The 230,686-nt window shown below is 37.0% G+C and carries 245 protein-coding genes, 1 tRNA gene, 2 pseudogenes, 3 riboswitches and 1 other annotated feature (2 of these 252 only partly in view); of the genes and pseudogenes, 145 read left to right on the top strand and 103 right to left on the bottom strand.

All coding sequences use genetic code 11. From position 1 onward, the window contains the following. The 8 genes in view from cbiE to cobO are tightly spaced (at most 31 nt apart) and all read left to right on the top strand, a layout consistent with a single transcriptional unit that may run on beyond the window. Positions 1 to 558, top strand: partial view of a precorrin-6y C5,15-methyltransferase (decarboxylating) subunit CbiE gene (gene cbiE, locus LJY09_RS13025; protein ID WP_099331065.1) — the end only. The gene continues 639 nt to the left of window position 1, outside the view; only the last 558 of its 1,197 coding nucleotides appear in the window; the start codon falls outside the window, past its left edge; it ends in the stop codon at positions 556 to 558. A 2-nt stretch (positions 559 to 560) separates the two neighbouring features. After that, the gene (gene cobI, locus LJY09_RS13020; RefSeq protein WP_033579168.1) at positions 561 to 1,262 is read left to right on the top strand and encodes a precorrin-2 C(20)-methyltransferase; all 702 of its coding nucleotides are present in this window, start codon (positions 561 to 563) and stop codon (positions 1,260 to 1,262) included. Continuing rightward, positions 1,259 to 2,035 (top strand): precorrin-4 C(11)-methyltransferase, encoded by a 777-nt coding sequence (gene cobM, locus LJY09_RS13015; protein WP_033579167.1) that lies wholly within the window; start codon positions 1,259 to 1,261, stop codon positions 2,033 to 2,035. Before cobI ends, cobM begins: the two co-directional genes overlap by 4 nt. Continuing rightward, on the top strand, positions 2,032 to 3,156 hold the full coding sequence (locus tag LJY09_RS13010) for a cobalt-precorrin 5A hydrolase (RefSeq protein WP_228307224.1): 1,125 nt from the start codon (positions 2,032 to 2,034) through the stop codon (positions 3,154 to 3,156). Before cobM ends, LJY09_RS13010 begins: the two co-directional genes overlap by 4 nt. Before the next feature lie 13 nt (positions 3,157 to 3,169). Next, positions 3,170 to 4,552: a cobyrinic acid a,c-diamide synthase CobB gene (locus LJY09_RS13005; RefSeq protein ID WP_033579165.1), complete on the top strand. Its 1,383-nt coding sequence runs from the start codon at positions 3,170 to 3,172 to the stop codon at positions 4,550 to 4,552. Then, positions 4,549 to 5,319, top strand: a complete 771-nt coding sequence (gene cobA / locus LJY09_RS13000; RefSeq protein WP_224980196.1) for a uroporphyrinogen-III C-methyltransferase — start codon at positions 4,549 to 4,551, stop codon at positions 5,317 to 5,319. Before LJY09_RS13005 ends, cobA begins: the two co-directional genes overlap by 4 nt. Before the next feature lie 20 nt (positions 5,320 to 5,339). Beyond that, complete coding sequence (locus tag LJY09_RS12995) at positions 5,340 to 5,909, top strand: nitroreductase family protein (RefSeq protein ID WP_033579163.1); 570 nt, start codon at positions 5,340 to 5,342, stop codon at positions 5,907 to 5,909. 31 nt (positions 5,910 to 5,940) lie between these two features. Further along, the gene (gene cobO, locus LJY09_RS12990) at positions 5,941 to 6,480 is read left to right on the top strand and encodes a cob(I)yrinic acid a,c-diamide adenosyltransferase (RefSeq protein WP_266105032.1); all 540 of its coding nucleotides are present in this window, start codon (positions 5,941 to 5,943) and stop codon (positions 6,478 to 6,480) included. A 26-nt stretch (positions 6,481 to 6,506) separates the two neighbouring features. Here the strand turns inward: cobO and spoIIP are convergent, their stop codons facing one another. Together spoIIP and LJY09_RS12980 are read right to left on the bottom strand one after the other, a co-directional pair. Then, complete coding sequence (gene spoIIP, locus LJY09_RS12985; RefSeq protein WP_033579162.1) at positions 6,507 to 7,676, bottom strand: stage II sporulation protein P; 1,170 nt, start codon at positions 7,674 to 7,676, stop codon at positions 6,507 to 6,509. A gap of 160 nt (positions 7,677 to 7,836) precedes the next feature. Beyond that, positions 7,837 to 9,405, bottom strand: coding sequence for an RQC-minor-2 family DNA-binding protein (locus LJY09_RS12980; protein WP_228307223.1), 1,569 nt, complete (start codon positions 9,403 to 9,405; stop codon positions 7,837 to 7,839). 249 nt (positions 9,406 to 9,654) lie between these two features. Between LJY09_RS12980 and LJY09_RS12975 the strand changes: the two genes are divergently transcribed. After that, on the top strand, positions 9,655 to 11,247 hold the full coding sequence (locus LJY09_RS12975) for an APC family permease (RefSeq protein ID WP_013057301.1): 1,593 nt from the start codon (positions 9,655 to 9,657) through the stop codon (positions 11,245 to 11,247). Between the two features lie 155 nt (positions 11,248 to 11,402). Continuing rightward, positions 11,403 to 11,942, top strand: a complete 540-nt coding sequence (locus LJY09_RS12970; protein ID WP_228307222.1) for an SMI1/KNR4 family protein — start codon at positions 11,403 to 11,405, stop codon at positions 11,940 to 11,942. Between the two features lie 42 nt (positions 11,943 to 11,984). Here LJY09_RS12970 and LJY09_RS12965 read toward each other — a convergent pair whose 3' ends face one another. Then, the gene (locus LJY09_RS12965) at positions 11,985 to 12,485 is read right to left on the bottom strand and encodes a GNAT family N-acetyltransferase (RefSeq protein WP_228307221.1); all 501 of its coding nucleotides are present in this window, start codon (positions 12,483 to 12,485) and stop codon (positions 11,985 to 11,987) included. 270 nt (positions 12,486 to 12,755) lie between these two features. On the opposite strand from LJY09_RS12965, the gene LJY09_RS12960 reads away from it, so the two are divergent. Next, entirely contained in the window at positions 12,756 to 14,246 is a 1,491-nt protein-coding gene (locus LJY09_RS12960; RefSeq protein WP_014459843.1) for a sensor histidine kinase, read from the top strand. Continuing rightward, positions 14,224 to 14,907 carry a response regulator transcription factor gene (locus LJY09_RS12955; RefSeq protein WP_013057296.1) on the top strand — a complete coding sequence of 228 codons (684 nt, stop codon included), beginning with the start codon at positions 14,224 to 14,226 and terminating at the stop codon, positions 14,905 to 14,907. The genes LJY09_RS12960 and LJY09_RS12955 overlap by 23 nt, the downstream gene beginning before the upstream one ends. Before the next feature lie 41 nt (positions 14,908 to 14,948). On the opposite strand, the gene LJY09_RS12950 is transcribed toward LJY09_RS12955, so the two are convergent. After that, positions 14,949 to 16,568, bottom strand: coding sequence for a SulP family inorganic anion transporter (locus tag LJY09_RS12950; protein WP_098113051.1), 1,620 nt, complete (start codon positions 16,566 to 16,568; stop codon positions 14,949 to 14,951). A gap of 16 nt (positions 16,569 to 16,584) precedes the next feature. Then, the gene (locus LJY09_RS12945) at positions 16,585 to 17,172 is read right to left on the bottom strand and encodes a beta-class carbonic anhydrase (RefSeq protein ID WP_013057294.1); all 588 of its coding nucleotides are present in this window, start codon (positions 17,170 to 17,172) and stop codon (positions 16,585 to 16,587) included. Positions 17,173 to 17,420: 248 nt separating this feature from the next. Between LJY09_RS12945 and LJY09_RS12940 the strand changes: the two genes are divergently transcribed. The 4 genes from LJY09_RS12940 to LJY09_RS12925 all read left to right on the top strand — a co-directional run bounded on the left by LJY09_RS12940 (position 17,421) and on the right by LJY09_RS12925 (position 20,280). Next, a complete protein-coding gene (locus LJY09_RS12940) occupies positions 17,421 to 18,083 on the top strand; it encodes a hypothetical protein (protein ID WP_034269212.1) in 663 nt (220 codons plus the stop codon). 155 nt (positions 18,084 to 18,238) lie between these two features. Next, positions 18,239 to 18,685, top strand: a complete 447-nt coding sequence (locus tag LJY09_RS12935; protein ID WP_074680920.1) for a MerR family transcriptional regulator — start codon at positions 18,239 to 18,241, stop codon at positions 18,683 to 18,685. After that, the gene (locus LJY09_RS12930; RefSeq protein WP_098113050.1) at positions 18,655 to 19,827 is read left to right on the top strand and encodes an MFS transporter; all 1,173 of its coding nucleotides are present in this window, start codon (positions 18,655 to 18,657) and stop codon (positions 19,825 to 19,827) included. Before LJY09_RS12935 ends, LJY09_RS12930 begins: the two co-directional genes overlap by 31 nt. A gap of 153 nt (positions 19,828 to 19,980) precedes the next feature. Then, positions 19,981 to 20,280 (top strand): TIGR04104 family putative zinc finger protein, encoded by a 300-nt coding sequence (locus LJY09_RS12925; RefSeq protein ID WP_028413131.1) that lies wholly within the window; start codon positions 19,981 to 19,983, stop codon positions 20,278 to 20,280. A 33-nt stretch (positions 20,281 to 20,313) separates the two neighbouring features. On the opposite strand, the gene LJY09_RS12920 is transcribed toward LJY09_RS12925, so the two are convergent. Continuing rightward, positions 20,314 to 21,513, bottom strand: coding sequence for a multidrug efflux MFS transporter (locus LJY09_RS12920; protein ID WP_028413132.1), 1,200 nt, complete (start codon positions 21,511 to 21,513; stop codon positions 20,314 to 20,316). 423 nt (positions 21,514 to 21,936) lie between these two features. Between LJY09_RS12920 and LJY09_RS12915 the strand changes: the two genes are divergently transcribed. The 7 genes from LJY09_RS12915 to LJY09_RS12885 all read left to right on the top strand — a co-directional run bounded on the left by LJY09_RS12915 (position 21,937) and on the right by LJY09_RS12885 (position 25,865). Next, positions 21,937 to 22,329 (top strand): alanine:cation symporter family protein, encoded by a 393-nt coding sequence (locus LJY09_RS12915; protein ID WP_323134977.1) that lies wholly within the window; start codon positions 21,937 to 21,939, stop codon positions 22,327 to 22,329. A gap of 136 nt (positions 22,330 to 22,465) precedes the next feature. Further along, positions 22,466 to 22,828 carry a YidH family protein gene (locus tag LJY09_RS12910; RefSeq protein WP_028413134.1) on the top strand — a complete coding sequence of 121 codons (363 nt, stop codon included), beginning with the start codon at positions 22,466 to 22,468 and terminating at the stop codon, positions 22,826 to 22,828. A 282-nt stretch (positions 22,829 to 23,110) separates the two neighbouring features. Then, a complete protein-coding gene (locus LJY09_RS12905; protein WP_098113048.1) occupies positions 23,111 to 23,941 on the top strand; it encodes a YihY/virulence factor BrkB family protein in 831 nt (276 codons plus the stop codon). Positions 23,942 to 24,087: 146 nt separating this feature from the next. Further along, the gene (gene amaP, locus LJY09_RS12900; protein ID WP_033579150.1) at positions 24,088 to 24,630 is read left to right on the top strand and encodes an alkaline shock response membrane anchor protein AmaP; all 543 of its coding nucleotides are present in this window, start codon (positions 24,088 to 24,090) and stop codon (positions 24,628 to 24,630) included. 15 nt (positions 24,631 to 24,645) lie between these two features. Then, positions 24,646 to 24,855 carry a DUF2273 domain-containing protein gene (locus tag LJY09_RS12895; protein WP_048019213.1) on the top strand — a complete coding sequence of 70 codons (210 nt, stop codon included), beginning with the start codon at positions 24,646 to 24,648 and terminating at the stop codon, positions 24,853 to 24,855. A 27-nt stretch (positions 24,856 to 24,882) separates the two neighbouring features. After that, a complete protein-coding gene (locus LJY09_RS12890; protein ID WP_098999393.1) occupies positions 24,883 to 25,323 on the top strand; it encodes an Asp23/Gls24 family envelope stress response protein in 441 nt (146 codons plus the stop codon). Between the two features lie 83 nt (positions 25,324 to 25,406). After that, complete coding sequence (locus LJY09_RS12885; RefSeq protein WP_228307220.1) at positions 25,407 to 25,865, top strand: 2-thiouracil desulfurase family protein; 459 nt, start codon at positions 25,407 to 25,409, stop codon at positions 25,863 to 25,865. A gap of 48 nt (positions 25,866 to 25,913) precedes the next feature. Here LJY09_RS12885 and LJY09_RS12880 read toward each other — a convergent pair whose 3' ends face one another. From LJY09_RS12880 to LJY09_RS12870, 3 genes are all read right to left on the bottom strand, one after another. Beyond that, positions 25,914 to 26,087, bottom strand: coding sequence for a hypothetical protein (locus tag LJY09_RS12880; RefSeq protein WP_306460852.1), 174 nt, complete (start codon positions 26,085 to 26,087; stop codon positions 25,914 to 25,916). Positions 26,088 to 26,210: 123 nt separating this feature from the next. After that, positions 26,211 to 27,380, bottom strand: a complete 1,170-nt coding sequence (locus LJY09_RS12875) for an MFS transporter (RefSeq protein WP_048019216.1) — start codon at positions 27,378 to 27,380, stop codon at positions 26,211 to 26,213. Between the two features lie 104 nt (positions 27,381 to 27,484). Continuing rightward, positions 27,485 to 28,243 carry a TrmB family transcriptional regulator gene (locus LJY09_RS12870; protein WP_048019217.1) on the bottom strand — a complete coding sequence of 253 codons (759 nt, stop codon included), beginning with the start codon at positions 28,241 to 28,243 and terminating at the stop codon, positions 27,485 to 27,487. 219 nt (positions 28,244 to 28,462) lie between these two features. Here LJY09_RS12870 and LJY09_RS12865 point away from each other — a divergent pair, with 219 nt between their 5' ends. After that, complete coding sequence (locus tag LJY09_RS12865; RefSeq protein WP_047750857.1) at positions 28,463 to 28,690, top strand: hypothetical protein; 228 nt, start codon at positions 28,463 to 28,465, stop codon at positions 28,688 to 28,690. 32 nt (positions 28,691 to 28,722) lie between these two features. Here LJY09_RS12865 and pssA read toward each other — a convergent pair whose 3' ends face one another. Further along, positions 28,723 to 29,214: a CDP-diacylglycerol--serine O-phosphatidyltransferase gene (gene pssA, locus LJY09_RS12860; RefSeq protein WP_182029361.1), complete on the bottom strand. Its 492-nt coding sequence runs from the start codon at positions 29,212 to 29,214 to the stop codon at positions 28,723 to 28,725. Positions 29,215 to 29,384: 170 nt separating this feature from the next. On the opposite strand from pssA, the gene LJY09_RS12855 reads away from it, so the two are divergent. From LJY09_RS12855 to LJY09_RS12840, 4 genes are all read left to right on the top strand, one after another. Beyond that, positions 29,385 to 29,792 carry a MarR family winged helix-turn-helix transcriptional regulator gene (locus LJY09_RS12855; RefSeq protein ID WP_154972978.1) on the top strand — a complete coding sequence of 136 codons (408 nt, stop codon included), beginning with the start codon at positions 29,385 to 29,387 and terminating at the stop codon, positions 29,790 to 29,792. Next, a complete protein-coding gene (locus LJY09_RS12850; protein ID WP_047750859.1) occupies positions 29,785 to 30,126 on the top strand; it encodes a DUF3147 family protein in 342 nt (113 codons plus the stop codon). Before LJY09_RS12855 ends, LJY09_RS12850 begins: the two co-directional genes overlap by 8 nt. A 67-nt stretch (positions 30,127 to 30,193) precedes the next feature. After that, positions 30,194 to 30,889 (top strand): class I SAM-dependent methyltransferase, encoded by a 696-nt coding sequence (locus LJY09_RS12845; RefSeq protein WP_154972977.1) that lies wholly within the window; start codon positions 30,194 to 30,196, stop codon positions 30,887 to 30,889. A gap of 142 nt (positions 30,890 to 31,031) precedes the next feature. Continuing rightward, the gene (locus LJY09_RS12840; RefSeq protein ID WP_154972976.1) at positions 31,032 to 31,232 is read left to right on the top strand and encodes a hypothetical protein; all 201 of its coding nucleotides are present in this window, start codon (positions 31,032 to 31,034) and stop codon (positions 31,230 to 31,232) included. Here the strand turns inward: LJY09_RS12840 and LJY09_RS12835 are convergent. The 5 genes from LJY09_RS12835 to LJY09_RS12820 form a co-directional block, all read right to left on the bottom strand. Next, entirely contained in the window at positions 31,229 to 31,699 is a 471-nt protein-coding gene (locus tag LJY09_RS12835) for a DUF4188 domain-containing protein (protein WP_063247883.1), read from the bottom strand. The two genes, LJY09_RS12840 and LJY09_RS12835, sit on opposite strands and share 4 nt — an antisense overlap. Next, complete coding sequence (locus tag LJY09_RS12830) at positions 31,696 to 32,250, bottom strand: PadR family transcriptional regulator (RefSeq protein ID WP_098113039.1); 555 nt, start codon at positions 32,248 to 32,250, stop codon at positions 31,696 to 31,698. Before LJY09_RS12830 ends, LJY09_RS12835 begins: the two co-directional genes overlap by 4 nt. Positions 32,251 to 32,328: 78 nt before the next feature. Then, complete coding sequence (locus LJY09_RS27645) at positions 32,329 to 32,460, bottom strand: hypothetical protein (RefSeq protein ID WP_013057274.1); 132 nt, start codon at positions 32,458 to 32,460, stop codon at positions 32,329 to 32,331. A 92-nt stretch (positions 32,461 to 32,552) separates the two neighbouring features. Continuing rightward, entirely contained in the window at positions 32,553 to 33,449 is an 897-nt protein-coding gene (locus tag LJY09_RS12825) for a dynactin subunit 2 (protein WP_228307219.1), read from the bottom strand. 147 nt (positions 33,450 to 33,596) lie between these two features. Then, positions 33,597 to 34,070, bottom strand: a complete 474-nt coding sequence (locus LJY09_RS12820; protein ID WP_047750864.1) for an Hsp20/alpha crystallin family protein — start codon at positions 34,068 to 34,070, stop codon at positions 33,597 to 33,599. A gap of 70 nt (positions 34,071 to 34,140) precedes the next feature. Here LJY09_RS12820 and LJY09_RS12815 point away from each other — a divergent pair, with 70 nt between their 5' ends. Then, a complete protein-coding gene (locus LJY09_RS12815) occupies positions 34,141 to 34,380 on the top strand; it encodes a hypothetical protein (protein WP_033579134.1) in 240 nt (79 codons plus the stop codon). Between the two features lie 125 nt (positions 34,381 to 34,505). On the opposite strand, the gene LJY09_RS12810 is transcribed toward LJY09_RS12815, so the two are convergent. Together LJY09_RS12810 and LJY09_RS12805 are read right to left on the bottom strand one after the other, a co-directional pair. Next, positions 34,506 to 34,739 carry a hypothetical protein gene (locus LJY09_RS12810; RefSeq protein WP_013057270.1) on the bottom strand — a complete coding sequence of 78 codons (234 nt, stop codon included), beginning with the start codon at positions 34,737 to 34,739 and terminating at the stop codon, positions 34,506 to 34,508. A 12-nt stretch (positions 34,740 to 34,751) separates the two neighbouring features. After that, entirely contained in the window at positions 34,752 to 34,982 is a 231-nt protein-coding gene (locus LJY09_RS12805; protein WP_154972974.1) for a hypothetical protein, read from the bottom strand. Positions 34,983 to 35,166: 184 nt separating this feature from the next. Here LJY09_RS12805 and LJY09_RS12800 point away from each other — a divergent pair, with 184 nt between their 5' ends. The 9 genes from LJY09_RS12800 (at position 35,167) to LJY09_RS12760 (ending at position 45,299) form a co-directional block, all read left to right on the top strand. After that, positions 35,167 to 36,171, top strand: a complete 1,005-nt coding sequence (locus tag LJY09_RS12800; RefSeq protein WP_099331062.1) for an XdhC family protein — start codon at positions 35,167 to 35,169, stop codon at positions 36,169 to 36,171. After that, positions 36,168 to 36,818, top strand: a complete 651-nt coding sequence (locus tag LJY09_RS12795; protein WP_228307218.1) for an NTP transferase domain-containing protein — start codon at positions 36,168 to 36,170, stop codon at positions 36,816 to 36,818. Before LJY09_RS12800 ends, LJY09_RS12795 begins: the two co-directional genes overlap by 4 nt. A gap of 18 nt (positions 36,819 to 36,836) precedes the next feature. Beyond that, positions 36,837 to 39,167, top strand: coding sequence for a xanthine dehydrogenase family protein molybdopterin-binding subunit (locus LJY09_RS12790; protein WP_186806708.1), 2,331 nt, complete (start codon positions 36,837 to 36,839; stop codon positions 39,165 to 39,167). After that, positions 39,154 to 39,987, top strand: coding sequence for an FAD binding domain-containing protein (locus LJY09_RS12785; RefSeq protein WP_154988657.1), 834 nt, complete (start codon positions 39,154 to 39,156; stop codon positions 39,985 to 39,987). Before LJY09_RS12790 ends, LJY09_RS12785 begins: the two co-directional genes overlap by 14 nt. A 1-nt stretch (position 39,988) precedes the next feature. Next, positions 39,989 to 40,468 carry a (2Fe-2S)-binding protein gene (locus tag LJY09_RS12780; protein ID WP_154972971.1) on the top strand — a complete coding sequence of 160 codons (480 nt, stop codon included), beginning with the start codon at positions 39,989 to 39,991 and terminating at the stop codon, positions 40,466 to 40,468. A gap of 35 nt (positions 40,469 to 40,503) precedes the next feature. Continuing rightward, complete coding sequence (locus LJY09_RS12775; protein WP_228307217.1) at positions 40,504 to 40,992, top strand: hypothetical protein; 489 nt, start codon at positions 40,504 to 40,506, stop codon at positions 40,990 to 40,992. Between the two features lie 420 nt (positions 40,993 to 41,412). Then, complete coding sequence (locus LJY09_RS12770; protein WP_154972969.1) at positions 41,413 to 43,047, top strand: MrcB family domain-containing protein; 1,635 nt, start codon at positions 41,413 to 41,415, stop codon at positions 43,045 to 43,047. Next, complete coding sequence (locus tag LJY09_RS12765; protein WP_154972968.1) at positions 43,001 to 44,713, top strand: DUF2357 domain-containing protein; 1,713 nt, start codon at positions 43,001 to 43,003, stop codon at positions 44,711 to 44,713. The genes LJY09_RS12770 and LJY09_RS12765 overlap by 47 nt, the downstream gene beginning before the upstream one ends. 187 nt (positions 44,714 to 44,900) lie before the next feature. Further along, positions 44,901 to 45,299 (top strand): hypothetical protein, encoded by a 399-nt coding sequence (locus LJY09_RS12760; protein WP_098999385.1) that lies wholly within the window; start codon positions 44,901 to 44,903, stop codon positions 45,297 to 45,299. A 22-nt stretch (positions 45,300 to 45,321) separates the two neighbouring features. On the opposite strand, the gene LJY09_RS12755 is transcribed toward LJY09_RS12760, so the two are convergent. The 4 genes from LJY09_RS12755 to sspO form a co-directional block, all read right to left on the bottom strand. Then, entirely contained in the window at positions 45,322 to 46,155 is an 834-nt protein-coding gene (locus tag LJY09_RS12755) for a non-homologous end joining protein Ku (protein ID WP_028413156.1), read from the bottom strand. A gap of 150 nt (positions 46,156 to 46,305) precedes the next feature. Next, entirely contained in the window at positions 46,306 to 46,746 is a 441-nt protein-coding gene (locus LJY09_RS12750) for an Hsp20/alpha crystallin family protein (RefSeq protein ID WP_028413157.1), read from the bottom strand. Between the two features lie 152 nt (positions 46,747 to 46,898). Further along, positions 46,899 to 47,039: a small acid-soluble spore protein P gene (locus LJY09_RS12745; protein WP_013057256.1), complete on the bottom strand. Its 141-nt coding sequence runs from the start codon at positions 47,037 to 47,039 to the stop codon at positions 46,899 to 46,901. Between the two features lie 212 nt (positions 47,040 to 47,251). Further along, positions 47,252 to 47,401: a small acid-soluble spore protein SspO gene (gene sspO, locus LJY09_RS12740; protein ID WP_013083371.1), complete on the bottom strand. Its 150-nt coding sequence runs from the start codon at positions 47,399 to 47,401 to the stop codon at positions 47,252 to 47,254. 221 nt (positions 47,402 to 47,622) lie between these two features. Between sspO and acnA the strand changes: the two genes are divergently transcribed. From acnA to LJY09_RS12720, 4 genes are all read left to right on the top strand, one after another. Beyond that, on the top strand, positions 47,623 to 50,343 hold the full coding sequence (gene acnA, locus LJY09_RS12735; protein WP_033579123.1) for an aconitate hydratase AcnA: 2,721 nt from the start codon (positions 47,623 to 47,625) through the stop codon (positions 50,341 to 50,343). Positions 50,344 to 50,538: 195 nt separating this feature from the next. Then, complete coding sequence (locus LJY09_RS12730; RefSeq protein WP_049164862.1) at positions 50,539 to 51,138, top strand: TlpA disulfide reductase family protein; 600 nt, start codon at positions 50,539 to 50,541, stop codon at positions 51,136 to 51,138. Between the two features lie 212 nt (positions 51,139 to 51,350). After that, the gene (locus tag LJY09_RS12725; protein ID WP_014459884.1) at positions 51,351 to 51,494 is read left to right on the top strand and encodes an FbpB family small basic protein; all 144 of its coding nucleotides are present in this window, start codon (positions 51,351 to 51,353) and stop codon (positions 51,492 to 51,494) included. 44 nt (positions 51,495 to 51,538) lie between these two features. Beyond that, positions 51,539 to 51,682 (top strand): acid-soluble spore protein N, encoded by a 144-nt coding sequence (locus LJY09_RS12720; RefSeq protein ID WP_014459885.1) that lies wholly within the window; start codon positions 51,539 to 51,541, stop codon positions 51,680 to 51,682. Between the two features lie 31 nt (positions 51,683 to 51,713). Here LJY09_RS12720 and LJY09_RS12715 read toward each other — a convergent pair whose 3' ends face one another. Beyond that, positions 51,714 to 52,325, bottom strand: a complete 612-nt coding sequence (locus tag LJY09_RS12715) for a hypothetical protein (protein ID WP_034266493.1) — start codon at positions 52,323 to 52,325, stop codon at positions 51,714 to 51,716. 172 nt (positions 52,326 to 52,497) lie between these two features. Between LJY09_RS12715 and tlp the strand changes: the two genes are divergently transcribed. The 3 genes from tlp to LJY09_RS12700 all read left to right on the top strand — a co-directional run bounded on the left by tlp (position 52,498) and on the right by LJY09_RS12700 (position 54,781). Then, positions 52,498 to 52,740 (top strand): small acid-soluble spore protein Tlp, encoded by a 243-nt coding sequence (gene tlp, locus LJY09_RS12710; protein ID WP_013057249.1) that lies wholly within the window; start codon positions 52,498 to 52,500, stop codon positions 52,738 to 52,740. A 112-nt stretch (positions 52,741 to 52,852) separates the two neighbouring features. Beyond that, on the top strand, positions 52,853 to 54,280 hold the full coding sequence (locus LJY09_RS12705; RefSeq protein ID WP_416339298.1) for a phospholipase D family protein: 1,428 nt from the start codon (positions 52,853 to 52,855) through the stop codon (positions 54,278 to 54,280). Between the two features lie 78 nt (positions 54,281 to 54,358). Then, the gene (locus LJY09_RS12700) at positions 54,359 to 54,781 is read left to right on the top strand and encodes an acyl-CoA thioesterase (protein WP_048019239.1); all 423 of its coding nucleotides are present in this window, start codon (positions 54,359 to 54,361) and stop codon (positions 54,779 to 54,781) included. A gap of 42 nt (positions 54,782 to 54,823) precedes the next feature. Here LJY09_RS12700 and LJY09_RS12695 read toward each other — a convergent pair whose 3' ends face one another. Further along, positions 54,824 to 55,114: a HesB/YadR/YfhF family protein gene (locus tag LJY09_RS12695; protein WP_013057245.1), complete on the bottom strand. Its 291-nt coding sequence runs from the start codon at positions 55,112 to 55,114 to the stop codon at positions 54,824 to 54,826. A gap of 379 nt (positions 55,115 to 55,493) precedes the next feature. Beyond that, positions 55,494 to 56,087 (bottom strand): glycerol-3-phosphate 1-O-acyltransferase PlsY, encoded by a 594-nt coding sequence (gene plsY, locus LJY09_RS12690; RefSeq protein WP_014459891.1) that lies wholly within the window; start codon positions 56,085 to 56,087, stop codon positions 55,494 to 55,496. A 205-nt stretch (positions 56,088 to 56,292) separates the two neighbouring features. Between plsY and LJY09_RS12685 the strand changes: the two genes are divergently transcribed. The 4 genes from LJY09_RS12685 (at position 56,293) to LJY09_RS12670 (ending at position 62,474) form a co-directional block, all read left to right on the top strand. After that, on the top strand, positions 56,293 to 56,706 hold the full coding sequence (locus LJY09_RS12685) for a CoA-binding protein (protein WP_013057242.1): 414 nt from the start codon (positions 56,293 to 56,295) through the stop codon (positions 56,704 to 56,706). A gap of 333 nt (positions 56,707 to 57,039) precedes the next feature. Beyond that, entirely contained in the window at positions 57,040 to 59,016 is a 1,977-nt protein-coding gene (parE, locus tag LJY09_RS12680) for a DNA topoisomerase IV subunit B (protein ID WP_028413163.1), read from the top strand. After that, the gene (parC, locus tag LJY09_RS12675; RefSeq protein ID WP_228307765.1) at positions 59,013 to 61,439 is read left to right on the top strand and encodes a DNA topoisomerase IV subunit A; all 2,427 of its coding nucleotides are present in this window, start codon (positions 59,013 to 59,015) and stop codon (positions 61,437 to 61,439) included. The genes parE and parC overlap by 4 nt, the downstream gene beginning before the upstream one ends. A 213-nt stretch (positions 61,440 to 61,652) precedes the next feature. Then, entirely contained in the window at positions 61,653 to 62,474 is an 822-nt protein-coding gene (locus LJY09_RS12670; protein WP_098999381.1) for an alpha/beta fold hydrolase, read from the top strand. On the opposite strand, the gene LJY09_RS12665 is transcribed toward LJY09_RS12670, so the two are convergent. Next, complete coding sequence (locus tag LJY09_RS12665; protein ID WP_063247899.1) at positions 62,460 to 63,101, bottom strand: LysE family transporter; 642 nt, start codon at positions 63,099 to 63,101, stop codon at positions 62,460 to 62,462. The two genes, LJY09_RS12670 and LJY09_RS12665, sit on opposite strands and share 15 nt — an antisense overlap. 152 nt (positions 63,102 to 63,253) lie before the next feature. Between LJY09_RS12665 and LJY09_RS12660 the strand changes: the two genes are divergently transcribed. The 5 genes from LJY09_RS12660 to LJY09_RS12640 all read left to right on the top strand — a co-directional run bounded on the left by LJY09_RS12660 (position 63,254) and on the right by LJY09_RS12640 (position 65,968). Beyond that, on the top strand, positions 63,254 to 64,021 hold the full coding sequence (locus tag LJY09_RS12660; RefSeq protein WP_099331057.1) for a YqcI/YcgG family protein: 768 nt from the start codon (positions 63,254 to 63,256) through the stop codon (positions 64,019 to 64,021). Beyond that, the gene (locus LJY09_RS12655; RefSeq protein WP_013057236.1) at positions 63,996 to 64,304 is read left to right on the top strand and encodes a cupin domain-containing protein; all 309 of its coding nucleotides are present in this window, start codon (positions 63,996 to 63,998) and stop codon (positions 64,302 to 64,304) included. The genes LJY09_RS12660 and LJY09_RS12655 overlap by 26 nt, the downstream gene beginning before the upstream one ends. A 21-nt stretch (positions 64,305 to 64,325) precedes the next feature. Next, positions 64,326 to 64,910 (top strand): cysteine hydrolase family protein, encoded by a 585-nt coding sequence (locus tag LJY09_RS12650; protein ID WP_033579113.1) that lies wholly within the window; start codon positions 64,326 to 64,328, stop codon positions 64,908 to 64,910. 94 nt (positions 64,911 to 65,004) lie between these two features. Beyond that, complete coding sequence (locus LJY09_RS12645; protein WP_033579112.1) at positions 65,005 to 65,496, top strand: GNAT family N-acetyltransferase; 492 nt, start codon at positions 65,005 to 65,007, stop codon at positions 65,494 to 65,496. Between the two features lie 103 nt (positions 65,497 to 65,599). Then, positions 65,600 to 65,968, top strand: coding sequence for a hypothetical protein (locus LJY09_RS12640; RefSeq protein ID WP_099331056.1), 369 nt, complete (start codon positions 65,600 to 65,602; stop codon positions 65,966 to 65,968). Positions 65,969 to 66,004: 36 nt separating this feature from the next. Here the strand turns inward: LJY09_RS12640 and LJY09_RS12635 are convergent, their stop codons facing one another. Beyond that, complete coding sequence (locus tag LJY09_RS12635) at positions 66,005 to 67,444, bottom strand: amino acid permease (protein ID WP_047750873.1); 1,440 nt, start codon at positions 67,442 to 67,444, stop codon at positions 66,005 to 66,007. A gap of 102 nt (positions 67,445 to 67,546) precedes the next feature. Next, a riboswitch (Lysine riboswitch) is annotated at positions 67,547 to 67,731 on the bottom strand. A gap of 174 nt (positions 67,732 to 67,905) precedes the next feature. Continuing rightward, positions 67,906 to 68,006: riboswitch (TPP riboswitch) on the top strand. 32 nt (positions 68,007 to 68,038) lie between these two features. On the opposite strand from LJY09_RS12635, the gene thiT reads away from it, so the two are divergent. The 9 genes from thiT (at position 68,039) to LJY09_RS12590 (ending at position 78,083) form a co-directional block, all read left to right on the top strand. Then, complete coding sequence (gene thiT / locus LJY09_RS12630; RefSeq protein WP_099331372.1) at positions 68,039 to 68,647, top strand: energy-coupled thiamine transporter ThiT; 609 nt, start codon at positions 68,039 to 68,041, stop codon at positions 68,645 to 68,647. Between the two features lie 156 nt (positions 68,648 to 68,803). After that, a complete protein-coding gene (locus LJY09_RS12625) occupies positions 68,804 to 70,222 on the top strand; it encodes an ethanolamine ammonia-lyase reactivating factor EutA (protein WP_099331054.1) in 1,419 nt (472 codons plus the stop codon). Positions 70,223 to 70,248: 26 nt separating this feature from the next. Then, on the top strand, positions 70,249 to 71,619 hold the full coding sequence (locus LJY09_RS12620; protein ID WP_033579109.1) for an ethanolamine ammonia-lyase subunit EutB: 1,371 nt from the start codon (positions 70,249 to 70,251) through the stop codon (positions 71,617 to 71,619). Between the two features lie 14 nt (positions 71,620 to 71,633). After that, positions 71,634 to 72,347: an ethanolamine ammonia-lyase subunit EutC gene (gene eutC, locus LJY09_RS12615; protein ID WP_098626582.1), complete on the top strand. Its 714-nt coding sequence runs from the start codon at positions 71,634 to 71,636 to the stop codon at positions 72,345 to 72,347. A 21-nt stretch (positions 72,348 to 72,368) separates the two neighbouring features. Then, positions 72,369 to 73,718, top strand: coding sequence for an ethanolamine permease (gene eat / locus LJY09_RS12610; RefSeq protein ID WP_154972964.1), 1,350 nt, complete (start codon positions 72,369 to 72,371; stop codon positions 73,716 to 73,718). A gap of 142 nt (positions 73,719 to 73,860) precedes the next feature. Then, entirely contained in the window at positions 73,861 to 74,790 is a 930-nt protein-coding gene (locus LJY09_RS12605; RefSeq protein ID WP_226313297.1) for a TcaA NTF2-like domain-containing protein, read from the top strand. A 47-nt stretch (positions 74,791 to 74,837) separates the two neighbouring features. Then, on the top strand, positions 74,838 to 76,028 hold the full coding sequence (locus LJY09_RS12600) for a TcaA NTF2-like domain-containing protein (RefSeq protein WP_099331050.1): 1,191 nt from the start codon (positions 74,838 to 74,840) through the stop codon (positions 76,026 to 76,028). Positions 76,029 to 76,424: 396 nt separating this feature from the next. Then, positions 76,425 to 77,507: a tyrosine-type recombinase/integrase gene (locus LJY09_RS12595; protein WP_098999377.1), complete on the top strand. Its 1,083-nt coding sequence runs from the start codon at positions 76,425 to 76,427 to the stop codon at positions 77,505 to 77,507. A 141-nt stretch (positions 77,508 to 77,648) separates the two neighbouring features. Then, positions 77,649 to 78,083, top strand: a complete 435-nt coding sequence (locus LJY09_RS12590; RefSeq protein WP_013083346.1) for a hypothetical protein — start codon at positions 77,649 to 77,651, stop codon at positions 78,081 to 78,083. 36 nt (positions 78,084 to 78,119) lie between these two features. Here LJY09_RS12590 and LJY09_RS12585 read toward each other — a convergent pair whose 3' ends face one another. Beyond that, complete coding sequence (locus LJY09_RS12585; RefSeq protein WP_033579104.1) at positions 78,120 to 78,572, bottom strand: MarR family winged helix-turn-helix transcriptional regulator; 453 nt, start codon at positions 78,570 to 78,572, stop codon at positions 78,120 to 78,122. A 198-nt stretch (positions 78,573 to 78,770) separates the two neighbouring features. Here LJY09_RS12585 and LJY09_RS12580 point away from each other — a divergent pair, with 198 nt between their 5' ends. The 3 genes from LJY09_RS12580 (at position 78,771) to LJY09_RS12570 (ending at position 81,151) form a co-directional block, all read left to right on the top strand. Further along, positions 78,771 to 79,559, top strand: a complete 789-nt coding sequence (locus LJY09_RS12580) for an HAD family hydrolase (protein WP_013057222.1) — start codon at positions 78,771 to 78,773, stop codon at positions 79,557 to 79,559. 204 nt (positions 79,560 to 79,763) lie between these two features. After that, positions 79,764 to 80,057, top strand: coding sequence for a hypothetical protein (locus LJY09_RS12575; RefSeq protein WP_228307764.1), 294 nt, complete (start codon positions 79,764 to 79,766; stop codon positions 80,055 to 80,057). Positions 80,058 to 80,641: 584 nt separating this feature from the next. Further along, positions 80,642 to 81,151 carry a hypothetical protein gene (locus tag LJY09_RS12570; protein WP_154972962.1) on the top strand — a complete coding sequence of 170 codons (510 nt, stop codon included), beginning with the start codon at positions 80,642 to 80,644 and terminating at the stop codon, positions 81,149 to 81,151. A gap of 93 nt (positions 81,152 to 81,244) precedes the next feature. Here the strand turns inward: LJY09_RS12570 and LJY09_RS12565 are convergent, their stop codons facing one another. The 3 genes from LJY09_RS12565 to LJY09_RS12555 all read right to left on the bottom strand — a co-directional run bounded on the left by LJY09_RS12565 (position 81,245) and on the right by LJY09_RS12555 (position 84,517). Beyond that, positions 81,245 to 82,525, bottom strand: coding sequence for an Nramp family divalent metal transporter (locus tag LJY09_RS12565; protein ID WP_154972961.1), 1,281 nt, complete (start codon positions 82,523 to 82,525; stop codon positions 81,245 to 81,247). Positions 82,526 to 82,681: 156 nt separating this feature from the next. After that, positions 82,682 to 83,620 (bottom strand): PD-(D/E)XK nuclease family protein, encoded by a 939-nt coding sequence (locus LJY09_RS12560; RefSeq protein WP_228307779.1) that lies wholly within the window; start codon positions 83,618 to 83,620, stop codon positions 82,682 to 82,684. Between the two features lie 402 nt (positions 83,621 to 84,022). After that, a complete protein-coding gene (locus tag LJY09_RS12555) occupies positions 84,023 to 84,517 on the bottom strand; it encodes a hypothetical protein (protein WP_154972959.1) in 495 nt (164 codons plus the stop codon). Positions 84,518 to 84,932: 415 nt separating this feature from the next. Between LJY09_RS12555 and LJY09_RS12550 the strand changes: the two genes are divergently transcribed. Continuing rightward, positions 84,933 to 85,433: a GNAT family N-acetyltransferase gene (locus tag LJY09_RS12550; protein WP_028413183.1), complete on the top strand. Its 501-nt coding sequence runs from the start codon at positions 84,933 to 84,935 to the stop codon at positions 85,431 to 85,433. Between the two features lie 34 nt (positions 85,434 to 85,467). On the opposite strand, the gene uraH is transcribed toward LJY09_RS12550, so the two are convergent. The 3 genes from uraH to LJY09_RS12535 are packed head-to-tail and all read right to left on the bottom strand — an operon-like array spanning position 85,468 to position 87,683. Continuing rightward, the gene (gene uraH / locus LJY09_RS12545) at positions 85,468 to 85,824 is read right to left on the bottom strand and encodes a hydroxyisourate hydrolase (RefSeq protein ID WP_033579098.1); all 357 of its coding nucleotides are present in this window, start codon (positions 85,822 to 85,824) and stop codon (positions 85,468 to 85,470) included. Beyond that, complete coding sequence (gene uraD, locus LJY09_RS12540) at positions 85,821 to 86,348, bottom strand: 2-oxo-4-hydroxy-4-carboxy-5-ureidoimidazoline decarboxylase (RefSeq protein ID WP_028413185.1); 528 nt, start codon at positions 86,346 to 86,348, stop codon at positions 85,821 to 85,823. Before uraD ends, uraH begins: the two co-directional genes overlap by 4 nt. A 12-nt stretch (positions 86,349 to 86,360) precedes the next feature. Next, positions 86,361 to 87,683 carry a nucleobase:cation symporter-2 family protein gene (locus LJY09_RS12535; RefSeq protein WP_154972957.1) on the bottom strand — a complete coding sequence of 441 codons (1,323 nt, stop codon included), beginning with the start codon at positions 87,681 to 87,683 and terminating at the stop codon, positions 86,361 to 86,363. A 270-nt stretch (positions 87,684 to 87,953) separates the two neighbouring features. Here LJY09_RS12535 and LJY09_RS12530 point away from each other — a divergent pair, with 270 nt between their 5' ends. The 7 genes from LJY09_RS12530 to LJY09_RS12500 all read left to right on the top strand — a co-directional run bounded on the left by LJY09_RS12530 (position 87,954) and on the right by LJY09_RS12500 (position 92,958). Then, positions 87,954 to 88,541, top strand: coding sequence for a lysophospholipid acyltransferase family protein (locus LJY09_RS12530; RefSeq protein WP_228307763.1), 588 nt, complete (start codon positions 87,954 to 87,956; stop codon positions 88,539 to 88,541). A 20-nt stretch (positions 88,542 to 88,561) separates the two neighbouring features. Continuing rightward, positions 88,562 to 89,047 carry a hypothetical protein gene (locus tag LJY09_RS12525; RefSeq protein ID WP_028413188.1) on the top strand — a complete coding sequence of 162 codons (486 nt, stop codon included), beginning with the start codon at positions 88,562 to 88,564 and terminating at the stop codon, positions 89,045 to 89,047. A 219-nt stretch (positions 89,048 to 89,266) separates the two neighbouring features. Beyond that, positions 89,267 to 90,340, top strand: a complete 1,074-nt coding sequence (locus LJY09_RS12520) for a branched-chain amino acid aminotransferase (protein WP_028413189.1) — start codon at positions 89,267 to 89,269, stop codon at positions 90,338 to 90,340. A 226-nt stretch (positions 90,341 to 90,566) separates the two neighbouring features. Then, on the top strand, positions 90,567 to 90,794 hold the full coding sequence (locus LJY09_RS12515; protein WP_028413190.1) for a hypothetical protein: 228 nt from the start codon (positions 90,567 to 90,569) through the stop codon (positions 90,792 to 90,794). Positions 90,795 to 90,931: 137 nt separating this feature from the next. Beyond that, positions 90,932 to 91,213, top strand: coding sequence for a hypothetical protein (locus LJY09_RS12510; RefSeq protein WP_028413191.1), 282 nt, complete (start codon positions 90,932 to 90,934; stop codon positions 91,211 to 91,213). 104 nt (positions 91,214 to 91,317) lie between these two features. Next, entirely contained in the window at positions 91,318 to 91,776 is a 459-nt protein-coding gene (locus LJY09_RS12505; RefSeq protein ID WP_028413192.1) for a hypothetical protein, read from the top strand. Between the two features lie 255 nt (positions 91,777 to 92,031). Then, positions 92,032 to 92,958, top strand: coding sequence for a manganese-dependent inorganic pyrophosphatase (locus tag LJY09_RS12500; RefSeq protein ID WP_014459925.1), 927 nt, complete (start codon positions 92,032 to 92,034; stop codon positions 92,956 to 92,958). An 18-nt stretch (positions 92,959 to 92,976) separates the two neighbouring features. Here LJY09_RS12500 and LJY09_RS12495 read toward each other — a convergent pair whose 3' ends face one another. After that, complete coding sequence (locus LJY09_RS12495; RefSeq protein WP_028413193.1) at positions 92,977 to 93,921, bottom strand: alpha/beta hydrolase; 945 nt, start codon at positions 93,919 to 93,921, stop codon at positions 92,977 to 92,979. Between the two features lie 225 nt (positions 93,922 to 94,146). Between LJY09_RS12495 and ilvD the strand changes: the two genes are divergently transcribed. Next, entirely contained in the window at positions 94,147 to 95,823 is a 1,677-nt protein-coding gene (gene ilvD, locus LJY09_RS12490) for a dihydroxy-acid dehydratase (RefSeq protein ID WP_013083330.1), read from the top strand. A 67-nt stretch (positions 95,824 to 95,890) separates the two neighbouring features. Here ilvD and LJY09_RS12485 read toward each other — a convergent pair whose 3' ends face one another. Next, the gene (locus tag LJY09_RS12485) at positions 95,891 to 96,319 is read right to left on the bottom strand and encodes a GNAT family N-acetyltransferase (protein ID WP_028413194.1); all 429 of its coding nucleotides are present in this window, start codon (positions 96,317 to 96,319) and stop codon (positions 95,891 to 95,893) included. 295 nt (positions 96,320 to 96,614) lie between these two features. On the opposite strand from LJY09_RS12485, the gene LJY09_RS12480 reads away from it, so the two are divergent. Beyond that, the gene (locus LJY09_RS12480) at positions 96,615 to 97,403 is read left to right on the top strand and encodes a DUF4240 domain-containing protein (RefSeq protein WP_028413195.1); all 789 of its coding nucleotides are present in this window, start codon (positions 96,615 to 96,617) and stop codon (positions 97,401 to 97,403) included. A 46-nt stretch (positions 97,404 to 97,449) separates the two neighbouring features. Here LJY09_RS12480 and LJY09_RS12475 read toward each other — a convergent pair whose 3' ends face one another. Then, positions 97,450 to 98,427 carry a DMT family transporter gene (locus LJY09_RS12475; RefSeq protein WP_115654042.1) on the bottom strand — a complete coding sequence of 326 codons (978 nt, stop codon included), beginning with the start codon at positions 98,425 to 98,427 and terminating at the stop codon, positions 97,450 to 97,452. An 85-nt stretch (positions 98,428 to 98,512) separates the two neighbouring features. Here LJY09_RS12475 and LJY09_RS12470 point away from each other — a divergent pair, with 85 nt between their 5' ends. Continuing rightward, positions 98,513 to 99,070, top strand: a complete 558-nt coding sequence (locus tag LJY09_RS12470; RefSeq protein ID WP_028413197.1) for a helix-turn-helix domain-containing protein — start codon at positions 98,513 to 98,515, stop codon at positions 99,068 to 99,070. 44 nt (positions 99,071 to 99,114) lie between these two features. Here the strand turns inward: LJY09_RS12470 and LJY09_RS12465 are convergent, their stop codons facing one another. Next, the gene (locus tag LJY09_RS12465; protein WP_028408390.1) at positions 99,115 to 99,399 is read right to left on the bottom strand and encodes a hypothetical protein; all 285 of its coding nucleotides are present in this window, start codon (positions 99,397 to 99,399) and stop codon (positions 99,115 to 99,117) included. Positions 99,400 to 99,494: 95 nt separating this feature from the next. Continuing rightward, the gene (locus tag LJY09_RS12460; RefSeq protein WP_154972956.1) at positions 99,495 to 99,833 is read right to left on the bottom strand and encodes a hypothetical protein; all 339 of its coding nucleotides are present in this window, start codon (positions 99,831 to 99,833) and stop codon (positions 99,495 to 99,497) included. A 340-nt stretch (positions 99,834 to 100,173) separates the two neighbouring features. On the opposite strand from LJY09_RS12460, the gene LJY09_RS12455 reads away from it, so the two are divergent. From LJY09_RS12455 to LJY09_RS12430, 6 genes are all read left to right on the top strand, one after another. Beyond that, complete coding sequence (locus tag LJY09_RS12455) at positions 100,174 to 101,292, top strand: GAF domain-containing sensor histidine kinase (RefSeq protein ID WP_154972955.1); 1,119 nt, start codon at positions 100,174 to 100,176, stop codon at positions 101,290 to 101,292. A 15-nt stretch (positions 101,293 to 101,307) separates the two neighbouring features. Beyond that, positions 101,308 to 101,946 (top strand): response regulator, encoded by a 639-nt coding sequence (locus tag LJY09_RS12450; protein WP_154972954.1) that lies wholly within the window; start codon positions 101,308 to 101,310, stop codon positions 101,944 to 101,946. A gap of 139 nt (positions 101,947 to 102,085) precedes the next feature. Continuing rightward, complete coding sequence (locus tag LJY09_RS12445; protein WP_014459935.1) at positions 102,086 to 102,625, top strand: NADPH-dependent FMN reductase; 540 nt, start codon at positions 102,086 to 102,088, stop codon at positions 102,623 to 102,625. Beyond that, complete coding sequence (locus tag LJY09_RS12440; protein WP_014459936.1) at positions 102,625 to 103,842, top strand: MFS transporter; 1,218 nt, start codon at positions 102,625 to 102,627, stop codon at positions 103,840 to 103,842. The genes LJY09_RS12445 and LJY09_RS12440 overlap by 1 nt, the downstream gene beginning before the upstream one ends. A gap of 132 nt (positions 103,843 to 103,974) precedes the next feature. Further along, complete coding sequence (locus tag LJY09_RS12435; RefSeq protein WP_154973068.1) at positions 103,975 to 107,181, top strand: DEAD/DEAH box helicase; 3,207 nt, start codon at positions 103,975 to 103,977, stop codon at positions 107,179 to 107,181. A 17-nt stretch (positions 107,182 to 107,198) separates the two neighbouring features. Next, a complete protein-coding gene (locus tag LJY09_RS12430; RefSeq protein WP_154972953.1) occupies positions 107,199 to 107,855 on the top strand; it encodes an MtnX-like HAD-IB family phosphatase in 657 nt (218 codons plus the stop codon). Positions 107,856 to 107,866: 11 nt separating this feature from the next. On the opposite strand, the gene LJY09_RS12425 is transcribed toward LJY09_RS12430, so the two are convergent. Together LJY09_RS12425 and LJY09_RS12420 are read right to left on the bottom strand one after the other, a co-directional pair. Beyond that, positions 107,867 to 108,961 (bottom strand): acetyl-CoA C-acyltransferase, encoded by a 1,095-nt coding sequence (locus tag LJY09_RS12425; RefSeq protein ID WP_014459939.1) that lies wholly within the window; start codon positions 108,959 to 108,961, stop codon positions 107,867 to 107,869. A 13-nt stretch (positions 108,962 to 108,974) separates the two neighbouring features. Next, positions 108,975 to 109,532: a biotin transporter BioY gene (locus tag LJY09_RS12420; protein WP_154972952.1), complete on the bottom strand. Its 558-nt coding sequence runs from the start codon at positions 109,530 to 109,532 to the stop codon at positions 108,975 to 108,977. A 160-nt stretch (positions 109,533 to 109,692) separates the two neighbouring features. On the opposite strand from LJY09_RS12420, the gene LJY09_RS12415 reads away from it, so the two are divergent. From LJY09_RS12415 to LJY09_RS12395, 5 genes are all read left to right on the top strand, one after another. Continuing rightward, positions 109,693 to 111,126, top strand: a complete 1,434-nt coding sequence (locus tag LJY09_RS12415) for a class I adenylate-forming enzyme family protein (protein ID WP_155010143.1) — start codon at positions 109,693 to 109,695, stop codon at positions 111,124 to 111,126. Beyond that, on the top strand, positions 111,113 to 111,571 hold the full coding sequence (locus LJY09_RS12410) for a GNAT family N-acetyltransferase (protein WP_154972950.1): 459 nt from the start codon (positions 111,113 to 111,115) through the stop codon (positions 111,569 to 111,571). The genes LJY09_RS12415 and LJY09_RS12410 overlap by 14 nt, the downstream gene beginning before the upstream one ends. A gap of 861 nt (positions 111,572 to 112,432) precedes the next feature. Beyond that, a complete protein-coding gene (locus tag LJY09_RS12405; RefSeq protein WP_099331044.1) occupies positions 112,433 to 112,738 on the top strand; it encodes a hypothetical protein in 306 nt (101 codons plus the stop codon). 20 nt (positions 112,739 to 112,758) lie between these two features. Beyond that, positions 112,759 to 113,316 (top strand): hypothetical protein, encoded by a 558-nt coding sequence (locus LJY09_RS12400; protein ID WP_099331043.1) that lies wholly within the window; start codon positions 112,759 to 112,761, stop codon positions 113,314 to 113,316. Between the two features lie 20 nt (positions 113,317 to 113,336). Then, a complete protein-coding gene (locus LJY09_RS12395; protein ID WP_099331042.1) occupies positions 113,337 to 113,939 on the top strand; it encodes a hypothetical protein in 603 nt (200 codons plus the stop codon). A 99-nt stretch (positions 113,940 to 114,038) separates the two neighbouring features. Here the strand turns inward: LJY09_RS12395 and LJY09_RS12390 are convergent, their stop codons facing one another. After that, a complete protein-coding gene (locus LJY09_RS12390) occupies positions 114,039 to 114,650 on the bottom strand; it encodes a hypothetical protein (RefSeq protein ID WP_099331041.1) in 612 nt (203 codons plus the stop codon). Positions 114,651 to 114,822: 172 nt separating this feature from the next. On the opposite strand from LJY09_RS12390, the gene LJY09_RS12385 reads away from it, so the two are divergent. Next, entirely contained in the window at positions 114,823 to 115,239 is a 417-nt protein-coding gene (locus LJY09_RS12385) for a hypothetical protein (protein WP_154972949.1), read from the top strand. A 35-nt stretch (positions 115,240 to 115,274) separates the two neighbouring features. Beyond that, positions 115,275 to 115,796: a GrpB family protein gene (locus tag LJY09_RS12380; RefSeq protein ID WP_099331039.1), complete on the top strand. Its 522-nt coding sequence runs from the start codon at positions 115,275 to 115,277 to the stop codon at positions 115,794 to 115,796. 126 nt (positions 115,797 to 115,922) lie between these two features. Here the strand turns inward: LJY09_RS12380 and LJY09_RS12375 are convergent, their stop codons facing one another. Beyond that, positions 115,923 to 116,375 (bottom strand): hypothetical protein, encoded by a 453-nt coding sequence (locus LJY09_RS12375; protein WP_099331038.1) that lies wholly within the window; start codon positions 116,373 to 116,375, stop codon positions 115,923 to 115,925. Between the two features lie 710 nt (positions 116,376 to 117,085). Here LJY09_RS12375 and LJY09_RS12370 point away from each other — a divergent pair. From LJY09_RS12370 to LJY09_RS12360, 3 genes and pseudogenes are all read left to right on the top strand, one after another. Next, complete coding sequence (locus LJY09_RS12370; RefSeq protein ID WP_099331036.1) at positions 117,086 to 117,490, top strand: hypothetical protein; 405 nt, start codon at positions 117,086 to 117,088, stop codon at positions 117,488 to 117,490. Between the two features lie 259 nt (positions 117,491 to 117,749). Next, positions 117,750 to 118,181 (top strand): VOC family protein, encoded by a 432-nt coding sequence (locus tag LJY09_RS12365; protein ID WP_013084307.1) that lies wholly within the window; start codon positions 117,750 to 117,752, stop codon positions 118,179 to 118,181. 581 nt (positions 118,182 to 118,762) lie between these two features. Continuing rightward, a pseudogene (locus tag LJY09_RS12360) lies at positions 118,763 to 120,383 on the top strand (FAD-dependent monooxygenase). Between the two features lie 297 nt (positions 120,384 to 120,680). On the opposite strand, the gene LJY09_RS12355 reads toward LJY09_RS12360, so the two are convergent. Together LJY09_RS12355 and LJY09_RS12350 are read right to left on the bottom strand one after the other, a co-directional pair. Next, positions 120,681 to 121,529, bottom strand: coding sequence for a class I SAM-dependent methyltransferase (locus tag LJY09_RS12355; protein WP_108674734.1), 849 nt, complete (start codon positions 121,527 to 121,529; stop codon positions 120,681 to 120,683). Between the two features lie 673 nt (positions 121,530 to 122,202). Beyond that, positions 122,203 to 122,796 carry a TetR/AcrR family transcriptional regulator gene (locus tag LJY09_RS12350; protein ID WP_028413238.1) on the bottom strand — a complete coding sequence of 198 codons (594 nt, stop codon included), beginning with the start codon at positions 122,794 to 122,796 and terminating at the stop codon, positions 122,203 to 122,205. 149 nt (positions 122,797 to 122,945) lie between these two features. Here LJY09_RS12350 and LJY09_RS12345 point away from each other — a divergent pair, with 149 nt between their 5' ends. The 5 genes from LJY09_RS12345 (at position 122,946) to LJY09_RS12325 (ending at position 127,680) form a co-directional block, all read left to right on the top strand. After that, entirely contained in the window at positions 122,946 to 123,941 is a 996-nt protein-coding gene (locus LJY09_RS12345; protein WP_028413239.1) for an NADPH:quinone oxidoreductase family protein, read from the top strand. Between the two features lie 395 nt (positions 123,942 to 124,336). Beyond that, the gene (locus tag LJY09_RS12340; protein ID WP_028413240.1) at positions 124,337 to 124,894 is read left to right on the top strand and encodes a class I SAM-dependent methyltransferase; all 558 of its coding nucleotides are present in this window, start codon (positions 124,337 to 124,339) and stop codon (positions 124,892 to 124,894) included. Positions 124,895 to 124,950: 56 nt separating this feature from the next. Further along, positions 124,951 to 125,637 (top strand): response regulator transcription factor, encoded by a 687-nt coding sequence (locus LJY09_RS12335; RefSeq protein ID WP_228307762.1) that lies wholly within the window; start codon positions 124,951 to 124,953, stop codon positions 125,635 to 125,637. Continuing rightward, positions 125,634 to 127,136 (top strand): sensor histidine kinase, encoded by a 1,503-nt coding sequence (locus LJY09_RS12330; RefSeq protein WP_051418565.1) that lies wholly within the window; start codon positions 125,634 to 125,636, stop codon positions 127,134 to 127,136. The genes LJY09_RS12335 and LJY09_RS12330 overlap by 4 nt, the downstream gene beginning before the upstream one ends. Further along, a complete protein-coding gene (locus tag LJY09_RS12325) occupies positions 127,123 to 127,680 on the top strand; it encodes a DedA family protein (RefSeq protein ID WP_154972946.1) in 558 nt (185 codons plus the stop codon). The genes LJY09_RS12330 and LJY09_RS12325 overlap by 14 nt, the downstream gene beginning before the upstream one ends. A 373-nt stretch (positions 127,681 to 128,053) precedes the next feature. On the opposite strand, the pseudogene LJY09_RS12320 reads toward LJY09_RS12325, so the two are convergent. Then, a pseudogene (locus LJY09_RS12320) lies at positions 128,054 to 128,344 on the bottom strand (isochorismatase family protein); the annotation flags it as partial. A 92-nt stretch (positions 128,345 to 128,436) separates the two neighbouring features. Here LJY09_RS12320 and LJY09_RS12315 point away from each other — a divergent pair. From LJY09_RS12315 to LJY09_RS12305, 3 genes are all read left to right on the top strand, one after another. Then, complete coding sequence (locus LJY09_RS12315; RefSeq protein ID WP_028413244.1) at positions 128,437 to 129,063, top strand: type 1 glutamine amidotransferase family protein; 627 nt, start codon at positions 128,437 to 128,439, stop codon at positions 129,061 to 129,063. Positions 129,064 to 129,274: 211 nt separating this feature from the next. Next, a complete protein-coding gene (locus LJY09_RS12310; protein WP_051418566.1) occupies positions 129,275 to 129,781 on the top strand; it encodes an RNA polymerase sigma factor in 507 nt (168 codons plus the stop codon). After that, entirely contained in the window at positions 129,765 to 130,688 is a 924-nt protein-coding gene (locus LJY09_RS12305) for an anti sigma factor C-terminal domain-containing protein (RefSeq protein ID WP_028413246.1), read from the top strand. The genes LJY09_RS12310 and LJY09_RS12305 overlap by 17 nt, the downstream gene beginning before the upstream one ends. Positions 130,689 to 130,822: 134 nt before the next feature. Here LJY09_RS12305 and LJY09_RS12300 read toward each other — a convergent pair whose 3' ends face one another. Beyond that, positions 130,823 to 132,418: an alpha-amylase family glycosyl hydrolase gene (locus LJY09_RS12300; RefSeq protein ID WP_154972945.1), complete on the bottom strand. Its 1,596-nt coding sequence runs from the start codon at positions 132,416 to 132,418 to the stop codon at positions 130,823 to 130,825. 393 nt (positions 132,419 to 132,811) lie between these two features. Here LJY09_RS12300 and pxpA point away from each other — a divergent pair, with 393 nt between their 5' ends. The 11 genes from pxpA to mug all read left to right on the top strand — a co-directional run bounded on the left by pxpA (position 132,812) and on the right by mug (position 143,560). Then, positions 132,812 to 133,573, top strand: a complete 762-nt coding sequence (gene pxpA / locus LJY09_RS12295) for a 5-oxoprolinase subunit PxpA (protein WP_098999362.1) — start codon at positions 132,812 to 132,814, stop codon at positions 133,571 to 133,573. Positions 133,574 to 133,672: 99 nt separating this feature from the next. After that, the gene (locus tag LJY09_RS12290) at positions 133,673 to 134,836 is read left to right on the top strand and encodes an NRAMP family divalent metal transporter (RefSeq protein ID WP_224980581.1); all 1,164 of its coding nucleotides are present in this window, start codon (positions 133,673 to 133,675) and stop codon (positions 134,834 to 134,836) included. A 52-nt stretch (positions 134,837 to 134,888) separates the two neighbouring features. Further along, positions 134,889 to 135,680, top strand: a complete 792-nt coding sequence (locus LJY09_RS12285; RefSeq protein ID WP_099331032.1) for a putative hydro-lyase — start codon at positions 134,889 to 134,891, stop codon at positions 135,678 to 135,680. Between the two features lie 17 nt (positions 135,681 to 135,697). Next, entirely contained in the window at positions 135,698 to 136,453 is a 756-nt protein-coding gene (gene pxpB, locus LJY09_RS12280; RefSeq protein WP_099331031.1) for a 5-oxoprolinase subunit PxpB, read from the top strand. Beyond that, on the top strand, positions 136,450 to 137,445 hold the full coding sequence (locus LJY09_RS12275) for a 5-oxoprolinase subunit C family protein (RefSeq protein WP_155010145.1): 996 nt from the start codon (positions 136,450 to 136,452) through the stop codon (positions 137,443 to 137,445). Before pxpB ends, LJY09_RS12275 begins: the two co-directional genes overlap by 4 nt. A gap of 22 nt (positions 137,446 to 137,467) precedes the next feature. Continuing rightward, on the top strand, positions 137,468 to 137,929 hold the full coding sequence (gene accB / locus LJY09_RS12270) for an acetyl-CoA carboxylase biotin carboxyl carrier protein (protein ID WP_098999360.1): 462 nt from the start codon (positions 137,468 to 137,470) through the stop codon (positions 137,927 to 137,929). A gap of 28 nt (positions 137,930 to 137,957) precedes the next feature. Beyond that, on the top strand, positions 137,958 to 139,322 hold the full coding sequence (accC, locus tag LJY09_RS12265; RefSeq protein ID WP_155017277.1) for an acetyl-CoA carboxylase biotin carboxylase subunit: 1,365 nt from the start codon (positions 137,958 to 137,960) through the stop codon (positions 139,320 to 139,322). A gap of 131 nt (positions 139,323 to 139,453) precedes the next feature. Beyond that, complete coding sequence (locus LJY09_RS12260; RefSeq protein ID WP_033579070.1) at positions 139,454 to 140,218, top strand: IclR family transcriptional regulator; 765 nt, start codon at positions 139,454 to 139,456, stop codon at positions 140,216 to 140,218. A 27-nt stretch (positions 140,219 to 140,245) separates the two neighbouring features. Beyond that, the gene (locus tag LJY09_RS12255; protein WP_099331026.1) at positions 140,246 to 141,055 is read left to right on the top strand and encodes a uroporphyrinogen-III synthase; all 810 of its coding nucleotides are present in this window, start codon (positions 140,246 to 140,248) and stop codon (positions 141,053 to 141,055) included. 586 nt (positions 141,056 to 141,641) lie between these two features. Beyond that, the gene (locus LJY09_RS12250; RefSeq protein WP_033579068.1) at positions 141,642 to 142,979 is read left to right on the top strand and encodes a coiled-coil domain-containing protein; all 1,338 of its coding nucleotides are present in this window, start codon (positions 141,642 to 141,644) and stop codon (positions 142,977 to 142,979) included. Between the two features lie 68 nt (positions 142,980 to 143,047). After that, entirely contained in the window at positions 143,048 to 143,560 is a 513-nt protein-coding gene (gene mug, locus LJY09_RS12245; protein ID WP_028413256.1) for a G/U mismatch-specific DNA glycosylase, read from the top strand. Positions 143,561 to 143,580: 20 nt separating this feature from the next. On the opposite strand, the gene LJY09_RS12240 is transcribed toward mug, so the two are convergent. Beyond that, on the bottom strand, positions 143,581 to 144,690 hold the full coding sequence (locus tag LJY09_RS12240; RefSeq protein ID WP_155010147.1) for a metallophosphoesterase: 1,110 nt from the start codon (positions 144,688 to 144,690) through the stop codon (positions 143,581 to 143,583). 148 nt (positions 144,691 to 144,838) lie between these two features. Then, entirely contained in the window at positions 144,839 to 145,138 is a 300-nt protein-coding gene (locus LJY09_RS12235) for an iron-sulfur cluster assembly accessory protein (protein WP_155010148.1), read from the bottom strand. Positions 145,139 to 145,294: 156 nt separating this feature from the next. On the opposite strand from LJY09_RS12235, the gene LJY09_RS12230 reads away from it, so the two are divergent. Beyond that, entirely contained in the window at positions 145,295 to 145,795 is a 501-nt protein-coding gene (locus LJY09_RS12230) for a metallophosphoesterase family protein (RefSeq protein ID WP_155010149.1), read from the top strand. Between the two features lie 35 nt (positions 145,796 to 145,830). Here the strand turns inward: LJY09_RS12230 and LJY09_RS12225 are convergent, their stop codons facing one another. Then, a complete protein-coding gene (locus tag LJY09_RS12225; protein WP_014459961.1) occupies positions 145,831 to 146,055 on the bottom strand; it encodes a hypothetical protein in 225 nt (74 codons plus the stop codon). Between the two features lie 149 nt (positions 146,056 to 146,204). Here LJY09_RS12225 and LJY09_RS12220 point away from each other — a divergent pair, with 149 nt between their 5' ends. The 11 genes from LJY09_RS12220 to LJY09_RS12170 all read left to right on the top strand — a co-directional run bounded on the left by LJY09_RS12220 (position 146,205) and on the right by LJY09_RS12170 (position 155,915). After that, positions 146,205 to 148,187 carry a methyl-accepting chemotaxis protein gene (locus tag LJY09_RS12220; RefSeq protein WP_028413260.1) on the top strand — a complete coding sequence of 661 codons (1,983 nt, stop codon included), beginning with the start codon at positions 146,205 to 146,207 and terminating at the stop codon, positions 148,185 to 148,187. Positions 148,188 to 148,266: 79 nt separating this feature from the next. Beyond that, entirely contained in the window at positions 148,267 to 148,404 is a 138-nt protein-coding gene (locus LJY09_RS12215) for a hypothetical protein (RefSeq protein ID WP_014459963.1), read from the top strand. A gap of 198 nt (positions 148,405 to 148,602) precedes the next feature. Further along, positions 148,603 to 150,039 carry an FAD-binding protein gene (locus tag LJY09_RS12210; protein ID WP_028413261.1) on the top strand — a complete coding sequence of 479 codons (1,437 nt, stop codon included), beginning with the start codon at positions 148,603 to 148,605 and terminating at the stop codon, positions 150,037 to 150,039. After that, positions 150,036 to 150,599: an MFS transporter gene (locus LJY09_RS12205; protein WP_028413262.1), complete on the top strand. Its 564-nt coding sequence runs from the start codon at positions 150,036 to 150,038 to the stop codon at positions 150,597 to 150,599. The genes LJY09_RS12210 and LJY09_RS12205 overlap by 4 nt, the downstream gene beginning before the upstream one ends. A gap of 101 nt (positions 150,600 to 150,700) precedes the next feature. After that, complete coding sequence (locus LJY09_RS12200; protein WP_028413263.1) at positions 150,701 to 150,892, top strand: hypothetical protein; 192 nt, start codon at positions 150,701 to 150,703, stop codon at positions 150,890 to 150,892. Positions 150,893 to 151,010: 118 nt separating this feature from the next. Beyond that, complete coding sequence (locus tag LJY09_RS12195; protein WP_028413264.1) at positions 151,011 to 151,202, top strand: hypothetical protein; 192 nt, start codon at positions 151,011 to 151,013, stop codon at positions 151,200 to 151,202. Between the two features lie 396 nt (positions 151,203 to 151,598). Then, positions 151,599 to 151,943, top strand: coding sequence for a Na-translocating system protein MpsC family protein (locus LJY09_RS12190; protein ID WP_013057171.1), 345 nt, complete (start codon positions 151,599 to 151,601; stop codon positions 151,941 to 151,943). Positions 151,944 to 152,131: 188 nt separating this feature from the next. Then, positions 152,132 to 152,926, top strand: coding sequence for a formate/nitrite transporter family protein (locus tag LJY09_RS12185; protein ID WP_028413265.1), 795 nt, complete (start codon positions 152,132 to 152,134; stop codon positions 152,924 to 152,926). Between the two features lie 295 nt (positions 152,927 to 153,221). Continuing rightward, positions 153,222 to 153,413, top strand: a complete 192-nt coding sequence (locus LJY09_RS12180) for a hypothetical protein (protein ID WP_028413266.1) — start codon at positions 153,222 to 153,224, stop codon at positions 153,411 to 153,413. A gap of 116 nt (positions 153,414 to 153,529) precedes the next feature. Next, complete coding sequence (locus LJY09_RS12175) at positions 153,530 to 155,491, top strand: GTP-binding protein (protein ID WP_155010151.1); 1,962 nt, start codon at positions 153,530 to 153,532, stop codon at positions 155,489 to 155,491. 112 nt (positions 155,492 to 155,603) lie between these two features. Then, a complete protein-coding gene (locus tag LJY09_RS12170; RefSeq protein WP_034327748.1) occupies positions 155,604 to 155,915 on the top strand; it encodes a hypothetical protein in 312 nt (103 codons plus the stop codon). A gap of 70 nt (positions 155,916 to 155,985) precedes the next feature. On the opposite strand, the gene LJY09_RS12165 is transcribed toward LJY09_RS12170, so the two are convergent. Next, positions 155,986 to 156,507 (bottom strand): LURP-one-related family protein, encoded by a 522-nt coding sequence (locus LJY09_RS12165; RefSeq protein WP_028413269.1) that lies wholly within the window; start codon positions 156,505 to 156,507, stop codon positions 155,986 to 155,988. A gap of 224 nt (positions 156,508 to 156,731) precedes the next feature. Here LJY09_RS12165 and LJY09_RS12160 point away from each other — a divergent pair, with 224 nt between their 5' ends. From LJY09_RS12160 to LJY09_RS12150, 3 genes are all read left to right on the top strand, one after another. After that, positions 156,732 to 158,135 carry a glutamate decarboxylase gene (locus LJY09_RS12160; protein ID WP_028413270.1) on the top strand — a complete coding sequence of 468 codons (1,404 nt, stop codon included), beginning with the start codon at positions 156,732 to 156,734 and terminating at the stop codon, positions 158,133 to 158,135. 214 nt (positions 158,136 to 158,349) lie between these two features. After that, positions 158,350 to 159,357, top strand: a complete 1,008-nt coding sequence (locus LJY09_RS12155; RefSeq protein WP_155008098.1) for a hypothetical protein — start codon at positions 158,350 to 158,352, stop codon at positions 159,355 to 159,357. Between the two features lie 116 nt (positions 159,358 to 159,473). Further along, a complete protein-coding gene (locus LJY09_RS12150; protein WP_228307760.1) occupies positions 159,474 to 160,124 on the top strand; it encodes a hypothetical protein in 651 nt (216 codons plus the stop codon). 47 nt (positions 160,125 to 160,171) lie between these two features. Here the strand turns inward: LJY09_RS12150 and LJY09_RS12145 are convergent, their stop codons facing one another. Further along, a complete protein-coding gene (locus LJY09_RS12145) occupies positions 160,172 to 160,903 on the bottom strand; it encodes a suppressor of fused domain protein (RefSeq protein WP_028413273.1) in 732 nt (243 codons plus the stop codon). A gap of 226 nt (positions 160,904 to 161,129) precedes the next feature. Here LJY09_RS12145 and LJY09_RS12140 point away from each other — a divergent pair, with 226 nt between their 5' ends. From LJY09_RS12140 to mbcS, 6 genes are all read left to right on the top strand, one after another. Further along, positions 161,130 to 161,501: a DUF2750 domain-containing protein gene (locus tag LJY09_RS12140; RefSeq protein ID WP_028413274.1), complete on the top strand. Its 372-nt coding sequence runs from the start codon at positions 161,130 to 161,132 to the stop codon at positions 161,499 to 161,501. Between the two features lie 39 nt (positions 161,502 to 161,540). Next, positions 161,541 to 162,359 (top strand): hypothetical protein, encoded by an 819-nt coding sequence (locus LJY09_RS12135; protein ID WP_051418567.1) that lies wholly within the window; start codon positions 161,541 to 161,543, stop codon positions 162,357 to 162,359. Positions 162,360 to 162,470: 111 nt separating this feature from the next. Next, the gene (locus LJY09_RS12130; protein ID WP_155916280.1) at positions 162,471 to 162,629 is read left to right on the top strand and encodes a hypothetical protein; all 159 of its coding nucleotides are present in this window, start codon (positions 162,471 to 162,473) and stop codon (positions 162,627 to 162,629) included. A 30-nt stretch (positions 162,630 to 162,659) separates the two neighbouring features. After that, a complete protein-coding gene (locus LJY09_RS12125; protein ID WP_051418568.1) occupies positions 162,660 to 163,340 on the top strand; it encodes an immunity protein Imm33 domain-containing protein in 681 nt (226 codons plus the stop codon). A gap of 1,504 nt (positions 163,341 to 164,844) precedes the next feature. After that, positions 164,845 to 165,543: a hypothetical protein gene (locus tag LJY09_RS12120; protein ID WP_014459981.1), complete on the top strand. Its 699-nt coding sequence runs from the start codon at positions 164,845 to 164,847 to the stop codon at positions 165,541 to 165,543. A 156-nt stretch (positions 165,544 to 165,699) separates the two neighbouring features. Continuing rightward, entirely contained in the window at positions 165,700 to 167,280 is a 1,581-nt protein-coding gene (gene mbcS / locus LJY09_RS12115; RefSeq protein ID WP_228307759.1) for an acyl-CoA synthetase MbcS, read from the top strand. A 43-nt stretch (positions 167,281 to 167,323) separates the two neighbouring features. Here mbcS and LJY09_RS12110 read toward each other — a convergent pair whose 3' ends face one another. Continuing rightward, a complete protein-coding gene (locus LJY09_RS12110; protein WP_033579048.1) occupies positions 167,324 to 168,286 on the bottom strand; it encodes a VanW family protein in 963 nt (320 codons plus the stop codon). Between the two features lie 400 nt (positions 168,287 to 168,686). Between LJY09_RS12110 and LJY09_RS12105 the strand changes: the two genes are divergently transcribed. After that, positions 168,687 to 169,145, top strand: coding sequence for a MarR family winged helix-turn-helix transcriptional regulator (locus LJY09_RS12105; protein WP_013057155.1), 459 nt, complete (start codon positions 168,687 to 168,689; stop codon positions 169,143 to 169,145). A 36-nt stretch (positions 169,146 to 169,181) separates the two neighbouring features. Here the strand turns inward: LJY09_RS12105 and LJY09_RS12100 are convergent, their stop codons facing one another. Continuing rightward, entirely contained in the window at positions 169,182 to 170,693 is a 1,512-nt protein-coding gene (locus LJY09_RS12100; RefSeq protein WP_028413279.1) for a class I adenylate-forming enzyme family protein, read from the bottom strand. Positions 170,694 to 171,104: 411 nt separating this feature from the next. Between LJY09_RS12100 and LJY09_RS12095 the strand changes: the two genes are divergently transcribed. Continuing rightward, entirely contained in the window at positions 171,105 to 171,749 is a 645-nt protein-coding gene (locus LJY09_RS12095) for an SDR family oxidoreductase (RefSeq protein ID WP_028413280.1), read from the top strand. A 33-nt stretch (positions 171,750 to 171,782) separates the two neighbouring features. On the opposite strand, the gene LJY09_RS12090 is transcribed toward LJY09_RS12095, so the two are convergent. The 14 genes from LJY09_RS12090 to LJY09_RS12025 form a co-directional block, all read right to left on the bottom strand. Beyond that, entirely contained in the window at positions 171,783 to 172,403 is a 621-nt protein-coding gene (locus LJY09_RS12090) for an NUDIX hydrolase (protein ID WP_028413281.1), read from the bottom strand. A gap of 176 nt (positions 172,404 to 172,579) precedes the next feature. Continuing rightward, the gene (locus LJY09_RS12085) at positions 172,580 to 172,855 is read right to left on the bottom strand and encodes a hypothetical protein (RefSeq protein ID WP_014459988.1); all 276 of its coding nucleotides are present in this window, start codon (positions 172,853 to 172,855) and stop codon (positions 172,580 to 172,582) included. A 195-nt stretch (positions 172,856 to 173,050) separates the two neighbouring features. Beyond that, positions 173,051 to 173,476, bottom strand: a complete 426-nt coding sequence (gene fabZ / locus LJY09_RS12080; RefSeq protein WP_028413283.1) for a 3-hydroxyacyl-ACP dehydratase FabZ — start codon at positions 173,474 to 173,476, stop codon at positions 173,051 to 173,053. Positions 173,477 to 173,494: 18 nt separating this feature from the next. Next, positions 173,495 to 174,298, bottom strand: coding sequence for a cobalamin-binding protein (locus LJY09_RS12075; RefSeq protein ID WP_228307758.1), 804 nt, complete (start codon positions 174,296 to 174,298; stop codon positions 173,495 to 173,497). Between the two features lie 100 nt (positions 174,299 to 174,398). Then, on the bottom strand, positions 174,399 to 174,677 hold the full coding sequence (locus tag LJY09_RS12070) for a hypothetical protein (RefSeq protein ID WP_228307757.1): 279 nt from the start codon (positions 174,675 to 174,677) through the stop codon (positions 174,399 to 174,401). 15 nt (positions 174,678 to 174,692) lie between these two features. Next, complete coding sequence (locus LJY09_RS12065) at positions 174,693 to 174,878, bottom strand: hypothetical protein (RefSeq protein ID WP_028413286.1); 186 nt, start codon at positions 174,876 to 174,878, stop codon at positions 174,693 to 174,695. Positions 174,879 to 175,011: 133 nt separating this feature from the next. Beyond that, positions 175,012 to 175,227, bottom strand: a complete 216-nt coding sequence (locus tag LJY09_RS12060; RefSeq protein ID WP_013057146.1) for a DUF378 domain-containing protein — start codon at positions 175,225 to 175,227, stop codon at positions 175,012 to 175,014. A gap of 136 nt (positions 175,228 to 175,363) precedes the next feature. Beyond that, positions 175,364 to 175,837, bottom strand: coding sequence for a DinB family protein (locus LJY09_RS12055; protein WP_028413287.1), 474 nt, complete (start codon positions 175,835 to 175,837; stop codon positions 175,364 to 175,366). Positions 175,838 to 176,268: 431 nt separating this feature from the next. Next, positions 176,269 to 177,084 (bottom strand): protein-glutamine gamma-glutamyltransferase, encoded by an 816-nt coding sequence (locus tag LJY09_RS12050; RefSeq protein WP_033579040.1) that lies wholly within the window; start codon positions 177,082 to 177,084, stop codon positions 176,269 to 176,271. 128 nt (positions 177,085 to 177,212) lie between these two features. Continuing rightward, a complete protein-coding gene (locus LJY09_RS12045) occupies positions 177,213 to 177,542 on the bottom strand; it encodes a hypothetical protein (protein ID WP_028413289.1) in 330 nt (109 codons plus the stop codon). A 429-nt stretch (positions 177,543 to 177,971) separates the two neighbouring features. Then, positions 177,972 to 178,415, bottom strand: a complete 444-nt coding sequence (locus tag LJY09_RS12040; protein ID WP_049164640.1) for a hypothetical protein — start codon at positions 178,413 to 178,415, stop codon at positions 177,972 to 177,974. Between the two features lie 502 nt (positions 178,416 to 178,917). Continuing rightward, a complete protein-coding gene (locus tag LJY09_RS12035) occupies positions 178,918 to 180,102 on the bottom strand; it encodes a hypothetical protein (RefSeq protein WP_099331012.1) in 1,185 nt (394 codons plus the stop codon). A gap of 494 nt (positions 180,103 to 180,596) precedes the next feature. Then, the gene (locus LJY09_RS12030; RefSeq protein WP_028413291.1) at positions 180,597 to 181,157 is read right to left on the bottom strand and encodes a nitroreductase family protein; all 561 of its coding nucleotides are present in this window, start codon (positions 181,155 to 181,157) and stop codon (positions 180,597 to 180,599) included. A 240-nt stretch (positions 181,158 to 181,397) separates the two neighbouring features. Then, entirely contained in the window at positions 181,398 to 182,690 is a 1,293-nt protein-coding gene (locus LJY09_RS12025; protein ID WP_028413292.1) for a Glu/Leu/Phe/Val family dehydrogenase, read from the bottom strand. Positions 182,691 to 182,888: 198 nt separating this feature from the next. Here LJY09_RS12025 and LJY09_RS12020 point away from each other — a divergent pair, with 198 nt between their 5' ends. Next, on the top strand, positions 182,889 to 183,044 hold the full coding sequence (locus tag LJY09_RS12020) for a hypothetical protein (protein WP_162871471.1): 156 nt from the start codon (positions 182,889 to 182,891) through the stop codon (positions 183,042 to 183,044). Positions 183,045 to 183,053: 9 nt separating this feature from the next. Here the strand turns inward: LJY09_RS12020 and LJY09_RS12015 are convergent, their stop codons facing one another. The 5 genes from LJY09_RS12015 to LJY09_RS11995 all read right to left on the bottom strand — a co-directional run bounded on the left by LJY09_RS12015 (position 183,054) and on the right by LJY09_RS11995 (position 190,250). Then, entirely contained in the window at positions 183,054 to 184,988 is a 1,935-nt protein-coding gene (locus LJY09_RS12015) for an alkyl/aryl-sulfatase (RefSeq protein ID WP_154972922.1), read from the bottom strand. A gap of 358 nt (positions 184,989 to 185,346) precedes the next feature. Continuing rightward, positions 185,347 to 186,546 carry a phospholipase D-like domain-containing protein gene (locus tag LJY09_RS12010; protein WP_098112635.1) on the bottom strand — a complete coding sequence of 400 codons (1,200 nt, stop codon included), beginning with the start codon at positions 186,544 to 186,546 and terminating at the stop codon, positions 185,347 to 185,349. A gap of 144 nt (positions 186,547 to 186,690) precedes the next feature. Continuing rightward, entirely contained in the window at positions 186,691 to 187,536 is an 846-nt protein-coding gene (locus LJY09_RS12005) for a DUF2971 domain-containing protein (protein ID WP_033579026.1), read from the bottom strand. A 134-nt stretch (positions 187,537 to 187,670) separates the two neighbouring features. Continuing rightward, positions 187,671 to 188,303, bottom strand: a complete 633-nt coding sequence (locus LJY09_RS12000; RefSeq protein WP_098112634.1) for a hypothetical protein — start codon at positions 188,301 to 188,303, stop codon at positions 187,671 to 187,673. Positions 188,304 to 188,816: 513 nt separating this feature from the next. Then, complete coding sequence (locus LJY09_RS11995) at positions 188,817 to 190,250, bottom strand: MocR-like pyridoxine biosynthesis transcription factor PdxR (RefSeq protein WP_047750930.1); 1,434 nt, start codon at positions 190,248 to 190,250, stop codon at positions 188,817 to 188,819. Between the two features lie 136 nt (positions 190,251 to 190,386). Between LJY09_RS11995 and LJY09_RS11990 the strand changes: the two genes are divergently transcribed. Continuing rightward, positions 190,387 to 191,283 (top strand): DMT family transporter, encoded by an 897-nt coding sequence (locus LJY09_RS11990; RefSeq protein ID WP_098112633.1) that lies wholly within the window; start codon positions 190,387 to 190,389, stop codon positions 191,281 to 191,283. A 141-nt stretch (positions 191,284 to 191,424) separates the two neighbouring features. Here the strand turns inward: LJY09_RS11990 and LJY09_RS11985 are convergent, their stop codons facing one another. Beyond that, positions 191,425 to 191,655, bottom strand: a complete 231-nt coding sequence (locus tag LJY09_RS11985) for a hypothetical protein (protein ID WP_228307756.1) — start codon at positions 191,653 to 191,655, stop codon at positions 191,425 to 191,427. Positions 191,656 to 191,836: 181 nt separating this feature from the next. Then, positions 191,837 to 193,138, bottom strand: coding sequence for a GH25 family lysozyme (locus tag LJY09_RS11980; protein WP_154972921.1), 1,302 nt, complete (start codon positions 193,136 to 193,138; stop codon positions 191,837 to 191,839). 226 nt (positions 193,139 to 193,364) lie between these two features. Here LJY09_RS11980 and LJY09_RS11975 point away from each other — a divergent pair, with 226 nt between their 5' ends. Both LJY09_RS11975 and LJY09_RS11970 read left to right on the top strand, forming a co-directional pair. Beyond that, on the top strand, positions 193,365 to 193,913 hold the full coding sequence (locus LJY09_RS11975) for an HD domain-containing protein (protein ID WP_098112631.1): 549 nt from the start codon (positions 193,365 to 193,367) through the stop codon (positions 193,911 to 193,913). Between the two features lie 106 nt (positions 193,914 to 194,019). Next, a tRNA-Ala gene (locus tag LJY09_RS11970) sits at positions 194,020 to 194,091 on the top strand. A gap of 117 nt (positions 194,092 to 194,208) precedes the next feature. Here the strand turns inward: LJY09_RS11970 and LJY09_RS11965 are convergent. The 4 genes from LJY09_RS11965 to LJY09_RS11950 form a co-directional block, all read right to left on the bottom strand. Continuing rightward, positions 194,209 to 194,358, bottom strand: coding sequence for a hypothetical protein (locus LJY09_RS11965; protein ID WP_167387320.1), 150 nt, complete (start codon positions 194,356 to 194,358; stop codon positions 194,209 to 194,211). Positions 194,359 to 195,067: 709 nt separating this feature from the next. Beyond that, a complete protein-coding gene (locus tag LJY09_RS11960) occupies positions 195,068 to 195,610 on the bottom strand; it encodes a DUF6143 family protein (RefSeq protein ID WP_098112630.1) in 543 nt (180 codons plus the stop codon). Positions 195,611 to 195,885: 275 nt separating this feature from the next. Next, positions 195,886 to 196,347: a hypothetical protein gene (locus LJY09_RS11955; protein WP_228307755.1), complete on the bottom strand. Its 462-nt coding sequence runs from the start codon at positions 196,345 to 196,347 to the stop codon at positions 195,886 to 195,888. A gap of 124 nt (positions 196,348 to 196,471) precedes the next feature. Then, positions 196,472 to 197,671 (bottom strand): phosphoglycerate dehydrogenase, encoded by a 1,200-nt coding sequence (locus tag LJY09_RS11950; RefSeq protein WP_013057119.1) that lies wholly within the window; start codon positions 197,669 to 197,671, stop codon positions 196,472 to 196,474. Between the two features lie 168 nt (positions 197,672 to 197,839). Next, positions 197,840 to 197,918, bottom strand: a riboswitch (ZMP/ZTP riboswitch). A 208-nt stretch (positions 197,919 to 198,126) separates the two neighbouring features. On the opposite strand from LJY09_RS11950, the gene htpG reads away from it, so the two are divergent. Further along, positions 198,127 to 200,004, top strand: coding sequence for a molecular chaperone HtpG (gene htpG / locus LJY09_RS11945; RefSeq protein WP_098112628.1), 1,878 nt, complete (start codon positions 198,127 to 198,129; stop codon positions 200,002 to 200,004). 30 nt (positions 200,005 to 200,034) lie between these two features. Here htpG and LJY09_RS11940 read toward each other — a convergent pair whose 3' ends face one another. The 6 genes from LJY09_RS11940 to LJY09_RS11915 form a co-directional block, all read right to left on the bottom strand. Further along, positions 200,035 to 200,595, bottom strand: coding sequence for a tubby C-terminal domain-like protein (locus LJY09_RS11940; protein WP_154972920.1), 561 nt, complete (start codon positions 200,593 to 200,595; stop codon positions 200,035 to 200,037). 55 nt (positions 200,596 to 200,650) lie between these two features. After that, positions 200,651 to 201,457 carry a DUF817 domain-containing protein gene (locus LJY09_RS11935; protein WP_028413304.1) on the bottom strand — a complete coding sequence of 269 codons (807 nt, stop codon included), beginning with the start codon at positions 201,455 to 201,457 and terminating at the stop codon, positions 200,651 to 200,653. A 148-nt stretch (positions 201,458 to 201,605) separates the two neighbouring features. Beyond that, entirely contained in the window at positions 201,606 to 203,042 is a 1,437-nt protein-coding gene (hpaB, locus tag LJY09_RS11930) for a 4-hydroxyphenylacetate 3-monooxygenase, oxygenase component (protein ID WP_228307754.1), read from the bottom strand. A gap of 140 nt (positions 203,043 to 203,182) precedes the next feature. Continuing rightward, the gene (locus LJY09_RS11925; RefSeq protein WP_025751868.1) at positions 203,183 to 203,545 is read right to left on the bottom strand and encodes a group I truncated hemoglobin; all 363 of its coding nucleotides are present in this window, start codon (positions 203,543 to 203,545) and stop codon (positions 203,183 to 203,185) included. Between the two features lie 221 nt (positions 203,546 to 203,766). Beyond that, complete coding sequence (locus LJY09_RS11920; protein WP_228307753.1) at positions 203,767 to 204,624, bottom strand: SMP-30/gluconolactonase/LRE family protein; 858 nt, start codon at positions 204,622 to 204,624, stop codon at positions 203,767 to 203,769. Positions 204,625 to 204,825: 201 nt separating this feature from the next. Then, a complete protein-coding gene (locus LJY09_RS11915) occupies positions 204,826 to 205,794 on the bottom strand; it encodes an oxygen-dependent tRNA uridine(34) hydroxylase TrhO (RefSeq protein WP_028413307.1) in 969 nt (322 codons plus the stop codon). 334 nt (positions 205,795 to 206,128) lie between these two features. Here LJY09_RS11915 and LJY09_RS11910 point away from each other — a divergent pair, with 334 nt between their 5' ends. Then, on the top strand, positions 206,129 to 206,932 hold the full coding sequence (locus LJY09_RS11910; protein ID WP_028413308.1) for an alpha/beta fold hydrolase: 804 nt from the start codon (positions 206,129 to 206,131) through the stop codon (positions 206,930 to 206,932). 165 nt (positions 206,933 to 207,097) lie between these two features. Here the strand turns inward: LJY09_RS11910 and LJY09_RS11905 are convergent, their stop codons facing one another. From LJY09_RS11905 to LJY09_RS11870, 8 genes are all read right to left on the bottom strand, one after another. Next, positions 207,098 to 207,967: a GNAT family N-acetyltransferase gene (locus LJY09_RS11905; RefSeq protein ID WP_028413309.1), complete on the bottom strand. Its 870-nt coding sequence runs from the start codon at positions 207,965 to 207,967 to the stop codon at positions 207,098 to 207,100. Between the two features lie 125 nt (positions 207,968 to 208,092). Then, a complete protein-coding gene (locus LJY09_RS11900) occupies positions 208,093 to 208,881 on the bottom strand; it encodes an MBL fold metallo-hydrolase (protein ID WP_098112625.1) in 789 nt (262 codons plus the stop codon). Between the two features lie 184 nt (positions 208,882 to 209,065). Then, positions 209,066 to 209,401 (bottom strand): ArsR/SmtB family transcription factor, encoded by a 336-nt coding sequence (locus LJY09_RS11895; RefSeq protein ID WP_028413311.1) that lies wholly within the window; start codon positions 209,399 to 209,401, stop codon positions 209,066 to 209,068. Beyond that, on the bottom strand, positions 209,402 to 209,830 hold the full coding sequence (locus LJY09_RS11890) for an SRPBCC family protein (RefSeq protein ID WP_028413312.1): 429 nt from the start codon (positions 209,828 to 209,830) through the stop codon (positions 209,402 to 209,404). It lies immediately after the preceding gene. Between the two features lie 188 nt (positions 209,831 to 210,018). Next, a complete protein-coding gene (locus tag LJY09_RS11885) occupies positions 210,019 to 211,038 on the bottom strand; it encodes an STAS domain-containing protein (RefSeq protein ID WP_098112624.1) in 1,020 nt (339 codons plus the stop codon). Between the two features lie 200 nt (positions 211,039 to 211,238). Beyond that, positions 211,239 to 211,403 carry a hypothetical protein gene (locus LJY09_RS11880; RefSeq protein WP_165573448.1) on the bottom strand — a complete coding sequence of 55 codons (165 nt, stop codon included), beginning with the start codon at positions 211,401 to 211,403 and terminating at the stop codon, positions 211,239 to 211,241. 237 nt (positions 211,404 to 211,640) lie between these two features. Next, entirely contained in the window at positions 211,641 to 214,307 is a 2,667-nt protein-coding gene (locus LJY09_RS11875; protein ID WP_228307752.1) for an MMPL family transporter, read from the bottom strand. Beyond that, positions 214,304 to 214,765, bottom strand: coding sequence for a MarR family winged helix-turn-helix transcriptional regulator (locus LJY09_RS11870; protein ID WP_033579007.1), 462 nt, complete (start codon positions 214,763 to 214,765; stop codon positions 214,304 to 214,306). Before LJY09_RS11870 ends, LJY09_RS11875 begins: the two co-directional genes overlap by 4 nt. Positions 214,766 to 215,020: 255 nt before the next feature. Here LJY09_RS11870 and LJY09_RS11865 point away from each other — a divergent pair, with 255 nt between their 5' ends. Beyond that, the gene (locus LJY09_RS11865; RefSeq protein WP_098112622.1) at positions 215,021 to 216,229 is read left to right on the top strand and encodes an MFS transporter; all 1,209 of its coding nucleotides are present in this window, start codon (positions 215,021 to 215,023) and stop codon (positions 216,227 to 216,229) included. Between the two features lie 66 nt (positions 216,230 to 216,295). On the opposite strand, the gene LJY09_RS11860 is transcribed toward LJY09_RS11865, so the two are convergent. Continuing rightward, complete coding sequence (locus LJY09_RS11860) at positions 216,296 to 217,696, bottom strand: amino acid permease (protein ID WP_048020877.1); 1,401 nt, start codon at positions 217,694 to 217,696, stop codon at positions 216,296 to 216,298. A gap of 388 nt (positions 217,697 to 218,084) precedes the next feature. Here LJY09_RS11860 and LJY09_RS11855 point away from each other — a divergent pair, with 388 nt between their 5' ends. Beyond that, positions 218,085 to 218,288 carry a hypothetical protein gene (locus tag LJY09_RS11855; protein WP_223546605.1) on the top strand — a complete coding sequence of 68 codons (204 nt, stop codon included), beginning with the start codon at positions 218,085 to 218,087 and terminating at the stop codon, positions 218,286 to 218,288. A 171-nt stretch (positions 218,289 to 218,459) separates the two neighbouring features. Here the strand turns inward: LJY09_RS11855 and thrS are convergent, their stop codons facing one another. The 4 genes from thrS to LJY09_RS11835 all read right to left on the bottom strand — a co-directional run bounded on the left by thrS (position 218,460) and on the right by LJY09_RS11835 (position 223,334). After that, a complete protein-coding gene (gene thrS, locus LJY09_RS11850) occupies positions 218,460 to 219,677 on the bottom strand; it encodes a threonine--tRNA ligase (RefSeq protein ID WP_098999333.1) in 1,218 nt (405 codons plus the stop codon). Between the two features lie 53 nt (positions 219,678 to 219,730). Continuing rightward, positions 219,731 to 219,959: a binding site (T-box leader), on the bottom strand. 666 nt (positions 219,960 to 220,625) lie between these two features. Further along, positions 220,626 to 222,368, bottom strand: coding sequence for a sulfatase family protein (locus tag LJY09_RS11845; protein ID WP_228307751.1), 1,743 nt, complete (start codon positions 222,366 to 222,368; stop codon positions 220,626 to 220,628). A gap of 164 nt (positions 222,369 to 222,532) precedes the next feature. Further along, complete coding sequence (locus LJY09_RS11840; protein ID WP_098112619.1) at positions 222,533 to 222,733, bottom strand: hypothetical protein; 201 nt, start codon at positions 222,731 to 222,733, stop codon at positions 222,533 to 222,535. A gap of 142 nt (positions 222,734 to 222,875) precedes the next feature. Continuing rightward, complete coding sequence (locus LJY09_RS11835; protein WP_033579000.1) at positions 222,876 to 223,334, bottom strand: cell wall hydrolase; 459 nt, start codon at positions 223,332 to 223,334, stop codon at positions 222,876 to 222,878. Positions 223,335 to 223,593: 259 nt separating this feature from the next. Here LJY09_RS11835 and rpsN point away from each other — a divergent pair, with 259 nt between their 5' ends. After that, positions 223,594 to 223,863, top strand: coding sequence for a 30S ribosomal protein S14 (gene rpsN, locus LJY09_RS11830; protein ID WP_047750950.1), 270 nt, complete (start codon positions 223,594 to 223,596; stop codon positions 223,861 to 223,863). A 91-nt stretch (positions 223,864 to 223,954) separates the two neighbouring features. Beyond that, positions 223,955 to 224,347, top strand: a complete 393-nt coding sequence (locus tag LJY09_RS11825; RefSeq protein WP_014460065.1) for a (2Fe-2S) ferredoxin domain-containing protein — start codon at positions 223,955 to 223,957, stop codon at positions 224,345 to 224,347. Between the two features lie 164 nt (positions 224,348 to 224,511). Here the strand turns inward: LJY09_RS11825 and LJY09_RS11820 are convergent, their stop codons facing one another. The 6 genes from LJY09_RS11820 to LJY09_RS11795 form a co-directional block, all read right to left on the bottom strand. Next, on the bottom strand, positions 224,512 to 225,813 hold the full coding sequence (locus LJY09_RS11820) for a valine--pyruvate transaminase (RefSeq protein WP_098112618.1): 1,302 nt from the start codon (positions 225,811 to 225,813) through the stop codon (positions 224,512 to 224,514). A 15-nt stretch (positions 225,814 to 225,828) separates the two neighbouring features. After that, entirely contained in the window at positions 225,829 to 227,064 is a 1,236-nt protein-coding gene (locus LJY09_RS11815) for a DUF6421 family protein (RefSeq protein WP_098112617.1), read from the bottom strand. 28 nt (positions 227,065 to 227,092) lie between these two features. Further along, positions 227,093 to 228,031 carry a DMT family transporter gene (locus LJY09_RS11810; protein ID WP_228307750.1) on the bottom strand — a complete coding sequence of 313 codons (939 nt, stop codon included), beginning with the start codon at positions 228,029 to 228,031 and terminating at the stop codon, positions 227,093 to 227,095. A gap of 32 nt (positions 228,032 to 228,063) precedes the next feature. Then, positions 228,064 to 228,624, bottom strand: a complete 561-nt coding sequence (locus LJY09_RS11805; RefSeq protein ID WP_098112615.1) for a hypothetical protein — start codon at positions 228,622 to 228,624, stop codon at positions 228,064 to 228,066. A gap of 15 nt (positions 228,625 to 228,639) precedes the next feature. Next, the gene (locus LJY09_RS11800) at positions 228,640 to 229,902 is read right to left on the bottom strand and encodes an ATP-grasp domain-containing protein (RefSeq protein WP_098999331.1); all 1,263 of its coding nucleotides are present in this window, start codon (positions 229,900 to 229,902) and stop codon (positions 228,640 to 228,642) included. Positions 229,903 to 230,454: 552 nt separating this feature from the next. Continuing rightward, positions 230,455 to 230,686, bottom strand: the 3' end of a protein-coding gene (locus LJY09_RS11795; protein WP_098112613.1) for an MFS transporter. The gene runs 974 nt beyond the window's last position; 232 of the gene's 1,206 nt are visible here — the last part of the coding sequence; its start codon lies beyond the right edge, outside the window — the gene reads right to left on this strand; its stop codon occupies positions 230,455 to 230,457.

Genomic DNA, 230,686 nt, shown 5'->3' with positions numbered 1-230,686 from the left:
GATGAATTTATTCAACGCAAGCCGGACAAGGGACTTATTACTAAAAAAGAAGTTCGTACACTTAGTATTAGCGCCCTGCAGCTAAAGAGAGACAGCGTGGTGTGGGATATCGGAACATGTACGGGTTCAGTCGCGATTGAAGCAGCTAAAATTGCGCGTGAAGGACAAATTTTTGCTGTGGAAAAAAACGAAGCAGACTTGGAAAACTGCAGGGGAAATCTAGCGAAATTTCGAGTAGATGCCCATACTGTGCACGGAAAAGCACCGGAAGGGTTAGGTGAGTTTGCTGATCCTGATGCGGTGTTTATTGGAGGGACAGCAGGAGGCATGGAAACCATTTTAGACGTGTGCTGCAGCCGATTAAATTCAGGAGGGCGCATCGTATTAAATGCCGTAACGATTGAAAATTTGGCAGAAGCGATGAAAGCTTTTAAAGAGCGAGGATTTGAGACTGCTGTTACCCTTGCACAAGTTTCAAGAAGCAAGCCAATTTTACACTTAACACGATTTGACGCTTTAAACCCCATTTATATTATTACAGCCAAAAGAGGAGAATGAACATGATTGGAACATTGTACGGACTTGGAGTTGGACCAGGAGATCCAGAATTGATTACAGTAAAAGCATTTCGTAAATTAAAAGAATCACCCGTTATTGCGTACCCAAAAAAGCAAAAAGGAAGCAAAAGCTACGCCCAAAAAATTATTGATGTCTATTTCAGTGCAAATGAAAAAGACATGCTGGGCCTTGTGTTTCCAATGACAAAAGATCCTGCTATTTTAGAGAAAAAATGGACCGAAACAGTGGAACGAGTATGGGAAAAGCTCCAGGAGGGAAAAGATGTAGCATTTGTGACAGAGGGAGATCCTATGCTTTATAGCACGTTTATTCACATGATGCGCCTGATGCAAGAACGTCATCCTCAAGCTCCTATTCAAGTAATTCCTGGTATTTCATCTATTAACGGGGCTGCGTCTCGCTTAGGCATTCCATTAGCAGACGGTGATGAACATGTGGCCATTGTTCCTGCTCGTGAAGATTATGAAACAATGAAAAAAGTATTGGTGGAAAACGACTGCGTTATTTTTATTAAAGTGGCTAAAGTCATCGATTTTATGGTCGGTCTTTTAAAAGAGCTTGATCTGCTTGAAAAAGCATCGGTGGTAACAAAAGTAACGTCAGATGAAGAAATTATTTGGAAAGCTTCAGAACTAGAAGGAGCCGATTTACAATACTTAACGCTAATGGTGGTGCGAAAATGAAGTTATACATAATCGGAGCTGGACCCGGAGATCCAGATTTAATTACCGTAAAAGGCTTAAAATTACTTCAGCAGGCAGATGTTGTTTTATACGCTGACTCACTAGTAAGTGAAGAGCTAGTTGCTAAGTCTAAACCAGGAGCTGAAGTGTTAAAAACAGCTGGTATGCATTTAGAAGAAATGGTCAGTACGATGCTTGATCGCATGCGTGAAGGAAAAATGGTTGTAAGAGTTCATACCGGAGATCCGGCTATGTACGGAGCCATTATGGAACAAATGGTGCTTTTAAAAAGAGAAGGCGTTGATATTGAAATTGTTCCGGGAGTCAGCTCCGTATTTGCTGCAGCAGCAGCGGCTGAAGCAGAATTAACCATTCCAGATTTGACTCAAACGGTTATTTTAACTCGTGCTGAAGGAAGAACGCCTGTACCTGAGTTTGAAAAATTAACTGATTTAGCAAAACATAAATGTACCATTGCTTTATTTTTAAGTGCGACGCTCACAAAAAAAGTAATGAAAGAATTTATAAGCGCCGGTTGGAGTGAGGACACGCCGGTTGTAGTAGTCTATAAAGCAACGTGGCCAGATGAAAAAATTGTTCGCACGACGGTAAAAGACCTGGATGATGCTATGCGAACAAACGGCATTCGTAAGCAGGCGATGATTTTGGCAGGCTGGGCCCTTGACCCCCACATTCATGACAAAGATTATCGATCAAAACTTTATGATAAAACATTTACCCATGGCTTTCGAAGAGGAGTGAAGTCGGAATGATTCAACTCCAAGAAGGAAAAAAAGCTCTCATTACACAGCGCGGGGATTATGCTGTCGTGGCCATCACGAAGCATGGCGTAGAAATTGCAAGAAATCTAGGCCGCACTTTTCAGCAGTCCGATGTGTATTACATGAGCAAGTTTGAAAAAGGAGACGAAAGAGAACAGAACATTCAGCTGTTTTCAGGAAGCGTGCGGATGCTCTTGCCTTCTCTTTTTGAATCGTATAAAGGACTTATTATTATTATTTCACTGGGAGCAGTTGTACGTATGATTGCCCCTATTTTAAAAGATAAGAAAACGGATCCTGCGGTTGTTGTGATTGATGATAAAGGCGAAAATGTGATCAGCGTGCTTTCAGGTCATATCGGAGGAGCAAATGAGCTTACGCGTGAAGTTGCGGCAGCTCTTGAGGCCCATCCTGTTATTACAACAGCATCTGATGTTCAAAAAACGATTCCCGTTGATTTATTTGGTAAGCGCTTTGGATGGGTGTGGGAATCAGCAGAAAAGCTAACCCCTGTCAGCGCTTCTGTAGTAAACGAAGAAGCAATAGCGGTGGTTCAAGAATCAGGTGAAAAGGGCTGGTGGCACTATGAACACCCTGTTCCAGCTAACATTAAAACGTACTCATCGATTCAGACAGCTCTCGAAGCATCGCCACATGCAGCCTTGGTCGTAACGCATCGCAATTTAAAAAAAGAAGAAGAAGCGATCTTAGAAAACGGTGTTCTTTACCGTCCAAAAGTACTGGCGATTGGGATGGGGTGCAACAGAGGAACAAGCGCAGCGGAAATTGAAACCGTTATTGAAAAAACGCTTGCTGAACTTCAGTTTTCAATGAAAAGTGTAAAAGCATTATGTACAATAGAGTTAAAGAAAGATGAAGAAGGGCTGCTAGAAGTGGCGTCTAAGTACGGCTGGGAGTTTGTCTATTATTCGCCCCAAGAGCTAAACAGCATAAGTATCCAACAGCCTTCAGATACTGTCTTTAAATATACAGGTGCATATGGCGTTAGTGAACCTGCTGCTATGTTATACAGCGATGCTGATACGCTTGAACTTGTGAAGAAAAAGTCAGGGAATGTCACCATTTCAGTGGCGCTTATTCCATATGACTAAAGGAGAGAACAACATGTCAAACAGAAGACTCGTCATTGCCGGTACCGGAAGTGGCGTAGGGAAAACAACACTTACAATTGGGCTGATGGCGGCATTAAAACAAGCTGGTTATAGAGTTCAAGGGTTTAAATGCGGACCCGATTATATTGATCCAACGTATCATACGGCTGTTACAGAACGAGCGTCTCGTAATATAGACAGCTGGATGCTTGAACACGATATGGTTAGGGAAATTGTAGCTCGAGCTAGTGAAGACGCTGATATTTCCATCATGGAAGGAGTTATGGGATTTTTTGATGGGAAAAATCCGTTAACGAACGAAGGGACAACAGCAGAAATCAGCTTAATCACCAATAGTCCCGTCCTTTTAGTTGTCAATTGTGCTAGTATGGCTAGAAGTGCAGCGGCAATTGTAAAAGGGTTTCAGCAATTTTTACCGGAAGCGAACATTGTCGGTGTAATTGCTAACCGAGTTGGAAGTGAAGGGCATTATAAACTTGTTAAGGCAGCGATTGAGCAGGAATGTCATATCCCTGTAGTAGGCTACTTGAAAAGAAACGATGATCTTACGATTCCTGAACGTCACCTCGGGCTGATCCCGTCGATTGAACGAGGAGAATTAACACCATTTTTTGAACAGTTAGGGCAACTTGTTCATGATACAATTGATATTGAAAAAGTATATGAACTGGCTTTAGCTCCTAAAATAGAAATTAATGATCCTATCTTTACAAAGCCGTCCGTACCTCAAGTGAAAATTGCTGTGGCAAGAGATGCCGCTTTTAACTTTTATTATGAAGAAAATTTCGAATTGTTAAAAGCTTACGGAGCAGAGCTTGTAGAATTTTCGCCTTTAAAAGGAGAGACGGTTCCACAAGATGCTGATGGCCTTTACATAGGAGGCGGATTTCCAGAAGAATTTGCTGAAACGCTGGCTCAGCAAATTGACGTTAAAAATTCTGTTCGAGCAGCCATCGAAAAAGGGATTCCTACACTTGCTGAGTGCGGAGGCTTTATGTTTTTAACAGATGCTATTGTCACAACAGATGATACATGCCATGAAATGGTGGGGCTTATTCCCGGACAAGTAAGAATGCAGACAAAATTGGCTGCTTTAGGGTACCGAGAAGTGACGGGAAAGCCAGGGAATTTTTTATTTAAAGGCGATATACAAGCTAAAGGCCATGAATTTCATTATTCAACCTTTCATTCAGAGAAAGAGTTTTCGCCTGCCTATGATACAAAAGGGATGCGAGGAATGAAAGAAGAAGGCTATATGAACAATAATTTAATTGCCGGCTATACGCACTTTCATTTCGGCTCTTCTACGAAGATGGTAGAAAACTGGGTGGAACAGTGTAAAGCGGTAAAAAAAGAAAGAAGAGATGCAGTGTGACAGTTGGAAAAGTATATTTAGTAGGAGCCGGACCAGGAGATCCGAAGCTAATAACCGTATATGGAATGGAGTGTATTCAAGAGGCGGATGTCATTTTATACGATCGCTTAGCTAATGAACAGTTATTAAACTATGCTAAAAAAGACGCGGAGCTTATTTTTTGCGGGAAATTACCGGGCAAGCACGGAGTCATCCAAGATCGTATTCACGAACTGCTTGTTGAAAAAACACTTCAAGGAAAAGTAGTGACGCGCTTAAAAGGAGGCGATCCTTTTGTGTTTGGCCGCGGAGCAGAGGAAGCTGAAGTACTTGCTACTCAAGGAATTCCTTACGAAGTCGTGCCTGGTATCACGTCAGGAATTGCAGCTCCAGCCTATGCAGGAATTCCGGTTACCCACAGAGATCATGCCACTTCTTTTGCGATTGTAACGGGTCATGGAAGAGAAGAAAAAGGAAAAGATTATTTAAATTGGTCAGCGCTCGCTCAAGGAATAGATACAATTGCGTTTTATATGGGCGTTGGAAATTTACCTCATATATGCAAACAGTTGATGGACCACGGACGAGATAAACATACGCCAGTGGCGCTTGTTCAGTGGGGAACGACAAAATATCAGCGCACCGTAACGGGAACGCTTGCCACAATCGAAGAAATAGCAAAAAAAGCAGAAATTGCTCATCCTGCCATCGTGCTTGTAGGTGAAGTAGTGACAATTAGAGAAAAAATAAAATGGTTCGAAGAAAGAGCGGAAAATATTCTGCTTTAACGTTAAAAGGAGGAGACAATATGACGATTATTTCACAGCTAAAAGAACGAAGAGCGGTACGAGATCATGAACCGCGTGAAGTCGAACAAGAGAAAATCGAACAGCTGCTTGAAGCAGCGACGTGGGCTCCAAATGACAGAATGAGAGAGCCCTGGAGCTTTTATGTGATTCAAGGAGAAGCAAAAAAGAAGTATGAAGAACTGGCTGAAGCGTATCTAAAGGAGCGCTTTCCGACAAAGCCTCATTTAGTAGAAAGTTCGTTAAAAGCAGTAAAAAATACACCTGTACATATTGTTGTAACAGCTGATACAGTTGAAGGAGACGAAGAAGCCACGGAAGATAACAAATATGCGGTTTCGTGCGCGATTCATTCCATGTGGCTAGCAGCTAAAGAATTAGGGCTTGGATTCGTTTGGAGAACAAGAGGAGTTGGTCTTGTTCGAGACGAGCGACTGTATGAGTTTATCGGAAAGCCTGCAGGTAAAGTCGTGGTAGGAAACGTATTTTTAGGCTATCCAAATGAAGAGTCTCTTACAAAAATGAAAGAGCCTGCTAGAACATCGTTTACAGAAAAAACAACATGGCTGTAAACTGAAATTCGAAGAAAAAGAGGTTTTTAGATTGAAAGACAAACGGGGTCTTACGTTAATTTATACCGGAGACGGAAAAGGGAAAACAACCGCTGCTTTAGGTCTTGCGTTGCGCGCTACGGGACGCGGACAAAAAGTATTAATGATTCAATTTATTAAATCTCCTCAGCGTACATATGGCGAAAAGCTGATGTTTGACAGAATAGGAATTGAAATGATTCAAACAGGAGTCGGCTTTACGTGGACAAAAACACCGCCTGAACATCGTGAAGCTTTGCAAAAAGCCTGGGCGCTCACGAAGGAAAAAGTCTTCTCAAACGAATATGATGTGGTTATTTTAGACGAGTTAAATAATGCACTGGCTATCGATAAATTTCCTATTGATGATGTGCTACCGCTACACGAAGTAATTGACCTTATTCAAAAGCGCCCTGAGCATATGCATTTGGTCATTACCGGACGTTCTGCCAAAAAAGAAGTGATGGAAGCAGCAGATCTTGTGACGGAAATGAAGCCTCATAAACATTATTACGATGAAGGAATTCCGGCTGTAAAAGGAATTGAATTTTAAAAAGCCCTCAGTGAAGAGGGCTTTTTTTATGGAGCAGGGGCATCTACTTTTTCAGCTTGCCAGTAAAATTGGCTAATGACATCAGACAGTGCTTTTGTTGTGTTGGTTAGTTCATCAAAGTTATTGTCAACTCCACCCACTTCGATTAAAATCGCATTTTTGGAAACATCTTGATTATATACACCGTTACCGCTGGATTTGTTTTTGCCAATAACTCCGCGGCTTAATCCGGGATATTTCTTTTCAAGTCCTTCATGAAGCGCTTTTGCCATTTTTAAGTTTTGTTCAAAGTTTTGATTCGCTTTCCCTAAAACAAACACAACTTTTGCATACGATTTATTGTTAATCTTAATGGTTGTATTATCTTTTCGAAGCGAATCTCGGTGCAAATCGATAAAGTAAGTTAAATCTCTATTTTCAGTCATCGCCGTTTCAATGACTGTGCGAGACATGGCGTACGATTGATTGGTGTTCCAACCTTTTTCTTTTAATTTCTGTCCAATATTGGTTTGATCAACTTCTGCCCCAATTCCCTGAGCCTCTAAATCTTTTCCTAGCATATTTGCAACAATATTAATATTTGTTTTGCTATCCACTGCTTTATTAGCATCTGGATCACCTTCAAGTCCTAACAGAGGCAAGTAAGATTCCCAGCTGTGCGTATGATAAATATAAAATACCTTTTTTCCGCCAGTTGTATTATTATTTGGAGCGTTCGTACCATTGTTTTCTTTAGGCTGCTGAACTTTTGTAGTAGAATTTCTTTCTTTTAGCGTTTCATCTAGCGGCGGTGCAGATTCTCTAGGGAAGTTTGTGAAATTTGTGCCTTCACCGGCGATAATGATATTGGAGTCGTAAATACTGAATCCAGGAAGTTCGGAACCAAACAAGCTTCTCGCGTCTTCTGCTCGAATACTTGTTGATAACTCGAGCAGTGTAGAAGAAAGACCGGGAGGTGAGTAGTTTTTATCAAAAGCCGTTGAAAAATGATGGTTTTCTTGGCTCATTAAATAATAAAGACTTTCTGCTTTATGCTTTGATAACGTTTGATAGACAATAGAAGAATTGAACTGTTCTTTAAATGCTGAGTAACTTACTAGAACAATGATAGATGATGTCATTAAAACAACGGATAAAATAACAAGAACCATCTTATATGTTAACACTACAAAATTGGCGCGATTACTAGATTTCAATGGCGAAATCTCCTCTCTATGTCAGCGTCAGGCTAATAGGTATGAAGGACTTTGCTAATCTAGTAATAATTATATGAATGGAATTTTCTAATTATGATAAGCATTTAATAGAGAAAGTAGTCTTCAAAATCAAAAAAGAAGAATCACGTGAGATACAATCTCATATTCTCCGTGATTCTTCTTCAAATAGACGTCCGATGGCTTCTCCTTTTGGAGTGAGGCTGAATCCTTTTTTCTCTTTTTTAAGCAGCTGATAGTTTTGTAATTCTTGTAAATACGTAACAATGCGCTTGCGCTTTACGGAATTTAATAATCCAAATGCGGGTATTTTATCGAGCTCTTTTTGACGAATGCTGTTAGTAGAAACGCCTTCTAAAATTTGTACGTAACTCTGCTGAGTTTCCGTGTTTTTTAAGGTATCTATAAGCGTTAATAACTGTAACATTTGGTTTGAATCGAAAGTTATTTGACCGATTTTTAGCGGAGTCAAAAGCAGGTTCTGACGCTGCTTATGAAGTTCATTTTCTATCTTAGCGCTTATTTCTGTCAGCTTCGTTTCTATTTCGTTTGGACCCATATAACATATAAATTTGTTTGTTTCCTGCAGCAGGGTGACATCTGAAAAATCCCACTGTGAAAACCATTGGATGGAACCAATTTTGAGATTGGCATTCGGTGTTTTTACTTGTAATACGTTTTGAATGAAGGAAAGAAAAGGATCATTTTCCCGTAAAACTTGTTCTTCATTAAGTTGATAAGTGGTTAGGCTGCACAATTTGTCTTGGATTTCTTCGATGTGCACTTCATGATGCTTTAAAAGACTTTTCCACTTAAAAAAGACAAGCAGTTTTTGAATCACTTCTTCATTTTCATCTATAATCTCTTCGAACTGCCGCTGAGTTGTAGCTAATCGTTTGGCTGCTAGCACTACATTATACTCATCGCCGAGTGAAATAGCATCATTTGTGACATCATATGTTACAGCGAGACCTCTGTTTTCTGAAGTTAAGCGAATGATCTCGTTTTCTCCGTGAACAGTTAATACCGTATCTTCCGTATCTGCAAATCCTCTCTCAAAGGCGGTGGAAGAAAGAGAGCGAAAAGGTCTCATAATGATTTCAATCCGATTGCGCCAAAAAGCAATTTGCTCAGGGTTTTTCATAATAAAAAGCAAAGGTGATTTTTTTGATTGTTCAATTGCTTCAATCACATCTGCATTTCGGTGATAAAGAGAAATGAGGGGGTGTTTGAAAAAACACTTATTAATATGTTGAATCCATTCTTCTTTTGAAGAATCATGTATTCTAGCGCAAAACATGTAATCTTTCATAATGCTTCCGAGATAATTTTCCAACTCATTTTTAGTCAAAACCGTAAAATCTTGAGAATAAAACTCATCATGATGAATAGGAATGCCGCGATTCTTATTATATTCTTTCCATAGAAATGAAGTTGGTTTCCAAAAGTAAGGATAAACGTCTTCATTTTTATCAATTGCGACGGGAAAACCGCCCCTATGATTTCCATATAAGAATGTTTGAAAAAGGATGATATCTTCTTGAGGTAACTCATTCATTGCTCGCTCAAAGTAGTCGTCTAAACGTCCAAGCAACCCTTTAGTATGTTTACTTCCTACGGACCGAATCGATTTATTCTTACGTCCGAGCGGAAGGAATGTTAAGTGGTTGTAAGCTGTAAAATCAACTGGCAAATTCTCTGGTAAAGTCATTTATCTAACTCCTTTCATTTATTGAGTATTTTACCCATTAAAGAAAAGAAGAAAAAGTTTTAATGTGTCTTGAACGCAAGAATGATTTTTAAAAATCTTCTGTTAATTAACCTTCAGAAATAAAGAAAAGGGATTCAAAGTAATTTTGAATGGGTATAGTAATAAAAATTTTGACACATATTATCGAATATATATGAATGTTGTCAAAAAAACCAACAAAAGTGATGATTCATCCAAAGGAGGAAGCTTATGGAGAATAAAGGTCCGTTTAAAAAGACGATATCCCTATTAGATTTAACATTGATTGGATTAGGGGCTATTTTTGGCTCCGCTTGGCTGTTTGCCGTTAGTAATGTCGCTACGCAAGCAGGTCCTGCAGGAAGTTTTTCTTGGGTTATTGGTGGAGTTATTATTTTATTAATAGGCCTTGTATACGCTGAGCTAGGGGCTGCCTTGCCTCGTACAGGAGGAATTATTCGATATCCTGTTTATTCACACGGTCATCTTGTAGGCTATATGATTTCGTTTATTACGATCGTAGCTTACACTAGTTTAATCGCTATCGAAGTAACAGCAGTGAGACAGTATGTGGCTTACTGGTTTCCAGGTTTAACAAAATCCGGATCTGACTCACCAACGATATCTGGATGGATTCTACAATTTGTGTTGCTTTGCTTATTCTTTTTACTCAATTACTGGAGTGTAAAAGCATTTGCGAAATCGAATATTATCATTTCTATTTTCAAATATTTTGTACCGCTTACAGTAATCGTAACGCTGGCATTTTATTTTAAGTCAGGAAACTTTACGATGGGAGAGTTTGCTCCCGGGGGATTTGATGGTATCCAGGCCGCCATTGCTACAGGCGGGGTTATGTTTGCTTACTTAGGCCTTCATCCGATTGTATCGGTAGCTGGAGAGGTGAAAAATCCTCAGCGCAATATTCCAATTGCTCTTGTGATTTGTATCATTCTAGCAGCTCTCATTTATACTGCTCTACAAGTATTGTTTATCGGAGCTATTCCATCTGACATGATTAAAGGCGGTTGGTCCGGCATTCAAGATAAATTCTCACTGCCGTTTAAAGATATCGCTGTTGTTCTTGGCCTTGGCTGGCTAGCAACACTTGTTATTTTAGACGCTATTTTATCACCGGGTGGTAACGGTAATATTTTTATGAATACAACATCTAGACTTATCTATGCTTGGTCCCGTAACGGTACGTTATTTAAAACGTTTGCTCATGTGGATAAAAAAACAGGGATTCCACGATCATCTTTATGGCTTTCATTAGGACTTTCGATTTTTTGGACACTGCCATTTCCTTCGTGGAATGCACTCGTAAACGTATGCTCTGTTGCGCTTATTCTATCTTACGCGATTGCACCAATTTCATCAGCGGCCTTTATGGTGAACGCAAAAGATTTGGAAAAGCCTTTTAAATTAAGAGGAATGAGTATAATTGGTCCATTATCCTTTATTTTTGCTTCCTTTATTGTGTACTGGTCAGGATGGAAGACTATTTCGTGGCTACTAACTTCTCAACTGGTCATGTTTGTTATATATTTGATTTTTGCTAAATATGTGCCTAAAAATGAAGTAAGTCTTCGTCAGCAAATTAAATCAACATGGTGGCTAGTTGCTTATTATATCATCATGCTCTTTATTTCTTATATCGGTTCGTTCGGCGGAGGGAAAGGTTTAATCGATACGCCTGTAGACTTAATTATCATAGCGGTCGTATCTCTTGGGATTTATTATTGGGCTAAATATACGGGCCTTCCAAAAGCGCTTATTGATTACGATCACCATCCTGAACAGGAAGAAAAAGCGCCTGTATAACCTGTAAAGCAGCGACATTCGCTGCTTTTTTCTATGTTATGCAAACATGAATTTCTAAAGTTTATCGTATAATTGAGTAGGAAAGAAGGAATTAGCACATTATTGTTTAATTAATGTAATGTAACCGTTTTAAATCCAACGCTTGGAGGAAGAGTATGATTGAAAAAATAATAAATTCACTTCGAAAGCGGCTGTGGGAAAACAATAATGTTATAGAAGTGTGTAAAAATGAAGGAGAAGTATACAGAACCACTTGTACTTTTTTTGATGGAGTAAGCAAGAACCAACTGAATGTTTTTGAAGAAGAAATGCATGTATCACTTCCTGAAGACTACAAGCAGTTTTTGCAGCTAACAAATGGGTGTAATTTGTTCATTGATGCTGACGAAAAAATAACAGGGAATCTTTATAGCTTAGAAGACGTAAGAGAAACAGCTTATAAAAGTCAGAGTCTTTATATGACAATTGGGTCTGTCGGAGAAGAAGAGATTATCATTGACTCTAAAAAATCAGCGCATCCTGCATATATAATAGTAAAAAAGCGGAACGCATCGTTTCAAGATGCACATGTATTACATATGAATTTTCAGAAATGGCTGGATTGTTTTATAGTGAGTCAAGGGAATTGTTTTTGGCACTGGAATAGGCTTTGTAATAAAGCTCATTCAACGGATAAAAAGACAACGGCTCAATAATATTATCTTCTAATAAATAAACGAGCACACTAGTGTGCTCGTTTATTTATTAGAAGGAAGACGTTCCCAACCGTATGCTTCGTCTTCAACTTTAGTTTCTCCAAATTGACTTGTGCGATTCAAGCTTTTTTTGCCGCCTAATTTTTTATAAAACTGAACGGCTTTCTTATTTTTCTTCATGGCCCAAATAATCATAGACGTATAGTGCTGATCAGTAAATTCTTTTACTGAATGAGAAAACAGAAGACGACCAACTCCTTGGTTTTGCACTTCCTTGCAAACGTATAGCGCGTATATTTCAGCACCGGACAAATGAGGCTTACCTGCTGAAAAGCCGACAATCTTTTCTCGTTCATCGATAGCGAGCAAAATAAAATGAGAAGGATCGGTAAGAAAAAAGGACCATTTTTCTGCACTTTGTTTATAAGACAAGCTGTTTAAATAAGCATCAGGTACTAACCCTTTGTATGTAATGCGCCAGCTGTCTACGTATAAACGGGCAACAGAAGGGATGTGAGAGGAAGTAGCTTTGATAATCTTCATTAAAAAGTCTCCTTTTTTAAAATATTAAGACAGATAGTATAACTTTCAGCCTAAGAATATTATGAAAAATAGATCATAATTTTCCAGTAATTCATAAAATGGTAAAAAAGGTGGTGTTCATTCTCACTCTATCACGGTAAAGTGAGAATATACATTTGTTTTGTTGTTTTAATTTTTGCTATATGTATAATGTCTAACGATCTATTTGTTATTCACCTTTACTAGTCTATCAAATAGTTTTGTTAAAGCCAAAGGGGCATAGGGTAAGTCATGTCAATTCAGCTGCGTTTTGTTTTAACGTATATCAGTATTGTGTTTGTCTTTATTATTTTGCTTTTTTTATCGGGCTTTCTCATTTTCTTCTCTATTACTGGAGACGCCGATTTTGTAAGAAAACTGTACAGTCACTCCTATGAGTATAAATTGTTAACGCCAGAAGAAGAAAATGCATTCTTAGATTTAAAGTTATTGAGTGAAAAAAAACCAGAACAGCTGCTGCGGCCGGAGACGGTTAAAAAATATGAATTTGAAAATATTGATATTGTGATTCAAAAAAACACAGAGGTTGTATATGCTTCAGAATCCATTAAAGGAGAAAACCTTCGTAAATACTTGCCAAAGCATCAAAAAAGTAAAGGAAATCATTCGTATCAGCAGGACATGCTGCGAATAGGCAAGCAGTACTTTACATATATCAACCTTGATTTTCCTTTCTCAAATCAAGAAAAAGGAAGCATTTACGTTTTGCGAAAAATCAGCCCTTATGTAGGCATTATTAATCGAATTTTCCCTTTTTTAATCTTTCTACTATTAATTTTAGTGATTGTGATTATTGGATTTTTAAACTATCTTGTTTCAAGAAGCATTATTAAACCCATTCGTGAATTAAAAGAAGCGGCTGAAAAAATAAAACAAGGTGATCTTCACTTTGAGATCTCTGCTAATTCAAAAGATGAAATTGGCGAATTAACGCAAGCTTTTGAAGAAATGAGGCAAAAACTAAAATCTTCTGTTGAACTGCAAATTCAATATGAAGATAACAGAAAGCAGCTACTTTCAAGTATTTCACACGATTTACGAACTCCTATTACTTCCATTGTAGGATATGTAGAAGGAATTCAAGATGGCGTAGCTAATACGCCAGATAAGCTTTCTAAATATTTGTTAACGATTTCAACGAAAGCAAAAGACATGAATGCGTTAATCGATGAGCTGTTTTTATTTTCTAAATTGGATTTGCACGAAATTCCATTTGTATTTAAAAAACTTAATCTTTCTGCTTTTATGAAAAGTTATGTGCAAGAGCTTCAGTTTGAAATGAGCGAACATGATATTGATGTTTTATTTTCCGATAATTCTCTAACCACACTGTATGCAAAAGCAGATGCTGAGCAGCTGCGAAGAGTTTTAATAAATTTAACAACCAACAGTATTAAATTTATGGATAAAGAAAGAAAAAGAATCGATATCGTTCTTTCCGCTACCGAAAGCGAACTCATTATTGAAGTGAAAGATAACGGCTCTGGTATTTCACCGGAAGCATTAGCGCATATTTTTGACCGGTTTTATCGAGCAGAACAGTCCCGCAATAGCAATACTGGAGGAAGTGGACTTGGACTAGCCATTGCAAAACAAATTGTTGAACGCCACGGGGGAGACATCTGGGCACTAAGTAAGCTTGGCGAAGGAACAAGTATTTTCTTTTCTTTGCAAAAAATGAATGAAAATGGTGATACACATGAAGAAGATATTGTTGATTGAAGATGAAGTAAGTATTGCTGAATTGCAAAGAGATTATTTAGAAATTAACGATTTTGAAATAGACGTTCAATATAGTGGTGATAAGGGATTAGAAAAAGCGTTAAATGAACATTTTGATTTGGTTATTTTGGATATTATGCTCCCTAAAGTGAGTGGATTTGAAGTGTGCAAGCAAATTCGAGCTGCAAAAGATATTCCAATCATTTTAGTTTCAGCTAAAAAAGAAGAAATCGATAAAATTAGAGGGCTCGGGCTAGGTGCAGATGACTATATTACCAAGCCATTCAGCCCTGGGGAGCTGGTCGCAAGAGTCAAAGCGCATTTAGCGAGATATGAAAGACTCTCTGATAAGCAGGAAAAGCGTATGATTCGTATTCATGGCTTAGCGATTGACACGCTGGCTAGAAGAGTATTTGTGAATGACAAAGAAGTGTTTTTTACAGCGAAGGAATTCGATTTGCTGAAGTTTATCGTTTCTCATCCAAATCAAGTATTAAGTAAAGAACATCTATTTGAAAAAATTTGGGGGTTTGATTCTTCAGGAGACATTTCAACCGTAACAGTTCACATTCGAAAACTAAGAGAAAAGTTAGAAGAAAACCCAGCAGATCCTCAGTACCTAGAAACGGTTTGGGGAGCGGGGTACCGGTTTAATATTTAAAAAAGAGATCCGAACGATTAATCGTTCGGATCTCTTTTTTATTACGTAGTAACGATTCTATGACGAGCTTTAATCTTACTGACGGGAGGTTCGGAGGAAAATATATTTTTTTCACCGATCTTATCGTATAGACCGGTTGACTTTAACATTTCTTTCGGCTGGTGCTGTAAGCCAGAAATAACGACTTGGCTATGCGAATCTTTCAACCGTTCGACCACCTTTGATAGTAAAGCTTCTCCAGATGTATCAATAAAGGATACTTGGCTCATTCGAAGCAATAAAACTTTCGGTTTCGCTTCGACGATGTTATCAAAAGAATCTTCCAGTACTTCAGCCGATCCAAAGAAAAGAGATCCTTGCATGGTATATTCCATCAGCTCAGATTTGTGAGCGTTTTCAGATGTTTCCGCTAAAACCTTTGAAATCTTCAGTGATCCGCTCATTCGTTTCACGAACATAACAATAGCTAAAAGTAGACCTACGCCTACACCTGTTGTTAAATCGATTGAAACTGTTAATAAAAACGTAGCTACAAGTACAAATGAATCAGCTGACTTGGTTTTTAAAATATGTGCAAATTCTTTACGTTCACTCATATTCCAAGCCACAAACATTAAAATAGGTGCCATACTTGCCAGCGGAATGTTTGATGCATAAGGAGCCAGCATCACAAGGACCAATAAAACAACTAAGCCGTGTATAACTCCTGATAACGGAGAAGCCGCCCCGTTTTTAATATTAGTAGCTGTTCTGGCAATGGCACCAGTTGCAGGAATTCCGCCAAATAGCGAGGTAGCGATATTAGCAATTCCTTGACCCACAAGCTCTTTATTGCTATTATGCTTGGTTTTGGCCATATTATCAGCAACAACAGCTGATAGTAAAGATTCAATACCTCCAAGCATCGCAATTACGCAGGCAGCAGGAAATAGCATCACGATGTTATCCCATGTTAAATCTGGGAAGCTAAAAGATGGTAGTTTACTCGGAATGGCACCGTAAGTAGAGCCAATCGTTGCAACTTTTCCTGGGAACAGTGTAATGGCTACAAGTGTGGAGACAAGAAGACCTAGAAGGGCACCGGGAATTTTAGGTAAAAACTTTGGCGTTATAATCACGATAGCTAAACAAATAGCGGCTATGATGACGCTGTAAATGTTAATCGTTGCAATTTTTCGTAGGATTTCAATCATATTTAAATGAAATTCCTCATGTTTTGCAATTCCCTTTAGGCCTAAAAAGTTAGCGATCTGACCTGAGAAAATAATAATCGCAATTCCTGCTGTAAATCCAATCGTCACAGGGCGCGGAATAAACTTTATAAGTTTCCCTAGTTTAAATATTCCGAGAAGCGTAATCATAATTCCAGCCATAAAGCCGGCAATAATGAGGTTCTCATAACCATATTGCATGACAACTCCAAGCAGCACCGGAACAAATGCACCTGTTGGGCCTGCAATTTGAAATTTCGATCCGCCTAATATTGAAACCATAATCCCTGCGATAATGGTTGTATAAATTCCGTATTCAGGTCTTACACCAGAAGCGATGGCAAAGGCCATTGCTAAAGGAATAGCAACGACCCCAACAACCAAACCGGCGATAATGTCTTTTTGTAAATGCCCTGCTGAATAGCCTTGAAATCGGTTATCTTTTAGCATTCGATAAAACCCTCCTTCATGAGCTTACGGTTTCAGCTCGGTCTTGGGAATAGCCGTTTACAACGACGTCAAGTTTTCCTGTTGAAGGATGAATAACCATTCCAGAAACAAGCACGTCTTTTGGTAATAAAGGGTGATTTCGAATCATATCCACACTGTTTTCGACACTATCCTCTACACATTCAAACCCAGTCAGCCATGATTCTAAATCAATACCAGCATATTTTAGATTACGAATCTGTTCCGTGCTAATCCCTCTTTGTTCAGCAGAGGCTAAAATAGCTTCAGCTTTCATGCCCGTCATTCCACATTCATGATGACCGATGACACATACTTCATCAGCTTGCAAAGCGTAGACGGCAACTAAGATACTTCTCATGACGCTACCAAAGGGATGGGAGATAACAGCTCCGGCATTTTTCACTATTTTTGCATCTCCATTTTTTAGCCCCATAGCTTTAGGAAGTAATTCTAACAAACGTGTATCCATACAAGTTAAAATGACTATTTTTTTGTTAGGAAATTTGGATGTTTGAAAAGCCTCAAATTGATTATTGGTTACAAATTTTTCATTAAACTTTAAAACTTCAGATAGACAAGTCATTGTTTTCCTCCTGCGTTATTTATTTTTAACTTATTTTTTAGTCTAAAGATAAAGTTTAAAAACGAACTAAATAAAATATTAAAATTTTCTTAAAATATTCAGAAAAAACTTATAAATAAACAGAAATTATATGCGTGAAATTATGTAAGCGTATTCTTTGTTTGTTTTCGCGAAAAATAGGAATTATATGTTAAAATGGTACAAAGTTGGAATTTTATAAAAGAATGGTAGAGAGGAGGAAGGCAAAAGTGAAGGTTCTTATAGTAATAGGCATTATTTTCTGTTGTTTAGTAGGGTGCAGTTCTAATGCCCAAGTCACCAACGACAAAGAAATGGGAGAGAATATTCAGCAATCATTTGAAAAAAAAGGTGTAAGCTCAGTGGATGTATCGAAGTTAAGTGATTTTAAATGGGAAAAAGGATATTTATTCACAAACAAAAGCAAGAAAGCCGACGTAGAAAAACTTGTAAACGCACCGGTTAGTGAAGAAGTGATGAAAAAAATATCTGCTGCTGATCAAATGCTTGTGTTTGTACACGAAGGAGAGGTTGTCCGCTATGTAGAACTACCCCAAGATTTCATAGCGCATGATAAAAACCAACTTGAATTTTCATCTTCTCATTCGGAACTAAAATTTAATAAAAACAGGGAGGGCAAGCCTATAAAAGCAGGAGATAAAACGTTAAGTTCAGAAGATGCTTTAACTGTAGAATCAATTATGAAACAAATTCAATGGAAAAAAGCTGATTACAGCGTCGCTCTTGACCCAGATGTACAGCTTACTTATGAGGGCGCTGTATACAATGTACGATTCACCTCCGATAGTGCGGAACTTACTTCTAAAAAAAGAGGAGTGTACGGTAAAGTAACAGGAGAAACAGCACAGCAGCTATATGACATATTGATGTAACCTATTGATTTTTCAATAGGTTTTTTTGTGCACATATTTTTAAGATTTACATAAAATACCTTAATATTGTTGACATTAACGTTAACGTTAATCTATAATGAATATATAAATGATTAACGTTAACGTTAATGTTAATGAGAGGTGAGGTGAAACATATGTATTTAATCGATGACGTGACGAAAATGACCGGTTTGACCAAGCGAGCTCTTCGGTATTATGAAGAGATTGGACTCATTTTACCCCCGCAGCGCACAAAAGGAAATGCACGAATTTATTCCGAAGAAGAGGTAAAAGAACTAAGAAAAGTAGCAGAAGCAAAAGAAGTTCTCGGTTTTTCTCTACAGGAGCTGCAGCAGTTTATGTCGCTTAAAAGAATGATTGAAGAAAGAAGTGAGCGGCAAGGATTGTCAGTGAAAGAGATCACGCAAATAGAAGATTTGCTAGAAAATCAAATCAAGATGATTGATTTTAAAGTTGTAAAAATGCAGGCATTTAAAACAGAATTAAAAGAAATGCGAGAATCTGCTATGGCAATACATGAAAAAACAAAAACAAAAGGAGAGATGAAAGAGTGGAAGGACAGCATTCAAATAACCGATTAGGTCAAATTATTACGGTAGTAGCTACTTTTTTAGCATTTATGGGAATTGGAGTAGTAGATCCGATTTTACCGGAAATTGCTAAGCAAATTGGAGCTTCTCATTGGCAAGTAGAAATGTTATTTACTTCCTATTTGTTGATGATGGCTATTATGATGATTCCAGCAGGCATTCTAGCGTCACGTGTAGGAGACAAGCGCTTAATGGTAACAGGACTTATCATTGTGACGATTTTTGCAGCCCTATGCGGGTTTTCTAACAACATTCCTCAGCTTTCCATTTTCCGAGCAGGTTGGGGACTTGGTAATTCGTTTTTCTTTGCAACAGCTATGACGCTGCTTATTGCATTATCAGGTGAAGTGAAAAAAGCAGTAGGATTATATGAAGCTGCAATTGGTTTGGGGATGGCCGGAGGACCGCTTGTAGGAGGCGTGTTAGGAAATGCTTCTTGGAGATTGCCGTTTTTCGGTACAAGTGCTTTAATTTTTATCGCCTTTATTTTAGTATTAACGATTGTTAAACAGCCTACAAGCACTAAATCTCGTAAAGCAGCAGGTTTTAAAGACATGGTTAAACTTTATAAATTAAAACCATTTACTCAAGGCGCTGTATCAGGCATGCTTTATTACTACGGATTTTTTACAGTGTTAGCTTATACGCCGCTTATTCTATCGATCGGAGCTCTTCAAATTGGCTTTGTTTTCTTTGGATGGGGATTATGTTTAGCTTATGGCTCAGCGGTTTTAGCACATCAGTTAGAAAAAAGATATCAGCCAAAACAAGTGTTACATGTTAGCTTAATTGTTTTTTCACTTATTTTAATTTGTTTATTTGCCTTTGATGCAACATGGTTGCGCATTGTTTTAATTATGGCAGCAGGTCTTGTATCAGGACTTAATAATGCATTATTTACGAGTCATGTAATGGAAGTATCTCCTTATGAACGAGGAATTACATCTGGAGGATATAATTTCTTAAGATGGTTAGGCGCAGCGTTTGCTCCTTTATTATCAGGAGTTATCGGCAATGCCGTAGCGCCTCAAGCTCCTTTTCTTGTAGCAGCGATTCTTGGATTGCTCGCTTTTGTTATTATGGTTATAAAAGTAAAAACAACTTCTCAAACGAATGAAGCTGTTTCTAAATAAACGTTGAAATAAAAGGCTTTTTCCTGTAAAAAGCCTTTTATTTTGTTTTATGTTATAATAGTAAAAACGTTTTTAATCATAAAAATGAAACTCTTTACCAACTTGTACGTATACTTTATATGTACATAAATTCTTTTTAGGAGCGTGATGCCCATGGCCACCTGTCAAAATTGTAATCATAAATGGAACTGGAGGACAACCTTTAAACAACTGTTAACATTTAGAAACGTTTTAGAATGCCCACACTGTGACAAACAACAGTATATCTCTGCAAAATCCCAAAAGCGATTATCAATCTACTCATTTGCACCCCTTATTATTTGGCTTATTCTCTCACTATTTGACTTTTCCTTTCCATCCATTGTTGTCGCGGAGCTTATTTTCTTCATAGCAGCGGTTATTATGATGCCACTTTCTTATGAAGTAAGCAGCGAAGAAGAACCCTTGTGGTAATAAAAAAACCTTCCGTTAAAACGGAAGGTTTTTTTATGCGGCTTTACCGTCTAGCTGTTGTCCGTGATGACGCTGATAATATACCCACCCAGCATTCAACAGTAGAAGAACACTCGTTGTTAAGAATACGTAAGGAATTCCTTTAGCTCCGGCAATTTGTCCGCCAATGACTGGACCGGCTAAATTCCCAAAGTATTGCGCTGTTTGATTATATCCAAACATTTTACCTGTAATCGAGTCCGGCACAATTTTCTTTAAATAAGAATTAATAGAAGGTAATAATCCTCCCATTGCAAAACCGAGTAAAAAACGCAGTAAGAATAGCTGCCAAGTACTATGCACAAAGGCCTGCAAGCCGCAAATAACCGCTACGATAAGCAAGCATATTTGAAGCACATTTTGAGGACCCACGCGATCGCTGACTTTGCCAAGTTTGGATGCAGCTAAAATATTTGAAATTCCTGTTGCCGCTACGACAAAGCCTGAAATAAGGGCAAGATGGTCGGTATGAGTAGACAGTTGTTTTACATACAGTGTAACAATTGGCTGAATAGCCATAACCGCAAGCTGCAGTAAAAAAGTTGTAACAAATACACCAATCACGGCCTTTGAATTCTTAAGAGAAAGTAACCCAATGTTAGACTCTTTCGTCGTTTTCGCCGTCTCTTTTTTGTCTTCTTGAATTAAATTTACAATTAAAAAAGACAAAAACATAAATGCGCCTGTTACGAAAAAGACGTGACGCAATCCAATTGTATCTCCTAAGTAGCCGCCTACTAGCGGTCCTAATAAAGATCCTGATACAGCCCCTGTAGACAACGTCCCTAATGCTTTACCGCTGTGCTCTTTAGGTGTTTGAGTCGCTACTAACGTAATGGCTGCAGAGATGAAGCCGGAAACGGCCCCCATTAAAAAGCGCAGCCCGACAAGCTGATAGACATTTTGCACAAAACCAATAGAAGTCATAACAATTGCCATACCCAAGCTTGCGCGAAGGAGCATAAGCTTTCGCCCGTATTTATCGGCCAAACTCCCCCATAAAGGAGAAACAATAGCCGCCATTAAAAAGGTAGCTCCAAACGCAATACCAGCCCATCTGCTGATGGAGCTTGTATCGTGAACTCCCAGCTTTTCAATATAAAGCGGTAAAAACGGAATAACTAAACTCATCCCGGCTGTGGTGCAAAAAGAACCGAACCAGCAAATGTACAAGTTTCGTTTCCATAATTCCATTCTATTTCCTTCTTTCGTCGTGCCGCATAGCGTAAAAACAACAAAAGAGCGAAACCATACGGCCTGCTCTTTTAGCATACATGCAGCATCTTTTTATCAGCTTAAATTATACCACATATCAGAAATATTTAAAAATAAAATGATTCACTTAGTGAACTATTAACATGAAATGAAAACAGAAAGATGTGCTGCGGTTACACTCCGCCTAGAACATAAAGTGACCCTTAGTTCACTCATTACCTTATGCTGTAACAGTAGGGGATATGTAAAGAACTTATGCTTCACTGAAAAAAGCGTCAGATAATCTGTCTAAAATATACGTTATATCCACAAATTTTGTCTATTTATCAAATAATGTGTAAAACAACCTGACAAAAAGAGTGAATTTTCTGTTTTTTAACTCTATATTAAAACTATGTTCTCATTATTCATAATGCGGAAACGACCTTAGCTTACGTAATGAAAGGCAAACAAAATAAAATAGTATCCATGATCCTTAAGGCAGCTCTTTTAGCCACTACTTTGTACGGGTCTATCCGAACAGCTGAAACTGCATGGGCATTAGCAGACATCGGAGTTGGAATAATGGTTTGGTTCAATTTAATTGCAATTTTGATTTTAGCTAAGCCTGCTTTAATAACCTTAAAAGATTATCGCGAGCAGAGAAAACAAGGGATAGATCCTGTCTTTTTTCCTGGGAAATTAGGAATTCAAAACGCTGATTATTGGGACGAGGAATATCAGCATAATCAAGATAAAGAAAATGTTTCACAAACTAAAAAAAGCCAACTGGGGTTGGCTTTTTTTAGTTTGTGAAGCAGCTTTTTCGACCGCTTGAAAATGGTAATGATTCGTTTTTTTCGGGTATAATGTGGCATGAAGCGTCCTCAATTTATTTTCGTTTGAGCATTTATTTATAATAGAAGACATATAAAAGGACGGTGGTATGTGCATGACTAAAAAAGAAAATGAATCTATTTATATTCAGCAGCATTTAGCAAATGAACGAACGTATTTAGCGTGGATTCGAACGTCTATTGCTACACTCGGCATTGGTTTTGTTGCAGGTGGTTTGCATTTTAATTCGGGGAAAAATTTAAGTGAAGCAGCCGATACTCTTATTATTGCTGTTATCATCTTTTCTTTAGCTGCAAGTGCAGGGTTGCTTCTTTTCTCAACTTATCATTATTTTTCAACCCGCAAAAAAATTAACAGCCAAACGTATCAATCATCTCACGCTTTGGTTATTTTTGTTTTAATGATTATGCTGATGCTGATCGGCGCTCTTATGTTTTATTTTTTTAACATAGCGTAAAAAAGTTTAAGATATAAGAAAAAAGGGAAACCAGTCCCAAAGAATTTACGGTTTTATAAAAGAAAAAGAAGATCTATTAATATGGTGGTAATGGCAGAGGCAATGATAATAATATCTTCTTTTACAAACCGGCTGTGTGATTTTACAGGTTAAATTCTTTGTTATCCGCGGATAATGGAAAAGGAAAGCTGTATAAGCCAAAACTTATCCAATACATGTTGAACATAAAAATTGAATATGAATTTCACTACACGGTGAATCGAAAGTAAAGGAGAACGCTGTATGATTCAAACATCCAAGACCGTTGCCGCTCGTTTTTTTACGGAGCGTTTCTTTGATCAGGCTGCTCAAACAGCCTACTATTTTTTGTTATCTTTTGTACCGTTTATTATTTTTCTTTTTTCACTGCTGAGTTTCTTTCCAATTGACACAAACAATTTGCTCGTCTTTATTGAACCATTTACCCCTAAAAGCGCCTACGACGTAATTGAAAGATCAATTGAAACAGTTAACAATAGCGGGAAAAAAGTTTTGTCTTTTAGTTTATTAGCAACTTTTTGGCTCGCATCTATGGCTATACAATCTTTGGTTCGCTCGTTAAATGATGCGTATCATATTCAAAGAAAACAAACGTTTTTGCGCGGTTTAATCAATGATTTAATTTTGACCTTTGGCTTTATGGTTGTGGTAGCTATTTCATTGTTTGTGCCAATTATTGAAGAAGTCATTCGACATTTGGTGTTAACAAAAGTCCATGTTCCTGACATATGGTTTCAAAGCTGGACGACAATTAGATGGGGAATTGGGACATTATTTTTATTAGGCTTTTTTATTCTTTTTTACAAACTGATGCCAAGCGCAAGAGTAACGTGGAAAGATGTACTTCCAGGAGCTGTTTTCTCCACACTAGGATGGCAAGTTGTATCTACCGGATTTGGATACTATGTCCAGTTTGGAAGCTACTCGCAAATCTATGGTCAGCTTGGAAGTATTATTATTTTAATGGTCTGGTTTTATTTAACGGCCGCTATTTTATTAATTGGCGGTTTAATAAACGGTAATAAGTTCATCAAAGCTCACAAGACAACGTATAGAGACGTGGAAAACGACTAGGGAAACCTAGTCGTTTTTTTATATTCAGTTTTACAGTTAAAAGGTTTATTAAAAAAATATCGCGGGTAACTATTGAATATCTCGTTGCCTTTCCTATACACATAACTAAAAAACAGTAGGAGTTCACGTTGAGATGAGGTGGAAAATTGAATAATTTTAATCGGTTTTTAATCGCAGTTATTGGAATTGCAGGACTGATTTGTTCCGGTATGTTAGCACTGATGGTTTATAAGGTTCCTCACCTTTCGAACTGGGTAGAAAAGTGGCAGCATCAGGAGTGGTTTTACTACACAATATTGTCAATAAGCGCATTTTTAGCTGTTATTTTTATTATTTTTCTTTTAACAGGCATATTTAGCAGGCCGCCTAAAAAGAATTTAGCAATTGTAACAGGCGAAGGCAAAATAACCATTTCTAAAGCCACGATTGAATCTACAGCTTTGCGAGCAATTAGAGGCTTTCAGGGAATACGCTCTCCTGAAGTCCAAGCATCTATTCATTCTCGTAAAGAAAGAGTTAGTCTATATATTAACTGTTCGCTGTTTGGACGAGATGGACTACCAACACTAGGAAAAGAGATGCAGCTTGAAACGAAACGTGCCGTAGAGGCTTTACTTGAGCTTCCCGTTCACTCCGTCCGCATCGATTTAACAGATACACAAACGCGAAAGAAAGAGCGTGTTGTGTGATGAAGGAGGGACATAATGGGTACTCCAGATAAATTGATTCCATACCGTGGCCGAGTACTTGGTATTTTGGCAGGTTTAGTGTTGGCAATTTTACTATTAACAATTGGTTTTGGCCCCACGCTGCTAATTGTAGCTTTTATGGGAATTGGTTATGTAATCGGGAAGTGGCGAGATGGTCATTTAGACTTAAATAATTGGGTAGGATTTTTTACTAAAGGAAGATAGAAAATCACTTTAAGGGAGATGTTCGTTATGGCAGTTAATGAAACAAATACAGCAGTAAAATCTCAGGAAAATACAAATCAAAATACATTAACATTTGAAGATCAAGTCATTAAAAAAATTGCTGGAATTGCAGCTAACGAAATTAAAGGGATTTTATCAATGAGCGGCGGATTTATGAGCGGGTTAACAGATCGCTTCCGCAGCACGGAAGATATCACAAAAGGGATTAACGCTGAAGTAGGAGAAAAGCAAGTGGCCCTTGATTTAAAAGTAATTGTCGAATACGGAAAAAATGTTCCATCCATTTTCTCTGAAACTGTTCATAACGTGAAAAAATCAGTTCACGATATGACGGGATTAGAGGTAGTAGAAGTAAATATGCATGTAGAGGACGTAATGACTCGATCTGAATTTGAAGCGAAAACGGATCGAGACAAAGAGCAGGAGTCAAAGCGTGATCTTGAATAAAATATAAAAGGTAAACACTTCCATTCGTCATATATTCTTTGTATGATGAATGAGAAGTGTTTTTTTATGGGAGGGAGAATTCTGTGATATTGGTTAGTTCTTGCTTAGCAGGTCAAGCTTGCAGATATAATGGAAGTAGTGCCTTAGTTAAGGAAATGGAAGCGCTCGTTAAAAATAAAGAAGCGGTGATGATATGTCCGGAACTGTTAGGTGGATTTCACACGCCTAGAGAACCGGCAGAAATTATAAAAGGAACGGGAATAGACGTAATAAACGGAAATGCGCGAGTTATTGAACGATCGGGAAAAGACGTGACAGATATATACATAGACGGGGCCTATAAGGCACTGAACATCGCAAAAGAAATAAAAGCTACTGCTATTGTACTAAAAGAAAACAGTCCTTCATGCGGAAGTGAACATATATATAACGGAGCATTTCTAGGTGTTAAAATAGCCGGTGAAGGGGTAACGACTGCGTTGTTAAGAAAGCATGGTTTTATCGTTATATCCGAATCTCAATTTGCAGCTAAAATGTATTAAGAGCAATCACAATGACAAGAGGATGGGACAGAACGAAATGAATCCAACTCAAAGACAAACAATTTGGATGCATGATCTGGACTGCTTGCTCGACCGCTGTTGATTTCCGTGCAAGGCTTCGCTTTCCGCGGGCGGCCGATGAGCCTCCTCGTCGCTTCGCTCCTGCGGGGTCTCATCTGTTTCGCTGTTCCCGCAGGAGTCTTCACCTTGTCCTCCAACCAACAGCTATAAGTACCTGCGTTCACCATGATTATAAAAAAACACGAACTATTTATCCATTTTTGATAGATAGTTCGTGTTTCACTTTTATGAAATTATTTTTATCCAATCTCTTTTTGTAAAAGCTTATTTACTGTGAAGCGTATCTGCTGTGCTTTCTGTTCGTGTTACCGCATAAAGAGAGAAGCAAAGACCAAGCAATACAAAAATAGACCCGACCCAGCCGTTATAAATAACAGAGTATTGATTAACGACAATTCCTCCGACATAGGAGCCGATCGCAATTCCTACGTGTGAAATCGCTGCATTGGTGCTGATTAAAATGTCCGACGTGTCGCGTGCACTATGAATAATTAAATTGCTTTGAGCCGGTGAGACCGCCCAGCTGAGCGCACTCCAAATAATCATAAGAAGCAAGAACACAACGAATGGCAAATGAACGCCAAACGGCATAGCAATCATGCTAACAAAAAAGAGAGCAATCATGGTGATAACAGACGAAGAAGGGTTCCATCTATCAGAAACAGCTCCTCCAAGTCCTCCTCCTGCCACTGCAGCAAGACCGAAAATACCATAAATAATGGTTACCATCGTTGTATTTAATCCTAGCGTTTCTTGTAAAAATGGCGTGAAGTACGCATAAAGCGTTAAATGGCCCGCCAGTACAAACAATGTTGCTAGGTGAATAGCAAGCATTTTTTTATTGCGTAAAGCTTTTATCTGAGTCTTTAACGGTACAATTGGAGCGGGAGCTAGACGCTCCATTGTAAACCAAACGGTAATCATAATAATAGCAGTTAAGATTGCAATCATAACAAATACTTGACGCCAGCCAAGCGCATTTCCAATCAAAATACCAAGAGGAATACCCAAAACAAGTGAGCCGCTGATTCCCATAAACACAACGCCAATTGCTCTGCCTTGATATTCAGGCTTTACCATTCTAGAGGCCATTGTGGTAGATAGGACAATAATAAAAGAGCCGCTCGCAGCAGCGAGGATACGCCCGATTAATAGCATATAATAGCCCGAACTGTAGGCTGAAAATACATTGCTCAATAAGAAAATAAATAATGTCCACATATAAACTTTTTTACGCTCTATCTTAGCCGTCACATTTAGTAAAATCGGCGCAGACAAGGCATAAACAAACGAATAAATAGAGATTAAATAACCTGCTTTTGCTAGTGATACATGAAATGCATCGGCAATTAAGTCTAAGATGCCTCCTAGAATTAATTCGACTGTTCCAACAACAAAAGAAGCAATCGCAAGTATGTAAACTTTTTTATTCATCAAAAAACCCCCTCTTTAAAAAGTTACAACTAGAATAGTAACCTTTTTTAGAGTGGATTTCAATAGGTAATATTAAAAAGGTTACTAATTCATTAGTAACCTTTTTAATATCGCAGTCGAGTAAGCAGCTCCATGATCTCAGAATCCTGAAGAAGCTGCTCTTGATATTTCTTTGTAATATGGGTAAGTGCAACGTCATGGTAAAAGAAATCAGCAAAAACTTTTACAAGCGGCTGCGACATGGTTTTTATTGCTTTCCATGTCTCATGTTCAATGCCCGCAAATAAAAGGTAAGCATCGTCAACAATAATCAACTGCGACGGCTCAAGGTTTTTATGATCATCTATTGGATTTAATGTATGTAAATGTTTGAGGGCAGTCTGCAAGTTTCCTATGGTTAAGACCTCGACGTTTACGCCTTGTTTCTCTTTTTCTTCTAGCAATGAGCGGTAATGTTCCAACTCATCATTCCAAGCCGATAAAATAATAGAAGATTCCGCTTCGTGAATCAATTGTTCAATGTGAGCAGAAATAGAGGATTTATCTTTTAAACTCCAAACATGATCATCTGTAAACGTTCTTTTAATTTTATATGTTTTTAATTCATTAATGTCATTTTCAAAATCAGCAGTAAGTTTTTGAATGACGGTTTGAAGGGCTACCGCTGAATAAAGTTTCTTTTTCCCGGACAATGTATTTACTACAATGCCTTTATCAATTAAACGATTAAGTACTTCATAAATCTTTGCTTTTGGAACATGCGAATACGTGACAATCGAACTAGCATCCAGCGGACCTTCATTCGCAAGCAGCGCTTCATATACTTGACTTTCATACTGAGAAAAACCAAATTTTTGCAGCATAATTCTCTATTCATCATCCTTTCTTTTTTTTTAGTATATCACGGTTTGTAAAAGTATTACTAATTGTAAATATATCTTATTAAACTATGTTCTAAATAATCAACAAAGATAAAAAATAGGCTATTAAAGGGTCTTTACTACAATAAAACTATTTTTAATCACGTGCTTTTCATACTAAAACACTCATCATCGGGTAAAGAAAAGAAAGAGGTGAAAAAAATGAAGAAAAATGAAAAACTACTGTTGAAAAAAATGAACATGAAACAGCAAAGAGAAGTTGCTGCTCAGCTTGAAGACGTACTGGATTCCTTACTGTCTCTTGAAGAAAAATTATGCTCAGCACCTGATAATAGCGAGTGGCTTTCTTTACAAGCTCAGCTTGAAAAAAGAGAACATGAGCTGAGATTTAAGCATAAAATGCTGTGTGAAGAATGGAATGCACTATAAAAGACAGGCATTTTGTCTGTCTTTCATTGCATCTAAATTTTTATGACCCGGATAGGACTCACCATCAAAATAGCTAAAATAATCATAAGATAAGGATTCACATAATAAAACATGCCAAGCAGTGCGATAATTAGAGCAGGAAAAGGAATAGGAAGCCCTATAAAATAACCTACGGTTGGATTTGCGCTAAATTTAGCTAATCTCAATGCACCCATGCTTGGATAAATCATAAAAGCGAGTACCGTTAGCCAAGAGTGGGGAGAAAGAGTATGAAATAGCATTGCAGGCGCTACGCCAAAGCTTATAATATCAGCCAAAGAATCTAGCTCTACACCAAACTCACTGTTAACTTTTAGCTTTCTCGCAATTTTGCCGTCAAATAAATCGAAAAAAGCGGCTAGAAAAATAAAAAGAGCAGCTAAGCGTTCGTAGCTGTTCATATTAAAGGCTATGGAAAATACGCCGCTTAGCAAATTTCCAATCGTAAAGAGATTCGGAACCCATTTTAACAGTCGAAGAATCAATGTCATACAACCGCCTTTCACAGTGTGTACAATTAGTGTAACTGTTAAATCGTATTATTATGTGAGATGCAAGATAAAAAGAAAGGAGTATTGAAAACTGGCTGTCGTTTCTGTAATATATATCGTATAATACGATAATAAATAAAAATACGATATAAAGGAGCAGGATCATGAAAGTAGAGGAGTTAAACAGCTATTGGACGTCTATTTATTATCATTTGCACTATACGCATCAAGAGAAAATTACGCACCAAACCATACGTCTTTTGCAGCATATCGACAAATCATCTTCGGTTGGAATAAGAGAAGTCGCAGATTATTTAACTATTTCACATAATACGGCATCTGAACATGTAAAGAGAAGCATCGAGAAAGGATATGTGTATAAAAATAGAGATATACAGGATGAAAGAAAAGTAATTCTGCATTTAACAGAAGTAGGAAAAGACATCTTAAAACGGAATTCAAGCTTGGATGAACAAAAAGTATCAGCTATTTTACGCGAAATGACAGCATCTGAAAAACAGCTGATTCAACAGGCTTTTCAGTTATTGAGCGAGCGTGCAGAACATGTATAGTATCATCAAAATTTTAATGTCGGCTCTTATTATTGCAGGGGTAACAGAAATGGCCAAAAGATTTCCGGCATACGGTGGAATCGTGGCTGCTCTTCCAATTGTGAGCTTACTAAGTATTATATGGTTGTCAGTGCAAGGAGAAAAAAAGGAAGTGGTCAGTCAGTTTACACTTGGCGTTCTTTATGGACTCCCAGGCACTATTTTATTACTTGCTGTCGTCTATATTTGTGTAAAAAACTCCCTTCATTTGTTTGTGAGTTTATCCATAGGAGTTATGTGTTGGGCCTTGTTTTTAGTGCTTCAAAAGATGGTGATTAACCTAATTACTACATAAACTATTGGAATTTAATCCAATTTTCTGTAAAATAAAGGTCTAAGTAAAAAATAGGAGCTGAGTAGAGTTGAGTTTAGCAGAGAAAAAGTTAGGAATTGACCGAGTTGTTTTTATCGGCAGAACGTTTGAAGAGTATAGAGCTATGTTTAATTTGAATGACAAGCGTTTAAAAGGAAAAAAAGTGTTAGATTGTGCTAGCGGAGCCTGTTCTTTTACTGCTCATGCCTTGCAGCAAGGTGCGGCGGCTACTAGCTGTGATATTGCCTATAAATTTACGGCAGAAGAGCTTGAAAAGAAGGGAAGCCTGGATTTAATTCATACGATGAATCAAATGCAGCACGTACAGGAGCAATATGTGTGGAAATATTTTTCGTCTATTGATGATTTAACGGAACATCGAAAAAGAGCATTAAAAGATTGTATTGCTCATATGAAAAAGAGCCCCGAAGCCTATCAGTGCGGAGCCCTTCCTAATTTGCCGTTTCAAAAGAACGAGTTTGATTTAACGCTTTGTGCAAACTTTTTATTTATGTACAGCGACCGGTTAGATTATACGTTTCATTTAGAGGCTTTAAAAGAACTGATACGCGTTACAAAAGAGGAAGTGCGCTTGTTTCCTTTAACGGACCTGAGCGGCAAGATTTCTACCTATTTGCCGCAGCTTTTAGAAGAGATTGCGCCTCTAGTAAAAGGAACAGAAATAGCAGATGTCCCGTATGAATTTCAAAAAGGTGCCAATCAAATGCTGAAAATATATGTATAACAAATGTAATGAAGAGGCTGAGGCAAAAGTATTTTAGCCCAAGTGAAAAACGAACCCTTGATCAAACATGTTAATCAAGGGTTCGTTTTTTTTCTTTTGTTAGGGTGAACGTATGTTTCATCTGTGCCATTCCTTTTAGCAGTTGATTGGAGGGCAAGGCGAAGACTCCTGCGGGAAAAGCGGAACAGGTGAGACCCCGCAGGAGCGGAAGCGACGAGGAGGCTCACCGGCCGCCCGCGGAAAGCGAAGCCTTGCATGGAAATCAACTGCGGCATCACAAGTGGTTCAGCTCATGTATCCCATTTGTTCGTCTTTAGATTGGATTCATTTCGTCATGTCTTAACCTCTTTTAACATTCAAACGTTTTTTAGCAGTTTGAGTATGCTTCGTTATGGTTTCAGATCCAAGCGCTTTAGCTAAGCCGAACGAAGGCATATTCACATATACTGATTCATAATTTCCTGCAGGAATGACGTAAGTTTCATGATAAATGCCAACTGCATTCGTTTTTGAAGCCTGTTTATAAAAAGAATTCCAAGCTTTTAAGTGCTGAGGACCTTTGGCATAGGAGGTCAATTGATCAACTGACTCCCAATATTGAATCAGCGTAATGGTTCTTAAATTAAAAGATCCTTGCAAAGATAAAAAGCCAAGATTTTTGTTTGCATACAACTCTCGAATCATAGGAGGCATTGCTTTAAATACAGGGAGCCATTTGTGTACGGCTGTCCATTTATTAATACGCATTCCTATAACAAAGACGACCAGATCCTGACCGGGCTTAGCCATTACACGATTGGAATGAATCATAAATTCTGCGCCTCCTCATCATATAATTTATTAATCGTATCTTTGCACCATTCCATCGAAGCACGAGTTGTTCGTTTACCGTAGTCTAGGGTAATAAGCCAATACGTTCTGTCAGGAGAAGGGCTTTTAGAAATGCTGTCTTCGATTCCGCAATACATGTGATAGCGTTCAGTTAGTTTCTGCTGAGCGTTTTTTAACTGCGAAATTGTGAGCTGCTTTTCTTGGTGACTACTAAAAAATAGTTTTAACAAAAGTTCATTTCGTTCTGAGGGGAGCTGCTTAATAGGTTCACGCAGCCAATCTTGCAGAACTTCTTTTCCTTTAGTTGTTATTGCGTACACTTTTTTATCCGGTTTATCAGTTTGAGTAACGGAATTTACCGTTGCTAGTTCTTCATTCACAAGCTTTTGTAAAGTGGGATAAATTTGACCATAGCTAATTTTCCAAAAATGATTTAAACTTCGATCCATTAACCGCTTAATTTCATAACCAGTTCTGCATTCAGTGGTAAGCAGTCCTAAAATCGCATATGTTGTTTGATTTTCCTTCATTTACTTTCCTCACCTATATCTTTTTGATATATATATATTACCATAAACAGGATATTATTCAATAAAAAAACGCGAGAGTTATGCACTCTCGCGTCTAAAAAAAGGTTTGTATTGCTGAACCATCATTTGCGAAGCAGCAATAAATAAAAAGATAAAGCCTCCACACATTAGCAACATGACAGCACCTATTCTCCATAAAAGCTTTGGCATCAGCATATCTCCTTTTTTGAAGTTATTACCTATAGTGTAAAGAATAGCTTGCAAAAATTCTAGTCATAACTAAATATAATTTTATAACTTTTTTAGACTGACTCTTCCTTTGGATCATCTTCATCAAAAATAGGAACTTCTGTATACGCTTCTTCTTTTTCGAAAGCGGAAGAAGAATTCTCTTTATCCTCTTGTGCAGGCTTCGGTTTACCAGAAGAAATATCTGATTTAGCGTTTTTTAACTCTTCCATATCTTTTTGGATTTGGTCCGTGAAATCCTTTGGTATAGCTCCGCTTCCGTATGTAGCTCCGATGTTTAAAGCACCTCCGAGCTCCTTAATGCCCACTTGGCCAATATTGTTGTTTTGTTCGTATTTATCAAGAAAAAATTTATCAATATGAATAGGAGGGGGAGCATTTTCTAAAAGTGCCGCTTTTTGATGAATCAATTTTACTTCTTCTTGAAGGGAAGACGTTCGTTTTAGCATGTCCACCTGTACTTCAGTTAAAAGCGACATACTTCGCTCTAATGCTGAAACTCTGTTATCTAGTTCGTTCATTTTTTCGAGATAAGGAGCCATTTTTTTTTCTACATATTGTTCTACTAAGCTAGCTATATCCGGATAAGACACAGCTTCTTTCTTTTTATCGCGAGGGTTTTGCGTGGAGATGATTTGTTCCAATTGTGCTACTTTTTCTTTTAAAAAATGAAGCTGCCTAGCAGTATCCTGCATGTCTTTTGTATATGATTGTTCAGTGTTTTTGTGAGCACTTCTTTGTGAAGATGAAGAATCGTTGGAAAGCGCTGGCTGAGACTCCAGCTTTTTTTTGAGCATTATGAGAGAACCCATTTGCGGTTCGAGTTTTAAAAAACGGTTCATGTGAACTTCAAGCGTGTTAATACGCTTGATTTGATGTTTGAAGTCCGCTAGCTCAGTTTGAAGATGTTGGTTAGTCTGTTTGGGGTTAAAAAATCCTTTCATAGACATTTCGCTTCTCCTCATCTTGGGCTTATTTCCTCTGTAATCACAGTTAGATAAATACATATTGATTCAGTTTGGGAGTTAATATTAAATTTTTTGCATTTATAAATGCTTATGTGCAGCATTACGTTTCATTCGTAAAACTACTAAACCTTATTCAATATGAATACGCTCTTCTTGAAAAAACTGCCTGTGATAAGAAAGAATAAGCAGTCCATTTTCAAATTTTGCACGCAGATGATGCGCATCTGTAGGCTCAGGCAATTCGATAATTCGGTTGAAATCTCCAGAAGGTCGTTCTTGTACAACAGGCTGCCCTGTAATGAGAGGGTGGGGCGAGCCTTTTAATAGAAGCCGGCTGCCTGAAACAGAAACGTGCAAGTTTTCTTTTAGATAACCAGGCAGGTCAGCGATAACAATGATCTCGTGAGGAGTAACATAAATGTCGATAGGTGGAAAATTACTTCTAGGAGGTTGAGGAGCCTGATGCGAATCCTGAGCAGTCATATCCATATTTTCTTTCATAAATTCGTTAAAAGCAGTTTGATCAAAAACACCGTTCCAAAAGTCGTTTGTTTGATATTTTTTAGCGAATTCCATCCACTGCATAAGTTTATCAAAGTCCATATGGTTTCCTCCTTACCACACATCATAAAAAGATGGAATTTGAATATAGTTTGAAAAGGGGGTGGTTTAAATGTCAGGTGCATCTATAAATATTAATATTTTAATGCTAAAGATAAATTCCTTTGAAAATGCGTCTGCGGTAAATATCGGACAGAATTTACTAGCAGACTGGAATAATTCAGATAAAAAAACACAGGGGTTTGGGCAAAATTTCGGTGATGATAGCGGGTTTATAGGAACGAGAAGCTGTGTTGATGATCGTGATCAAATTGATAGCCCATCGTCTTTTCAAAAAGTACCCATTTCATAGAAAGAGCCTAATAAATATAGCCAGTTCAGACGCAGGTTATATTTATTAGGCATCAGGTTGAATACTAGTAGACGAATAGATGAAGGTATGCTGCTAGTCATGCTCGTTAGAGGCGGTGTAGAAGCTTAAATTACGCTGTTTTTAACTGAGTTTGAATCGTTTACATCTGAATCTATAATCCATGAGAACGGAGTTACGTTTGGAGAAAAATCTCCGTTTGATTCTCCTAGTCCTTGATTACGTTTATAAGATACGAACACGTCAAGCTGCTGATTAGGTCCTATGCTTAAAACGGATGAATTATCCAGAACGTTCACTTTGAAGGCTTGTAAGTTAATGACCATAGGTGAAAAAATCATATGGTTTCCTCCTTATTTATCATTTTTTGTTGCAAATGCATCCACATAATCATTATCTACAGTTTTGTAAGCAGATCCTGCTGAAAAACATTGATCAGCGAGCTGCTGTCCGAAGGCCTGATTTTTCTTTGCTGTTACATACCTTGTAACTTTTAACGTATTTCCAATAGAAATACTGCTTGCTTGATCAGCACTGCGAACGTTCAATTTTCCTAGGTTGATTTTTGTTGAGTCAAATAGCATACTATTCTCCTTTCAAACGACAGTTCTTCTAAGTCTTTAAAAGCTTATTGTAACTTCGGTGAAAATATGAATAATACATGGATTCATTCCAAGAGCAGAAGTAGTCTACTGTAGCGTATTTTAGTTCTCCACAAAACGTGAAAAGATTTTAAAAAATCAGTAGTAAAAGGAGGAGATAATAAAAATGCATGACATTTTACATGCTGTAGAAAGATTAACAGTAAAAAGCGTGTTGGCAACGATTATTCATGTAGAAGGATCCTCTTATTTAAAGGAAGGAACGTCCATGCTGTTTCAAGAAAACGGGGAGAATATTGGGATGTTAAGCGCTGGTTGTGTAGAAGCAGATCTTGCTGAGCGCGTAAAAGAGTTGTTCCACACAGAACATGTATTAACCGTTACGTATAATTTAAAAGAAGAAGGTGATGCAGGGTGGGGACAAGGAGCAGGCTGCAATGGAATCCTCTATATTCTCCTAGAGCCCGTAACTGCGAGGATGAAGCAAAACCTTTTGCGGGTAAAACGTCAGTTAGATAACCGAAATCCTGTTTTACATATTAAAAAATTAGAAAAAGACTTTATTCAAACAACTTCTTTTTATGTAGAAAAGACGGGCGAAACATTTGGTGCAAATAGCGACCAATCATCTTTTGCAACAGATGATTGGAATGGGAAAAAGAGCGGTATTCAACTTTCAAATTGCTCTCTGCTCACATATGCTCATCTATATAAACCGAAGCCTCGTCTAATTATATGGGGGGCAGGTACCGATGCAAAATATTTAGTATCACTTGCTGCCAATACGGGTTTTCTTGTTACCTTATGCGACTGGAGACCAGCTTTATGTAATAAGGAACATTTTCCGCTAGCAGAGGAAATACATATTGGATTCCCAGAGGAAGTAGACAAACAATTGTCCGTGCAGAGCGATAATTTTGTTGTGATCATGACGCATAATTTTTATCGCGATCAAGAAATTCTCTCGCTATTAAAATCAAAACCTGTAAAGTATATAGGAGTTTTAGGATCTAAAAAGCGAACGCTTCGATTATTGAATACTGATATTCCTTCCCATATTCATTCCCCGGTGGGACTTTCTATAGGAGCGGTAGGACCGCAGGAAATTGCCGTTAGTATTCTTGCTGAATTAATTCAAAACCTCCGAATGTATGATGAAAAAAAGGTGTGAAAATATCCGGATTAAATATTGTTGCTGTTTATCTTGCCGCGGGAGCTAGTAAAAGGATGGGCACCAATAAGCTGCTGCTGCCTTTAGGGAATGGATGTTTAGGGAGTAAAGCTTTACGAAAAGCGGTTTGTTCAAAAGTAAATCATACGATAGTAGTCACAAAGAAAGGAGATTCTCTTGAGTGGATTGACCCTATTCTTTTTTCAAAAGCATATCAGCAGAAGTGGAGTCATACTTCTTGTAGTAGCGCCTTAAAAGGTCAGTCTGCGTCTTTAAAGTGCGGATTAAAAAAAGCAAAAGAATTAAGCGCTGATGCTATTATTGTGCTGCTGGCAGATCAGCCTCTTATAAGTATCGTTCTGATAGATACATTTGTTTCTCTGTTTGAAAAACATTTTTCCGTTCCGTTTATTTCATCTTTTTATCAAGGAATTGCCAGAGCGCCGGTTTTATTTTCAAAACAAATGTTTTCAAGCTTGGATAAGCTCCAAGGAAATCAAGGAGCAAGAAAAATTATAAGGCAAAACGGACCTGGAAATGGAATGTTTTATGAATGTACCGACGCTTCCTTTTTTATGGATGTTGATACAAAACAAGCGTATGAAAGCATTAAAAAGATATATAAAGAGAAATGTAGACGGGTTTGATTGATGGAGGTGAAAAGAGTGGATGTTATTGGGAAAAGCGTGATTCGAAAAGATGCGTTAGAAAAAGTGACGGGAACAGCTCGGTACACGAATGATTACAGTTTTAAAGGTTCCCTTCACGCCAAAATAGTAGTCAGTCCTTACGCTCATGCAAGAATTCAAGCAATAGACATTCAAGCAGCGATCGCTACTCCCGGTGTTCATGCAGTTGTGACGGGTGAGCATTTGCCGTTAACCGGAGAGGGAGTTCGTGACCGGCGACCGCTTGCGTTTGAAAAAGTGCGGTATCACGGAGAAGCCGTAGTCCTTATAGTAGCAGAGACTCCTGCACTCGCTGAGCGTGCGGCGAGTGCTGTCCATATTCAATATGAGCCGTTACCTGTCGTTCATTCTCCTAGCGCCGCTATTGAGCCGGATTCTCCTTTAGTGCATGAACATATGCACATCTACAAGCATGATGAAACGGTGTATCCAGAGCCCGGCACCAACGTAGCAAACAGAGTCAAAATACGAAAAGGCAATATGGAAGAAGGTTGGCAAAAAAGTGAGTTAATAGTTGAAGAAACGTTTTCTCTATCTCCTTCAGATCACGCGGCAATGGAAACAAGAAGTGCCGCTGCTGAAATTCTTCCGAATGGATTAGTTAAAATTATCACTTCTTCTCAAGCTCCTTTTATGGTGAAAAAATTAATCAGTGAGTACTTTGAAATTGAAGCGGGAAAAGTGATCGTTGAAACACCGCTAGTAGGAGGAGGCTACGGAGGAAAAGCAGCTGTCCAGCTGGAGTTGCTTGCCTATATAGCTTCAAAAGCTGTTGGTGGAAGACTGGTTAAAATATTAAATACAAGAGAAGAAGATATGCTCACTTCGCCTGCTCACATAGGTCTAGATGCCAAAATCAAGTTAGGTTGTTCTAAAGAGGGGCTCTTGCAGGCTGCTGACATTCTTTATTTGTTTGACAGCGGTGCTTATGCAGATAAAGGAACGGACCTGAGTAAAGCTGCAGCAGCTGACTGTACAGGACCTTATCGTCTTGAACATATTTTTTGTGATTCATTATGTGTATATACAAATCACCCTTACGCTTCTCCTTTTCGAGGATTCAGCCACTCAGAACTATTATTTGCGTTCGAGCGCACGATGGACATCCTTGCTAAAAAAGCAGGTATAGATCCTTTGGAGTTTAGAGAAAAAAATGCTATTTTGCCGGGCGATACTACGCCTACGCAAGTACGTTTAACGTCTAGCAGCGTCGGTAACTTACCAGAATGTATTCGTCGCTTGAAGCAGCTGATCAAATGGGAGGAAGGACAGAGAACGGTGCATGAAAACGGCCTTATTACTGCTAAGGGGATTAGCTGCGTCTGGAAAACCTCTACCATTGAAACAAACGCAGGTTCCGGTGTTATTCTAACATTCAATCCGGATGGAAGCGTGAATTTAATGTCTGGCGTTATTGAATTAGGCACGGGAACGAAAACCGTGCTCGCGCAAATACTGGCTGAAAAATTGCAGATGCGCGTGGAACGTATTCATGTGCGAATGGAAGTAGATACTCAAACGACTCCTGAACATTGGAAAACGGTGGCTAGCAGAGGAACTTTTATGGCAGGAAGAGCTGTTTTAGAAGCCGCTGAAGATGTGATTAACCAATTAAAAAAGATTGCTTCTTGTATATTTCGAGCTTCTGAGGAAGATATCGAAATAAAAAATGAAAAAGTTTTTTTACGGGATGAGCCCGAGACTTCTTTGAAATTTAAAGAGATTGTGTATGGCTATAAATATCCGAACGGAAATGCAATTGGAGGGCAAATCATAGGGAGAGGAAACTATATTTTAAGGGGCATGACTTACTTGGATAAAGAAACGGGAGCTGGGCGTCCGGGGCCTGAATGGACGGTAGCAGCTGAAGGAGTTGAAGTAGAATATAACCCTAGAACGTATAGATATCGTATTGTAAAAGCTATTTCTGTTATTGATATAGGAACCGTGCTAAACGAGAAAATGGCAAGAGGGCAAGTCATGGGTGCGATGAGTATGGGACTATCGTTTGCAGGCAGAGAAACATTTTGGTTTGATTCAAATAGCCGTATTTTAAATCCTCAGCTTCGGAAATATCGTCCTCTTCGCTACGGAGAGCATCCGGAGTACGTAGTAGATTTTGTTCATACGCCTCAATTAGATGCGGCGTACGGAGCTAGAGGAGTCGGAGAACACGGGCTGCTTGGTATGCCGGCTTCTTTAGGAAACAGCTTAACGGTGGCAGCAGAAACAGAATTAAATCAACTTCCTCTTATTCCAGAATTGATTTGGAGAATGAAAGAAGGGAATGCAGATGATTTCGTTTGACTTTGAATACTATAAACCTGCTACCTTTTCAGAAGCAGTTGCCCTGTTTCAAGAGTTAGAGAATCAAGGCAAACAGCCGCGGTATTATGCTGGCGGCACTGAAATTCTGACATTAGGAAGATTGGGTTTGTTTGTTACCCATGCTGTTATTGATATAAAAAATATACCCGAGTTTCAAAAAGCAGAAGCCGATGAAGACTGGATGATTTTTGGTGCAGGTGTAACGTTGACTGAACTGGAAGAGAAAAACTTATTTCCTTTATTAAGTAAGTCTGCTAGCGAAGTGGCTGATCACACGGCTCGAAATAAAATAACGCTAGGAGGAAATATTTGTGGGCATATTTTTTATCGAGAAGCGGTATTGCCGCTGCTTTTAACAGATAGTCAACTTGCAGTGGCAGGTCCTGCTGGAACAAATATCTATTCGATTCACGACCTTTTTAACCGGCGTTTGCAGCTGAAAAACGGAGAACTTCTTGTTCAGGTGTTTGTTGAAACGAAGTATGCTGCCCTGCCATATATGAGTATAAAAGAGCGCCAGCAGTGGGACACAGGATATCCATTAGTGACAATAGCAGCGTTAAAAACAGAAGGAACCATCCGAGTAGCTTTCAGCGGAGTATGTTCGTTTCCTTTTCGCTCAGCAGAAATAGAAGAAGTGCTAAATCATAAAGAAACGCCATTAGAAGCTCGAATTCAAAATGCTCTTGATTATATACCGGCTCCAATTTTAAATGATGGGGAAGGGTCGAATCGCTATCGCAAATTTGTGATTAAAAATTTATTGTTTGATATTTTCACAGAGCTGGGGGGAACGTAACATGCTAAAAGATGAACGCTATAGAATAACAATTAAGCTAAAGGTTAATGGTGAAGAAAAAATGGTTGATATCCGAACAGCAGATACGTTGCTTTACGTATTAAGAGAAAAGCTGGGCCTTACCGGAGCAAAACCAGGCTGTTTAAACGGGGACTGTGGGACTTGTACAGTAGGGATAAATCAGCGGCCAATGAAATCTTGTCTCATGTTAGCGGCAGAAACAGAAGAGAAAGAAATAATGACTATAGAAGGGCTGAAGAGTTCACCTATGCAAAAAGCTTTTATTGAACACTTTGCTTTTCAGTGCGGTTATTGCACATCGGGTTTTATCATGAATGCTCATTTGCTTTCCAAACGCCATCCTTCAGGCAGTGACGATGTTATAAAGGAGTGGCTTGCTTCCAATATATGCAGATGTACAGGGTATAAAGAAATTGAAGACGCAGTAAAATCTGTTTTACACTTTTCGGAGGGGGAGTGAGAAAGGAAAAGGGAAAAATAGAATAACATTTACACGTGTTTAGAATAGTATGTGCTAAGGGTGTGGAGAATGTGGAATGGAAAAGCGGCTTTGACAAAGAAAGGGAACTGATCTTTGCCATTCAACGAAATCTGGATGTAGTAACAGCTATATTATTATTAACTGGCCAAATAACAATTATAGGCGTATTTGTGACACCCGGAGCTTTTCGTGTTTCAGTAGGCGGACCTATTACAGGAACCAGCCGAATAGAAGGAAAAGACGGAGATGCAGGAATTAATATCATTATTGATATGATTGATGTGATTCTTGCGGCTTTGCTGCTTAATAACCAGATTAATGTGTCGGGCGCCTTTATTTCTTCTGGAAGGTTTACCATTAACGTAAGTGGACCTATTTTGGGCGTTCCTAAAACAGAACCTGCATTAAGTGAACTAAATCAATCCTCTCAGTTTTTCCATCTTACCGTATCAAAACATTTTTATGTAAATCCTGACTTAGTTGAAAAATTTACAAAGGACTGATTAAAATGTCATTAACGGATATACCTACAGTAAGGCCTTCAGAGACGAGTGTTTTTCTTATCGCGCTGCCGCTTATTATTTTTATTTTTTTCTTTACTCAGCCAAAAGCATCAGACATCAAATAATCATGTAGTATAATGGTGATTTTATCACTGCGTACAGAAGCGGCCTATTTTTCTGTTCGTATCATTACCTCTTCATTCATTAAGCCCCTAACGCTTTTCTTTTCTGTCATGTTTCATTAAAATGAACATAAACATATATGTAGAGAAAAGAATAATGTAGTGTTTTCTAACGTTATAAAATAGCTTACGATACGAAGAAAGCGTCTATAATAAAAGAAACGAAACTTTTGCGTGGTCAACTGACGATGCTTTTTATTTTTACAAACTGCAGTGAAGGCAGAAAGGAGAGAATTCGATGAGTTTGCGCGATCGGCTGCTGTATGTAGCGGAACATTATAAACAAATGGGTGGAGACGTACTTGTAAAACATGAAATAGAAAATATGCTTACACGCCGGCTTCCGATTTCTCTTTATCGATTGGAGCATATAAATCGAGAAGAAATGCGTATATCGGGCCACCACGTTGAAACATTTCCTTACGTGACCCTTGCCAATAAGAATATAGAGAGTGATGTGATAGTAGCATATTTATTCAGTGAAGACGGTCAGCGTATTTACTTAGCCATGATGAGAGGAGACTCAGAAGAAGGAACTGACCTGAAAGACATTCGTTTTTTTACTCCTGAACATGCCCGCTTATTGAAAGATAATCATATTGTCATTGGTACAAGCATGGAAGCGAAAAGCTTTGAGGATAGGGTAGCTCTTTATCTTCCTTACAATATAGCAGACTTACCTAACAATGATCAGCTTCAAGATGACTTGCATTTACTGCTGAGTATGCATGAACAGTATATAAAAACATACGGAATGAGCAAAGAGATGATTGGCGATAAAGACGCCATCGTCCACATTCATGAGTACATTAAGAAATCTGGATTTACATACGAACGACAAGATATAGCCAACGCCTACTTTGCTTTAAAGACCAAGCCTTTTATTGTTTTATCAGGAATGAGCGGGACAGGGAAAACAAAGCTTGCGCAGCTCTTGGCAGATAGTATCGGTTCCACGATTGAAAATGGCAGACAAGTGCTTATTCCAGTTCGGCCCGATTGGCACGATAGTTCAGATTTATTAGGGTATATTGATTTAAGAGGAGATTTTCGCAGAGGATCGTTTCTGTCGATTATGCAGCAAGCCATTCAGCATCCAGCTTACACATATGTTGCCATATTGGATGAAATGAACTTAGCTCGAGTTGAACATTATTTTAGCGATATTTTAAGCGTGATGGAAAGCAGAAGCTGGTCAAAAGGGAAAATCAAAACAGCTCCGTTATTTCCTGGACATAAGATGTTCCGAGATATTTATTTGCCATCTAACCTTCTCATTATCGGTACCATTAATATGGATGAAACAACTCATGGGTTTAGTCAAAAGTTGTTAGATCGTACCAACACCATTGAGCTGAATAAGATTCAGCTCGATTCTTTTGATTTTTTAGATGATAGAGATCCACCTCGGCACAGTATTGAAAATGTACAAATTCAAAGTCAATACGTTCACTTAAAAGATGCGTATGTTGAACATGCTGAGCTCATTCACGAAGTAACAAATGAACTGCTAACCGTCAACGAGATGCTTACAGAAGTCGATTTGCAAATAGGTTACCGCGTACGCGACGAAATATGCTTTTATCTAATTTACGCAGTGAAAAGCGGAGTGTTTACATTTGATCAGGCGTTTGATTTTCAGATATTGCAAAAAGTTTTGCCTCGTATTTCAGGAAGCGATGCTTACACATTTGACCTATTAAAAAATCTTTATTATTACTGTACAAATACGCTGCTCGATGATGAATTTGAGACAGCTGTTGTCAACGCAGACGGGATGAGATTTCCTAAAAGTGCACGCAAAATAATGGAGATGATGAGACGTTTTGAAGTATACGGATACACGTCATTTTGGATTAATACCGTACGTTGAAATTGAAACCGATACGTGTACGGTGGTTATAAAAGGAAAGAATAAGAAAAAAATAAATTCTGCAGAAGAAGTGATGTTTTTTTCTTGTACGGGAAAAGGAATCACACATGTAAAAGTACTAAATCAAACAAAAGGCATGATGACTTCCAAACCGCCGCTTGAGCCTTTATTTTTTGAAAATGAAACCTATCAAATTACAGTTGTTTCAAAAAATGAAACAAGTCTGTTTGTTAATCACGACTCAAAAGCAGTTGAACAAAGTTTTCAAACCGTAGGATTCCCCTACATTTTAACAGGAAATATAAGCTTTCAAAATGAGGTAGGGTATTCTACGTTTCATGTCTACAGTGAAATAGAAAAAGAGCTGTCTTTTACTCTTGAAATTTTCCCATCAAAGATGAGCTACAAGACAGATTATGTACGCATGGTTGATGAAGTGAACGGATACATTCATGATTTGGCATACGATATGCTCCGTAAAACGTATATTGAAGCAAAATCGGTTTGGTCTAAACAAGCAACATGGACGGAATTTTATCATGTGCTCTCTCACTATATGAAACCCTTTCTTCATTCTGTTCGTCAGATTGAGAATCAGCCGTTTCAATCGGTAAAAGTTGAACATCAGCTCATGAGAGGAGATCAAATAAAAAAACAAGATAGCCAGGCTATATCATTTGTCCGAACACACCCTACCTATCTTGCATCTTCAAGCAGAGGAATTAAAATTAATCGGCATATAAAAGTAGTACCCACAAAAGCAATTGGCACAAGACATGTAGCTACCTATGATAATTTGGAAAATCAAAGTGTTAAATGGATGATGACGCAGCTGTATCACAAGCTAACTACACTAATTGACAAATTGATAGAAGATAGATATGTAAAAAAAGAAGCGGTGTCGGCTCTAGAAACCAATCATACCGAATTAAAAAGGCTGCTAAACAATGTGTTCTGGCAAAGAGTGAAGACCATACAAGTTTCGACTCTTCCTTCTACACTCCGTACGGCACCCCGCTACCGGGAAGCAAGCAGATACTTTATGTTCTTAACGCGAGGGTTGGCTCTTAACGGAGAGTTTTACCACCTTTCATTAAAAGATATCGCAACTCTCTATGAATACTGGACGTATGTTAGTCTTTTAAAGAAGTTGCAAATTTACGGTAAACGAATAGAACAAAACATCATGACAACGACAGAACAAGGGTTGAATGTCAGGGTGCAGGCCTCTTACCATCGTTTTCAGGTGGGAAAAGCAGAAGTAACGCTATGGTATCAAAAAGAATACCATCATACTCATACTGTTATCCAAAAGCCAGACTTGCTGCTTGAAGTAAAGCAAGGGGAGAAAAAAAGTGTATATCTTTTTGACGCTAAGTATCGTATCAAACCAAATCACGATACGCCCTCTCCTAGAGAAGAAGATATTAATACCATGCACCGTTACCGAGACGCTATTGTAGAGGAAAATGGAATAAAACCGGTACAAACAGCGGTTGTGCTGTTTCCAGGGAAAGCAGAAGGCTATAAGCAGCATCATTTTTATAAAAGTATTGAACGCGTTGGAGTGGGTGCGCTGCCTTTTTTGCCGGGAGAGGAAGGGCTAGTAGAAGAATTTATTAAAACTATTTGTACGGAAGAACCAAATCTTTTCAGCGCTGATTAGGTAAATAGGTAGAACGTGAACAAGCCTTTTTTTTATGCGTTGACATAGTGTTAAGTTTTTTATGTTTTGATGACATTTCGAGATTTTAGTTGTATTTTCCTGTTGAATTTTCTAGAATAGTAGAGAATAAAACCGTATCGAAAAGAAGTCGTATCATGTGCAGAGAACGTATCAGGAGGACAACGAAGTGAAAAAGATTCTACTATTCACGTTAGTAGCGCTATTGGCAACTTTTTTTATTGACAGGGTATACAGCGAACGCAACCAAGCGCAACTTCAGCAAACCGTAATTAATGAAATTAAAAAAACAAATCAAAGTAAAGAAGAAGCTTCCATCCTTGATTTTAATGAATTATGTGATTTTAGATGGGATAAAGTATATGTTTTTGGACCGGAAATGACCCGCAGTGAGGTAAATGAAAAGCTGGGCTTCAATTGGTCTGAAGCAAAAGCAAAAGGTATTGGAAAAGATAAAAAAGATAACTTTATTGTTTTTGTGGAAAATGATCAAGTAACGCAATATTTAAAAATACCGGCGTCATATGGAGCTATTGTTCCTAAGACTTCTGTTGCAAATGAAAGCTAACGAACTTCTTCGTTAGCTTTTTTTATGCTTTCTTTTTTAAGGATGACGTTTTTTTCTCTGCTGTTGATTTTGTCGGCTGTAAAGTAGAAGGATCTATGCTCACCTTTAACATTTCCATTAAATGTCGAATATCTCGTTCTTCGCTTCCGCTTACTTTTGTAACTTCGCCTTGATTTATTTTTTGTTGAATGACGCTTTGTAAGGCATCTCGGTAGTTGTTTTTGTAAATAGATGGATTAAAAGAAGTAGATAGCTTATCAATTAATTCCACCGTCACTTGTGTATCACTTTCATTAACAGAAGAAGTAGTAGATAAGTTAGGCACATCTGTGACTGAACGAAGTTCTTCTTCAAAATGCATCGTGTGAAGAACGAGAGAGCCGCCCACGGAACGAATAATGGCGATTTGCTGTTTGGAATATAAAAATACATTGGCAATACCGACTTTATTCGTTATTTCAAGTGCATTTAATAACGTATAATAAGCTTTTAGGCTCGTTTCTTCAGGAGAAATATAGTAGGGCTTATCAAAAAACAGGGGATCAATGTCATCTAACGAAACAAAGTGCAACAATTCAACAGCTTTGTTTGCTGCAAAGGGCTCTTTGACACGATCAATTTCCTGTTGTGAAAGTACAACAAACTGACCGGTCGCGGTTTCGTATCCTTTAACCAGTTCATCGGATTCTACTTCTCGTCCACACGTTTGGCAATGTTTTTCTTGATGAATGGGTGTATGGCAAACGGAGTGCAGTGTGCGCAGCTTTACATCTTTTTCTTCAATTGCTCCGTGCAGTTTAATAGGGATGTCAATTAATCCAAAGCTGATTTTACCTTTCCAAGCAGTATGAAGCATAAATGTTCTCCTTTTACTCTTTTTTAGTAGTGTGCCGTAAAACAAATGAGATATCCAATTGTTTTGAAAAGGAAAACTTTCTAAAAAAACTATGTGCTAAATAAACAATTAAAGAGTTCCAATAAAGCTACAGAGACAACATCTGCAGCTTTATTGGAACTCAATAGGAACTATTTGCTGATTAGATTCATTTGTCTCATGTTTGGAAATCGTAATTTCAAGGATTTCGTTACTAAATGTAGCGGTAATCTTTTTATTCATCAATGGAAATGGAAAGTCGATTGTACGTTCAACGCTTTCTTCCATTTGTTCTCTTGCAAGCGTTCCTTGCTTTTCATCATGAAATTCTCTAAGGCAGTATTTTTTGGCTGTGAGCTGTAAGTGGTCAGCTTGTATCTGAACGATAATATCCTTAGGGTGATACCCTAATAATTCAGCTTCGACAATAAATGATTGTTCTGTTTCAAATAAATCTATACGAACGGAATCATAATCTAAATAACTCATAAAGGGATTTGAAAGCATGACTTCTAACAACTCTTGAAAGCCTTTTACAAACATTTGGTCTGCTGGCAGACGCTTGTTTTTCATTTCTACGTTCCTCCATTATTTAAACTGTTTCACTTTACTATCATATGCGCGTTTATGTACTTAGTGAACTCCTGTGCAAAGAATAAGCTTGAAGTACTAGCTGCCTTTTCTATGCATAAAAAAGCAAGCTCTGTAGAGAGCTTGCCGCTGTTTTACATATCATGTCCGCTATTGTGTTTTTGGCGAGAATGCTTACGGTTCTTTACTTTATGAGATCCGCTTAGCGGTTCGGGCTGTCCAGAATTGCTTTTTGGCGCATTTCTTCTGATGTCTTTGCTGCTGTTTTTGTTCATAGTTAAACCCTCCCTTTCATTTATTAGGGTGGGATAGTGACAGGGGATTTATCCGATGAAAAATTCCCCTTTCTAAAAATAGGTTTAGCAAAAACAGGAAATGGGAACAGAAAAAAAGCGCCATATATAATGACGCCTTCTCGTTAGATTTCATGGAGTTAAACGATTTTGCTTTTCTAACTAGTGATTAGTATATCCAATAAGAGAGTGTTTTATTGATTTTTTTTGCGTTTTTTATTATTTTGTTTCTGTTGTTCGGTTAATGGTTCATTTGAAAATTCTTCATTATAACCCGCTCCTTTTCCTTGAGCGCTAGCCGCGTTAGCTCCAGGAATGACGTGGTTTGACTTGCGTTTAGCCATGTTGAATCACCTCCGTTTCTAGCATGCGTAAAAATCAATGAAATATGAATTATTAGAAAAATAAAAGGCAGATGGAAAAAGGTTATAAGTGAAACTTATGTTAATTAATAACATTCTTTTTATTTACTTATGTATAATATTATATTAAGATAGATGGTGAAGGGAATAGAGGATGGGGTAAGTAAATCCTTTATACATAGAATTTTAAGGGGGTAAAAGCAATGACTAAAAAAGACGTTTTTAACGCTCGTTCGTCATTCGATCTTAATGGCAGCACATATAATTATTACCGCTTACAAGCTTTAGAGGAAGCAGGTTTAGGTAACGTATCTAAGCTGCCGTATTCAATTAAAGTATTATTAGAATCTGTTCTTCGTCAGGTAGATGGCCGTGTTATTACAAAAGAACACGTCGAAAACCTTGCAAAATGGGGAACAAAAGATATCAAAGATATCGATGTTCCTTTCAAACCATCTCGTGTTATTCTTCAAGATTTCACTGGAGTTCCAGCGGTTGTAGACTTAGCGTCACTTCGTAAAGCAATGGCTGATTTAGGAGGAGATCCTGACAAAATCAATCCAGAAATTCCAGTAGACCTCGTTGTCGACCACTCCGTACAAGTTGATAAAGCAGGTACAGCTGACTCATTACGAATTAATATGGACCTTGAGTTTCAACGTAATACAGAGCGCTATAATTTCTTAAGCTGGGCTCAAAAATCATTTAATAACTATCGTGCAGTTCCGCCAGCTACTGGTATCGTGCATCAAGTAAATTTAGAATATTTAGCAAACGTTGTTCATGCTGTTGAAGAAGATGGCGAATTCGTAGCTTTCCCTGATTCTCTAGTAGGTACTGACTCTCATACAACGATGATTAATGGTATCGGTGTTTTAGGATGGGGTGTTGGCGGTATTGAAGCGGAAGCAGGCATGCTTGGTCAACCTTCTTATTTCCCAGTTCCTGAAGTAATCGGTGTTAAACTTGTTGGTGAATTACCAAACGGTACTACAGCTACAGACTTAGCGTTAAAAGTTACGCAAGTGCTTCGTCAAAAAGGAGTAGTCGGAAAATTCGTTGAATTCTTCGGTCCTGGCGTAGCTGAACTTCCATTAGCTGACCGTGCAACAATTGCTAATATGGCTCCTGAATACGGTGCAACATGCGGGTTCTTCCCAGTTGACGCAGAGGCATTAGCATACATGCGTTTAACAGGAAGAGATGAAAAAGACATTCAGGTTGTCGAACAATATACAAAAGCAAACGGTTTATTCTTTACACCAGAAAATGAAGATCCAATTTTCACTGATGTTGTTGAGATTAATCTTGCTGAGATTGAAGCAAATCTTTCAGGTCCAAAGCGTCCGCAAGATTTAATTCCACTTTCTCAAATGCAAACAGAATTCAAGAAAGCTTTAACAGCTCCTGTTAGCAATCAAAGCTTCGGACTTGATGCTAAAGACGTGGATAAAGAAGTTACGTTTAAGCTTGCAGACGGTTCAGAAACAACAATGAAAACAGGTGCCATCGCTATTGCGGCTATCACAAGCTGTACGAACACATCAAATCCTTACGTATTGGTAGCAGCTGGTTTAGTTGCGAAAAAAGCGGTAGAAAAAGGATTGGATGTTCCAGCTTACGTGAAAACTTCTTTAGCACCAGGTTCAAAAGTAGTAACGGCTTACCTTCAAAATTCAGGATTGCTTCCATACTTAGATAAAATCGGCTTTAACATCGTAGGCTATGGCTGTACGACTTGTATCGGTAACTCTGGTCCACTTGAAGCTGAAATTGAAGCAGCGATTGCAGACAGCGACTTGCTTGTAACGTCTGTTCTTTCAGGAAACCGTAACTTTGAAGGACGTATTCACCAATTAGTAAAGGGTAACTACCTTGCTTCTCCACCGCTTGTTGTAGCATATGCACTGGCTGGAACGGTAGATGTAGATTTACAAAAAGATCCAATCGGCATTGATACAGACGGCAATGAAGTATTCTTTAGCGACATCTGGCCTTCTCAAGATGAAATTAAAGAAGTTGTTAGCCGTACCGTAACGCCTGAATTATTCCGTAACGAGTATGAGCGTGTATTCGATGATAACGAGCGCTGGAATGAAATTAAAACGAGCGAAGATGCTCTTTATACGTGGGAGAATGATTCAACATACATTCAAAATCCACCGTTCTTTGAAGGCTTATCAGAAGAGCCAGGTGAAGTAGAACCGTTAAATGATCTTCGCGTAGTAGCGAAATTTGGTGACTCAGTGACAACGGATCACATTTCACCAGCGGGTTCAATTGCAAAAACATCACCTGCAGGTCTTTACCTTCAAGAAAACGGTGTAGAACCAAAAGACTTTAACTCATACGGTTCTCGTCGTGGTAACCATGAAGTGATGATGCGCGGTACGTTTGCAAACATCCGCATTAAAAACCAAGTAGCTCCTGGTACAGAAGGCGGCTGGACAACGTACTGGCCAACAAATGACGTAATGAGCATTTATGATGCTTGTATGAAATACAAAGAGCAAGGTACAGGTCTTGTTGTACTTGCAGGTAAAGATTACGGCATGGGAAGTTCTCGTGACTGGGCAGCAAAAGGCACAAATCTTTTAGGTATTAAAACAGTAATCGCTGAAAGCTTTGAGCGTATTCACCGTTCAAACCTAGTATTAATGGGTGTTTTACCTCTTCAATTTAAAGATGGTGAAAGCGCGGATACATTAGGTTTAACTGGAAAAGAAACAATTGCAGTAGCAGTTGATGAAACAGTAAAACCACGTGATCTTGTAAAAGTAACAGCAACTGATGAAGCTGGAAACAAAAAAGAATTTGAAGTACTGGTTCGTTTCGATAGTGAAGTTGAAATTGATTACTATCGTCACGGTGGTATCCTTCAAATGGTGCTTCGTGATAAATTACAGTCTAAAACACATGCGTAAGGTATAAAGAAAAAGAGCGGTTCTCGTGAGCCGCTCTTTTTTTATGCAAACGCACCGTTTTCTACAAAAAGTGAGAGGGAAATATGCTATATTATAAAAGAAAATGCCCGATAAAAGGATTATTTTAGTAGATATTGCACATATCTATTAGTACATAGATTATCACTTTTTAGAAGAAATAAAGGAGCCGATCATATGGTTAAAAAAATAATTGCGGTCTTGCTTCTAGTAGGCTTTCTTAGCTACGCACTTTGGGAAGGGCTTTCTCCAAATGAAGCATCCGATAATTCTAACTTAAGCGAATACAAGGATTTAAATATTAAAAAAGGCGATAGTGCTCGTCAGGCTTCTGGTCAAGCTTATGGGTTAGAACCAAAAGATACAGCACCTCCGTTTACACTTTCAGATACGAACGGAAAAACTGTTCAATTATCGGACTTTAAAGGAAAAAAAGTTATTTTAAATTTTTGGGCCACATGGTGTCCGCCGTGTCAAAAAGAAATGCCCGATATGCAAGCATTTTATAAGAAATATGGAAACGACGTACAGCTGCTTGCGGTTAATTTAACTTCATCAGAAGGTAGTAAACAGGCAGTATCTAAGTTTCTGAGAGAAAAACAGTTTACGTTTCATGTATTATTGGACGACCAAGATACTGTGGGAAGTAAAAAATACCGGGTGTCCACCATTCCGACATCTTACTTTATAGATGAAGAAGGGAAAATTGTTCAGCGAGTGAATGGTCCAATGACGCTTAAACAAATGGAAAACTTTGCTCAACAAGCAGCGAATTAACTTCGCTGCTTGTTTTATTAAAAATGAAACTTATTTACTTTACCATCGTATATATAGATAAGTCAGTAAATATGTCAAACTTTCTTACAACTTTTCAAAAAGTATGTTTACTTATCTGACAAATTGGTTACAATATAGATAGTTATACGATATCAGTTTATTTTGATTTTTCAGATTTTTCATAAAAATTACATAAAGTAGGTGTTGGAATCATGAGAAAATTACGCAAACGTTCATTTGAAGAGTTAGTGCAAGAAAATAAAACGCAGCTGTTAAAAGATCAGTCAGAAATTGAACGCATTGAATTGGAAATTGAAAAGCGGTTAGAAGATCGTATGCTTGAAAGAGCTGAATAACTTTAAAGTAAGTTGGTTAGAGTAACGGTGAGGAGGGGATAAGCATGGGAAATCCTAAAAAACAAAGCAAAAGTTTTGTTCCGAATCACATCGGCACTCAACCGAGAGAAGCTGGTGGAAATAACGGAAAACAAATGCAAGATACATCCGGCAAGCATCCTCAAGTTATTCAAACCAAAGGTGAATGAATAAAAAGTCGCTGAATTCAGCGACTTTTTATTATTTGAATTCTACTGTGAATAAATAAACGTAAGGGTTGCTCGAAATAAGCTCTTTAACAACTTCTCCGTCATCGGTTGAAAGCGGAGCAACTCGTATGCCACTGCCATCGTCACCAAATAAAGCAGCAACTGGATATGGTTTATTCATTTTCACTTTTTGTTTTTTCTCTAATCCAGTAAAGGAATAGCCGTTCATTTTCTTTGGCTTTTCCGCTTCTATCCCTAGGTTTGTATCGTTGCTTCCCACATTAAACATTACTTTGTGAGTATCATCATCGATTTTATATGTAATAGCAAACATGTCAAATTCTTTTGAAACAGTCAACCCTCCTGAGAATAAAGGTTGTTTGGCTTTTCCCTTTTCATAATAAGTAGCTTTTACATAAGCTTCTTTTGCTCCATTAGGAGCTTTAACATCGTATGCCATGATATTACTTTTGTAGTCTAAGTTTGTCACGGCTAACATTTTTTCTTCATGTTTTGAGTAATGGTGAGGCTTGATAGAGGCACTTATTGTCAATTTGGATGCCAATGAAGTTTGCGACATAAAAAATACGGCAAGCACTGCAATAAAGATGACGCTTAGTAATGTTATCATTCGTTTGGTCATAGCGATTCCCCCTTTGTATGTATATATTACCATATTATGTATGTTTTATATATACATTTTAACTTAATTATAATTATATTATGTAAACTAAAATCATTTTTTTCCACTTATAGAGATGAACAAATCCGGCATACTACAATTGTAACAAAGTTATTTTGAGGAGGAAGATACAATGGCATGGAATAAACCGAATCCAGACGATCGCAGTGATAACGTTGAAAAATTACAAACAATGGTACAAAATACAATGAAAAACATTGAAGAAGCAGAAGAAGCTGCTGCATGCAGCACTGAAGAAGAACGTCAGCGCATTCAGCAAAAAAATCACAATCGCGAAGTAAGCATTGAAGCAATGCGCAGCGAAATAAAAGATGAATCAGAAGCTCGTCAAAATGGTTACGAAGGTACGATTTAATAAGTAAAACAGCGACAATAAGCAGCTAAAAATAAACGGTTTTAGCTGCTTTCTTTCTATATTTTTTTAGTAAGGTGAATAATAATATAAACTAGCGAAGAGGTTTATGTAGGTGAAAAAGCACGTGAAAAAGAAAATAGTAAGGATTTTGGTCAGTTTACTTGTCGTTTTGATTATTGTGGGCTCTTATCACACGCATAAGCCCTTGCCTAAAGGAGTTTCATACGAAAGTAAGCCTCACAAAGTAGAAGATGTATTTCTTTTATCGGACCTAACGTATCAAGACCAACAGACGTCGGTTTCCGAACAACATATTTTTCAAGCAGTTACGAATGCGATTGATGACGCAAAAGCTTTTATTATTATGGATATGTTTCTATTTAATGGCTACTATAACCAAGGTGAAACGTTTCCTCACCTTAGTGATACACTTGCAAGTAAGCTGATTGAAAAGAAACGAAAACATCCTACTATCGAAATCGTCTTTATTACAGATGAAATCAATACAACCTACGGCTCACATGATTCAAAGTGGTTAGATTCACTGCGGCTAAACGGAATCAAAGTGGTGCAAACCAATTTATCTAAGCTCAGAGACTCCATTCCACTATATTCTTCAGTGTGGAGAACTTTTGTTCAGTGGTTTGGTGAAAAAGGAACTGGATGGATCACGAATCCTTTCGGAAATAATGCGCCTAACGTGACGGCCCGTGCTTATTTTAAGTTGTTAAATGTAAAAGCTAATCACAGAAAAGTAGTAGCAACCGATCAAAGCGTTATTATCTCCTCTGCCAATCCTCATGATGCAAGCTTTTATAATTCCAACATGGCCTTTGAAGTAAAAGGGAATATCATTGGAGATGTTGTAAAAAGCGAACAAGCCGTGTCTGATTTTTCTTACGGAGGAGATTTACCTCGGTATAAGAAGAAAGAAAAAGAAAAGGGAGACCTCTATGTTCAGCTGTTAACAGAAGGCAAAATTTATAAGCACGTATTACATGATTTACGTCATGCTAAAAAAGGCGACGATGTGTGGCTTGGCATGTTTTATCTTGGAGATCGAGCCGTAATAAAGGCGCTTTTGAAAGCTTCCGAACAAGGGGCAAACGTACGATTAATTTTAGACCCTAATGAAAATGCGTTCGGAAGAAAAAAGTTCGGACTGCCTAACCGTCCAGTCGCAGCAGAACTTGTGAAAAAATCTAAAGGCGATATTAAAGTTCGCTGGTATCATACGGGAAAAGAGCAGTATCATCCCAAAACTTTATTTATTCGAAACAAAAGAAAGGCAATGATTATTGCAGGAGCAGCAAATTTCACAAAACGAAATTTGGATGATTTGAACTTAGAAACGGATATTAAAGTATCAGGACCTCCTAACAAAAAGGTTATGACGGAACTAAACGCTTATTTTGACCGCCTATGGACAAATAAAGACTACACATACACACTTCCTTATAAAAGGTATGAAAATAAGATGACGAGGCTGGAAACACTGATATATCGTATTCAAGATGCGCTTAGTCTTACAACATATTGAGTAATAACCAAACTAGTAGGAGTATATTCTCCTTATATGGTAAGATAAAACAGGAACAGTGCAAGAGGAGGTAGAATCATGCTAGTATCGAAGAAAGAAATCGAAGTGCGCTATGCAGAAACCGATCAGATGGGCGTTGTGTATCATGCTAACTATTTAGTATGGATGGAAATAGGCCGAACACAGTTTATCAGTGATTTAGGTTTTAGCTATGCACAAATGGAAAGAGACGGTGTGCTGTCGCCAGTTATTGATATACAGGCATCATATAAAAAGCCGCTTCATTATGGCGAGACAGCTGTGGTACATACTTGGGTTGAGAACTATGACGGTCTACGCGTTGTGTACGGATACGAAATTTTTAATTCAGATGAAGAACTTGCGTTAACAGGAACATCGTCACACGTATGTGTAAAAAAAGAAAACTTTAAGCCTATTTCGATTCGCCGTAATTATCCGGAATGGCATAAAGCCTATGAAGACGCCAAAAAGCAGGGTTAAGCGTAAGAATAAAAAGCATCGATAAATCGATGCTTTTTATTCTTACGCTTCGTAATGAAAGTCAGGTTCTTTTGTTTCTTCATTATAATTTACGGTCAAATCATGACCATCAAAGTACCAAAGGTCTTCATCTTCTACGAAAAATGTTAAACCGTCAACTTTTGTTTCAACGCCAACGTTTTTAGGAGAATCTGTGTTTACACCTAAAGAAAAACCTTTTTGAACGTTGCTGCATCCGCCGTAGCGAACAAAAAAGCGAATTGTTTCGTTTCCTTCTAGCATCATTTCGTCTTTGTACCACGTAGCTGCTGCTTCTGTTACTGTTAATTTCATTAATTATGCTCCTTCCAATACTGCGGATACATTTATTATAGTAGAAAGATAGATAAATTACCAATATATACGAATCCAGCTAGGAAGGAATAAGATAAAATAAAATAAAACGATTTAATATAGAGGCGAATGCTTCATTTCTATATTAAATCGTTTCATTCTTTCATTTAAAATCATATTGTTTTCCAATGGTTTCCCAGCAGTGAACGCAGTAGCGGCTTCCTTCTAGCTGTGAATCCATTTTCTTATTACGTTTGCAAATGGGGCATTTTTTCTTCACATTATTCACCTCCTTATTTTAGTATCAGTATAACTAATAAACAAGAAATGTATTCGCTTACAAAGTGGTTATAAAAAAAGAAATAAGAGGAAGAGCCTCTTATTTCTTTTTACCTGATAAAAATGTGACTTTCGGTTCTGTTTTGTTAAGAATTCGCGTAATGTTTGCGCGGTGTCTGTAAATGACAAAGGCTACAATTACACCAATAATCATAATAAGCATGTAGTCTTGTTTAAATAGCGTGTAGATAAAGGTTAATACCCCAGTAACCATTGATGACAGTGATACATATTTCGTTATGTATAAGCAGATAAAAAAACATAATAGCACGAAAACAAATAAAAGAGGTTCATAACATAAAATCACTCCGGCGGATGTGGCAACAGCTTTCCCGCCTTTAAATTTCGCGAAAATAGGAAAAATATGACCAATGACAGCAAATAAACCAATGAAGAGAATGTTTTGATTTGTATCAAATAAAAGCGGTAAAGAAGCTGCTAGGGTGCCTTTTAGAATGTCTCCAAGCGTAACGATAATTCCGGCTTTTACACCCAATGTACGAAACGAGTTGGTGCCGCCTAAATTGCCGCTTCCATGCTCTCGTATATCGATGCCGTATCCTAGTTTTCCAACAACTAGTCCAAAAGGAATAGAGCCCAAGATATAGGCAAGAATAGGTAATAAATAATTCATGTTTGAAAGCTCCTTTATTTCTATATCGTTTCTATTTTACCATGAGATACTTAAAAAAACATAGTTAGTTTTGGGTGAGAGACAATTATTTTAAAAAAAGAAGACGTTTACAAAAATAGAGAAAACGGGTACTATATGCAGGAAATCAACTGTAAATCGCGAATGTTGTTCAGTACATATTATATAGCTAAGAGAGGTAATAGACATGTCCATTAAAATTCCTTCCCGTCAAGAGCTTGGTAAAATATTAAAAAAAAGCAAGCGCATTGCTGTAGTAGGTTTATCAGATAATCCTCATCGAACGTCTTATATGGTTTCAGAAGCCATGCAGCAGCAAGGTTACGAGATAATTCCGGTGAACCCAACAATCAACTCAGCGCTCGGCGTAAAAGCCGTATCTTCATTAAAAGAAATTGAAGGGCATATTGATATCGTTAATGTATTTCGTCGCTCTGAGCATTTGCTTGAAGTTGCAGAAGAGTTTTTAGAAGTAGATGCAGACGTATTTTGGGCACAATCTGGTTTAATTAATGAAGAAGCATATGACCTGCTCGCTAAAAAAGGGTATACTGTAGTTATGGATCGTTGTATAAAAGTCGAGCATGCTTTAACAAAGTAAGATCTATAAGCAGAACAACCAACCCATGCACACTGCTTGCATGGGTTTCACCATGCGTTGAAATAGTAAGAGAGTTTCCGCTACAATAGACGTTAGACAGCTAGCTTTATAAGGCTTATAATCCATGAATACACAAGATATTGCTTTTATAATACGGAAATTTGTGCTAAAATCTTGTAAGTACGCAAAAATAGAAACATACGTTCTGTTGATGCGAACACTATAAAATTAAAAGATAGGATACATGATCATTTATTCTTAGACACGAAGCGCAAACGTTTGTGTTTCATACATAATGTAGTAATGTTCGTTGTGATGAAAGGGGTAGTATGAATGGCTCGGAAACAACAATTTAATTATAATGAAGATGCAATTCAAGTACTAGAAGGATTAGATGCCGTTCGTAAACGTCCTGGTATGTATATTGGAAGTACGGATACACGTGGTCTGCATCATTTAGTATATGAAATCGTCGACAACTCTGTCGATGAAGCTCTAGCAGGCTACGGAGAAGAAATTATTGTAACCATTCACAAAGATAATTCAATTTCTGTACAAGATAAAGGTCGAGGTATGCCAACGGGCATGCATAAACTAGGAAAACCAACGCCTGAAGTTATTTTAACCATCTTGCATGCAGGAGGTAAATTCGGACAGGGTGGATATAAAACAAGCGGAGGCTTACACGGAGTAGGTGCATCTGTTGTAAATGCGCTGTCTGAATGGTTGACTGTAACCATTCATAGAGATGGATTTATTTATGAACAGCGTTTTGAAAATGGAGGAAAGCCGGTTACGACGCTAGAAAAAATAGGGAAAACAAAAAAAACGGGAACAACGATTCATTTCAAACCGGATGCCACGATTTTTTCAACAACCGTGTACAATTATGATACGCTTTGTGAACGGCTCCGCGAATCGGCTTTTCTGTTAAAAGGATTCAAAATAGAGTTAATCGATAAAAGGCATGATCGTCAAGATATCTTTCATTATGAAACAGGTATTCAAGCCTTCGTTTCATATTTAAATGAAGAAAAAGATTCACTTCATCCAGTCGTCTTTTTTGAAGGGATTCATCATAATATTGAAGTTGAATTTGCGTTTCAATTTAACGATGGTTATTCTGAAACCATTTTATCATTTGTTAATAATGTTCGTACCAAAGACGGGGGAACGCATGAGTCCGGTGCAAAAAGCGCTATGACGCGTGCGTTTAATGAATACGCCCGTAAAGTAAGCCTGCTAAAAGAAAAAGACAAAAACTTAGAAGGAACGGATATACGAGAAGGATTAGGAGCCATCGTTTCCGTTAGAATACCTGAAGAGTTGCTTCAGTTTGAAGGACAAACCAAAGGAAAGTTAGGTACAAGTGAAGCTCGTTCGTCGGTAGATGCAGTTATTTCTGAAAAACTTGCCTATTTCCTAGAAGAAAATCCAGACGTAAGCTCTCTTCTTGTAAAAAAAGCAATCAAAGCTGCTCAAGCGCGTGAAGCGGCACGTAAGGCGAGAGAAGACGCAAGAAACGGGAAAAAACGAAAGCGTCAAGAAACCGTTCTAAGCGGGAAGTTGACGCCTGCGCAATCAAGAAATCCTCAGCGAAACGAACTGTACCTAGTCGAAGGGGATTCCGCCGGAGGTTCAGCAAAACAAGGAAGGGATCGCCGCTTTCAAGCTGTGCTGCCGCTGCGAGGGAAAGTTATCAATACCGAAAAAGCCAAACTTCAAGATATTTTTAAAAACGAAGAAATTAGTACGATCATTCACGCGATAGGCGGAGGAGTAGGCGCAGATTTTACAATCGATGATATTAACTACGATAAAATAGTCATCATGACCGATGCGGATACGGATGGGGCTCATATTCAAGTGCTTCTTCTAACGTTTTTCTACCGTTATATGAAACCGCTTGTGGAAGCAGGAAAAGTATTTATTGCTCTTCCACCGCTCTACAAAGTAAGTAAAGGGTCAGGTAAAAAAGAAGTGGTTGAATATTCATGGAGTGACGAAGAGTTGCAAGGTGCTATCGATAAGGTAGGAAGAGGGTATATGATTCAACGCTATAAAGGTCTCGGTGAAATGAACGCAGATCAGCTTTGGGAAACAACAATGAACCCAGAGACGCGTACGCTGATTCGTGTTCGTATTGATGATGCTGCTCGCGCTGATCGTCGTGTGACCACTTTGATGGGCGATAAAGTAGAACCACGCAGAAAATGGATTGAAAGTAACGTAGCATTTGGATTAGAAGAAGATCCAAATATTTTAGATAATGAAAATGTATTAACGGTCGCAGAGGAGGACGTACAATGACACAAACAGAACGCTTTTTAGATTTACCTCTTGAGGATGTACTAGGCGACCGTTTTGGTCGATACAGTAAATATATTATTCAAGAGCGTGCACTGCCGGATGCAAGAGACGGGTTAAAACCCGTTCAGCGTCGTATTTTATATGCAATGCACGTAGATGGAAATACAGCAGAAAAAGGGTTTCGTAAGTCAGCCAAAACTGTAGGGAACGTAATTGGTAACTATCACCCTCATGGTGATTCATCTGTATATGATGCCATGGTTCGAATGAGTCAAGAATGGAAAGTTAGAAATGTATTAATCGAAATGCACGGAAACAACGGAAGTATTGATGGAGATCCCCCAGCAGCAATGCGTTATACAGAAGCTCGCCTTTCATCGATTGCTGCAGAACTTCTACGAGATATTGACAAACAAACGGTTGAGTTTGTGTCTAACTTCGATGATACAAGCAGCGAACCAACTGTGTTACCAGCTATGTTTCCTAACTTGCTAGTGAATGGATCCACGGGTATTTCAGCTGGTTATGCTACAGAACTTCCTCCTCATCATTTAGGTGAAGTTATTGACGCAACGATCATGCGAATTGATAAACCAACGTGTACAATTGAAGAATTAATGACGGCTATCCAAGGTCCTGATTTTCCTACAGGGGGAATCATTCAAGGTGTAGACGGGATTAAGAAAGCCTACGAGACAGGTAAAGGGAAAATTATTATTCGCGGAAAAACGGAAGTGGAGTCCATTCGCGGCGGAAAACAGCAAATTGTCATTACGGAAATTCCGTTTGAAGTAAACAAAGCCAACCTTGTGAAGAAAATGGATGAGCTTCGTTTAGATAAAAAAGTGGAAGGTATTGCTGAAGTTCGCGATGAAACGGATCGTACGGGTCTGCGCATCGTAGTAGAATTAAAAAAAGACGCAAATGCTCAAGGAGTACTTCACTTCCTTTATAAAAATACGGATCTGCAAGTACCGTATAATTTTAACATGGTTGCCATTGCTAAAAAGCGACCAAAGCTTATGAGTTTGGCTAACATTCTTGATGCTTATATTGATCATCAAAAAGAAGTAGTAACAAATCGTTCTAAATACGAACTGCAAAAAGCACGTGAACGTGAACATATTGTAGCGGGATTGATTAAGGCACTGTCGATTTTAGATGAAGTTATTGCGACGATTAGAGCTTCTAAAGATAAGCGCGACGCTAAAAATAATTTAATTGGCAAATATGAATTTACAGAACCTCAAGCAGAAGCGATTGTGTCGCTTCAATTATACCGTTTGACAAACACGGACATTACAGCTCTACAAGCGGAAGCTGAAGAGCTAGGTGCTAAAATTAACGAGTTAGAAGAAATCTTACATAGCGAGAAAAAACTTTTTAATGTAATCAAAAAAGAATTACGCCGTGTAAAAAAGCAATACAGTACAGAACGCCGCTCAAAAATTGAAGCGGAAATCGAAGAGATTAAAATTAATCTAGAAGTGATGGTTCCATCTGAAGAAGTGATGGTAACAGTCACAAAAGACGGATATGTAAAACGAACAAGTCTTCGTTCTTACGCCGCGTCTAACGGGCAAGACTTCGGTATGAAAGATACGGATCGAATTTTAGCGAAGTATGAAATTAATACAACCGAAACGCTGCTCATCTTCACAAACAAAGGGAATTATTTATATATGCCAGTGCACGAACTTCCTGATATCAGGTGGAAAGACATGGGTCAGCATATCATGAACATTGTTCCAATTGATAAAGAAGAGCAGATTGTACGAGCGATACCGGTAAAAGAATTTAAAGAAAATCAGTATCTGCTTTTCTTTACGAAAAATGGTATGGTCAAAAAATCAGAATTACTTCAATATAAAGCACAGCGCTACTCCAAAGCTCTTGTCGCTCTTAATTTAAAAGGCGATGATGAAGTAGTCGATGTATATCAAACGGATGGTAAAAAACAAGTGTTTATTGCCACTCGCTCTGGCTACGGACTGCGTTTCCGGGAAGAAGAAATTAATATTGTAGGAACTCGCGCTTCTGGTGTAAAAGGAATTAACTTAAAAGACGATGATTATGTTGTAAGCGGCGTTATCTTCGATGGAGATGAAGCTCTATCAACTGAATTATTTATCGCCACGCAGCGAGGAGCTGTGAAAAAGACAAAAATTGCTGAGTTTGAAGAATCAGCACGAGCAAAACGAGGGCTAGTGATGGTCCGAGAACTAAAATCTAATCCGCATCAAATTGCAAAAGTAAAAGTAATCTCTAAAGAACATTACATGATAGTGGAATCATCTAAAGGTCAAATCGAGCAGGTTGATCCATCTACAATGCGAGCTAGTGACCGATATAGCAACGGTTCATTCGTATTGGACCAAAGCGAAGCTGGCAATTTAGTTGATATGTGGCTGGAAGAAAAATAACAAAAAAAAGTAGTAAAGCTTTTAAAGCTTTACTACTTTTTTTACCCAATATTTTTAAAATGAACTATGTTCTAAATAAACAATGTAAAATGATTTTCCTACTCCTCATTCCAAATGAACATCATGCATCTCCTACACAAGCCTATAAGAAACTTTTGAATGTTCAAATTGTCCAAAACATATATATATAAGAACATCTAGGAGGTGTTATATATGAACTATTTTATTCACGTAACTCCTAAGACTAAACTTTTTGTTCGGGATATTGGAAAAGGGGAACCCGTTCTTTTCCTTCACGGGTGGCCTGTTAATGCTAAAATGTACGAATACCAATTTACAACGCTGCCGGCCTGCGGTATTCGGTGTATTGCTCCTGATCTTCGAGGATTTGGAAAATCAGATGCGCCTTTCACCGGCTATTCTTACAATCAATTAGCGGATGATATTCGTATGTTAGTAGAAAAATTAGGACTTAAAAATTATACGCTAGTAGGCTTTTCTATGGGGGGAGCCATTGCCATTCGATATATGAGTAGACACTTAGGATATGGCGTGAAGAAGTTAATTTTATTAGGGGCAGCGGCTCCAAGCTTTATTCAAAAAACTGATTTTCCATACGGACTTCCTTCTGAAGAAGTAAATACAATTATTCAAAATACGTATAGAGATCGTCCTAACATGCTTGAAGACTTTGGGAAAAAATTTTTTAATCAGCCTGCCAGCGCAGCTTTTAGAGGATGGTTTCAAGATTTAGGTTTAGAGGCATCTGGCCATGGAACGATTAAAACTGCGGTGTCTTTACGAGACGAAGACTTACGGGAAGATTTGAGTCAAATTTTCGCTGAGACATATATATTACACGGAAAAAAAGATCAAATTTGTCCATTTGATCTTGCAAAAGTAATGAATCGCCACATTTCATTTTCTACACTGATCCCATTTGAAAATAGTGGACACGGTCTTTTTTATGATGAACGTGAGAAAGTAAACGACACCCTTATTGAACTCATCAATAAAAGCTCAGCCGATAAGTAAGGATACACATTTAAAACCGAATTGGCAGCCAAATAAAAAAAGTAAAAAACCAGCACCTAACGTAATGAGGCGAAAAAGCTTAGGCGTGATAAATTTTCTTGTAAAATGAATGCTGCCCGCAATATTTAAATTCCAAAGAATGATGCCAAAAATAATAAAGAAGCTATGAAAAAAGACGGATAGCCACGTTTGACTTTGAAGACTTTCGCTTAAGCTTGATCCAAATACACCGAACCAAAACACAATATTTAAAGGGTTCATAAGAGCAATAAAAAAACCTGTAAAAAACGACTTATCTTTTTTAGCAGAGGGGTTATTTACATCTACTGAAAAGGAACGAGAGACAGCTTGTTTCATACTTTGAAAGCCAACAAATGTGAGCATGACAAAACCCGTTGCATACAGGACAACCGTAACAGCCTGCATCTGAACAAAAGGGGTTAACCCTATTAAAATGAGAAGCATAAATAAGATATCGGCTGTCATTCCTCCTAAACCAACTAGCCAAGAAGCCCAAAATCCTTTTGTCAGACCTCTTTTAATCATCTCTATATTAATTGGGCCTACCGGTGCTGCGAGACTAATACCTAGAATTATTTGTTTTATAGCAATCAAAAACCACTCCACAAACACAGCCTCCTTTCTAACTTGTCCAATAGTAGCTTATATATATATAGATTAGAATTTTATAATTTAGAAGCGAGATTTAGTTAAAAATACTCATAAACTTTCTTTTTTTTAATACACATGTAACGTTGAGTTCCATAAGGAGGGTTTTAATGGTATCAAAAATGCTTTTTCGAGCTAATGAGATTTTAGAGTCAACGCACGTCCCGTTCTGGGGGAAAGATGCTTTTCAATATTTCCAAAGCGATATATTATCAGAAGAAAATCCATTTCCCTGTATATTAGGGGTAGAAGGCTTTAAAAAAGATTTACTGCGTTTTTCATTTGTGACGACTCCTTATAACTATCAAGATATTAAACATGCAGCGGCGGCACTTAGAGAATACATAGATACATTTAAGACCATAGGTCGCTATACATCCTTTGTGTTATTCTTTAAGCCTGAACATAAAGAACGGTCAATGGAAGAGTACGAAACGATGTTTTGGGATACGCTGACGTTTCTTCATCAAATTGATCAAAAGAAATGGCCGCAAGATATTCCGAAAGACCCAAAAGATGCATTATGGGAATTTTGTTTTCACGGAGAACCTATTTTTGTCGTCTGTAATACGCCTGCTCATTCTCTACGTAAAAGCCGTAAGAGCAGAGGATTTATGATTACATTTCAGCCGCGGTGGGTGTTTGAAGGTATGACAGGAGATTCAAAAATAGGGAAGCATGTACAAAAAGTCGTCCGCGATCGGTTAAAAACATATGATGACGTATCAGCTCACCCTGAGTTAGGCTGGTATGGACAGCAGGAAAACAGAGAGTGGAAACAATATTTTTTACACGATGATAATAACCATACTACCGGACAGTGTCCATTTAAATTAAAAAGGAGTGAGCAGCATGGACGTAAAAAAAGCCTCTATTAAAAAAGGAGTTGGCGGAAAGTTTGAAGAAGTAATTAAAGAGCTGCTTCCGGCGTATACTGGATACGTTGAAGTACAGCACGATATTGCTTTTCAAACACATCCGTCTCATACGCATCCAACTGATGAAATTCTTCATATCCTTGAAGGATCTATTTACTTTACAGTTGAACGTGATACGGTTCTATGTCAGGCCGGAGATCGGATACATTTACCGAAACAAACGGTTCATTCTTCAAAAGCCGGTCCTGATGGATGCACATACGTTATTTCCATTTTAAAATAAAGACGAAAGAAGATGATGCTTATGCTACGTTCCCGGCCAGTGTTGCTACTTATCGATGTACAAGAAGGGTTTTATTCACCCCAGTGGGGAGAAAGAAACAATTTAGATGCAGAAAAGAATATGCTGACGCTACTGCAAGCATGGAGGCGCCAAGACTATCCTGTCATTCACGTGCAGCATGCATCAGAAAATCCAGACTCTCCTTTACATCCAAGTTCAAAGGGGTTTCAGTTCAAAGAAGGATTTGGTCCACAAGAAGACGAATACTTAATTCGCAAGCACGTGAACAGCTGTTTCATTGGAACAGAGCTAGATAGCTATTTAAAAGCAAATGGCTATGATACGCTTATCTTAATAGGACTAACTACTAATCACTGCGTCTCTACGACTGCGCGCATGGCTGGAAATCTAGGGTATAGGACGTATGTTGTGAACGATGCAACGGCCTGTTTTGATTGTATGTCCTACGATGGAAAAACCAGACTTCTTGCAGAAGATGTACATACATTCGCACTGTCTTCCTTGCACGGAGAGTTTGCAACGGTCGTTTCTACAAAAGAGACTCTTCAAGTCCTTCAAACCTTTCAATATGCCCAAAACCAATAACCGATGTGCATGCGCACATCGGTTTTTTATGTAGATTATGTTTCTTAAAAGAAGTAAAATAAAGATAATTCTATACTATAAGGAGTTTGTACATATGATCATTCGTTATGCTAAAGAAGAAGATTTACCTATGCTTGTTGAAATTTATAATCAATCCGTTCAAACAAGTGCTGCTACTTTTGACTTAACGCCTGTAACAGTAGAACAAAGAAGGGGCTGGTTTAATAATCATATTAGCAATGAACTTTTTCCACTTATTGTCGCGGAAAAAGATGGAGTAGTAGCGGGCTATGCTTCGCTTTCCTCGTATCGAGATAAAGAAGCGTACATTCAAACAGTAGAGCTATCGATTTATATTGATAAAAATCAACAAGGGCATGGTATTGGGAAACAGCTTATGAAGCGCATTTTGGAATTAGCTAAAGAGCTCGACCATCACGTTGTCATTTCAGGAATTACAAAAGGGAATGATATCAGTATCAAAATGCATGAGCAATTTAATTTTACATTTTGCGGAGAGTTTAAAGAAGTGGGCTGGAAATTTGATCAGTGGCAAGATGTACTTTTTTATCAGCTTATTTTATAAGATGTATGACACCTTTACACATTGTAACGTTTTAGTTTCATGTGTAAAGGTTATTAAAATAATAAGTTGTTTTATTATTTTAATACGAAAGGTGTTAGCTATCATGAGTACACATTTTCAATATCAACATCTAAGAGCTGTGCCGAAAAAATGGTCCCAAAATGAACTGCATATCCAGCTGAATAGAATCAAACACAATTCTGAACTATCTACTATAGCAGCAGATCCGCTTTTTCATCTGTTAGAATGTACCCGTTCAGGCCTTCAAACTAAACAAGAAATCATAGACTACATCCAAACCATTCCTAATCACCAACTTCCATCTTTTGCAACTCATTTAAGCAGGTTAATTCAGCGTATTTATTATATCGAAGCTGCTGATTACTATAACCGTCCCCTCAAAGGTTATATGCTTGTTATGAAAAACCAATCCGCTTATATATCTCTTCATTTTGCCGATCAGCTCATATAAAAAAAGCTCTCTATTCAAAAGAATAGAGAGCTTTTTTTATTCGTATTTTTTCACTGTTACTTGACATTCTTTTAACGGGATAAGCTTCGACTTTTTCGTCCATTTGTATCCTAACCAAACAATTAAGAATAAAGGAAGTCCGATATAAGAAACAAGTACACCGTACCAGTCAATCGAGTCACCCATAAACGCCGAATAGTTTTGGCCTAAAATAACAACGGCACATAAAATAAAGGCAAAGATAGGGCCAAATGGGAAAAGTTTTGCATGATATGGAAGTTCACTCAAATCATGACCTTGAGCAACAAATGCTCTTCTAAAACGATAGTGGCTGATCGCAATTCCTAACCAAGCAATAAAACCAGACATACCAGAAGCGTTAAGTAACCACGTATATACCGCACCGTCTCCAAAAAATGAAGCACCAAATGCAAGTGTACCGACAAGTGCCGTTGCGATTAAGGCATTAACTGGAACGCCTCGTTTATTCACTTTTGCTAAGAACCTTGGTGCTTTTCCATCTTTCGCTAAGTTCCACAGCATACGCGTAGAAGCATACATTCCTGAGTTACCAGCAGATAAAACAGCTGTTAAAATAACGGCATTAATCGCTGATGCTGCAAACGCCAGACCTGCTCGTTCGAATATTAAAGTAAACGGACTTACTCGCACGTCATCACTTGCTAATGAATTCGCTGTGTATGGAATAAGCATTCCAATAACAAAAATAGCTAAAATATAAAATAACAAGATGCGCCAGAAGACTTGTTTAACTGCGCGAGGAACCGTTTTTTCCGGATCTTCACTTTCTCCAGCTGCGACTCCAAGCAACTCTGTTCCTTGGAATGAAAAACCAGCTGCCATAAAGATACCTAGTACAGTGAAGAATCCACCGTGAATCGGTCCATCACCAAGCGTGAAGTTTTTAAAACCTGGTGCTTCATTGTTAAAGATACCAAAAATCATCATAATACCAATAACTAAAAAGATAATAACCGTTACTACTTTAATTAACGAAAACCAAAATTCAGATTCACCAAATCCTTTTACAGAAAGGTAGTTAAGCCCAAACATAATTAATAAAAACAGGGCACTCCATAAAATAGAAGAAGAGTTCGGGAACCAAAATTTCATAATAAGGGCTCCAGCAGATAATTCAGCTGCAATCGTAATAGCCCAGTTATACCAGTAGTTCCAGCCGAGAGCGAAACCAAAGGATGGATCTACAAAACGAGACGCATACGTACTAAATGAACCAGCTTCAGGCATATAAGCTGCGAGCTCTGCTAGACTGGTCATCAAAAAGTAAACCATTACGCCAATAATAGCGTAAGCTAAAAGCGCTCCCCCAGGTCCTGCTGTGTGAATTGCTCCACCACTTGCTAGGAATAAGCCGGTTCCGATGGCTCCTCCTAATGAAATCATCGTTAAGTGGCGAGATTTCAACCCACGTTTTAATTCTTGCTGCTCTTGCATAGATAAATACTCCTTTCGAATGTACGGAAAGAGACGGGATAACATAAAAAAAGCCCGCAGTATATGTGCGCGCTTTTAAATCTGAAAACCGCGTCAACCTTCCGTGAAGATAGCTCTTCACATCACTCGCATGATGTGACAGTTCTGTTCCTGTTCGGAGACAGCCCCAGCTTAAATCAACCGAGAAGTGATTTAAACTTCGGCAATTTTTCCTTTCAAGCAACATCCTCAATGTTCTCTGCATTTCCGTTACTTTACTATTAAAAACTGCGACCTCTACCTCATCGATTAGGATGAGGGTTTTTTATATTCAATTGACATAAAAGAAGTATAACAAATACTAAAACGATTGTCATTATAAAAAATAGATTCAGAAAATAGAAACATCTTTGAAATCTCTCGAATCTATTTTGTTACGTATGGTATAATAAACATTGTCTTTATACTACATAAATATCCAAACGTACCACAGGGGGAGCCGCCGTGCTGAGAGTGAACGAAATGTTCAGACCCTTCGAACCTGTTAGTTAACGCTAGCGTAGGAATGTGGGAATAGTAGCATATATTTGCTTACTCCTGTGTAAACCGTTTGATATGAATGATTCAAAAACAGGAGTGAGAAACGTGAATAAAGCATTACCTTTACAGGCTAAAATTGAAATAGCTATTTTTGCAGCATTGGCTTTTTTGATTGATCTTTTACCTTCTATAAAAATTGCAATAGGTGTAAGCATTTCGTTCTCTATGGTTCCTATCTTTATTATGTGTTTTCGATGGGGAGTTAAAGGAGGAGCTTTATCTGGATTTCTATGGGGAATATTACAACTAGCTTTAGGAAATGCGTATATTTTAACCCCGTTGCAAGCTTTTATAGAGTATATTATCGCTGTTACCTTTATTGGATTTGGCGGGATTTTCTCTAGTTCTATTAAAGGATATTTAGCTAATAATCAAAGATCAAAAGCTTTCTTTTTTATTATCTTATCTTTAATTATAGGAAGTTTTGCTCGTTATTTTTGCCATTTTATTGCAGGTTTAATATTTTGGGGATTTGCTGCACCAAAAGGAATGCCTGTTCTATGGTATTCTTTCTCCATGAATGGGATTTCGATGATTGGGTCGTTGCTATCATGTCTAATTATCCTTTCACTGTTAATCCCATCGGCATCAAGAATGATTGTAACTAAATCACACTCATCATAAGAAAAAAGACTAAATCTGCCAAGATTTAGTCTTTTTTCTTATTTGTCACCTTTGTTTACACAAAAGTGTGTCAGGTTTGATAACATAGTTAGTGAAATATTCAAAAAACTGTTTTATGATAGTCAACATATTCAAACGAGATAAAGGATTGATCGTATGCTACAGAAATGGATCACGAGCATAGGTTTAGATATTGGAACAAGCACAACAAAACTGATTGTAAGCAAACTGTTAATAGCAAATCAACAAAATCAGTTTACGCTGCCAGGCTGTCAAATTATTGATCGTCGCGTAACGTATGCAAGTTCCATCTATACAACACCTATGGTAAACGAGGTTGAAATCGATGTTCGAAGGTTAACGCTATTACTAGAAAAAGAGTACAAAAAAGCAGGGATCTCCTTAGATCAAGTGGAGGCGGGTGCTGTGATCATCACAGGAGAAACGGCTCGGAAGCAAAATGCAGAGAGTATCGTTCACTATCTAGCTGAACACGCTGGGAATTTTGTTGTTGCAACAGCTGGTGCTGACTTAGAAGGAATGTTAGCGGCAAAAGGATCGGGAGCAATCGAACATTCTGCTGAAACCAATAAAGTGATTGCCAATATTGATGTAGGTGGAGGCACTGCTAACATCGCCTTATGTCAAAATGGAAAAGTGATTGAAACGTTTACCCTGCATGTAGGCGGAAGATTAATTCGACTAAACGAAGATGGTATTGTTACCTACGTTTCGTCTTATTTAACTGAATTTTTAAAAAATAATTCTCTGATGCTTCAAGAAGGCGAAAAAGCAACATTTGAAAAACTCTCGTCTATTTGCAAATTGCTAGCTAAAGAAACCGTGGATTATGTGAGCGCACTGAAGCAAACCTCTTTGCTGCTCGTTTCCCCTCATACAAGATCTTCTACTCGGCCAGAGACAATCATGGTCTCGGGAGGAGTAGGAGCCATGATAGAGAAGGAGAAACCAAAAACAGTGAAGGAAGTGGCCATACACGGAGACATTGGTCCGCTGCTAGCTTATCAGTTTCAAGCCATACAGGTATCTCAAGCCGCTGAAACAACGCGAGCCACTGTCATTGGAGCTGGTATGCAAAATACAGAAGTTAGCGGATCAACCGTATACATTAAATCAAAGCGGCTGCCGCTAAAAAATATTCCGATTATAGAGATACCCGTACAGCAAGAGGAGGAGTGGAATCCGCAGCTGTTTCAAGAAAGAGCTCGAACGGCATGTATGCAGGCTTCAACTGTTTTCAGCGCAGAAGATCCTCCCGTTGCTATTGCTTTATCTCATTTCCCTTACTGCAGCTATAGAATGCTGCAAGAATTAGCAAAAGTAATAAGCGCTGAATTTGGTGCTTGTTTTAAAGGAGCTAAGTGCCTCGTTGTTTTATGCGAGCAGGATATTGCTAAAGCTTTAGGACAAGCACTAGCCAAACAGGAGAACGAATTAGAAATTATTTGTTTAGATCAAATTGACTTTACCCACGGAGATTATATCGATCTAGGGTTACCCGTAGCTGGAGAGGCAATCTCTGTTTCGATTAAAACACTCGCTTTTTCATCATAATCAACTGAACATACAAGGAGGAAAAGATGTTTAAAACTACCCGGTTGTTAGGAGAAACATTTTCATTTTATAGCTTAAAAGAAATTATGGCCAAAGCAAACGAAGAACGTTCTGGAGATCAGCTCGCAGGAGTTAGCGCTGAGTCAATGAAAGAACGAATGGCAGCCAAACAAGTGCTAGCTGATATCACACTTGCTGATATTCGAAATTACCCGCTGCTAAGCGCAGATGAAGACAACGTCTCGGCATTAATCGAAAGTCAGATTGATTCATCGGTTTACGACATTATTAAAAATTGGACAGTAGGGGAGTTAAGAGAATACATCTTATCTGATGAGCATACCGGAGAAGACCTTCTTGCGCTTAGCAAGGGATTAAACAGCGAAATGATTGCGGCAGCTACTAAAATTATGTCCAATTTAGATTTAATTCAAGGAGCTGCCAAGATAGAAGTGCAAACTACTTGTCAAACGACTATCGGTCAAAAAGGCGTATTGGCTTCAAGAGCCCAGCCTAATCATCCTTCAGATAACTTAAAAGGAATGAGAGCATCTCTCTACGAAGCGTTAAGCTATGGAATTGGAGATGCGGTTATCGGAATTAACCCTGTTATTGATACAACGGATAATATCTACGCGCTTTTAAATGAAACAAAAAATATAATCAACGAATGGTCAATTCCTACTCAAAACTGTGTATTATCACATGTGACGAGTCAAATGAGAGCAATCGAAAAAGGAGCAGCTGCTGACTTGATTTTCCAAAGTTTAGCAGGCACAGAAGCCGGTAATGATTCATTTGGGATTTCACTGTCTATGCTCGATGAAGCGACAGCGTTAATTCATGAAAAAGGGACAGCAAAAGGTCCGAACCGCTGGTATTTTGAAACAGGACAAGGTTCTGAACTGTCAGCAGAAGCCCACTATAATATTGATCAAGTAACGCTCGAAGCTAGATGCTACGGCTTAGCTCGCCACTACAAGCCTTTCTTAGTTAACACGGTTGTTGGATTTATTGGACCTGAATATTTATATAACAGCAAACAAGTTCTAAGGGCTGGGTTAGAAGATCACTTTATGGGAAAAATGCACGGCTTGCCTATGGGAGTAGACGTATGTTACACCAACCACATGGATGCTGATCAAAACGATATGGATAATTTAAGTATGCTTCTAGGAACAGCTGGGGTGAACTTTGTAATAGGAGTGCCCATGGCTGATGACTGCATGCTAAACTATCAGTCTCTTAGTTATCATGATATCGCAACCGTGCGCAATGTACTTGGCCGTACCCCAACGCCGTTATTTCAAAAATGGCTTGAAGATCAGCGTATTATGGAAAACGGACGCTTCACATCAAGAGCTGGAGACCCAACTATTTTTATGAATTTGATTTAAGGAAGGTGCTTACTATGATACCAAAGTCAAATCGCGATCCGCTTGAAACACTTAAACAATTTACCCCTGCCCGCATAGGTGTTGGTCGTACGGGAACAAGGCCGCTAACAAAAGACGTTTTATCTTTTCGCACAGATCATGCCGCAGCCGTAGACTCTGTATACGGCTCAGTTTCAGAAGATATTCTATCTGAGTTTAACCTTTTTTCTGTGAATACACGCGCGGAGTCAAAAGAACATTATTTAAAACGGCCGGATCAAGGGAGGTTATTAGCAGATGACGCTAAGAAAGAGATTTTAAAAAACTGCGTGCCACAGCCTGATGTACAAGTAGTGGTATCAGATGGACTGAGCGCTAAGGCAATTGAAGAAAACATGAGCGACGTGTATCCTGCTTTAATTGATTCACTGGAGTCATATGGACTTCGTATCGGGACTTCGTTTTTTGTAAAAGGAGGACGAGTTGCATGTATGGATGAAATTGGTGAAATCATAAAGCCAAAAGCACTTGTGCTATTGATTGGAGAGCGACCTGGGCTGGTCAGTGCTGAATCCATGAGTGCTTACATGTGCTATGAACCTAGCAAAGGCAAAAAAGAGTCTGATCGTATGGTTATTTCTAATATTCATAAAAGAGGAACGCCTCCTATTGAGGCAGCCGCACATATCGGTACCATGATTGACAAAATGATTAAGCAGCAAACAAGCGGTGTACATCTTATTGTCTAAACATCAAAAGGAGGAGAACGTATGGCGTTACAAAAACAATTAAAACCTATTCATTTATGGGCTATTTCAGTTGGTATGGTTATTTCAGGACAATACTTTGGGTGGAACTACGGGTTTGAACAAGGCGGGATTATCGGACTTGCAATTGCAACCTTAATTGTAACGGTGTTTTACACAACGTTTATGTTCAGCTATGCAGAGCTTTCAACATCTATCCCGCAAGCTGGTGGACCTTCAGCTTATGCAAGAAGAGCACTTGGACCTTTTGGCGGATATATCGCCGGAATTGCATGCTTGCTTGAATTTATTTTTGCTCCTCCTGCTATTGCGGTATCAACAGGAGCATACCTGCACTTTCTTATCCCAGCCGTTAACCCTGTATATGCAACGGTAGGTGCCTTTATTTTCTTTGTTTTACTAAATTTAATCGGGGTAAAAGAAGTAGCGGTGATTGAGCTTACAGCTACCATTGTTGCACTAATTGGTTTATCTATTTTTTATGTAGCTGGTTTGCCTCATGTACAAACATCAAATATTTTCAACGATCATTCATTTATTAACGGGCCAACAGGGGTACTAGCGGCTATTCCATTCGCTGTTTGGTTCTATCTTGCAATAGAAGGCGGAGCAATGGCAGCGGAAGAAGTGGAAAACCCTAAGAAAAACATTCCTAAAGGATTTATTGGAGCGATTATTACTCTTGCAACCGCAACGTTGTTTACACTATTTGTAACAGCAGGACTTGGCGGAGGAAGCGGAAAGCTAGCTGATTATCCACTTCCACAGGCACTGTCTTCTGTATACGGAAACGGCATTTCAACCGTTGTTGCTATTATCGGGCTATTCGGATTGATTGCTAGTTTAAATGGAATCATCATGGGATTTTCAAGACAAACCTATGCGCTTGCACGAGATGGTTACTTCCCTAAATTTCTTGCTAAAACGAATAAAAAAGGAGTTCCTGTCGGTGGTTTGTTGATTCCGGGAGCAATCGGTGTGATTTGTGCAGGATCTGCCACGTTTGCCAATGCCCTTATTATCTTATCTGTATTCGGAGCAATGATGATGTACTGCATCAGTTTAGTTTCTCTTTTTATTTTACGCAAAAAAGAACCTAACTTGTCTCGTCCTTTTAAAGTAAATTACCCGGTAGTGCCAAGCATTGCCTTAGTATTAGGGATTCTGTGCTTATACAGCATTATAAAATACAGTGTGCTTACAACAAGTTTAATGTTGTTTGGCGTTTCTCTACCTTTAATGTATGTGATTCTTGGAATTTTCCTTCTTTCAATTATTTACTATGTCTTTTATGGTTCTAGACAGCTCAAAAAAGAAGGAGCCAATTCGTATCAAGAAGCATCAATTAAATAGGAAAAAAACGGCTCGCTGTAAAGGCAAGCCGTTTTTCTTGTGAAATTAAAGGGTTGAGCGTTTTTTTGTAGAATGATATACTAGGTCTGTTTGTTGGAAGAATATACATACATTTATATTAGATAAAGAAGGGGCAATTATGATGAACAAACGTAATACAATCATTATCACGGTTGTTTCATCTATTCTGTTATCAGCCTGTCAGCAAGAAGAGACAATAAAAGACGGAAATACCATGATAGTAGAAAAAGATGCAAAAAAAGTACTAAATGAACCAAAAACACAGGTAGAAAGCATTCAATCGATTGATTTAGATAAAGAAGCAATAACCGGAAAATTTATTACAGCGTGGATGACTGATTACTTTTCAGCGTTTGGAAAAGCAGTTGATCAAAACTCCTTTGATGATCTAAAAGCTTTTTTGAAAACAGACAGTTCTTTTTATAAAGAGCAGAACCTTCTTGTTGAAAATTTCACACGCCAAGGCATCGAGCAGAAGAAGCAAACGTTTCATATTGTCAATTGGTATGAAGAACCTAACCATGTGTTCAAAATACAAACCCACGAAGAAAGCTTATTAAAGCAGCCGGGTAAAGATCCTTATACTAAAATTTGTGACCGCCTTTATACAGCCGTTTATCAAAACGATACGTTAAAGTTATCCAGTGTAGAACCATTTGACTTTTCATCTAAACCAAATGCAAGCACTGAAACTCCCACTACACAAACAACAGATTTACACGACTACGATGGAAAATGGACCACTGGCAATGATAACGGATCTCCTATCATTCAATTTCTTGCTACATCCAACTCGGAAGCAACGATTAAAATAAATTCGTACCAGCCACCTAGCAAAATCCGCGTGTCAACCGTTGAACAAAAAAATATTCGCTTTGAAAATAACCAAGCAGCCATTGAATATGAAAATGATGGACAAGGAAATAAAGGAACAATTGTCATTACGCTCAAAGAAAATTCGATTTCATTGCTTGCTAAAACAGATCAAAATAAAAAGGCAAAGTGGGGAATTCCAAGCGGTGATTACGTGCTCGATACGTTTGAGAATTAAAGATCATTTTTAAAACAGACTAAATTCGGCATTGAGGAGGACACCTTATGCATAAAAAATGGACGATTGCATTCGTTCTACTGCTGCTAATGGTTTTGACAGCCTGTGAAGAAAAAGAAACAGTTAAGTTATCCAAACCAACCGAACCTTCCTCAGATGAAGTGATCCCAAAAGATCAAGCTAAGTCCTCTCTTCCACCTGATCTTGTATCAGAAAAAAAAGCAGAAAAAACTGCGGTTGAGACGATGAACAAAATTTCAAGTACCTATAAAGAATTGGGTGAAGAGTATGAATGGGAAAATGAATCTAACCCTGCTGAGTATGAAACATTAAAAAAAGCGCTAACGCCATATGCGACATCGTCTTTAATTGCAACAAAGTTAAAAAGTATCTCTACTAACTATTACTGCAAAGAATGTAATATGAGCTTTTTTCCTGATGTAACTCACCTTATTCGCTTTGAACTTATTAACAACCACGCTGGACAATTTTCAGTATCAGCCATTGAGCCAATTAGTAAAGAAGGAAGCGGCGGCCTGACCATTTACATGAATTTTAAATACGTTAATAAGCACTGGAAGTTAAATGAATGGGATGAAGTTACCTATCATCAAAAATACCTGAACATTACGGCCGATGAATATATCGAATACGTAAAGTCAATTAATCCTTCGAGTGATATTTCATACCAAGGTGAAACCACTCGTACAAATGAAAAAGGGGAAAAGGAAGAAATTTTGATTTTTAAAGAGAACAATAAAAAATATGCCATCAGCAAAATCAGCTCTCAGCGAATCGACGATTTTACCGAAGGTGAAAAAGAAAAAGAAGAGAAGGATGAAAAAGATTTTAATTTTAAAAACATCCAAAAGGTTGATCAAGAAACAGCAGATATTTTTATTGAACATTATTTGCAAGATTTAACAAAGTCCATTAACACGAATAAATTTGAACACGTACAGCCTTATATCCAGCGGGATAGTGTTTTATGGAATGATCAAAAGCAACTTGTGAAAATGCTGTATGAAAGAGACATTCGAGAAGAACTCGTTGATTATTCGGTATTAGACGTGGAATCTGTGAGTGAAGAAGAGGACGAAGCGGTCTATACAATCCAAACGAAAGAAGTCATTTCCATTACAACGAACGGTCAAAGTCAAGAAAAAGAGTATTACCGAACGTATACCGTTTCTTACAGCAACAAACAGCTGCACCTGACTAAAATTGAATCACTTTAAAAAACATCACGCCAAGCGTGATGTTTTTATTTGTAAAGAGGCTCCTTTGAGGACGTCAATCTAATTTACTGATTATCCAAAGTCAGTACCGCTTAAACTTCTAATAGTGTTCTACTGTATAACACAAATAGAATCCTTTAGTTAACTAACGCAAGATAACTCTTCCTTATCAAGCGTTCATATGATAAAGTAGAGTAATAAGCAGAAAATAGAATTTATTTTACATATAATGGATGTTTTTATTAAAATCTTAAAAAAACGGCTTTCTAAATTGAGTTTTGAGAGGTTTTTGAAAAATTTTAATGGTATTTGTTGCAGTTTGATAAAAATTCGTTATATACCATTTTGGATCATTTAAAAGGTATTCATTTATTTGTGGTAATTAGGAGGGTTGAAATGGAAGAATTTGAATTATCGCCTGCGGAAAATTCGTTTCGCCAGCTAAAAGAGCAGTGGGAAGAGGCAGAGCTGTTAGATGAAGATAACAACTTGAATTTAAAGCACGTTTCAGATGAAGAATTTATTCAGCTCTTTTTTTCAATGCGTATTATCAAAAAATCACTTTCTCCTCATACGATCAGATCTTACAATCAAGACATGAAAACGATTCTGTCTTTTTTTTATGAACGAGAGATTACATTAAAATCGATTGGATTTATGGAAGTCAAATTATTTAATGAAGAAATGATGAATCAATATGCCAATCGCACCGCTGCAAGAAAACTAGAATTTTTTAGAAGAATGCTAGAGTTTGGACACGCTACTCATTTTTATCCTTCGCTGTATACGACGTGGATTGAAAAACCATCTATCGCAAAAGGACATTACAGTGATAAGGAAAAACAAAATCGTACCGAATACCGAGAGCTAACCGATCGCGAAGCACAGGTAATTGTAAATGCGTTAGAATCCGTCGTGCGCATTCGCCAGCATGAAAAGGAATTTAAAGCGCGCAACCGCTTAATGGGAATGCTTTTGTATATGAGTGGAATGCGTTCAAGTGAACTGCTAAGTTTAAATTGGGGAAGCTTCCGCGAAGACCGCCGCGGAAATTTGGTTGTAGATGTGATTGGTAAAGGAAAAAAAGAACGCACTATTCCCGTGTTTGATGATGTGAAAGAAACACTTTTCACTTATCGGCAAGCGTTAAACGAAAGCACCGAACTAAGTCCTTTTGACACTGAACCGCTTTTTTACTCTATTAAAGAGTATTATCGTACCGGCGAAAAGAAGCGATTATCCTATACAACATTGTATCGAACGATTAAGTCAGCTGTTTATAAAGTAAAAGGAAACGCGTCTATTTCTCCTCATTGGTTTCGTCATACCTTTATTACAAACAGTTTAGCTAATGACGTTCCGCTTGCGGTTGTGAAACAAGTAGTGGGGCATTCTTCTATTGCTACAACGAACGTTTATCTTGAAAAACTTCAAGAGGATACGGTATACGACGCGTTTCGAAAGTCGGGCTATCGCTAATTACTTATAATATTTTTATGTAAACTAAAAAATATATATTTTCATTTTTACTGCTCATGCGTATGAAATAAGTTGTATAAATGAATAAGTTACTTTTCCTACAATATAATGGTAGAAAGTCGATAAAGGAGGGAGCTACCTATGACGGCTAAACATCCGCTTCACTACCATTTCGGAGAAGTAACGGAGCTTTTTCATTACATATACGAAGTTTGTGAAACAGCAGGTATTTATATTGACTGGAGCGGAACAGCCCAAACCGTTCAGCTATATCGAAGTAAAGAATCTTTTTTATCCGGAGAACGCTACATCGGAGCGATTCAATATGAAGGGAGCAATCAGTTTCAAAAAAGATGGCCTTCTACCGTCAGTTTGAGATTTCGACGTGCAAACTTGTCGTTTATTTTAAAATATTGTTTAGAACAAATTGAAGACTACCGCAAAGACACAAATAAAGAACCCTTCATTAATCCAAATGCAGAATCCATCGCGTTTAAATTCACCTCTTTAACAGATGAAACCAAACAAGTGATTTCAAAAATTAAAGAAGTATTATGTATTGCCAACTACGTATAAAACCCCGCAGAATGTTACCTGTGGGGTTTTGGGTATTTAACGCAGGTTTTCTGCGTCTTGAAGCAATTGTTCGGCGCGGAATTCAAGTTTTTGTAAAGTGTCGGTATAAATCTTTACCTGCTGCTCGTTTAGCTGAGACGTTAATTCGGAAAATACCTGTTCTACAGCAGGCGTCACTTCTGTTTTTAAACGCAGGCCGTCTTCTGTTATTTGAATAAAAAACGAGCGGCGATCTTCTGGATTTCTAACACGCTGAATCCAATTTTGTTTTTCTAGTAAATCTAAAATTTTAGTCAGCGTCGCTTGATCTTTATCTGCTCGCTCAGCTAATTGCTTCTGTGTACTATATTCAGCTTCTGATACGCGCTTTAAAACGGTCCACTGTTCTGGCGTAATCCCAAAAGGACGTAAGTGTGCGGCAACGACTCTGCTTAAGCGCTTACTTGTACGAACGGTGGGAATGCCGAATATTTCTTCTAACGATTCCATATAAAACCTCCTGCATATATACCTGCTGTGATTATATCAGCTGTTTTTATTTCTGTAAATTTGTTTGTAAAGGTGATCCTTTATAAAAATAAATTTACACAATAAATTGCAAATACACTAGACTTATTGTGTGTATCCTTGTAATCTAGTGTAAGAATAGTTAAACTTTTTCAAAAACAGTAGGGGGTACACACATCCATGATTAAAGCGGTTTTTTTCGACCTAGATGACACGCTACTTTGGGATCAAAAAAGCGTAAAAGAAGCATTCGTTGCAACATGTACATATGCAAGTGAAAAATATAATCTAAAACCTGAAGAACTAGAAGAAGCGGTGCGTAAGGAAGCAAGAGAATTATATGCTTCGTATGAAACCTATGAATTTACGCAAATGATTGGCATTAATCCATTTGAAGGGTTATGGGGAAATTTTTTAGACGATCATGATGAATTCCGCAAAATGAAAGATATTGTTCCTACTTATCGCAAAGAAGCTTGGACTCGAGGCCTTCGTGCTCTAGGAATTCACGACGATGCTTTTGGAGCGGAATTAGCTGAACGTTTTCCTTTAGAGCGCCGCAAAACACCGTTTGTATACGAAGAAACGTTTGAAGTGCTTGATCAATTAAAAGGAAAGTACAAGCTGCTGCTGTTAACAAACGGTTCACCTGACTTACAAAATACCAAATTAGATATTACATCAGAACTAGTTCCATATTTTGATGAGATTGTGATTTCAGGGGCATTTGGCCGGGGTAAGCCTGATCCATCTATTTTCGACCATGCTTTATCACTTATGGATTTAAAGAAAGATGAAGCGATCATGGTTGGAGATAATTTAATGACAGATATACTGGGTTCTTCTCGCGTTGGAATGAAATCTGTATGGATTAATCGTCACGATAAAGAGCGAAATGAAGTCATTCCTACTTATGAAATTACCCATTTAAGTGAACTGCATTCAATTTTAGATGAACTAAATTCGTAATACGAACAAACAAAAAGAGGCGTAAATCGTCTCTTTTTTTGTTGTAAAAACAAGAACAAAAGTCTCTGAAAGTCCTATATCCGTTCCAAATCTCACTGACTTCAGTCACTTTTTCTTCTTCCTGCATAGTAAACCAATCTTATCCTCGATTCCCAGATAAATACCATGTAGCATAGTATATAGACTAGTCATTGGAGGAATAACATGAAGAAAATAGTTACCAGAAGCCTTGTAGCGGCTGTTTTGTTCACAAGTCTCGCCGCTTGTGAAGACAAACAAGGCGATACGCACGTCACTTACAAAAAACCTCAACCTAAACATGCCCCTGGAGCAGACACCATTTCAGCAACAGATGAAACGATGGCGCCTGTAAGCAGGGTAGCGACAGAAGATGAAACCGATGATCGATTAGCGTTTGGCGAACAATCAAAACACGGTCAATATTATGTTTCACAACGGATGCACAATTTTATCCTGTTAAAGGAGCTAAACAAGTAAACACCCAGTACATTGTCGTATCCGTTCAGTTTCAGCGAACACCTAATGAACATTCGGCTGTAGTATTAAACGACACAACGTTTACATTACAAGACACAGCAACTTATCAAACCTACGAACCGTCTGATGGAGGAAATTTATCGACAGAAACCCCGCACACCCTGTGGACAGCTTTTCCATCACCGTCACTATCTGACGATGAACCACTTAACCTCGATGTTGCATTTAAAATTCCAAAAAAGGCCAACCATACGTATAACCTGTTAATTACACAGCAATCAGAACGAGCAGATGTGTTTAAGTTTGAAGAAGCCAAACAAGATTATTAATTACATACAGAAAAAAACGCCTATCTTTTGTTGTATAGAAAAAGAAGGCGTTTTTTTGTAAAACTATCTTGTTTCTCATAGAAAGAGCAAACGATAGACATAAAAAGAAAAAGAGAATAGACATAAAACGCGTTAGTGTAGTCAAGTTCAAAAAGAACGTGTATCATTGTAACTGCTGGTACCAAAAGATAGACATAAAATATAAATAAAAAAGTTATGAGAAAGGAAAAGGTGCGTACATCACGTTAAAGACATATGAATCATAAACATACAAAAACAACTACTGAATTTAGTAATAAAAAAATAAACATGCATTTAAATAGAAAGCTATCAGCCGCCATTATAGCTGCGTTTCTTTTTACTTTACTTTTTTGTTTTATGCCAGGTATAAAAGAATCAATTCCTAATTTTTCTATTAAAAAAACCAGTCCGAATTTCATTGATTTATTTCCTTTATACCTTTTATTTTTTACACCCTTCTTTTTAATAATGGGGACGTTAGGCACGGTTATCGTTGATTTATTAGTCAGTGCTTTTGTAAAAGACCGTGGTAAAAAAATTGATTTTATCATGTCATTCATATTTCACGCCATTTTTGGGTTATTAATGTTTGAATTCGGAATGTTGGGCGTCATTCTTATTTTTATTGTGGATCGCCTTCTTTCAATCCGTAAAGAAAACTATTCTTATTTATATCCACTGGGTTGCTTAGTACTGTCGGCCATTATTGGAACTCTCGTCTACTTCATTTTTACTATCGTTTAATAAAAAAATAATAAAAAAGAGACCCAATTGTTAGACTATATCTAACTTTTCAGGGTCTCTTTTTTGTTTTTTCTTGAAAGTTTGATTTATTTACTATGCGAATGTTTGGTAAATCAAAAAGATATTTAAACAAATAACTAATGCAGCTATCACCCAAGCTACAGTAGTTGTTGCTTTATGATTAACCAACCCGCCCATGATTTTTTTATTACTTGTAAACATGATAAGAGGTACAAGCGCAAATGCAATTCCGAACGATAAAATAACTTGACTGACAACTAGTGCACTTGTTGGATTTACGCCAAGTCCGATAATCAAAAGCGGCGGAATAATTGTAATGAAACGACGAAGATATAAAGGAATTCTGCGTTTAATAAATCCTTGCATGATGACATCTCCAGACATTGTTCCGACCGAAGAACTTGAAAGTCCTGAAGATAATAATCCAACACCGAACGCAATAGCTGCAAAAGGACCAATTAAATGTTCAAATTGTGTAAAAGCCACGTCCAAATCTTGCACGTTTAGTCCGTTTTTAAAGAATAGAGCGGCTGCGACAATCAGCATGCTTGCATTAATTGCACCAGCGATAATCATGGCAATCACAATATCGATAAATTCAAAGCGGAAAATCGCTTTTTTCTCCGATTCTGTAGTTCCTACCACGCGGCGCTGCGTAAGAGCTGAGTGCAAATAAATCGCGTGCGGCATAACTGTAGCACCTAAAATCCCAGAAGCTAACAGCACGCTGTCTGTCCCGTGAAACTGAGGGACAAATAAGCCCTGGACAACACTTGCGCCGTCTGGATGCGCAAGAAACATTTGAGTCCCAAAAGCTAATACCACAATAAAAACCATTGCCGCAATCGCTGCTTCTAGCAGTCGAACACCTCGTCTTTGTAACTCTAAAATAGCAAAAGAACCTACCGCTGCGATGAGTGCAGCTGGGAACAAAGGAATATGAAATAATAAATAAATTCCAAGAGCAGCCCCAATAAATTCTGCTAAATCCGTCGCCATAATGACTAATTCCCCTTGGATCCAAAGTCCAAAAGAAACGAAGGACGGGAAGTGTTCCTGTGCTATCTCGGGTAAATTCAAGCCTGTTGCAATACCTAATTTAGCTGATAACGATTGAATTAAGACAGCCATTAAGTTAGAAATTAATACAACCCAAAGCAACATGTATCCGTATTGAGAGCCTGCTGCGATGTTAGTAGCAAAATTACCTGGGTCAATATAAGCAACCGCTGCGATAAAGGCAGGCCCTAAGAAAGGTAATAATCGCTTAATTCCTTTTGTTTTACCCGACAATACGTCTTGAGCACTTAGCTGCATAGCTGATAATGCTTTACTGCCGTTTTGATCTTTCATGTCTAGTGCTCCTTTCTTTGATGAACAATAAATAGCCCAAGCTAATTTTTTTATATGAAGTATAAAATGTTTCCTTAATGCAAATTATATGCTAGTAAAGGTTCTTTTGACAATAAAAAAGTTTAGCAAGAAATATAAATCATCTTCAGCTGTTTTTTATCCCGTTTGGCACAATTCTTTAAATGCACACCCGTGACAGGAGGAAGGCGTATCTGTTTGAGGGAAATGCTCAAGCGGAAGAGGTTGATTTACCTCTGAGTGTTCCAAAAAAGTTTTCATATAGTCAATGCTTGTATCGACTTGCCGAAGAACAGCTTCAATTTCGTGAAGAGTAAGCTGATACGTACGCGCACTGCCTGAAAGCAAGTATTCGTTTCGGACTTTTATCTGATCAACGGAAATATTATATTCAGCTAGCACGTAGAGAGCGTAAATTGCCAGTTGAAACAAATCATCTTTTGTTTGTTTACTTGTTTTCCAATCAACAATCGTAAATTCGTCTGTGACTGGATTTTTAAAAAGGGAATGAAAAGGCGCATATACTTTATGGTCATACACATTTATAGAACGAAACGACTGAGGAGAATCTACTTCTAAAGAAGGTGAAGACACCACGTCGCAAAACGATTTACTTTGTAAAAAGTTATGTACACAAATGTGTACCCGCTTTTGCATGTCTTTAAGATCTTTTTTAGAGATATAGCCGTTTTCGTAGAATTCTAAAAGCATCTTATACTGAGCAGGCTTATGATACCAAAGCTCTCCATAGTCAGTAGAATCACGCAGTGCGTTATTTAGTAGCTGCTGTACTTTCTTCACTAAATTTTGTTCACCCGGGACAATCTGTGTAGATGTATAGTCAGAAATGGCTTCTGTAATCACCTGACGGACGGCTTGTCCTGCGTACATAGATAAAGTAGAAACCTTTTTTAAACGATAAGCGCTTTGAGACTGTGCAGAAGCGCTGTCAAGCCATCCGTTGTGTGAGACATAATAATGATATGCATACTTTCGTTTGCACTGTGTGATCATTTTATGCCTGGAATAGGACCATGAAAATCCAGGGAAATCAGTGATTTGAAACAAGCTATTCACATCCTTTTTCAAAAACTGCGCATAGGTTGGTCTATTAGTGTATTCGTATATGAGTTAAAATAGACTAAAAGTGTAGAGAGTGAATAGCTACGCATGCATATTATTTTGTGGATTCTTGCGAAATATGTATAAATAGAAAAAACTATTTAAAAATTGGTTGCTTTTTTCTATGGCAGATGTTATATTAATAAAGCGATGAGCTAATTTGTGTAAGTCGAAGGACATGCTTTCGAGCTAAACGTGTGAATGTGGTCACACGGTCCCCGCCACAAACGCATCAAAGACGTCCTGCGTGGACGTCTTTTTCATTTTATAAAAAAGAGAGCATATTGCTCTCTTTTTTTGTGATAACTTTTTGATCCCTTCTATAATTTCTGCCCCTTTTATTTACTGCAGCCAAACTTACTGTATTTGCACATTTGCCGCATATTGCATGGTTCCTCTTGTAGAGTTAATCACAATATCTACAACGTAAAAACCTTGATTTTCAGGAATCTTAAATTCATTATTTTTGACAAACAGCTTGGTTTTTTCACCATTATCTCTCCATATATGCACGCTCACGCCGCGAATATAAGCGCCGTCTAGGTTGGAAAAATGGAGCTTAACCAATTGTTGCTGCTTTAAAGGGATACTTTTTTGCTGCGATATGTATGTATATAAATCATATACATTTATTTCTTTTTTTGTTGTTGAACGGCCGTTTGACCAGTTAATAGAACCTTTGTGAAGGTGATAGGTATGTTCGTTGACCGCAAGCGCAGCTTCAGGTTTGTTTTGATCGTATTCTTCCTCTAGAAAGAAAGCACTGTTCTTAAGTAAAAGTAAGAAGAACACCGTAACAGCTCCTAGACCGCTTAAGACATATACACCACATTTTGCGGGTTGTACTTTCATAATAATTTCCTTTCACAGACCAATAATTAAGGAGGATAGGTACATAAAATTTCCACTTTTTCTATTCTAAACGATTACAAGTGAAATTACATTTATTGCTTTCTTTCTTCACAAAAAACAGGATAATAGTCATGTGTTTTCTATAAAAGATCCCCTTAGATCAAAATCAACCCCGCAGAAAAGGAAAATAAATGGAAATTAAAAGAGGGAATCTAAAAAATTTACAGAAGTTGATAAGTGATTTAAAATTATACAGAGGAAAAAAGCATTTCAAAAAAAGGGAGATTAGTAGGTTTTTTGTTCTACTTCCACTTCTTAAAAAGTCGTATTTTTCGTAAGAAACTGTAAAGTTATATTTTATAAAGGTGAACCAATACATATACAAACAAAAGGGACACAAAAAAGGGGGATCAGCATGGAAATTAGAGAACTAGAATTACATGATGCTGCAAACTTTGTAGATTTGCTTAAACAGATTGAAGAAGAAAGTAAGTTTATGCTGTTCGAAAGCGGAGAGCGAAAGCTGAGTACGGATCAGCAGGAGAAAAACATCGAAATCTTTAAGCAACAGCCAAACTCTACGATTATTGTAGCAGAAGAAAGCGAGATGCTTGTGGGATATATAGCTGCAACAGGGGGTGAAGCTAACCGAAACGCTCACATCGCTGCTCTGACATTAGGTATTCGAAAAACGTTTCAAAATCAAGGGATTGGTACGGCTTTATTCGCTGCGCTTGAGGAATGGGCAAGAGAACACCATATTCACCGTCTTGAGCTCACAGTCGCTGTACAGCATGAAAAGGCTCTTTCTTTATATGATAAAGTAGGATTCGAAATTGAAGGAACGAAAAAACATTCCCTGCGAATTGGCGGTTTGTTTATTGATGAGTACTATATGTCTAAATTGCTGAATTAAAAAGAAACGACGTTTAAAGACGCCGTTTCTTTTTTTAGCTTCCTCTATAAATTTGGTATCCCCACGGTGATACAAGCAAAGGGATGTGATAATGTTCTTGTTCAGAAGACAATCCGACTCGAACAGAAACTTGATTTAAAAAGGGCGGATTTGTTGTTTGGACTTCTTGTTTTTTATAGTATTCCCCAATATGGAACAAAAGTTCATAATCTCCTGATTCAAACGCTTCAGAAGAGAAGAGCGGGTTTGCTAATCTTCCGTCTTCATTTGTAGTACCATGAGAAAGCTTTATTCGTTTACTTTCTGACTGGATGTGATAGAAATCAACTTTGACGAAAGCAGCCGGACATCCGTGAGTGAGGTCTAAAATATGCGTTGTAATTTTAGTCATGCTCGTTTCTTTGTCTCCTTATCTTCAGTAATTTTATCAGTTAAACGAAAGAAAGCAATTTTATATACTTCTTCTAACGCTGTAGCAAACTCCGTTTGTTTGGTATTCTGTAAGCGACTTTGCATTGCCTCGTAAATATCTTCTTTTTGTTTACCTCGTACTGCCAAAATAAAAGGGAAAGGAAACTTTTCCATATACATTCCATTAAGAGAAGAAAACTGTTCATACTCATTTTGTGTTAAGTTTTGTAAGCCTGCTTTTGTTTGTTCTTCAGTAGAAGCAGATGTCATAGCGATATTTTCACCTAGATTTGGATGAGCTTTCAGCAACTTAAGCTGTTTTTCTACAGATGCTTGCGCTACAATTTCTTTCATCTTTCCATGAAGTTGTTCAACGGACGAGAAAGGGCGCTTAGAATAAGCTTCTTCTGCAACCCAAGGTGAATGTTCAAATATATCGCCAACTAATGAGACAAAATGCTGCTTGCTAAGCTGATTTACATACTGCACAGATACATTATTCATACTAAACCACCTTTACTTTATTTCTGAATAATCTGTCTTCTCTAAAGAGACAGAAGGTACTTTTCGTTCAACCGATGCGTTAAAAAAGAGATTTAATAAAATGGCAGCTAAACTTCCAGTAATAACTCCATCGCTTACAATCACACGCAAAGCATATGGGAGCTGGGCGAATAAATCAGGTACCACCGTTACACCAAGACCCAGCGAAAGAGAGCACGCAATAATCAGCAAATTTTCTTGTTTAGCCAAATCAACAGCGCTTAGCATTTTGATGCCTGATGAAATAACTAAACCAAACAACACGACCATTGCTCCTCCTAAAACAGGAGTAGGAATAATGGTCGTAAAAGCAGCTATTTTAGGAACAAGTCCCAATAATACGAGAATAAAGCCGGCTACTACCACTACATTTTTTGTTTTTACTTTCGATAATTGAACCAGTCCTACATTCTGAGCGAATGTATTGTAAGGAAAAGCATTAAATAGCCCTCCAAGAACAATGGCGATTCCTTCGGCACGGTAGCCTTTTGTAAAATCTTTTTCAGTTAATTCCCGATCACACAGTTTTCCTAACGCTAAAAATACGCCTGTAGACTCAATAATAATGACCAAGCATACGAGAATCATCGTTAAAATCGGTCCAATTTCAAAAGTGGGCATCCCAAAATAAAAAGGAGTGGGAATGTGCAGCCAAGAAGCTTCATTAAAGTTAGTAAAATTAACTTTTCCCATTAATACAGCGGCTATTGTTCCGGCTACAATTCCAATCAACACAGAAAGAGAACGAAGGAAACCGCTGAAAAATCGATTTAAAATTAAAATAAGCGCTAGAACACCAAAAGATAGAAGAAGATTAGAAAGAGAACCAAAATCTTTACTTCCTACTCCTCCTGCCATATTTCGGACAGCGGATGGTACAAGTGATAAACCAATCATCGTCACAACCGTTCCTGTGACAACTGGAGGAAAAAATTTAATAATTTTGCCTAAAAAACTTGCTGCCAGTACGATGAAAATACCACCGGCAATAATCGCTCCGTAAACAGCGCTAATTCCATATTGAGTTCCAATCGCAATCATAGGAGTCACCGCTACAAATGAACTTCCAAGTACAACAGGAAGACCAATCCCAAACCACCTGTTCGTCCAAGCCTGCAGCAGCGTAGCTAGTCCGCAGGTCAGTAAATCGATGGCTACGAGATAGGCTAAGTCATGTGCATTTAAATTTAATGCGCGTCCTACCATCAGCGGAACGAGAATGGCACCCGCATACATAGCGAGTACGTGCTGTAATCCCAATGAAGCTAGTTGAAACGGTCGATTTTGGTTATTCACCTAAAAACCTCCTTTAATTATATCACATGTAATGTTAATAAATATTACATTTAGAATGATACATTAATAGTAAAATGTTTTTTAAGGGATGTCATTAGTCAAGTTGACCAAAAACAGAGGTTTCAATATCTCCTTTTTTACAATATATAGAGAAGTAGGTAAGCTACCGTGTAAAAAGATGTTACATTCCTTTTTTAGTATCAACTCTTAATACCAAGTGATATAATTTTTGTATATATTTTCAACTAATAGAGAGAAGAGGAAACACTTATGTATAATATTGCGGCTCACACATGTAAATTTTTATTAAAAAGAAGGGGGAAGTTTCAGGTAAGGAACAGAGAGTATCTGCCAGCGGATACAGGCTTTGTGATCGCTTGTTCGCATAAGGGATGGGTAGACGTTGTAGCGCTTGGTGCGGCTATTTTGCCTCACCAAATTCATTTTATGGCAAAAAAGGAGCTTTTTAATCATATACTCACTAGTAATGTATTAAAAAAACTTAACGCATTCCCAGTAGATCGTAACAACCCAGGACCCAGCAGCATTAAAACACCTATTAAATTAGCAAAAGAAGGACATATCGTCGGGATTTTCCCTAGCGGCACGCGAACAGAGGAAGACGTTCCCTTAAAAAGAGGAGCAGTCACTATAGCAAGTATGGCAAAGGTTCCTATTGTACCCGCAGTTTACAAAGGACCCGAAAATGTAAAAGAGATATTTTCAAAGGAGCCCGTTGTCATTTCCTTTGGGAAGCCCTTCTATCTTGCTGAAGGAAAGCTGACAAAAGATCGGCTCGCCGACGTGTCAAATCACTTAACAGCTTCGATTCGTGCGTTAGAGGAAACAGAAACATAACTTCATAGCGGAGGTGCATCATGAAGGATTGGGTACAGAGAAAGCTAAACGATGTGATTAGTGATGATGTGCAGGCAAAAATGAAAGAAAAGATGGCTGAAAGCGGTGTAACCGTTCCTATATCCGCTTCTATGCTCATGCGGATTTTTCAAAAGCAAATGACAAAGCAAGATCAAATTCAGCAATTTTCTATTTCATTTCAAGACTCCTATATTCACGTGAATGGAATTATTAAAAAATTTCTGGTGAGAATTCCATTTTCTATTGTGCTAGAACCTCTTGAAGCAAAAGAACGTACGCTTGTATTCAAAATCCATGAAATGAAACCTCTTAATCAAAATTGGATCAACTATCGAATTTTTCATAAGCCGCCTGTTACTACGTATGAAGAAAAACAAATTCATATCAACCTCAATGAAATTGATAAAGTGAAAGTCATTCCAGTAGGAAAAATCAAACAATTTTCAATACAAGATGAAAAGCTTCGAGTGAAAATTGGTTTATAAATGGTTGTAAATAAAATGTAGAAATAGTTTTTTTAGAAAGAAAACCTTTTCAATTCAGCACTTAATTCGATTAGGTGCTATTTCTTTATAATTTTTATAAAATTTTTAGAATTTTTCGTCTCTAACTATTGTGACACGCTTCCCTAAAGTTGTACAATGTAACTTATATAGAGGTTTAAGCGAAAAACCCGTAAATATAAAGAGCAAGGAGAAACAACTATGACAACTTATTCAATCGATGTGACACTAAGTCAAACAAAAAAAGAAAAGCCGCAATCTGATCAATTGCAATTCGGGAAAATCTTCACGGACCATATGTTCATTATGGATTATACAGAAGGCCAAGGCTGGCACGATGCTCGTATTGTACCTTATCAACCTATCACATTAGATCCGGCATCTATGATCTTTCATTACGGGCAGTCTGTTTTTGAAGGACTAAAAGCATATGTAACAAAAAAAGAGCAAGTATTATTATTTAGACCAGATGAGAATTTCAAACGTTTAAATAAATCAAACGATCGTCTTTGTATTCCTCATGTTGACGAAGACTTAGCATTAGAAGCGTTAAAACAGCTGATTAAAATTGACCGCGAATGGATTCCTACTGCTGAAGGTACATCACTATACATTCGTCCATTTGTCATCGCGACAGAGCCTTACTTAGGAGTAGCGCCATCTGACCGCTACCAATTTATCATTATTCTATCTCCAGTTGGCTCATATTATAAAGAAGGGATTGCTCCTGTAAAAATTGCGGTTGAAAGCGAATTTGTTCGTGCTGTAGCCGGAGGGACAGGGACTGCTAAAACAGGTGGAAACTATGCTTCAAGCTTAAAAGCTCAGCAGCTTTCTGACTCAAAAGGCTATTCACAAGTACTGTGGTTAGACGGAGTTGAACGCAAGTACATTGAAGAAGTAGGAAGCATGAATATTTTCTTCAAAATTGATGGAGAAGTAGTAACTCCATCTGTGAACGGAAGCATTTTAGAAGGAATTACGCGTAAATCCATCATTGAGCTGCTAAAACACTGGGATATGCCTGTAACTGAGCGCCGTATTTCTATGGAAGAAATTAAGCAAGCTTATTCGGAAGGCAAACTAGAAGAGGCATTTGGAACAGGTACAGCTGCAGTTATTTCTCCGATTGGCGAGCTATTTTGGAATAACGAGAAAATGGTCATCAACGGTGGAAACACAGGAGAAGTATCACAAAAACTGTATGACACTCTAACAGGTATTCAAAATGGTACAGTGGAAGATCCATTCGGCTGGGCAGTGGAAGTAGAATAAATTTCGGTAATCGAATATCTTTTTACGTAAAAGAAGCGGGACAGCTCCCGCTTCTTTTTTTGTTTGCTGTCGAATAGTCCAAAAGAAATAAGTTATTTTTTGAATATTTAGAACTATTTATATACTTTTATTGTAAAATAAAATATAATTATCCTTATAAAAGCAATACGTTGTCTTTATTGAAATTCACAGCATTACTTATTCGTTATATAAGGGGGAGAACAAAATGCTCTTTTTATCACATGATGAAAAAATTAAACAGCTGGCTTCACACTTAGCTGAACGACTCGAATGGGAATTAAACCAAGAAACCTCAGATGAACAAATGCACGTGCTCATCGGCTACTTATTTGCTTCTCATTTAATCGAGCACCGTCCTACAGGTTATTACGTAAGGTCTCAATACCCTGAGCAGCTAAAAGATTTATATGAAACTTTACACGTCCACCAATAAATTATCTCTTCCTCTTTTGTCCTATATCGTGTAGAATTTTAGAAAATATATGATTTTCTAGTTGATGGCAGAGCTAGGATATAGCGTGGTGTGGCATTTACCTTTAAATGATTAAGTAATGGCTTTAGAGGTGAATAATGTTAGCGCAGATTAAAGAAATGAGTTTAGATAAAAATCGTCGTAATCCACATTACCGCGTGTTGTTGCAGTGTCCAGACGGGAGTGAACTATTCATTCACTTTAATTATACATACCGATCAAAAACATATTGGTCAAGAGATGTATATTACAACAATGTTCATAAAAAATCTCAGCTTGCTTGGTATACCCAAAGCGTAGAGGAAATGACTGCTCAGCAGTTTCTTGAAGAGCTAGGAGCTATAGTAAATGAACATTTCAACTTTACACTGCGACGATAACCAAGAAAAGCATCCTTTAACAAGGGTGCTTTTCTTGGTTATTTTACATAAATAAGGACAGAATAATATATATTCTCTTTTTGAAAGTGAAAGGTGGAAAGCTCATGGCGCAAATCGTAATGTGGGTGCTTTTTATCGGTCCTTGGCTATTGCTTTTTGCAGTTGATAAAGAGCGAGTAAAGCGGTATATGGCTGTATCGCTATTCGGAGTGGTATTGTTAACGGTGGTTTTTCAAATCGCAGATCGCTTTAACTGGTGGGAAGTCAATGAAACTCTTTTTTTCTTTGTTAATATGACGCCTTTTCCTTTTGGCATATTTATAATAGGAACGCTTTTTATTTTTTATTTTACCTATCCTGGCTTTTGGATGTTTATGATTATCAATGCAGCGTTCGATTTATTTCAGGCATTTATCATGAGTCCTATCTTTGAAAAACTAGACATTTATACACTGAAGGGAATGAATCATTTTTTATTATTTGTACTAATGATGGTTATTGCTGTTCTACTTTTTCTTTATCAAAAGTGGCAAGATACTGCGTTTAAGTTATCTATCAAGTGATAGAGAGACAGGTTGTGTTTTATCGTTAACTTTTATATAATGAACGTATAAAACCCTCTATTTATATCGGAAATAGAGGTGTTTTTACTGTGAAAAAGATACAAAATGGCAAAATATCTGCGGATGAACATCATTTTTCGCAAAAAAATTAAAATAATGTAAAAGTTTATGTTAAAATGGCAATGTTGCGTGAACGAATTAACTAACTTTACGCAAGAATGCTATTTACATACGTAAGAAGGAGAGAGATTTAAGATGGCAAAGACGTTAATTTTTGGACATAAAAATCCTGACACAGATACAATCTGTTCTGCAATTGCATACGCTGATTTAAAGAATAAATTAGGTGTAGACGCTGAACCAATTCGATTAGGCGATATTAACGGTGAAACGCAATTCGCTCTTGAAAAGTTCAACGCTGAACTACCACGTTTCGTTGATGAAGTATCTAAAGAAACAAATGAAGTTATTTTAGTGGACCACAACGAACGCCAGCAAAGTGCAAACGATATTGATCAAGTTCGTGTGCTTGAAGTAATTGATCATCACCGTATTGCTAACTTCGAAACAGCAGATCCTTTATACTATCGTGCAGAGCCAGTTGGATGTACGGCAACGATCTTAAACAAGATGTATAAAGAAAACGGCGTAGAAATCGAACCTAACATCGCAGGTCTTATGCTATCAGCTATCATTTCTGATTCTTTATTATTCAAATCACCAACTTGCACAGACCAAGACGTTGCAGCTGCTAAAGAATTAGCGGAAATTGCAGGCGTAGATGCAGAAGAGTACGGATTAGCAATGCTAAAAGCTGGAGCTGACTTAGGTGATAAAACAGCTTCACAATTAATTTCATTAGATGCTAAAGAATTCAGCATGGGCACAAGCAAAGTTGAAATTGCACAAGTGAATGCAATTGACGTAAACGACGTTTTAGTGCGCAAAGTTGAATTGGAAGAAGCGATTACTAAAACAATCGAAGAAAAAGGATTACAATTATTCCTTTTAGTTGTTACAGATATTTTAAACAGCAACTCTACTGCATTAGCATTAGGTTCTGCTGCTTCAAAAGTAGAAGAAGCATACAACGTAACGCTTGAAAACAATACAGCTGTCTTAGAAGGCGTTGTATCACGTAAAAAACAAGTAGTACCTGTATTAACATCTGTATTTGCTTAATAAAAAAACGGTTCGTGTCTACACACGAACCGTTTTTTTGTCTATTTGCACGTTAAGCCAATTTAGTATATCTTCTATCACTTCATCTTTATTTAATTCATTCAGCAACTCATGACGGCACTCTTTAAAAAAACGGTAACTTACATCCTGTAATCCTGCCTTTTTAAAGTCGTTATATACTTTGACTACGCCTTTTGTATAGCTGCCTACTGGATCATGTTCTCCAGATACCAAATAAATAGGCAGGCTTGATGGAACTAGCTTTATATTAGCTAAGTTAGAGATTTGTTTGATTCCTGTTAGTAAGTCATAGAAAAACCCCGCTGTGAAAACCCCACCGCAATAAGGGTCATTTACATATAAATCTACAGCTTCATTATCTTGACTTAACCAATCAAAAGGTGTCCGAGCAGGATGAAATGATTTATTGTATTGTCCAAAAGAGAGTTTATCAAGCAAAGGGCTAGGAGATCGTAACCCTTTTCTCTTTATCTCTATTTGCGCAGCTAATATACCTCCCTGCAGTGAAAGGGAAGGAATGCTGCCAGTACCTGAGAGTATCACACCATGAATGTGCTCTGTATCCAATTGAATATATCTTCTCGTTAGAAAAGACCCCATGCTGTGACCGAAAAGAAAGATCGGTAGGTCGGAGTGTTCCGTCGAAATGTGCTTAGTCAGAGCAATCATGTCGTAGACTACTGTATCAAAACCATTTTCTTCAGCAAAAAAACGCTTGTCTTCATCTTTTAAAGCTGTTTGACCGTGACCTCGGTGATCATTCCCATATACGATATATCCATGTTGCGTTAATACATTAGCAAAGTACTCGTAGCGTCCAATATGTTCGGCCATCCCATGGGCTATTTGGACAACGCCTTTTGCAGAATGGTTTTCAACATTCCATTTTTGTGCAAATATTTCTTTTTCTTGATGACCTCTGTAATAAAAGGATTGTTTCATGCTCAGCATCCACCTTCTGTTTTCCTGTAAAATAAGGGATATATGTATATATTATACTAATTTATGCAGGTGATTTTACTATTTTAAAATAAAAAATGATTATTTTGTCATAAACCTTTACAAACCTTTGTGTGATTTGTTAAATTAGTATTTATATTAAAAATTATTAAACAATTTAAAAAGATTTAGTTTTTAATAGGTTAGATGAATACGGAGGGAATTATTGTGGCAGAATTAAGAAGTAACATGATCAAAAAAGGATTCGACAGAGCACCACACCGCAGCCTACTGCGTGCAGCTGGTGTAAAAGAAGAGGATTTCGGCAAACCGTTTATTGCGGTTGTCAATTCATATATTGATATTGTACCAGGTCATGTTCACTTACAGGAGTTTGGTAAAATCGTAAAAGATGCGATTCGCGAAGCTGGTGGCGTACCTTTTGAAATGAACACTATCGGTGTAGATGACGGTATTGCGATGGGACATATCGGTATGCGTTATTCATTACCAAGTCGTGAAATCATTGCTGACTCAGTTGAAACGGTAGTATCTGCTCACTGGTTTGATGGAATGGTATGTATTCCAAACTGTGATAAAATCACGCCTGGGATGTTAATGGCTTCATTACGTCTGAATATTCCGACAGTTTTTGTTAGCGGCGGACCAATGAAGGCTGGCGTAACGAGCGACGGCCGTAAGATTTCTCTTTCTTCAGTATTTGAAGGCGTAGGAGCTCATCAAGCTGGTAAACTTGATGATAAAGGATTACTTGAATTAGAACAATTTGGCTGTCCGACATGCGGATCTTGTTCAGGAATGTTTACAGCGAACTCAATGAACTGCTTAGCTGAAGCGTTAGGACTTGCTTTACCTGGAAATGGTACAATCTTAGCAGTTGCTCCTGAACGTAGAGAATTTGTTAAAAAATCAGCTAAACAGCTTATGGAATTAATTAAATTAGATTTAAAACCACGTGATATCGTAACAGAAAAAGCAATCGACAACGCATTTGCTTTAGACATGGCGTTAGGTGGTTCTACAAATACAGTTCTTCATACGCTAGCTCTTGCAAATGAAGCTGAAATTGATTATCCGTTAGAACGCATTAATGAAGTAGCGGAACGCGTGCCTCACTTGGCAAAACTCGCTCCGGCTTCGGATGTATTTATTGAAGACTTACATGAAGCAGGAGGCGTATCTGCTGCTTTAAACGAGCTATCTAAAAAAGAAGGAGCTCTTCATTTAGATACGATGACGGTTACTGGAAAAACGCTAGGCGAAAACATTGCAGGATGCGATGTAAAAGATTATAACGTTATTCATCCAATCGATAAGCCGTTCACAGAAAAAGGCGGACTTGCTGTATTGTTTGGTAACTTAGCTCCAGACGGCGCGATCATTAAAACAGGCGGTGTTCAAGACGGCATTACTCGCCACGAAGGACCAGCAATTGTATTTGAGTCTCAAGACGAGGCGCTGCATGGTATTGCTAACGGAAAAGTAAAAGAAGGACATGTCGTAGTCATTCGTTATGAAGGACCAAAAGGCGGACCGGGAATGCCTGAAATGTTAGCTCCAACTTCTCAAATTATGGGAATGGGACTAGGTGCAAAAGTAGCACTATTAACAGACGGACGCTTCTCTGGCGCTTCACGTGGATTATCAATCGGCCACGCATCTCCAGAAGCTGCTGAAGGCGGACCGCTAGCATTTGTCGAAGATGGCGACCACATCGTGATTGACATTGAAGATCGTTCAATGAATGTTCAAGTTTCTCCAGATGTTTGGGCAGAACGAAAAGCAAACTGGAAAGGCTTTGAGCCAAAAGTGAAAAAAGGCTATCTTGCAAGATATTCTAAACTTGTAACTTCTGCAAGCACAGGCGGAATTATGAAAATCTAATAGCACAAAAAAGGCTCTCTACGGAGAGCCTTTTTCTTTACTAAAGCAACTGTGCAAAGAAGCCTTTTTAACACGTAAACTCTTTTTTCATAATAACGTGTGGAATACCGTCTTCCATAAAGACATCAGAAGCAGTCTTATACCCTAATTTATGATAAAAAGGTTCAGCTTGAACTTGACCGTGAAGCTTAGATTGAGTTAAGCCTTCTTTTTTCGCTGCTTCTTCTAAGCTGGTCACCACTTCTTTTCCGAGCCCGTATTTTCTAAATTCCTTTAATACGCATATTCGCTCTATTTTGGCGTAATCGTCTACTATGCGGAATCTGCCAGAAGCAGCTGGTTCGTTGTTATAATAAATTAACATATGTTTTGCCGTTTCCTCATGTTCATCAAATTCGTCTTCTAACGGCACTCCTTGTTCTTCAACAAACACTGTTTTACGTATATGGAATACTTCTTCAAGCTGCTCTTTTGTTGTAACATGCTTAATTTTCATTAAAATCCTTCCTTTTCTACGAATTTAGGCTTCTTTTTTGTATAATAAAAATACGTGATATAAAAAGAGTATAAAGGAAAAATAAAATGTTGTAAATGCAACAAAAAGCAACCAATGAACATTTTACACAAATTTGTGGTCATTACTCACTGTTTAAACGACCTCAGCAATAGTAAGATCAACTGAAACATGTTAAAAAAGCAAAGAAAATGGATTATGAAGCGCTGTGAATCTACATAAATTGTAAAAAGAGAACTATTCACAATAGTAGTGGGATGAAAAAGGGGAATGTATCATGCAAATAACCTTAGTGTATAAAGATGAGCAATCGAATAAATTTTGGAAAGTTGAAAGAAGAGACAGCAAGTTAATCATTCACTTTGGAAAAGTTGATACAGCCGGTCGCATGCAAGTGAAAGAGTTTGCTTCCGCAGAGGCTTGTGAAGCAGAAGCTGAAAAGCTGATTCGTGCAAAATTGAAGAAAGGATATAAGCCTTTAACTTGTTCGATGCAAGTAATGAAAGACAGCACGATGTCAGAGTCTCTCTTTTGGGAACTGATAAAAAAGGCGAAGACAAAATTAGATGTCGATGAGCAAATGGAATGGCTCCGCTCCACGCTAGCGAAGCGTTCTGAAAAGGACATTTTTCGCTTTGATCAGCTACTAAATCAGCATTTTGATCAATCCTATACTTCTTCATTGTGGGCAGCAGCTTATATTGTAATGGGCGGTTGTTCAGATGATTGTTTTGATTATTTTAGAGCGTGGCTTTTATATCAGGGAAAAGACATATATTATAAAGCGGTTGAATCTCCTGAGACGATGATTTCTGTACTTAAACCATTAGAAGCAGAAGGCTATGCTCCTCAATTAGAAGAATTACTTTCTGTAGCGTGTGAAGCTTACGAAGAAAAGACAGGTTTAGATAACGACTATTATTATGATAAATATGACCAGTTTGATCCAGTGTGGTACGATGAGCAAGAATTGGATCTTGATTGGGATGAAGATGATGAGGATGGTTTACAGATGCGATTCCCTGTGCTTTGGAGCCGCTATTGGAACAATCATCTCGAATATTAAAAAGAGGAGATGAAAACCTTTAAACAGATTTTCATCTCCTCTTTTTTTATTTTGATAGAGTACGTGACAGGGCGGCCGAAGACAGTTTTGTTTTTTTGTTTAGCATACTGTTCATAATCATTCCAATTACGATTATCGTCATACCAGCTAACGCAATCCCTGTTGGCATACGTCCATTTAATAAAAACACTTCGCCAAGCACGGTAAAAATCATGCTGCCTGATTGAGTTGCTTCAACCGCTCCAAGCAAACCTAAATTTTCTTTTGCCAAGTCTGTTGCGTAAAAGAACGTCATCGTAGCAATTACACCTGAACTCATTGCCAAGATGAAGGCTTGAGAAAATTGGGGAGAACTTGGGATACCTGTAGTAAAGAAGCCGTATATGGCGTAAATAATACTTAACGGAATACTTGCTAATGCCATTCCTAAAACGCGTTGGAACGTATCGAGCTTCCCGCTGCATATTTCCATCATTTTACGATTTCCAAGCGGGTATAAAAAAGCAGCGACAACCACAGGTAGAAACCCTAAGATAAACTGCATAGGCGTAATATTTTCTGCTTCTTTCACCTGCATAAGAATAACGCCTACTAAAATAAACGCTGAAACACTAAGCGTTTTTAGCGGGATTTTCCCTCTCACTTTTTTATATCCTTCCGCAGTTTGAACCTTTATAAAAAACAAGGGCGAAAGAAGAGCTCCTGCTAAAATAGTCACTTGCCACGTTCCCGCCACCAGCCAAGATGGTCCAAAAAGGGAGGAGAAACTTAAGAGAGAATAAAAACCTACTCCTGCAAGTGTTCCCCAGCCAAGCCAAGCCCAAGGGTGTTTTTTCATTTCCTGCCATAGAGGCATAAATTTCTTTTGCAGCAGCACTAAAATGAGTAAAATAGGAATAGCGAATAAAAAGCGGAGGGATGCAGTCCATGCCCAACTCGTTCCAGATACATTCATTGCTCGGTTAACAATAAACGTAGCGGAAAAGAACATGGAAGATAATAGTCCCCACATTATTGCTTTCATTGTTTACCCTCCTTATTAAATATATTATAATATGTTAATCACTTAAAAAAGTTTATCATAATATACAAAAGAAAGGAAGGAAGAAATGCACACAGAAGAGATGATTAGAAAAGTAGGCAGTGAATTACGAAAAATCAGGGTGCAAAATCATTTGACTCTGGATGAACTAGCTGAAAAGACAGGAGTCAGTAAACTTACATTAGGAAAAATTGAAAGGGGAGAGACCAATCCCACTTTAGGGGTGATGTGGAAAATAACCACAGGTTTAAATATTCCTTTAACCAAATTAGTATCAGTGGAGCCTTCAGTATCCCTATCTAAGTGCGGAGAAGGATTTTCTCTCAAAGGGCCAGATGAAGCTTGGAAAATCGAATTTATGTTTCAAAACCAAATGGATTCGACGATTGAAATGTACCGAGCCTTTCTTGCGCCTCTCGCTACATACCGTCCTGAACCGCATCACAAAGGATTAATTGAAGTAGCAACGGTAATGGAAGGAAGAATCGAAATGAAAATAGAAGAAGAGCTATACGAGCTAAAACAATTTGACTCTATAAAATTTGAAGGAAGTCATGTACACTCATACAAAAATCTTGAAGAACGTCCCGCTGTTCTGCATTTACTGCTAAAATATGAGGAGTAAAACGGCAGAGCCGCAGTAAAACGAACCATAAAAAATGATTCGTTTTACTGCGGCTCTAATAGCTGTTTATTCATCAGCTTGTTTTGATAGCTAATATATTTTTTTACTTTAATGATACTTAATGAATATTCTTCAATTAATCGGTGGATAGATTGAACCATACACTCTGGGTAATGATGTTTTTTCTGTAAATACACTTTATACTTTCGAATTTGTCTTTCGAAATATAAAATAACTTGTTCAGGCGTTTTTACCAGTAACGATTGCATGTATTCATTTACTTGCGTTTCAAGAAACGAATAGCGATTTGTGATAAAAAATGTCTTCATCTTATTTTCCTCCCTATATGTTATTGGTACAAAAAAGAAACCCTTGTGCTAGGATTTCTTTTTTGCTTTTTATTTGAATCAGCTGTGCGCAACTTTTAGGCACTGATACTTGAAATCGAAGACTGTCTATATTTTTTTATTTTGCATTTTATATATGTAGGCGTTTCGCCGAAAAGATTTGCTGTATGTGCAATAGCTCCGTAATACGTTTTAGCATCCATCATTTCTTTATTCACAATATAGTCATACAGGGATGATTCAATATCATCAACAAAAGCTAAAATGTGACGCTTTTCGAATAGGAGTTGATAAAGTTCGTTAATTAAGTATGGGCTTTGATCAAATTTGTCTTGAAGCTGCTCTACTCGGTACTTTGTCATAGGCACTTCACACAAGATAATGTATCGTAACTCTTCTAAAAATAATTTATTCATCTTTCTCACATCCCTATTCTGTTAATAATTATATAATAGCACTATGCCTTCATATTTGGAAGCGTTTTCAATGTATTAATTTTAATATTTTTTTCTTCTCATTTCCCTTCATTTTTTCTGTTCTTACTTGAATTATCTGTAGTATAGTTCGTTTTACGTAAAGACTCTAGCTAATTGTTAAACTACCTGACATACTTTTTGAAAATTTTATTATTGATGTTAAAAGGTCTTACATATCTAAGCGGAAATGCTTTAAAAATAACGTTCTGTGAGTCGGAACCAGCTTTAATTGTGATAAAATAAAAAATGGAAAATACATCATATAGGAGAGAGAGAGGCTATGGAAAAAGACCATATTTCAGAGCTGAAGATTTTAAAAGACATTTCCGAGATTTTAAATGAAGGCACTAATTTACATACCATGCTTCATGATGCGCTTTTAAAACTGCTGCCAATCACAGATTTACAAACAGGATGGATCTTTTTTATTGATGAAAATGGAAAGCATGAGATGATTGCCGCTCAGCATTTGCCGCCAGCTTTATTAAATAAAACCGCTCAGCCTATGTGTAATGGAAGCTGCTGGTGTGTTGACCGGTATATGGATGGCCGGCTTCAAAAAGCGTCTAATATTATGGAGTGTAAGAGACTTGAAGATTCCGTCATTCATGAGTGGGGAGATACACATGACATTACTCATCATGCAACGGTTCCTTTACAAGCAGGGGATGAACGCTTTGGATTATTAAATGTAGCTGCCCCTCATAAAATTCATTTTGAACAGCGAGAGCTTGATTTATTAGGATCCGTCGCTCTTCAAATTGGCACGGCTATCAAGCGGATTAAGCTGACTCAATCTCAGCAGGAAGTAAAACTTATTGAAGAAAGAAACAGGCTGGCAAAAGACCTTCACGATTCTGTTAATCAGCTGTTGTTTTCAATTAATGTCACAGCCAAAGCCGGAAGCAGCTTAGCAAAAGATGTGCAGTTAAAAGAGACTTTTTCCTTAATCCAAGAAACCGCTCAGCATGCTCAAGTGGAAATGAAAGCTTTAATTTGGCAGCTTCGTCCTCAAGGATTAGAAAACGGCATTGTCAGTGCGTTAAAAAGCTATGGTCAAATGCTAGGGCTTAACGTAAAAGAACAAATTAAAGGAGTGTCCGTTTTGCCTGCTGTGATCGAAGAGACACTGTGGAGAGTCGGACAAGAAGCTTTTAATAATTGCCGAAAGCATGCGGGTACGGCAGAGGTACATTTAAACGTAAATATAAGCAAAGACCAAGTAATTATGAAAGTCCGGGATAGCGGGAATGGATTTATGTATAGCGCTTCAGCAGAATTGCCGACGCTTGGGCTAAAAACTATGCACGAGCGAATAAAAAGGTTAAATGGGAATCTATCTGTTACAAGCAGCATAGGAAACGGAACGGTTGTGGAAGTATCTATTCCTCTTTCATAACGGAAAGGAGCGCACATGAAAATAAAGATTTTAATCGCAGATGATCACCATGTCGTCCGAAAAGGACTTGTCTTTTTCTTACAAACGCAGCCTGATTTAGAAGTTGTAGGAGAAGCTTCTAACGGGGAAGAAGCTATAAAGTTAGCGACATCTCTAGAGCCTCATATTGTGTTAATGGATTTATCGATGCCGGTTCTCGATGGAATCGAAGCAACAAGAGAGTTGAAAAAACAAGCGCCACATATACAAGTCATGATTTTAACAAGCTTTTCAGATCAAGATCACGTGATACCAGCATTAGAAGCAGGAGCTTCAGGCTATCAGTTAAAAGAAAGTGACCCAGATGAACTTGTAGCGGCTATTCGAAAGCTAATGAACGGAGAAAATCAGCTTCATCCCAAAGTCACTACGCACTTGCTAACACGGTTAACTAAAAGCAGCGAAAAGAAAGTCAATTTTATTGACCACTTAACGAAACGAGAAAAAGACGTATTAAAAGAAATTGCAAAAGGTAAAAGCAACAAAGAAATTGGTGCTGCCTTACATATTACAGAAAAAACAGTAAAAACACATGTGTCTAATATTTTATCGAAGCTTGGGGTTCAAGACCGCACGCAAGCTGCTCTATATGCTGTTCAGCATGGAATTTCCTAACCTACGACTTTAGTTGTAGGTTTTTCTTTATTCACCTCAGTCTATATTGGTAGCTTTCTTTCTATCAATAGCATGACGAAAAAAAGTTCAATCATCCCTATACTATACATATAACCAAACGACAGAGGGGTAGATAAATATGAATATACTTATTATTAACGGAAGTCCTAGAGAAACAGGCCGAACAACACAAGTGACGAGAGAACTTCACAAAAGCTATCAAAGTTCTTTTCTAGATTTAAGTCAATTATCACTTCCTATATTCACCGGTGAACCTCATCAGTATGAAATAGAAGAAGTGAAAGTGCTGACTGAAGCAATAGAAAAAGCGGATGGTATCTTACTTGCGACGCCTGAGTACCACGGCGCTATGAGCGGAGCATTAAAAAACGCGTTTGACTTTTTAAACAGTGCGTATTTTGCACATAAGCCCGTAGCACTTGTAGCCGTATCAGGAGGAGGAAAAGGAGGTATCAATGCTTTAAACAACCTTAGAACCGTTACACGCGCTTTGTATGCGAATGTTCTATCTAAGCAGTTGGTATTAGACCCTGCAGACATCGTGGAAAAAGGAACTTTACGAAAAAACGCCGCTGACGGAATTCATGAATTAGTTAATGAGCTGACTCTGTATGCACAAGTGTCTAAGCAAATTTTAGAAGCTAAGCAAAATGTTTGATGAAGGCGCTTTATAAGGACCGTCGCTTTCAAGCCGTAGTAGCTGCGAATGTTTTATCCTCTATTGGTTCCGGTATTACGATGCTTGCTATTCCTTTACTATTAGTTGCATCTCCAAACGGAAATAGACTATTTGGCACGATTATGCTGATTATGACGGTGATTAGCTTTGTTGCTACTCCGTATATCGGCGTTCTTATTGATCGAATGTCACGAAAAAAATTATTGCTAACAGTAGAACTTATCGGTTTTACCACGGTTATACTATTTGTGATCCTTGGTTTTATGACAGACTATTCAACCATTCACTACGTTATTTTGTACGGAACCGGAAACCTTTACTACACGTTTTTTTATCCAACGATTTTTGCATTAAATCAAGAAGTTTTTTCAAAAGATGCGTTTCAATCATTAAACAGTATTATGGAAATACAAGGCCAGCTATCGAGTATGCTTGCAGGGGCTGCAGCGAGTCTAGTCATTACCCGGTGGTCGCTTCAATGGATTTTAACAGTAGATGCAGCTACGTACATAGCTGCATTCCTTTTTCTATTGAGTATTCCATATAAACAAAGCAGTGAACGAAGCGATAAAAAACACACTGCGATGAAAGAGGGATTAGCATTCATAAAAGAAAATCGCTCGGTATCTCTTTTTTTACTGCTTTCTTTTATGCCTTTCATTGCTGTGATGATGACGAACTATTTGTTTCCTATTTATCTGACTCAAGAATTAAACGCAAGTCCAGCAGCATACGGGATTGAAAGTGCTGTATATGGTTTCGGAGCATTAACCGCAGGGATATTGATCGTATCTATTATAAAAAGAACAGGCACTGAGCTAGCTATTATGCTGAATATAAGCCTTTTTGCACTTGGAATATCGATCATCTTCTTTATGAAGCTTCTGCCCGTTTACTTTTCTATTGTGTTTCTTCTTGCTTTTGCAAATGCAGGTACAAGAGTAGCTCGAAATACGTTTATGATGCAAAAAATACCGAATATTATCGTAGGAAGAGTCGACAGCTGTTTTCGCTTTATCACGTTAGGGATTCGTATTTTATTGATTTTCTTCTTTACGTACGTTACGGCTAATGATCGTATAGGACTGGCTTTTTTAGGACTTAGCCTGCTTTTATTATCATCCGCTGTGGCAGGCTGGACGCTCTACAAAAGAAAACACCGAAAACAGTCTGCACTGCTTAAGAGTGTTTTATAATGTCTGTTGCATGTTATAATAGAAGAATTGACAAATAATGTTCAACGTTTATGACGTTGGACATTATTTGTTCTGAATAGAAATTAAACAGCAACAGCATTGACTGTTATGCGATTGGAAGATTGTGAAGCGATGATAAATAAAACATTAAACAAAGAACAATTAAAAGATTCGTACTCAAGCAGAACGTACTATAGAGGACACACGTATTACAAGCAGGGGCGTGTGCTTGATTTGGAATACAATGAACAGACCACTACGTGGACAGCATCCGTTCGAGGTGCGGAAATGTATACAGTAATGGTTGAACAAAAAGGAAATTCTTTTTATTCATTCTGCGATTGTCCTGCTTATCACGAGTTTTCAGAATGCAAACACGAAGTAGCTGTTTTATTAACCATTTGCGATGAGCGAGCAAAGCCGCAGCCAATTAAAACGAAGCCTTTTCGCCAAAGCAAAGAATACGAAAATGTAAATCACTTTATCGACTTATTTTCGAGCTATCAGCAAACAATAAGCGACCATAGAAAATATGCAGATAAAGATCCGTTGAAAGTAGAATTTATTTGCAAGTCTTACTCAGAAGAATTTTTACGTTCAGAAGGAATGTACGTAGCGCTTGAAATGAAAGTAGGCGTCGACCGGACATATGTAGTAAAAAACATTCAAGAATTTTTGACAGACGTTAAAGAATTCCAAACTCACGAATTTACTAAGCGCTTCGAATATGACCCTGAGGAACATTTTTTTATAGAAGAAGATAAGAAAATCATTGAGCTGCTGATGGATATTATGACAAATGAATCATTTTATAAAAATTCTTATTCCATGTATCGTTCGTCTGCAAATAACAGAGAACTAATCATTCCCTCCATCATAGCCAAAAAGTTATTTCAATTGCTTAAAGATCGGAACTTTACATTTATTCATGACGGGCACTCATATGAAAATATTATCTTTGCTGAAAGCTCAGCTCCTTTTTCATTTCAAATAAATAAGCATTCGGCAGCTGGATTTGAGCTAGACTTTACGGAACTTCATCAAGCTTCATTTTTTGATCGATATGGATGGTTATTTTTAAACGGGACGTTTTATGAGCTATCTCAAGATCAGCGAATGCTTCTTGAAGGACTTCGAAAAACGGCGCCTTTAAAGCCAGTCGTACCTATAGCAGAAGAGCAGATGGGCAATTTTTTATCTCACGTCGTTCCAGGACTAAAAAAAGTGGGGAAAGTAGATATCGCAAAGGAAGTATCTCATCAGATTATTGCACCTGAACTAAAAGCAAAAGTATTTATTGATCGCGAGGATGAACAACTTTTTGTGACGCTTCGGTACAATTACGGAGAGATTTCAATTAATCCATTTTCACCCCAGTCTGAAAAACACGATAAAATCTTGATACGAGATTTAGAAAAAGAAGACCGCGTTATGGACTTAATTGAAACGGCTCCTTTAAATATTTATAAAAACCAGCTGTACTTAAATCAAGACGAATACTCTCTATATGAATTTTTGTTTCATATTGTTCCAAAGCTTGATGAAATAGCGGATGTGTATATTACGGATGAGATGAAAGATTATGCTTATACGGATTTTTCTGCGCCAGTAACAACGGTTGACATTCAAAATAGCAATGGGCTATTAGAAATTAATTTTGATTTAGGAGACATTGATCATCAGACCGTTCAAGATGTTTTAAAATCTGTTTTAGAAAAGAAAAGCTATCATCGTCTAGATAACGGTGCGTTTATTCCTCTTGAAAACGAAGGCTTTGAACATATCCAAAATCTGTTTCGTGAGCTGAACGTAACCGAGAAAGACTTAAAGGATAACTCATTGCAGGTACCTTTATATAGAGGAATGCAAGTGGAAGAGATTATGAGTGCGGGTGATAAATCAGCTGCTAAATTTGGCTCAGCATTTAAAAGGTTACTTACACAGCTTAAATCCCCCGAGGAAATGGATTGGGAAGTACCGGAATCCTTGCAGGCATCACTGCGTGATTATCAGTACAATGGGTTTAAGTGGTTTAAATCGCTGGCTCACTACTCTTTAGGAGGCGTACTGGCTGATGATATGGGGCTTGGAAAAACGCTTCAAAGCATTGCCTATATCTTATCTGAAAAAGAGCTTGATGAAGACAGCAGTGCTTTTTTAATTGTTGTGCCGGCTTCCTTGATTTATAACTGGCGCAACGAATTGGAGAAATTCGCACCGAATTTAACGGTTCAAACCATTACAGGAACGCCGAGCGAGCGTGAGGAGAAGCTAAAACGCACAGCTGACGTATGGATTACATCTTACCCAACGCTGCGTCAAGATATCGATTTGTATCAGCATCTTCATTTTCATGCTTTAATTCTAGATGAGGCTCAGAGTATTAAAAATCATACAACGAAGACAGCAGTAGCTGTTAGGACTATTTCAGCTAAAAAACGTTTTGCGCTTAGCGGTACGCCTATTGAAAACTCACTTGATGAGCTTTGGTCAATTTTCCAGACCATTCTTCCTGGCTTATTTCCAGGGCTTCGCCAGTTTAAAAACATGTCATCGGAGCAGGTCAGCCGAATTGTAAGACCATTTTTACTGCGACGAGTAAAAAAGGATGTGTTAAAAGAACTGCCTGATAAAATTGAAACCACTCATTTATCTGAGCTGACTAAAGAACAAAAAGAGTTGTATGTAGGCTATTTAGAGCAGTTAAAATCATCTTTAGCCGGTGAAGATTTTAATAAAAACCGAATGAAGATCTTGGCGGGATTAACAAGACTTCGCCAGATTTGCTGTCATCCGTCCCTATTCGTTGAAAATTACGAAGGGGATTCAAGCAAATTAGAGCAGCTGCTGGAGATTACAAGAAATGCGGTTGCCAATGGAAAACGCTTGTTAATCTTTTCTCAGTTTACAAGCATGCTTCATATTATTCGAGAAGAGCTTCAAAAAGAAAATCTCTCGTACTTTTATTTAGACGGTCAAACGCCATCAAAAGAACGAGTGGAAATGGCGGATCGGTTTAATAATGGAGAACAAGACATTTTCTTAATTTCATTAAAAGCCGGAGGCACGGGTTTAAATTTAACGGGAGCCGATACGGTTATTTTATATGACTTATGGTGGAACCCCGCGATTGAAGAACAAGCGGCAGGCCGTGCACACCGCATTGGACAAAAAAATGTGGTGCAGGTCATCAAGCTTATTTCTCAAGGAACCATCGAAGAAAAAATTTACGCCTTGCAGCAAAAGAAAAAAGAACTCATTGAACAGGTTATTCAGCCGGGAGAAACAATGCTTTCTAGTTTGACAGAAGAAGAGCTCCGAGAACTGCTTAGTATGTAGCAAAGGATGTGTGAGGAATGAAAAAATGGGCGTTTGTATCAGATTTTGATGGAACGATTTCAAAAAAAGATTTTTACTGGATTGTGATTGAAAAGTATTTTCCAGAAGGTGAAGAACTTTTCCGCCGGTGGAAAGCAGGAGAAATGAAAGATATTGATTTTTTATCTACTGTTTTTCAATCCATTCACCAAGAAGAACCGAAAATTTTAGAAGAAGTAGCGAATATTCCAATTGATAAATACGTGCCCGCTTTTATTAAAGCTGTTCAGGAAAACGGCGGAGATTTTTATATTTTAAGCGCTGGAACAACGTACTATATTAAACCGATTTTAGATAAATACGGTGTTGAAAAAGTGGAAGTTTATTCGAATGAAGGATATTTCCATCAAAACAATGTTCATCTGCGTCTAGATCCTGCTCACAGATGGCATTCAGAACGCTACGGCATCGATAAATCTGCTGTTATTCAAGAACTAAAAGAGGCATATGAAACAATTTATTTTGCTGGCGACAGCGAGCCGGATTCGCATCCAGCAAAATATGCAGATGTTACCTTTGCGAAAGATTCTTTGCAAGATTTACTGCGCGAACAAAACGTTTCATTTGTTCCGGTTGAGACATTTAAAGATATTGAGCAATATTTGATGCAACATAATGTAATAAAAAAGGCATAAAAACAGCGGTATTATTTGATTACTTCAAATAATACCGCTGTTCCTATTCCGCCTCCGCTTCCTAAAGCAGCTATTACATATCGCACGTCACGGCGCTTACTTTCATAAAAAAGACGCGTAGCTAAAATAGCTCCTGATGCTCCGTATGGGTGTCCTAGCGTCAATGCTCCTCCGCAAATATTTACTTTCTCTTCTGATATCCCCAGTTTTTGCATGCAAGCGACAACTTTAACAGCAAATGCTTCATTGATTTCAAATAAATCAATATCATCTACCGTAAGCGAATTTCGCTTCAAGATATTTTTAATCGCAGAAACGGGCGCAATAGCAGGGTAAAGAGGTGACACTCCTGAAATATCAGCGTCAATAAAACGCAAAACGGGCTGAAAGCCTAAAGCGCGTGCTTTTTGTTCTTCCATCACAAGCGTAATGCAGGCTCCGTCGTTAATTCCACAGCTGTTGGCTGCGGTGACGGTGCCTTCATTTTTTAAAAAGACGGGGCTGGCTTTTTGCAGCAGCTTTGTTAGGTTTCGTTTTTTCATAAATGCTTCATCTTGCATCACATTTCGAAGAGGAAGCGTTTCTTCTTCAAACAATCTCTTTTCAAAAGACTCCCAGCTTCTTTTATGACTTAAAAGAGCATATCTATCCTGCTGGTCTTTAGATATGTTGTATCGCTGGGCCACGTTTTCTGCTGCAATTCCCATGTCGGGATCACCAATTTTGTCAGGAGAAAAACGTGCTCTTTTTTCAAAAGGAGAAGTGCTTGTACTTTCAACGCCTCCAGCTAAGTAGCACGTTCCTGCACCTGCTTTTATCAAATAGCTGGCCATTCGAATCGCCTCTAAGCCAGCTCCGCACTGACGATCAATGGTCATTCCCGGGATAGAAAAAGGGAGGTCCGCTTCTAAAGCGGATAACCTGGCTACATTTCCTCCTGGACCTACAACATTTCCTAAAATAACGTCATCAATTTCATGTTCAATTCCAGCGCTAAGCTGTTTTAATAAAGGAGCCGCTAGCTCTTGAACGTGAAAATCTTTCAGTAGACCGTTTTCTTTTCCAATGACCGTACGCTTCGCTTTTACAACGGCTGCTTGATACATAGTCATCACATCCTTACATAGAAGCAGTGTTAGAACGGCCAGGTACCGCTACTGCTTTTCGAACTTTTGTAATTAAATAAGCCGCGACCACTGCTTTTATACAGTCACCTGGAAGGTAAACAAAGCTTAGCTGAAGAGACTTCAGAAACGGAATGTGAAGCTGCGTTGCCTGCACAGGAATGCCACAGGCATAGACTAACACAATCCCAAATAACACATTGACAGCAAAAGCTTTTGCAATCGTTACATTTTTTAATCGTGACAGCGTCCAGCCAATAAAGAAAGCTGCAAACACATAGCCAATGATATATCCAGCGCTCGGACTCAAAAATACCCCAATTCCTCCGCGTCCTCCAGCAAGTAAAGGAACGCCAGCTGCTAGCAAACATAAAAAGAGAAATTGACTTAAAGCTCCTAACCTAGCTCCAAGAATTCCTCCTGACAGCATAACACCCATAGGCTGAAGAGTAATTGGAACGGGTGTAAAAGATAAAAAAATAGGAGGGACGAGTCCTAGAGCTCCCATTATAGCTGTGAATAATGCAACGTACGTCATATCTTTTGTTTTCATCGTAAACCTCCGCTATGTATGATAAAACATGACTATCGTATCTTATTAAACTTAAATTAGTCAACTTAATTTTTATATAAGTTTACATTTTTCTTTTCTCAAACCCGCATTTACGATACACTAAAAGTAAAAGTAAAAGTAAAAGGGAGCTTACGGAGTAATGAAACGAATTGAAGAACTAGTTTTTAATCAGTGTCAACAAACGCCTGACAGACTGGCACTATCGGATTCTGTTAATAAATTAAGCTACGGTCAAATGTGGGATCATGTATGCAAAGCTGAAAATCAGCTGCAGGAAAAAGGAATGGAAAAAGGAGAGCTCGTTGCGTTGAGCATGCCAAACAATGCAGCAGCTGTTGTGTCATTTTTAGCGATTTTAAAAGCTGGTGGAATTGTGATGCTTTTGCATAATGAGCTAACAGAGGCTGAAGTGGATACCTATTTTTCTATTCAGTCCCCGAATTGGCTATGGAAAACATCTTCTTTAACTAACATAACAAAAGAAAAACCAATCCTGCCTATACGGCAAGCAAATGAACTGTCCGATCTATTTTTATTTGGATTTACCTCTGGATCAACAGGGAGACCGAAAGGATTTGTAAAATCGCATCATTCTTGGTCTTCATCATTTCAAGAATGGTCGGACGTATTTTCTTTACAGAAACATGAAAAAGTACTTATCCCCTTACATATTTCGTATTCCGCGCAGCTTTATCCGGTTTTGCATGCGCTTTGCAGCGGCATGCATGCTATCATGCTAGAAGCGTTTACACCTTCTGCTGTTTTTAACAAGGAAGCTAGCTGTATGTCTATTACACCCGCGTTAATTTCTCCTTTGCTTCGGTACATACAAAGCAGACCGAAAGAAAAACGACTTTTGCCACAGACTGTGATTTCAGTAGGCAATAAATTATCGCCTTCCGTTCGAAAGAAATTTTCACAAGCATTTCCTGATGCCTCTTTGTATGAATATTACGGATCTTCTGAAATGGGATTTGTTACGGTACTTTCACCAGATACCGCTGAAACGCTGCCTCATACAGTAGGCTATCCTGTTGACAGTGTAGACGTTTTAATCCTGAACGAACGTGGAAAAGAAGTAGAAAAAGGAGACAAAGGAATACTGTTTGTGAAAACAACTCAAGCATTCGAAGGGTTTGTTAAAGATAGCGAAGAAACGAACCGCTCATTTTTTAATGGATATGTTACGTCGCATGATATTGCAGTTCAGCTTCAAGACGGGAGCATTACCATCGTAGGAAGAGATAAAAATGTGATTAAAAGCAGCGGAAGCTTAGTATATGCTGAAGAAATTGAAGAGCTGCTATTACAAATACCGGGCGTTAGCGAAGCAGCTGTCTTTAGCATAGTAGATGCTGAACGTTCAGAAGTTGTAGGTGCAGCAATTGTTTTAGAGAACATTTCTCTTTCTGAAGTAAGACAAGCGCTGACACAACGAGTATCTGCTTATAAAATCCCGCGCGTATGGAGAGTTTTAACGTCCTTTCCGCGAATGAAAAATGGTAAAATTGACAAAGCAACGATATACAGCTACTTTACAGAGAAAGAAGGGAAGACATATGATTTCATTTGAACCCGTCACAGCTGACACGATGTATATTCTGTCAGAGATTATCAATTCAAACGAAGCATACAATGCGTTGGAAAACGGCAAGAAAGAGCGGAGTGAAGAAGAGCTTTTTAAAGAATATATGAATGAAAAAACGGACAGTTATTTTATAAAAGCCGACGATACATACGTAGGGGTTATTGATTACATGAAACAAAATCCTAACGATGATCATCCGTGGATTGGAGCTTTTATTATTCATAGCGCCTATCACAATTTCAGTTTCGGAACGCAGGCGTATCTAGCGTTTGAAGAGAAGCTAAAGGAAGAGGGGCTTTCCGTTCTACGTCTTGGGGTTCTGTCTCAAAATCCTAGAGCTAAGCTGTTTTGGGAGCGCCTTGGTTTTACACAGTATTCCACTAAGCCGCTGCATCATAATCAAGTTAACTGCTTGGAAAAAGAACTGTAAGAAAATCCGTGGATTATATCCGCGGATTTTTTACTGTACTGGAATGCAAATGGAAGAGGTCCGTATTTTCACGTGGTAGATGGGTTAAATCCTTATAAAAAAGGTAGATATGATTAAAGAAGCACCCATTACCCAGAAAATCGTTCAGGACACAAAAAGCGAGGGAAGAACAATAGATAACTATTTAAGAAAAGAATAAAAGTTGAATTAGAAGAATTTCAAAACAAAATAAAGGGTTATCTCAATCAAAAAGTTGTAATTTACAATGGTAGAAAACATGAACAACTGCCTAATTTAATAATTAAATTAAAAGATTTTTATGAAAACTTAGAAAGTGTATTATATTATACAGAAGCTAATAATTCTGAAGCTTATTTCTGGTTCATACTTATAAATGTTGATGAGAAATTTGGCATTTTCATCAGTGAAGATGAGTATGGAATGGACTCAATTTTCTATTGGGGAATTGAATAAAGAAGATTAAATTACAATGTTTAATAAAAACTGCACCTTCGATTATTTTAAATCTAGGTGCAGTTTTTTTGCACTTATTGGTTTCCACATGATTAAGGGTGTTTTGTTCTAACGCACTATCAAGATTCGATTTGAATCCATCATTTTTTTCTAACAAGAACGTTCGCAAAGTTTTATGTGTTTTAGAGAACGTTCGTATAATATCTCAAAACTTAAACTAACGGTGAAAATGATAGATTTTCTATATAAATCAAAAGTTCGCAAAAGTATACTTTTGCGGACTTTTTTATCATGGCTATCCTTATTAAATTTAATTAGAGGATACTTATCTATAAAGCGATATAATTACTTTAGTTGGATAAATTAATTAGAAAGCGAGGGAAGCACATGGGACTTGATATTGAGATGTACGATAAAGAAGATCGGTATCTTGATTTTAAAGAAATTGAGGAGTCATTACATGATGCTCTGTTTCACACAAATAATAACTGGAGAAGTTATTTGTATTTAAGAAAAATTAGAGATTACTATTTGACTAATGTAGAATTTGATCGAGACGAAATTGATAAATTTATAAAGGATTTAGGGAACATAAAAATATTTATCCCTGGAGATTATCATCCGGCATTGAGCGAATTAATAAAAATATTGAGTAATCATGAAATCCAAAAAATATCTATAGTAGGAGACTAAAAGAAAATTGGAGGTAATCTATGAAAAATTGGGAACTGAAAGATACCGATCAGTTGGAAAAAGAATCTGATTGGAACGCAGCAAGGAATAAGTTATATCATAATTGGAAAGAAAATCCTCAGGACTTAAAGGTTTTTCTCAAACTTAGCTTTTTGTGTTGGTATTTAGTTGTAGAATGGGGCGTAGAAAACACGAGTAAAGTACAAGAAAGTGATTATGATGACTATGAAGAATTGCTGCAGGAACTTTATCATTATGGAATCATCCATTTTAAAGAAGATGCATTTTTTAATGCTGTTTTTGGTTTTATGATTGAGTTGTTTCCAGAATACTTTGGAGAAGATTATGATAAAACGAAAGAGTTCGGTGACTCACTGATTAATAAATCCTTCAATTTGAACAAAGAAGATCCATTTATAGAGCTTATTTACCTTTCCGGACGAACTCCATCCAGAAATCCGGCTTATAGTAACGCAGTAGAAAAGCATTTTACCACTGTTAAGAATATGCTTAAAGGGACGGGTGTTTTTCAAGAATATTTTAGCTACATGCTGCTACCTAATGGAAATCAGCTTTAGCATCTAATTGAGGAGAAATTATGAAACCAAAAGACTTACTTAATTTTTATATTAAAACTGATCTCCTTCCTCTCTTAGAGCCTTTAGGCTTCAAATATGCCAAAAGCACACTTAAATTCTCTAGAAAGACAGGGCCTTTCAGTTTAAGTTTATCTTTTTGTATTAGTCAGTATAGCTCCCAAGATGAATGCATTTTTTGGACTATGTGGGATGTATCGTCAAATGAATATGGGAAATGGTATGAGCAAACTTGGGGTACTCAGTTAGCTAATAATGTAGTTGTTGCCAGCGCAGATTGGAATATTCCTAATTGGTTAGAAGGTAATGAAGAACATTTTACACTTTACAATAAAAAGTCAGATAAAAAAGAGTTTAGTAAATTTGTTCAAAATGTAATAAATATAGGTATTCCTCATTATGAACAGATTATAGATTGGAATACAGCAGCTGAGATGGCTTTGAATGAGGAAGATGTATTTTATGAAAGAGTATGTGATTTTTATCTAATGGCTAATGAGAAAAAGAAAGCGAAAGATGTTCTTACATATGGTCTCGAACGTGCCACCGATGAAAATTATGAAGATTTAAAGCAAAGAATGGACAAGTATTTTAAAGAGAATTGAGATTAAAGAAAAGGAACGCTCATCATAGAGTGTTCCTTTTCTTGTATCAATAACGCACATTATGTGAACTAAAGTTGTAGAGCTTATAAAATATAAGGATCACTCTTCATATTCAACCTCTGTCCCTTTAGTATTCTCCGGAAAGGAGCTAATAATTGAATTAGTTGAAGAAAATAGATTGTCATTAGATAGCGAAATAACAGATGCACCATCGTAAAAAATCCAAAACATTGTGCAATCTTTTCGTAATGTAATAATAGGCATTTGAACTTTTCTTCTTCCAAATAAGGTTTTCATATCTCTTTTTTCAAAGCTAAATAAATCTTCTGAAAGAGACCAAGCAGCAAAGCAATTCATACTTCCTTGGCTATATAAAAAAGGCATAACGACTTCAAATTGTTTATAATCTTCAATTTTAGCCTTAATAAAAGTCTCCCTGTCTACTTTTAGTTTTACATATTCAATATTAGCAGATGAAAATATATCACCTATTTCTTCTGCATCATAGCTTATATATGTAAAAAGTGTATATATAGGAAACTTGTTTAACTCTTTCATCCAGTTATTAAAAAAGGTTTCTATATCTACATCATGACCTTCATACTCTACAATGTAAGATGTATTCCCATCTATTCCAAAGGGAAACAAACCACCGCCTGAGGGAATATCACTTATGTAGCTTTTGGAAAGGAACCCTACTTCAATATCCATTATATATTCTCCTTCAATGCCTAAAGTGTATTTTAAGTACAATTATAGTCGATATGTAAATAAGTTCCTATAAGCAGTTTTCTTTTAGCTAAAGTTGCTTAGCAATATAGGAGTTTTCTTTTATCTGAAGAAATAAGAATTTATGTAATTGCGGCTACAGGGAGGCAAATAAATGAACAGAACACAAGAACAGCTAATTGTTCAGGCTTTTTTTAAAAAACGAATACAGGAAAGAGTCCTACATGAATTGGCTTCTCCAAAGAAGCGTCTAGATGCTCTAAGCCGACTTTGTCATAACTATAGTACTACTCTAAGAAAGAAATACTTAATCGAAGTTCCAAAAGCTAACTTTCATAAAGAAGATTTAGAAACCTTATTGAGGAAATATGGACCTATTAAGCAGTGTTATGTGATTTCCTGGGATGAAGATATAGATGGCAAAGATATGCCATTATCATCTGCTCTGGAGCATATAGTAGGTCTTGGTATGCCTTCGATCGTTTCCTGTATTCCAGGAAAGCTTGCATACTTTGAGTCCGAACAAGGGTATGGTGCACCGCCTAGATATGTCTTAAAAAGAAATGCTTAGGTAATTTATCTTTCTGGTACTAAGGGGGAAGTGCAATGTTAGGACTCGAACGTGGTTTAGTAAAGCTTGAACCTTATAATGATAAATGGAGTAAGTTATTTGACGAAGAGAGGGAAATGTTATCTTCTCGACTAAAGAAAATTATTATCGCCATTGAACATGTAGGAAGTACGTCTATTGAGGGCCTCTCTGCTAAACCAATTATTGATATTGCAATTGGTGTTAGCTCTTTGGATGTAATTATAAAATTAAAAGAAAAAATAAAGGCACTTGGGTATGTTGAAGTACCAGTGAGTATGGATGGTAAACGTGTTTTTGCAAGGTACAAAGAAAAGAAAATCACTCATTTTTTACATGTAATGATCTATAATCAGAATTTATGGATAGATCAAATTTCTTTTAGAGATTATTTACGATCAGATCCTAATGCAAAGATAGCGTATATAAAAATAAAGGAAGAACTTGCAAACAAATACCCGAATGATGTTGTTTCATATACGAATAAGAAAAAGAAGTTTGTTGATGACATACTAAAAAGAGCGAAGGAATTGCAATGAAGAAAATTAATTCTATTAGAATTGATCCAACAATAAAAAGGCTGTTATCTTATCTTAAGAAGTAATTTATAAAAAAGACCGTTCATAATTTTATAAATTATGAACGGTCTTTGACTTGCTGATTAATCAATCTTGACTAAACGTAAATCGTTCTTGATAGTTTCTATCGCTGCCTTTTTCTTTCCATGTGATCACTACTTCTAGCTCTTTGGCCTTTTCAGAAAGTGGAAAATTCGCAAATTGGAAAGGATATTCGGCATTTTTACTTAGGGTTTCTCTTTCTGTATTCACAATTCCGTATTTGGTAGTCGTGTTTTCTTCATCTCTAAAAAGTTCAACTTTCACATCAGTTGCATCATTTTTAGTATTTTGAATGGTTAATCCATAAGTTTGATAAACACCTTTTTTAGGTTTCATATCTTCTGGATGACTGTCTTTTACTTTATCGATTTCGACCGTCCATTGGCCTGATTTTTGAGTGGTAGGGAGTTGATCAAACGTTAGTGCATTTGCTTTTATTGTAGTACTGAAAGCGAAAACCATAAGAGCAAATGAAAACAACAATAAAGACTTTCTCATAGCTATTCCTCCAATTAAGTTTAGTTCAACTTATTTTCCCCTTGATTCAAGGAAATATGAGGATAAATTTAACACGTTGTTTTGGTTATCTTTTAAAATCTTCGGACTCCCTAATACGATGAAAAAGATACAAGGTTTTATACAAAAATACGGCGTTCAGTTTTTCCTAAAACTTTGTTAAATCAACGATGTATAAAATCATGTATAAACGAGAAAAAGAAAAAGCAAAAAAGCCCTTGTGCGCCAAGGACTCGTTTTTATGATGTCTTCCTGAAAGAGTGTTTATGTAAACTAGCTTTGTATACGATATACACAGTTAAAATCCTTTATTTACAGCAATATAAAATGTTAAAGTGACTATATATTGGAATTAAGTGGAGGATAAACATGTATAGTAAAAATTGTTCTAAATGTGATTCAACTTTAACTAAAGCACGTATTCAATCATCCCCTGGAACAGTGGGAATAAACAAAGCGCCTAGCAGATTATTGAATAACAACAGTAATTATAGTGAGTTAGTACCTTATGTTTGCTCAAGTTGCGGTTATGTAGATTTTTATGTAGAGGATCCTGAAAAGTTCTCATAATAGAGCTTTTCAGGATTTTTTATTTCCGATAAAAAACATTATGTTAACTTAAATAGCTTATTATAATAGCTTATTATATATGTGAGCTACAAAGATATTTTATTAAAAAGGAGATCCTTAAAGTGTTAAATATTAAGAACTTTCATTTGTTAAATAATCTTTCTCCAGAATTTTCGTTTTTAGATATGAAATACATTATAGAAGTAAGGTATTTTATAGAGTATAGTAACAGTTTTCTGTTTGATGAAGAGAATCAAACCAATTTACATATAATTTTTCTTTTACAACCTAAAGGTGCTCATGATTTTTATGAAATTAGTATGAATTTTTATGGAGTGGAGAATTTTGAACTATTTGCAAATGGTGGAGCTATACAACTATCTATACTACAAATATTAGATCTTCGTGATAGGAGTTGGGAAAATATTAGATTTCAAGTGCGTGATGTAGAAAATCGAGATATCGATTTTTATTGTAACAGTATTGAAGTTTTAGATGTTAAGGAATCACCAATTATTGATAACTAATGTTTTAATATTTATTTAGGTGTCATTTCTACCGATAAATGGTTTTATGGTAACTAGATTTGTATATGGTGTACATAGAAATCTACGTTTTCAGATGTACGTGTATCTTTTTTCTTAATAAACTAACGCTGCAGGATAACCCAATGAATTTGTTGTATAGATATGTAGTGAGAGTTATGACTAAATCAAACGTGAGTTCTTTTTTCATCTAACTGTGATTTAGTAAAGTCTAACTAAAATTTTAAAAGAGGTGTTTTTAATGGTTTTAGGAATTTATCCTTATTTAGTTATGAACGGTAATGGACAAGAAGCTGTTAAATTTTACGAAAAAGCATTGGATGCAAAAGTTATTGGAGTTCAAACGTTCGGAGAAATGCCTGGAAATCCAGAATTCCCTACTCCTATAGAAGCAATAGACCGTGTAATGAATGCGCACTTAAAAGTTGGTGATAATGATTTGATGCTTTCTGATACATTCCCGGGTCAACCATACCAAATTGGATCACAAGTAACGGTAGCTATCACTATAGACAGTGTAGAAAAATCAAAAGAAGTATTTGAAAAACTGAAAGAAGGTGGTCAAGTAGGAATGCCACTTCAAGAAACTTTTTGGAGCCCATCATATGGCCAAGTAACAGATAAATTCGGTGTTACTTGGCAAATTTCCACACAACCTGCTGATAATGAGTAATCAATGAAAAGCTGTTATTCTTATTATCTCAAGAATTCTTCTCCTGCAAGCTTTTCTTGGTTGGGTTCCTGAATGTGTTTTATATTAACTAAGGATGTGCATCACATACATTTAAAGAAGAAAAACCCACCTAATTTGAGAGGTGGATTTTTCTTTTAGTTAAATATTAAGGGTGTAATTGCTTGTTACTTACATATCATTTAATATTTTTGTAGGCATTTATTATAACCTATCAAATCATTTTGAGAAAGTAAAAAATGAAAACGATTACTTTTATATTTCCTACCGATAAAATCCATTATGAGAACTTAACATGTATAAAATAGAAGGACACAGACAGTAAGATAATACAGAATAGAACACATGTATAAAGTCAGGAAGTGTTTGTTGTTTCCATTAACATTAGTGAATATTCTTTTAAAAGTTATAGAAAAAAACGCCCCTTATTTGGGGCGTACTCTATTATCATTATAAAACATAACCTAAAAACAGTCTACAATTTCATTTTTTTTTAGGTTATAGTTTGATTACTGAATTCAGTAAGACCCATGGGTACATTTAAATTTGAAAGGAAAATTTCTATGATACACAAACATGTTCCTGTTTTAATAGTAGGTGGTGGTCTTAGTGGACTTACCTCTGCTCTCTTTTTGGCACGTCATAACGTTGATTATTTACTGATTGAAAAACACACTGGTACAGCTATCCATCCAAAAGCTGGAGGGATTACATTTCGTACGATGGAAATATTTCGACAACTTGGATTGGAGGCAGCTATCCGGACTGCTAGCAAACCATTAGATAATATTCGTGGAAGGATTGCTGTAGAGACAATCAAAAGCATAGACCCTGAGAAATTAGAAACTGCGGAGAATTCCCAAAAATCTCTTGAAAAAGAGAGAATAGAAAATTTTGAAAAGGTGAGCCCTTCAAAGCCAGCATCTTGTTATCAAATTGAACTAGAACCTATCCTTCTTCAAGCTGCTAAAGAGGGAAAAGGGCATATACGCTATAATACTGAACTTATAGAGTATCAACAAGACGATTTAGGAGTTACAGCAACTATAATAAATAGAGAGACAGGAACGAAAGAAAAAATTCGAAGTGATTATTTAATTGCGGCAGATGGTGCTAAAAGCACAATTCGTCAACATACAAAAATTCCAACTACAGGAAGAGGAGTGATCGGCGGACATTATATCAACATCTATTTTCAGGCTGATCTAAGTCGCTTTCTGAAACCTAGCCAGTTTGGCTGGATTCAAATCCTAAATCCAGAAGTATTTGGTGCGCTCATCACTGTTAACAATCGTGATGAATGGATTTATCATGTGGCCTATAATCCCTCAACTGGAGAAAGTCCAGAAGATTTTTCTGAAGAGCGATGCTGTGAGATTTTAAAAAAAGCTATAGGAGTTTCAAATCTTGATATTGTCATCTTCAGTATTTTACCTTGGGCAGCTGCAGAACAGACAGCCACTCGTTTTCAAGATGGTCGAGTCTTTCTAATTGGAGACGCAGCTCATCTTATGCCACCTACCGGAGGATTTGGTTCGAATACAGGTATTCAAGATGCTCATAATTTAGCTTGGAAACTTGCTGCAGTGATACACAAACAAGCTCATCCACGATTGCTCCAAACTTATCATAATGAAAGACACTATGCTGCAGAAGTAACAACGAAATATGCCAGTGATTTGTTATTTAATGTTATAAAGAAAGGTGTAAGCACCCTCAATAGTATGGACCATACTGCAGTTACTGTAGGGTATAAATATAACTCAACAGCAATTATCAAGGAAAACTCCGATACACTGCATAGAATGGATCAATTAGAACTAAACGGAAGGCCAGGTACTTCAACCACATATGTGGTTGAAGTACCAAGGTAAGCGTATATCTACCTTAGATCTAATAGGTGAAAATTTCGTCTTATTTACGGGAAAAGATAATAGCCTTTGGCGCACTGCTACCCGGAATGTATCTTCTCACTTAGGTGTTCCTATTAATGTTTATGGGATCGGTTTACAAGGAGATTGTGTTGAGTGTGAGGATGAGGATAGCTGGGAAGCAGTGTACGATGTTACCTCTCAAGGAGCTGTATTAATAAGACCAGATGGTTTTGTAGCATGGCGTACAAAAGAGGGCGAATCAAATCCTCATCTAACTCTTAAGCAGGTCATGACTAGCGTACTATGGTAAATAAACTAATACGCATGCTCCTGACTTAAGATTAGTTAAAAATTAAAGAATATAACACCTCAAAAGGCATACGTGTTAAAACGTATGCCCTGTGAGTGAGCTTTCATAAAAATTACAAAATATCAATATCAGATATTGCAGACAGATAATACATTGTATCTCTTATCTTTTGATCAACTGTTATATTAACTAGATATTAAATTTAAAAGTATTTACCTTTATTATTTACTCTTATCGACGGCAAATTAGCAATTTTTCTATAAAGTATTACACTTCTAAATTAAAGAATATGAAAGTTTATTCAACTACAGCTAGTGCAAAGTACACGTTTTTATGCGCCTTTAAGCTCACATTTAATCCTGTCATATATCGTTTCTCAATATCCGTCGGGCTTAAATTCTCAAGCAAATTCAATCCGAGTTCTGCCATTTCTTGCTTCATACTAGCTGGATCAAAACCTGTTTTCATTGACTCTCCTATCTTATTCATCATTTTTTCTTTCTTTTTCAAATCAGTGGAAGTAGTTTCCTCATCAAATTCATCTACACTGAAGTAATCAAATACAATCATGCTCCCAGAGGGAGTTACTTTAGGTATATTAGCTAGTGTTTTATATACTTCTTTTTTGGATAAATACATTGTAACTCCTTGCCAGCTAAAAAAACTTTTGGATAAGGCAGAATAGTTTAGTGATGAATTGAGTTTATTTACTATATCCTCCCGAGTGAAGTCAATAGAAATGTAATGTAGGTTTTCTGGATGACCCCAACCCACCTTATCGACACGTTGACGTTTAAAGCTTTGCGTCGCAGGATGATCTAGTTCAAATACATTAAGACTCTTTAACAAATCAGGATATCTAAATGCAAAAGTATCTAAGCCAGCACCCAAGATTACATACTGTTCTACACCAGTTTCAATCGCCTTCATAAAACAATCTTCTGTGTATCGAGAACGGGTGATAGAGGCTGTAGAATTCATTAAGGCTTCTTTTGGCATAATCTTCTCTATTAATTTTTTTTGTTCTTCAGGAACTAGTTCATATGCCAAAAAGTCATTGAAAATTTTGTGGTTTGCATATTTTGAGTGAATACCTCGAATATAAGCTGTCATCATCGCGGTAAAACTGATTTGGTTTTCTTTCATCTATGAATCTCCTTTTGCAATTACATTTGATTTTAACATTCAAATACTGTTTTACCTTTAAAGGGTTATTCCAGAAAATGGACCGTTTGTGGCATAACCTTATATCACTTTTACTATAGGAAACCCCTTCAGATGTAGGATTTAATACAATCTGGTCACCAAGTGCTTCAATTTTTAATTCTATAACTTCTACTTCACTAGCTACCTTTAAATTCTTCCCCAATTTCTTTTATATGAATACCAATCCTAATCTGTATTTTATTGAAAAAAGATTTAAATACTAGACTGAAAAAAAGTACAAAAATATGGTATTATAGAGGTAGGAAATGAATGATTTTTAATAAAAATAATAAGTTTTAAATAGATATTTTGAAGAGAAATATGAAAAAACCCGTATTTTAAAATACAGGTTTTTTTTCTTCTTATAAAACCTATTATGTTAACTCGCTTTCCATATAATATGCCTAACTTTGATTATTGGATTGTTTCTACCGATAGCTTATAACACATATGCTTGTTCTGATAAAAATCCTTAGTTATCCAATTTTTATGGAAATTACATATTATAAAAAAGAGCAAAGCGTCATTTGATTTTAGACTTTGTTCTTCTTGTTTATCATTTAAAGTATAGAAGGTAGACAGTTCAGACAGATTAAAAAGTCAAAAAGAGCATCTAATTAACTTTTAGCAAGTCTAAAAAGCTTTGATAGCAAGTCTCTTTGTAATATTGATGGGAATTTATATCTTCGTTCATTAGCCATTGAATGAGCAATCCATCTATAATAGCGCGCATGGTTTTTGAAGTGTTTTCTATATTAATATTCTGTTCAAACACTCCTGTTTTCTGACCAGAAGCAATAATGTCAGATGTAATGCCCCAACAGTTTTGATAAAAATGATGATTAATTTTTCTATATGTTTCATTTTGACCTGCCTGAGACAAGAAATCTAAATAAACTCTATAAAATTTTGCATTTTTCTCAGGGGCGACAAACACTGAGTTTACATAAGCTTTTAATTTACCCAAGGGAGTAGACTCTGAATTCACTGATGCAAGCTCATAGTTATAGATTTTATTTGTAAGCCACTCAAGGAGTTGAGATAAGGTATCTTCCTTATTCTCAAAATAATAATGGACGACTCCTTTACTAACTTCTGCATGATCAGCAATACTCTGTAAGGTAACCGAATTATAACCTTGTACTGACATAGCTTGGAAAGCTGCTCTTAATATTTGATTCTTTCTCTCTTCTGCTTTTTTCTTCATAATAAACCTCCAGCAAACTAAACGTACAAATTAGTATACAACATTTTATAAAATTTGAACAAAAAATTATTCTGACCGGCCAAAAAAAGTTTGACCGGTCAGAATAATAATGTATACTAGAAGTAGTTTCACAAAGGAGGAATGACAAAATGAAAGATCAATTCAAAGCGCTAGTAGTAGACAAAGTTAATGATGAATTTTCAATGAATGTAAAAAATATTTCTCTAGAATTTTTGCCTAAGAGTGATGTCTTAATCAAGGTACATTATTCAGGGATTAACTATAAAGATGGGCTAGCAGGTACTCCTGATGGTAAAATCGTAAGAAATTATCCATTTATACCAGGAGTAGATTTAGTAGGTGTAGTCGTTTCTTCTAATGACCCTCGCTTTCATGAAGGAGATGAAGTCATTGCAACAAGTTACGATATAGGTGTTTCCCACTTTGGTGGATACAGCGAATATGCCAGTATTCCAGGTGATTGGATTGTACCTTTACCTGAAAATTTGACTCTTAAAGAAGCCATTGTAGTAGGAACAGCAGGCTTTACGGCAGCCCTATCTATACAACGTCTAGAGGAGAATGGGGTGTCACCAGACAAAGGAAAAGTTCTTGTGACAGGTGCAACCGGTGGCGTTGGCAGTTTTGCGGTCTCATTTTTAAACTCTCTGGGTTATAAAGTAGAAGCTAGCACAGGGAAAGAATCGGAGTATGAGTATTTACGAAAACTCGGAGCTCATACCATTATTTCAAGGGATATGACGTATGGAGGAAAGGTTAAAGCTTTAGGGGCACAAAAATGGGCTGCAGCCGTTGACCCTGTTGGTGGAGATCCTCTGTCCTCTGTTTTAAGTCAGATTCAATATGGTGGTTCAGTTGCTGTTAGTGGGTTAACAGCTGGGACAAAACTGGCCTCTACTGTTTTTCCATTTATTTTAAGGGGCGTCAACTTACTTGGCATTGACTCTGTATACTGCCCAATGGAAACACGTTTGAAAATATGGAAACGTATAGCAACAGATTTCAAACCATCAAATTTTGAAGATTTTATCTCACAAGAAATTAATTTAAATCAGCTTCCTACTGTTCTTCCTAACATATTAAAAGGGCATGTAAGAGGAAGAACGATTGTAAAATTAGTCTGATAAGAAATTTATATTGAGATTTCTTAATGTCAAAAATCACGCACTATAAAAGATTTTTAAAATATTTGAGAAATACATCCAAAAAAATACATTATGTTAATAAGTATACAATCAAAGAAATGGGGTGCTATCAGTTCTTAAAGGATAAGAACTAATAGCACCCCTTTCTTACTTGCTAAAAAGGTTGTTTTCTCTGAATGACTGAAGGTTTAGATTAAGTTAATACCCTCCTTTTTTAAGACCAGCAAATAACGTTTGCTTTCAGATTCTTTATAAAAGTTATCTTTTCATAAGTATTTCTTAAGAATTGTTAAGGTTTTTCCTCGTATCTTATTAAGGTTTTGGCATTAAACTACTGATTATAACCTATCATCTGAAGAAACGAGGAGAAATAAATGAATGCCATGCATTTCATTCAAGAATATATGAGACACCCGCGTGCAGTTGGAGCGATTATGCCGAGCTCTAAATCATTAGCTAAGAAAATGATGAAGTCTATACCATTTAAGGAAATAACGTGTATCATTGAATATGGTCCAGGAACAGGCGTATTTACAGAAGAAATTGTTCAAAATAAACGGAAAGACACCATTTTCTTAGCGATAGAAGCCAATGAAACATTCTATAACATATTAAAGAAGAAATATGGACATATCGAGAATGTGCACATTATTCATGACTCTGCTGAGAATATAAGTGACTATTTAAAACAATATGACATTGAAAAAGTAGACTATATCGTATCTGGATTGCCTTTTACAAGCTTACCAGGAACTATTTCTACACAGATCTTACATGAGACAGGATCTTTGCTGGGACCAGAAGGCAAATTCATTACATTCCAGTATTCGAAAGTAAAACGCTCTTTCTTTAAATCCTTTTTTACTACGATTCAGTATGAAAAAGTGTATAGAAATGTTCCACCAGCTTATGTATTCGTATGTAATAACTAATCCTACTCCTGTTCTCTAGTTTATATTGAATTTAAGAATAGAAAGAGTGAAGAAACATGTCAGAAAGAACCATCCTTATTGTCGACGATGAAGACGAAATCAGAAATCTTATGTCCATTTATTTAAAAAATGAAGGATATCAAGTAGTAGATGTACCGGATGCTGCAACAGCTATGGATATGTTAAAAAAACAAAAAATTGACCTGATTATTCTAGATGTGATGATGCCAGGGATGAATGGGATAGATACTTGCTTAAAAATCAGAGAAGAATATACCATGCCCATTATTTTTTTATCAGCTAAATCAGAAGATATGGATAAAATTCACGGTCTGGCCAGTGGAGCAGAAGACTATGTTACAAAGCCCTTTAACCCATTAGAACTGATGGCGCGTGTAAAATCTCAACTTCGTCGATACTATATGGCGCCTGAAAGAGAGGTTTCTTCCCACTTCTTAGAAAAGGGAGACTTAAAAGTGGACGGAAGGACAAATGAAGTGTTTGTAAGAGATCAAGAGGTTCGTTTAACTCCTAAAGAATTTCAAATTCTCTCTTTGTTACTTCAGCATCAAGGACAAGTATTTAGTATTCAACAGATTTATGAAACTGTATGGAAAGAACCTTTTTATAAGTCGGATAATACGATTATGGTCCATATGACAAAAATTAGAGACAAAATAGGAGAGAACCCTAAAAAGCCAATCTATATTCAGACTGTATGGGGCGTAGGCTATAAAGCATGAAAACGAGAAATAATGCAGACAAAATTGGACGACCATCAGTTAATTTGAACACAAAATTATTCCTTATTTTTATTATCTCCTTGATTGTATCTATCCTTAGCTTTTTTCTTTTTATCTTCATAAATCCCCAATTTGGGGATATCCGTAACCAACAAATAGAGCAACAAAAAGAGGAAGAGACGATTAGAAAGCTCCTTGTTCAGCTCACTCATTCAATCGAAGAGAAGCACATGAGCTTAGATGATATAGATAACATTGCTTCAACGCTAAATCCTATAACGGATGCTCATCCTAATTTAGGGTTCTTAGTAGCAAATGCCAAAGGAGACGTTCTTTTTCATTCAAATAACAAAAAAATAAAAAGTACCAATATAAAGTATTTACTCAAACAAAAGCTTGCAGCTGAATCTACGGGTAATCAATCATTTAATGCACATTATTCTTCTTTTATATCGCTCCTTTCCCTTCAAGATGATATCGGATACCTCGTTATTGAAGGACCTTCTTTTGATCCTATTTTCAGTCCGAATAGATATATTTATCAAGTCTATATGGGACTTGGAGGTAGTGTGCTCATCTTTTTTGTCTTGTTTTTATTATGGACAAGGCCTATTACACGGTACATTAAGCAGATTGAAGAGGGAATCAACAGGATTGTGAACAAGGACTGGACGTATTCCATTCCGGTGAAAGGAAAAAATGAACTGTCATTCTTAGCTAAAAACATCAATTGGATGACCGAACAAATGAGGCAACGTTTTGAAAAAGAACGTAAAGTGGAACAAGCCAAAAATGAATTAATTACAAATCTCTCGCATGATTTACGAACTCCATTGACCTCTATTATTGGATATCTAACACTCTTGAAAGATAAACAGTATAAAAATAGTGAAGAGCTGGAGCAATATATTCAAACCACCTACGGTATTTCATTCAAATTGAAAAATTTATTGGATGAACTATTCGAATATACGAAGTTGTCCCTACCTGACGTAGACATGCAATTTCAAGAAGTCGATTTAAGTGGGGTGTTATATCAGCTTGTAGGAGAGTATACCCCTATGTTTGAAAATCGTGGGCTCTCTGTAAAAGTAGATATTCCCAATGATGCTGTCTTTATCTCCATAGATATTGAGAAAATGATTCGCGTTTTCGATAATTTACTTTCGAATGCTGAAAAATACAGTCATGAAAGTGGAGATATTGAGATAGTCCTCTATACTAACGAAAAACAAGTCATTGCACGTATTTCTAATACAACTGATCAAATTGCTTCTGAGGAATTAAACCATCTGTTTGATAAGTTTTATCGAATGGATAAAGCACGCTCTAGCAAAGTCGTAGGGTCGGGAATTGGCCTTTCCATTGCCAAACGAATTGTTGAACTTCATCAAGGCGAAATATGGGCAGAAAGCGAGCAAAACAAGACAACGATGTATGTTGCATTGCCTTTGCACCAAGATATAAAGGAGAAAGAGACCATTTATGAAGATTTATGAACTAATTAGACTATCAGTAGAAATTATGTTTACGCCTATTTCTGATGATGTTCTAATGCTAACTCAAGTCGGTATCTGGGCTTCTAAGGGCATCAACCCTTATGTAGTGTGGATATCGTCTTGGATTACACTCTTTATAGCTTTTCTATGGTTCTTTCTAGTAGGAAGATTCTTTAGACAGGTGCCTCTAATTGAAAAATGGATGGCGAAGAAATGGTTACAAAAAGCCGAAAAGCTACTTGATCGTTTTGGGGCTGGGGCGATTATGTTAGCTTTTTTTGTACCTGGAGTTCGACACCCTATTCATTATATAGCCGGAATTTTAAAGTTTCCGATAAAAAAATGCTTGCTAGCTAACTTTTTAGCATCTTCCTTATATTCGGGCGGTTGGACTTTTATGGTTTATAAGTTTAACCAAAAAATTGGGATCAAATTAGTGTTAATTTGGTTACATCAACACTTGTCTATCGTACTACCATTAGTCGCTATTCCCCTTTTATGCTTCATTTTCTACAAGGTGAAAAGAAATAAAAATGAGTCGTGATATTATTTCTACTTCATACTGCTCATGAAAAAACTTGTTTTATAAAAGACCTAAGTGATACGGGACTTATCTAATTAAAGGAGCAAAGTGATGTGAAATTGATACAACAACTTTTCTCTTCAATTTGTTTATTTTTGTTGATATTAGGCGTGGTATTAGCGATTTGGGAATTTATAAATTTATTATTACATGTTAAAAGTAACTTACAATAACCATTAATTAGGCTTAAGTAGCTATATGGTTGTAAAAGGCTGCATACCACAAATAATAAATCTTAATCAGAACCCTAATTTTACAAGGGTTCTTTTTTTATTCCTAAAAGTCACATTATGGTAACTCCACTTGTAGAAGATATACAGTTAAAATAAAGATCTTATGATTGTATTGCTTCAGTCAAATTTAACTTTTTGATCAATTCTTCAGTTGTTAAAACTTTGGCAAACTCATTATCTAAAGTTGCTAATGACACAGTATGTATTTGTTCAGCTGGATAATATGCATTATCTTCTCCTTTTATTGCAAATGTAGCTGTGGCATCTGATACGAGCTACGTTTCAAATCCTAAATTATCACTCATTGGAGTAGTAGTTGATACATAATGTGGAGTTGTTAATCCTACTATTAAGACTTTTTCTATTTTGTTTTCTTTCAAATGATTCTCAATCCTTTTAATTATTTTCTGAATATTTTAATTTTTTATAAATATATGTCTTTGAAATGGTATAATATAGAGAACGTCAGTTCTGGAGGCTTAGTATGCAAATTAAAAAAGTTTATATTTATGTATTTAACACAATGTCAGATTGGGAGTATGGATATTTAATTGCTGAACTAAATTCAGGAAGATATTTTAGACAAGGTTTAGCCCCTTTAAAAGTAATGACGGTAGGAGTTAATAAAGAAATTATTAAAACAATGGGGGGGCTGAGTATACAGCCGGATATTTCTCTTGATGAGTGCACTCTTTTGGATAAAGATCTTTTAATTCTACCGGGAGGAAATACATGGAGTGAGGAGATTCATCAACCTATATTGAAAAAAGTTGGGGAAGTTTTAGAGCTTGGTACTATTGTAGCTGCAATTTGTGGTGCTACTGATGCCCTTGCAAATAGTGGATACTTAGATTCTAGAAAGCATACGCTTAATAACTTAGAATATACAAAAATGGTCTGTCCCAACTATAAAGGGGAGAAGTTGTATGAGGGTGGACCTGTAGTATCCGATAATAACATGATTACTGCTTCAGGAATAGCACCTCTAGAATTCGCGAGGGACGTATTAAAAAAATTAGATGTATTCGCATCAAATACATTAGATTCATGGTATAGCTTAAATAAAACTCAGAAGTCTGAATACTTTTTTCAGTTAATGAGCTCAATATAGATCCCTAATTATATACAAGGTCGATTACAATAATCTTCTTTTTTATTTTTGTAGATACCTATATTCTGTTTTATATTAACTAAATTGATTGTTTGTTTAAGAAAGTAATTGCCTAAAAAGCAATTACTTTTCTTTTTTTATAGAAAAATATGAAATAATTGTATACTTTTTCACTGTTCAGACGTTATAAGACAGGAAGGAGGAAAAACATTTGAAAAATCGGTTATCAAACGATCAACTAAAAATTGTAATGAATCAACTTTACTCATATTTAATTAAACAAGGTGCAAACCAAGAAACAGCTAAAGATATTGTTCAAGAAGCTGTTTGTAAACTACTTCTTCATCTTGAATCGATTGATACCGATAAATATAAATCATGGCTTTTTAAAGTAGCTATAAACTTATATTACGATCACTGTCGAAAGAACAAAAAATCTCAGTACGTGGTAGTAGAAGATTACCTTATTACCAATGAACGATTAATTGAAGAGATAATGATTGTACAAGAAAATCAGCTTCTAGTAAGAAGTATACTTCAAAAGTTGTCTCCCACCTTTAAGCAACTGCTTCTTTTAAAATACGAGCTAGAGTGGTCATATAAACAAATTGCGGAATATGTAGATATGAAACCTGAGGCTGTGAAAACATATTTAGCTCGTGCTAGAAAAACATTTAAAGAGATGTATAGGAGAGAATGTAATGAAGAAAACGAATGATGAGTTAGATTCTATTTTTGATGAAAAGTCTTTACATAGAACACTTAGAAAAGCAAAGTATAGAGCAATTTCACGAACAATTTTTATCTCCGCACTCGTAGTCAGCTTTATTATTGGTATATTTGTAAAAGGGAATAATTACTTTATTAATACACAAGGAGAAAAAATTGCTGATCGGTTAATCACAGAAAATTATGTGAGGATGTCTCCAAATACATTTACTAGTACAGATACAATTTCAATTGGAGTTTTAAAGGGGACTATTAAGAGTGAAGTATTTAAAGTTATTGAAAACAAAGTGATACCTTGGGATACAGAAGAAATAACGTATGATTTACTCGGAAACTTGAATGCATCATTCTCCATGAGTAGTACAATTGTCAATGAAACGACAGTTTATCATATTCCTAATGGGCAACGTGAGATGTTATTTTACGTACCCAAATACAAATATAAGTTGTATGCGAATGACTTTGACATGATTAAAAAATATCCAAATGATAAATACATGGAGATGGCCATATCTCTCAATAAAAATTACACATTGAAAGAAGTACAAAAGATGCTGCCTACATCTACTCACCAAACGTGGTATTGGGTAGATAACTATGGAAAGTCTACTGGTTACAGAAACAATCCAGAAAATGGGCGATGGCTATTAGGTATTTCTAAACCATCACCACAACTAGGAGCAAAACTAACGACTACTAAAATTAAAACAGAAGCAGACTTTTTAAATGAGCTCCAAAAAACAGATCCAGGAGAAGTGAAAAATTTAAAAAACAGACAGAAAAATGGATTGATTATAGGCGTAGTTGTTACAGGAACAAAAGAAGAACTGCTTTCTTTGAAAAACAAACCATATGTTAAAGCAGCTAGTTTGGGAGCAGTGGTAGATAAATATTGAATTTTAGGGACTTGAAATGAAGGAAACCCGTTGTATATTAACTGATAGATAAATAAAGAGAATCCTTTTTTTATTCCTTCTAGGTAAAAAAACCTCTAAGTGACTACCTGGTAATTACTTAGAGGTTTTTTGAATTATTTTACTAAAACCGTTGTATTCGCCGGAATCAAAAGCTGATTTTTGACCTTTTTAGCACCTTTTTCACTAGCAAAAATTAATTTACCTTTCGCTGCTACAGATACTTTTACAGGTTGATTTGAAATATTATGATACACACTAATGGAGTTGCCTTTATACGTACGGCTATAAGCAACAACTTCTTTACTGTCTACTGAAATAGATTGAAGCGTTCCTTTTACTAACTCTTCATGCTGCTGACGCACGCGAATCATTTCACGGTAATGATTTAACAAAGAGTCCTTTTGTTTGGTTTGTGCTTCTACAGACACGCCGTTGCCTCCTGTATTGTATACAGGTGTTTCCCAGCTAGTTTGTCCAAGTCCGTTTCCTTCGTACCAGCGGAACGGTTCACGGATTAACTCATCAGGCTTTTCACCAGTCATGCCGATTTCTTCACCGTAATAAATATACGGGTTGCCAGGAAGCGTAAGTAAGATAGAAGCAGCTGATTTTGCTTTATTGACATCGCCGCTCAGCTCACTCATGACGCGATTTTGGTCATGGTTGGTTAAGAAAATGCCGTCAATTTTATTTGGATTGTATGATTTGAACAGCTCATCCGTTGCCGCTGCTGCAGTAGCGATTCCTTGATCATTTCCTGCTTTTACAGAGCTGACAATTTTTCCTGCTAAATCAAAGTTAAATAGGGAATCAAGCGACTGATAATAAGGAGCTACTACTTCCGGCTGATCCCATACTTCACCCGTTAGATATACGTTAGGGTTTTCTTTTTTCATTGCATCTCTAAACTCATTCCACCACAGGAGATTTTTCTTAGCGCCTTCAGGTGTTTGACCTTTAAAGATATGAAGCGCAGCATCTAAGCGGAAGCCGTCAACGCCTTGCTTTAGCCAAAACTTTCCGACATTAATCATTTCTTTTCTTACTTCAGGGTTATCGTAATTTAAGTCAGGCATTCCTTCCCAGAACGTTCCATAAAAATACTCTCCGTTTGGAGCTTTATGCCATACTTGCTGCCCCCAAGATCCTTTTTCATTCAAGTCGGTATCTTTATCAGCCCAAATATAGTAATCTCTGTACTTGCTGTTTTTATCTTTTAACGCAGCTTGAAACCAAGGGTGTTCGCTGCTCGTATGATTCACAACGAGGTCCATAATAACTTTTACATCTCGTTTATCTGCTTCTTTCATCAGTTTGCGAAAATCTTGCAGATTTCCGTACTGAGGATCAATGTTATAATAGTCCGTTACATCATATTTATGATAGCTAGGAGAAGGGTTGACCGGCATCATCCAAATCCCGTTTACTTGAAGATCATTCTTTGTATGAGAATTGCCATCATTTAAATAGTCCAGCTTTTGTGTAAGACCTTTTAAATCACCATGTCCATCTTTATTTGCATCGTAAAAAGAGTTTACATACACCTCATAAAATACACCGTTTTTATCTGCAGCTGGAGATTTACCTTTATGTACGGTTTCGGCGTGAACGCCTGTTGATAAGCTAGCAGCCAGCGGCAGTGTTAGAGCTAAAGCTGTCCATTTTTTCCCTTTCATCGTTTCATCCCCTTTTTTTGCAATCGTTTGCATAAATTGACTACAATTGAAATATAGCACCTCTTTGAAAACGATTACAACGAAAATTTTATTTTGATTATTTTGAACTAGTAATTATTCTGACAACCTAGTTATTTACTGTGTCCAATGGCATTAAGAAGCTGCATTATATTAAGGCTATAGATAGAAAACATCAATAAAATAAGGGAGTATTATCCAAATGAAAATAATGACTATGTCAAATATTCTGACAATGTTGTTGTTCAATTCATCATCTCGTGCTAAAATCCAAATATAACTGAAAAACGGTACTACAGTTCCGAAAAACGGAACTTGAAGTATTGATGCAGATAATTCAGCTTGGATTTTATTTACTATCTGCAAATGATTACGCTTACAATGAAGTTTTTAAGGGGGAAGAACGCATTGAGTAGAGTGGATTTAAACTGTGATTTAGGGGAAAGCTTTGGTGCTTATCGCATTGGCAATGATGAAGCCATTTTAGAACACGTGACGTCTGTAAACGTAGCCTGTGGATTTCATGCAGGGGATCCAAGCGTCATGAGAAAAACGGTAAAATTGGCCGCTGAAAAAAAAGTGCAAATTGGTGCTCATCCTGGTCTACAGGACCTTATCGGTTTCGGACGCAGAAACATCAATATTTCACCTCAGGAAGCCTACGATATCGTAGTCTATCAAATTGGTGCATTAAACGGTTTTTTGCAAGCAGAAGGGTTATCAATGCAGCATGTAAAACCTCACGGTGCACTATATAACATGGCTGCTAAAAATAAAGCGTTGTCTGAAGCAATAGCAAAAGCTGTTTACAACGTAAATCCTGAGCTGATTTTGTTTGGATTATCTGGAAGTGAGCTGATTCAAGCAGGTAACAGAATTGGTTTGAAAACGGCCAACGAAGTATTTGCAGACCGTACCTATCAGTTAGACGGTTCTCTTACGCCTCGTACAGAACCAAATGCTTTAATTGAAAATGACGACGAAGCTGTTTCTCAAGTTATTACAATGGTGAAAGAAGGGAAAGTCAAATCTCAGCAAGGCAAGGATGTAGAATTGCAGGCAGACACGATTTGTATTCACGGAGACGGGGCTCACGCACTTGAATTTGCTCGTCATGTCAACCGTTCTTTACAAGCATCAGAAGTGGTAGTTAAGGCTATTTCACAATAAAAACTACATACAATCAGGAGGAAGATGATATTGGAGCCAATAAAAAAATCAACACCTCAGCAAAAGCTTTCGGCTGCACCTAAAGTAAACTGGACGTTAATGCTTGGAGCCGCTTTTTTAATGGCCACATCGGCTATTGGACCAGGCTTTTTAACTCAAACTACCGTATTTACACAAAATTTAGCCGCAAGCTTTGGATTCGTTATTTTAATTTCAATTATTCTTGATATCTTTGCTCAAACCAACGTATGGAGGATTATTGCCGTTTCTGAAAAACGCGGACAAGAAATCGCCAATATGGTATTTCCCGGATTAGGATACGTGCTCGCTATTTTAATTGTAATTGGAGGACTTGCATTTAATATTGGAAATATTGCCGGTGCCGGTCTTGGATTAAATGCGATTACAGGTATTTCTCCAACAGCCGGAGCTGCAATTAGTGCAGTTATTGCCGTGCTAATCTTCGTTGTAAAAGAAGCTGGAAAAGCAATGGATCGCTTCACGCAAATTGCAGGTTTTGTCATGATTGGGCTAATGCTATATGTAGCAGCTACTACTTCACCTCCCGTTGGAGAAGCTGTAGTGAAATCTTTTAAACCCGATCAAATCGACATCATTGCGATCGTTACGCTTGTTGGAGGTACTGTTGGTGGTTATATTACCTTTGCAGGCGGACATCGTCTTTTAGATGCCGGGGTAAAAGGCATCGATTCTTTACCTCAAGTAACTAAAAGTTCTGTAACAGGAATTCTTATCACTTCCGTTATGCGAATCGCTTTGTTTTTAGCTGTACTTGGCGTTGTATCTAAAGGGTTACAAATTGATCCGGCCAATCCTCCAGCATCCGTGTTTCAGCTCGCAGCAGGGAACGTTGGCTATAAAATCTTTGGGATTGTCATGTGGTCTGCCGCTATTACGTCTGTAGTGGGAGCTGCGTATACATCTGTTTCATTTATTCAAACGTTTAGTGAAAAACTTAATAAGAACTCAAACTGGATTATTATTGGGTTCATTATTATTTCAACTTTATCGTTTGTCTTAATTGGAAAACCTGTAAAAGTTCTTCTTTTAGTTGGAGCAATCAATGGATTAATTTTGCCAATCGCTCTAGGAACATTACTGATCGCTGCGTACAAAAAAAGCATTGTTGGTGAGTATAAACATCCTTTATGGCTTACCATTTCTGGTGTACTTGTCGTTATTGTAATGGCTTTAATGGGCGGCTATACGTTAATGGATCAACTTCCTCAATTATTTAAATAAAACAAAGTGCCCGAACGTAAGTTGCGTGCGGGCACTGATGGGAGATAGAAATATGATAACCCTTTCACAGCTAACTCCAGCTGAACTTCGTCAGCAAATCCGTAACAATCAGCTTATTCACCCAACGGCAGGCATGGCAAACGGCTATGCTCAAGCTAATTTAGCTATTTTACCAAAGCAACAAGCCTTTGACTTTCTATTGTTCTGTCAGCGTAACCCTAAATCTTGTCCGCTTTTAGATGTAACAGACGCTGGATCTCCGGTGCCAAAGTTTGCAGCTCCGTCTGGAGATATTCGTACAGACCTTCCCAAGTATCGAATCTATGAAAATGGGGAACTAGTAAAAGAAGTAACTGATATCACAGACTATTGGACAGAAGATATGGTAGCTTTTCTTATCGGATGTAGCTTTACATTTGAACACGCGCTTTTAAACAACGACATACCTGTTCGTCACATTGAAGAAAATTGTAATGTTCCTATGTATAAAACAAATATTTCATGCGCTGAAGCAGGAATATTTCACGGCTCAACGGTGGTTAGTATGCGTCCAATTCCTCAGCAAGATGTAGTACGGGCAGCCCAAGTAACTTCACGTTTTCCAGCTGTGCACGGAGGACCTATTCACATTGGAAACCCCGCTGCAATAGGGATCCAAGACCTTCACTCTCCGGATTTTGGTGATGCTGTTTCGATTAAGGAAGGAGAAGTGCCCGTATTTTGGGCTTGTGGTGTAACTCCTCAAGCAGTAGCAATGGAAACAAAACCTTCTATTATGATTACACATGCTCCTGGACATATGTTTATTACAGATATTCGAGATGAAAAACTAGGTGTTTTATAAAAGAAAGAGGTGTAGATATGAATCAAACCATAACAAAAGCGTCAGCTGTTATTTCTCCGCTTGGCGACTCAGCGCTTGTTATAACGTTTGGAGATAGTATTCAGTATGACATTCATAAACAAATTAAAACGTGTAAAGATTCGATAGAATTAAGTCCTTTCCCTGGGTTTATTGAATGCGTGCCGGCATTTACGAACCTTACGATCTTTTATAACCCTCTTGAAGTGGTAGCAGCCGTGAAAAAGAAGGAGAAAAAAGAATTTGTGTCTCCTTTTGAAGTAGTGTCTTCTATCCTTCAAAGTAAATTAGAGAACGAACAGACAGAAAAAGAGTTAGACCATCGTACGGTTTCCATTCCAGTTTGCTACGGAGGCGAGTATGGACCTGACCTTGAATATGTGGCTCGTCACCATAACTTAACACCTGAAGAGGTAATTAGTATTCATTCTGAAGGTGAATACTTAGCGTACATGATTGGATTTGCTCCTGGATTTCCGTTTCTTGGAGGATTATCTGAAAAAATTGCTACGCCTCGTCGGTCGTCTCCTCGCACGTCTATTCCTGCCGGTTCGGTTGGTATTGCAGGAATGCAAACAGGAGTGTACCCTATTTCCACTCCCGGAGGATGGCAGTTAATTGGTCAAACACCTATTAAGCTGTTTTTGCCGGAGCAAAATCCGCCAAGTTTGCTGCAGGCAGGAGATATTGTGAAATTCAAACCCATCTCTAAAGAAGAGTATCAAGAAATGCAGGCAAAGGAGGGTGAAAAATGAGTATAAGAGTTAGTAAAGCCGGATTATTAACGAGCATTCAAGATTTAGGAAGAAGAGGATTTCAGCAGCACGGTGTGATTGTAAGCGGAGCAATGGATTCTTATTCCCTCCGAATTGCTAATTTACTAGTTGGTAACGATGAAAAAGAAGCGGGACTTGAAGTTACGCTAATGGGGCCTACCCTTGAAATAGAAAGCGATTGTTTAGTAGCGATCACGGGGGGAGATTTAACTCCTTCGGTCAACGGAAAGCCAGTACCTATGTGGAAACCTTTATTTATTCCAAAAGGAAGCACTTTAGCATTTGGTCCTTGCAAAACCGGGTGTCGTTCCTATCTATCTGTAGCTGGAGGATTTTCTATTGATGAAGTGTTAAATAGTAACAGCACGTATTTGAGAGGCAAAATTGGTGGCTATAAAGGAAGAGCATTACAAACAGAGGACGTTTTACCTCTATCTGTTCCTGCTGGTTCAAAGCCTGCTTTTCTTTCAAATGAACTGATAAACGGAGTATATACTTCTCCATGGTCCGTAAATTATAAAGAATTTGTTCATTTTACAAAGAAACCAAGTGTCCGTGTTATGAATGGCAGTCAATTTGATTTATTTACAGCTGAAAGCAAAAGTCATTTTATGAAAGAGCCCTTTAAAGTATCAAATCAATCAGATCGAATGGGCTATCGAATGGATGGACCTTCTCTTCAGCTTCAAGAAAAAAAAGAGTTATTGTCTGAAGCCGTTTCACAAGGTTCTGTTCAAGTCCCGCCAGATGGAAATCCCATTATCCTGTTAGCAGACCGTCAAACAACGGGTGGATATCCTAAAATCGCTCAAGTCATCACAGCAGATTTACCGCTTTTAGCTCAAGTAAAACCTGGAGAATCCATTTACTTTTCTCATATTTCGCTTCATGAAGCAGAAAAAATCTATTTAGAAAAAGAACAGCTGCTTCAAGAATTGAAGATTGCTATTAACCTTGCGTCAACTAAATAACACAAAACGGGAGTGACAAGAAATGATAAACGTACGTGAATTGCAAGAAGTTGTTTCATTAATGAATGAATCTGGTATTCAAAAGCTCCATATTGAACACGAAGGAACAAAAGTTGTCATTGATAAAGCGGGAATTCCTTTAGAAGACACAGCTGTTACAGAAGTAAAAACAGAGGAAGTAAAAGCCGCTGTTGCTGAGCAAACGCCTCAAGATTCTATGTCTGTAAACGCAACAGAGAATAATGAAAAACAAATCTTATCACCAATGGTTGGAACCTTTTACGCCAAGCCAGAAACAGACGCTGATCCGTTTGTTCAAGTAGGACAAACTATTGAACGTAAAGATGTTGTATGTGTAATTGAAGCGATGAAGCTGTTTAACGAAGTAGATGCAGGAATGGAAGGAGAAGTGCTTGAAATTCTTGTGAAAGACGGAGATGTTGTTGAGTTTGGACAGCCTCTATTTACCGTAAAATCATATTAAAGTATACATATTGTCAGGAGGAGCCACTATGTTCAAAAAAGTGTTAATCGCAAACCGCGGTGAGATTGCAGTTCGTATCATTCGAGCTTGTAAAGAGATGGGAATTTCAACCGTGGCCGTGTATTCAGAAGCAGACAAAGATGCACTTCACGTAAAGCTAGCAGATGAGTCATTTTGTATTGGTAAAACGTCTTCTAAAGAAAGCTACTTAAATATTCGGAATTTGCTTACCGTAGCACAAGTAACCAAGGCAGACGCTGTTCATCCCGGCTACGGATTTTTAGCTGAAAATGCTGATTTTGCTGAGATGTGTGAATCCTATGATATTACCTTTATTGGTCCAAAAGCAGAAGCCATCCGTAAAATGGGAGCAAAAGCTGTAGCAAGAGAAACAATGAAACAAGCCGGTGTGCCTATTGTACCTGGCACGGAAGGACTGATTGAAGATAGCAGCACCGCTATTCCAGTAGCAAGAGAAATAGGCTATCCAATCATTGTAAAAGCTACAGCGGGCGGCGGCGGAAAAGGAATGCGGCTAGCTCATAGCGAAGAGGAGCTAGAAAAAGCGATTCGTCAAGCTCAGCACGAAGCAGAAACAGCTTTTGGAAACGGCGGAGTATACCTTGAAAAATATTTAGAAGAACCGAAACATATCGAAATTCAAATTATTGCTGATGAAGAAGGTAATGTAGTTCATTTAGGTGAACGAGATTGTTCGATTCAGCGGCGTCATCAAAAATTAGTAGAAGAAGCTCCGTCTCCTGCAGTAGATGAAAATCTTCGTGCGAAAATGGGCAAGGCGGCAGTCTCGGCAGCTAAAGCAGTCGATTATACAGGTGTGGGAACGGTGGAGTTTCTGTTAGATAAACACGGACATTTTTACTTTATGGAAATGAACACACGGATTCAAGTCGAACACCCTGTTACAGAACTTGTAACAAATATCGACTTAATTAAAGAACAAATTTCAGTAGCAGCAGGCTACCCGCTATCATTTGCTCAGCGGGATGTTCAGTTAAAGGGATGGGCAATTGAATGTCGAATCAACGCAGAAAATCCGGCTAAAAACTTTATGCCTTCTCCTGGAAAAGTCGAGATGTATTTACCTCCTGGCGGCTACGGCGTTCGTGTAGACAGCGCGGTTTACCCAGGCTATGAAATTTCTCCATTTTATGATTCAATGGTGGCCAAATTAATCGTAACAGGGAAAGACCGAAATGAAGCGATTCAACGAATGAAACGTGCGCTCGAAGAATTTATCATTATAGGTATTCACACAACCATTCCTTTTCATTTAGAATTACTGAATCATCCTTCTTTTAAGGAAGGGGATTTTACAACCAAATTTCTAGAAAGTAACCCTATTTCCATTAAAGAACTAGAAACGGTGTAAGAAAGGAAAGTGCTCTTATAAGGGAGTGCTTTCCTTTTTTTCTTCATGTATAATAAAAAGAACATATGATTAGCTAGTAAGCTATACGTCTATCAAATACATGTATTCGCACAAATAAGGGAGAAGGTTTTATGCAAGCTAACAATAAAACAGTCGTTAAATCCATGCAGATTCTCACGCTTTTTATCAACCACCCTAAGCTGACCTTCACAGAAATGATGGAATATTCAGGCGTTCCGAAAACTTCTTTGCATCGAATGGTTGGTTCGCTTGAAGAGATGGGATTTTTAACAAAAGACGCGCAAGGATACTATTCGCTAGGACTTTTATTCTTGCAATTTGGTCAGCTAGTGGCTAATCGCTTAGATATTAGAAATATCGCAAAGCCCGTAATGGAAACGCTCCGAGACGAAGTAGAAGAAGCGGTTAATCTAATTGTACGAGATGGGGATCAAGCCATGTATATTGAAAAAGTAGATACGCTTCATCCCGTGCGTCTCTATACATCAATTGGAAGGCGTTCACCTCTTTATGCAGGAGCTTGTTCACGCATTATTTTGGCGCATTTACCCGAAAAAGAACAAGAGGCATATATTACTCAAACGGAGCTAACTCCAATAGGTATTGGAACCATTACAGATCAAAAGAAACTAAGAAATGTATTAAAAGAAGCAAAAGAAAAAGGGTATACCATTAGCACCTCTGAATTAGAAAACTTTACAACATCCGTGAGCGCGCCGATTGTAAATCATCAAAATGAAGTGGTTGCAGGCATTAGCGTAGCGGGAATTGAAGCGAGATTTCAAGGAGACAGACTGCCGTTCATTATTCAAAAAGTAACAGAAGCGGCGAGCCTAATTTCTGAAAAACTCGGTTATCAAGGTTCATTAAAGTAGCATACATAGAAAAATGGAGGTAAACCATTGAAACGATTAGAAGGTAAAACAGTCGCACTCGTAGGTCAGCGTAAAGTAGAAGAAATCAGCAAAATTGTTGAAAACCTTGGCGGGACCCCGCTTGTACGACCTGCACAAGGAACCATCTTTTTAGATGACACACACTTAGAAGCAGATATTAAAGAACTGGTAAAAGGAAATTATGATTGGTTTATTTTTACGACAGGCGTCGGGACGGAAATTTTATATAAAACAGCAGATAAGCTAGGACTAGCTGATGAATTCCTTTCTTCTTTACAAGCAGCTAATATTGCTGCACGTGGGTATAAAACCGTAAATATGTTAAAAAAGCTCGGTGTTACTCCAACCGTTCGAGATGATGATGGAAGTACAGCGGGCCTAGTCAGAGCGCTTCATTCGTTTTCTTTTGAAGGAAAGCATGTAGCGCTTCAGCTTCACGGAGATCCTGCACCAAAATTGATTGATTTTCTTTCGAATCAAAAAGCCCAATTTAAAGAGATTTTACCGTATCAGCATATTCCTCCAAAAGCAGAAGTCATGGAACAGCTTATAAACGAATTAACAAGCGGGAAAGTCGATGCTGTTAATTTCACAAGCGCTCCCCAAGCCCGCTTTTTATTTTCGTTTGCAAAAGAACACGGACAAGCTGATCACATTCGAGAACTCTTTGAAAGCTCTGTAGTAGCTGTGGCCGTTGGGAAAGTAACCGCTGCTGCTTTAAAAGAAGAAGGAGTAGATCGTATTGTTATTCCTGACCAAGAAAGAATGGGAAGCGCAATTGTAGCTTTAGAACACTATTATCAGCAGCGTGATTAAAAAAACCTTCTCGCCTCATGGCGAGAAGGTTTTTTGTATGGCTTCATCCAAGCGTTGTCGAATATTGTTTGAAAATTGCCTATTGTCCTCTTTTTGAACTTCTTCAAACATCGAATAGAAATAAATTCATTGTTATTCCAGAAAATCATTTTCAAATATTGTAAAAATGGTAGATAAAGGGTAAAAATAGACGAATATGTTAAAGAGTTGTTACGTTTCTTTTAGAAATATCTTAAATCTAAACAGCTTAAACAATAATAATTATCTACTTTATAACGCTAAAAGCACTGCTGTTTGAAGCTTGATAGATTTTTCGCTTGTATGGGGAAATAAAGGTATATTTTTGCAGGCAAGAAGGGAATGTATACACAAGCGTTAAATGTTACATTACTGAAATACAATTGTAATATTGTTATTCTTTTTTTGAACGTTTATCGTGGTATAATTTTCGTAGATTTTCATTAGCATATTTAGCTATTTATCGACAAATACAGTGAACTTTACATAAATTGTCAGACTTTTATACATATTGATACATAATTAGAAATTACTAGTTTAACAGAGCGAGAAAGCGGAGGAATTCATATTGAAAAAGAAAATGCTTTTACTTAACACAACGGTTTTATTAGGCCTAGGAGGAGTTTTATCAACTCCAGCGTATGCCTCTACCATTCAGGATATGGAATCACAAAAATCTCAAATTCAAAATCAACGCCAAGATGTGCAATCTAACATCAAAGCAGCTTCTGATGAATTAACACGCCTTCAAGCAGAACAAGATCAAATGAAAGCACAGCTTGAGCGATTAACATTAGCAGAAGAAGAAAATAATAAAAAAGCCCAAAAAACAGAAGCGGATATTAAAGAAACGTCTAAACAAGTAGACCAGCTTGAAAAAGAAATTAAGCTGCTTCAAGAAAAACTTGAAAAGCGAAATGATATTTTAAAAGATCGTGCACGTTCCATGCAAGAAAGCGGCGGTAACGTAGAGTATTTACAAGTTTTACTCGGTTCTTCAAGTTTTGGTGATTTTGTAGACCGCGCGCTAGCTGTTTCGACTATTGTAGATGCAGACCGCGGTATTTTAAAAGAAACTAAAAATATGCAAGACGAACTAAAAACAAAACAAGCAGATGTTAAATCTAAGCTGGCAAGCTTAGAAGATATGAAGGCAGAACTGGATGAAATGACTGTCCAGCTAGCAGCTCAAAAGAAACAAAAAGATGCGTTGGCAAAAGAACTAAAAGATAAAGAAGCAAAAAATGAAGAACTAAAAGCTTCTCTACAATCAAAAGACAGCTCTCTTGCGAATGAACAGTCTACGCTTGAACAAAATATTAAAGATCAAAAAGCGGCGGAAGAAGCAGCAAGAAAAGCAGCTGAACAAGCAGCTAAAGAGGCAGCTAAGAAAGCAGCCGAACAAGCTCAAAAAGCAGCGGCGGAACCAGCTGAAAAAGCTGATTCGCCTTCTCCTAAAGCAGCACCAAAAGCAAGCAGCAATGATGTTGCACCTACAAGCGCTCCGGCTCCAAAAGCTAGCAATGTTGTAACGGTAGGAAACCGCTGGATTGGAAACTCTGCTTACGTATTTGGCGGAGGACGCAGCCAGTCTGATATTAACCACGGTTTATTTGACTGCTCGTCATTTGTACACTGGGCATATTCTCAAGTTGGTGTTAACCTTGGGCCTCTTGGATCTGTAAGTACAGAAACGTTAAAGCATGCTGGAACGCAAGTGTCTTCTAGTCAAATGCAGCCTGGAGATCTTGTTTTCTTCGATACATATAAAAAAGACGGACACGTTGGTATTTATGTAGGCGGAGGCAAGTTCATCGGTGCTCAAAGCTCAACAGGTGTTGCAATTGCAAACATGAGCAGCGGCTACTGGAAACAAAAATTCAACGGACGCGTAGTTCGTATTTAATAGGGTATAGTAAAGAGAAAACATCCAAATTGGATGTTTTCTTTTTACATTGTAAGGAGCGTATGCCTATGAACTCTATTTTTGATCATATACAGCCCAACTTAGATATTTTATTTGTCGGTTTTAATCCAAGCATCCGTTCCGGTGAAACGGGTCATCATTTTGCTAATCCAACCAATCGTTTCTGGACAATTCTTCACAAAGCAGGTTTAACAAATCGTAAATATCATCCAGAAGAAGATCACTCGCTGTTACAGCTAGGATACGGTTTAACAAATATTGTAGAGCGGCCTACAAAGGCAGCTGATGAGATTACAAAAGAAGAATATGCAGAAGGCAGAGAAATCTTAAAGAAAAAAATCGCTACATACACGCCTAAAATCGTTTGTTTTGTTGGAAAAGGCGTTTATCAGCAGTACAGCGGACGCAAGCAAGTAAAGTGGGGCAAACAAGAGGAATCGATGGTATCAGGAATAATGGATTTTGTTGCCCCGTCTTCAAGCGGACTCGTTCGGATGAAAGTAGATGAAGTAGTGGCTATTTACGCAGAGCTTCCGAAGCTGCTGCGTACATTAAAATAGAGAAAGCCCTAGGGCTTTCTCTATTTTGTAAATGTAATATCAATTTGAATAATTTCTGATCGGCTTCCGATTCGAAGCGGAGGACCCCAAAAGCCAAATCCTGAAGAGACAATGGTATGCAGTTGATTAGTTTGCTTGTAGCCCCAATCAATTTCAAATAACCGCTTTGTGATCAAATGATTAGGTGCCATTTGTCCTCTGTGAGTATGACCGCATAGAAGTAAATCTACGCCTGCTTGTTCCGCTTCTTTTAAAGAAAGGGGCTGATGATCCATCGCGATGACCGGAAGAGAACGATTCGTTTCACTGGCTAAATCGAAAAAGCTGTCTCGGTTTTTATCCGTCTTATCTTTTCTTCCGATTAAGTACAAGCTATCACCTATGTTTAAGACTTCATCCATTAAAATAGGAATGTTCATTTCTTTCATTCTTTCCACAAACTGAGGAATCTTCCCGCCGTAATACTCATGGTTTCCCAAAATTCCATATGTGCCTAAAGGCGCTTTGAGCTGCTTCATCATATAATCCATTTCTTTTTTAAAGAATACGTGGGGATCATCGTCAATAATATCTCCAGGAAGTAAAATAAGATCTGGCTGTATCTTTTGTACATGAGTAATTAACCTCTGCAAATGTTTTTTGCCGGACAATGTGCCAAAGTGCATATCGGATGCTACAGCAATGCGGAGGTTTTTTCGATTCGTCTTTTTAGCAACTGATATCGTATATTTCCTTACCACAGGGCTGTAAGCATTATACGTACCGTAGGCGAAAATGAATAAAAAAGCGGCAATTATAAAAAGTCCGATTGAATCGATAGCTGTAGAAAGCGAAGCACCTAGAAAAGCGAGAATATATACGGCTAGATTGCCTATAGGAAGCAAAAGAACCGAATATTGAATAAATCCTAACCAGTACGATCCCACAATTTTAAATATGCTCACTTGTTGAAACGCACGACTGATGATAAAGGAATAAGCAAAAAAGACAACGATCACCGTAAGAATCCATTTGTTTTCCACTTCAAACATTGTGTGAAGCCACATCCAAGCGTTCCATCCGATGTACAGAACGAATAAATTATATAAAATAACAACTAAAATAGATCTTACTAACACACTTACTTTCATACGCTAACCTCTTTTCTTTCATCCGTAATTCCACTATAGCTCATTTTTATTGCTTCAACAAAATTTTATCTCTTCTTCTCATCAATAAAATTTTTGCTTGTCACACAAACGAAAAAACACACCTATAAAACAAGGTGTGTTTTTTGTATTAATGATGGTGATGCGCGTGGTGAAGGCTGCTAATCACAAATTCAGGCTCTGGAACGTGGAAATATTGAATCCATACGCCTTCTAAAAATTTCTCGCGTTTATCTAAAACGATATCGATATCTTTATCTGTTTTTACGATTTCATCATGTTCAGTCGGCGTATCGAATTTCCAATCATAATGCACGTGATCACCGTGGTCGATAGTTACATATACACGAATCATTTTTCCTTGACCTTCTGGGCTAGCCAATGCATTTTTTAACACTTTTGCTGCGTTTCGATTAATTTTTACTTCCATTTCGAAAACTCCATTCTGTAACTTAGTATGTAAAGTATTTTCGCAAACTTAAACGAAAAAGAGAAATTTTTTGCCTGACGCTCCGTATAGAGTTGCTTCATTCCAACGTAATACGCTACACTACACCATATTGAATGAAAAAGGAGCGTATCATAAATGAAGATCGTTATTTTAGGTGACACTCATATTCCCAAAAGAGCGAAACATTTTCCAAAAAGACTCCTAGCTGAACTGAAAACAGCTGATGCGATTATTCATACCGGAGATTTTCAAACGATAGATGTCTACCATGAACTGCGCGTTTTTGCTCCTGTACACGGTGTGATTGGAAATGTAGACAGTGAAGAGCTTCAGCAAGTACTTCCAACTTCATTACTTCTTCCGTTTGATGATGTTATGATTGGCGTAGTCCACGGTCATGGAAAAGAAAAGACGACTGAAAAACGTGCACTTTTGGCATTTGAACATCAACAAGTCGATGCAGTAATTTTTGGTCATTCTCATATTCCTGTTCATAAACAAATTGGTGATATTACATTGTTTAATCCAGGTTCTGCTACTGACAAGCGGCGTCAAAAGCAATTTTCGTTTGGACTGCTGTACATACAAAAAGACACGCTGCACTTTGAACATGTTTTTTATGATTCTAAAGACTAAAACAAGAGGGGACTCTTGTTTTAGCACTTTTACGTTTACGTTGTGTGGTCTAAATGAGCGATATATTCGTGAAGCTTATTTTCTTCATAGTCGTTTAAGTCATGCATCGGAATAACCTGCTGAGTTTGAGGATCCGTTCCTCTTACTTCCGCAATTTTTACTCCTTCTTTATAGATATTAAAAATATCTTTTTCTTCTCCGCGCTGAACCTTTTCTGTTTCAAACATTGAAAAAGACTTGCTGTTTTTACTTTCTTCCATTAAAATCACCTACTTTTTTTATCGTACTCTTATCTTTTCACTCCCATTGTTAATTATGTATACACTCGATGACTAAAGGAATATGAAGTCTTGCCGATAGAAAGGAAGTGCACGATTACTTTTAACTACGGAGAGAGAGGCTACATAGCATGGAGAGAGTAAGAAAAAAAAGGTCCCTTAATAACTTCAAGATAAAGCTAGGGCTAGCATTTGCAGCGATCTTATTAGTGCCATCTGTTACGATAGGTGTATCAGCTTACATAACAGCGAAACATGAAATTGAAAACCAAATTATTAACACAGCACAGCAAAATGTACAGTCCATTAATTCAGTGATTGACGATACCATTGGACCCAAAATTCATGATGTAGAGTTTTTTGCATCAGTGGTAAACAACGAGCGCTACAATGAAAAAGATATGGCTACTTTAAGCAAAGATTTTAACTTATATGCTTCGCTTCATCCAGAAGCCGTCAGCATTTTTACAGGAAATCAGCAGGGGAAGTTTATTCAAGCGCCTAAAAAAGTGACACAAGCAGGCTATGATCCCAGAGAACGAGATTGGTACAAGCTAGCCATGCAGAACAAAGGGAAAACAGTTGTCACTGAACCTTATCCCTCAGCCTCTACAGGTCAAACCGTTATTACTGTAGCAAAAACAACGGCGGATGGCACAGGGGTTATTGCTTTAAATTTAGATATAAGCCGCATCAATAAAGCTGTCAGCAAAGTGAAAATCGGAGAAAAAGGATATCCATTTCTTTTAGATGGAGAAAGAAAATATATTGTTCACCCTACGGAAAAAGCAGGTACAAAAGCAACAGATTCTCTTTTTGACAAGCTTTATGCAAAGAGCTCCGGATTCTTTGAATATACCTTTAACGGTGATGAAAAAAAGATGGTCTTTACGACAAATAAAACAACAAGCTGGAAAGTTGCAGGCACTATGTATTCATCAGAAGTGAGTGAAGCAGCACAGCCTATCTTTTACAAAACACTATTTATTATTGTAGCTTGTCTGATAATAGGTAGTCTTACCATTTTTGTGGTGTTGCAATCAATTATTAAACCGCTCAAACAGCTTAAGAATCAGGCTCTAAGCGTTAGTGAAGGAGATCTGACAACAGCGATTACCGTCAATTCAAAGGATGAAATCGGCGAGTTAGGGTATGCTTTTAGTCAGATGCAAAACAACCTTCGTACATTAATTCAAAATGTTGAAATGAGTGCAGAACAAGTGGCTGCTTCTTCAGAAGAGCTAACGGCCAGTTCACAGCAAACGAGCGCTGCGACTGAACAAGTATCGGTTGCGATACAAGAAGTGGCTTCTAGTGCAGAAAAACAAACGTCTGTTATTGACCAAAATGCAGCTTCTTTAGATGAGATTGTACAAGGAGTTTATACCATTGCCAAGCGTACAGAAACTGTTTCTCAGCTATCAAATCACACAACGTCTGAAGCGGTAGAAGGTGGAAAAGCCGTGAGAGAAACGGTCGAACAAATGGAATCCATTTCTCAGTCCGTCGAGCTATCTAATACAACGATTCGTACTTTGTTTCAACGTTCAAAAGAAGTTGGAACCATTTTAGAAGTAATCAGCGGCATTGCTGCTCAAACAAATTTACTAGCCTTAAATGCTGCAATCGAAGCGGCACGAGCTGGAGAACATGGAAAAGGGTTTTCCGTTGTAGCAGCAGAAGTAAGAAAGCTGGCAGAACAATCACAAGTGTCCGCGTCTCAAATTTCTGAGCTTATTCAAGCTATTCAACAAGACACTCAGGAATCTGTACATACAATGGAGCAAGTTACAAACAAAGTTGAAGAAGGACGAACAATATCACAAACGGCTATTCAAAAATTCGAACAAATTCTAAGCAGCATGAATGAAACGACTCCGCAAGTAGAAGAAGTGGCTGCGACTGCTCAGCAAATTTCAGCAGCGGTAGAAGAAGTGGCTCGTACAGCAGGTGAAATGGCAATCCTTGCTAAAGGAAATGCAGCTACATCTGAAGAAGTGGCTGCATCAACTGAAGAGCAGCTGGCTTCAATGGAGGAAATTGCTGTTTCCGCACAATCTCTGTCTCAAATGGCAGAACAATTGACAGCACTCATTAGCAAATTTAATTTGTAAACTTTCGTCAAATCGTCATAGACCTCTTTTATATTGGAAAAAGTAGAACATACACACACGAAAGAGGTGAAAGTATCTGATGGAGCAAACAAAAATGACCTTTGAGCCAGCTTCAATTAACGATGATATGCATGCGAAGCTTAAACAACTAGAAGAGCAGTTTCAACAAACGTTGGGAAAAAGAGTAGCTTTAGTTGCATACGAAGCTGAAAAATAAAAAAACAAAAAAAGAAAAGACACTAGGTCTTTTCTTTTTTTGTTTCAATAAGGTTAACATACATTAAATTACAAGATTTTTTCATATACTTTCTCAAAATAAGTTATAATATAGTGTAAAAATACACTATATTAGTGTTATTTCACTTTTTGTATGGTATAATTTCACAGAAATAAAGAAAGGAGCTTACAGTTTGTGATGAAGAAAAACCTGTTGTTAGGATCTTTTTTATCTTTTTATCTAGTAGGTTCGTATACCTCATATCATATCTATAAACAGCAGCAAACCCGTCCTGTAACGGAGGATGTTGCGCAGCTTCTTCCTACAAAAGTCAAAGAAATAAAGCATGGAACCACTGAAAAACAGCTGAAAAATTGGGTGAAAACCGCTTCACAGCATCATGAAAAAATAGCGATTTCAGGCATGCAGCACAGCCAAGGAGGGCAGACATACTATCCTAATGCTATTTTACTTGATATGAAGCAGTACAATAAAATTATAGATTACAAGCCCCGTCAAAAAGAAATTACGGTTCAAAGCGGGACAACGTGGAATGATATTCAGCAATATATACATAAAGACGGTCTTGCTCTTAAAGTTATGCAATCACAAAATATTTTTACCGTTGGAGGTTCTATTAGCGTGAACGTACACGGCAGAGATATTCGATACGGTTCTTTAATGGATACGGTCAAATCTATGCGTCTCCTGCAGGCGGACGGATCTATTATCGAAATTAGCCGGACGAAACACCCCGAGCTGTTTTCTTTAGTAAACGGAGGCTACGGGTTATTTGGGGTCATTTTAGATGTGACGCTTCGTTTAACGGATGATGAATGGTACGAAGATGAAATTATTCGCTTAGATTATAGGCAGTATACAGCGTATTTTAAAAACTACGTACAGCATAATCCTGACGTTCGTATGCATATGGCGCGTATTTCTGTTTCTCCTAATCAATTGCTAACAGATATGTACGTCACAAACTACCGTTTATCTTCTCAAAATACTTCTACTGCAAACGAACCGCTCAAAACAGAAAAAATAGTGGCGCTTCCTAAATTTATGCTAGGACTGTCTCGATACAGCGACTGGGGAAAAGATATGCTGTGGGAAACACAAAAGGCTTATTTCTTAAAACAAAATGGACGGCTTGAAACAAGAAATAATGTTATGCGTTCTGAAAGTGATTTTATGGAATACGAAAGTGCTAGCCGGACGGAAATTTTACAAGAATACTTTGTTCCAGTTAATGAATTTGCTTCTTACATCGAGGATTTACGTCAAGTGTTATCAACTGAGGAATTAAATTTATTGAACATTACCGTTCGCTATGTAGAGAAGGATAATAAAGCCGTCATGTCTTATGCAAAAGACGATATGTTTGCTCTTGTTTTACTTATTAACCAGAAAAGAGACAATCAAGGCATCTCTGATACACAAAGAGTTGTCCGAAAAATGGTGGATGTGACGCTGCAGCATCAGGGAAGCTATTACTTGCCTTACTACGGCTACCCAAGCAAGAAGCAGTTAGAAGAGGCTTACCCTCATACAACCGCCTTTTTTAATTTGAAAAGAAAATATGACCGGAACGAAACGTTCGTTAATTTATTTTATAAGGAGTATGGAAAATGACGTACAAACAACTCTTACATTCACAAAGCCTGATGATTACCGCAAGCAGTATTGTGTTTCCTTTTTACCTTTTACTGCTTCGAAATCTTGGCGATAGCTATTCACAATTTGGCTTAGCTTACGGAATTTTTGCTTTAACCGCAGCTTTGAGTCATCCGTTGATCGGTTCATGGAGTGACAGAGTAGGAGAAAAGCGCTTGCTTCTTTTATATACGTTTGGGATGGCCGTTGTTATGATTGTGATTCCTGTTTTAACAACGATCACACAGGTGTATATCATTCAAATTATAATGGGTCTGCTTGGAGCTCTTCAAAAAACAGCAGAAAAAATAGCGTTATCTAGGCAGACAGATCGTGCTCACACAGGAAAACAAGTAGGACACTATCATTTATGGACCTCTATATGGGCAGCCTTGGCCGTTATTGCAACAGGGTATATCATTGATTTTCTGACAATCGGAAGCCTTTTTTACATCACTTCGTTTATGTACGTAGCGGCAGGGGTATTAATATGGCAAAAACCAAAAACAATCGAGCTTGAACACCACCATTCGCTGTAAAAGCATATATGGACAGGTCACCTGAATTTTTTAGTTCGTACAGTAAGATACTATAAAAAATTTATGTTCTCCCGATATAAGTACTGAAAGGAGAAACGTTTATGCAAGGTATAAGTATATCAGGGCAAGATGCATGGTCTTCTATTATAGTATCGTTCGCTATTTTCATCATTATATGGGGTCTGATTCCAGGCTTAACTATAAAGTATGTATGTAAAAGTCAAACACTAGGTATAGCAAGTTTTTTTATCGGTATTGTCTATGGAGTTAAAGCAGGTCATTTCCTTATTTAAATACGGTTTAGGTTAAATAAGGAAGCTTGGACCGCTATTAGCTAAGTCGGAGTCCCTTTTGTTTCCTGTTATTTTTTTAGAGCAATTCTCCATAATAACAGTTAAAGAGGTGAATCCGATGACAGATAACAATGTCGGGGTTGGAGTTAGCGGAAGCGAAGAGACTAGAAAAAAATCTACTGTTTCTAGTAAAACTCCTATATCTAATGATGTACAACAAAATCAAAAACAAGATAACTACGAAAAGCTTAGCCATCAACTAAATTCATTATCTGATGATGAATTTAGAGCAGATCGTGATGAAGATTAAGGGCTACCTATCAAAAAAGAATATTTAAATTAAATAAAGTATTATGAAAGTAAACTAAGTGGATTCCATGACTTTAACGTGATAGCATTAAGTACTGGTACAAACATACCACTTGACTATTTTGACATGCTATCTTGTCAAAGTTCTTGGTTATTTCTTTGATAACTGAGAATTCATTTGTAACCTTTAAGTAGAGATATAAAGGTAATCCTTCACTTTAATAAGTGAAGGATTTTTTTTCATTCCGTAAAAGTTTTGCAATTGTTTGGATTAATAAGAATAAAACAGATACATTGTATACAATGTAAACGTCGTCATGTATAATGTAACTTATTCTTAGTTGAAAACTTGAATGAGCAGGACAGACATACTCGAGATAAGCGGAGGCATACACCGGTGTCTAAAAAAATACATGATTTTAATGATATTATCCGAAAGCTGCGCAAAAAACTTTTTGGAAAAGGTCCAGAACGAATTCATACTGTATTCGTTCAAAACATGGCTATTTCAACTTTGTACGGCAACTTAACGCCAGCTGAACAATTTATCGCGAGAACAACCGAAGGTAAAGAGACGGTACATATGGCAAGAACGAAGCTTATTCAAAACCTTTATGCTTCATCTCCTCCAGAGGGGCTTGAAGACTTGTTAGGAGCTAAGCTGGAGTACTTATTTTCTGATATCAAAGTGGAAGAAGATATTGCTGTTTCTGTGTTTGTGTTTGAAACTAATATTCAGTAGAACAACGCAAAATACATAATTTAATTAAATGAAAGAGAAGTAGGATCTGCTTGTTTTTTATTTGATTTTATTATAAATAATGATGACTGATATACTGTAAAGAAAGTGCAGGATTATTAGGCAGCATTCAAAAACCTTGTGTAAAAGGTGTTTTTGAGTGCTGCCTTTTTTAATTAAGGAGGAGTTTTATGGCATTTCACAAGCCGGATAAAATGTTAAACATCGCTTTAGAATCGGGGGTTTCAAAGACGAAGTTATCCCTTTCTTCTATTCTTATGCTTGGGTTTCTAGGAGGCGCGTTTATTGCGCTTGGTTTTTTACTAGATGTGCGCGTCATTGGTAATTTACCAGCTGAATGGGGAAGTTTATCAAATCTTTTAGGAGGAGCCGTCTTTCCTGTAGGTCTTATGCTGGTAGTACTTGGGGGAGCAGAGCTCATTACGGGGAATATGATGTCTGTCTCCATTGCCCTGTATGCAAGAAAAATTTCGCTTCGTCACTTGTTTCATAACTGGTTTTGGGTCACGCTTGCTAACTTTTTAGGTGCCGTATTTATTGCGTATTTCTTTGGACATATTGTCGGGTTAACAGAAACGGGGCCTTTTTTAGATAAAACGGTAGCAATTGCTCAAGCTAAAATTGACGACTCATTTTTTAAAACGCTTATTTCTGCCGTGGGCTGCAACTGGCTTGTATGTTTAGCTATTTGGCTTTCATACGGCGCTGACGACGTTACGGGGAAAATTCTTGGTATTTGGTTTCCGATTATGGCATTTGTTGCGATTGGCTTTCAGCACGTTGTAGCCAATATGTTTATTATTCCCGCTGCTATTTTTGCAGGTCATTTTACATGGATTGATTTTATGACAAATATTATCCCTACCTTTATTGGAAATATGATAGGTGGAGCTGTATTTGTAGGCCTTATTTATTTTTCTTCTTATCAACAGAAACAAAAAGAACGATTAAAAAAAGCTTCTTAATCAGGATTTATCAGTTGTCATTAAAAAAGCAGTCTCTTAGTAAAGAGGCTGCTTTTTTGATAGTGAAAGGTGAAAAAATGTACTTTTAACAATTTATGTATGATAACATATAAATCGATTAGAATATGGTACCATGAGCGTTTGAATCCACACTATTATTTTCATAATAATATTATGGTTAACTAGATGTTGATTAATACATTCGCAATTGAATATCTAGTACTACTTACTGTTTTATATGATTCATATGCAAATCATATTTAATAACTTACTAACGCTAACGGAGAGTGAAAAAATGAAGTTCATGCTTGCTGTTTTATTGATTATACTTGGTAGTATTTTAGTTGGTTTGACCAGTAACAGTCTAGGCGCAACAGGTAATAACATCATGCATTTATCTGGAATTGGGTGCCTTATAGCAGCTATTTTTATAGCAAAAGGCAAAAAAGATATCAAACACCGTAAAAAAAAGGAATGCGATGTTTAATCACGCATTCTTTTTTGATGTAAGCAGCTCTAGGCCTTTGTCATCCACTTTTTCTTACGATTATTATAAAATAGAAAGTAACAGCTATACATACAGCAGTAAGGTGGTATTTAACAATGAAACAATTCAACAAAACAATCGGTATTGCAGCGCATGTGGATGCAGGGAAGACTACGTTTTCCGAGCAGCTTCTTTACCACACAAAAAGTATTAAACAGCGAGGAAGAGTTGACCACAAAGATTCGTTTCTTGATACTCATACGATTGAGAAAGAACGGGGCATTACGGTATTTGCTGACCAAGGAACTTTTTCATATAACGGTTCTACTTATTATTTAATTGATACACCTGGCCACGTCGATTTTTCACCTGAAATGGAACGTTCTATTCAAGTGATGGACTATGCGATTGTTATCTTAAGCGCAGTCGAGGGAGTGGAAGGGCATACAGAAACGGTTTGGCAGCTGCTTCAAAAACATCGTGTGCCCGTATTCTTTTTCATCAATAAAATCGATCGTGTAGGAGCAGATCCTGAACGTGTTATAAATGATATTAAACATAACTTAACCCCTGATGTTTTTGACATAACTTCAGAGCTTATAGACGGCTCGTTAAGTGAGGAACTTATTGAATTTACAGCTGAAAAAGATGAAGAGCTTTTAGATGCATTTATGGAAGGCAAGAATGATCAAGCTTATTGGAAAGCGGCTATGCAAAAGCTTTTTCAAGCCAATCAGATTTTCCCGTGTGCTTGTGGCTCAGCTTTGCAAGACATCGGTATTGAAAGTTTTTTAGAAAAGCTCGATTTGCTAACAGAAACTCACTACTCGCAGGAAGAAGCATTTTCAGGGCGTGTATATAAAATTCGGCACGATGAAAACGGCATGCGCATCACGTTTATCAAAGCTCTAAGCGGGACACTGCAAGTGCGTGATGAAGTGGCTTATGAAAAAAACGGAGAGCTATACGAAGAAAAAATCACTCAAATTCGTGCTTATAACGGAAGCACATTCAAAAACGTAAATGAAGGTTCAGCCGGCGAACTTTTTGCAGTTACAGGATTGACTTCCGCATCCGTTGGAGACGGTCTTGGAACGTTAAAAGAAAGCCGCTCCTATGAACTTTTGCCTACGTTAAAATCAAAAGTTGTTTTTGAGCCTTCTGTTCATCCAAAAGAAGGAATTAAACTTTTTCAACTATTAGATGCCGAAGATCCTTCTTTACATGTGACGTGGGAAGAAAGGACTCAAGAGCTTCATATTCATGTGATGGGAGCCATTCAGCTTGAAGTTCTCGAAAAACTGATAAAAGAACGCTTTAATATAAACGTACAGTTTGAAGAACCAGAAATTTTGTACAAAGAATCTATTGAAAATACAGTGATGGGCTACGGGCATTTTGAACCGTTGAAACACTATGCAGAAGTTCACTTGAGAATAGAAGCAGCGGAACGAAACAGCGGAATTACCTTTGAAAATGCTTGTCACGCCGATGATTTATCCGTTGGGTATCAAAATCTGGTCCGTCAGCATATATTTGAAAAGCCGCATCACGGTTTGCTAACGGGGTCGCCTACTACTGATCTAAAAGTGACGTTGTGTACCGGACGAGCTCACAACAAGCATACAAGCGGAGGAGATTTTAGAGAAGCAACGTACCGAGCATTACGACAAGGGTTAGAAAAAGCCAAAAATATTGTGCTAGAACCGTATTATGACTTTAAAATTAAAGTGGATATTGATCAAATGGGGAGGGTATTAGCTGATGTTCAAAGCGCACACGGCCGCTTTGATTCTCCTGTAACAACCGAAAACAAAGCGATTATTACAGGGAAAGTTCCTGTTGCTACTTTTATGAACTACGGTTCGACGCTAGCATCTTTTACGCACGGAAAAGGAGCGATGTCTCTATTATTCGGAGGGTATGAACGTTGTCATAATGAAGAAGAAGTTATTGAACGAATCCGCTACAATAAAGAGGCAGATCCGGAATACAGCTCATCCTCTGTCTTTTGCGCCAAAGGACAGGGATATACGGTTCCTTGGAAAGAAGCAGAAGAAAAAATGCACTGTTTATAAAAAAACACTGTAGCAATTGCTACAGTGTTTTTTCTCCATACCTTACCTTTACAATAAAAACCACATTATAGTATAGTTTACTTATATTTCTAAAAAATGAGGTGATAGAAACGTGGATGCTACTGTTAAAACAACTAAAAGCGGGATAATAGGTGGGGTTCTTGGAGGAATTTCACTTTTATATGTTATCATTAATACTTTATTGATCCTTAACTTTTTTACAGGACTTGTTGAGGCTGAAAAGCTTCAAGGTCTTCCTATTATCGCACCTATCTTTTTAGTTCCGCTCATGATTGTCCCTGCAATTATTGGTTTTTTTATAAAAAAAGACAAGCTCTGTCTATGGGCGATTATTTTAAATATCATCTTGTTTCTTGTACCAATTGGCTACCATGTCATCGGTACATTAGTATTTGGCCCTTAATTTAAAAAAACGAACAAACTTTATATTGAAGTTTGTTCGTTTTTTTATATCATATAACCTTCTATAACCACTATTGAGCCGGAGCAGTAGCTGTACTGCTGTTTTCGTCTTTTACCATCATCCTTACACCTTGTACAACCGCAATTCCTTCCCACTTATCAAGATCAGGTTCGAGAAATTCTAAAGCAAACGTGTGTGGACGTAATGACAGAAACGAAGAAAGTGTGCGGACTTGAATGACAGGAACGCCGGAACGCAAAACGTCAAATTTACGATCTGTTATATTCCCCGTAATTTCATATGTATCGCCGTCGTTTCTAATATAAAGATACTTCTTTTTAAAAAAAGTGAATTTCCGTTGAATCATTCCAACTTCATTTCCGTGGTGATCTGAAATAATCATCTTTGGCATAAGGGCAAACATTTTAGATTTACCTGTAAACACGATCTCTTCGTTTTTTAAAATCTCAAATTTATTAGCAATAGATAACTTATATGCGACATTTCCAACAATGTCTTGTGATTCATTATAGATAGGAGATTCACCTAATTCGAAAAACTTGTCTTGCAAAATAATTCCTTGTTTCTCCATCTAAAAACCTCCTTTAGAATATATTACCATATCTTACACCTTTTGAGTTTGGCAAGACTATTTTCATGGGTATTATTAAATAAAGTTCGTCCTTACGTGCTGCGAATAATGAAAAGAATGAAAATAGGTTTCAAAGCTCATAATGTGTAAAGGAGACCTGCTTGTTACAACACCAAGTGGAACGTAAAGCAATTTGTTAGATATACATAAGGAGATGATACTTTATGCCTCAATGGCATCCGCATCGTGAACAAAAAAATTTACCTGATGAATTTCCTGTTAATCCGCTTTTTTCTCGACAAGGAGAAGTGACGATTCCAAGGCTGCGTATTGGTGATCAAGGTATGCTTCCCGAAACAGCTTATCAAATCATTCATGATGAAATTGCTTTAGACGGGAATGCCCGCTTAAATTTAGCTACGTTTGTTACTACGTGGATGGAGCCTGATGCAAAGCGTTTGTATGGAGAGTCTTTTGATAAAAATATGATTGATAAAGACGAGTATCCGCAGACAGCGGCTATTGAAGAGAGATGTGTACGTATTTTAGCGGATTTGTGGAATTCACCTAATCCTGATACAACGATGGGTGTTTCTACTACAGGTTCATCTGAAGCTTGTATGCTTGGTGGACTGGCGTTAAAAAGACGGTGGCAGAAACTGCGTAAAAGTAAAGGGCTATCAACAGACCGGCCGAACATTGTATTTAGTTCATCCGTTCAAGTGGTGTGGGAGAAGTTCGCAAACTATTGGGACGTAGAGCCTCGTTATGTGAACATTAATGCAGATCATCCTTATTTAGATCCAGAAGGCGTCATTAATGCGGTTGACGAAAATACAATTGGTGTCGTACCGATTCTTGGAGTGACGTATACAGGAGTTTACGAACCAATTGCTGCTATTGCAAAAGCATTGGATGAGTTGCAGGAAAAGACAGGATTAGATATTCCTATCCACGTAGACGCTGCTTCTGGAGGTTTTATCGCTCCGTTTCTTCAACCAGACCTTATCTGGGATTTCCGCTTGCCGCGAGTAAAGTCCATTAACGTATCGGGACACAAGTACGGTTTAGTCTATCCTGGTTTAGGGTGGGTGATTTGGAGAGAAAAAGAAGACTTGCCTGAAGATCTTATTTTCCGCGTTTCTTATTTAGGGGGCAACATGCCAACTTTTGCGCTTAACTTCTCTAGACCAGGAGCACAAGTCCTTTTACAGTACTACAATTTCTTACGTTTAGGTAAAGAGGGCTATTATGCCGTGCAAAAAACCTCCCAAGAAAACGCGCTGTTTCTCAGCCAAGAAATTGGAGAAATGGACGCATTCGAAATTATCGCCGATGGTTCAGATATCCCGGTTCTTGCTTGGAAACTAAAAGAAGGATACACGCCAAACTGGACTCTTTATGACCTGTCTAGACAACTGCGCACGTATGGATGGCAAGTGCCTGCTTATCCACTCCCAGCAGACATGGAAGAAATCACAATCATGCGCATTGTTGTTAGAAATGGATTTTCAAGAGACCTTGCTCATTTATTTATGGTTAATTTCAAACAAGCCGTTGAATTTCTTAACTCATTGGATAGACCTGTTCTTAAAGACACGAAATACGACAATGGATTTCATCATTAACATCGATTACGAACACACAAAGCCGTGTTATGAAAAGTACATGGCTTTGTGTTTTTTTATGCATAAAAAGATAATCTTTTCAAAAAAATACCATAAATCAAACAAGAAAATATTCTTATATTTTCTTAATTTTGGTATAATAACCCCTAAGGTTTTATAGTTCTTTAGAATTATATAAAACCTAAAAAAAGATAAAAAAAGGGGATAATAGTCTATGAAAATGTTGAAAGTTGCTTTTGGTATTCCGTTGTTAGCCGTATTGCTAGCAGGGTGTAGTGATGAGTCCAGTGAAACGGTATCGCAAAAAGAAGAGTCTGCAGAGAAATCAACAGCGGTTCATACGAAAGAAAACGGCAACAAAACGGCTGTAAAAGAATCATCGCCAAATACATTACAAACAAAAGCATCAACCATTAAAAAAGCCGTTAATTCTAAAGAAGCTGATCGCGATTACTTATTAAACGTAATGAATGGTTATCAGTATATCCAAGTAGGTGACAATCAGTATATTTACTACGGGATTAATCAAGAGCAAAATGTTTTTTGTATGATGGAAGTTAATTTTGACGCCAGTGGTGATTATGTAGAAAACATCAATTTTGTTGATAATGCTTCAGAAGAACAAATTGCTTTGCTTCAAAACCAAATACAAGAACAACAAAAGCAATTATCAGACCTTGAGCAGCAGCAAATGGAAAAAGAATTAGATGATTACTACGCGCAGCTAGAAGAAGACCGACAAAAAGAAGAAGAGGCGCAGGCCAAGGCTGATGCAGAAGCTGAAGCTCAGGCAGAAGCAGATCGCAAAGCGGAAGAAGAACGTTTAGCAGAAGAAGAGAAGAAACAGCAGGAGGAAGAGGAAGCTCAGGCAAAAGCGGATGAGGAAGAAGCTCAGGCTGATTCGGAAGATGAGGCGCAAACAGAATCAGAATCAGAGCAAGAAGAAGATACAGAAACCCTTGAGGAAGAGGAACCAGCCGAACAAACAGTTTCCCAAGAGCAAGCTATCCAGCTAGTTCGTGACCAACAAGGCATATCTGAAGATTCACCTCTTCTTGTAGAATACGATCACCTTGACGATTCAGGAAACTATATTATCCATGTTTATGAAAATGTTGTGGATAATGAAGATACAGGAGAGGAACATACAGCTACACAAGGTTGGTATCAAGTAAGTCCTAGTGATGGGTCAATTACTGATGTTACGGTAGATGGTTACTAATAAAAAGAAAAAAGGTTTATTAAAAGAAGCGTTCCTAACTAAAAGGGAGTTGCTTCTTTTTTAAGGTATAATTTCATAGAATATATTTCTAAATTATGCACAAAAGGAGAAATCAGATGAAAAAACGTTATATATTCGCACTGCTTGCTCTCTTTCTACTCACGACCGCTTGCCAAAATCCCTCTCCACCTGTGGATAAAACGAGCAGACTAAGTAAAAAAGAGGCTCACGAGTTAGGAAATCACCTTGAACTTGTGAAAGTGGATGTATCGATTGTTACGGATAAACGTTTAGTTGGTTCAACCATTATCACAGAAGGAAAAGACAAAGGAAAAGAGCTCGTGCCTACTAGTTTATATTACGAAATCGACTTAAAAAACACAGGTAAAAAACGCGTTGGGAAAGAACATCCGGACAAAGGAATTGAAATGGAAATTCAGCCTCATATACCATTAAAAAATGCACTAGAAGAGAGCGTTGGCTTCAATGTATTTAATCCTGATGATGATCAAGATAGGTCTGGACTGGGATATGGTTTTTCGTCTCCTAGCATTCTCAAATATAATGAACAAGGAAATTTTACTTTGAATTATGATTTAGGGTTTAAAGGTTCAACTAATAAAGAGCAAGCTTCTCCTTTGAAAGCATCTGACCAACAGTTAAAAAAGCTAGAACTACAACTTTTAGATGGAGTTTTAGTTGTCAAGCAAGAAAAACAGGTGTTAGCCAAATTTGATATGAAAACTAAAAAGAGAATTGAAAAATAATAAACAACGGTAACATGGTAAAAGCCTACTTGACTAAGTAGGCTTTTTTAGAACCACATTTTTTTACATACGTTTTTACGATGAATGTCATATATTTGGCTGATGCCGTGTTTATCAAATTTATCAAGTAGCTTATCAGTTCCACGCTTCATTTTATAGTTCATTTCACTTTCGTAAAGAGGAAGTACATTATAGAACTCAACATCTTTTCCTTCACGGATATGAACGCTCCAGGCTTCTTCTTCAGTTAGTGGAGGGAGCAAAAGAGAAGCACAAAGCTTTGTATTAGAGCTAAATGGTTTAATTGGGTTGTCATTTTGAATCGTGTGACCAAACCCTACCCATGTATCTAATTCATGGGGGAAGCGAGCTAAAAATTTTAAATTTTCAATTGGCCAATATATTTCTTCTTGCTTAAATCCTTCTTCTGAAAGGTCCCATTCTGGTGGTAAAAAACAAAGGAGTTCAGTATAACGACCACCTTCGACTTCTGGCGGAGTATTCATTGCCTTATCACTCATTCCTTGAGTAATAAGCGTATGGTAAGGACGTTCTTCACTAGGTGCAATATGATAGACATCTACATGTACAAGATGAGACATAATTTCATGATAGACCATATAAATAGGTCCAAAATAACGTTCAATATGAGCTTCCATAATCTCTCTTGCTTCTTCATCTATGTCAACATTTGGATCAAAATCCTTACCTGAACCTTTATGAGTGTATAAAACATCCCCTGATTCTGTGTATTCATATTTATCTTCATTGTTTGACATGCTTTTAATTCCTTTCTATCTAGTAATTAGATAAATCAGCTATTTTAAAAGGTAAATAACCTATTTTGGTGATAACCTATGATAGACTTATATTACCATAATCACCTAAATAAAGTTAGTTAGGATTATTCAGTTAAAGCAGGAGGCAGTGGCAGCAGAAAGTAATTAAAGTTATCAGGGATATTTTATTGCTTAAAAACATAACAAGGAAACGAGGAGATTAGCAATGGAACTTGATCTAACTGTAAATTCGAAGAGACGCTACGCAAATTTTGTTAAAAGAGTTTCAGAAAGCACTGTGGTCTGGGGATTAAAAAGTGAAGATGGCTGGTGCGTATGTGAATCGAATAAATATGAACAGACAGTCGTTATGCTTTTTTGGTCGGATGAAGCATATGCAAAGCAATGTGCAGTAGAAGGATGGTCACATTATAAATCAGCATCTATACCGTTGGAGGAATTTATGGATAATTGGCTATACGGAATGAATGACGACGATTTGTTAGTTGGTGTTAACTGGAATGCCAAGTTAATTGGGTTAGAAGTCGAGCCGTATGATTTATTGACAGAATTAGAAGACTTGTTAGAGAAACAGTAGATTTACTTTTCTTTTTTATAATATAAGGAGTGACCAAGTTTGAACATTGAAGCGGCGACTATTTTTAGTATTGAACCTGATGACACTTATTTAACTATTATTGATGCAGATTATAGAGATGAATATGGACTAGTCTTTGTTCAAAAACGTCATAATAAATTCGAACTGTCTGTAAACGGTACTACACTTTATCCACGTTTAAAAATAAACTATCCTTTTGTCAGATGGATTGATTATAAGCATTTTTTGATAATGAATGCCAGAACCAAGGGAGAAGAGCACAATCTTTTTATTATGAATATTGATGGAGAAGTCATTCGGTCATTTTATTGTGGAGATGCTGTACAAGACATAGCTGTTAGTAAAGATGGAATATGGTGCAGCTATTTTGACGAAGGCGTTTTTGGTGAAGAGATATCAACAGAAGGGTTAGTATTATTTGATAATACAGGTTCACCAACTTTTCAATATCATTCTCATTTACCAGATGCTCCGTCCATTGCAGATTGCTATGCAATTTGCAGAGGTAAAAATATGACACTTTGGCTATATCCATATACAGATTTTGAGTTAATTCAAGTAAATCCCGAGAAAAATTCCTTCATTGTACATCAAACTCCTGAAACGTTACATGGATCACAAGCAATAAGTATTAGAGGAGAATATAGCTATTTTTACAGTCCATACAATAAGGGAGGAGCATTATACAGTTGGAAAGCAGGAGAGAGTAGTTTTAAAAAAATAGGTAAGTTAAGCGGAACCCTTAGAGGGCTAGATACAAGGCAAAAAGCTCATTTTATAGGGATTGAGGAAAAGAACATAAAAGTTTACACCATCATGAACCCAAAAGAGTATTAAAACATAAGTTTAGATTATCTAAAAATTTTATTTATAAAACGAAGGAGTTTCCATGGAACAAAATTATTTTTCTAACCACTGAACCCTATTTTGGTTTCACATTGACTATGAATGGAAGAAAAAAATGTTAGTGTAGATGGGTTTATACAGTATCCCGCTGGCTGGGGAACAGAACTAAAGTTTGAATTTGAAACAGATTTAACTTACATAGATGCGTTTATTCAAGGGTTAGAATCCATTTTAATTCAGTATCCAATTAAAGAAATTTAAATTATATAAATCAAAGAGGTAATGTATTGTATGAAAAATTGGTTCAAAAAACATGCTAACAATAAAAAAATTGAGGATAATACACCTTGGCAATTAGATAACGTTTACAAAAGAAACAAAGAATCTCCTTATACATTTTACAAGCCAAGCAAAGCGGTGACGGATAAATTAAAAGCGGGAGACCTGGTGAAGTTAGTTTTCTTTAGTGATTCAGATACAGATGGTTACAAAGGAGAAAGAATGTGGGTGGAAATTACGGATAGAAACAAAGAGAACTTTGTTGGAAAGCTTGATAATGAACCTTATCATTTAAAGAGCTTAAAACTTGGTCAAATCCTGCATTTTGGCACTGAACATATTTGTGATACTGAATATGAAGACGATGACGCTGAAAAGATGGACTATTACTTTAATGCTCTCGTAACAGTTAGCAATGATGTTTTAGAAAGAAACGAGTTTAATTTCCTGTTAAAGGATAAACCAAATGAACCGAATGATTCAGGATGGGTTATCTTTAGCGGATACGAAGAAGATGAGTTCAACAGTAATCCAGATAATTTTCAAATTGTAGCTCTAGGAGTTGTTTTAAATGTTGATGACTCAATTTTAGCTTTTATAAATGAAACACCGCTATGTGCTTACGAAAGAAATGAGTTTGGGCAATTTGATAAAATTCATGACTACGATTGGGAAACATACCTTAGTGAGTGAAGCCTTGAAACTAGCAACTTGAAAAGTTTGTATGACAAGCGGATGGAGGGGAAGAAGTTATTCTTTTTCCTTTTTTTGCGCTTCTACATTAAATCAACTACTATCACACTGATTCATAGCTACTGTAAACTTGTGATGCAAAATTGTAAAGTTCTAGGATAAACCATAAGGAAATTCCTTAATTACATATAAAATGATACGTACTGGCGTATTCAGGCAATTGCGATTAAGTGAGCGGCCATTTTAACCACTTCTAAGATATAATCCATAGCTTGTACATAATTTAATTCATTTGACTTAAAGTTCGTCATTTAGGCGATTTTTAAGAGTTCTGTTTACAGCCAGCAAATTAAACTTATAAAAGCAAAAACTAGCTGACTTGAAAGAGAACTTACACACTTTAAGGAAAAAGTAAAAGACGATAGGTATTCTAAGGATCTAAGAGTAAGGGAGACCTCAATGATTTTATTTCTTTTTCTAGTTTACATAATATATATTCTAGGAACCAATAGATAAAACATAAATTATGTCTCATTTCAAAAGTATACTTATGATAGTGAGACATAATTTAAAAAATGAGATAGGGTTTATATTTATATCAATCGACTCGCTAAACTAATTATCCATAAGATTTGTTCTAATTGAACAATTGTAGATATGATTTTATGGAAATACATATGAATTTCACCAGTTTATTTTTAGGATTGATCAGTTCGATTGATTTTTAGATTATAATTAGAGAGTTTGAAAAATGAATGAGTTTACTTATAGAAATTAAGTTTTACACTCATTCATTTTTTCTCATCGTATTCTCAATGAACCCTTTACAAAACGATGAAATCTGTTTGTGTTTGATATCTTAAGGATTTATTTGCTACTGAACGTATATTTTTCATTTAGTACATATGTTTGTATTAAATGGATTTTTATTCATTTATAAAAGTCAAAACCTCGTATTTTCTGCAATAAAATACATAATTTAGTATTTTTATTCTATAAAATTCTGTGTTAAAATTACAACAAACCCCTTTCCTATCAGCTTTTTAGTGATTTTAGTTGTAGTTTCCTTTTTCATCGGGTATAATATTAAACAAATAGATGACGGTATAAATTGGATGTCATTATCCAGTTTTAAAGGAGCGATACTCATGAACATTACAATTTATTATGGAAATCATGAAGATAAAACAATTCACACAATGGATTGTCACGTAGATATCGATTTAGATGATGAAGATATGGTAGCTTTAACAGAAGCTCGTTAATGAATATATAAAAGGCTGTGGATGCTTTTCATCTGCAGCCTTTTATTTTTTTGCTCCCCCTCTTCTTTTCCACCTTTTAATGACCGCTACGTTTTAAGATCATTAGCTACTTTTATTATAAAATTTCAAATTCTCCGTTAACTTCTCTTTACTTTTCGACACATTTTTTGTATCATTAGATAAGAACATACGTTCGATTTATTTTTTATCGTATTGATGATCACAAGGAGTGTTTTTGAATGACGGTACGAAAAAGAAAAAGAAAGAAGCTCCCTCCTACCCTATCCAATACAGGCTTTATTGGAGCAACGTTTGCTGATACAGATGAATTAGCACGCAACGAATATCACTTTCCTCGTAAACAAATGAAAATTACCCATCATGTCTTAGATGCTTTGCTTCAAGGGGCAACGCACTTATTTCAACAGCATAAAGTTGAAGCCGCTATCTCATGCGTGTATCTGCCTAAGTACAAAAAGATCGGTTTGGTTCTTTCTAAACAACCTTTTGGCCGCGATGAAGGCATTGGGTATTTTATTAATTACTTAAAGGAAATCGGACATATTGAATGGGATGAAAAAACGAAAGACTACGAAATACATAATACGAGTTTTATCGGCGTGGTATTTGCAGATCTAGAAAAAATTGCTAAGTTCACCTTCGACTTTGAGTTAGAATTACTGTCGAAGTTCGTCAAGGACTTAATTATTCCCGCTAAAGAGCTATTCTTGCAGCATAATGTAAAAGCGTATCTCTCAGGCGTTGAAAATGAAGATCAGCATAAAGTAGGATTTGTTTTATCGATTAAGCCTTATGATGAACGTAAGGAAGCAGACTTATATTTTGTGGAATACTTAAAAGAACGTGGTTTATACGAAGAGGACGAGTCTGAAGAAGAGCTAGTACCTATTCATACAAAATGGAGCTTATTTAAATAACATATGTTATACCCGCTGTCGTAATAAGACAAGCGGGTCTTTTTTTGCTTTTTTACTAAAACCCAAAACAAATTAGTAGCAAGTACTAATAGTTAGTAATATAATAATAGTAATGATAAAAAATCATTGATATCTATAATATAAGGAGTCGTTTTTATGATTCAACTAAAAGATTTAGTTCCAAGTGAACATTACAACTTAACAGAGGAAATTGAAAAACATGCATCCGATCAACTTGCGCTAAAGTGGCAGGACGCTGACGGTGTGCGTGAGGAAATTACATATAACCAGCTGTTAGCAAAAGCAAATAAGGTGGCAAACGGGCTAACGGAGCTAGGATTAACAAAAGGCGATCACGTGTTGGTTATCGCACCTCGCCTTATTGAATCGTATGCTATTTACTTAGCATGCTTAAAAGCAGGTATTATTGTAATTCCTTCTTCAGAACTATTACGCGCAAAAGATATCCAATATCGTTTACATCACGCTGAAGCAAAAGCGATTATTTCTTACCATCCTTTCTGCAATGAGATCGATAAGATTGAAAACTTCCCTACTTCTCTACAACATAAAATTACATTTGGTGCTGATGTTACGTCGTGGACGCGCTTAGAGTCACTTACAGCGGATGCATCAGAACAGTTCCAAGCAGCTAACACAACTAAGGATGATACGGCATTCCTTCCTTATACATCTGGTACAACAGGACAGCCAAAAGGCGTTGTTCATACTCATGGATGGGCTTATGCTCACCTTCGTATCGCTGCTGCTGAATGGTTAGATATTAAAAAAGGCGATACGGTCTGGGCAACAGCAGGTCCTGGTTGGCAAAAATGGATTTGGACTCCGTTTTTATCTGTACTTGGACAAGGTGCAACAGGCATTATTTATAACGGACGTTTTGAACCTAAAAAGTTTTTAGAAATTTTACAGGATGAACAAGTAAACGTACTGTGCTGCACGCCAACAGAGTATCGCTTTATGGCTAAAATTGATGAGCTTGAACGTTTTGACCTGTCTCACCTTCATAGCGCTGTATCTGCCGGAGAACCGCTAAATGAAGAAGTAATTAATGTGTTTAAAAAATATTTTAATATCCAAGTACGTGATGGATACGGCCAAACGGAAAATACCCTTTTGATTGGTACCTTAAAAGGTGTAAAAACGAAGATTGGTTCAATGGGTAAACCGATGCTTGAAGGGTTTGTAGAAATCATTAATGAAGACGGCGAGCCTTGTGAGCCTGGAGAAGTTGGAGACATTGCCGTTCGTAGAGACCTCCCTTCTCTTTTCAAGCACTACTATAAAGACATGGAGCGCACTGAGAAAACGTATAAAGGAAACTACTATTTAACAGGCGACCGCGCTTCTAAAGATGAAGATAACTATTACTGGTTCCAAGGACGCGGAGATGATATTATTATCAGTTCCGGCTATACAATTGGGCCGTTTGAAGTTGAAGATGCGTTAATTAAGCATCCAGCAGTGAAAGAATGTGCCGTTGTAGCTAGTCCAGATGCTGATCGCGGCCATGTAGTAAAAGCGTATGTGGTTCTTGTTGATCATGTAAAAACAACAGATACAGGGTTTATTAAAGAGCTGCAAAATCACGTAAAAACTCTTACTGCACCTTACAAGTATCCTCGCGTAATTGAATTTATTGATGAATTACCAAAAACTAATTCAGGTAAAATTCGACGTGTGGAACTTCGTGAACGCGAGCAACAAAAAGCATAATAAATGAAAAAAAGACGTATCTGTTAGGATACGTCTTTTTTTATTAGATAGCACGCTGTGAAGTACGAACATCTACCGTTAAAACACCTGTATTTACGTTTGCATATGCTTTAATGATGACAGGATAATCTTTGTTGTTTGTGAACTTAAAATCAGGTCCTCCCCACGATACGGTCGCATCTCTTCCCGCAGGTACATAACCTACATGTTTTGAATGGTGAGACCTAGCTGTCACTTGAAGACCAGCGCCGTCAATCGCGTTAAATAACGTAGAAGATGTTTGACAAATACCTCCGCCAATTCCCATCACCAGCTGTTTATTGATAATTTCAGGAGCAGGCTGATAGCCTCTTTCTGCTGTGCGCTCCCCAACTGTTTGATTATAAGAAAATGAATCTCCTGGTCCTAACACAACGTTATTAATTGCTTCTGCTGATAGCTGAACATTTCTATTTCTGCTTGTATCACTTGGACGAAAACGTGTAGAATACGAAGCTAATGATACATCGGCGATCCCTTGAGCAGATGCTGCCGTGACATTTGGAGCGGTTTCGTATATCGGAACCTTTACCTCCAATTGTTTCGTATTTAAGTTCTGCAGATTTTTAACAAGTTCTGCTTCTTTTAAGATGATTTGCTTGGATCCGCCAGTCAACGATCCATTTTCATCTATTTTTATGTTTTGCATAGGTGTATCGATCCCTTTTGCCAGCTCAGACGCTAACTGTTTAATTTCTTGATCATATACACCTTTATCCTTGTAATGAACCGGCTTGAATTCTTTCATTACTTCTCCTGTACGGGAATCTTTTAACTGATACGTCAGTTCTTCGACTTTAAGGACTGGCTTTTTCTTTTTCTCAGCCTTTTTTTCTGGTTTTTTAGCCGCTTGTTTTTGTTCTATCGCAGCTGTTTGCTTTGCGGAATGATTTGTATACATGCCGTACGCAATAAACGCACTAACAATTGTCGCGCCAAGCAAGAGCGCCCCTAAGACTTTCTTCATGTAATTGAATCCCCCCATATCTCGGCTTTACCTCAATATGTTTTTTCTATAAAAATATGTATACATTCATTTTATACAAACATCTTATAAAAGACGATCTGCCAAAGTGAATACTCACCATTTTTTATATTTTTTTCTTTATTCAACACATGAGGTAAAGCGGAATGATGTTCATAGACCCCATTTTTTCTTATGAACTCAATAGAAAACAAATGTTGTATGCGTTTCCTGTTATTACTATTCTTATATATAATAGCACGAAAACAAGGATTTTTTAACGAATTATGGTAATTATTTTAAAATTTTTCTGACAATTTTCGCGGTGTTGTTCATTTTTCTATGGGCATTATACATGGTATAATGGTAAAAATGGAATTTGTTTTATGAGGAGGATTTACGCTTGACTGAACGTTATAGCAAAGAAGAGATTAGTCATCAGCTAGAAAGTATAGATCATGTAAAAGAAGCTCTTTTAAAATATAAAAACACCGTAATCGGTGAGAAATATGATTTGCTTCCCTACCATTTAACTTCAACAAAAGAGGCAATCTTAAAGACGATTCACGATAAAAAAAGCTGTATTGTTAGCGATATCACAAAAGTACTTGGGCTCTCACCCGGTGCTATCACCATTGTATTAAATCAATTAGAAGATGATGAGCTTGTGAATCGTATATATAAAAAGCAAAACCGCCGAAGCGTGTGGGTAGAGTTGACAGAAAAAGGCGAAAAAGTTGTCGAAATATTGCAAGCTACTCGTGTCGATTTTTGGTCAGATTTACTTTCACACTTATCAGAAGAAGAAAGAGATCAATACTTTCACATTATGAAAAAAATATCTCAAAAATTACAGCAATAAATATAAAAAAAGCGGCTATAAAGGCCGCTTTTTTTATTATGCGTGTGCTAAGGCTTGTTTTTTCACTTCGTTTTTCAACACTTTTCCTACGCTGTTTTTAGGAAGTGATGAAACAAATACAACAGTTGGCACTTTATATGGTGCTAATCGTTCTTTACAGAAATTCACTACGTCTTCTTCAGTTAGAGCTGACGCTGCTTGTTTAACAACAAATGCATATGGAACTTCGCCGTACACATCATCAGGCATGCCGACAACTGTCGCTTCTAACACACCGTCTGCTGCTAGGACAACTTCTTCTACTTGATCTGGGTAGATGTTGTCTCCTCCATATACAATTACATCTTTATAGCGTCCTTCAATATAAAGAAATCCGTCTTCATCTAATCGACCTGCATCGCCCATCGCTAACCAGCCATCTTGTAAGACAGCGTTTGTTGCTTCTTCGTTTTGCCAGTAGCCTTTAAATAGATAAGGGCTTCGTACAAGCACTTCACCTTTTTCTCCAGTTGGAACTTCTTGACGTGTTTCTGGGTCTACAATTTTAACTTCCACATGTGGAGCCGGTTTCCCAGCTGAGCTTACTTTCTTCCATCCCATTTGAGGATGCCATGAACTGATAATCCAAGCTTCTGTGCTTCCGTATCCTTGAGCTAAAATCATACCGTTACGGTCATATTGTTCGATTAAAGACTCTGATACTTTTGTTCCGCCTGACACAGCAAGTTTTAGAGGGAAATCATAGTGATTTCCTTTTTCAAGCTCTTCTACGATGTATTTTAATGCTGGTGGTAGTGCAAACAACATTTTAATGTTTTCTTTTTCGATTACCTCAATTACTTTAGCTGGATCTGTTTCTTCAGAACATACCATTGTGTTTCCTGTGTTAATGCACATAAATAAAATGCTCATCGAACTCATGTGGAAGAATGGATGAACAAATAAATAGCGCATGCTTTTATCAATATTTGCACGTTCTTCCTGTCCGCCAGAGTTTAAAAAGGCACTTACCGATCCGTGTGCAATCATACATCCTTTTGATTTACCTGTTGTACCTGATGTAAACATCATTAATGCTAAATCTTCAGGAAGTACTTCAGGAAGTGCTTCTGGTGTGTTTGTGTTATACGCTGAGAATTGAGTTGTAAATTCTTTTGCATCCTCAATTTTTAACGTAAAGCTAAGTCCAGCCGTTTGTTCCGCTTTTTCTAATACAGACGTAAATTCATTGTGGTGGATAATCGCTTTTAACTGTCCGCTTGTAATAATGCTATCAAGCTCATAAGGTGTCATGCTCTTACTTAATGGAACAACGACTGCTCCCACTTGTAAAATCCCCATTGTAACAACTGGGTAAGCAATGCTTGTATGAGCTAAAATACCAATACGATCTCCTTTTTGAATTCCTTTCTCTAAGAAGTAATGAGACAATTGATTTACTTTTTCATGAAATTCATTAAATGTATAACGTTCATTATGTTCAACTAGTGCTTCATGTTGAGGAGAAATCTCTGCACGTTCTGCGACTAAGTATTGTAATGTGTTCATTTTATCCTCTCCTTTGTCCGCTCGGACTAAATATTTCGTTCATGAATATTTTAATGACTAAAACATAATAACAAAAAATTTTTCCGAAGTAAAAGTTTAAAATTATCAAAATGTGTTTATATAGGTTGTATCGGGAAATGTTAAAAGAGATGCTGTTTTTAAGAAGTGTTGTATTACCAAGGGTTTGAGAAAAATTTACAAAATTTAAACAGTTCAGACACTGGGTTTAATGAACTATTTTTTTCCTTTTTTTGTTTGTAAATTAGTTTTTATTTCTTGTTTTTCATTTTTTTAATATATTTTCTTACTTTCCCCTCATTCACCGGATTTTGAGCTCATTCATTGAATGAAAACGGTGAATATGAAACAATAATATATAAGTATTTGGATTTGAAAGGAGCAAATTTAGACATGAAAGTTCTTGTAATTGGTGCGAATGGTCAAGTAGGCAAACATATTGTAAACATTTTGAATGAAAGTGATGTGCACACTGTACGTGCGATGGTTCGTAAAGAAGAACAAGCAAAAGAGCTTGAAGCAAGAGGTGTAGAAACGGCTTTTGCAAGCTTAGAAGGCACTGTGCATGAAATTAAGGAAGTGATGAAAGGCTGTGACGCCGTTATCTTTAGCGCAGGATCAGGCGGCAGCACAGGTCATGATAAGACACTTTTAATTGATTTAGATGGAGCAGTAAAAGCGATGGAAGCTGCAGAAGATTTAGGAATTAAACGATTTGTGATGGTAAGCGCCCTTCAAGCACATCACCGTGAAAACTGGAATACTTCACTAATTCCTTACTATGTAGCCAAACATTATGCAGATAAAATCTTAGAAGCAAGCGGATTAACATATACAATTGTTCGCCCAGGCGGATTGTTAAACGAACCAGGAACAGGACGGGTAGATGCTGGGGAGAACAAAGAGCGCGGATCCATTCCTCGTGAAGATGTCGCGCGTGTGGTAGTAGAAACGTTAAGTGAAGATCATACATTCGGACGTTCTTTTGATTTAGTTTCAGGCGATACGCCTATCACAGAAGCTATTCAGTCTATTTAATATAAAAAGCAGCGAATACGTATTCGCTGCTTTTTATTTATTATTTAGTACATGTACTAAATGATAAATTACTTTTGCTGTCAGTCCCCATATGACTCGATCTTCATAGTAATAAAAATGTTCTTCCATCTCTCTTGTTTGCCAATTATAATTTTCACCACCAATAATCGCGTCATAAGGAAAATTATGTTCGGGTTCTACTCTGAAATTAATATTGTGTATATCAGGTTCGGTACGCTGAAAAAAAGAAAGAGGCACGGTAAATACTTCTGCTACTTCCGAAGGATTCGGTCGAAGTTCAAGCGACTCATCAATGAAACCTACATAAGGATAAATGATTGTTCCGAATTGAGAAACAATATAATCTAAAGCTTGTACGTGCTGAATAGATTGGGGTGTAATTCCTAACTCTTCAGAGGTTTCACGGATAGCCGTTTCTTTTTCATCTGCATCCGTCTTTTCAACACGCCCTCCTGGAAAACAAATTTCTCCGGGCTGTCTACGTAAATCGAGCGCTCTTACTTCAAATAAAACATGTAGTTCCCCTTGTTTTTCAATAAGCGGAACAAGAATGCCGAAGCGGGAGAACTGCTCCATCCCAAGGATTGTCGGCATCCGGTTTTCTAACTTAGCTATAATGCGGGATGCATCCATACGTCCACTTCCTTTCACAAAATGAATTATCAAAAGAATAGCGAGTTATAAGCTGCAATGTCAACTAACCTGCAAAAGAAAGCTGTTATCTTTATTATATGAAGAGATATATTGAATTGACACTACAATTGATAAAAATATATAACATAAATATAAATAAAAACAGATAGCACCGGCTACCTGTCTTTTTGTCTTGTTTTTAACAAACCATAAATAAGTAAAAAGAATGCCACCACACTGATAAGCAATCCTCCTACTTGCTTATCAGTGAGTCCAAAACGAAGCTGAAGCCAAAAGATAACCAAGCAAATCAAAATGACGCTGGTAGCTAAATAAAAGTAAATGCTGTAGAAAAACGGATTCGTTCTTTTCCGTTTGTAGACAAGTAGTGAGATGCCTATATACGTACCCAATAGTGTGAGTAATACAACAACTTCCGTTAATGTTCTCACTGCATTCTCCCCTCTCCCTTTTTTCTTCTATACCCCGTTTCTTCTTTTATCAAAAGGTAAAAAGGTATTCATAAAAAACCGCTTTTACGACATAAGGCGGTTTTCTCGCTACGCTTTATCCTGAATTATTTCCTTTTTTACATCGGTCGTTTTCATCTTGCTAACATCAGCTGCTTTTTTACAAAGGCGTTTGTATTATACATCAAGAGCGAAGGTAATGACCGCTTCACAAGCTAATTCGCTGCCTACAAATGCTTTTCCTTTTCCTTTTACAATCTTTCCGCGCTGCTTAAGAATCTCAAATTCTAAGCGTAGTGTATCTCCTGGCCTTACTTGACGCTTAAAGCGACATTCATCTATTCCTGCTAAAAAAGCAAGTCTTCCTTTTTGGTGGTCATCCGTAGCCATGGCAAATCCGCCGAGCTGAGCAAGAGCCTCCACAATAAGTACACCAGGCATTACCATGTAGTCCGGGAAGTGACCTTGAAAAAAAGGTTCATTTGCTGTTACTTGTTTGATTCCTACAGCAAGCTTTCCTTCTTCTTGCTCTAAGATGCGATCAACAAGTAAAAAAGGATAGCGGTGTTGAAGGGTATGTTTTATTTGTTTTATATCTTTCATATGTATCGCTCCTTTTTCTTATAATAAAGGGTCCTTACCGTCAAATGCAGGAAACGTATCTGGATGAAGAAGCGGCGCGAGTTTTTTTAACCCTAACAGCAATCGAGGTGAAGGACGACAATACAGCCATTCTTCTAGTACATATACACGATGTTCTTTTATGGACGGCATGTCAGACCAGTTCGGTCTCTTGTGTAAAATCGTTGGATTTACTTTGTTTGTCTGTACGCCTACCCAAGCCAAACACACGTGATGTGGATTTCGTTTGAGCACTTCTTCCCAATCACTCTGTACATTTGCTTCTTTGTGATCAGCAAATATATTTTCTCCTCCCGCTAACACGCTAATTTCGGTCAGCCAGTTTGCTTTTCCAGGAGTAAAAACGGGTTTTGGCCACCATTCCCAGTATACAGTGGTTTTTTCGATTTGACTTGCCATTCCTTTATATGTAGAAAGAAACTGATCATACCGCTCTAACAGTTCAGCTGCTTTTGTTTCAATATTTAATCGCTGGCCTAAATCCTGTAGATTTTGACGGATATCTTCTAGCGAATTAGGATTATATACGACGTAAGGTATCTTTCGTTTTTTAAGTTCTTCAATATTTCGCTCCATTCCAGGAACGCTTAGTGAAGCTAGGACTAAATCTGGCTTGGCTTTTTCCACCGCATCCATATTAATAGATAAATCGGGGCCTAAACGCGGCAGACTCTGAATAGACTGCGGCCAATCGGAATAATCATCAATTGCTACGAGCAAATGCTCACATTTTAAATACGCTATTAGTTCTGTATTGCTTGGACAAAGCGAAACAATTCGCATAGTTCCCCTCCTGCATCCATTTCTTTTTTTCTATTATACAATAGATTTCCATATAAAAAGCAGAGACTTTCACTGAAGTCTCTGCTTTTGGTGCTCTTTCTTATCCACCCATCGCACGATAAAAGAAATAAAAGAAACCCAAACAGCCAAGTGAACTAATGCTTGTAGTTAAAATACCGATTGAAAGCAGCACCTGTCCGTCTCTTTTTTGTTTGTATCGCAGCATATAATAAAAAGCTAAACTGGTGCCAATAAGTAAATAAATAGCCCATATGTAAGGTAGATTCTTTAGCTGAAAGATGTATCCTTGATTAAATAATAAACAGTAAATAAAAAAAAGATTTACGATAAAAAAGCTAGGAAGTACACTTTCATTCATCTATTAAACCCTCTTCTATTCTTTATTTTCTGCTATAGTTATCTTGTTTTGATTTCTCAGTTCATCCCGTATTTCACGTAAATATTGATTTCTCTCTTTCATTCGCTTTAACACTATAACAATAACAGCTATAATACCAGCAATGATTCCTATATAAAGAACTCCAAACACTAAGATAGGTACTACACCCCAAAGCTCCATCTCATCCCTCCTTTTTTTTGGTTATTACCTTATTTTACCGTATTTTGTAAGGATGTCACGTCTTTTATCCATGAAAAAGGGAGTTTGAATATACATTCAAACTCCCTAAAGAGATAATAAAAAATAATATTTATTATAGCGCTTTGCTTTTGACACTCGCTCCCGTTCCGAAGAACTTATCAAAAATTTGATAAAGAGCAGACAGGCCAACTAACCAATAAATCGTTGTTACTAACCAATCCCAAGAGCCAAATAGCTCTTCTACTACATTCACGCCTAATGCTACAGCTAACCAATTTAAACCGCCTAAAATCACAAGAAGAGTCGTTAAACCTGAAAGAAATTTCACGTTGTCACCTCCTTGCGAACTGCATTAGGAAAAGCAGCTCATGTTACATCTTATGCGCTGTGTAGATCAGTATATGCATAGGCGCTATGTAAAATAGTTATAAAGAATATGTGATTTATTCTTTTTTATTTCCTTATTATTGTGCAGCTACAGCTTTCCCAATTTGCTTAATCGTTTCTACATGCATCGCTTCATGATAGAAGCTGAATAAAAACGTTTCGCCAACTGTTGTAAAGTTGATACCCGCTTTATTTGTAAAAGGTGTGATTAACTGCTTATCAAACTGCTGAGGCATGAACTCTTTAATACGATGTGCTTGATCTTTCAACACATTCGCAATTTCTTCAAGAGAAGGAGCAGCCTCCGTCCAATCGGCAGGTTTTGTTCCGGCACCAAAAAAGCTTTCATAACTCTCTGGCGTTTGCATCGGTTCACCAGCTAAGCCAAACACAAGCTTTTCTTGAATAAAGGCAATGTGTCCGAGATTCCAGCGGATATTGTTATTGAATCCTTTTGGTGTGATGTCCGCTACCTCTTCTGTTGTTTTTTCGAGGATACTAATCGTAATCCCTCTTACAACGTCCATATGTTTTAAAATCATGTTTTCCATCGTCTAATCTCTCCTTACGTTGTCGTATTAGATAAACTATTCAATGTCTATTGTGCACAAATTAATCTTTAAATGCCACTCATAACATTTAAACCTTAAAATAAAAGAAAATTCAAAAGAAAATCCCCCTATATAAAAACTAGGGGGATGTTTTAAGCAGAAGACTTTAAATTTGAGACAGGTCCTTTGTTTGGCTTCGGTTTTAGCTGACCAAGCTTATTTTTCAGATAATCTTTTAATGCGCCGCGTTTTCTCTTGCGTCTTTTATCACGATTTTTAATAGTAATCTCCTCCTTTCCTTTTAGTTTTAAGACCTGTGTATTAAATGGATTCTTCTTTTATACATAAAATCCTTTTGAATTCTCAAATTTACCTTCATGTAATTCTTTCCTTTTTACAAAAAAAGATCAAAGTATCAAAACTTTGATCATTCAAGCTACATACGTAATCGATCCAATAGTGGAAATAATAGCGCTGTTTCTGTCATACCAAACAACAGGTTCGTATCTAACCGCCAAATAACTGAGGTGAGCGGTGTGAAGCCTGACAATTTCATCTGACAGGTAAGCTGATTGCTTTGCGTTGTCTTTTCTCTTTAAATTTAACACTTCAATAATTCTTTCCCGCGTCGTAATTCCAATTCCATGACCAAAATATAGAGTTTCATCTAATACAATGGTGTTTTCACCTTTCCACTGGGGAGTATCAGGGTTATAATCAGGGTTTTTAAAATACGCACAGTCTCCGGGCAAGTAGTCAGATCCTTTATAACCATGAAGCTCAAGATCTTCATCGTATTGCCAATCGTGTAAGTAAAGATCAGCAAAAAGCCTGTTAAAATTTGCTTTTCCAATATTATTTAATACAGCTTTGTAAAAGATGATGATAACAGCCGTCGCGCACTCAAACGCGTATTCGTGTCCGTTGTAAAAAATATCATCGATGGCCTGATGAGGAGAAACGGTAGGTAGTAGCTGAAACCCTCCGTTATCGGTTCGTTTCCAATACTTTTCGTTGCACCTAGAACGGGCGAATGTAGCAAACCTAGCGCCGCTTTTGCGCAGCAACACAGACGATTCAATAATTTGTAATTTAACAGATACATCAAAATCAAGCTGGTCAAATGTAGCATACTCATACACTTCCCTATAGGCATCCATTTGTTTTAAAATGTCTGCTTTTTCTTTTGTTAACGAACTATTATTTAAATCGCTTATTTTCACAATTTGTTGATTAACTTTAATCATAGACGTTCTCTCCTTTACAGAAAATGATATCAATCACCTTCTCTAACAGGATATTGATAAAAAATTATTTTGTGTATCTTCATTTATTTAAAATCGTGAAGATTAGGAAAAACGATAAAAAAAGTAAGTTAACCGCTAATTTTTTCATTTGTTCCTTTTTGTCCTTTTGTCACCTTTTTAAATATAAAGCGAGCAACTAACACGTACAGTGGTAACACAATAATGACGGCAATAACATTTAAAATCCAAGGTATTGTCCCCATAAAAACGTTTGAAGATGCTTTATCATACCAGCTCACAATCAGTAGTAAAAAGACCACACTGGATATAAAAGTACTTATATATCCCTTCTTATAGTTTGTACTTCTCACAGCAACAACAAAGCCAATTACCAATGAAATGCCTGCTGACATTAAGACAAAAATCAAAAATAAATTTGCTACCTTTTGAACGTCCATTACTTCCCTCTTTCTTATAAGATTTTCACTCCAGAATTTTCGTTGCGTCACTTATAAAAAAAGTAAATTTATATAGATTTGTTCACGCTCGGTCTTATTGTTGTAGCATCCTTAGGGACAGTAAGCCAATATGTATTAGAAAATATAAAAGTTAAGTCTGGCAATAGAATCAATCCTAAAATGTATAAATGTAGTCTATTCGTCTTTAAAGATTAATTAAGAAGTGTTATGGGCAATAGAAAAAAGGATGTTCAGGACTCTCTTGACAGTTTGAGAAACAGTTAACTTTACATAGGTTCAATGGCAAAGAATATTATAGCGCCGATACTTTAAGACAGACTATTAATGCTACTAAATAAGCACATAAGCAAAAAAGGACTTGATGTCTAATCAAGTCCTTTTTTATTATAACTGTATTAAAAAACTTGATCATTTCACGTAAAAGTTGCTGCTATAAAGGTTTCCAGCGAAAGTTCCATCATAATTGGTTAGCGGTTTGGTTATATGATATACAGCAAGCTTATAACGGTATGTGCCATTAGTATCAACTTTAAAACTCGTTCCAAATTTCTCTCCAGGGACTGCATACCATTGGGATGCAGATTGCACGTTTACCCATTTACCATTCTCTAAATGCTGCAATTGACCGACAAGTCGTACTTCAAATGAATTATGATTAATAAACTTCATAATAATTGATTCTTCTTTTGTCCAATTTGTCTTAGTTGAGTTAACCGATACACCGTATGATGAAGCGGCATCAGCTTCTTGAATATGCCCATTTGGAACCAATGGGAGACTTGCTACAGATCCTAATCCTAAACCACCTAATGTAATTACTCCGGCTAATGCTACTCGCGTTACTCTTTTCATATCATTTCTCCGTTTCATTATAAGATTATAGGCTTTATATCCTCTATAACACCTATTAATTTATCATTATAGCACAAAAAATAGCATATTATGGGTTATTTTGTAATGTAACTCATTAAATTAAGGGTTTTAAATAACACTATTGAAGCTTCTAAACACTAGATGCAAAAGATATTTTACCTCACATACGCCTAAAATGAGGGGATTAAGCTGGGATACTAGCCTTATTGGTCTTATAACAATAATGAAACCCTAACTTGTGGTCTGTAGAATTGCTGCTTGCAAAGAGCAATCTTCATACTGAATATTGTTATCTGTTTTTTTCTCCCACAAGTAATTTTTTTACTTAAAAAAACAGACAAAACAAGCTGGCATTTTAAATGCGCAGCTTGTTTTGTTTTTTAGAGTGTAAGATATTTATAAAAAAATTGGGGATAAGAACAGTCATCCTTACTACTATTGTGTTCTTGATTGTAAATTTATTTCTAACCATTATAAAAAGCTAAATAAATATATCTTTAATCTTAAAAATGTATTCATCCGGTAATTTGTCAGCTCTCCTTGAAATCTCTGCTCTGTGGCTCTTTCTCCCTTTAATAACAACTGAATCTTTTTTTATATTTATGCTTCCGAAGCTATACGGGCACCAAAATAAATTAATATCATCTATTTTTGTAGTTTTAACAGCGTTAGAATTACGGTCCGTAACACGCAGTTTAAATGGAGCATTTGTAAGATGAGATTTGGGCACTGTATAAATGACCTCGGCTAAATACTTATCATTTTGTTTCGAGAAGTATGTGAGCTCAATGTCGGTGCCTTCTTCTTTTATTTTTCCAATAACAGATTCTATTTTATTCTCTTCTAAGTGATCAAACTTTGTAATGCTTCTTAATGCTGAAACTATACTATTAAACATCATATTTGATTTAGTTTCGTTGTCACTCGCCATATATTTTTTAGTATCTATTATCGAAAATGCATCTTTTATCCGGTGATTTGGAGCAAATTCTTGTTTTGCTTCCACTAGTGTGTCCGCTAAATGTATAAAGATGTGACTATAACCCGGCAGCATCACTTCTGCTTTCCTTAGCAGGTTGCTGAAAACTTCGGTGTAGATAAAAGAGTGGTTTGGTTCTGTTTCTTCGATAGGAGCAGAAATACTAATTGTTATTAATGGCTTTGTTAGAGGTTTTGGATTAGACAAAGATCTTTTCATTGAAAGGTCAGCTAGTTTTGCCCAGTTACTTTGAACTGTTTGCTTTTGCTTCTTGAAGTATGCCTTTAGTTCTTCGAGTGTACGTGGTGCATTTTTTATCGACTGTTGAAACTTTAATAGAAGTTTGTCTTCACTAAAGTCGAGTTCTGACTTTAGTTCTATAGTTTTAACCAACATAATAGCCTCTTCAACTCTATGTAGACCTGTTAAGAAATCCTCTACATTAAGAGTTTTGTTATTGATAAAATTTCCGGGCAGCTCAATTTCGGCTATATCTTCATAGAGAACACGTAATTTGTACTTCTTCTTAGAGCTAGGATTATTTATAAAACGGATCAAAATGCACTCAAATGTGCTTCCGTGAAACTCTCCTATTAAATGTTCATTTAAAAAAGTATCTAATAATTGCAAAGAAAAGTTAGTTTCTTCTTTCGTTTTAAAATCCTTATACTCAATCAAAAATCTCATTGGAATCACCTTGGAATATATAGTATATTTTTACTATACATTATATTTGAAAAAGCAGTCAACGCAAAGCATACAGCCAGTAAAGGGCAGGTTTATACAGAATCAAGCAAACACATTATACAGCTAGGCGTGAAGGTTATCTAGAAGAACTTTAAGAAGGTGAAAAAGTTAGGAGAAGGACGATAAGTTCATTTCTAGAGAGAGGTTATTCACCTGCACACATTGAGATAGAATTGGACTATGATTCCGTTCCATATATTAAGGAGTTATACTATAATGTTGAAGAAAAAAAGCAGCCTCCCCTTTTCACCCCATAAAACATAGCCCCTACCTAAGTCTAGGCAGGGGCTATGTTTAGATTATGGATTTTATTATAAAATAATCATTTGATGTTCATTTTAAGTTTCCTTCTGCCACTTCTTAAAAACAATAAAAGGCAGCAGCTCAACTGATGAGCTGCTGCCTTTTATTTATAGAAACACAGAAATAACCTTTTAACGATACCAAATTGTTTTATCTTGATACGGAATACGTTTTGATGAAGCTTCTTTATTAGGATGACCGACGTAAATTAAGCCTAAGAGCTTGTCGTCTTCTTCTAGAGATAAAAAGTCATTCAGTTCTGTCTGATAGACAATTTCACCTGTTCTCCAAATTGTAGCCAAACCTTGTTCTTCCGCTACTAATAGCATATTTTGTATGCTTGCCGCTACGGCAGAGATTTCTTCAATTTCAGGCACTTTTCCTGAAGGACTTACTGCTACAGCAATAATGACAGGAGCGCGAAGCGGTCCTTTTTTTGCTTTTGTTGTTTTTTTCAACGCTTCTTCTTCACTTAAGTGAGCAGTTTTTTGCTTCATAATACGTTCCATTTCGTCTCCTAAACGAACGCGTGAATCCCCTGTAAACACTCGGAATTTCCAAGGCTCTGTCTTTTTATGGTTAGGAGCCCAAGTGCCTGCTTCTAACATAAGGTTGATAGCATCTTCTGATACGTCTTTGTCTTGCATAGCCCCAATCGTTCTTCTGGCTTTAATAATATCTAATACGCTCATGCTTTCTGTCTCCTTTTCTACATTCAATTTATTAGTATAGGTATGTATATATCTTATATATAGAATAATTGAAAATCATTCTCACTGTCAATTGTTTTGCCATCATTCGGGTTGCGATAAATAAATATGCCAATTTTTTAAGCGTGTTTGTTTTTTTAGCAGTTTTTCTTTTAATTATTTGGCAGTTCCGGCAAATAAAAAACGATTTGGAATATGTAATCCAAATCGTTTTTTTTTATCTTATACCCAGCCGCGGAAGCGAGAAGCTTCAGCTGATTTTTTGATTCCTGCCATGTAAGCAGCGAGTCTCATGTCTACGTCATTTTCTTGAGCGATTTGATAGATCGTTTCAAATGAATCCACCATTACCTTGCGTAATTTGTAAGCTACTTCCTCTTCAGACCAGTAGTAGCCTTGATTATTTTGCACCCATTCGAAGTATGAAACCGTTACGCCTCCAGCACTTGCTAAAATATCTGGCACTAAAAGCACGCCTTTTTCATCTAAAATGTGCGTGGCTTCAAGCGTAGTCGGTCCGTTCGCCGCTTCGACTACAATAGAGGCTTTAATGTGATGAGCGTTACGAACCGTAATTTGATTCGAAATGGCTGCGGGTACTAAAATATCACATTCTTTTTCTAATAGTTCTTCGTTTGTTATCACATTTGTAAATAAATTCGTTACGGTACCAAAACTGTCGCGTCGATCAAGCAGGTAATCAATATCAAGACCAAGCGGATCATAAAGAGCTCCGTACGCGTCTGAAATGCCAATTACTTTTGCTCCTGCGTCATGCATGAACTTAGCAAGAAAACTGCCGGCATTTCCGAAGCCTTGAATAATAATCCGTGCTTCTTGCAAGTTAAGGTTTTTCTTTTTAACAGCTTCTTCTATACAAATGGTTACTCCTTTAGCCGTTGCAGTTTCGCGTCCTTGAGATCCTCCGAGTACGATAGGTTTTCCGGTAATAAAACCAGGAGAATCGAACTCACGCAGTCGGCTATATTCGTCCATCATCCACGCCATGATTTGAGAATTTGTATAGACATCCGGTGCAGGAATATCTTTAGTAGGCCCAACTATTTGACTGATGGCTCTTACATAGCCGCGGCTGAGTCGCTCTAGTTCACCAAACGACATGTTTCTTGGGTCACATACAATTCCGCCTTTACCTCCGCCGTACGGAAGGTCGACAATCCCGCATTTTAAACTCATCCAAATGGATAATGCCTTCACTTCTTCTTCATTTACTTCAGGATGAAAGCGTACGCCTCCTTTAGTAGGCCCGACAGCATCATTATGCTGAGAGCGGTAGCCTGTAAATACTTTTACCGATCCGTTATCCATTTTAACTGGAATACGAACCGTCATCATGCGCAGCGGTTCTTTCAACAAATGATACATTTCTTCACCATACCCTAGTTTTTGAAGCGCTTCTTGAATAACGGTTTGAGTAGATAAAAATAAATTAAGTGATTCCTGTTCTTGCTGCTGTTCTTTTTTTAATTCACTAGCTGTTTTTGTAATGGACATTCTGTTCACCCCATATTAATCATTGAAATTTCTCAATGATTTAATATGCAATTCCTGTGCCAATTTCAGCGGTTTTACAACGCTTTTATTTTATAAATAATCTGCATTAGCACGCCTTATATTCCCTGCATAGGCTGATATTAGTATATACTTAAAGAAATAAGACAAACTATTTATACTGAAAAGGAGGAAAGTGCTATGTTACATGAAAGAAAAGAACAAGAGCGAAACAATCACTATATAGAATGCTGTTCCATCTGTGGAGAAAGGCTAACATCTTTTCAAGAAAAAGAAATCTTCACATGCGACAGCTGTTTTGAACAAAAAGTCAACGATGTGCTTTCTGAGTTGTAATCAGGTACTCTATTTTTTAGAAACAGGTGTCACAATATTAAAGTTTGGATCAATAGAATCCTGACAAGACAAAAAGAAATCCCATTTTGATTTATCTCCTTGAACAAATATGACCGAGCTATAAGAGTGATCATTTGTAGTTGTTAGCCGGTATAAGGTATCTTGCCACATCGTTACCGTCACCTCAGCTTTCTTTCGCGTATCTCCAAGATACCTAAAGATTCCATGCTTAAGTTCTGTGAGAGCTACTTCATTACGATCGGGTATCACAAACAATATACGATAGTTACATGCGCCCGCCTTTAATCCATCTACGCGAATGCTAAATAGTTCTAAAATATTTTTCAAAGGAAGTGTATCCCATACTTCTTTTGTAATAATGTTGACTGGCAGCGGTATATTACCTAAACGAAGTTCTTTGGCTCCTGTTAAATATTCATTTCGCCAAGGACCAGATTCAGCTATATACCCTAATTGTTCAAGCGCGTCTGCGCATAAAAGTTTTGCCTTCACATGGTGAGGATCAGCGTAAATAACTTGTTTGGTCACTTCAGCTACCCATTGATAGTCGCCTTGTTGAAAACAGCGCTGTGCTTTTTGGACAATGTTGTCCGCTCCGCCCATATACTCTACATATTTCTTAGCTGACTCTTCAGGAAACAGTTTATTTAAATCTACAGGATTGCTGTTATACCAGCCCATATAGCGCTGATAAACCGCTTTTGCGTTATGGTTAACCGTTCCATAAAAGCCGTTTGTATACCACTCGTGAGATAGGGTTTCCGGTAGCTTCATCATTCGGCCGACGTGGTCGATGGTATAACCTTGATTCACCAGCCTTAATGTTTGGTCATGAATATATTGATAAACATCTCGTTGATTTTCGATATAGGTAATACACGACTCGTTTCCGAACCTTGGCCAATTATGTACCCCAAATACAGTTGTTAGTTCTTGGCCAAATAAATCGATTGCTTGCTGCAAGTACCTTGCCCACGCTGCTGCGTCTCTTACTTTTGCTCCTCTAAGGGTATAGAGGTTGTGCTGAGTGGCCGTACAGTTTTCTGCAATACAAAGAGCCTTTTCACTAGGAATATAGATGTTCATTTCAGCAGGCGCCTCCGTCCCTGGCGTAAGCTGAAACTGAAATGAGGCGCCGTCAATTTTCTTACTTACATAAGAATGATGTTCGGAAGGATGAATTTCTTCTATTCCTTTAATAAGCGTGATTGTTCCAAATGAAATTTCTTTTCCGATGCCGTTGTCAATTAGGCCTTTTTCATCGCGTCGCAGTCGAATACCGTACATGTATTGACTTCTTCGTGTCATTGCTGTTGCCGCCGTGACGTTTTCATCAATAACCGCATCCATAAATCCAGCAGGAGCATAAACTTTACTAGTTTTATTTTGTGTTGAGTCAGGTAATATCCCTAGAACTCCGCCGTAATGATCTATATGCGAATGAGAGAAGATAACAGCTCTAACAGGACGCTTACCGCACTGCTGGTTTACTAGTTCAAGCGCTTTTTCTGCCGTTTCTTTGGATGTTAAGCAATCAATAACAATCCACCCCGTTTTCCCTTTAACAAATGTAATATTAGCCATATCAAAGCCTCTTACCTGAAAGATGTTTTCAGTTACTTGATATAAACCGGCTTGTACATTTAATTTTCCTTGTTCCCACAGTTTAGCGTGGACAGTAGCAGGTGTAGATTGTTCAAATAAAAAAGCGTACTTTCTTAAATCCCATACAGGATACAGCTGATTTTTTTTAAAAATCAGCGGAAAAGGTACGCGTACAAGGGCTTGGTCATCCGCAAGATTTTGTTCTGATTTCACTTGTTCCCAGTCTATTTTTTTATAAGTCTCAGCATTAGTCGCTGCAGTCTTTTGAGTAGCATCTTTTCGGTCAATCGTTAACTCCCGTTCATAATCAAACAGCATAGCCCCCTCCTTTTTATTATTTTATGCGTAAAAATAAGACGAAGTACAAAAGAGAGAGAAAATAGAGTCAACAAAAAAGAAGATGCGCTTAGCACGCATCTTCTTTTTTATACTGAATGTTATGTTTGAATAGAATAGTCGAGTATTCTGTCTGAATTAGACAGCCTAGCACTTAGTATAACGATTGTTTACCAATGTTCCTTTTGTAATTAAAGCAAATCTTCCTTCTAAGGTGCTCAATACGTTTCTTGAAGTCGCTGTAGAACAATGCATTTGTACAGTCTCTCCTTTCTTGTATTGGCCTTACATAGAATGTGTACCCGGGGAAAAATAATTAAAACTTGATTTGGGTATTTTTTCAAAAATAATAATAAATCCATTCCGGTGTTTTTTTAAGAGAACGTTCCCATTTAGGGATTTCATCTATTACTGTTTTGGTTAATCTGCGACTGTTTGTTTTATCTTCATTAATTTCTCGTTCTATGTGTGCAATCATCTCGCGATCATAAATAAGACAGCTCGCTTCATCATTTAAATAAAAACTTCTGGGATCCCAGTTGGCTGTGCTAATATTGGCAATCGTATGATCGATGACCATTACTTTTCCGTGAAAAAATCCCTTTTTATATAAGAAAATTCGAATACCTTGGTTTAATAGTTTCTCTGTTTTAGGGTAACTAGGCGGTTTAGTGAACCACGCATCGGTATTGTCTGGAAGTATAATATCAATTAAAACGCCTTTTTCTTTTGCTGAAATAAGTGCATTCATTAAATGTTCACTTGGAATAAAATAAGGGGTAGCAATGGTAAGCTTTACTTTGGCACGGTTGATTAGATCAATCATCTTTTGCTCAAGTTCTTCTCCAGTTGAAAACAGTAGCTGATAGTTTGCTCCGTTAGAGCGAGCGATAGGAACTCGCTGAGGAGATATATGTTGTCCCGTGTCTTCTTCCCAATCTTTCAAAAATTGCTTTTCAATTTCAAAAATACCTTCTCCTTTGATTCGCAAGTGGTAATCACGCCAATAGCCCAATTTTTTATGCTTCCCTAAGTATTCTTCTCCTATATTAAAACCTCCGAGATAAGCTTCTTGGCCATCTATTACGACAAACTTTCGGTGATTTCGATGATTAATGCTATAGAAAAAGTGCTGCCTGCTTGCTTTTCGGCTAAAAGTAAACTCAACTCCATTTTTCTTAAGATCATCTATGAGTGTTCGGGAGAGATCGTTTCCTCCAAAACGATCTACAGAAAGTTTAACCTTTACCCCTTCAGCTGCTTTCTCTTTCAATAGCTTAAATAGCTTCATGCTAATGTTGTCCGCTCGAATAATAAAAAATTGAATGTACACGTACTTTTTTGCTTTTTTAATGTCCTCAAATAAAGCAGGATATAAACTACTTCCTTGTGCATACAGCGCTATCTCGCCTTGGTAAACAGGCGTTTCGATAAGCGGATGTACGCGAACATAAGCGTTATAGCCTTTTTTTACGTCCCATTGAAAAAACAAACACAAACAAAGCCCGCATACTAAAATAAACAGCATTTTTTTAACCATACTGTACTCCTGATTTATCTAATATGTATACATAGGCTTTGGAGGTTTGTTTTATTTTATATGAGGAAATGTATGGAAATATAAAACGTGTAACACGAAAAGCTTAATCATTTTTGATTAAGCCTTTGTGTACTTCGCTAGCATTTAGTAAATATAGTCCTTATACAAGTCAGACTGAATAACCTTTTTATAAGCGAGACCGTGTTTCTTAGTAAGAGCTTTTACCTCATCTACACAGCTTTGAGCGCTTCTTGGCGATACGTAAATATCATTGATAAGCTGATGTAAATTACATGTAAGGAGGTTGCCATGCTCATGAGAAAACTCATACGATCTTTTTTCAAGGATATCCATTCGTTTTTGCCATTGATTTGCGGAAATACCTTGAATTTCGAATAGCTTTTGCAGCTTCCAAGCGTGTATACGACTTGCCACAATAACAAGCCTCAATTCATTTTCATGCTGATAGGATTTGCGCTTGTAAAATAACGTGTCATATACAGAGTGACTGATCATTTCTTTTTGGAAGTCTATGTACTGCACTTTGCCAGAGAAGATTTTATAGCGCAAATCTTTAATACTGCACAATAAATTTTCATAGGTGGTTTTAATAGCTACGCCATCATTCCCCTTTAAATATAGATCCCACATTCCAGCGGCTTCGTAGTCATTGATATGCCAGGATGAAACAGCAGAAAATTCATGGATTTTTCTTATATAGGTTCTAGAGGTACGGTTATGACGTTCGCCTTTTTTTCTTAACTCTTCTATGTTCCACATTGAAGAGCATCCTTCAAGAGGGTCTGAAAATGCATCAGGTTTCGCGAAAAAAAGCGCATTGGTTTCTAGTAAATCTTGAAAATCAGACAGCGGCATAAATCGCCACACCGTCGGATTATTGTGCACCTTATAGCGTTCATCATAATCGTCATAGCTAGATTCGAATCTTTTAGCATATTCGTACGCTTTCTCTCTATAAGCTAAATCCATTGGTTTTCCTCCTCTGAATGCATATTCATACTTGAATTATAGCACTTAATTGTTGTAATTTTCAAAATTATCCACCTGCATTAACTTCTATTATCAGAAAAGAAGACACGCCTCAAAATCTACAGCGTGTCTTCTTATTTAATGAAATGAATGTTTTGCTTAATACTTTCACTTTCTGGCTGATTTAATTCTAATAAATAAATTTCATCCGCTCGAAAATCAGTATTCTTCATTTCTTTTTTTAAGGTACGAATAAAGGCAGCTGAACTTTTTCCATAGGCTTCAAAATAATGAAACGTGTGTACAACAAATAGAATGGATGCTCCACTGTAATCTTTTTTGCTCTTTTTTTGGATGTTTTCTAGCACTTTTTCTATATACTCTTCCACAGAACCTTCCGTCTGGATACGGGGTAGAGCAAAATTTCCTGAATTGACCCTCTGTGCATCTTCAAATTCCAGTTTCCCATCTTTATAAGAAGTAATTTCAATTCGTTTTTCAGTACCATCCGGCTGAAGAATTAATCCGTCGTATCCTTGACTTCCAATAATAAGCTTCAATTTTGAATTCCTCGGACAATAAGAAGATTGGCTGAAACAATAAAGCGGATAAAACTCTTCAAAAAACTTTTTGAAACGCCCTTTTTTGAGTCGAGCTAATTTTATATACTCTTTGTTTTGATGAATCATTTGCTGCGTATGTTCAAAATACTGTTTCATTTCTTCTTGCGTTCTGTACAGATCAAGATCTTTAAATAATTCATCCATCTTTTTCACCTTCAATCCCACCAACTAAAAAAGTCTTCTTACTTAGTAGATACATATTCATAAATGTGTGTGACAATTTTCTTTTTTTAAAGATATAGCTTTTTTAAAACAAAACGTGCACACTTTTCATTTTTTTGCATATCCTGTTATTCGTGCGTTCAATCATGAGCGTACGTTTCAGCCTTTAGTTGTAAAAGATAAACCGTAAAGTTACAGCTGATGGCCGATGATATGCGTCTGCTGATTTCATAAACTATAACAAACAGGAAACTTAACAATAATTGAGGTGTTGGAAATGTTTGATAATGATTACGTAGTTAAAACCATTCACGATTTACATGTAAAACGTACAGAAAGTCAATTAAAAGTTTTATTAACTTATTTTTTCCATAAAAAATAACACGTATTTATAGATGGTAATATATAGTCAGTTGTTACTTGATGTTTTTTATAAGAAGAATAGTTTGATACAAATAAAAAGGAATAGTGGGTAATCCACTATTCCTTTTTTTACTATACTTGCAATTCCCGAATCAGTTCAGCAAGAATTTCAATGCTTCTATCGATATCTGGTAAAGAGGCATAGGCGTAAGAAAGCCGAAGATAACTGCCGGTTTCTTGTGCATAAATACTTCCAGAGTTAAGCAATATCCCTCTTTTTAAAGCACGAGAGTATAAAGATTTCATTGAAATAGAAGGTTGAATATGCACCCATATAAAAAAGCCTCCTTCAGGATTCGTCCATGTTGCTATATCTCCTGCGTATGTTTCCAAAGCATTCAGCATCACTTTTCTTCTTGTTCGCAATTCCGTTCGTACAGTTTCCATATGCTGTTGATATAAGCCATTTTTAAACCATTCTGCTGCTACTCTTTGAGATAATGAGCTAGATCCATAATCTGTTTGCATTTTAATATCCGCCAAACGCTCAATGACTGGTTCTGGGCCGACTATCCATCCGATCCGTAATCCCGGGCTTAGTGTTTTAGAAAGACTGCTAACATATAACACGTGTCCATTTTTATCTAAAGCTTTTAATGGCAGCGGAGGCTGTTTATCTAGCCATAATTCGCGGTATAAATCATCTTCAATAATAGGAAGCTGATGTTCCTCACATTCTTTCAACAAATCGTAACGCCTATTTTGTGACATTAATGTTCCCGTTGGGTTATGGAAACATGGATTTGTATATAAAATAGCTTGCCCTTCTTGAGGGTCGGCGCGTTTTATAGCTGTTACTTTTATTCCTTCCTCATCCATAGCAAGGCCTTTGAGTTTCATTCCGGCTGATTGAAATACATGTAAGGAATATAGATAAGAAGGTTTTTCGAGCAAAACCGAAGAGTTTCTTTGCAGCAGTCCAATTGAAATAAGCTGAAGAGCTTGAAGAGCGCCGGAAACAATTAAAATAGAATCTGGAGAAGATTCAATCCCTATTGTTTTCATATATGCACTTAATTCTTTTCGTAAAGGAAAATACCCCTTTGGTTCTTCGTATCCTAGAACCTCCATATTTTCTGCTACTTTTTCTACGGCGTATTTCATTTTGTTTTTAGGAAATATGTCAGGTGAAAGCTCTCCTTTGCTTAATTGAATAAGGTTTGAGTTAAATTCGGATTCATTAATATCTTGTACCATTGCTTGACTCGGATGATGCATGCCTGATTTCACATGAACATCCCAATCGGGCGGAGTTGTAGCCAAAAGTGTCCACGTATTATTTATAACGATGGTTCCCTTTCCCATCTTACCTTCAATTAAACCGTCCGCTGTTAATTCCTCTAATGCGGTGATGACCGTACTTCGGTTAACATCAAACATAGCAGCAAGCTTTCGCTGACTAGGAATTTTACTTCCAATCGGCCATTCTCCACGCGCAATTTTCTCTTTCATAAAATCAATGATTTGCTTGTATTTTGGATAACTCGAACTGTTCTCTTGATTCATACACGTACTCCTGTTTTTAAAGTGGTTGGGTTAATTGCTTTCAAACTGGTTGAAGACATTTTATCAAATGTTTATTAACATGGGAACCACAATAGATACTGGTTGGATTCAAAATGAAAAATGGAGATGAATAGGTATGAAATTAACGTTTAGTCTGGTGTTCTTACATATACTGATGATTAGCTTATGGGCTTCAGCATTTCCAGTTATTCAAATAGGGCTGGAATCGTTTTCTCCTCAGCACCTCGCTTTTGTTCGGTTAAGTATTGCTTCTGTAGTGCTGTTAGTTATTGCAATAGCCACACGCATGCCCTTGCCTGACATAAAAGATATTCCACTTCTTTTAGCTCTCGGTTTTTTAGGTTTTGCCGTCTATCACACGGCCTTAAACATTGGAGAAAAAACGGTAAGTGCGGGTATTGCGAGTTTACTGATCTCGACTACTCCTATTTTTTCTTCGCTTTTAGCTATTTTTCTTTTTCAGGAGGAGTTCGGAAAAAGAAAATGGATTGGATCTGCAGTAAGCTTTGCGGGTATTGTACTTTTAACCTTCAGCAAAGAGAATTTTGTACACTCAGTTAATGGAATCTTACTGGTTCTGCTAGCTGCCCTTGCAGAAAGCGTCTATATAGTATGTCAAAAAAATTTATTAAAAAAATATGGTTTCCTTTCTTTTGTGACGTACAGTATTTGGGGAGCTGCAATTTCTATGCTTGTTTTTTTACCTGGGTTAGAAACGGAACTTGCGTATATCTCTGTCAGATCAGCAATAAGCGTGATATATTTAGGATTATTTCCAACCGTTATTCCCTATATGGTACTCGCTTATCTGACATCGCGTATAGGTTCTGCTGAGGCTGCCATCTCTCTTTACTTAACTCCTGCGCTGTCCTTTTTCTTAGCGTGGCTGCTTTTAAAAGATATCCCGAGTGCAGCTTCCATTGTTGGAAGCATCATTACGTTATGCGGCGTGTTGCTTACACATAGTAAAAGAGAGAAAGTTCACAATGCAAAGGTAATGCGTAGGGCTTAGGGAATTCTCTTAAATGCTATGTTTTTTATTTATATATTTTATTTAGAACATACTTTAATTTCTTCTTTTTGCAGTTTAATTAATAATTAATATAAAAAAGCGCCTTTCTTTAATGTTTGAAATTTAAAGAAAGGCGCTTTTTTATGTAGTTTCTAATTCTGCTTTTATTTTCCCAGCCACTGCGTGAGTCAGCTGCTGAAGATCGTAAATCTCTTCTCCTGAAAGTACTACGTGTCCGTTTAAAACGTGGTTATGTTTATATGCTCGATACGTCACTTCAATACTTTTTATCGCACGCTCTACTTCATCGTTCACCATAATGTTTTCGTAGTGATAGGACAGTGTTTCAATTCGAATCTGCGTATTTTTCATATTCATTCACCCTCCATGAACTGTTGACTAAAAATATGACTGTTAGAGGTGAACTATACATAGAACCTTTTTTGTTACCACCTACTTTGTTATTTAGAACATATTTTAATTACTTAATTGATGTTTGCTATTCTTATTTTATAAAATCCCAAACCAAAACCCCGCTCTTCGGAGCAGGGTTTTATTGCTTGTAGTACCAACCTTTTTTATCTAAAAACTGCTTAACTTTTACGAAATCAAGTCCAGCTACTGTGAGTTCGGCTGACGGATTACCTATTGCATGTACATTTAATTCACTGTCAATTCCTTCATTCTTTAAGAAAGCACGGAACTCCGTTTCCATGTCTTTACTTAATCCACCTGTTTTAATTGTAACTGGGATAGGTTCTACGTCTTTCATTTGCACAAATCCACCCGGAACAGCCCATGCTGCATACGTATAGCCATATACGCTAAATACCGTATCTTTTTTTATAGTTCTAAAATTTTTTGTTACATTGGCATACTTGTAAACCCCAATATCCTTCTTCGCTTTTACTTGGAAAGAATATTTATCTCCCAGTGAAGTAACCTTAGGTAATGCTTCTTCTATAGGATTGCTTACACCTTTAAGCAATTCCATCATTTTAGCTAATGTTTTCTCATCAGCTTTTCCAGTTGACGTTAATCCATACTTTTCTTGAAAAGCTTTAACAGCTGCAACGGTTTCATTTCCGTATTGGGCATCGGTTCCTTGCTGGGAAAGCTCAAATCCTAATTTAGTTAAGTTTTGCTGCAGTTCTTTTACAGCTAGTCCGCTATCACCTTGCTGCAATTGTGCTGATGGCTGATTATTTTCCACCATCGTCACCCCTGTGTTAATACTATTAAAGAAATCCAGATCCATTTCATTGATATCAACATTGCCTTTAATCCCGTTTACTTTTCCTTGATCTGTATATTGAAACATAGACCATCTATCCCAAATGGCCGTATCACCTGGATTAGTAAATCCCTTGGAACGGTTACTTCCACTGTAACGAGCTATCCATAGCGGATATCTTGCCACGGCGCTTGTAAAATTGGATTTAATAAAACTATACCCGGTGTAAAGAATAGGCGTAATGCTTGTTTTCCTTTCAATATATTCCATCCATCTAACTGCAAAGGCTGTGACCTGCGCTTTTGTTTTTCCTTTATTTTCTTCCAAATCTAAGCAATGAGGCAAATCAACCTTCATGCTGCCTAATTTATTTAAAAAGAAATTAACTTCTGCAATAGGATCATTATCAGCATGAGCAAAGTGATAAAAGCCTACACGTAGACCTGCATTTTTTGCTCCTATATAATTATCATATGATTTTTTATCTAAGAAGGTTGTACCTTCTGTTAATTTAATATACGCGCCTTTTACCCCATCCGACGCCACTTTTGCCCAATTAATTGTTCCGTTGTGATGAGAAACATCAATGACCTTAATATTTTGATTATTACGGTTTTGCATTGTTATCACTCCTTCATACAAACTATGAATAAAAGAGGAAATGGCAACTGATACAGGCCTATTAAATAGATATTAGGCTTTATAAAAAACCGTACAATAAGAAGGGCTTTTGGTAGCCTTACCTTATTATAAGAAATGAATTTGTGCAATTTCATAACGTTAGAAGAGCTATATTCGTTTATACTAATAATATGAAGATATACTGTATAAAAAATGGAGGAATATGATGTCTTTAATAAAAGAAGCACGTAGGTATGCAGAACACGCTCATACCGGCCAAATGCGCAAGCTTTCCGATACACCTTATATTGTTCATCCTATTAACGTAGGTAATATTTTAGAAAAAGCAGGTTTTAGTGAAGAAGTAATTGCAGCAGCTTATCTGCATGATGCTGTAGAAGATACAAGTGTAACACTCGAAGAAATTGTACAAAGATTTGGTTTAGAGGTAGCAGGGATTGTTGAAGCTCATACAGAAAACAAATCAAAAAGCTGGGAAGAACGTAAACAGCATACAATTCAAATTGTGAAAACTGGTTCTCTTGAAGTGAAATCTTTAATTGTAGCAGATAAATTAGACAATTTACGGTCTTTAAAAGAAAGCTACGATCAGCAAGGAGATACGATTTGGAATAGTTTTAAAAGAGGATTCGAAAAACAGAAATGGTACTACGAGTCCATCAGCAAATACGCTGAAAAAGGATTGGAACCAAGCCAAATTCCAAGTTTTTTTAATACGTACAAACAAGAAGTAAATGATTTTTTTAGAAGTTAATATTCATATGAAGAAATTAGAAAACACTGAAAATAACTATTGCGAACGTGCGTCATACGTATTAAAATATAGTAGAGTCAACAGGCAATAAAGACTCTACATAAGCGGGACTGTAGTTCAGTGGGAGAATACTTGTCTGGCAGACAAGGGGTCGTGGGTTCGAATCCCATCAGTTCCATAAAACCAGTCGCATCAAGAGTTTAAAACACTTTAAAACTCTGCCGGATGGAATGGGTGTAATACTATTTCATCTGACCTCTTCATGATTTTCATGAAGAGGTTTTTTATTTTCTTTTTACGATTGATCCTCATGATTTTTATAATTATTCTTTTCACTGCTCCTGCTTACAATTTCTCTAAGTTCGCCCTCGTCGCCTTTTGCATTGATGATTTCAAAAAGCTGATTCAGCCCTTCACTTGTTTCATCGTTTGGTTCTTTGCTCATTCTATCCCCTCCTTTTGCTTTTAGGGTGCCCATCTTTTTCGCATTGTTTCATGTAAAAAGCAATTTATCAATATTAATCGGCCATAAAAGTATACCTTTACGATCCTTGTACGATTACTGGTTGTACAGATATACTCAATCAATCCTTGAAATTTTGCAGCGTTTTATAGGGTTTCTAATACTCATCTATAATGAAATAATCATCACAAACTTCGTTAAAATCGTTCTCTTCTTGGAGATCTCCTTCTTTATCTTTAGATATCTCGGTTTCTTGTGTAAATAGTCTAAAAAGCTTGTTTAACATTGTTTCACCTCGTATCTTTCATTAATACATTCAGTATGATTCATTTATATGAAGCCAGTATGAATTGAAACTTAAGATAATGTGAATGTAGACATGAACGTGAGATGTTAAGCATGCTTATATCCTGGACAAAAAAGTTACTTCATTCTACTTATGTATTATCGCTTTGCTTCTTGAGTCCTCAACTTCTTTAAATGCCGTTCAAATCGCTTGCGTAATCGGAATTATACGTTTGCTTGTTTTTCTTTAGTTATATCTACAATCAAACGAAAAAACGCAAGCTATAAAAAAGAACTTTGGATGCTACTGTAAAGTTCTTTTCATAAACACTTACCGTTTGTTAAGAACTGTATTAAATATGAAATAGCTCATACACTTCTCATACAATCGCTAAGACCTATTCAGTTAACAGTCCTTCTTACGTTTTTTCTCGAACCATCCATATGCAATTTCAGCTTCAATTTCTTTATTTCCTGGAGAAACTAAGAAAATAACGTATGAACCGTTGTTTGGAAAGATAAATTTGCCGTCTTCATCACTTACTAATGTACTTTTCGGCGGAACAACACGGTTAAATACGTTTACCCCTTTAGCAGGAACGCCTTTTACCATTTCTGCAAATTTAATTTTCCCTTTTGGCTTTGAACGTATTGTAGTATTTGCTGGACTCACATTATCTGAAGTTGTTCCTTTTCCAGGGGGGATAGAATTAAACCAAATTTCAGCAGTAAAAGGTTCGTTTGAATAGTTAGTGATAGTAAAAGCATTCACAAATAAATCTACTCCGGAGCCGGAAGGGTTCACTAATCCGCCCGAAGCGTTTCTATTTCCACCAAAACGAATAGGCTCAGTTTGTCCAACAAAATAGTCTCCTTTTAACGATTGATATAAAGGATTAGGTATATTAACGGATTTAATATACGGTTTGCTCGACTCGTAATTTGACATACAATCGTCTCCTTTCTGGACTATATTTTAGGAGTTTTTTCTGTAAATGCTTGGACACATGCATATATAAATATATTTAATCTTTATATAAACGCAAAAAGATAGACCCGGTACTGAGCCTATCTTTTTCTATCGTTTTTACAAAAAATTTCTCCTTGGCCCTTTCCTTACTAATGCCCTCGTCGACTGCTGGTGTATAAACGGATTGTTTTTTTGACTTTATATTGCGATGCTTTTTTAATCCGTCTACTACCCCTTCTTAAAGTAGTAATCACCTATTCTTTTGTAGTCATAAAATGAAGAATCCTTACCTTTTTTTCACAATACTCAATAATTTCATAACAGGTTGTGAGGATATCATGTCTAGACAGTTCTATTTCATCCAATACAAACTTTGAAAGCTGCTTTTGCAGAACCTCCAACTTTTTGCTGTCTTCTTCATCGATCCATAGTCCTTCCGTAATACACACATCTGCTAGTTTGTTAATAGATTGAGCCGTCCAGTTTAAGCCGGCTGAAGAAACGGTTATTGTCAGTAAATCATTTTTTATAGCTAGAATAACTTGACACACATGGGTATAGGCATCAACTTTCTTTTGGATAAATGCTTTGCGAAGCTCTTGCTTGTATTGCTCTTTCGACATCGCTATAGCTACGACAGACGTAATGAATGTTCCTGCCAGCGCGATGAGCGACCCTATCAAAATTCCTATCATTTCTTCTGACAAAACGTTCACCTCTTTAAAGATATTTCTATATGCTATGGGACTGAAGGAAATGATATGAGGATAAATACCATGTAAAAACAGCCCTAACTTAGAAAAGTTAGGGCTGAAACACTAAAATATGATGGTAACCAAATTAGATAATACGACTTGTAATGATTCCTTCAATTTGACCAATTTTTTCTTCTAGCTCAGGCACAATCTCGTCACTTACTTGATTGTCAATATCGATCATTGTATATGCATATTCACCGCGGCTTCTGTTCACCATATCTGCGATGTTTAAATTGTAGTTTGAGAATACTTGCGTAAGCTGTCCTACCATATTCGGTACGTTGTGATGGAAAGCAGCTACGCGTTTTTTCCCAGTGTAAGGTAGAGATGCATTCGGGAAGTTCACTGAATTTTTAACGTTTCCTGTTTCTAAGAAATTTTTCACTTGACGTGCTGCCATTACCGCACAGTTTTCTTCTGATTCTTGAGTTGATGCCCCTAAATGAGGAATTGGCACAACATTTTTCATGTTCAAGACATTTTGATTTGGGAAATCTGTAATATATCGACCAACTTTTCCACTTTCAAGAGCAGCTTTCATATCTTCTTCGTTTACAAGCTCACCGCGTGAGAAGTTCAAAATATGAACATCAGGTTTCATGATGCTAAACGTTTCTTTATTGAAAACACCTTTTGTGTCGTCCGTTAATGGAACGTGAACCGTAATATAGTCAGATGCTGCAAATAGTTCTTCTAGAGACATTGCACGCTGTACGTTGCGAGACAAATTCCAAGCTGTATTAACAGAAATGAATGGATCAAAACCAATTACGTCCATATCTAAATCAAGCGCGTCGTTTGCTACAAGAGCACCAATTGCACCTAAACCAATAACGCCTAATGTTTTACCTTTGATTTCTTTTCCAACAAACTGTTTTTTACCTGCTTCAACTAACTTAGGAATTTGATCACCTTGGCCGTCTAATCCTTTTGTCCATTCAACTCCAGCAAATAAGTTACGAGAAGAAGCCATAATTGTAGTTAAAACCATTTCTTTTACTGCGTTTGCATTAGCTCCTGGCGTATTAAATACAACGATACCTTGCTCTGTGCAAGCGTCCACCGGTATATTATTAACCCCTGCTCCAGCTCGTGCAATAGCTTTTAAATTTTGGTCAAATGCCATGCTGTGCATGTTAAAGCTACGCACGACAATCGCATCTGGATTTTCGCTGTCGTTGTCAATTTGATAACCTTCTTGATTAAAAACATTTAGACCTTTTTGTGCAATGTTGTTTAATGTTTTGATTGTTTGTACTTTTTCTAATGTTAATGTGCTCATTTTGTACTCTCCTCTGATTATCATCGTAGTTTTACATGTTTTTACCTTTGGATAAAGGAACTTCATTTTTAATTTTTTTAAAAGTCTGGTTTTTTAGCCTACATGTCTGATAACTTCTATATCCTCTCCCCCTAAACAGAAAGAGGTAAGAGATATGTATTAATCCCTTACCTCTGCCCAGGCGAACGGCTACGTCACTATATGCTTCCTCACGGTTATCCGCGTTTCGCCAGTCACATATAGTCTTTGAAATTAAGTATATTCTAGCAAACTCTTTCAGAACGTTCAACCTTTTTTTAAAAGTTTGCTTTTTTCAGTCTAATTTTTAATCTCTTTAGTGAATCTCCTAATATATTGACAAATATCCTAATACATGTTAAATAAAAAGAGTGATTAGCACTCTATCCACTCAAGTGCTAATTATTTTATAAGCCCTATTGAAAGGAGAACTTCTTATGTCAAAAAAAGAATTCAAAGCCGAATCAAAGCGATTATTAGAGATGATGATTAATTCCATCTATTCTCAAAAAGAAGTATTTTTGAGAGAACTTCTATCAAATTCAAGCGATGCAATCGATAAAATTTATTACAAAGCCTTAACAGACGACTCCTTGCGTTTTAACAAAGAAAGCTATTACATAAAAGTAATACCAGATAAAACTAACCGTACCTTAACCATTACGGATACTGGGATTGGCATGACGCAAGAAGAGCTTGAAAGTAGCTTGGGCACAATTGCGCGAAGCGGTTCCCTTGCGTTTAAAAATGAAAATGAAACAAAGGACGGACACACGATTATCGGCCAATTCGGCGTTGGGTTTTACGCAGCGTTTATGGTGGCAGATGTCGTAACGGTGATTAGTAAAGCGTTAGGCAGCAATGAAGCCTATAAATGGGAATCTACTGGTGCTGATGGTTATACAATCGAACCTTGCGAAAAAGAAACGGTTGGAACTCAAATCATTTTAAAAATCAAAGAAAATACAGAAGATGAAACATATGATGAGTATCTAGAAGAGTATCGTTTAAAAGAGATCATTAAAAAGTATTCAGACTTTATCCGCTACCCGATTAAAATGGACATAACGGAAAAACGTCCTAAAGAAGGTTCTGATAACGAGCTAGAAGATTATACAGAAGAGCAAGTTATCAACAGTATGGTACCGATCTGGAAGAAAAATAAAAATGAATTGACTTCAGAAGACTATGAGCAATTTTATTCAGAAAAGCGCTACGGGTTTGATAAACCGCTCACTCACCTTCACATTAATGTAGATGGAACGATTCGCTACAATGCTATTTTATTTATTCCAGAAAATAGTCCGTTTGATTACTACTCAAAAGAATTTGAAAAAGGACTTGAACTGTATTCAAACGGCGTATTAATTATGAATAAATGCGCAGATCTTCTTCCAGACTACTTTAGCTTCGTGAAAGGTATGGTAGATTCTGAAGATTTATCTCTTAATATTTCGCGTGAAATCTTACAGCAAGATCGCCAGCTTCAGCTGATTGCCAAAAACATCGGCAAGAAAATCAAAAATGAATTAAAAAGTTTGCTTAAAAACGAACGTGAAAAGTACGAGAAGTTTTATGAATCATTTGGCCGTCAGCTAAAATACGGCGTTTACAGTGACTTTGGCAGCAACAAAGATGTATTAAAAGACCTGCTTTTATTCTATTCTTCTACAGAGAAAAAGCTCGTAACACTAGACGAGTATGTATCACGCATGCCTGAGGATCAAAAGTATATCTATTATGCATCAGGCGAATCGTACAACCGCATTGAAAAGCTTCCTCAAGCAGAATTAGTTGCAGATAAAGGGTACGAAATTCTGTATTTTACAGAAGATATCGATGAATTTGCGATTAAAATGTTAATGACGTACAAAGAAAAAGAATTTAAGTCTGTTTCAAGTAGTGACTTAGGGATTGAAGCAGAAGAAGAACAGCTCAATGAGTCTGAGGAAAAAGAAAATAAAGAGCTATTTGACTATATGAAAAAAGCTTTGGCGGGAAAAGTAGGAGATGTGCGCGCGTCTAAACGTTTAAAAACACACCCCGTTTGCTTATCAGCTGATGGTGAAGTAACGATTGAAATGGAGAAAATTTTAAGTGCTATGCCTGACAATCAGCATGTAAAAGCAGAAAAAGTGTTAGAAATTAACGTAAATCATGATGTATTCGCTTCTTTAAAAGATGCATTTGAAAATGATAAAGGGAAATTAGACCTTTATACAAATTTATTATATAACCAAGCTCTTCTAATTGAAGGCTTATCTATTAGTGATCCCGTGGAATTCACAAACGATATTTGTAAAATTATGATATAAAAATCAGGCGCAGAATCATTCTGCGCCTGATTATATGTATGGCATAATAAAAGTAGTTATATAGTAAGAAGCGATAAAAATGGGTACGGGCAGTTCTTCTGTTACTCTTATTGAGTGTTTGCCTTCTTTAAAATGAAAAAGATCTGATTTAAACTCTGCGACTTTTTCTCTTTTTCCATTAAAAATACACGCTTCCTCTACGGCTTCATGACTGCTTAACATGTAGACGTTATTTCCCCATCTAATTTCTTGTGCTCCTTCGTTTTTGATTATTCCTTTACCTAATAGATCCCCCACTGTTTTTCCATTTTCTTTTATCACCCACCGGTGTTTTTTCATGTGATTAATAAACACCGTTCTTCCTTCCCATTGAACTTGTACATGTACCTTTAAGCCGCAGGAAAAGATAGGAAACCAAGAAATAGAATCTAAAACTGGAAGTCCATCACGAGTTAAAAAATCAATACTTTTAGTCCACATATTTTTATGCACTCTCTTAAGCTGTCCGACATTTTCTCCATTTTCATTTGTAACTGCTACGGTCTTCCCCGCTGATTTAAAATAGGGAAGATAAAAGATATATTCTTGCATATAATCCTCCAAAGCTTCTGTACCTCATATTAACAGCGTGTACATAGTTATGTTTCTATCTTTCATATATTTCGTTTGTTTCTTTGGATTTCTTCCTTTGTTTAAATTGGCTCTGATTTTCTTTTAAATGCTTTAGTAAAGCAACAATCAAGAAACTAACAATCACAAGAAGAAGCCAAGAGCTAATTTTACTTATATGAACCATTGTCCATTGCTGCTGTTGATCTGGATACTGCCATGCTCCGAAAAATGTTGCGATATTTTCAGCGATCCAAATGAAAAAGCCAATCAGTACAAAAGACAATACTAAAGGCATGCGATATGTACGTTTGTTAACCGTAAAATATACAAAAGTTCGATAAAAAATAAGTAAAGTAAAAAGTTTTAAAAACCAGCGGAAGTCGTAAATGAAATGATGCGTGAAAAAGTTAAGGTAAATAGTCATACTTAGTATACTGACAATCCACGTAGAAGGCCAATTCGCAAGCTTTAATTCAAGCCTTCTCCACACTTGGCACATGTAGCTGGCTACACTAGCATACATAAATCCGCTGTACAGCGGAACTCCCCAGACTTTAGTGAAAGCTTTTTCCGGATAGCTCCATGAGCCCATATGAACTTTGTAGAGTTCTAACGCTAGTCCAATTAAATGAAATACTGCAATGACTTTTACTTCATCAAGCGTTTCTCGTTTAAACGCCACCATTAAAACTTGAGTTCCTAGACAGACTAATAAAATAAGGTCATATCTAGAAATAAACGGTACTTCAATTATTTTTGTCATGGCCAATGTAAGAAAAATAATAACAGGAAAAACACAAGATTTTGCTTGTTCTAAACCAAAATAGATTAATTGCTTCATTGTAACATCCTATCTTTATAGTATTCCTTAGTATTTTCACAGAAATGATTCCCTGAAAATTATTGCAGATTTTTCAAATTTATTCAATAAGCATCTCCGCTGTTTTTGCAACTAAATTATCATACCCAGCGGAGATCAGTTTTCTCCATTAACTTTTCAAAAAATCGGTGACTCTCTGTACATAGCGCTCTTTATCGTAAGATAAGTACAGATAACTGGTTAACTGTACAGGCTCTCCAAAGAAAAAACGTTCATACAGCGTTTCTCTTGTGCCAAACGGACTCATCGTTAAATCCCATGCAAGTCGAAAAAGCTTAATTCGATCTTCTGCTCCTCTCGATTTAGCTTGCAAATAACGCGTAATATCTTCCTTAACCAATGAGCGGCACGTATTTTCTGTTGGTATTGCCATTAGTCCGCTTGCACCTAAAAGCTGGATAATCTCTGTAAAGGTAGGATATGTTTTTGAAAATATATTTGCGGCAATACGAAGTGTAGTTTCATTCGGACGCATGTATCCCCATGTATCAATCTCCGCTTCTTCTTCTGCTTTCATCACGAGAGCTTTCATCGTTTCTAACGCAATAATAAGCTCCGTGGCTTTTTCTCGCACATGCGGATAGTCCGTAATGTTAATGGTTTCAATCAGAGATTGTACAATTCCTAATACAAACTCTGTTTTGACAATTCTCCTTGAAGTTACTTGATGCAGAGCAAAAGCTGAGAAGGAACTAGAAGCAAGGAATGTATTTGATACGTCTACATTTTCATAGAAAAACACGCGGTTCCACGGTACTAATACATGGTCAAAGACAACAATTGTATCCATTTCTTCAAATCTAGAACTTAATGGATAATCAAACGTCGAATCTTTTCCTGCAAATGATTCTCTACAAATAAATTTAATTCCTTTTGTATTACTTGGAATTGAAAAAGCAAATCCTTTTTCTTTTCCTTGAATGCCCGCTGAAGACAGTACGAGCAGTTCATCTGTCATTCCGCCCTGTGTAGCAAGCAGTTTCGCGCCTTGGATAACGATTCCCTCATTGTTTTTATCAACTATTCTTGCTGCTATCGGTTCATCGTTTTGCTCGTAATAAAATTGGATTCGATTGACTTGAGGATCGATGAATGTATGAGTGAGCGATAAGTCGTGCTCTCTCACATATTCATAATAAGAAATGATGTTTTCAGGAAAGCAATTTTCTGCTCCTCTCAGGAGTTCTGCAGAGGATGCAAAAGCCATCAATACGGTATTCATATAATCTGGACTTCTCCCCATCATACCGTGAGTTAAGCGAGCCCACTGCTGAGTCATCTCTCGCCTCCTTTTTAACTCCTCTTTTGTTTTAGGCTGTAAATAAGATGTACCGACAAATTCCTTAGAAGCCGGAGATTGGTATGTCATGATATCTTTGATTTTTTTATCATGCTGAAGATCATAAAGCTTAGCTTGACTGTTAATGGCTCCTTTAAAAGCCGGATGTTCTGATATATCGCCTGTTACGAGCTTGCCATCAACCCATACATTTGCTTTTAATTGGTTAATTCTCTCTACGTATTGCTTCCCATTAATTGCTGACATACTCCCACTCCCAGACTTTCGATAAATATTTTCACCTATTGCATTTTTATCATATTACGATGTCTTTTCCATGTTTCCTTCATACATCACAGCTTTGAGCATAAAAAAAGAAGGTTACAGTAACCTTCTTTTTTTATGATTTATTTATATTGAATATCATTTCTTAGGGATTCAACTTTACTTAATGCTTGGTCAATATCAGGCTCTTCAACATTAAAGTGAGCAAGTGCATCGTGAAGATGCTTAGCAATTGCATTAAAATGTTCGGGCTGAATATTCATATTTGCATGCGCTTTGGCCATCGACTTTCCTGAATATTGATTCGGTCCACCTAAGGCAAAGCTTATAAACTTGGCTTGATGTCGACGTTGTTTATCCATATCCGTGTGCTCGAAAAAGTGACTAACTGTTTCGTCTTTTAAAACAAGCTCAGAATAAAAATAGTCTACTACTTTTTCAATCGCTTCTTGTCCGCCCACTTTTTCATACAATGTTTGTTCCAAAACAATTCCTCCTTTTGTACCTTTAACCATTGTTACCCAATACAAGTATTCATATTCTTTGAAAGGCTTCTTTATGGGAATTCGTTATCGTCATGTTTTATTCCTCTTCCTCATAATGAATAAAATGTAAAAGGAATGAACGCAGTGCAAAGGAGTTGTAGAAACTGCATTTAATATCTATCGTTACTGGTCTGAATCATTACATTTTGATAAGTGCTGGTCTAATATACGTAAGTATAAGCCGGTACGCCTTTTACTCCTACTCGGCATGAAAAAAGAGAGCCGGCAGCTTCTTCGTATTTTTCTTCTTCCTTAGCTGTGGTGATAAATAAAGTTTGTAAATCGTCTCCTCCAAATGTACAGCAGGTTACATTGGAAACTGGAAGATGAATAGATTCTATAATTTCTCCTTTCTCTGGATCTACACAAATAACTTTCGAACCTCCCCAAAGCGCTACCCACAGTCGGTCGTGCTCATCAATTGTCATTCCATCAGGAAACCCGTCTATATCTGAAAGGTCAATCACCACTTTTTCATCTTCGAGCCTTGTTGTTTCTTTAGAAAATGAATAAGACATAATTTTATTTTTCGGGGAATCAACCAGAAAGAATTTGTCTCCTGTTCGATTCCAAGCTAGCCCGTTTGACACGCTTAATCCTTCTTTAGCACTCTTAATTACACCTTTTTCATCTACTACGTACAGCTGGGCTTTTCCTTCTTCATCATCTTCACTCATCGTGCCAATCCAAAAGCGATTATATGGATCACATTTCCCGTCATTAAAACGCATGTTTTTTTCAAGAGTATCTAAACGGATATACTCTTCATGATTCTTTTTGTTTTTATCCACTAAAAGCAGCTGATTACGAGTGGAGACGATCAATTTTGAATGATTGGTTGTAGAAACGCTTGTAACGACTGAAGGAAAATCCATATCTTCTAAGGTTGTCGTTTTTGGATCGTACGTAAGAAGTTTTTTATCTAAAATGTCTACTAGCACTAATCTTTGATTTTCTTCATCCCATAGGGGTCCTTCCAGCAAACGTCCATCGTATTTTTTTTCAATTTTCGCTTCCATTTTCAAGCTCCTTTGTTGTTTTTATGTACAACCGTTTTTTAATCGCTTTCTAAAACATATTCCTTTAAGTATGCAAAACAAAAAACAGGAATATGTTTCCTTTTTATAAATACCCGTTGCATAACCTTCTCTAAACACTAGGTTACAAGAGAATCTTTTCATAAAAAAACAGCACGCTGTATATAGCGTGCTGTTTTTTTATTATAAAGTTACGTGTTCGTTTTCTAACTCTTTAACACGTGCTGCAAATTCTTCTTCTGTTAAACCATGTTCTTTTACATAGCGGTTACGGGGACTTACTCGGCATTCATGTGAACAAGCGCGTAAATATTTGTGTTCGTTTTCTTCAGAAGCTAAGATTTTCTTATTGCATTCTGGGTTTGAGCAGTTAACATAACGTTCGCAAGGCTCGCCGGTAAAGTGATCCTTCCCGACAATCACATGCTCTTTTTGGTTAACTGGTACGCTGATGCGCTCATCAAATACATAGCACTGACCATCCCATAGTTCACCTTGTACTTCTGGATCTTTTCCGTATGTTACAATACCTCCGTGAAGCTGGCTTACATCTTCAAAACCTTCTTCAAGAAGCCATCCAGAGAATTTTTCACAGCGAATACCGCCTGTGCAGTACGTTAAGATTTTTTTATCTTCAAACTGATCTTTGTGGTCGCGAATCCATTCAGGAAGCTCACGGAAGTTTTGAATATCCGGACGAACAGCTCCTCGGAAGTGGCCTAAATCGTATTCATAATCGTTTCGTGCATCGATTACGACCGTATTTTCATCTTGCATCGCTTGATAAAATTCTTTTGGGCTTAAGTAATTACCCGTTACGCGAAGAGGATTCACATCTTCTTCTAATCGAAGAGTTACTAATTCTTTGCGGTGACGCACGTGCATTTTTTTGAACGCATGTTCATCTGCTTCGTCTATTTTAAATACAATACCTTCAAAACGAGGATCATTTTTCATCGTTTCCATGTATTTATCTGTTTGTTCAACTGTTCCTGATACTGTTCCATTGATCCCTTCAGCCGCAATTAAAATGCGTCCTTTTAGTTCAAGCTCTTTACAAAATGCCAAGTGCTGAGCTGTGAACTCTTCAGGATTTTCAATTGGAGTGTACAAATAATATAGTAGTACTTGATATGGTTTTCTTTCAGTCATGTTGCTTCTTCCACCTATCTGTTTATATTTGCAAGATATAATGCATGTAGGTCGGTTATTGTGAACCGAATTGATGGTAACAATTCATTACTTAAAGGTACATTACGACAAAAACAACATCCTTTTTATGAGGATGCTTCTATCTAAAAAGTATTACAGTGAATGATTGTTTCAAAAACATACAGTATTTAAGCCTGTAATAGTATAACATATCAAGGCGAACACTTCTAGGATTTGTTTTTTTATGAACATTTTCTTGCGGAGATACGTTCTACCTGAGCTTTTCTGCGCATACATGATGAGATATGAACCTTTGAGATTGGAGACGGAAATGATGCCTTTTTATACATTAAAAGACGGTGCAACTTTATACTATGAAAAACAAGGGGAAGGAACACCTATTATTTTCATTCACGGAGTTTGGATGAGCAGTCGTTTTTTTCACAACCAGCTTTCTTTTTTTTCGAAACAGTATCAAACTATTCTTTTGGATTTAAGAGGACATGGAAATTCAAGTCATACTCCATATGGTCACACAATTTCCACTTATGCTCGCGATGTGCATGAGTTTATAAATAATAATCGATTAAAAGACGTCATATTAGTAGGCTGGTCGATGGGTGCTTTTGTTGTGTGGGAATATTTGAAACAATTTGGTGAAGAAAATGTAAAAGGGAATATTATTGTAGATGAAATGGCTTCAGACTTTAAATGGTCAGACTTTCCAATCGGTGCATTTGATTTACCTGCCCTTATTTCGCTTATGCAAGGTATTCAGCTTGATCGAACAAGTACATTAGAAAGTTTTATTCCGCTTATGTTTAAGGATGAATTAACTGAAAAAGATAAACATTGGATTATGAAAGAAGTAACGAAAATGCCCGAGTCGATAGCTAGTGCTATTTTGTTTGATCAATCCATTGTGGATTATCGAGAATTCCTCCCGTTTATTACAATTCCTACTTTACTGTGCTTTGGAAAAGAAGAAAAACTCATTCCTGTAGCGGCTGGAAGGCATATTCAAAAGCTGGTTTCAGGTTCTGTACTTGAAGTTTTTGAGAACAGCTGTCACTGCCCTTTTCTCGAAGAAAGCGATCGGTTTAACAAAGTTGTGAGTGATTTTATCGAGCGCATCTAATTTACAACAAAAAAAGAATTGCCTTGTTTCTAACGGATTCGGTTGATAGAAAGAAGCATAAGTTAGAACTACAAATCAGCAATATAAATGGTAAGTAAAAGCGCTCGAAAAAAATCCGAGCGCTTTTACACTTAATGTTCTCCGCCCTCATTGAACTTAACTCTTTTACAGTTTGAGGCGATAACTTATAAGAATATCTTTTGGTTCAAAACCAACTTTCATATATACTCGATTTGCTTGACTATTTGCTCTATCAACGGTTAGTTTAATTTCATTAATTTGTGGAAATGAAAACATCTCTGTTAAAACTTCCTTTAACAACCTCGTTCCTAGACCTTGACTCTGAGCATTCTTTGAAACACCAATATACTCCAATGAAGCCTCTCGCATTTCAGTATCGACTTCAAAGTACGCATAGCCTTGCAACTCATTAGACATATTTTTAAGTATCTTTAACATATTTCTATCGTTAAGTCTCTCAATAATTGTTTTTCCATCATAATAAGTATTTTGAAACATTGCGTTATGCAGCATTTCAAATGCTTGAAAATCACTATGTTTAAATGGCTCGCTTTTCATTTCAATAACTTTATCAAAATTTTGTTCTTTAATTTCTAAGATCAAGTGTTCACCAGTCTTTTTTGCTTTTATTTCATTCATAAATACTTGTTGCAGCTCATTTTCTTCATTGATAAAAAAATGAAATTCTTGGATCAAAGGATTTTCATTAACTAACTGTTTCCATAATTGAGATTGCAAATCAATAGAAGATGTTTTATTAAAAGGTCCCCACACTTCTGCTACCATTTCTTCGATATCAAATCCAATAGCCGCTAAAATTTCTCCTGTCCTATTTCTAGCGATTAAAAATTTAATATCACCCTCGTCACTAATAAAATCTTCTTTTAATGTCTGGTAGATTTCTTCTTCTTTTTCACCACAATAACCAATATGTGATGTTTTCTGACTATTTTTTTCTAATAGAAATCGAGATAATTCACCGAGGTTATTTGGTTTTTCTATAATAGCATCCATAACACTATCCCCTTCTTTAGCTCCAATTTAGTGTCGTGTTCGTTCCTACTTCAAGCTATCCCTGCTTATTAACCCCTTTTACCTTCCTAGTTTGAAATTATTATTCTATAAGATATTAATTAATCTCAACACAAATAAGGTAATGAAATCTCGCGTCCGTCATAGGCAAAGCTTACGTTTTTATCTAAAAGCATCTCAGCGTGCTTTGGGATATCAATATCGTGTGATAAATGAGTGAACACCATGTTTTTTGCTTGTAGCTTCACTTTAATCTCCATTGCCTCTGTCACATCATATACGGATCTTTTTTCTTTTTGAAGATATTCTTTCCAAAAAGATGTACCGAATATCAGTAAATCTAAGTGGTAAAAAGGCTCCCACTGTTCTTTTGTCACATTAAAAGAATCGGATACATACGCCCAGCGTACGCCTTGTTTTTGATGAACCACAATGCCGTAGGAATGACCGTTAAATCCGTGATTCACTTTATGAAACGTAATGGCCGTTTCTCCGCTTTCCCACTTTAACGTGCCATTAAAAGTAAGCCCTTTTCTTTTTGCGAGATAAGGAAATCTTTTGATTAACTCGCTGATGACTTCAGGGGCTGCTACGACTTCTGTACTTACATTATTCCAGTAGCATAAGTCGGCTAAATCCCCTAAACCAGCAACATGATCATTGTGAGGATGAGTAATAAACACGGTAGAAGGGATTTTTTTGTTATTGTATAAATGAAATTGATGTTTAAAATCAGGTGATACATCAATCAAACACACGTTACCGTCCAGTGTGAACTGTGCACTAGGTCTTGTGCGCTGATTTAATGGATCTTTTTGCGTGCATACTTTACAGTCACATAATAATCGAGGCACTCCTTGAGCATCGCTCGTCCCATAAAATAAAAGCTTGTTCATTGCTCTGTTTCCCCCTTTTTTTCTTCTAAAGGTCTATCTTTTTATTTTAAGAAATGCCCTATGGTGTTCTGCATCTTTCTTTTATTTGTCCTTCTAGAATAAAACCAGCTTTTATGTAAAACAGCCAGTCTTTTTAACGACTGGCTTTGCTATATTCCTTATAAAAAACGTTTTTATGCTTTTTCTATTGATTTCTTTCTTCGTCTCTTTCAACAATATGCTGAAGAATAGATAATTTGTTTGTCCAAAATTGTTCGTAGTAAGAAAGCCAATCTTTTATTTCTTTCAAAGGCTCTGGCTGAAGATGATACACTTTTTCTCTGCCTTTTTTTTGTCCATGGACTAGGTCTGCTTCTGAAAGTATATGAAGATGCTTGACAACAGCGGTACGGCTTATTGAAAAATGGGACGTTATTTCTGAAATAGGCAATTCTTTTTCAGAAAGCAGCTCAAGTACTTTTCTTCGAGTAGGATCAGCAATGGCTTGAAAGATATCATGCTTGGCAGCTGATGAAGTCATTTAGTTTTCAACAACCTTTCGAAGTTTTTCATTCACGAGACTAGTCCACCCGTAGCTCATTCTATCTCGTACCACTGAACTCTTTTCGTTTGCTTTTTCAAGAAGTGTTTCAGCTTCTTTCCAGCCGCTATGAATAAGCGTAAATTCAGTTTGATTACCCATTTCTTTTAAGGTAAACGAAACGACCCATCCATCCGTATCCCAAGAGAAAGAAAGATAGTTTGGTGCATCTATTTCTAATACTTTGCACGGAGATGGTCCAAAAGGCGATTGCAAATGAAATTCATATCCTACCAGAGGCTGAAAATCATTAGGCATGAACCATTGTTGGAGCCCTTCTGCGGTTGCTACTTTATCCCAAACTTTTTGAATCGGCGCGTTAAATATTATCGTCTGTTTTACATCTTCTACTACACTTTTATCATTCATCGTTGTCTTCATTCTCCTTTTCCAAATATAACACCAAAAGGTGTTATATAAAAATAATATAACACCTTTTGGTTTCGTGTCAATTCTTCTTTTAAAAAATGAAATCCTTCAATACATTTCCGTTCTTCGATAAAGAGATTTGTTATGATGTTGAATGAGTGCATTTTGTTATATTTAAAATATATCTTTTAAACGATGCTTCGTCCGCTTTGTGCCAATGCATAATGAATGCCGTGCTGCAGTGTTTGAAAACAATCATATTTTGATAAATCAATATGAGTCTCTGATATAACTAAGCCTAAGTCAGCAGAAATTCCTACTAAAATGGTTTTTGTACCAATCAGGGACGCTGCTGCACCTAATTTTTCGATAAGACTTGCCGTATATTCAGTAAGTTCTTTATCCAATCCGGTTAAATCCAGCACAAGATAATTAGCCTGATGTTTTGGGAGGTTATTTAATGTATTGACAATCAAATCTTCCGTTCGATCCTCGTCGTATTTGCCAATCAAAGGAACGACGACTATGCCTTCCAAAACGGGAATAATAGGAGAAGACAGCTTTTTAATAAGATCTTTTAACTCTGCTGTTTTTTCCGCTACAATGTTTTGCAAATGTTCTATTTTCTGCGCTTCTTTTCTTCTCGCTAATTGATGAATATTTTGAGTGATATCAATGTTGGAAGGGAAGTATTCTACTGTGGTGCATTCATGCCCTTCTATTTGATGTTGAATCACCTTGTACCAAATATTTGTTCCGAATAGTCCTGTAAAAATCCCTGCATAATGGGCCGGAAGAAAATTTCCTCCCATTGTTTTCTTTTGCGCCACGTTAATTTTATGTTCCCAACTGTCTTTTAATTCAGCAGATAGAGTTTTACTTTCAGGATTTAAATATTTGATAGTTGTTTTTCCCCATCCAGCCGAAGCGTATGTATTTGTAATTAACTCAGCCGCTTCAAAAACCGTTACGCCCTTCATGTTTTGAAAGTACTCTCCTACTACTAATCCTTGTCGAAAACCAGTAGTTTCCAGTACTACCGAAGCTGCCTCTTCTCCAGATATTTCTTCGATTGTGTCAAACAATGTTTTCATCGCCGAAGAAATCCAAAAAAGAATCGCATCTTCTCCTTCAAAGCTAAATTTTCCTTTTTCTAAATCCCAAGCAAAACTAAGACCACCTATATCAATATTCTTTTTTTCACCCATGCCGGAATCTCCTTTTTATATAATCTCTCTACTATAGTGGTTTTTACGTAAAAGTGAGTATGAATTACCTTGGATGCTGCTTTTTTTAATCTTATCATTATTAGCTCTAAAGGAACAATTCTTTTCAATCTACTGAGCTTGTAATAGTGGTGAAATAAAAAAAGCTTCTATTTTATGAAGAAGCTTTTCGGCTGAATTATTTAGTTTTCCTCATTCCCCTGACAGCTCGGACATTCATAAACGTGCACAAAATAAAGCCCAACATGGTGAAAACGTTTTCCTAAGCAGTCTGGACATGTGCCTGCTTCACGCATTTGTTCGCGTCGTTTTTCTCGCTGATTAGCTAAAAGATTTACAAATTTCATTAAAAAGACCTCCGCATGTTTTTGACTATAGGTTTTCCTAGTAGGAAGCCTTTTATTCGACCCGGTATATTTATCACAGCGCCTGCTTGAGTTTACTTTTAATCATGCTCAAGTTTTCTAATAGCACAAAAAAAAGGATAGATAAAGCAGTCTCATGACGCTCATCTATCCTTCATTTTTACTCTATCTAATGCTTAACGTTATATCTGATTGTTGATAAAATCCAGCATATATAAGTTATTCTTCTACTTTGTATTTTTCTTTTTTTCGAAGAAACGGCCACCAGTTTCCTTCTCCAAGCGTCACGACAATCGCTGGCATAAGAAGCGGAAGAATAACAAGACCATAAAGTAAAAGACCGATGATAACAACTGTTGCTACATGAACAAGCGTTAATACACCTGATGGCATCATAGCCCCAAACGTTCCGGCTAGGATAATAGCGGCAGTAATAATAACCGACCCCATCTTACTCATAGACGTAACCATGCCTTCTGCTACGCCGCTTTTCACTTCTTCGTTAAAACGGTCTAACAAGAAAATAGAATAGTCAATTCCAAGAGCAACTAAAATAACAAAACTAAAGAATGGCACGGCCCAGCTGATTCCGTCATTCCCCATTATATCCACGAATAGAAGCTCTGAGATTCCCATTGCTGTATAATACGTAAGCAACAGTGAAGCAATCATGTATACAGGCATGATCATTGAACGGAATAAAATGGTCAAAACAATAAACAATCCAATCATCATAATAACCATTGTGCGTGAAAGATCCGTTGTAGATAAATCTTTTAAATCCGCATTTGAGCTCGATACCCCTCCGTACACAATTTCTGTATGCTCAAACGGCGTATCAACGACTTCGCTTGCCACCGCTTTTTCAATATTTTTTACGGTTGAAATGGCTTCTTCAGAATATGGATTTTGATCGAGCACTACGCTGAGCTTAACTCCTTTTCCATCTGCAAAAGAATAGTTGTCGATGGATTGTTTAAACCCTTTATCTTTCATCACTTCTGCTGGAAGATAAATACCCGTATCTCTAACTGTTGAGCTGTCACTCATGTTATCAAGCATATCTGTTGCTTTTGTTAAGCCATCTGAGATTTTCGTTAGCCCATCATTTGCACTATCAACACCTTCTGCTAATTGATTGATACTGTCTGATAGGGTTCCGACTTGGCCTTGCTGAGCTGAAAGATTCTCATTTGCTTGTTGAAGACCGGTTTGAATGGTAGTAAGCTGTTTGCTGATTGCTGCAAGCTGAGGAACCGCTTGCTGCACATTTCCTGTTGTAGAGAGCTGAGTGCTGACAAGCTGCAGCTGTTGATTAACTTGAGCTAATCCGTCTGCGGCAGGTGCAAGTGACCCGCCAGATTCTTTAGAAGCAGAACCCGTTTGGTCGGCTATTTGATTTAGCCCTTTTTCAATATCACTTAATCCTTTTTGTACATCTCCGATTCCTTTAACAGCATCTTTGATTCCGTCTGATACAGAGCCCAGCTGTGAATTAACATATAAATCATCAATCTTTTCTCCCGTAGGCTGTGTGATCGTCATAACAGAATCCACGTGATCCACTTTTTCAATTGCTTTGCTTATATTTCCTAAATACGGAATAACATCCGCCTTTGTTAACTCTTTATCTCCTTTAATAATAACATTGACAGGAAATGCTTTTCCTTCTCCCAGTGCGTCACTGATAGCATTTAGTCCTTTTATAGATTTATAATCACTGCTTATTTCAGCAGTAGAATCAAACGATACTTTTGAGTCATACGTTACAATAAAAGGCACGGTAATAATCGCTGTAATGACTAAAAATACGAACGGTCGCGCTACTGCCTTTCTTCCTAAAAACCCCCACAGCTTATTATCGCTATGAGAAGCCACTTTTTTAGACGGCCAAAATAATTTTTCTCCAAGCGTAACCATAAAAAGTGGCAGCAAGGTAAATAAAATCACTAGCAGCACACCAACTCCCACTGCTACGCCAACGGCCGATTGGAAAATAGCAAACTTGGCAAATCCGATGGCTGCAAAACCAATAAATACGGCAATTCCGCTGATGAATAACGTTCTTCCTGCTGTACGGTAAGCCGTGATCGTGGCTTCTACTTTATCATGTCCGTTAGCCAATTCTTCACGGAAACGGTTAAGTAAAAGAATGCAGTAATCCGTACCTATTCCAAACAAAATAGCTACTAAGAACGTTTGCGTGAACGTTGAGATTGGAAAATCGACATTTTTAACTAAAATACCTAGTAACGATTGACTGATTAAGTATGTGATTCCCACAATTAAAATAGGAATAAACGGCGTCACGACTGAACGGAAAACGAGTAGAAGCAAACCTAAAATCAAGAAGATAGTAATAAACTCGGTTTTCTTTAACCCTTCTTCTGAACTGTGTGCAAAATCCTGATTAATAAGAGATGCACCTGTTACATATGCCGTAACGTCTTTTGGCACGCTGTCATAAATCTGATTCGCTATTTTTTCAACTTTTTCATCCGATCCACTGACAGTAACCGGAACTAAAACGGTTTTTTTGTCTTTAGACATTAATTGGTTACGAACATCTTGATCATCTGTTAAAGGCGTTGTAACATCTTTTACACCTTTAATTTTCTCTGTCTTATCAATGATTTTCTGTATCTGTTTCTCACTATCTTTATCTAATGCGTTATCTAGCTTAATCACCATGCTGATGGTGTTACTGTCTTCCCCGGCATTTTTGAGAATTTGGCTGGCCCTAGATGAAACGGCATCATCAGGAAGCTGAGACTGCCCTTTTTCACTTGCGAGCTTTGTTAAATTGGGTGCCGTTAGCATCAATATGACCGTTAAAGCTAAAATAAAGGCCGCAATCACCCATTTAAATTTCACAATAAATTTCATTTTTTGCTTTCCCCTTTTATAGTTAACTTTTCTTTTGCCATTGTAAGAATTTCAATAAATGTATCTATTTTTTCTTCTTCTACATCATCAAACAAATTCTCAATGATACTAAAACACGCGGCATTTCCGTCATGTATTACCTTTTCTCCTTCAGCCGTAATCTTAATAAGCTTAGAACGTTTATCGCTCTCTAGTTCATTAGTGTCCCACTCCACAAGCCCTTTTTCGAGCAGTTTTTTAATTCGATTCGAAATGGCACTTTTATGAACACCTTGCAAGACAGCGAGACTGCCAGGTGAAGATGGACCTTTAATCATTAAACTATTTAACAAATCAAACTGCTGCCTTGAGACATGTTCGAAGAGGTTATGGCTCAGCTCTCTGTGAATGACTTCTGTTCCTACAAACAGCACTTCTTCAAAAAGTTCTACAGCTTGATATAACTTGCTTTTCGTCACTTCTTTCCCTCCTTTGCTCATTTAGTTTATAGGTATAAACTATTCAACTTTAAAAATAGTTTATAGGACTAAACTTTATTCTGTCAATAAATTTATGTCTGACTGTCTTCATATATGATAAAGATAAACGGAATCCCAAAAGATACCGCTTACATCAGCTTTTTTGGTTGTCAAAGCTCAATCACTTAAGTATTATTAGTAATTGACTTCTTTTCAAGGAGATATAAATTTTATACACAGAAAGGGTGATCACACATGAATACAATGCATGCTAATGAGCAGGTCAGTAAGAAAGATTCCTTTCCAATTGCTCTTATCTCGTTGACTCTTGGAGCTTTTGCTATTGGAATGACGGAATTCGTTATTATGGGGATACTGCCTAACGTTGCAGAAGACCTTCATGTTAGCATTTCGACTGCTGGTCAGCTAATTACGGGCTATGCTTTAGGAGTAGCGATTGGCGCGCCAATTTTAACCATTTTTACTCATCGACTTCCTCAAAAGCTTCTGCTTTGTTTACTCATGCTTTTATTTATTCTCGGAAATGCGATTGCTATTATTGCACCTAACTATGGAATTTTGATGGGAGCTCGTTTAGTTACGGCGTTATGTCACGGTACTTTCTTTGGAGTAGGCGCTGTTATTGCTTCACGGCTCGTACAACCGCATAAGCGAGCAAGTGCTGTTGCAACGATGATGGCAGGTTTAACCATTGCAAATATTATCGGCGTTCCTGTAGGAACATTTATTGGCCAACACTTAGGTTGGAGAGCTTCGTTTGGGGCTATTACCATTATGGGAATCATTGCATTTATCGGTATTATTCTGTTTATCCCAAAGCTTGGTCAAGAAAAATTAACGGGTCTAAAACAGCAGTTTGCTGCTTTTAGCCAACCAAAACTTCTTGTGATGCTTCTTTTAAGTGCAATAGGGTGCGGTAGTTTATTTACTGTATTTACGTACATTACACCGCTTCTTGAAGACGTTACGGGAGTAAGTGAACACAGCGTTACGTGGATACTTGTATTGTACGGATGCGGCGTTACGCTTGGAAATGTTGTTGGAGGAAAGCTTGCAGATTGGAAGTTAATGCCTTCGGTTGTAGGTATATTTGCTTTTCTTTGTATTGTGCTGACTATTTTTACGTTTACTGTCAAAAGCCCAACAGCCGCGATTATCACGCTGTTTTTCTGGGGAGCAGCAGCATTTGCTGTAATGCCTGGTATTCAAGTGAAAATTATGAACTTAGCACAGGAAGCACCTGCTTTAGCTTCTACTTCGAATCACTCATTTGCTAACTTAGGAAATGCTTTTGGCGCCTTTTTCGGAGGCGTAATTATTAACCATATGGGACTTACTTCACTTCCTTGGGTTGGCGCCATTTTTGTAGGAACGGCTTTTGTTATTAGCACTTGTCTGTTTATTGTGGAAACACGCAAAAAACATAGTGAACAATCGTCCTAACTGTCTAACAACTGAACAAAAAGCAAAAAAAGAGCCTTTCTTGGATGAAAGGCTCTTTTTCTGCTTCTAACTCGCTTTTTTCATTTCTTTACTTGTTAATCGACTGTGTTTACGAGAATAACCTATATACACAAATATACCAAGCACAATCCATATGCTAAAATATAGCCATGTTGTTTTAGGAAGATTAATCATTAAAAATAAACAAGATAATACAGATAAAATTGGTAAAACCGGGACAAACGGCATTGTAAATCCACGTTTTAAAGTTGGGTGCGTTTTGCGTAAGATGATAATGCTGACGCCCACCATACCGAAAGTTAAAAGGGCTCCGATATTTGCTAAATTCGCAAGTTCTTTTAAATCGATAAATCCTGAAATTAACGCTCCGATAATTCCTACTAGCCAAGTGGAGAGAGTCGGAACTCCCGTTTTCTCATTTGTTTTAGCAAATGCTTTTGGTAGCAAGCCGTCGCGGCTCATTGAGAATAAAATTCGTGTTGCTGCATAAATGTAGGCGAAAATAACAGCCATAATCCCAATGACAGCTCCTGCAGCAATAACTCCTGCCACTGCATTTTGTCCTACTGAATGAAGAACATAGGCCATTGCTTCTGGAACATTCAGTTCCTTGTAAGAAACAACCCCTGTCATAACAAGGCATACCGCTACATAAATAATCGTGCAGATCACGAGTGAACTAATAATTCCAATTGGCAAATTGCGCTGCGGGTTCTTTACTTCTTCTGCTGATGTAGATAAAGCATCAAAACCTAAGAAAGCAAAAAATACGGCCGCTCCCCCTGTCACAACCCCTTCAATTCCATAAGGCATAAAAGGAGTCCAATTAGACGGCTTCACATAAAAAGCCCCTACAATAATAAAGAGAAGGATAATAAATAATTTAACAAGCACCATAAAATTATTCACTTTTTTACTTTCTTTAGTTCCCCTTGAAAGCAGCCATGTAATAAGAAGGGTAATACAAATAGCAGGAAGGTTCACCAGGCCTCCATTTGCAGGGATCGTAATCAATTCTTTTGGGAGTGAAAAACCAAAGCCTTCTAAAAAATTATTAAAATAAGAAGACCATCCATTTGCTACTGCTGACATCGTTAATAAATAGACGGAAAGCAATGTCCATCCCATTAAGTGTGCTACCACTTCGCCGATGGTTGCATATGTATAGGTGTAAACGCTCCCAGATACAGGTATAGTTGAAGCAAATTCCGCATAGCACAGCGCTGCAAAACCGCATACAATAGAAGCCAGTATAAAAGAAAAAATAACGGCTGGCCCCGCATCGTTAGCAGCTACTAAGCCTGTTAAAACTAAAACCCCCGTTCCTATTACGGCTCCAATACCAAGAAGAGTCAAATCGAATGCCCCTAATGTTTTGACTAGAGATTTGTTTTGACTTTGTTCTAATAATTGCTCGATTGACTTCTTTTTAAATAGTTTTCCCATTGCACTCTCTCCTCTCTGTTGCCACTCATCCATTAAAAAACTTAAAAATGACGTCTTTTCCTATTTGACTACGCGTTTTTACTTCAGATACAGAAGTAATTATATAGAAATAATTACTAACTTGTCTATTAGTATACTAATATCATTATATATATTTCAAGAGTTTTTGTAAGCGATTTCTTAATCTCTATCTATTTTGGCTTTATCAACTAAATAAAGAAATCATCATTGTGATTATGTATAATAAGTTTGAATAAAATTAATATTCTAAAAAATAAATTGGTTCATTTTCAGATAGTTTTTTCGCCGCCTATCTTCAAATATAAATTCCTGACATAGGGATTATTTACAGAACGATGAATGTTTTACCTTAACGGGTGTTATAATGATGAAAACTGAAGTGTATGAAGGGCGGAGAGAGATGCTTAACTTACTTATTGGCTGTATTTTACTAGCATTAGGAGTGTACTTTATGTTTAAATTTCTTTTTTATTCTCCTTCTAAAAAGAAGCGAGGTCAGCAACCTATGAACAAATTGTCAAATGAAGATTCAGCTTCCCCCCGTACAAACGATTCGAATGGAACAAGATAATTTTTTTTATAAAATACCGGCGTTTGTCTAAGGCAAAAGTTATACTGCTGATATATATTATCTTATACCCTTCTAGTTCAATATTCCCTTCATTTTGGTGTAAGACAAGATGAAGGGAATCACTATCCGACTTAAAAAATCGGATTTTTCTATTTAGCAAGGTAAATGTCTTCAATAAACTCTGTTTGAATCCATTTCTTTATTCAAGTGTACAGCTGCCTCTTCAACACTTACTGTTCCAATGTTTTTCTTCCCATGCTTTCGCATAGCAAGCGATTTATTTTCTACTTCTTTATCTCCTATTACGGCCATATAAGGAACTTTGAGCATTTCGGCTTCTCTAATTTTCAGACCTATTTTTTCAATACGATCATCCACTTCAACACGATACCCTTGTGACTCCAGCTCGTGTTTCACCTTGTATGCATATTCCACATGCGGCGGTGCAATAGGCAAAAGCTTAAATTGAACAGGAGCCAGCCAAAGAGGAAATTGACCTTCATAATGTTCAATCAAGATGGCCATAAATCGTTCAACGGAACCGTATATAGCGCGGTGAATCATTACGGGACGGTGCGGTTTATTGTCCTCTCCAATATACATACAGTCAAACTTCTCTGGCATTAGAAAATCAAGCTGAACTGTTCCGCACTGCCAGCTGCGGCCTAGGGAATCTAAAATATGAAAATCGATTTTCGGCCCGTAAAAAGCTCCGTCTCCTTCATTTACCTGATAGTCTAAGCCTTTTTCATTTAGCACCGATTGAAGCGACTTTTCTGCTTGATTCCATGTTTCAATATCTCCCATAAATTTTTCAGGACGTGTGGATAGCTCCACTTTGTAATCAAAGCCAAAATGTGAATAAAAGTCATGGATAAACGCTAGAATGCGGCTAATCTCAGCTTCGATCTGACTGAGTTCTACGAATAAATGAGCGTCGTCCTGTGTGAATGACCGAACTCTTAGTAATCCGTTTAAAGAGCCAGAAAGCTCGTGGCGATGAACTAACCCGAGCTCCGCGTATCGAACTGGAAGTTCTCGGTAGCTTCTTCGCTTGCTGTTAAACAATAAAATGGCTCCCGGACAATTCATCGGTTTAATCGCATAGTTTTGTTTGTCAACATTTGAAAAATACATATTTTCATGATAGTGCTCCCAATGCCCTGATTGTTCCCATAGCTCCTGTTTCATCATGATGGGTGTTTTTATCTCTTGATAGCCTGCTTTGTAATGCTTTTGTTTCCAGTAGTTTTCTAACTCATTTCGAACAATCATTCCGTTAGGTAAGAAAAACGGCATACCAGGAGCTTCTTCCATCGACATAAACAGCTCCAGTTCTTGACCTAATTTTTGATGATTTCGTTTTTCTGCTTCCATTTGTTTTGACATGTTCATTCCTCCAATATGTTTTTATTCAACAAAAAAACCGCACTCATCCCTAATAAAGGGACGAATGCGGCCGTGGTACCACCCTAATTCCGTAAAATACCTATACGTATTTTACGCTTAAAAAGATAACGGTTTTACCGGTTGCAGTTTCAGTGTATACACATTCCCTGCCGCAGCTCCAAGGTGGTAAATTCATTTCGTTTTCTAAGGGTTCTCAGCCAGTGACCCTACTCTCTGTAAAGAAAATCCAAAAATGATTCATGTCCTTTTCAATGCTTGTATATTCATTTTTTCTACATAAAAAACCGCACTCATCCCTAGTGAAGGGACGAATGCGGTCGTGGTACCACCCTAATTCCGTAAAATACCTGTACGCATTTTACGCTCAAAAAAAGATAACGGTTTTACCGATTGCAGTTTCAGTTATGCACATTCCCTGCAATAGCTCTAAGGTGGTAAATTAGATGATTTCTTAAGGGCTCCCAGCCGCTGACCCTATTCTCTGCGAAGAAAACAGCACCTAATTCATGTCCTTTTCGTTGCCAAATAATGTTTGTTAGTTGTTAAAAGTGATTATAGTGTATAAATTTTACAGAAGTCAAGAAGTAATTTTTATTTCTTAATGTTATAGAATTAATTTATGCTTAAATTCCCGAAAAGTTACTTAAGAATATATGGGCTTAAAAAGTTTTTTATTATAATATTAACACCTACATTTTATTTTTGTTTTTACCTTTATTGTGTAAGAATAAAGGCAAAAAAGAAAGATGTTACAAGCATTTATTTGCTTTATCTAAGTATTATTAACGAATTAAAATCCAGTACTGCTCAAATCAGAATAAGTAACATAGCACAAGTATCATCAGTTTTTTATTTATATACTAAAATATTAAATATACCTTTTTCTACTTACACCAATATTTGGCTTGAACTCGTCGAAACTATTTTTTATCTATCTTTAGACGGAAGCTCCTGGTACATGCTTCCACTTTGCGGAAAAATCCGTTTTTTCCTGAGTTGTTCTTTAAGAATAACATCAAGCTGCCGCTGAATTTTCCTTGTTTCATTTGTTGAAAAATACGGGTAAGCCAAATTTACTGTTTCTAACGGATCCTTGGTCAAATTGTACATTTCAATTTGATCCGGAACCGATGTTTCTTTAAGGTTAGTAAGATCTACCGGGTAACTTTCATATTGCTCTCGGTGGATGACTTCATCTTTTTCGTTAGGTGCTGACCGAAATTGCGGATTATCATGGTATCGAGCGTATTTCCAGATTTCCTTTCCTGCGGCTGATTGAAACTCGACAATGATCGCTTGAATGTGATTAGGCTGAACGACTGACGGATAGCTTTCTCCTAAAAAATTTGTTTGGTGAAGTCCTTTTGTCGGGTCATCATCCGTCATAAAGAAAATCGGTGCTTTTTCTTTATGGAGCGATGTTTCTCCTCGCAACGTTCCTGAGAGGTCTCGCCCAACAAATGGATGTACTTCCGTATGACTTTTTTGCAATTGCTTTTGAACAGCGGAAGCATCGATATTAGCCAAGCTAAGCATTGTCGGGATCAAGTCAACATGACTAGTCAGCACGTCTGTACGTTGATAACTAGGAAACAAATGCTTGTTATGAATGAGAAGCGGCACGTGAATCGACTCTTCATACATGTTGTACCATTTTTGATGTAGTCCTCCGTGAGCCCCAAGCAAATCACCGTGATCCGACGTGAAAATAATAATGGTATTGTCATAGAACGAAGATTGTTCTATAGTCCGAAGGACTTTCAAAATTTGTTTATCAACATTTTTTTGAAGCTGATAATATAAGCGCCGGTAGAAACTAGAATTTGGCGTCGGCTGCAGCGCTTTTGGGTAGATGTATTTATAGCTGCTTTGAGCGCTAGGCTTCGTTTGTAAAGATTCTCTAATAGTAGGTGGCGGCTCGATGTTCGGAATTGTCTCATCAATAGAAAACTGAAACATAGCAAGGTGTTTGGTGATTGCTCCGAACAGCGCAATGTCATGCGGGTTCACAAACGAAGCTACCATGAGCCAAGGCTGCGCAGTCTTTTGATATTCTAATTGTTGAATAAGCTCTATGATTTCCTCTGCATATATTTCGTCTCGTCCACTCACTCCAATGGCCGCAGATGAACCAGAATTGTGCGGGTTTCTCCCTTCCGGCTCTGGACCAATCCACCCTAAAAAACTAAACTTTTCAAGCTTATTAGCCCGTTGATAGAGGCGCTCTTTTTCTGGATCCGGTATTCCTGTTTGCATCTGGTAGCTAGAAAAAACGTTATGTGTTCCTGGAATTAAGATGTTCTCATCAGAAATATGCCATTTTCCTTTATAAAAGGTTTGATACCCAGCCTGCTTAAAATAATCTCCCATCGTTGGGACGGTATTAGGCTGCAGCCAAAACATATCAGGATCTTGTGACTTCTTTGCGATACCTTGCGTTTGGGTCACTCCGTGCAAGGAAGGGTACTGCCCTGTAAACAATGTAGCTCGACTCGGTGAACAGGCTGTAGAACCGACGTAGTGACGAGTAAACCCCATTCCATGCTGTTTTAAAAATTCATGTGCTTTTAAATGTTTTTTTCGCCACTTTTTTACTTCTTTACTTTCATATACGGGTGGAAATCGTTCTTCGTCCACCATAATCAACAAAAAATTAGGCTGCTCCTTCATGTTTACTCCTCCGCGTGTTTATCAAATGTTCTGTATTGATAAACTATGTAAAAAGTACTTTTTTTAGAAGAACGGAGTACGGTTCATGTCTTTTTATACCCAAACAAAAAAAGACTTAGAGGATTTCTCTAAGTCTTTCATAACGCGTTTCAATACGATATTCCTTATTTTTTGTATGCTTTTAGCTGCTGATTTCGTTTATAGGTACCCATTATACTAGGTATACCTACAATTATGCTTATCATAAAACTCCACATCATGTAGCGCCAATCCCCTGTAAAAAGCGCTACTCCCATAAAAAAAATGAGCTGACCAACAAGAGCTAACCATGAAGCTATCCAAGCAAACATCATATTCTCTTTCAAGTTATCACCTCATATTTTTAATTACAAATGACCTCTTTTATTTTACCATAAAATTCTAATTTCGAAGGTTGTTCTACTGTTTATGTTATGTACATAACTAAAAAAGCTAATGACAGCACGTAGCTAGCCATTAGCTTTTTTATTATTTTGCAAATACATGATGCCCTATTTTAATTGTTTCTTGTTTTTGGCGCAGCCATTGATCTCCCGTTTTATCAGGATTAAAGAAGAATAATGAACCTTTTCCTTGACCTTGGAAGTTAATTGCTTCTTCTACAGCTTTTTTTGAACCTTTGTCTGCAGGTTTATTGATTTGACCGTTGCTGACCGGGCTGTACTGACCTTTTTGATAAATAACGCCTTTTACAGTGTCCGGGAATTTGCTGCTGTCGACTCTATTTAATACAACTGTTGCCACGGCTACTTTGCCTGCGTACGGCTCTCCTTTGGCTTCAGCTGATACAAGACGAGCTAATAGTTCTTTATCATTTTTATTTACTTGAATGTGCTGTTCATGAGCGGGTGCTGCAGCAAATGCTGAGTAACCTGCACCAAAACTCGGGATAAGCATTGCGATAGCAATTACTAGTTTTTTCATCATAAAAATAAAAGCCTCCTTGCTATTTCTTGACGTGGTTCATATGCTAGCAGAAATATAAGAGTCTTTCATTGCAAAAAATTATCCAGTTCCAAAAGAAATTGTATATTATCGTATTTTTTTAACTATTTTTCAGCATATAAAAATATAACTTTACTCATTAAATATGAGTTGCATTTCATTCTTTAGTGGTTTATGATATAAAAATATAAATAGTAATGATTACGATTTTCAAGAAGGACTTTAAGAAAGGATTGATTATTTGGCTAAAAAATCAAAAATAGCAAAAGAAAAGCACCGACAAGCACTTGTCGAAAAATATGCTGAGTTAAGAAAACAGTTAAAGGAACAAGGAAATTATAATGAACTACGAAAGCTTCCTAGAGACTCTTCTTCTACTCGCTTGCATAATCGCTGTGAAGTAACGGGAAGACCTCGTGGATATTTACGTAAATTTAAGCTTTCGCGAATTGCATTTAGAGAACTTGCTCACAAGGGACAGCTTCCTGGGGTGAAAAAATCAAGCTGGTAAAATTCTAATGAGGTAAAGGGCCCTCTTTGCTAAAAAAGGAATCATTATACGTCATAAATCGTAATCATTACTTTTAATAGGAGGGATCAACATGGCTACATGGAACTTAGGTACAACGAAACATCACGTTCTCATTTGCAATGGAAGCAGCTGCAATCGAGTTGGAGCCGAAGAAGTTACACAAGCGATTCGAACTGAGATAGCTAATCAAGAGATGGACGAATACATACATACGACTCGCACTCGATGTAATGGAAGATGTCATGATAAATGCGTCGTCATTTCCTACCCAGACGGTATTTGGTATAAAGATATGAAGCCTGATGATGCACGAGAGCTTATTAACTCTTTAAAGACAGATCAACCTTTTGTCCAAAAAACAAGTCATACTTTTTGCGGAGAAGGTTTCCAGCGAACAGAAGGTACTGTTAAAGGTATCTCAAAACAAAAAGAAACCGTCATCAAAGTATCTAAAAAACTTTAATTTACAACGGTGAAATCCTGGTCTTTATAAAGTTAACCAATTAAAAGAGAAACATTATTAAAAATGTCTGTTTGTTTTCTTTAATGCGCCTATTGCTTAATCTAAACAAAAAAGCCGACCCTAGCAACCAGGTCGGCTTTTTTCACCTCTAAACCTTTAAGAAATTAGATTTTTTCTGTTTCACATATAAAATCTGAACTGTATACTTTCTTGACTACTGACGAAAGAATATCAATTCCTTTCTTTAACTCCTCATCTGTAGCAGTAAGACTTATGCGAATGCACTCCTGGTTGTGAGGACAAGACCGGTTGCCGTGAAAGAATGATCCGCCTGGTACTACAATCAAGTTTTCTGCTTTTAATTTATTGTATAGATCGTTATCACTGAAAGTCAAACCTTCTAACCAAAGCCAACCAAACAACGAACCTTCCGCTTTATGTAAATACCAAGGAATATCATCCGGCATATGTGTAGTTAAAAGATTTTTTAAATAGTCATGTTTTTGTTTATAATGAGTTCTTATATAGTTAGCTGAAATTCCAGGTAACTTTCCGTTCTTTAAGGTGTTAACCACCATCCGCTGACCTAACCTAGAAGAGTGAATCAAAATATTTGATTGAAATGCTTCCATTACTTTTATGAAGTCACTTTTTCCTATAGCAATTCCTATTCTCTCTCCAGGCAATCCGGCTTTAGAAAGACTCATGCAGTGAATGATGTTGTCATGTATAATTGGATTCATTTCAACAAAGTTCATAGCCGGAAAAGGAGGTGCGTACGCTGAATCAATTAGCAATGGAATGTTATAGTCCTTGCATACTTGGGATATAAAGTGTACGGCTTCTTTTGAAAGAATGTTGCCGCTTGGATTATTAGGTCTTGATAATACGACAGCTCCGATATCTGGGTCCTGTGCTATTTTATCTTTGAATGCCTGTTTGTTAAATTCATAACGAAACGTATGATGATCAAGCTTTGAGACGATAGGAGGAATTCCTTCTATTATAGCTTCCTCTAGTGCCACTCCGCTGTACCCAGCGTAATCCGGCAGCATAGGTATTAATGCTTTTTTAACTCTTCCTTCTTTACTTGTACCGCAAAATGAATTTATAGCTAAAAAAAACAGATTTTGACTTCCTGAAGTGATCAAGACTTGTTCTCTGTCCAGCTCAATACGATAATTCCTAAAGAAGTATTCTCTTATGCAATCAATTAATTCATACGTACCGTAACTAGACCCATATTGGCTAATCAAATTCTTTAGTTGTTTGTCGTTCACAATATCTTTTAAAGCTTCTTCCCACATTTCATAAACTTGAGGGAGTATGGCAGGATTTCCAGCGCTTAAATTCACATATTGATTGAGATCAGAATTGAGCACTTCTTGAATGTCATGCATAATAGCACGAACGCCTACTTTATTAGTCATTTTGTTTCCTATTTTACTTAAATGCAAAGCATTCATTAGTGCATCTTCTCCTTAGAGATTATGGTCATCGAATAGTAAGTATGGAACTTCAATCTTTTTATTTTGCTGATTAATAAAATAATTGTCCGGAATAGTAAATTTATCACCGTTCTCACTAGGCAATAAGTATTTTCGAACATAGCGTTCGGCTTCTTCTTTATAGCCAAGGTCACTTTGAATTGTTTCAAGTTGTTCAATTTCTTTTACTAAAAGGTCTAGTTCCTTCAAACACATGTCTAAATCTAAATAAGCATGGTCTTCTTTTCGGGATATTGAATGCCCATTTGCAACTAACCAGCTAAAAAGAAAAAATCCTGTGCCAGAATCAAAGTTTCGAGGTGCATTATGCTGACTAGGATACCTTAACAGACGTTCAAAGAGAACAAATTCTGTTATCTCTTCCCAAAAAGGGTATTTTCTTTTATGAAGAGTCAGCACCGTCTGACAGTCTACTTTAACTTCTTCCAGTATGCCTGCAAAAAAATTCATTTTTGCCTGTATATGTTGATCGAAAGGTTTATTTCCACAGTGATGATAATAGTCATGTAGATATCCCCAGATTACCCTTGCCTGATAGGTGTCTTCTCTATTCATAGTATGAGATTTAAAGTTAAAATCAGGGAAGATAGAATACGCTCTTTTTAATGTATCATCATTGTATATGCTGTGAAATTTATTAAAGAAAAATATCGCGAAGTTTTGAGTTGTTACCTTTTCTTTTGTTTGTACATTCTCAGGGAAAAATACAATACACTTCCCTTCCATAAATCCTTGAGTACCAGCCAACAGCTTTAACGATTCACATCCATTTTTAGGATGAGGAAGGTCTGCTTCAATGGAGTTCATGATTTCAGGTTCATCACGAACGGCGATAAAGGCTTCTAAATAAAACCCTCTTTTGGTAGGGCCATTAGGCGTTACAATCGGTCCTAAAAAGAACGTCGCCTCTCCGTTTGCAGGCGGGCTATAAGCAATTAACGTTTGATCAAAATAAGGAGATTGATCGAGTCCTCTTTCGATCCAATCACATACGTCATTTTTTAATGCATTCCACACTTTAGGTAAATTTAGAGAGTTATATATTGTTTCAGTTTCAGCAACTACTTTTAATAAGAGTTCTCTAGCTTTTTCGTAATTTCTTTTGACCTCTCCATTTGGGCCCTGATATTTTCTTATCTCATATAGAGCAGGTACTATTTTATCGTTTAATAACTCCACTAAACTTTGAGTATGATTTTTTGTTAACATGATTAAAACCCTCCTTTTTTTAGGGCAGCTACTTAGCAGAAATATTTTTAGATGATGTAAGAGTAGAGTTATTTGTGTTTTTCTCTACTTGCTTTTTCAAGTTAATAAATATAACCCCCGTTATTACAAACGCTGTACCTATATAGACCTGTTTGTTTAATGTTTCACCTAAAAAGACAAATCCTACATATAAGGCGATAACCGGTGAAATAAATAGATGCGCCGTTGCTTTTGATATATGCCATTTTTTTAATAAATAAATATTAATAGAAAACCCCAAGACCGATCCTATAATAGCCAAGTATAATAATGAGATAAGACTAACCCCAGAGAAAGTGCGGTTTCCATTTTCTATAAATAAACTAACAATCAGTAAACAAGCGCCTCCACTTAGCATCGAAAAAGAATTAAAGGTCATAATAGGCAAGGATTTTATGCGAGATTGAACTTGAACAGTTATAAAAGCAGAACCTAGCATAGCCATTAAAATGACAATCATGGCTACTATTTGAATCACATTTCCCTGTATAAACAGCTGATTTCCAAATACAACGCTCATACCAATTAAGCACATGACTACACCTATCTTTTGTCCTTTTGTAGCTGGTGTTCCTTTAAATAAGCGATTAAATAAAAGAGCAAACACTGAAATGCTGGCGGCTAAAACGGAAACAAGCCCGCTTGGCAAATAGACGGATGCCCAATAAACAGAACCAAACGGTAGAGCAAAGTACAAAATTCCGTTTAATGCTGAAATAATTACTACTTCTTTTGAAATGGCCATTTTTTTTGTGAGTAAGAGGTAGAGGGCAATTATTAAACTAGCAATTAAAAACCTCATACCTGCTGACCATAGAGGCAAGCTATCCTTTAAGCCAGTCTTTTGAAAAGCCCATGTCGTTCCCCCGATGACGGCTAACAGACAAAACAAAAGATGTACATGAATACGGGTTAATTTAGAAATCACTGTTTCACCTTATTTCTTTTTTAAAGTTGAGCCTATTTTCTTCCGTGAAGCGTAAAACACATCGGCACTTCTCCAAAATCTTTTACAACTGTTAAACCCTGCTCGTTAGCAGCTTTACTTGTTGTAATACATGCGTCTACCTTTCCTTCTAAGCAATCAATCGCGGCTTGAGCATTACTATTTACTAACTGAACATTGGAACTGATGGAATGAGCTAAATCAACAGGGGCAGGATGTGAAGCAATTAACAGGTTGTTGTTTGTTATCACCTCTTCTTTTGAGGCAAGCACCATGTTATACGTTGGCATAATAAAGCTATCTACTAGCTCTAAACTAGTTAAATTTTTGAACACAATATCATGTAAGTAAGGATATACCGCACAGCCTAGTAGAGCAGAACTCTCTGTTTCTTTCACATGAACTAAAGCTTCTTCCAACGTTTGATGTAAAAAGACCTGACCTTGTATGCTTTGGCGTTCAAACCACAGATAGCCTGCTTTTTCACAATTTGTTCCTTCAGGCCCTAAGGTATGGATAATGCTAATCTTTTGAAGCTGCTTATTTTTCTTACTAGACGACTCTGCAACTATCATAGCCTTTGATACCCCCTATGCATTTACTTTATTTTGATAAACGATTTTTACTTTGTTATCCAAATAGCTGTAATACTGCTCACAGTCGGAATAAGAGTCATGAGTGGTTAAAATAAATCCAGGGTAACCTGAAAAGTGCGGATATGGTAAAATGTCTGTCCCTTCAGTTATAAATTGAATAACCCTTTTTACTTCAGTGTCTCTACGCACGTCTTCCAAGCCTCGAATTTCTTTAAAAATCCCATGGCCTTGCACAGGGATAATGTAGTTGCCCACCACTTTCTTTCGTTTTCTTTCATTTTTTAATACAGGAGGTTTTAATCCTAATACATAGTGAAAAACTAGCTCGATATAGTTAATACCTGTACTTTCTTTTACGATATAATGAGAAATCCCAGACCCTCCAATGCGCGCTCCTATTTCAATCACATAAGGTTTTCCTGCTGGGTCCAAACGTAATTCAATATGAGCGGGGCCATTCTCAATCCCTAAAGCGGTTGCTGCTTTAGCTGCTTCTTGCGAAATAGATTCCCAAACGTTTTCTTCTAGGTGAGCTGGCGCTATATAAACACCTTCTTCAAAAAAAGGCCCTTTGGAATTTCCTTTGTATCCTATAGAGAGTACACAAACCTCTCCTTCTACAGAAAACGTCTCAATAGCAAACTCTGGTCCGTCTACAAATTGTTCAATTACCATGCCCGTTTTATTTTTTGTGAATTTACTTAGGTCTTCTTCATTTACGCGTCTCACTTTTTCTATGCTGTCAATCAGTTCTTTTTTATTATTCGCTCGTGATACACCTTGACTGGAAAATCCGTTAGAAGGTTTTACTACGACAGGATAAGGCAGTGAAAGATTCTTTAATTCCTCCGTATTTTCAACCTCTTTAAAATACGGAGTGTTAAGATCATTATCTTTTAAAACCTCTCTCATTTTCTGTTTGTTGCGACAGTTACTAATCACAAACGGTGATAAGCCCGGTAAGTTTAATTTTTCTGTCAGCTGAGCTACAAACTCTAACGCAGGCTCATATAATGTCATAATGCCGTCAAAAGGATTTTTGTGATGCTCTGCTTTAATAATCTCAAGAGCTTTGTCTGAGGTGTGAAATAAATCAATGGGTATGAAATTTTGTACGTTTTTAAGATGCTTAGGTTCTACTTCTTCTTGGTTATAAAAAAACGTCACTTTAATTCCGAGAGCTTCTGCTTCTTCAAAAATAAACGGTAAATATGTATTTTGTAACACAACTGCTAGATGCTTGTTTTGTAACGGCATTTACTTCCCCCCTACTTTTAAACAGCTCTTCACTGTTCGATGACTAAATTCTAATGATCGCTTCATATATTTGTCAATTTAATTTTATATAACATTAGGAATATATAGAATATTTGATATATTAGTAAAAAGTAAAGAAAAGAATGGTTTGTAGGGTTAATACTAAAGCGAAATTAAAAGCAGGAATTTTGCTATTTGATTATAAAGATATTGTGAGAAAAAATTTAACAAGAATTTTTCTGAAAAAAAGAAAGGTCGACATAGATTCAACCTTTCTTTTTTTATTTTTTTATTAAAATAGATATTAACCATTTATAAAGTTACATCTTTTTCAGCCATCTCATTTAGTATTCTTTTTAATGCCACGTCGGGGTTTAATGCGGGATCCTTTATATTCACTTCTTTCATATTGCTCTCCTTTTTCATAGATATATCCATTTTTCACTTTCTTGTTTGAATTTATGTGAACCCTTTTTGTTTACTATAACGAAAGAGAAAATAAAAAGAAAAAGAAGTGAACTTATAAGTTCACTTCTTTTTTTGACGTAACATTTATTTCATAGGCTGCAAATGATTATTAGCTTTTTGTTTTGCATCACGCTGAACGAAAAAAATGATGCAAAGCGCCAGAAGATATAAACATGCAAAAGCTGTTATGTACCAAAGCGCTGAGGTAATGCCGCTTGCGTCCATAGTAAAGCCAATAAGCGCAGGGAAAATAGCACCTCCAAGCCCTGAAAAACCAGTAATTAAACTGGTGACAATACGAGCAGATCCGGTAAAC

This window comes from Priestia sp. J2 (genome assembly GCF_020790095.1).
Taxonomy (GTDB): Bacteria; Bacillota; Bacilli; order Bacillales; family Bacillaceae_H; genus Priestia; species Priestia zanthoxyli.
The sequence above is the reverse complement of the archived record's forward strand: the minus strand, read 5'-3'. Positions and strand labels throughout refer to the sequence as shown.

Excerpts from the sequence above, each read along its gene's own strand:
- cobI (WP_033579168.1), top strand. The coding sequence starts at position 561 with ATGATTGGAACATTGTACGGACTTGGAGTTGGACCAGGAGATCCAGAA.
- cobM (WP_033579167.1), top strand. The coding sequence starts at position 1,259 with ATGAAGTTATACATAATCGGAGCTGGACCCGGAGATCCAGATTTAATT.
- LJY09_RS13010 (WP_228307224.1), top strand. The coding sequence starts at position 2,032 with ATGATTCAACTCCAAGAAGGAAAAAAAGCTCTCATTACACAGCGCGGG.
- LJY09_RS13005 (WP_033579165.1), top strand. The coding sequence starts at position 3,170 with ATGTCAAACAGAAGACTCGTCATTGCCGGTACCGGAAGTGGCGTAGGG.
- LJY09_RS12995 (WP_033579163.1), top strand. The coding sequence starts at position 5,340 with ATGACGATTATTTCACAGCTAAAAGAACGAAGAGCGGTACGAGATCAT.
- LJY09_RS12980 (WP_228307223.1), bottom strand. The coding sequence starts at position 9,405 with ATGACTTTACCAGAGAATTTGCCAGTTGATTTTACAGCTTACAACCAC.
- LJY09_RS12975 (WP_013057301.1), top strand. The coding sequence starts at position 9,655 with ATGGAGAATAAAGGTCCGTTTAAAAAGACGATATCCCTATTAGATTTA.
- LJY09_RS12970 (WP_228307222.1), top strand. The coding sequence starts at position 11,403 with ATGATTGAAAAAATAATAAATTCACTTCGAAAGCGGCTGTGGGAAAAC.
- LJY09_RS12965 (WP_228307221.1), bottom strand. The coding sequence starts at position 12,485 with ATGAAGATTATCAAAGCTACTTCCTCTCACATCCCTTCTGTTGCCCGT.
- LJY09_RS12960 (WP_014459843.1), top strand. The coding sequence starts at position 12,756 with ATGTCAATTCAGCTGCGTTTTGTTTTAACGTATATCAGTATTGTGTTT.
- LJY09_RS12955 (WP_013057296.1), top strand. The coding sequence starts at position 14,224 with ATGAAGAAGATATTGTTGATTGAAGATGAAGTAAGTATTGCTGAATTG.
- LJY09_RS12950 (WP_098113051.1), bottom strand. The coding sequence starts at position 16,568 with ATGCTAAAAGATAACCGATTTCAAGGCTATTCAGCAGGGCATTTACAA.
- LJY09_RS12945 (WP_013057294.1), bottom strand. The coding sequence starts at position 17,172 with ATGACTTGTCTATCTGAAGTTTTAAAGTTTAATGAAAAATTTGTAACC.
- LJY09_RS12935 (WP_074680920.1), top strand. The coding sequence starts at position 18,239 with ATGTATTTAATCGATGACGTGACGAAAATGACCGGTTTGACCAAGCGA.
- LJY09_RS12925 (WP_028413131.1), top strand. The coding sequence starts at position 19,981 with ATGGCCACCTGTCAAAATTGTAATCATAAATGGAACTGGAGGACAACC.
- LJY09_RS12920 (WP_028413132.1), bottom strand. The coding sequence starts at position 21,513 with ATGGAATTATGGAAACGAAACTTGTACATTTGCTGGTTCGGTTCTTTT.
- LJY09_RS12910 (WP_028413134.1), top strand. The coding sequence starts at position 22,466 with ATGACTAAAAAAGAAAATGAATCTATTTATATTCAGCAGCATTTAGCA.
- LJY09_RS12905 (WP_098113048.1), top strand. The coding sequence starts at position 23,111 with ATGATTCAAACATCCAAGACCGTTGCCGCTCGTTTTTTTACGGAGCGT.
- LJY09_RS12895 (WP_048019213.1), top strand. The coding sequence starts at position 24,646 with ATGGGTACTCCAGATAAATTGATTCCATACCGTGGCCGAGTACTTGGT.
- LJY09_RS12890 (WP_098999393.1), top strand. The coding sequence starts at position 24,883 with ATGGCAGTTAATGAAACAAATACAGCAGTAAAATCTCAGGAAAATACA.
- LJY09_RS12875 (WP_048019216.1), bottom strand. The coding sequence starts at position 27,380 with ATGAATAAAAAAGTTTACATACTTGCGATTGCTTCTTTTGTTGTTGGA.
- LJY09_RS12870 (WP_048019217.1), bottom strand. The coding sequence starts at position 28,243 with ATGCTGCAAAAATTTGGTTTTTCTCAGTATGAAAGTCAAGTATATGAA.
- LJY09_RS12865 (WP_047750857.1), top strand. The coding sequence starts at position 28,463 with ATGAAGAAAAATGAAAAACTACTGTTGAAAAAAATGAACATGAAACAG.
- LJY09_RS12855 (WP_154972978.1), top strand. The coding sequence starts at position 29,385 with ATGAAAGTAGAGGAGTTAAACAGCTATTGGACGTCTATTTATTATCAT.
- LJY09_RS12850 (WP_047750859.1), top strand. The coding sequence starts at position 29,785 with ATGTATAGTATCATCAAAATTTTAATGTCGGCTCTTATTATTGCAGGG.
- LJY09_RS12835 (WP_063247883.1), bottom strand. The coding sequence starts at position 31,699 with ATGATTCATTCCAATCGTGTAATGGCTAAGCCCGGTCAGGATCTGGTC.
- LJY09_RS12830 (WP_098113039.1), bottom strand. The coding sequence starts at position 32,250 with ATGAAGGAAAATCAAACAACATATGCGATTTTAGGACTGCTTACCACT.
- LJY09_RS27645 (WP_013057274.1), bottom strand. The coding sequence starts at position 32,460 with ATGCCAAAGCTTTTATGGAGAATAGGTGCTGTCATGTTGCTAATGTGT.
- LJY09_RS12825 (WP_228307219.1), bottom strand. The coding sequence starts at position 33,449 with ATGTCTATGAAAGGATTTTTTAACCCCAAACAGACTAACCAACATCTT.
- LJY09_RS12820 (WP_047750864.1), bottom strand. The coding sequence starts at position 34,070 with ATGGACTTTGATAAACTTATGCAGTGGATGGAATTCGCTAAAAAATAT.
- LJY09_RS12815 (WP_033579134.1), top strand. The coding sequence starts at position 34,141 with ATGTCAGGTGCATCTATAAATATTAATATTTTAATGCTAAAGATAAAT.
- LJY09_RS12810 (WP_013057270.1), bottom strand. The coding sequence starts at position 34,739 with ATGATTTTTTCACCTATGGTCATTAACTTACAAGCCTTCAAAGTGAAC.
- LJY09_RS12805 (WP_154972974.1), bottom strand. The coding sequence starts at position 34,982 with ATGCTATTTGACTCAACAAAAATCAACCTAGGAAAATTGAACGTTCGC.
- LJY09_RS12800 (WP_099331062.1), top strand. The coding sequence starts at position 35,167 with ATGCATGACATTTTACATGCTGTAGAAAGATTAACAGTAAAAAGCGTG.
- LJY09_RS12785 (WP_154988657.1), top strand. The coding sequence starts at position 39,154 with ATGATTTCGTTTGACTTTGAATACTATAAACCTGCTACCTTTTCAGAA.
- LJY09_RS12780 (WP_154972971.1), top strand. The coding sequence starts at position 39,989 with ATGCTAAAAGATGAACGCTATAGAATAACAATTAAGCTAAAGGTTAAT.
- LJY09_RS12770 (WP_154972969.1), top strand. The coding sequence starts at position 41,413 with ATGAGTTTGCGCGATCGGCTGCTGTATGTAGCGGAACATTATAAACAA.
- LJY09_RS12755 (WP_028413156.1), bottom strand. The coding sequence starts at position 46,155 with ATGCTTCATACTGCTTGGAAAGGTAAAATCAGCTTTGGATTAATTGAC.
- LJY09_RS12750 (WP_028413157.1), bottom strand. The coding sequence starts at position 46,746 with ATGAAAAACAAGCGTCTGCCAGCAGACCAAATGTTTGTAAAAGGCTTT.
- LJY09_RS12745 (WP_013057256.1), bottom strand. The coding sequence starts at position 47,039 with ATGAACAAAAACAGCAGCAAAGACATCAGAAGAAATGCGCCAAAAAGC.
- sspO (WP_013083371.1), bottom strand. The coding sequence starts at position 47,401 with ATGGCTAAACGCAAGTCAAACCACGTCATTCCTGGAGCTAACGCGGCT.
- acnA (WP_033579123.1), top strand. The coding sequence starts at position 47,623 with ATGACTAAAAAAGACGTTTTTAACGCTCGTTCGTCATTCGATCTTAAT.
- LJY09_RS12730 (WP_049164862.1), top strand. The coding sequence starts at position 50,539 with ATGGTTAAAAAAATAATTGCGGTCTTGCTTCTAGTAGGCTTTCTTAGC.
- LJY09_RS12725 (WP_014459884.1), top strand. The coding sequence starts at position 51,351 with ATGAGAAAATTACGCAAACGTTCATTTGAAGAGTTAGTGCAAGAAAAT.
- LJY09_RS12720 (WP_014459885.1), top strand. The coding sequence starts at position 51,539 with ATGGGAAATCCTAAAAAACAAAGCAAAAGTTTTGTTCCGAATCACATC.
- LJY09_RS12715 (WP_034266493.1), bottom strand. The coding sequence starts at position 52,325 with ATGACCAAACGAATGATAACATTACTAAGCGTCATCTTTATTGCAGTG.
- tlp (WP_013057249.1), top strand. The coding sequence starts at position 52,498 with ATGGCATGGAATAAACCGAATCCAGACGATCGCAGTGATAACGTTGAA.
- LJY09_RS12700 (WP_048019239.1), top strand. The coding sequence starts at position 54,359 with ATGCTAGTATCGAAGAAAGAAATCGAAGTGCGCTATGCAGAAACCGAT.
- LJY09_RS12695 (WP_013057245.1), bottom strand. The coding sequence starts at position 55,114 with ATGAAATTAACAGTAACAGAAGCAGCAGCTACGTGGTACAAAGACGAA.
- plsY (WP_014459891.1), bottom strand. The coding sequence starts at position 56,087 with ATGAATTATTTATTACCTATTCTTGCCTATATCTTGGGCTCTATTCCT.
- LJY09_RS12685 (WP_013057242.1), top strand. The coding sequence starts at position 56,293 with ATGTCCATTAAAATTCCTTCCCGTCAAGAGCTTGGTAAAATATTAAAA.
- parE (WP_028413163.1), top strand. The coding sequence starts at position 57,040 with ATGGCTCGGAAACAACAATTTAATTATAATGAAGATGCAATTCAAGTA.
- parC (WP_228307765.1), top strand. The coding sequence starts at position 59,013 with ATGACACAAACAGAACGCTTTTTAGATTTACCTCTTGAGGATGTACTA.
- LJY09_RS12670 (WP_098999381.1), top strand. The coding sequence starts at position 61,653 with ATGAACTATTTTATTCACGTAACTCCTAAGACTAAACTTTTTGTTCGG.
- LJY09_RS12660 (WP_099331057.1), top strand. The coding sequence starts at position 63,254 with ATGGTATCAAAAATGCTTTTTCGAGCTAATGAGATTTTAGAGTCAACG.
- LJY09_RS12655 (WP_013057236.1), top strand. The coding sequence starts at position 63,996 with ATGGACGTAAAAAAAGCCTCTATTAAAAAAGGAGTTGGCGGAAAGTTT.
- LJY09_RS12650 (WP_033579113.1), top strand. The coding sequence starts at position 64,326 with ATGCTACGTTCCCGGCCAGTGTTGCTACTTATCGATGTACAAGAAGGG.
- LJY09_RS12645 (WP_033579112.1), top strand. The coding sequence starts at position 65,005 with ATGATCATTCGTTATGCTAAAGAAGAAGATTTACCTATGCTTGTTGAA.
- LJY09_RS12640 (WP_099331056.1), top strand. The coding sequence starts at position 65,600 with ATGAGTACACATTTTCAATATCAACATCTAAGAGCTGTGCCGAAAAAA.
- LJY09_RS12635 (WP_047750873.1), bottom strand. The coding sequence starts at position 67,444 with ATGCAAGAGCAGCAAGAATTAAAACGTGGGTTGAAATCTCGCCACTTA.
- thiT (WP_099331372.1), top strand. The coding sequence starts at position 68,039 with ATGAATGATTCAAAAACAGGAGTGAGAAACGTGAATAAAGCATTACCT.
- LJY09_RS12625 (WP_099331054.1), top strand. The coding sequence starts at position 68,804 with ATGCTACAGAAATGGATCACGAGCATAGGTTTAGATATTGGAACAAGC.
- LJY09_RS12620 (WP_033579109.1), top strand. The coding sequence starts at position 70,249 with ATGTTTAAAACTACCCGGTTGTTAGGAGAAACATTTTCATTTTATAGC.
- eutC (WP_098626582.1), top strand. The coding sequence starts at position 71,634 with ATGATACCAAAGTCAAATCGCGATCCGCTTGAAACACTTAAACAATTT.
- eat (WP_154972964.1), top strand. The coding sequence starts at position 72,369 with ATGGCGTTACAAAAACAATTAAAACCTATTCATTTATGGGCTATTTCA.
- LJY09_RS12605 (WP_226313297.1), top strand. The coding sequence starts at position 73,861 with ATGAACAAACGTAATACAATCATTATCACGGTTGTTTCATCTATTCTG.
- LJY09_RS12600 (WP_099331050.1), top strand. The coding sequence starts at position 74,838 with ATGCATAAAAAATGGACGATTGCATTCGTTCTACTGCTGCTAATGGTT.
- LJY09_RS12595 (WP_098999377.1), top strand. The coding sequence starts at position 76,425 with ATGGAAGAATTTGAATTATCGCCTGCGGAAAATTCGTTTCGCCAGCTA.
- LJY09_RS12590 (WP_013083346.1), top strand. The coding sequence starts at position 77,649 with ATGACGGCTAAACATCCGCTTCACTACCATTTCGGAGAAGTAACGGAG.
- LJY09_RS12585 (WP_033579104.1), bottom strand. The coding sequence starts at position 78,572 with ATGGAATCGTTAGAAGAAATATTCGGCATTCCCACCGTTCGTACAAGT.
- LJY09_RS12580 (WP_013057222.1), top strand. The coding sequence starts at position 78,771 with ATGATTAAAGCGGTTTTTTTCGACCTAGATGACACGCTACTTTGGGAT.
- LJY09_RS12575 (WP_228307764.1), top strand. The coding sequence starts at position 79,764 with ATGAAGAAAATAGTTACCAGAAGCCTTGTAGCGGCTGTTTTGTTCACA.
- LJY09_RS12570 (WP_154972962.1), top strand. The coding sequence starts at position 80,642 with ATGAATCATAAACATACAAAAACAACTACTGAATTTAGTAATAAAAAA.
- LJY09_RS12565 (WP_154972961.1), bottom strand. The coding sequence starts at position 82,525 with ATGAAAGATCAAAACGGCAGTAAAGCATTATCAGCTATGCAGCTAAGT.
- LJY09_RS12555 (WP_154972959.1), bottom strand. The coding sequence starts at position 84,517 with ATGAAAGTACAACCCGCAAAATGTGGTGTATATGTCTTAAGCGGTCTA.
- LJY09_RS12550 (WP_028413183.1), top strand. The coding sequence starts at position 84,933 with ATGGAAATTAGAGAACTAGAATTACATGATGCTGCAAACTTTGTAGAT.
- uraH (WP_033579098.1), bottom strand. The coding sequence starts at position 85,824 with ATGACTAAAATTACAACGCATATTTTAGACCTCACTCACGGATGTCCG.
- uraD (WP_028413185.1), bottom strand. The coding sequence starts at position 86,348 with ATGAATAATGTATCTGTGCAGTATGTAAATCAGCTTAGCAAGCAGCAT.
- LJY09_RS12530 (WP_228307763.1), top strand. The coding sequence starts at position 87,954 with ATGTATAATATTGCGGCTCACACATGTAAATTTTTATTAAAAAGAAGG.
- LJY09_RS12525 (WP_028413188.1), top strand. The coding sequence starts at position 88,562 with ATGAAGGATTGGGTACAGAGAAAGCTAAACGATGTGATTAGTGATGAT.
- LJY09_RS12520 (WP_028413189.1), top strand. The coding sequence starts at position 89,267 with ATGACAACTTATTCAATCGATGTGACACTAAGTCAAACAAAAAAAGAA.
- LJY09_RS12515 (WP_028413190.1), top strand. The coding sequence starts at position 90,567 with ATGCTCTTTTTATCACATGATGAAAAAATTAAACAGCTGGCTTCACAC.
- LJY09_RS12510 (WP_028413191.1), top strand. The coding sequence starts at position 90,932 with ATGTTAGCGCAGATTAAAGAAATGAGTTTAGATAAAAATCGTCGTAAT.
- LJY09_RS12505 (WP_028413192.1), top strand. The coding sequence starts at position 91,318 with ATGGCGCAAATCGTAATGTGGGTGCTTTTTATCGGTCCTTGGCTATTG.
- LJY09_RS12500 (WP_014459925.1), top strand. The coding sequence starts at position 92,032 with ATGGCAAAGACGTTAATTTTTGGACATAAAAATCCTGACACAGATACA.
- LJY09_RS12495 (WP_028413193.1), bottom strand. The coding sequence starts at position 93,921 with ATGAAACAATCCTTTTATTACAGAGGTCATCAAGAAAAAGAAATATTT.
- LJY09_RS12485 (WP_028413194.1), bottom strand. The coding sequence starts at position 96,319 with ATGAAAATTAAGCATGTTACAACAAAAGAGCAGCTTGAAGAAGTATTC.
- LJY09_RS12480 (WP_028413195.1), top strand. The coding sequence starts at position 96,615 with ATGCAAATAACCTTAGTGTATAAAGATGAGCAATCGAATAAATTTTGG.
- LJY09_RS12475 (WP_115654042.1), bottom strand. The coding sequence starts at position 98,427 with ATGAAAGCAATAATGTGGGGACTATTATCTTCCATGTTCTTTTCCGCT.
- LJY09_RS12470 (WP_028413197.1), top strand. The coding sequence starts at position 98,513 with ATGCACACAGAAGAGATGATTAGAAAAGTAGGCAGTGAATTACGAAAA.
- LJY09_RS12465 (WP_028408390.1), bottom strand. The coding sequence starts at position 99,399 with ATGAAGACATTTTTTATCACAAATCGCTATTCGTTTCTTGAAACGCAA.
- LJY09_RS12460 (WP_154972956.1), bottom strand. The coding sequence starts at position 99,833 with ATGAATAAATTATTTTTAGAAGAGTTACGATACATTATCTTGTGTGAA.
- LJY09_RS12455 (WP_154972955.1), top strand. The coding sequence starts at position 100,174 with ATGGAAAAAGACCATATTTCAGAGCTGAAGATTTTAAAAGACATTTCC.
- LJY09_RS12450 (WP_154972954.1), top strand. The coding sequence starts at position 101,308 with ATGAAAATAAAGATTTTAATCGCAGATGATCACCATGTCGTCCGAAAA.
- LJY09_RS12445 (WP_014459935.1), top strand. The coding sequence starts at position 102,086 with ATGAATATACTTATTATTAACGGAAGTCCTAGAGAAACAGGCCGAACA.
- LJY09_RS12440 (WP_014459936.1), top strand. The coding sequence starts at position 102,625 with ATGAAGGCGCTTTATAAGGACCGTCGCTTTCAAGCCGTAGTAGCTGCG.
- LJY09_RS12435 (WP_154973068.1), top strand. The coding sequence starts at position 103,975 with ATGATAAATAAAACATTAAACAAAGAACAATTAAAAGATTCGTACTCA.
- LJY09_RS12430 (WP_154972953.1), top strand. The coding sequence starts at position 107,199 with ATGAAAAAATGGGCGTTTGTATCAGATTTTGATGGAACGATTTCAAAA.
- LJY09_RS12425 (WP_014459939.1), bottom strand. The coding sequence starts at position 108,961 with ATGTATCAAGCAGCCGTTGTAAAAGCGAAGCGTACGGTCATTGGAAAA.
- LJY09_RS12420 (WP_154972952.1), bottom strand. The coding sequence starts at position 109,532 with ATGAAAACAAAAGATATGACGTACGTTGCATTATTCACAGCTATAATG.
- LJY09_RS12415 (WP_155010143.1), top strand. The coding sequence starts at position 109,693 with ATGAAACGAATTGAAGAACTAGTTTTTAATCAGTGTCAACAAACGCCT.
- LJY09_RS12410 (WP_154972950.1), top strand. The coding sequence starts at position 111,113 with ATGATTTCATTTGAACCCGTCACAGCTGACACGATGTATATTCTGTCA.
- LJY09_RS12405 (WP_099331044.1), top strand. The coding sequence starts at position 112,433 with ATGGGACTTGATATTGAGATGTACGATAAAGAAGATCGGTATCTTGAT.
- LJY09_RS12400 (WP_099331043.1), top strand. The coding sequence starts at position 112,759 with ATGAAAAATTGGGAACTGAAAGATACCGATCAGTTGGAAAAAGAATCT.
- LJY09_RS12395 (WP_099331042.1), top strand. The coding sequence starts at position 113,337 with ATGAAACCAAAAGACTTACTTAATTTTTATATTAAAACTGATCTCCTT.
- LJY09_RS12390 (WP_099331041.1), bottom strand. The coding sequence starts at position 114,650 with ATGGATATTGAAGTAGGGTTCCTTTCCAAAAGCTACATAAGTGATATT.
- LJY09_RS12385 (WP_154972949.1), top strand. The coding sequence starts at position 114,823 with ATGAACAGAACACAAGAACAGCTAATTGTTCAGGCTTTTTTTAAAAAA.
- LJY09_RS12380 (WP_099331039.1), top strand. The coding sequence starts at position 115,275 with ATGTTAGGACTCGAACGTGGTTTAGTAAAGCTTGAACCTTATAATGAT.
- LJY09_RS12375 (WP_099331038.1), bottom strand. The coding sequence starts at position 116,375 with ATGAGAAAGTCTTTATTGTTGTTTTCATTTGCTCTTATGGTTTTCGCT.
- LJY09_RS12365 (WP_013084307.1), top strand. The coding sequence starts at position 117,750 with ATGGTTTTAGGAATTTATCCTTATTTAGTTATGAACGGTAATGGACAA.
- LJY09_RS12355 (WP_108674734.1), bottom strand. The coding sequence starts at position 121,529 with ATGAAAGAAAACCAAATCAGTTTTACCGCGATGATGACAGCTTATATT.
- LJY09_RS12350 (WP_028413238.1), bottom strand. The coding sequence starts at position 122,796 with ATGAAGAAAAAAGCAGAAGAGAGAAAGAATCAAATATTAAGAGCAGCT.
- LJY09_RS12345 (WP_028413239.1), top strand. The coding sequence starts at position 122,946 with ATGAAAGATCAATTCAAAGCGCTAGTAGTAGACAAAGTTAATGATGAA.
- LJY09_RS12340 (WP_028413240.1), top strand. The coding sequence starts at position 124,337 with ATGAATGCCATGCATTTCATTCAAGAATATATGAGACACCCGCGTGCA.
- LJY09_RS12335 (WP_228307762.1), top strand. The coding sequence starts at position 124,951 with ATGTCAGAAAGAACCATCCTTATTGTCGACGATGAAGACGAAATCAGA.
- LJY09_RS12330 (WP_051418565.1), top strand. The coding sequence starts at position 125,634 with ATGAAAACGAGAAATAATGCAGACAAAATTGGACGACCATCAGTTAAT.
- LJY09_RS12325 (WP_154972946.1), top strand. The coding sequence starts at position 127,123 with ATGAAGATTTATGAACTAATTAGACTATCAGTAGAAATTATGTTTACG.
- LJY09_RS12315 (WP_028413244.1), top strand. The coding sequence starts at position 128,437 with ATGCAAATTAAAAAAGTTTATATTTATGTATTTAACACAATGTCAGAT.
- LJY09_RS12305 (WP_028413246.1), top strand. The coding sequence starts at position 129,765 with ATGAAGAAAACGAATGATGAGTTAGATTCTATTTTTGATGAAAAGTCT.
- LJY09_RS12300 (WP_154972945.1), bottom strand. The coding sequence starts at position 132,418 with ATGCAAACGATTGCAAAAAAAGGGGATGAAACGATGAAAGGGAAAAAA.
- LJY09_RS12290 (WP_224980581.1), top strand. The coding sequence starts at position 133,673 with ATGCTTGGAGCCGCTTTTTTAATGGCCACATCGGCTATTGGACCAGGC.
- LJY09_RS12285 (WP_099331032.1), top strand. The coding sequence starts at position 134,889 with ATGATAACCCTTTCACAGCTAACTCCAGCTGAACTTCGTCAGCAAATC.
- pxpB (WP_099331031.1), top strand. The coding sequence starts at position 135,698 with ATGAATCAAACCATAACAAAAGCGTCAGCTGTTATTTCTCCGCTTGGC.
- LJY09_RS12275 (WP_155010145.1), top strand. The coding sequence starts at position 136,450 with ATGAGTATAAGAGTTAGTAAAGCCGGATTATTAACGAGCATTCAAGAT.
- accB (WP_098999360.1), top strand. The coding sequence starts at position 137,468 with ATGATAAACGTACGTGAATTGCAAGAAGTTGTTTCATTAATGAATGAA.
- accC (WP_155017277.1), top strand. The coding sequence starts at position 137,958 with ATGTTCAAAAAAGTGTTAATCGCAAACCGCGGTGAGATTGCAGTTCGT.
- LJY09_RS12260 (WP_033579070.1), top strand. The coding sequence starts at position 139,454 with ATGCAAGCTAACAATAAAACAGTCGTTAAATCCATGCAGATTCTCACG.
- mug (WP_028413256.1), top strand. The coding sequence starts at position 143,048 with ATGAACTCTATTTTTGATCATATACAGCCCAACTTAGATATTTTATTT.
- LJY09_RS12240 (WP_155010147.1), bottom strand. The coding sequence starts at position 144,690 with ATGAAAGTAAGTGTGTTAGTAAGATCTATTTTAGTTGTTATTTTATAT.
- LJY09_RS12235 (WP_155010148.1), bottom strand. The coding sequence starts at position 145,138 with ATGGAAGTAAAAATTAATCGAAACGCAGCAAAAGTGTTAAAAAATGCA.
- LJY09_RS12230 (WP_155010149.1), top strand. The coding sequence starts at position 145,295 with ATGAAGATCGTTATTTTAGGTGACACTCATATTCCCAAAAGAGCGAAA.
- LJY09_RS12225 (WP_014459961.1), bottom strand. The coding sequence starts at position 146,055 with ATGGAAGAAAGTAAAAACAGCAAGTCTTTTTCAATGTTTGAAACAGAA.
- LJY09_RS12220 (WP_028413260.1), top strand. The coding sequence starts at position 146,205 with ATGGAGAGAGTAAGAAAAAAAAGGTCCCTTAATAACTTCAAGATAAAG.
- LJY09_RS12215 (WP_014459963.1), top strand. The coding sequence starts at position 148,267 with ATGGAGCAAACAAAAATGACCTTTGAGCCAGCTTCAATTAACGATGAT.
- LJY09_RS12210 (WP_028413261.1), top strand. The coding sequence starts at position 148,603 with ATGAAGAAAAACCTGTTGTTAGGATCTTTTTTATCTTTTTATCTAGTA.
- LJY09_RS12205 (WP_028413262.1), top strand. The coding sequence starts at position 150,036 with ATGACGTACAAACAACTCTTACATTCACAAAGCCTGATGATTACCGCA.
- LJY09_RS12200 (WP_028413263.1), top strand. The coding sequence starts at position 150,701 with ATGCAAGGTATAAGTATATCAGGGCAAGATGCATGGTCTTCTATTATA.
- LJY09_RS12195 (WP_028413264.1), top strand. The coding sequence starts at position 151,011 with ATGACAGATAACAATGTCGGGGTTGGAGTTAGCGGAAGCGAAGAGACT.
- LJY09_RS12185 (WP_028413265.1), top strand. The coding sequence starts at position 152,132 with ATGGCATTTCACAAGCCGGATAAAATGTTAAACATCGCTTTAGAATCG.
- LJY09_RS12180 (WP_028413266.1), top strand. The coding sequence starts at position 153,222 with ATGAAGTTCATGCTTGCTGTTTTATTGATTATACTTGGTAGTATTTTA.
- LJY09_RS12175 (WP_155010151.1), top strand. The coding sequence starts at position 153,530 with ATGAAACAATTCAACAAAACAATCGGTATTGCAGCGCATGTGGATGCA.
- LJY09_RS12165 (WP_028413269.1), bottom strand. The coding sequence starts at position 156,507 with ATGGAGAAACAAGGAATTATTTTGCAAGACAAGTTTTTCGAATTAGGT.
- LJY09_RS12160 (WP_028413270.1), top strand. The coding sequence starts at position 156,732 with ATGCCTCAATGGCATCCGCATCGTGAACAAAAAAATTTACCTGATGAA.
- LJY09_RS12155 (WP_155008098.1), top strand. The coding sequence starts at position 158,350 with ATGAAAATGTTGAAAGTTGCTTTTGGTATTCCGTTGTTAGCCGTATTG.
- LJY09_RS12150 (WP_228307760.1), top strand. The coding sequence starts at position 159,474 with ATGAAAAAACGTTATATATTCGCACTGCTTGCTCTCTTTCTACTCACG.
- LJY09_RS12145 (WP_028413273.1), bottom strand. The coding sequence starts at position 160,903 with ATGTCAAACAATGAAGATAAATATGAATACACAGAATCAGGGGATGTT.
- LJY09_RS12140 (WP_028413274.1), top strand. The coding sequence starts at position 161,130 with ATGGAACTTGATCTAACTGTAAATTCGAAGAGACGCTACGCAAATTTT.
- LJY09_RS12130 (WP_155916280.1), top strand. The coding sequence starts at position 162,471 with ATGGAAGAAAAAAATGTTAGTGTAGATGGGTTTATACAGTATCCCGCT.
- LJY09_RS12125 (WP_051418568.1), top strand. The coding sequence starts at position 162,660 with ATGAAAAATTGGTTCAAAAAACATGCTAACAATAAAAAAATTGAGGAT.
- LJY09_RS12120 (WP_014459981.1), top strand. The coding sequence starts at position 164,845 with ATGACGGTACGAAAAAGAAAAAGAAAGAAGCTCCCTCCTACCCTATCC.
- mbcS (WP_228307759.1), top strand. The coding sequence starts at position 165,700 with ATGATTCAACTAAAAGATTTAGTTCCAAGTGAACATTACAACTTAACA.
- LJY09_RS12110 (WP_033579048.1), bottom strand. The coding sequence starts at position 168,286 with ATGAAGAAAGTCTTAGGGGCGCTCTTGCTTGGCGCGACAATTGTTAGT.
- LJY09_RS12100 (WP_028413279.1), bottom strand. The coding sequence starts at position 170,693 with ATGAACACATTACAATACTTAGTCGCAGAACGTGCAGAGATTTCTCCT.
- LJY09_RS12095 (WP_028413280.1), top strand. The coding sequence starts at position 171,105 with ATGAAAGTTCTTGTAATTGGTGCGAATGGTCAAGTAGGCAAACATATT.
- LJY09_RS12090 (WP_028413281.1), bottom strand. The coding sequence starts at position 172,403 with ATGGATGCATCCCGCATTATAGCTAAGTTAGAAAACCGGATGCCGACA.
- fabZ (WP_028413283.1), bottom strand. The coding sequence starts at position 173,476 with ATGAAAGATATAAAACAAATAAAACATACCCTTCAACACCGCTATCCT.
- LJY09_RS12075 (WP_228307758.1), bottom strand. The coding sequence starts at position 174,298 with ATGCGAATTGTTTCGCTTTGTCCAAGCAATACAGAACTAATAGCGTAT.
- LJY09_RS12070 (WP_228307757.1), bottom strand. The coding sequence starts at position 174,677 with ATGAATGAAAGTGTACTTCCTAGCTTTTTTATCGTAAATCTTTTTTTT.
- LJY09_RS12065 (WP_028413286.1), bottom strand. The coding sequence starts at position 174,878 with ATGGAGCTTTGGGGTGTAGTACCTATCTTAGTGTTTGGAGTTCTTTAT.
- LJY09_RS12055 (WP_028413287.1), bottom strand. The coding sequence starts at position 175,837 with ATGGAAAACATGATTTTAAAACATATGGACGTTGTAAGAGGGATTACG.
- LJY09_RS12050 (WP_033579040.1), bottom strand. The coding sequence starts at position 177,084 with ATGATTAAAGTTAATCAACAAATTGTGAAAATAAGCGATTTAAATAAT.
- LJY09_RS12045 (WP_028413289.1), bottom strand. The coding sequence starts at position 177,542 with ATGGACGTTCAAAAGGTAGCAAATTTATTTTTGATTTTTGTCTTAATG.
- LJY09_RS12040 (WP_049164640.1), bottom strand. The coding sequence starts at position 178,415 with ATGAAAAGAGTAACGCGAGTAGCATTAGCCGGAGTAATTACATTAGGT.
- LJY09_RS12035 (WP_099331012.1), bottom strand. The coding sequence starts at position 180,102 with ATGAGATTTTTGATTGAGTATAAGGATTTTAAAACGAAAGAAGAAACT.
- LJY09_RS12030 (WP_028413291.1), bottom strand. The coding sequence starts at position 181,157 with ATGAGCGTATTAGATATTATTAAAGCCAGAAGAACGATTGGGGCTATG.
- LJY09_RS12025 (WP_028413292.1), bottom strand. The coding sequence starts at position 182,690 with ATGTCCATTACAAAAACAGCTAGTGAATTAAAAAAAGAACAGCAGCAA.
- LJY09_RS12020 (WP_162871471.1), top strand. The coding sequence starts at position 182,889 with ATGTTACATGAAAGAAAAGAACAAGAGCGAAACAATCACTATATAGAA.
- LJY09_RS12015 (WP_154972922.1), bottom strand. The coding sequence starts at position 184,988 with ATGCTGTTTGATTATGAACGGGAGTTAACGATTGACCGAAAAGATGCT.
- LJY09_RS12010 (WP_098112635.1), bottom strand. The coding sequence starts at position 186,546 with ATGGTTAAAAAAATGCTGTTTATTTTAGTATGCGGGCTTTGTTTGTGT.
- LJY09_RS12005 (WP_033579026.1), bottom strand. The coding sequence starts at position 187,536 with ATGGATTTAGCTTATAGAGAGAAAGCGTACGAATATGCTAAAAGATTC.
- LJY09_RS12000 (WP_098112634.1), bottom strand. The coding sequence starts at position 188,303 with ATGGATGAATTATTTAAAGATCTTGATCTGTACAGAACGCAAGAAGAA.
- LJY09_RS11995 (WP_047750930.1), bottom strand. The coding sequence starts at position 190,250 with ATGAATCAAGAGAACAGTTCGAGTTATCCAAAATACAAGCAAATCATT.
- LJY09_RS11990 (WP_098112633.1), top strand. The coding sequence starts at position 190,387 with ATGAAATTAACGTTTAGTCTGGTGTTCTTACATATACTGATGATTAGC.
- LJY09_RS11985 (WP_228307756.1), bottom strand. The coding sequence starts at position 191,655 with ATGAAAAATACGCAGATTCGAATTGAAACACTGTCCTATCACTACGAA.
- LJY09_RS11980 (WP_154972921.1), bottom strand. The coding sequence starts at position 193,138 with ATGCAAAACCGTAATAATCAAAATATTAAGGTCATTGATGTTTCTCAT.
- LJY09_RS11975 (WP_098112631.1), top strand. The coding sequence starts at position 193,365 with ATGTCTTTAATAAAAGAAGCACGTAGGTATGCAGAACACGCTCATACC.
- LJY09_RS11965 (WP_167387320.1), bottom strand. The coding sequence starts at position 194,358 with ATGAGCAAAGAACCAAACGATGAAACAAGTGAAGGGCTGAATCAGCTT.
- LJY09_RS11960 (WP_098112630.1), bottom strand. The coding sequence starts at position 195,610 with ATGTCAAATTACGAGTCGAGCAAACCGTATATTAAATCCGTTAATATA.
- LJY09_RS11950 (WP_013057119.1), bottom strand. The coding sequence starts at position 197,671 with ATGAGCACATTAACATTAGAAAAAGTACAAACAATCAAAACATTAAAC.
- htpG (WP_098112628.1), top strand. The coding sequence starts at position 198,127 with ATGTCAAAAAAAGAATTCAAAGCCGAATCAAAGCGATTATTAGAGATG.
- LJY09_RS11940 (WP_154972920.1), bottom strand. The coding sequence starts at position 200,595 with ATGCAAGAATATATCTTTTATCTTCCCTATTTTAAATCAGCGGGGAAG.
- LJY09_RS11935 (WP_028413304.1), bottom strand. The coding sequence starts at position 201,457 with ATGAAGCAATTAATCTATTTTGGTTTAGAACAAGCAAAATCTTGTGTT.
- hpaB (WP_228307754.1), bottom strand. The coding sequence starts at position 203,042 with ATGTCAGCAATTAATGGGAAGCAATACGTAGAGAGAATTAACCAATTA.
- LJY09_RS11920 (WP_228307753.1), bottom strand. The coding sequence starts at position 204,624 with ATGGAAGCGAAAATTGAAAAAAAATACGATGGACGTTTGCTGGAAGGA.
- LJY09_RS11915 (WP_028413307.1), bottom strand. The coding sequence starts at position 205,794 with ATGACTGAAAGAAAACCATATCAAGTACTACTATATTATTTGTACACT.
- LJY09_RS11910 (WP_028413308.1), top strand. The coding sequence starts at position 206,129 with ATGCCTTTTTATACATTAAAAGACGGTGCAACTTTATACTATGAAAAA.
- LJY09_RS11905 (WP_028413309.1), bottom strand. The coding sequence starts at position 207,967 with ATGGATGCTATTATAGAAAAACCAAATAACCTCGGTGAATTATCTCGA.
- LJY09_RS11900 (WP_098112625.1), bottom strand. The coding sequence starts at position 208,881 with ATGAACAAGCTTTTATTTTATGGGACGAGCGATGCTCAAGGAGTGCCT.
- LJY09_RS11895 (WP_028413311.1), bottom strand. The coding sequence starts at position 209,401 with ATGACTTCATCAGCTGCCAAGCATGATATCTTTCAAGCCATTGCTGAT.
- LJY09_RS11890 (WP_028413312.1), bottom strand. The coding sequence starts at position 209,830 with ATGAATGATAAAAGTGTAGTAGAAGATGTAAAACAGACGATAATATTT.
- LJY09_RS11885 (WP_098112624.1), bottom strand. The coding sequence starts at position 211,038 with ATGGGTGAAAAAAAGAATATTGATATAGGTGGTCTTAGTTTTGCTTGG.
- LJY09_RS11880 (WP_165573448.1), bottom strand. The coding sequence starts at position 211,403 with ATGAAATTTGTAAATCTTTTAGCTAATCAGCGAGAAAAACGACGCGAA.
- LJY09_RS11875 (WP_228307752.1), bottom strand. The coding sequence starts at position 214,307 with ATGAAATTTATTGTGAAATTTAAATGGGTGATTGCGGCCTTTATTTTA.
- LJY09_RS11865 (WP_098112622.1), top strand. The coding sequence starts at position 215,021 with ATGAATACAATGCATGCTAATGAGCAGGTCAGTAAGAAAGATTCCTTT.
- LJY09_RS11860 (WP_048020877.1), bottom strand. The coding sequence starts at position 217,696 with ATGGGAAAACTATTTAAAAAGAAGTCAATCGAGCAATTATTAGAACAA.
- LJY09_RS11855 (WP_223546605.1), top strand. The coding sequence starts at position 218,085 with ATGAAAACTGAAGTGTATGAAGGGCGGAGAGAGATGCTTAACTTACTT.
- thrS (WP_098999333.1), bottom strand. The coding sequence starts at position 219,677 with ATGTCAAAACAAATGGAAGCAGAAAAACGAAATCATCAAAAATTAGGT.
- LJY09_RS11845 (WP_228307751.1), bottom strand. The coding sequence starts at position 222,368 with ATGAAGGAGCAGCCTAATTTTTTGTTGATTATGGTGGACGAAGAACGA.
- LJY09_RS11835 (WP_033579000.1), bottom strand. The coding sequence starts at position 223,334 with ATGATGAAAAAACTAGTAATTGCTATCGCAATGCTTATCCCGAGTTTT.
- LJY09_RS11825 (WP_014460065.1), top strand. The coding sequence starts at position 223,955 with ATGGCTACATGGAACTTAGGTACAACGAAACATCACGTTCTCATTTGC.
- LJY09_RS11820 (WP_098112618.1), bottom strand. The coding sequence starts at position 225,813 with ATGAATGCTTTGCATTTAAGTAAAATAGGAAACAAAATGACTAATAAA.
- LJY09_RS11815 (WP_098112617.1), bottom strand. The coding sequence starts at position 227,064 with ATGTTAACAAAAAATCATACTCAAAGTTTAGTGGAGTTATTAAACGAT.
- LJY09_RS11805 (WP_098112615.1), bottom strand. The coding sequence starts at position 228,624 with ATGATAGTTGCAGAGTCGTCTAGTAAGAAAAATAAGCAGCTTCAAAAG.
- LJY09_RS11800 (WP_098999331.1), bottom strand. The coding sequence starts at position 229,902 with ATGCCGTTACAAAACAAGCATCTAGCAGTTGTGTTACAAAATACATAT.